The 224,301-nt window shown below is 71.3% G+C and carries 152 protein-coding genes and 1 pseudogene (1 of these 153 running past the window's edge); 103 read left to right on the top strand and 50 right to left on the bottom strand.

Annotation, left to right across the window (positions count from 1 at the left end):
* A protein-coding gene (locus ABD256_RS11955; protein WP_344416802.1) for a YbaB/EbfC family nucleoid-associated protein crosses the window boundary here: on the top strand, positions 1–108 show its 3' end. 471 nt of this gene lie to the left of the window's left edge; 108 of the gene's 579 nt are visible here — the last part of the coding sequence; its start codon lies beyond the left edge, outside the window; the stop codon is at positions 106–108.
* A 3-nt stretch (positions 109–111) separates the two neighbouring features.
* Here the strand turns inward: ABD256_RS11955 and ABD256_RS11960 are convergent, their stop codons facing one another.
* The 4 genes from ABD256_RS11960 to ABD256_RS11975 all read right to left on the bottom strand — a co-directional run bounded on the left by ABD256_RS11960 (position 112) and on the right by ABD256_RS11975 (position 5,907).
* Positions 112–1,386: a PucR family transcriptional regulator gene (locus tag ABD256_RS11960; protein WP_344416804.1), complete on the bottom strand. Its 1,275-nt coding sequence runs from the start codon at positions 1,384–1,386 to the stop codon at positions 112–114.
* An 864-nt stretch (positions 1,387–2,250) separates the two neighbouring features.
* Positions 2,251–4,053 carry a choline/carnitine O-acyltransferase gene (locus ABD256_RS11965; protein ID WP_344416807.1) on the bottom strand — a complete coding sequence of 601 codons (1,803 nt, stop codon included), beginning with the start codon at positions 4,051–4,053 and terminating at the stop codon, positions 2,251–2,253.
* A gap of 52 nt (positions 4,054–4,105) precedes the next feature.
* The gene (locus ABD256_RS11970; protein ID WP_344417136.1) at positions 4,106–4,972 is read right to left on the bottom strand and encodes a HalD/BesD family halogenase; all 867 of its coding nucleotides are present in this window, start codon (positions 4,970–4,972) and stop codon (positions 4,106–4,108) included.
* A gap of 707 nt (positions 4,973–5,679) precedes the next feature.
* Positions 5,680–5,907: a hypothetical protein gene (locus ABD256_RS11975; RefSeq protein WP_344416809.1), complete on the bottom strand. Its 228-nt coding sequence runs from the start codon at positions 5,905–5,907 to the stop codon at positions 5,680–5,682.
* Between the two features lie 40 nt (positions 5,908–5,947).
* On the opposite strand from ABD256_RS11975, the gene ABD256_RS11980 reads away from it, so the two are divergent.
* Both ABD256_RS11980 and metK read left to right on the top strand, forming a co-directional pair.
* Entirely contained in the window at positions 5,948–7,597 is a 1,650-nt protein-coding gene (locus ABD256_RS11980; RefSeq protein WP_344416812.1) for a glycine/sarcosine N-methyltransferase, read from the top strand.
* A gap of 47 nt (positions 7,598–7,644) precedes the next feature.
* The gene (gene metK / locus ABD256_RS11985) at positions 7,645–8,847 is read left to right on the top strand and encodes a methionine adenosyltransferase (protein WP_344416815.1); all 1,203 of its coding nucleotides are present in this window, start codon (positions 7,645–7,647) and stop codon (positions 8,845–8,847) included.
* Between the two features lie 151 nt (positions 8,848–8,998).
* Here the strand turns inward: metK and ABD256_RS11990 are convergent, their stop codons facing one another.
* Entirely contained in the window at positions 8,999–9,970 is a 972-nt protein-coding gene (locus ABD256_RS11990; RefSeq protein WP_344416818.1) for a glycine betaine ABC transporter substrate-binding protein, read from the bottom strand.
* A 33-nt stretch (positions 9,971–10,003) separates the two neighbouring features.
* Positions 10,004–12,340 (bottom strand): ABC transporter permease subunit, encoded by a 2,337-nt coding sequence (locus ABD256_RS44380; RefSeq protein ID WP_425546437.1) that lies wholly within the window; start codon positions 12,338–12,340, stop codon positions 10,004–10,006.
* Between the two features lie 235 nt (positions 12,341–12,575).
* Between ABD256_RS44380 and ABD256_RS12010 the strand changes: the two genes are divergently transcribed.
* Positions 12,576–13,067 (top strand): universal stress protein, encoded by a 492-nt coding sequence (locus tag ABD256_RS12010; protein ID WP_344416820.1) that lies wholly within the window; start codon positions 12,576–12,578, stop codon positions 13,065–13,067.
* A gap of 48 nt (positions 13,068–13,115) precedes the next feature.
* Here the strand turns inward: ABD256_RS12010 and ABD256_RS12015 are convergent, their stop codons facing one another.
* The 3 genes from ABD256_RS12015 to ABD256_RS12025 all read right to left on the bottom strand — a co-directional run bounded on the left by ABD256_RS12015 (position 13,116) and on the right by ABD256_RS12025 (position 16,156).
* Positions 13,116–14,546, bottom strand: a complete 1,431-nt coding sequence (locus tag ABD256_RS12015) for an alpha/beta hydrolase (protein WP_344416822.1) — start codon at positions 14,544–14,546, stop codon at positions 13,116–13,118.
* 260 nt (positions 14,547–14,806) lie between these two features.
* Entirely contained in the window at positions 14,807–14,980 is a 174-nt protein-coding gene (locus tag ABD256_RS12020; RefSeq protein ID WP_344416824.1) for a hypothetical protein, read from the bottom strand.
* 63 nt (positions 14,981–15,043) lie between these two features.
* The gene (locus ABD256_RS12025; protein WP_344416826.1) at positions 15,044–16,156 is read right to left on the bottom strand and encodes a cytochrome P450 family protein; all 1,113 of its coding nucleotides are present in this window, start codon (positions 16,154–16,156) and stop codon (positions 15,044–15,046) included.
* A 95-nt stretch (positions 16,157–16,251) separates the two neighbouring features.
* On the opposite strand from ABD256_RS12025, the gene ABD256_RS12030 reads away from it, so the two are divergent.
* From ABD256_RS12030 to ABD256_RS12125, 20 genes are all read left to right on the top strand, one after another.
* A complete protein-coding gene (locus ABD256_RS12030) occupies positions 16,252–16,743 on the top strand; it encodes a MarR family winged helix-turn-helix transcriptional regulator (RefSeq protein ID WP_344416828.1) in 492 nt (163 codons plus the stop codon).
* A gap of 279 nt (positions 16,744–17,022) precedes the next feature.
* Complete coding sequence (locus ABD256_RS12035; RefSeq protein WP_344416830.1) at positions 17,023–18,816, top strand: M6 family metalloprotease domain-containing protein; 1,794 nt, start codon at positions 17,023–17,025, stop codon at positions 18,814–18,816.
* A 231-nt stretch (positions 18,817–19,047) separates the two neighbouring features.
* The gene (locus ABD256_RS12040; protein WP_344416832.1) at positions 19,048–19,920 is read left to right on the top strand and encodes an AfsR/SARP family transcriptional regulator; all 873 of its coding nucleotides are present in this window, start codon (positions 19,048–19,050) and stop codon (positions 19,918–19,920) included.
* Complete coding sequence (locus tag ABD256_RS12045) at positions 19,917–21,113, top strand: hypothetical protein (protein ID WP_344416834.1); 1,197 nt, start codon at positions 19,917–19,919, stop codon at positions 21,111–21,113. The genes ABD256_RS12040 and ABD256_RS12045 overlap by 4 nt, the downstream gene beginning before the upstream one ends.
* A gap of 43 nt (positions 21,114–21,156) precedes the next feature.
* Positions 21,157–22,821 carry a phage tail sheath C-terminal domain-containing protein gene (locus ABD256_RS12050; RefSeq protein ID WP_344416836.1) on the top strand — a complete coding sequence of 555 codons (1,665 nt, stop codon included), beginning with the start codon at positions 21,157–21,159 and terminating at the stop codon, positions 22,819–22,821.
* An 8-nt stretch (positions 22,822–22,829) separates the two neighbouring features.
* The gene (locus tag ABD256_RS12055; RefSeq protein ID WP_344416838.1) at positions 22,830–23,351 is read left to right on the top strand and encodes a hypothetical protein; all 522 of its coding nucleotides are present in this window, start codon (positions 22,830–22,832) and stop codon (positions 23,349–23,351) included.
* Between the two features lie 8 nt (positions 23,352–23,359).
* Complete coding sequence (locus ABD256_RS12060; RefSeq protein WP_344416840.1) at positions 23,360–23,821, top strand: hypothetical protein; 462 nt, start codon at positions 23,360–23,362, stop codon at positions 23,819–23,821.
* Positions 23,818–24,930 (top strand): hypothetical protein, encoded by a 1,113-nt coding sequence (locus tag ABD256_RS12065; RefSeq protein WP_344416842.1) that lies wholly within the window; start codon positions 23,818–23,820, stop codon positions 24,928–24,930. Before ABD256_RS12060 ends, ABD256_RS12065 begins: the two co-directional genes overlap by 4 nt.
* Before the next feature lie 3 nt (positions 24,931–24,933).
* Positions 24,934–25,467, top strand: coding sequence for a hypothetical protein (locus ABD256_RS12070; RefSeq protein WP_344416844.1), 534 nt, complete (start codon positions 24,934–24,936; stop codon positions 25,465–25,467).
* A 25-nt stretch (positions 25,468–25,492) separates the two neighbouring features.
* Positions 25,493–25,903 carry a hypothetical protein gene (locus tag ABD256_RS12075; protein WP_344416846.1) on the top strand — a complete coding sequence of 137 codons (411 nt, stop codon included), beginning with the start codon at positions 25,493–25,495 and terminating at the stop codon, positions 25,901–25,903.
* Between the two features lie 21 nt (positions 25,904–25,924).
* Entirely contained in the window at positions 25,925–29,815 is a 3,891-nt protein-coding gene (locus ABD256_RS12080) for a peptidoglycan-binding protein (RefSeq protein WP_344416848.1), read from the top strand.
* 13 nt (positions 29,816–29,828) lie between these two features.
* On the top strand, positions 29,829–30,266 hold the full coding sequence (locus ABD256_RS12085; RefSeq protein WP_344416850.1) for a hypothetical protein: 438 nt from the start codon (positions 29,829–29,831) through the stop codon (positions 30,264–30,266).
* 3 nt (positions 30,267–30,269) lie between these two features.
* Positions 30,270–31,307, top strand: a complete 1,038-nt coding sequence (locus tag ABD256_RS12090; protein ID WP_344416851.1) for a hypothetical protein — start codon at positions 30,270–30,272, stop codon at positions 31,305–31,307.
* Positions 31,304–32,107, top strand: a complete 804-nt coding sequence (locus ABD256_RS12095) for a phage baseplate assembly protein V (RefSeq protein WP_344416854.1) — start codon at positions 31,304–31,306, stop codon at positions 32,105–32,107. Before ABD256_RS12090 ends, ABD256_RS12095 begins: the two co-directional genes overlap by 4 nt.
* A 10-nt stretch (positions 32,108–32,117) precedes the next feature.
* Positions 32,118–32,453, top strand: coding sequence for a hypothetical protein (locus ABD256_RS12100; RefSeq protein ID WP_344416856.1), 336 nt, complete (start codon positions 32,118–32,120; stop codon positions 32,451–32,453).
* A gap of 9 nt (positions 32,454–32,462) precedes the next feature.
* Positions 32,463–32,948 (top strand): GPW/gp25 family protein, encoded by a 486-nt coding sequence (locus ABD256_RS12105; RefSeq protein ID WP_344416859.1) that lies wholly within the window; start codon positions 32,463–32,465, stop codon positions 32,946–32,948.
* Positions 32,945–34,555 carry a baseplate J/gp47 family protein gene (locus ABD256_RS12110; RefSeq protein WP_344416861.1) on the top strand — a complete coding sequence of 537 codons (1,611 nt, stop codon included), beginning with the start codon at positions 32,945–32,947 and terminating at the stop codon, positions 34,553–34,555. The genes ABD256_RS12105 and ABD256_RS12110 overlap by 4 nt, the downstream gene beginning before the upstream one ends.
* Positions 34,542–38,789, top strand: a complete 4,248-nt coding sequence (locus ABD256_RS12115) for a hypothetical protein (protein ID WP_344416863.1) — start codon at positions 34,542–34,544, stop codon at positions 38,787–38,789. The genes ABD256_RS12110 and ABD256_RS12115 overlap by 14 nt, the downstream gene beginning before the upstream one ends.
* Positions 38,786–39,748 (top strand): hypothetical protein, encoded by a 963-nt coding sequence (locus ABD256_RS12120; RefSeq protein ID WP_344416865.1) that lies wholly within the window; start codon positions 38,786–38,788, stop codon positions 39,746–39,748. Before ABD256_RS12115 ends, ABD256_RS12120 begins: the two co-directional genes overlap by 4 nt.
* A gap of 36 nt (positions 39,749–39,784) precedes the next feature.
* Positions 39,785–43,717 carry a helix-hairpin-helix domain-containing protein gene (locus ABD256_RS12125; protein WP_344416867.1) on the top strand — a complete coding sequence of 1,311 codons (3,933 nt, stop codon included), beginning with the start codon at positions 39,785–39,787 and terminating at the stop codon, positions 43,715–43,717.
* A gap of 7 nt (positions 43,718–43,724) precedes the next feature.
* Here ABD256_RS12125 and ABD256_RS12130 read toward each other — a convergent pair whose 3' ends face one another.
* The 6 genes from ABD256_RS12130 to ABD256_RS12155 all read right to left on the bottom strand — a co-directional run bounded on the left by ABD256_RS12130 (position 43,725) and on the right by ABD256_RS12155 (position 48,754).
* Positions 43,725–44,105: a cell division protein SepF gene (locus tag ABD256_RS12130; protein ID WP_344416869.1), complete on the bottom strand. Its 381-nt coding sequence runs from the start codon at positions 44,103–44,105 to the stop codon at positions 43,725–43,727.
* A gap of 173 nt (positions 44,106–44,278) precedes the next feature.
* On the bottom strand, positions 44,279–44,413 hold the full coding sequence (locus tag ABD256_RS12135; RefSeq protein ID WP_344416871.1) for a hypothetical protein: 135 nt from the start codon (positions 44,411–44,413) through the stop codon (positions 44,279–44,281).
* The gene (locus ABD256_RS12140) at positions 44,410–44,967 is read right to left on the bottom strand and encodes a pyridoxamine 5'-phosphate oxidase family protein (RefSeq protein WP_344416873.1); all 558 of its coding nucleotides are present in this window, start codon (positions 44,965–44,967) and stop codon (positions 44,410–44,412) included. Before ABD256_RS12140 ends, ABD256_RS12135 begins: the two co-directional genes overlap by 4 nt.
* 65 nt (positions 44,968–45,032) lie before the next feature.
* Positions 45,033–46,682 (bottom strand): AMP-binding protein, encoded by a 1,650-nt coding sequence (locus ABD256_RS12145; RefSeq protein ID WP_344416876.1) that lies wholly within the window; start codon positions 46,680–46,682, stop codon positions 45,033–45,035.
* Positions 46,682–48,175, bottom strand: coding sequence for a class I adenylate-forming enzyme family protein (locus ABD256_RS12150; protein ID WP_344416878.1), 1,494 nt, complete (start codon positions 48,173–48,175; stop codon positions 46,682–46,684). The genes ABD256_RS12145 and ABD256_RS12150 overlap by 1 nt, the downstream gene beginning before the upstream one ends.
* Before the next feature lie 153 nt (positions 48,176–48,328).
* On the bottom strand, positions 48,329–48,754 hold the full coding sequence (locus ABD256_RS12155; RefSeq protein ID WP_344416880.1) for a hypothetical protein: 426 nt from the start codon (positions 48,752–48,754) through the stop codon (positions 48,329–48,331).
* A gap of 864 nt (positions 48,755–49,618) precedes the next feature.
* Here ABD256_RS12155 and ABD256_RS12160 point away from each other — a divergent pair.
* Positions 49,619–50,215: a hypothetical protein gene (locus tag ABD256_RS12160; RefSeq protein ID WP_344416882.1), complete on the top strand. Its 597-nt coding sequence runs from the start codon at positions 49,619–49,621 to the stop codon at positions 50,213–50,215.
* On the opposite strand, the gene ABD256_RS12165 is transcribed toward ABD256_RS12160, so the two are convergent.
* Positions 50,181–51,647 carry an aldehyde dehydrogenase family protein gene (locus ABD256_RS12165; RefSeq protein ID WP_344416884.1) on the bottom strand — a complete coding sequence of 489 codons (1,467 nt, stop codon included), beginning with the start codon at positions 51,645–51,647 and terminating at the stop codon, positions 50,181–50,183. The two genes, ABD256_RS12160 and ABD256_RS12165, sit on opposite strands and share 35 nt — an antisense overlap.
* Before the next feature lie 50 nt (positions 51,648–51,697).
* Here ABD256_RS12165 and ABD256_RS12170 point away from each other — a divergent pair, with 50 nt between their 5' ends.
* The gene (locus ABD256_RS12170; protein ID WP_344416886.1) at positions 51,698–53,128 is read left to right on the top strand and encodes an LLM class flavin-dependent oxidoreductase; all 1,431 of its coding nucleotides are present in this window, start codon (positions 51,698–51,700) and stop codon (positions 53,126–53,128) included.
* Here ABD256_RS12170 and ABD256_RS12175 read toward each other — a convergent pair.
* Complete coding sequence (locus ABD256_RS12175; RefSeq protein WP_344416888.1) at positions 53,080–54,207, bottom strand: acyl-CoA dehydrogenase family protein; 1,128 nt, start codon at positions 54,205–54,207, stop codon at positions 53,080–53,082. The genes ABD256_RS12170 and ABD256_RS12175 overlap by 49 nt on opposite strands.
* A 92-nt stretch (positions 54,208–54,299) precedes the next feature.
* Between ABD256_RS12175 and ABD256_RS12180 the strand changes: the two genes are divergently transcribed.
* On the top strand, positions 54,300–55,382 hold the full coding sequence (locus ABD256_RS12180) for a class I SAM-dependent methyltransferase (RefSeq protein WP_344416890.1): 1,083 nt from the start codon (positions 54,300–54,302) through the stop codon (positions 55,380–55,382).
* A 15-nt stretch (positions 55,383–55,397) separates the two neighbouring features.
* Here the strand turns inward: ABD256_RS12180 and ABD256_RS12185 are convergent, their stop codons facing one another.
* Genes ABD256_RS12185 through ABD256_RS12195 form a run of 3 tightly spaced genes read right to left on the bottom strand, consistent with a single transcriptional unit; the run spans position 55,398 to position 58,160 of the window.
* Positions 55,398–55,685, bottom strand: a complete 288-nt coding sequence (locus ABD256_RS12185) for an acyl carrier protein (protein WP_344416893.1) — start codon at positions 55,683–55,685, stop codon at positions 55,398–55,400.
* A complete protein-coding gene (locus ABD256_RS12190; RefSeq protein WP_344416896.1) occupies positions 55,682–56,821 on the bottom strand; it encodes an LLM class flavin-dependent oxidoreductase in 1,140 nt (379 codons plus the stop codon). Before ABD256_RS12190 ends, ABD256_RS12185 begins: the two co-directional genes overlap by 4 nt.
* A 55-nt stretch (positions 56,822–56,876) precedes the next feature.
* On the bottom strand, positions 56,877–58,160 hold the full coding sequence (locus ABD256_RS12195; RefSeq protein ID WP_344416898.1) for a condensation domain-containing protein: 1,284 nt from the start codon (positions 58,158–58,160) through the stop codon (positions 56,877–56,879).
* Positions 58,161–58,247: 87 nt separating this feature from the next.
* On the opposite strand from ABD256_RS12195, the gene ABD256_RS12200 reads away from it, so the two are divergent.
* Together ABD256_RS12200 and ABD256_RS12205 are read left to right on the top strand one after the other, a co-directional pair.
* Entirely contained in the window at positions 58,248–59,207 is a 960-nt protein-coding gene (locus ABD256_RS12200) for a ferritin-like domain-containing protein (RefSeq protein ID WP_344416900.1), read from the top strand.
* 32 nt (positions 59,208–59,239) lie between these two features.
* Complete coding sequence (locus ABD256_RS12205) at positions 59,240–60,262, top strand: methyltransferase (RefSeq protein WP_344416903.1); 1,023 nt, start codon at positions 59,240–59,242, stop codon at positions 60,260–60,262.
* Here ABD256_RS12205 and ABD256_RS12210 read toward each other — a convergent pair.
* Positions 60,249–61,454: a cytochrome P450 gene (locus ABD256_RS12210; protein WP_344416906.1), complete on the bottom strand. Its 1,206-nt coding sequence runs from the start codon at positions 61,452–61,454 to the stop codon at positions 60,249–60,251. The two genes, ABD256_RS12205 and ABD256_RS12210, sit on opposite strands and share 14 nt — an antisense overlap.
* A gap of 152 nt (positions 61,455–61,606) precedes the next feature.
* On the opposite strand from ABD256_RS12210, the gene ABD256_RS12215 reads away from it, so the two are divergent.
* The 5 genes from ABD256_RS12215 to ABD256_RS12235 are packed head-to-tail and all read left to right on the top strand — an operon-like array spanning position 61,607 to position 76,152.
* On the top strand, positions 61,607–68,119 hold the full coding sequence (locus tag ABD256_RS12215; protein ID WP_344416909.1) for an amino acid adenylation domain-containing protein: 6,513 nt from the start codon (positions 61,607–61,609) through the stop codon (positions 68,117–68,119).
* On the top strand, positions 68,116–73,191 hold the full coding sequence (locus tag ABD256_RS12220; protein WP_344416911.1) for a non-ribosomal peptide synthetase: 5,076 nt from the start codon (positions 68,116–68,118) through the stop codon (positions 73,189–73,191). Before ABD256_RS12215 ends, ABD256_RS12220 begins: the two co-directional genes overlap by 4 nt.
* Entirely contained in the window at positions 73,188–74,261 is a 1,074-nt protein-coding gene (locus ABD256_RS12225; RefSeq protein ID WP_344416913.1) for a saccharopine dehydrogenase NADP-binding domain-containing protein, read from the top strand. Before ABD256_RS12220 ends, ABD256_RS12225 begins: the two co-directional genes overlap by 4 nt.
* Complete coding sequence (locus ABD256_RS12230) at positions 74,255–75,391, top strand: Gfo/Idh/MocA family oxidoreductase (protein WP_344416915.1); 1,137 nt, start codon at positions 74,255–74,257, stop codon at positions 75,389–75,391. Before ABD256_RS12225 ends, ABD256_RS12230 begins: the two co-directional genes overlap by 7 nt.
* Complete coding sequence (locus ABD256_RS12235) at positions 75,388–76,152, top strand: thioesterase II family protein (protein WP_344416917.1); 765 nt, start codon at positions 75,388–75,390, stop codon at positions 76,150–76,152. Before ABD256_RS12230 ends, ABD256_RS12235 begins: the two co-directional genes overlap by 4 nt.
* Here ABD256_RS12235 and ABD256_RS12240 read toward each other — a convergent pair.
* The 3 genes from ABD256_RS12240 to ABD256_RS12250 all read right to left on the bottom strand — a co-directional run bounded on the left by ABD256_RS12240 (position 76,127) and on the right by ABD256_RS12250 (position 78,129).
* Entirely contained in the window at positions 76,127–76,411 is a 285-nt protein-coding gene (locus ABD256_RS12240; protein ID WP_344416919.1) for a hypothetical protein, read from the bottom strand. The genes ABD256_RS12235 and ABD256_RS12240 overlap by 26 nt on opposite strands.
* A gap of 163 nt (positions 76,412–76,574) precedes the next feature.
* On the bottom strand, positions 76,575–76,865 hold the full coding sequence (locus ABD256_RS12245) for a hypothetical protein (protein ID WP_344416921.1): 291 nt from the start codon (positions 76,863–76,865) through the stop codon (positions 76,575–76,577).
* A 61-nt stretch (positions 76,866–76,926) separates the two neighbouring features.
* On the bottom strand, positions 76,927–78,129 hold the full coding sequence (locus tag ABD256_RS12250; protein ID WP_344416923.1) for a helix-turn-helix domain-containing protein: 1,203 nt from the start codon (positions 78,127–78,129) through the stop codon (positions 76,927–76,929).
* A gap of 285 nt (positions 78,130–78,414) precedes the next feature.
* Between ABD256_RS12250 and ABD256_RS12255 the strand changes: the two genes are divergently transcribed.
* Positions 78,415–79,605, top strand: a complete 1,191-nt coding sequence (locus tag ABD256_RS12255) for a helix-turn-helix domain-containing protein (RefSeq protein WP_344416925.1) — start codon at positions 78,415–78,417, stop codon at positions 79,603–79,605.
* On the opposite strand, the gene ABD256_RS12260 is transcribed toward ABD256_RS12255, so the two are convergent.
* The 3 genes from ABD256_RS12260 to ABD256_RS12270 all read right to left on the bottom strand — a co-directional run bounded on the left by ABD256_RS12260 (position 79,606) and on the right by ABD256_RS12270 (position 82,558).
* Positions 79,606–81,108 carry an AMP-binding protein gene (locus ABD256_RS12260; protein ID WP_344416926.1) on the bottom strand — a complete coding sequence of 501 codons (1,503 nt, stop codon included), beginning with the start codon at positions 81,106–81,108 and terminating at the stop codon, positions 79,606–79,608.
* Positions 81,105–82,124 carry a methyltransferase gene (locus ABD256_RS12265; protein WP_344416928.1) on the bottom strand — a complete coding sequence of 340 codons (1,020 nt, stop codon included), beginning with the start codon at positions 82,122–82,124 and terminating at the stop codon, positions 81,105–81,107. Before ABD256_RS12265 ends, ABD256_RS12260 begins: the two co-directional genes overlap by 4 nt.
* 83 nt (positions 82,125–82,207) lie before the next feature.
* On the bottom strand, positions 82,208–82,558 hold the full coding sequence (locus ABD256_RS12270) for an MmcQ/YjbR family DNA-binding protein (RefSeq protein ID WP_344416930.1): 351 nt from the start codon (positions 82,556–82,558) through the stop codon (positions 82,208–82,210).
* A gap of 245 nt (positions 82,559–82,803) precedes the next feature.
* On the opposite strand from ABD256_RS12270, the gene ABD256_RS12275 reads away from it, so the two are divergent.
* Positions 82,804–84,468 carry an MFS transporter gene (locus ABD256_RS12275; protein ID WP_344416932.1) on the top strand — a complete coding sequence of 555 codons (1,665 nt, stop codon included), beginning with the start codon at positions 82,804–82,806 and terminating at the stop codon, positions 84,466–84,468.
* A gap of 389 nt (positions 84,469–84,857) precedes the next feature.
* Here ABD256_RS12275 and ABD256_RS12280 read toward each other — a convergent pair whose 3' ends face one another.
* The gene (locus ABD256_RS12280; protein ID WP_344416934.1) at positions 84,858–85,685 is read right to left on the bottom strand and encodes an SAM-dependent methyltransferase; all 828 of its coding nucleotides are present in this window, start codon (positions 85,683–85,685) and stop codon (positions 84,858–84,860) included.
* Positions 85,686–85,793: 108 nt separating this feature from the next.
* On the opposite strand from ABD256_RS12280, the gene ABD256_RS12285 reads away from it, so the two are divergent.
* From ABD256_RS12285 to ABD256_RS12295, 3 genes are all read left to right on the top strand, one after another.
* Entirely contained in the window at positions 85,794–87,029 is a 1,236-nt protein-coding gene (locus ABD256_RS12285) for a cytochrome P450 (RefSeq protein ID WP_344416936.1), read from the top strand.
* Between the two features lie 277 nt (positions 87,030–87,306).
* Complete coding sequence (locus ABD256_RS12290) at positions 87,307–88,353, top strand: inosamine-phosphate amidinotransferase 1 (RefSeq protein ID WP_344416938.1); 1,047 nt, start codon at positions 87,307–87,309, stop codon at positions 88,351–88,353.
* 81 nt (positions 88,354–88,434) lie between these two features.
* Positions 88,435–89,265 (top strand): EamA family transporter, encoded by an 831-nt coding sequence (locus ABD256_RS12295; protein WP_344416940.1) that lies wholly within the window; start codon positions 88,435–88,437, stop codon positions 89,263–89,265.
* A gap of 12 nt (positions 89,266–89,277) precedes the next feature.
* Here the strand turns inward: ABD256_RS12295 and ABD256_RS12300 are convergent, their stop codons facing one another.
* A complete protein-coding gene (locus ABD256_RS12300; RefSeq protein ID WP_344416942.1) occupies positions 89,278–90,462 on the bottom strand; it encodes a cytochrome P450 in 1,185 nt (394 codons plus the stop codon).
* 112 nt (positions 90,463–90,574) lie between these two features.
* On the opposite strand from ABD256_RS12300, the gene ABD256_RS12305 reads away from it, so the two are divergent.
* Positions 90,575–91,591, top strand: coding sequence for a methyltransferase (locus tag ABD256_RS12305; RefSeq protein ID WP_344416944.1), 1,017 nt, complete (start codon positions 90,575–90,577; stop codon positions 91,589–91,591).
* Here the strand turns inward: ABD256_RS12305 and ABD256_RS12310 are convergent.
* The 4 genes from ABD256_RS12310 to ABD256_RS12325 all read right to left on the bottom strand — a co-directional run bounded on the left by ABD256_RS12310 (position 91,578) and on the right by ABD256_RS12325 (position 98,331).
* Positions 91,578–95,438: a non-ribosomal peptide synthetase gene (locus ABD256_RS12310; protein ID WP_344416946.1), complete on the bottom strand. Its 3,861-nt coding sequence runs from the start codon at positions 95,436–95,438 to the stop codon at positions 91,578–91,580. The genes ABD256_RS12305 and ABD256_RS12310 overlap by 14 nt on opposite strands.
* Before the next feature lie 2 nt (positions 95,439–95,440).
* Positions 95,441–96,247: an SDR family oxidoreductase gene (locus ABD256_RS12315; RefSeq protein WP_344416948.1), complete on the bottom strand. Its 807-nt coding sequence runs from the start codon at positions 96,245–96,247 to the stop codon at positions 95,441–95,443.
* A gap of 146 nt (positions 96,248–96,393) precedes the next feature.
* Entirely contained in the window at positions 96,394–96,816 is a 423-nt protein-coding gene (locus ABD256_RS12320) for a VOC family protein (protein WP_344416950.1), read from the bottom strand.
* 120 nt (positions 96,817–96,936) lie between these two features.
* The gene (locus tag ABD256_RS12325) at positions 96,937–98,331 is read right to left on the bottom strand and encodes an NAD(P)/FAD-dependent oxidoreductase (RefSeq protein ID WP_344416952.1); all 1,395 of its coding nucleotides are present in this window, start codon (positions 98,329–98,331) and stop codon (positions 96,937–96,939) included.
* 117 nt (positions 98,332–98,448) lie between these two features.
* Between ABD256_RS12325 and ABD256_RS12330 the strand changes: the two genes are divergently transcribed.
* Both ABD256_RS12330 and ABD256_RS12335 read left to right on the top strand, forming a co-directional pair.
* Positions 98,449–99,762 (top strand): condensation domain-containing protein, encoded by a 1,314-nt coding sequence (locus ABD256_RS12330; protein WP_344416954.1) that lies wholly within the window; start codon positions 98,449–98,451, stop codon positions 99,760–99,762.
* A complete protein-coding gene (locus tag ABD256_RS12335; RefSeq protein WP_344416956.1) occupies positions 99,759–100,775 on the top strand; it encodes an acyl-CoA dehydrogenase family protein in 1,017 nt (338 codons plus the stop codon). The genes ABD256_RS12330 and ABD256_RS12335 overlap by 4 nt, the downstream gene beginning before the upstream one ends.
* A gap of 7 nt (positions 100,776–100,782) precedes the next feature.
* On the opposite strand, the gene ABD256_RS12340 is transcribed toward ABD256_RS12335, so the two are convergent.
* Positions 100,783–101,010 carry an acyl carrier protein gene (locus tag ABD256_RS12340; protein WP_344416959.1) on the bottom strand — a complete coding sequence of 76 codons (228 nt, stop codon included), beginning with the start codon at positions 101,008–101,010 and terminating at the stop codon, positions 100,783–100,785.
* Between the two features lie 57 nt (positions 101,011–101,067).
* Between ABD256_RS12340 and ABD256_RS12345 the strand changes: the two genes are divergently transcribed.
* Positions 101,068–102,117, top strand: a complete 1,050-nt coding sequence (locus ABD256_RS12345; protein ID WP_344416961.1) for an MBL fold metallo-hydrolase — start codon at positions 101,068–101,070, stop codon at positions 102,115–102,117.
* Positions 102,118–102,127: 10 nt separating this feature from the next.
* Here the strand turns inward: ABD256_RS12345 and ABD256_RS12350 are convergent, their stop codons facing one another.
* From ABD256_RS12350 to ABD256_RS12360, 3 genes are read right to left on the bottom strand one after another with little or no spacing between them, the layout of a single operon-like run.
* A complete protein-coding gene (locus ABD256_RS12350) occupies positions 102,128–103,522 on the bottom strand; it encodes an NAD(P)/FAD-dependent oxidoreductase (RefSeq protein ID WP_344416963.1) in 1,395 nt (464 codons plus the stop codon).
* Entirely contained in the window at positions 103,519–104,016 is a 498-nt protein-coding gene (locus ABD256_RS12355) for a VOC family protein (RefSeq protein ID WP_344416965.1), read from the bottom strand. The genes ABD256_RS12350 and ABD256_RS12355 overlap by 4 nt, the downstream gene beginning before the upstream one ends.
* 7 nt (positions 104,017–104,023) lie before the next feature.
* Positions 104,024–105,622 (bottom strand): (2,3-dihydroxybenzoyl)adenylate synthase, encoded by a 1,599-nt coding sequence (locus ABD256_RS12360; RefSeq protein WP_344416967.1) that lies wholly within the window; start codon positions 105,620–105,622, stop codon positions 104,024–104,026.
* 210 nt (positions 105,623–105,832) lie between these two features.
* On the opposite strand from ABD256_RS12360, the gene ABD256_RS12365 reads away from it, so the two are divergent.
* The 19 genes from ABD256_RS12365 (at position 105,833) to ABD256_RS12455 (ending at position 122,451) form a co-directional block, all read left to right on the top strand.
* On the top strand, positions 105,833–106,972 hold the full coding sequence (locus ABD256_RS12365; protein WP_344416969.1) for a steroid 3-ketoacyl-CoA thiolase: 1,140 nt from the start codon (positions 105,833–105,835) through the stop codon (positions 106,970–106,972).
* 7 nt (positions 106,973–106,979) lie between these two features.
* The gene (locus ABD256_RS12370) at positions 106,980–108,197 is read left to right on the top strand and encodes a CaiB/BaiF CoA transferase family protein (RefSeq protein ID WP_344416971.1); all 1,218 of its coding nucleotides are present in this window, start codon (positions 106,980–106,982) and stop codon (positions 108,195–108,197) included.
* Complete coding sequence (gene fabG / locus ABD256_RS12375; protein WP_344416973.1) at positions 108,197–108,934, top strand: 3-oxoacyl-ACP reductase FabG; 738 nt, start codon at positions 108,197–108,199, stop codon at positions 108,932–108,934. The genes ABD256_RS12370 and fabG overlap by 1 nt, the downstream gene beginning before the upstream one ends.
* Complete coding sequence (locus ABD256_RS12380; RefSeq protein ID WP_344416975.1) at positions 108,931–109,377, top strand: 3-hydroxyacyl-ACP dehydratase FabZ family protein; 447 nt, start codon at positions 108,931–108,933, stop codon at positions 109,375–109,377. Before fabG ends, ABD256_RS12380 begins: the two co-directional genes overlap by 4 nt.
* Positions 109,370–109,879: a 3-hydroxyacyl-ACP dehydratase FabZ family protein gene (locus ABD256_RS12385; protein ID WP_344416977.1), complete on the top strand. Its 510-nt coding sequence runs from the start codon at positions 109,370–109,372 to the stop codon at positions 109,877–109,879. The genes ABD256_RS12380 and ABD256_RS12385 overlap by 8 nt, the downstream gene beginning before the upstream one ends.
* Positions 109,879–110,130, top strand: coding sequence for an acyl carrier protein (locus ABD256_RS12390; protein WP_344416980.1), 252 nt, complete (start codon positions 109,879–109,881; stop codon positions 110,128–110,130). The genes ABD256_RS12385 and ABD256_RS12390 overlap by 1 nt, the downstream gene beginning before the upstream one ends.
* A 5-nt stretch (positions 110,131–110,135) precedes the next feature.
* Positions 110,136–111,353 carry a beta-ketoacyl-[acyl-carrier-protein] synthase family protein gene (locus tag ABD256_RS12395; RefSeq protein WP_344416982.1) on the top strand — a complete coding sequence of 406 codons (1,218 nt, stop codon included), beginning with the start codon at positions 110,136–110,138 and terminating at the stop codon, positions 111,351–111,353.
* Entirely contained in the window at positions 111,350–112,411 is a 1,062-nt protein-coding gene (locus ABD256_RS12400) for a beta-ketoacyl synthase N-terminal-like domain-containing protein (RefSeq protein ID WP_344416985.1), read from the top strand. The genes ABD256_RS12395 and ABD256_RS12400 overlap by 4 nt, the downstream gene beginning before the upstream one ends.
* Complete coding sequence (locus tag ABD256_RS12405; RefSeq protein ID WP_344416987.1) at positions 112,408–113,520, top strand: beta-ketoacyl synthase N-terminal-like domain-containing protein; 1,113 nt, start codon at positions 112,408–112,410, stop codon at positions 113,518–113,520. Before ABD256_RS12400 ends, ABD256_RS12405 begins: the two co-directional genes overlap by 4 nt.
* Positions 113,517–114,368: a beta-ketoacyl synthase N-terminal-like domain-containing protein gene (locus tag ABD256_RS12410; RefSeq protein ID WP_344416990.1), complete on the top strand. Its 852-nt coding sequence runs from the start codon at positions 113,517–113,519 to the stop codon at positions 114,366–114,368. The genes ABD256_RS12405 and ABD256_RS12410 overlap by 4 nt, the downstream gene beginning before the upstream one ends.
* Positions 114,355–115,131 (top strand): alpha/beta fold hydrolase, encoded by a 777-nt coding sequence (locus tag ABD256_RS12415; protein WP_344416992.1) that lies wholly within the window; start codon positions 114,355–114,357, stop codon positions 115,129–115,131. The genes ABD256_RS12410 and ABD256_RS12415 overlap by 14 nt, the downstream gene beginning before the upstream one ends.
* 10 nt (positions 115,132–115,141) lie before the next feature.
* A complete protein-coding gene (locus tag ABD256_RS12420) occupies positions 115,142–116,059 on the top strand; it encodes a thioesterase (protein ID WP_344416994.1) in 918 nt (305 codons plus the stop codon).
* A complete protein-coding gene (locus ABD256_RS12425; protein WP_344416996.1) occupies positions 116,056–116,763 on the top strand; it encodes a 2-hydroxychromene-2-carboxylate isomerase in 708 nt (235 codons plus the stop codon). Before ABD256_RS12420 ends, ABD256_RS12425 begins: the two co-directional genes overlap by 4 nt.
* Positions 116,764–116,791: 28 nt before the next feature.
* On the top strand, positions 116,792–117,529 hold the full coding sequence (locus tag ABD256_RS12430; RefSeq protein ID WP_344416999.1) for a class II aldolase/adducin family protein: 738 nt from the start codon (positions 116,792–116,794) through the stop codon (positions 117,527–117,529).
* 8 nt (positions 117,530–117,537) lie between these two features.
* On the top strand, positions 117,538–118,776 hold the full coding sequence (locus ABD256_RS12435) for a cytochrome P450 (protein ID WP_344417001.1): 1,239 nt from the start codon (positions 117,538–117,540) through the stop codon (positions 118,774–118,776).
* A gap of 12 nt (positions 118,777–118,788) precedes the next feature.
* Positions 118,789–119,991 (top strand): acyl-CoA dehydrogenase family protein, encoded by a 1,203-nt coding sequence (locus ABD256_RS12440; RefSeq protein WP_344417003.1) that lies wholly within the window; start codon positions 118,789–118,791, stop codon positions 119,989–119,991.
* Positions 119,988–121,070: an acyl-CoA dehydrogenase family protein gene (locus tag ABD256_RS12445; RefSeq protein ID WP_344417005.1), complete on the top strand. Its 1,083-nt coding sequence runs from the start codon at positions 119,988–119,990 to the stop codon at positions 121,068–121,070. The genes ABD256_RS12440 and ABD256_RS12445 overlap by 4 nt, the downstream gene beginning before the upstream one ends.
* Before the next feature lie 109 nt (positions 121,071–121,179).
* Positions 121,180–121,824 (top strand): lytic polysaccharide monooxygenase auxiliary activity family 9 protein, encoded by a 645-nt coding sequence (locus ABD256_RS12450; RefSeq protein WP_344417007.1) that lies wholly within the window; start codon positions 121,180–121,182, stop codon positions 121,822–121,824.
* Positions 121,825–121,878: 54 nt separating this feature from the next.
* Positions 121,879–122,451 (top strand): YbhB/YbcL family Raf kinase inhibitor-like protein, encoded by a 573-nt coding sequence (locus tag ABD256_RS12455; protein ID WP_344417009.1) that lies wholly within the window; start codon positions 121,879–121,881, stop codon positions 122,449–122,451.
* Positions 122,452–122,536: 85 nt separating this feature from the next.
* Here the strand turns inward: ABD256_RS12455 and ABD256_RS12460 are convergent, their stop codons facing one another.
* A complete protein-coding gene (locus ABD256_RS12460; RefSeq protein WP_425546439.1) occupies positions 122,537–123,940 on the bottom strand; it encodes a class II 3-deoxy-7-phosphoheptulonate synthase in 1,404 nt (467 codons plus the stop codon).
* 391 nt (positions 123,941–124,331) lie between these two features.
* Between ABD256_RS12460 and ABD256_RS12465 the strand changes: the two genes are divergently transcribed.
* The 9 genes from ABD256_RS12465 (at position 124,332) to ABD256_RS12505 (ending at position 147,540) form a co-directional block, all read left to right on the top strand.
* Positions 124,332–133,685, top strand: a complete 9,354-nt coding sequence (locus ABD256_RS12465) for an amino acid adenylation domain-containing protein (protein ID WP_344417012.1) — start codon at positions 124,332–124,334, stop codon at positions 133,683–133,685.
* 7 nt (positions 133,686–133,692) lie between these two features.
* Positions 133,693–140,253, top strand: a complete 6,561-nt coding sequence (locus tag ABD256_RS12470) for an amino acid adenylation domain-containing protein (protein WP_344417014.1) — start codon at positions 133,693–133,695, stop codon at positions 140,251–140,253.
* A complete protein-coding gene (locus ABD256_RS12475) occupies positions 140,250–141,248 on the top strand; it encodes a 3-oxoacyl-[acyl-carrier-protein] synthase III C-terminal domain-containing protein (RefSeq protein ID WP_344417016.1) in 999 nt (332 codons plus the stop codon). Before ABD256_RS12470 ends, ABD256_RS12475 begins: the two co-directional genes overlap by 4 nt.
* Before the next feature lie 9 nt (positions 141,249–141,257).
* Positions 141,258–141,512, top strand: a complete 255-nt coding sequence (locus ABD256_RS12480) for an acyl carrier protein (protein WP_344417018.1) — start codon at positions 141,258–141,260, stop codon at positions 141,510–141,512.
* 1 nt (position 141,513) lies between these two features.
* Positions 141,514–142,605: an acyl-CoA dehydrogenase family protein gene (locus ABD256_RS12485; protein WP_344417020.1), complete on the top strand. Its 1,092-nt coding sequence runs from the start codon at positions 141,514–141,516 to the stop codon at positions 142,603–142,605.
* Positions 142,602–143,633 (top strand): HAD-IIIC family phosphatase, encoded by a 1,032-nt coding sequence (locus tag ABD256_RS12490; RefSeq protein WP_344417023.1) that lies wholly within the window; start codon positions 142,602–142,604, stop codon positions 143,631–143,633. The genes ABD256_RS12485 and ABD256_RS12490 overlap by 4 nt, the downstream gene beginning before the upstream one ends.
* Before the next feature lie 24 nt (positions 143,634–143,657).
* Positions 143,658–144,518 (top strand): 3-hydroxyacyl-CoA dehydrogenase family protein, encoded by an 861-nt coding sequence (locus ABD256_RS12495; protein WP_344417025.1) that lies wholly within the window; start codon positions 143,658–143,660, stop codon positions 144,516–144,518.
* 415 nt (positions 144,519–144,933) lie between these two features.
* The gene (locus tag ABD256_RS12500; RefSeq protein WP_344417027.1) at positions 144,934–145,893 is read left to right on the top strand and encodes a glycoside hydrolase family 16 protein; all 960 of its coding nucleotides are present in this window, start codon (positions 144,934–144,936) and stop codon (positions 145,891–145,893) included.
* Between the two features lie 201 nt (positions 145,894–146,094).
* Positions 146,095–147,540, top strand: coding sequence for an APC family permease (locus ABD256_RS12505; protein WP_344417029.1), 1,446 nt, complete (start codon positions 146,095–146,097; stop codon positions 147,538–147,540).
* Here the strand turns inward: ABD256_RS12505 and ABD256_RS12510 are convergent, their stop codons facing one another.
* On the bottom strand, positions 147,541–148,443 hold the full coding sequence (locus ABD256_RS12510) for a LysR family transcriptional regulator (protein WP_344417031.1): 903 nt from the start codon (positions 148,441–148,443) through the stop codon (positions 147,541–147,543). It abuts the gene before it with no gap.
* A gap of 115 nt (positions 148,444–148,558) precedes the next feature.
* On the opposite strand from ABD256_RS12510, the gene ABD256_RS12515 reads away from it, so the two are divergent.
* The 7 genes from ABD256_RS12515 to ABD256_RS12545 all read left to right on the top strand — a co-directional run bounded on the left by ABD256_RS12515 (position 148,559) and on the right by ABD256_RS12545 (position 158,799).
* Complete coding sequence (locus ABD256_RS12515; protein ID WP_344417033.1) at positions 148,559–150,346, top strand: gamma-glutamyltransferase family protein; 1,788 nt, start codon at positions 148,559–148,561, stop codon at positions 150,344–150,346.
* 27 nt (positions 150,347–150,373) lie between these two features.
* Complete coding sequence (locus ABD256_RS12520; RefSeq protein ID WP_344417035.1) at positions 150,374–152,014, top strand: ABC transporter substrate-binding protein; 1,641 nt, start codon at positions 150,374–150,376, stop codon at positions 152,012–152,014.
* A 4-nt stretch (positions 152,015–152,018) separates the two neighbouring features.
* On the top strand, positions 152,019–152,975 hold the full coding sequence (locus ABD256_RS12525) for an ABC transporter permease (RefSeq protein ID WP_344417037.1): 957 nt from the start codon (positions 152,019–152,021) through the stop codon (positions 152,973–152,975).
* Positions 152,972–153,850 carry an ABC transporter permease gene (locus ABD256_RS12530; RefSeq protein ID WP_344417039.1) on the top strand — a complete coding sequence of 293 codons (879 nt, stop codon included), beginning with the start codon at positions 152,972–152,974 and terminating at the stop codon, positions 153,848–153,850. Before ABD256_RS12525 ends, ABD256_RS12530 begins: the two co-directional genes overlap by 4 nt.
* 11 nt (positions 153,851–153,861) lie before the next feature.
* On the top strand, positions 153,862–155,472 hold the full coding sequence (locus ABD256_RS12535; RefSeq protein ID WP_344417041.1) for an ABC transporter ATP-binding protein: 1,611 nt from the start codon (positions 153,862–153,864) through the stop codon (positions 155,470–155,472).
* Positions 155,473–155,610: 138 nt separating this feature from the next.
* Complete coding sequence (locus ABD256_RS12540; protein WP_344417043.1) at positions 155,611–156,555, top strand: LysR family transcriptional regulator; 945 nt, start codon at positions 155,611–155,613, stop codon at positions 156,553–156,555.
* A 150-nt stretch (positions 156,556–156,705) separates the two neighbouring features.
* Positions 156,706–158,799: a chitinase C-terminal domain-containing protein gene (locus ABD256_RS12545; RefSeq protein ID WP_344417045.1), complete on the top strand. Its 2,094-nt coding sequence runs from the start codon at positions 156,706–156,708 to the stop codon at positions 158,797–158,799.
* A gap of 77 nt (positions 158,800–158,876) precedes the next feature.
* Here ABD256_RS12545 and ABD256_RS12550 read toward each other — a convergent pair whose 3' ends face one another.
* The 4 genes from ABD256_RS12550 to ABD256_RS12565 all read right to left on the bottom strand — a co-directional run bounded on the left by ABD256_RS12550 (position 158,877) and on the right by ABD256_RS12565 (position 162,916).
* Positions 158,877–159,851, bottom strand: a complete 975-nt coding sequence (locus ABD256_RS12550; RefSeq protein WP_344417047.1) for an ABC transporter substrate-binding protein — start codon at positions 159,849–159,851, stop codon at positions 158,877–158,879.
* A 50-nt stretch (positions 159,852–159,901) separates the two neighbouring features.
* Positions 159,902–160,945, bottom strand: coding sequence for a FecCD family ABC transporter permease (locus ABD256_RS12555; RefSeq protein ID WP_344417049.1), 1,044 nt, complete (start codon positions 160,943–160,945; stop codon positions 159,902–159,904).
* Between the two features lie 8 nt (positions 160,946–160,953).
* Positions 160,954–161,988 carry a FecCD family ABC transporter permease gene (locus ABD256_RS12560; RefSeq protein WP_344417052.1) on the bottom strand — a complete coding sequence of 345 codons (1,035 nt, stop codon included), beginning with the start codon at positions 161,986–161,988 and terminating at the stop codon, positions 160,954–160,956.
* A gap of 73 nt (positions 161,989–162,061) precedes the next feature.
* On the bottom strand, positions 162,062–162,916 hold the full coding sequence (locus tag ABD256_RS12565; protein WP_344417055.1) for a siderophore-interacting protein: 855 nt from the start codon (positions 162,914–162,916) through the stop codon (positions 162,062–162,064).
* 71 nt (positions 162,917–162,987) lie between these two features.
* Between ABD256_RS12565 and ABD256_RS12570 the strand changes: the two genes are divergently transcribed.
* The 8 genes from ABD256_RS12570 to ABD256_RS12605 all read left to right on the top strand — a co-directional run bounded on the left by ABD256_RS12570 (position 162,988) and on the right by ABD256_RS12605 (position 174,146).
* The gene (locus tag ABD256_RS12570; RefSeq protein ID WP_344417057.1) at positions 162,988–163,578 is read left to right on the top strand and encodes an SGNH/GDSL hydrolase family protein; all 591 of its coding nucleotides are present in this window, start codon (positions 162,988–162,990) and stop codon (positions 163,576–163,578) included.
* A gap of 451 nt (positions 163,579–164,029) precedes the next feature.
* Complete coding sequence (locus tag ABD256_RS12575) at positions 164,030–167,338, top strand: S8 family serine peptidase (protein WP_344417059.1); 3,309 nt, start codon at positions 164,030–164,032, stop codon at positions 167,336–167,338.
* A 400-nt stretch (positions 167,339–167,738) separates the two neighbouring features.
* Complete coding sequence (locus ABD256_RS12580) at positions 167,739–168,857, top strand: alcohol dehydrogenase catalytic domain-containing protein (RefSeq protein WP_344417061.1); 1,119 nt, start codon at positions 167,739–167,741, stop codon at positions 168,855–168,857.
* Positions 168,858–168,870: 13 nt separating this feature from the next.
* Positions 168,871–169,539: an O-methyltransferase gene (locus ABD256_RS12585; protein WP_344417063.1), complete on the top strand. Its 669-nt coding sequence runs from the start codon at positions 168,871–168,873 to the stop codon at positions 169,537–169,539.
* 31 nt (positions 169,540–169,570) lie between these two features.
* Positions 169,571–170,752, top strand: a complete 1,182-nt coding sequence (locus ABD256_RS12590) for a 4-hydroxybenzoate 3-monooxygenase (protein ID WP_344417065.1) — start codon at positions 169,571–169,573, stop codon at positions 170,750–170,752.
* Positions 170,753–171,010: 258 nt separating this feature from the next.
* On the top strand, positions 171,011–171,208 hold the full coding sequence (locus ABD256_RS12595; protein ID WP_344417068.1) for a hypothetical protein: 198 nt from the start codon (positions 171,011–171,013) through the stop codon (positions 171,206–171,208).
* Positions 171,209–171,251: 43 nt separating this feature from the next.
* Positions 171,252–173,294, top strand: coding sequence for a P-loop NTPase (locus tag ABD256_RS12600; RefSeq protein ID WP_344417070.1), 2,043 nt, complete (start codon positions 171,252–171,254; stop codon positions 173,292–173,294).
* A gap of 255 nt (positions 173,295–173,549) precedes the next feature.
* A complete protein-coding gene (locus ABD256_RS12605; RefSeq protein WP_344417143.1) occupies positions 173,550–174,146 on the top strand; it encodes a helix-turn-helix transcriptional regulator in 597 nt (198 codons plus the stop codon).
* An 18-nt stretch (positions 174,147–174,164) separates the two neighbouring features.
* Here the strand turns inward: ABD256_RS12605 and ABD256_RS12610 are convergent, their stop codons facing one another.
* Complete coding sequence (locus tag ABD256_RS12610) at positions 174,165–175,616, bottom strand: aromatic amino acid ammonia-lyase (RefSeq protein ID WP_344417073.1); 1,452 nt, start codon at positions 175,614–175,616, stop codon at positions 174,165–174,167.
* 89 nt (positions 175,617–175,705) lie between these two features.
* Between ABD256_RS12610 and ABD256_RS12615 the strand changes: the two genes are divergently transcribed.
* Both ABD256_RS12615 and ABD256_RS12620 read left to right on the top strand, forming a co-directional pair.
* The gene (locus tag ABD256_RS12615) at positions 175,706–176,527 is read left to right on the top strand and encodes a MurR/RpiR family transcriptional regulator (RefSeq protein WP_344417075.1); all 822 of its coding nucleotides are present in this window, start codon (positions 175,706–175,708) and stop codon (positions 176,525–176,527) included.
* Positions 176,493–177,830, top strand: coding sequence for an MFS transporter (locus tag ABD256_RS12620; RefSeq protein WP_344417077.1), 1,338 nt, complete (start codon positions 176,493–176,495; stop codon positions 177,828–177,830). The genes ABD256_RS12615 and ABD256_RS12620 overlap by 35 nt, the downstream gene beginning before the upstream one ends.
* 254 nt (positions 177,831–178,084) lie before the next feature.
* Here ABD256_RS12620 and ABD256_RS12625 read toward each other — a convergent pair whose 3' ends face one another.
* Positions 178,085–178,522: a pyridoxamine 5'-phosphate oxidase family protein gene (locus tag ABD256_RS12625; RefSeq protein ID WP_344417079.1), complete on the bottom strand. Its 438-nt coding sequence runs from the start codon at positions 178,520–178,522 to the stop codon at positions 178,085–178,087.
* An 87-nt stretch (positions 178,523–178,609) separates the two neighbouring features.
* Positions 178,610–179,839 (bottom strand): erythromycin esterase family protein, encoded by a 1,230-nt coding sequence (locus tag ABD256_RS12630; RefSeq protein WP_344417081.1) that lies wholly within the window; start codon positions 179,837–179,839, stop codon positions 178,610–178,612.
* Between the two features lie 113 nt (positions 179,840–179,952).
* On the opposite strand from ABD256_RS12630, the gene ABD256_RS12635 reads away from it, so the two are divergent.
* Positions 179,953–180,648: a TioE family transcriptional regulator gene (locus tag ABD256_RS12635; RefSeq protein ID WP_344417084.1), complete on the top strand. Its 696-nt coding sequence runs from the start codon at positions 179,953–179,955 to the stop codon at positions 180,646–180,648.
* On the opposite strand, the gene ABD256_RS12640 is transcribed toward ABD256_RS12635, so the two are convergent.
* Together ABD256_RS12640 and ABD256_RS12645 are read right to left on the bottom strand one after the other, a co-directional pair.
* Positions 180,626–181,858: a CaiB/BaiF CoA transferase family protein gene (locus ABD256_RS12640; protein ID WP_344417086.1), complete on the bottom strand. Its 1,233-nt coding sequence runs from the start codon at positions 181,856–181,858 to the stop codon at positions 180,626–180,628. The two genes, ABD256_RS12635 and ABD256_RS12640, sit on opposite strands and share 23 nt — an antisense overlap.
* 11 nt (positions 181,859–181,869) lie before the next feature.
* On the bottom strand, positions 181,870–183,036 hold the full coding sequence (locus ABD256_RS12645) for an acyl-CoA dehydrogenase family protein (protein ID WP_344417088.1): 1,167 nt from the start codon (positions 183,034–183,036) through the stop codon (positions 181,870–181,872).
* Between the two features lie 276 nt (positions 183,037–183,312).
* Here ABD256_RS12645 and ABD256_RS12650 point away from each other — a divergent pair, with 276 nt between their 5' ends.
* Both ABD256_RS12650 and ABD256_RS12655 read left to right on the top strand, forming a co-directional pair.
* The gene (locus ABD256_RS12650) at positions 183,313–184,656 is read left to right on the top strand and encodes an MFS transporter (RefSeq protein WP_344417090.1); all 1,344 of its coding nucleotides are present in this window, start codon (positions 183,313–183,315) and stop codon (positions 184,654–184,656) included.
* Between the two features lie 118 nt (positions 184,657–184,774).
* Entirely contained in the window at positions 184,775–185,470 is a 696-nt protein-coding gene (locus tag ABD256_RS12655; RefSeq protein ID WP_344417093.1) for an IclR family transcriptional regulator, read from the top strand.
* Positions 185,471–185,474: 4 nt separating this feature from the next.
* Here the strand turns inward: ABD256_RS12655 and ABD256_RS12660 are convergent, their stop codons facing one another.
* Positions 185,475–186,614, bottom strand: a complete 1,140-nt coding sequence (locus tag ABD256_RS12660) for an 8-amino-7-oxononanoate synthase (protein WP_344417096.1) — start codon at positions 186,612–186,614, stop codon at positions 185,475–185,477.
* 520 nt (positions 186,615–187,134) lie between these two features.
* On the opposite strand from ABD256_RS12660, the gene ABD256_RS12665 reads away from it, so the two are divergent.
* The 7 genes from ABD256_RS12665 (at position 187,135) to ABD256_RS12695 (ending at position 193,646) form a co-directional block, all read left to right on the top strand.
* Positions 187,135–187,413 carry a hypothetical protein gene (locus ABD256_RS12665; RefSeq protein ID WP_344417099.1) on the top strand — a complete coding sequence of 93 codons (279 nt, stop codon included), beginning with the start codon at positions 187,135–187,137 and terminating at the stop codon, positions 187,411–187,413.
* On the top strand, positions 187,410–188,582 hold the full coding sequence (locus tag ABD256_RS12670; RefSeq protein WP_344417102.1) for a transglycosylase SLT domain-containing protein: 1,173 nt from the start codon (positions 187,410–187,412) through the stop codon (positions 188,580–188,582). The genes ABD256_RS12665 and ABD256_RS12670 overlap by 4 nt, the downstream gene beginning before the upstream one ends.
* 78 nt (positions 188,583–188,660) lie before the next feature.
* The gene (locus tag ABD256_RS12675; protein WP_344417104.1) at positions 188,661–189,179 is read left to right on the top strand and encodes a MarR family winged helix-turn-helix transcriptional regulator; all 519 of its coding nucleotides are present in this window, start codon (positions 188,661–188,663) and stop codon (positions 189,177–189,179) included.
* 49 nt (positions 189,180–189,228) lie between these two features.
* A complete protein-coding gene (locus ABD256_RS12680) occupies positions 189,229–190,053 on the top strand; it encodes a hypothetical protein (protein WP_344417106.1) in 825 nt (274 codons plus the stop codon).
* The gene (fahA, locus tag ABD256_RS12685) at positions 190,050–191,231 is read left to right on the top strand and encodes a fumarylacetoacetase (protein WP_344417109.1); all 1,182 of its coding nucleotides are present in this window, start codon (positions 190,050–190,052) and stop codon (positions 191,229–191,231) included. The genes ABD256_RS12680 and fahA overlap by 4 nt, the downstream gene beginning before the upstream one ends.
* Positions 191,232–191,253: 22 nt before the next feature.
* Entirely contained in the window at positions 191,254–192,216 is a 963-nt protein-coding gene (locus ABD256_RS12690) for an alpha/beta fold hydrolase (protein WP_344417112.1), read from the top strand.
* On the top strand, positions 192,195–193,646 hold the full coding sequence (locus ABD256_RS12695; protein ID WP_344417115.1) for an NAD-dependent epimerase/dehydratase family protein: 1,452 nt from the start codon (positions 192,195–192,197) through the stop codon (positions 193,644–193,646). The genes ABD256_RS12690 and ABD256_RS12695 overlap by 22 nt, the downstream gene beginning before the upstream one ends.
* Positions 193,647–194,069: 423 nt before the next feature.
* On the opposite strand, the gene ABD256_RS12700 is transcribed toward ABD256_RS12695, so the two are convergent.
* Positions 194,070–194,468, bottom strand: coding sequence for a hypothetical protein (locus ABD256_RS12700; RefSeq protein ID WP_344417118.1), 399 nt, complete (start codon positions 194,466–194,468; stop codon positions 194,070–194,072).
* A 539-nt stretch (positions 194,469–195,007) separates the two neighbouring features.
* Here ABD256_RS12700 and ABD256_RS12705 point away from each other — a divergent pair.
* The 5 genes and pseudogenes from ABD256_RS12705 to ABD256_RS12725 all read left to right on the top strand — a co-directional run.
* Positions 195,008–202,045, top strand: coding sequence for a type I polyketide synthase (locus tag ABD256_RS12705; RefSeq protein ID WP_344417121.1), 7,038 nt, complete (start codon positions 195,008–195,010; stop codon positions 202,043–202,045).
* Positions 202,046–202,085: 40 nt separating this feature from the next.
* Positions 202,086–212,795 (top strand): annotated as a pseudogene (locus tag ABD256_RS12710) (SDR family NAD(P)-dependent oxidoreductase); the annotation flags it as partial.
* A gap of 81 nt (positions 212,796–212,876) precedes the next feature.
* Complete coding sequence (locus tag ABD256_RS12715) at positions 212,877–213,917, top strand: ParB N-terminal domain-containing protein (protein WP_344417126.1); 1,041 nt, start codon at positions 212,877–212,879, stop codon at positions 213,915–213,917.
* 114 nt (positions 213,918–214,031) lie between these two features.
* Positions 214,032–223,163 (top strand): type I polyketide synthase, encoded by a 9,132-nt coding sequence (locus ABD256_RS12720; protein WP_344417129.1) that lies wholly within the window; start codon positions 214,032–214,034, stop codon positions 223,161–223,163.
* A gap of 3 nt (positions 223,164–223,166) precedes the next feature.
* On the top strand, positions 223,167–224,301 hold a 1,135-nt coding region (locus tag ABD256_RS12725), incomplete at its 3' end, for a beta-ketoacyl synthase N-terminal-like domain-containing protein (protein ID WP_425546440.1).

Genomic DNA, 224,301 nt, shown 5'->3' on the forward strand with positions numbered 1-224,301 from the left:
GGCGGCGCCGGTGAGCACGGCCGCCGCCGGCGTGGCGGTGGTGACGATGGCGACGACGGGGACGACGGGGACTTCGGCGAGGACCAGACGTTCCTCCGGCGGGACTGAGCCTCAGCTCGCGTCCTCACCGGGCGGCCGGGTCCCGAGCAGCCGGTGCGCCCGCAGCGCGACCTGCATGTCGAACTTGGCCGAGGAGCTGGAGAGCTTGTTCCCGAACAGGTCGACGAGCTGGCTCAGCCGGTAGCGGACGGTCTGCGGGTGGATCTTCAGCCTGCCCGCGATCTCCGGAGTGCTGCCGTCGCAGTCGAGCCACGCCAGCAGCGTCTCGCCGAGCCGCACCTGCTGTTTCGGCGTGAGGCCGTCGAGCGGCTCCAGCGCCTGCCGGGTCAGCTCGTCGAGCAGGAACTCGTCGAGCAGCAGCCACAGCTTGGACAGGTGCTCGCCGGCACGGGTGATCGGGGCGTCCTCGACGATCCCGCGGCGGACGAGGTCCATGGTCCGGTACGCCCAGTGCAGGGAGGTGGCCGCGTCGGCGAGCCGCACGCTGGGGCCGACGGCGGCTCGCCAGCCGGTCATCTCGGTGCGCAGCGTGCGCAGATCGCGCGCCGGGTCGGCGGTCACCAGGCACGGCCTGGCGCCTTCGAGGTCGAGCAGCACGTCGTCGGGCACTGACGGCGCCGGGTGTTCGAGGTCGTGGCCGTCGCGCGGTTCCAGCGCGACGACGGTGACCCGGTCCGGCAGCGGCCAGTTCGCCGCGGCCGCCATCGACGCGATCGTCTGGGGTGAGGACGGGGGAGTGGCGAGGATCAGTTCGAGCAGCCGGTGCCGCCTGCGTTCGAGCGTGCCCGCCGCGCGGGCCTGCGCCATCGTGTAGCCCTCGACGGAACAGGACGAGATCTCGTCGACGTAGGCGAAGATCGCTTCGGCGGTGACGCACAGCATCGGCGCCGGGAGGCGCAGCGCCTGGCCGAAGGCCGAGATGTACCGCCAGGCGGCCCTGCCGCCGACCCGGTACGCGGCCTGCAGCGAGTTGAGGCTCCGCCCGTCGAGGAAGACCCGCCTGCCGACCTCCCGGAACAGTTCGACCCAGTCGTCCTCGGCCGCGCGGAGGTCCTCGATGCTGTCGATGCAGCTCACCACCGCTTTTTCGATCGCTCTCGTGATGACCGCGCCGAACTGGCCTTCCAGGGGCTGCGCGTACTCGGGGACCGAACCCTGGATCTCGGTCAGGATCTTCCCGGCGACGGTGCCCATATGCGGGCGGAACCGCTTGGCGACGTCCGCCGGGAGGGAGAACCACAAGGTGAGCGCGGGACTCGCGGAGGCGGTTCCCCGCTCGGGGGCCGCCTCCGGGCGGCGGATCCGGCTGCTGGCGGGATGGTTCATGCTGCGTTCCCCACTTCCACGTCGAAGCGGCGTTCGGTCCCCGTGCCCGGCCTCGCGGCGGACGCCGGGCACCGTTGCCATGCACTCACGGCCGGTTCCGTTTGGCAACAGCCGGAAGTCGTTCACGGTCCACAATCGTGTCAGAGTGCGCATTCGCGGTGCCGCTGTTCGATGGATGATGACAATTTTCCGGGACGCGCGAGGAACGGGCGACGCCGAATCTCATCGACGGCGGCCGCGCGTGCGGGCGACCGGGCACTGTGCCCTGGTTAGTGCGGCAGGACCGGAAATCTCGTTCCCGGGTGACAAGGGTGCAGTTGTTCGTTGGTGGGCGGCGCGGCGCGCTGCTACCGTGTTACTCGCCAGTAAACAACGGGCCGGAAAGCCCCTTGCTCCCTCATTCTCTCGCACTATTCGCGGGAACGGTGACCATGGCTGCCCGAATTCAGGTCGTCTCACCCGAAGGGTTTTCAAGGCATGCGACGGACGAAATGCGGAAGACCCTGGTCGCCGGGCGGCGGCGCCAACGGCGGTATCCCGGTCCCCGGTGGCTACCCGTCGAATACCGCGACGTCGGCGACCAGCCGTGCTCGTCGTGCCCTCGCCGGTCGATGAGGTGCCGGGAGCCGGGCTAGTGCGGACGGCCGTGGCCCCCGTGGTCGTTTGCGCGGAAGGACAAGCCCTCCTGGCTCAACGGGCAATGCGGCGGCCTTCGAGAGGTGGCACAGTGATCATCCGCGGCCGAAGTCGACTGGTGGCTTTCGGCAGGGTAAGGCGGGAACGTGCTCCGTTCGCGTGGGGAACCCGGGGATGGCGCGGCTTTCACCGGCGCCATCCCCGGCCGCTACCGGGCCGGCGACCTCGCTACGACAGCAGCGCCTGCAGTTCGAGTACCGCCTCGGTGAGCTTGGCCGCGAACTGGTGCATTTCGTCGGCCACCGGCAACGGCGTGCTCAGGTAGATGTTCCACCGGTCGGGGAGCAGCACGTAGGCGACGCCGATGCACTGGGTGCTGGTGGAGCCGAAGCCGAAGTACTGGATGTGCTCCGACGGCGCCGAGCTGGTGCTGAGGTAGTCGTCCCGCATCTTCAGCCAGCCGGGCGTTTCGTACAGGGCGAGCGGTTCCTCGCCGCCCTGCCGCCGGTGGATGAGCTGTAGCTCCCACAGGTGCTGCTCGGGGACCTGGCCGGCCTGGCACTCCTTCGCCCGTGCGACGTGCCGGCGTGCGGCCTCGTGGAACGCCGCCTTCTTGGCCTCCCGGTCCGCGCCCGGATCGTCCATTGTGGAAACGAACGCCAGCACCTCCGGGGTGACCACGCGCATCGCTTCGGTGCGGCCGTTCTGGTACTGCCTCGTCGCGATCGACTCGTAGGTCGCACCGGTGAAACCCTTGCTGCGCTTGTGCGCGAGCTGGTAGGCGAGCTGGGCGAAGGCATCCGGTGACGAGCCGAGCGCCTTCGCCTGGTTGGTGCCGAAGTCCTCGAACGACACCGTAGTGGTGGCGGTGGCGGCACCGTAGGCGGCGAACGCCTCGGCGGCGGCCGTCACGTCGGCGCGCAGGGCCTCGTCGAGGACGAAGTCGACCGGTTCGATCGCGGGCAAGCCCTGCGAGGTCGCGCCGGACGCGGCCGAGTGCTCCTCGGGAGCCCCGTTCAGCAAGGTGTCGACGAAGCTCAGGATCGTCGTGCCGTCGAGGCCGCAGTGCTCGACGTTGATCCCGGCGTTGCCGTCTTCGAACACCACGAACGACACGGCCTTGTCGAACCACCGGTTGCCGCGGTCGCCGTACAGGAGTTCGTCGCAGGCCTGCTGGGTGTCCCGCGGTGCGAAGTCCTCGAGGCACACGCAGAACAACGCCGTCTCGATCGTGTCCAGCGCCTCGGCGTTGGCCGGGTCGAGCGCGATCAGCGACTGGCGGGAGGCCGCCCACTCCGCCCGCGCCTTCGTGGTCAGGTGCCCGACGGCGTCGCCGACCGGGTTCTCGTTCGCGGCGGCCTTCTTGACGGCTTCCAGCCCGGCGGAGAGGTCGTCGAGGTCGTACGGGACACCGTCGGGTCCCAGCACGTCCATGCGGATCATGTTGCCGCGGCAGAACACCACGATGTGCCGTGCCGTCGACGGGCCGGGCTCGGCGTCGCTGTAGGGCGCCCGGACGGTGTCCAGCACCTCGCCGGGAATGCGGGTGGCGGAGAACAGGAACTTGTTCTGCGCCATGGACAACGCCTGACCGCGCTGGATGATCGGCGGGATCAGCTCGTCGTCGAGCTTGCGCTTGTACCCCACCGCGCCCGCGATCAGCCCCGCCGCGCGCTCGATCTGGGACTGGCCGGACGCGGCGAAGAGGAAGAAGAAGTTCGCGTTGAGCGCGATCCGGTCACGGCGGCCGAGGTAGCGGTACGGCCAGAACGTGTCGAGCCAGCTCTCCACGCCGTCGCTGGAGTTGTAGCGTTCGAGCTCAGCCTGCAGCTTGCGCGCGAGTCCGCCTTCGTGCAGGAACGCGGCGACCGCGTTCTCGGTGACGGCCAGCTCGTCCGGCGTCAGCAGCGGTCCGCACCACGCGAGGAACTTCTCGCAGCTGTCCTCCAGCGTGGGCAGCGGCACCCTCGGCAACCGGCTCTCGTTGCCGAACGTGCGGGTCGACCATTCCTGGCTGCTTGTCACTGTCATCCTCGGTGTCACTCGATGTCTTCGGCTGGTTCCGGTCCGCTCGGCGGAAACCCTAGTCGAGCAGCGTGTCGCCGCGCACAGACCGTCGCGCGGCGGCGAGATGGGCGGGCAGCACCCTGCCGAAGAGCTGCCTCGTGCGCTCGACGCTGCCGATCACGCCCTGCCGCTCGCTGTAGGCGAAGATCGCGGAGTGCCGTGCCGTCGTGCCGTGCACGGCCGTGACGCGGTGCAGCGAGTAGCGGCCCTTGAACAGCTGAAGGTCACCCGGCCGCAGCGTCAGCTCGCGAACCAGCCGCCCGCCGTCGCCGTCCAGCACGGACCGGACGTCGTCGAAGTTCTCGGCCTCGGCGGAGCGGATGTTCGGGCAGTACTCGAACGCGCCGCCGGTTTCGGAGTCCTGGGTCAGCATGCTGACGGTGAACTCGTTGACGTCGAAGTGCCACGGGTGCGACATGCCCGGTTCCACCACGTTGAGCACCAGCCCGGACAGCGGGTCGGCGAGTTCGTGCACGAGGGGCAGTTCGAAGCAGTCCGCGACGAAGCGCCGGAACACGGCGCTGGTGTAGAGCCGCTGGACGATCGCGCCCGCCGGGATGCGGTCACGCGCGACGAAGGCGTTGCCGCGTTCCATCGTCATCCGGCCGGGGTGGCCCTCCGGCAGCGGCGTGTCCGTCGCGATGTTGTACGCGTTGACGATCTCGCTGTCGAAGTGCGCCGACGGCGCGAGCTCCGCGCATTCGGCGCGCAGCACGTCGAGCAGTGCGGGCCGGACGAAGTCCCGCAGCACGCTGCAGCCGTCGCGACGGAGGTCGTCGCGTACCGCCGACACCGTCTCGGCCAAGGCGCCGCCGGACTCGATCAGCGGGTACCTCGTGGTGTCGACGACTTCCGCGATGCCTGCCGGATCGGTCGTCTCCAGGATCGCCGAGCCGCCACTGCGTCGTGACTGGTGCGCTGCCAAGGTCCCTACCTCCGCTGGGTGAGCCGCGTTTCGCCATCCGGGTTTAGCACAGGGAAAGGACCCGTTTCCCGGTCGTGAACGCGTTTGTGACACCTGCCACGCGGACGACTCGCCGAACTGTCGCCGTAATGGCGGTTGTCAAGATCGCCGAGTACCGATAGAGGTCGTTCCTGGTGGCCGGATGGTCCAGTACAGGGGTCCGAATGCCCGTTCGCGAATCTGGAATTGTATCTTCGGTATCAACCAGAACGCGGACAGTTTGCCATGTCCGGGAAACCGGAAATATCCGCCGAGTGGGCACTGGTGATTCCGCCGCCCGTCGTCACCGCGTGCCGGGGTCGTGACGGCGAAATTGTTGCGCCCTTCGCATCGTGGTGCGCAGGGTGCTGCCACACTCAGTCAGGAACGGATTGCCTCAAGGGAGGATGTGATCGGACGTGCGGGTCACGTAAATGCCGATATCTCTACCGAGGGTGAATGAATGCGCTGCCGGTTGCGCCGAAAGTGTGAACTGGCCGGAGATGACGAACGCGTGTCCTTCAGTCGTTCCCGGACGCCGGCGACGGCCGCCGCGACCGACCTACCACGCGGTATGCCGCGTTCACGGGCTCGTACGCGCCTCGTTCGAGGGTCCGCCCCTGCTATACAACGGGTGAAACCGCACGTCATGCCATCGCCGCATTGATTGTTGCCACTGTGCTGCCATAGATTGATCGCCAGGCGGTTTCGCGGACGATCAACGTCGATTTTTCGCGAACACCGTCCGAGTCGGGGCAAACGATCGAGATACGACGGTTCGGTGGCCGGTACCGCGCTGCGTGCGGCCGTTCCACCGATTTCACCGGCTCCCGGGGTGCGCCACGCGGAAGCGTGCGCACGCGCTTTTCGACCACCGTGATCTTCGTGTACGGCCGAACCCTGGAGTGATACGGAATGACGGATCTGACCTCGCATCCCGCGCAGGCTTTCGGTGCGGATCCCTTGCAGGTGCGGGACACCGACCACTACACCGACGAGTACGTGACCGGCTTCGTGGAGAAGTGGGACGAGCTCATCGACTGGAAGAAACGGTACGAGAGCGAAGGAAGCTTCTTCGTCGACCTGCTCAAGTCACGGCGGGTGAAATCGGTGCTCGACGTGGCGACCGGGACAGGGTTCCATTCGGTGCGGCTCCTCGAAGAGGGGTTCGAGACGGTGAGCGTCGACGGCAGCCCGGAAATGCTCGTCAAGGCGTTCGAAAACGGGAAGAACTACGGCGGCCACATCCTGCAGGTGGTGCACGCGGACTGGCGGTGGCTCAACCGGGACGTGCACGGCGAGTTCGACGCGGTGATCTGCCTCGGGAACTCCTTCACGCACCTGTTCTCCGAGCGCGACCGGCGCAAGGCGCTCGCCGAGTTCTACGCCGTGCTCAAGCACGACGGGATCCTGATCCTCGATCAGCGCAACTACGACGCGATCCTCGACAACGGGTTTTCCAGCAAGCACACGTACTACTACTGCGGGGACGCGGTGACCGCGGAACCGGAGTACATCGACGAGGGGCTGGCCAGGTTCCGGTACAGCTTCCCCGACCACTCCCAGTTCCACCTGAACATGTACCCGCTGCGCAAGGACTACGTCCGGCGCCTGCTCCGCGAGGTGGGATTCCAGCGCCTCGAAACCTACGGCGACTTCCAGGACACCTTCGCCGAGGACGAACCCGATTTCCTCATCCACGTCGCGGAGAAGAGTTACGTGAAGAGCGCAGAGGACGGCAGCACCTATTCGGCAGCGGTCACCGTCGCCCGTGACTACTACAACTCCGAGGACGCGGACAACTTCTACTTCACCATCTGGGGCGGCGAAGACATCCACATCGGACTCTACGACCGCCCCGGCGAGGAGATCGCGACGGCGAGCCGCCGGACGGTGGAACGGATGGCGGGCACCCTGCCGCTCACCGAGGCGAGCGCGGTACTGGACATCGGCTCCGGGTACGGCGGCGCGGCGAGGTACCTGGCCAGTACGTACGGCTGCCGGGTGTGGTGCCTGAACCTCAGCGAGGTGGAGAACGCCCGCAACCGCGCCCTGAACGCCGAGCAGGGACTGACCGGCCTGATCGAGGTGGTCGACGGCTCGTTCGAGGACCTGCCGTTCGAGGACAACCACTTCGACGCGGTGTGGTCGCAGGACGCGATGCTGCACAGCGGTGACCGCGTGCGGGTGCTGCAGGAGGTGTCCCGCGTGCTCAAACCGCGTGGCGACCTGGTGTTCACCGACCCGATGGCCTCGGACTCCGCCGGGCGCGGCGCACTTCGCCCGATACTGGACCGCCTGCACCTGGAGTCCATGGGATCACCGGGGTTCTACCGCCGCGAACTCAACCGGCTCGGTGTCAGCAGCCTGGAGTTCGAGGACCACACCGCCCAGGTTCCGACGCACTACGCCCGCGTGCTCGAAGAGACCGAGCGAGCCGAGCCCCAGCTCGCGGGCAGCGTCAGCGACGAATACCTGACCAGGATGAAGATCGGGCTGCGGCACTGGGTCGAGGGCGGGCACGCGGGGAACCTCGCGTGGGGAATCTTCCACGCCACGTTCTGAGCGGGCGCCACGACATTCGAGGACAACCGAGAGCGAAGGATCGAAGCGTGCGGAATGCGGGCAAGAGGCTGTTCACCAGTGAGTCGGTGACCGAGGGGCACCCGGACAAGATGTGCGACGCGATCAGCGACAGCGTGCTCGACGCGATGCTCGCGCTCGATCCGCGCAGCAGGGTCGCGGTGGAGTCGATGATCACGACCGGGCAGGTGCACGTCGCGGGGGAGGTGACCACCGAGGCGTACGTCGACGTGCCTTCTCTGGTGCGCGAGAAGATCCTGGACATCGGATACGACAGTTCCGCCAAGGGTTTCGACGGAGCCTCGTGCGGGGTGAACGTCGCGATCGGGTCGCAGTCGCCGGACATCGCGCAGGGCGTCGACACGGCGTACGAATCGCGGCTGGAAAGCGCGCTGGACGAGATCGACCGCCAGGGCGCGGGCGACCAGGGCCTGATGTTCGGCTACGCGTGCTCGGACACCCCGGAGCTGATGCCGCTGCCGATCGCGCTCGCGCACCGGCTTTCCCGGCGGCTGACCGAAACGCGCCGGAGCGGGGCGATCCCGTACCTGCGGCCCGACGGCAAGACGCAGGTGACCATCGAATACGCGGGTGATCGCCCGGTGCGCCTCGACACCGTGGTGATTTCCAGCCAGCACGCCGAGGGCATCGACCTGGACCGCATGCTCGCGGTGGACGTGGGCGAGCAGGTGATCGCGCCGGAGATCGAGTCGCTCGGGCTCGACCCCGGCGAGCCGGTCGTGCTGGTGAACCCGACCGGGCGGTTCGTGGTCGGCGGCCCGATGGGCGACGCGGGGCTGACCGGGCGCAAGATCATCGTGGACACCTACGGCGGGATGGCGCGCCACGGCGGTGGCGCGTTCTCCGGCAAGGACCCGTCCAAAGTGGACAGGTCGGCCGCGTACGCGATGCGGTGGGTGGCGAAGAACGTGGTCGCGGCCGGGCTGGCCGAGCGGGCGGAGATCCAGGTCGCCTACGCGATCGGCAAGGCGGCCCCGGTCGGCCTCTTCGTCGAGACGTTCGGCACCGAGAAGGCGGCGCCGGAGAAGATCCAGGCCGCCATCGCCGCCGTGTTCGACCTGCGGCCGGCCGCGATCATCCGCGACCTCGACCTGCTGCGCCCCATCTACGCGCCCACCGCGGCCTACGGGCACTTCGGCAGGGAGGACCTCGACCTGCCGTGGGAGCGCACCGACCGCGCCGCCGACCTCAAGGACGCCGCGAAGGCGTAGTGGTGCGGGGCGGTGCCGGGTGGCGGAAGCGTGGAGCCGCCGGGGCCCTGAAGAACGCCTTCGCGGCGTCAGGTTCCCCTTCAGGGCAGGCGCGGCGGACCTCGCCTTGACCTCCCCGAGAGCAGTTTCGGGGCGGCTGGGCGCGTGTCGGTCAGGCGATGAAGCCGGCGGACTTCAGCCAGTCGCGGGCGACCGCGTTGGGCTTCTGGCCGTCGACGCTCACCTTCTTATTCAGCTCGGTGAGCGTGCCGGTGTCGAGCTTGGCCGCGATGCCGTCGAAGACCTGCTGAAGCTGCGGGTACTTCTGCGCGATCGGCGTCGCGACGCTGATCGCGGGGTTGTAGATCGGGAAGAACTTCTTGTCGTCTTCCAGCAGGCCGAGCTGCTGCGCGACCACCCGGCCGTCGGTCGCGGCGACGGAGCCGAACTTGCAGGTGTCGCCCTTGCCGACGCTCGGGTACACCACGGCGTCGTTGAGCAGGTGCTCCTGGCCGGGCGGCAGGGCGAACCCGTACGCCTTCGCCAAACCGGGGAAGCCGTCGTCGCGGCTCTTGAACTCCGAGCCGATGCACGTCGAGGCCGCGGCGGGGTTGGTCTTGATCAGGTTCGCGTAGTCCGACAGCGTCTTCACACCGGTTTGCTGCTGCGCCGCCTTGTTGACCGCGATCGCGTAGGTGTCGTTGGCGGGTGAGCGCGACCACCAGGTGATGTTGTTCGCCGCGTCGGCCTTCTTCACCTCGTCGAACTGGGCCTGTGGTTCGGGGATTCCCTTGGTCTGCTTGAGGAAGCTGACCCATGCGGTGCCGGTGTACTCCCAGTACAGGTCCACCGCGCCGCTGGTCAGCGCCTGGCGGACGTTGCTGGAGCCGGTGATGTTCGTCTTGTCCTCGGGGTCGGCGCCCGCCGCCTGCAGCGCGACCAGTGCGATCTGGCCGAGCAGGAGCTGTTCGTCGAACTCCTTGGAGCTGACCCTGATCTTCGCCCCGCTCAGCGCGTCGATCTTCTTGATCGAGCCGTCGCCGACCTTCGCCTGGTCGTCGTTCTTGCTGATCGTGCAGCCCGCGGCCAGCGCGGTGACCGCGGCGACGGCGAGCAGGGCTGCCAGTGGGCGTCGGATGCGCATGGCGGAACTTCCTTCGGATCGAAAGGGACGGGGTCACAGGCCGCGGGGTTTCAGCACCTCCTCGGCGAGGAGCCCCAGCCAGTCGGCGAACAAGGCGAGCGCGGCGACGATGATGCCGAACGACAGGCTCAGCATCGGCCGGTAGAGCCCGATGCCCGCGACGAGCCCGCCGCCGAGCCCGCCGCCGTCGATGAACGTGGCCAGCGTCGCGCTCGCGACGGTCAGCACGAGCGCGGTCCGGATGCCCGCCAGGATCACCGGGACCGCGAGCGGCAGTTCGATGCGGCGCAGCACCGCGAGCCGGGACAGGCCCATCCCGCGTGCCGCGTCGATCACGCCGGTGTCGACGCCTTCGAGGCCGACGATCGTGTTGCGCAGCACCGGAAGCGTCGCGTACACGACGAGCGCGATCACGGCCGTGGTGGTGCCGGTGCCGACCCACAGCGCGAGCAGCACGACGAGCCCGATCGACGGGATCGCCTGGCCGAGGTTGCCGAGCGCGAGCCCGACCGGCCGGATCCAGCGCGCGCCGGGCCTGGTCAGCAGTATCCCGAGCGGCACCGCGATGACGACGGTGAACAGCGTCGAAATGAGCGTCAGCACGACGTGGTCGGCGAGTTCGGCGGCGATCTCGCCGCCGTTGAGGTAGCGGCCTTCGATCGAGTCGATCGGCTGCGCGTGGACGACGAGGTAGAGGGCGAGCATCGCGACGGCGAGGAGCACCGGCCGCACGATCAGCCCGCGCCAGTTCCGCCGTCGCCGCGCGGCGGCGGGCACCGCGGCGTCGTCGGGGTCGGGCGTCGGCGGGCGGTCCGCGGCGAGCCGGCTCGGCGGCAGCGCGGACACGATCCGGTCGAGGTCGCAGGTGCCGAGGACGGCGCCGTCCCGGGTGACCCGCACGGTGCCTTCGCCGGTGCGGAGCATGGTGTCGAGGGTGTCGTGCAGTGTCGTGCCCGCGGCGACCTCGGGTAGCGCGCCGTCGACGTCCGCGCCGAGGTCGATCTCGTCGAGCTGGATCAGCGCGAGCCGTTTGAGCTGGGCCCCGGACCCGATGAAGCTGGCGACGTAGTCGTCGGCCGGTGCGGTGAGGATCGCCGACGGGGTGTCGTACTGGGCGAGCACCGACCGCGGCCGCAGGACCGCGATCCGATCGCCCATCTTGAGTGCTTCGTCGAAGTCGTGGGTGACGAACACGACCGTCTTGCCGACCTCGCGCTGCAGCCGGAGGAACTCGTCCTGCAGGCGCGCGCGAGTGATCGGGTCGGTCGACCCGAACGGCTCGTCCATCAGCATGACCGGCGGGTCCGCCGCCATCGCCCTGGCGACGCCGACCCGCTGCTGCTGGCCGCCGGAGAGCTGCCCAGGGTAGCGGCGGGCGTGCTCGGTGGACAGTCCCACCACCGCGAGCAGTTCGCCGACCCTCGCCGCGATCCGGTCGCGCGTCCAGCCGAGCACCTTCGGCACCACGCCGATGTTCGCGGCCACGCGGAGATGGGGGAAGAGCCCGGTCTGCTGGATGACGTAGCCGGTGTTGCGGCGGTGCTCGTCGGCGTCGAGCGCCCGCACGTCCGTGCCGCCGACGGTGATGCCGCCGGAGGACGGCTCGATCATCCGGTTGATCATCTTCATCGTGGTGGTCTTGCCGCAGCCGGACGGCCCGACGAGCACCACGATCTCGCCCGCGGGGATCCGCATGGTCACGTTGTCGACCGCGGGATTCGCCGAACCGGGGTAGAGCTTGCTGACGCCGGTGAGTTCGATCGTCTCGCCGCCGCGGCCCGCTGCTTCGCCCGGCTTCCCGGCGAGGACGGCGGGCGCGCGCCGGAGCGTGGTCAGCTTGCCGAGCACCACGTAGGCCAGGTCGAACAGCAGCGCCAGCACGACGATGCCGAGCGTCCCGGTGAGCACCTGGTTCAGCGAGTTGACCGAACCGAAGCGCCCGAGCCCGTCGAAGATCTCGTTGCCGAGGCCGGGCCCCTTGACGTAGGCGCCGATCGCCGCGATCCCGATGGTGATCTGGGTGGACACGCGGATCCCGGACAGGATCACCGGCCACGCCAGCGGCATGCGCACGCGCCACAGCAGCCGCACCCTGCCCAGTCCCATGCCGCGGCCCGCTTCGATGATCGCCCTGTCCACCCCGCGCAGGCCGACGATGGTGTTGCGGGTGATCGGCAGCAGCGCGTAGAGCGACAGCGCGATCAGCACGTTGGTCAGGCCGAGCCCGAACGGGCCGATCAGGATGCCGAGCAGTGCGATCGAGGGGATGGTCAGGAACGCGGCGGTGGTGGTCGTGGCGAGGGAGGCGAGCGCGGGCCGCTGGTAGGTGAGGACGCCGACGGTCACGCCGACCAGCACCGCGATGGCCATCGCGGCCAGGGTCAGGTCGACGTGCAGGATCGCGTCGTTGACGACGTCGACCCAGTTCTGCGCGAGGTAGTCGAACAGGTCCAGCGGTCTGCTCCCTCCGGCCGGTCCGCCCCCAGCGAGCCCCGGCCGCGACCAGCTAACCAGGTTCGGCCGCGTCAGGGAAACCGCGCGGCCGCCTTGGCGCGTCGAAGGGTGAGGTCAGCGGGCGAACCGCACGCCGGTGATAATGACGGGCGTGAGCAGGGTGCAGCTGGTGGAGGAGTACGGGCCCGCGTGGTCGTCCGGGCCGTATGAACGGGGAACCGACGGGCCGAGGGTGATCGTCGTCGGGGTGGACGGGTCGCCGACCGCGTTGCGGGCGGGCTCGTACGCGGCGGGGCTGGCGCGGCGCCAGGGCTCCCGGCTGGTGGTCGTGTACGTCGCGGCGCCGTCGATGTGGACCGGGCTGGCCGCGGCGGGCGGTGCCGACGTCGAACAGCAGACCTTCGAGGAGATCATCGAGCAGTTGCGCGAGGAACTGCGCCCGCGCGCCGAGGAGCTCGGCGTGTCCATGACCTTCATGGTGCTGCGCGGCGAGGTGTTCCCCGAACTGCGCGACGCGGCCACCGAAGCGAACGCCGACATGGTGGTCATCGGCGCTTCCGAGCAGGCCGGCCACCGGCTCGTCGGCTCGGTGGCCAGCCGCATGGTGCGCGCCGCGACCTGGCCGGTCGTCGTGGTGCCCTGACCGTCCTCATCGGATGGACCTGCTTGGACGGACACCCTGGGCTTGCGGTCAGGGCAGCGGTTCGGCGGGGCAGTGCAGGCCGGGCGGTGGCGTGGTGCCGCGGGTGAAGTAGGCCGTGACCACGTCGCGCATGCACTGCCCGCGCACGGCGGCACCGTGGCCCATCCCGTCGTAGGTGACGAGGGTGGATCCGGTGATCTGGGCCGCGACGCGCGCGGCTCCGTCGTGCGGGGTCGAGTCGTCGTAGCGGGAGTTGGTCACCAGTACCGGCGGTGCGCCGGTCACCTCGAGCCGGTGCGGCGGGTTGGCCGTGGCGAACGGCGGGTTGGCGCAGAGCTGGGGGACACCGTGCCAGCCGGTCTTCACCTCCGGTGCGGCGGCCGCCTTCCTCGCGGCGATGTCGCGGAGCGCGGCGTACGAGCCGATCGAACTTCGGTGATCGGCGCAGTAGAGGTAGATCGGCAGCGCGTCCGCCGACGGCGGATCGGCGCGTTCCGGTGACGAAGCCGCCGGAACCGTGACGAGCCGCGCGATCCGGTCCGCGGTCTCGGCCACGCCCGCGTTCCCGAGCGGTTCGAGGATGCGGCGGGCCAGGCCGCCCCGGTCGAGCAGGTGGCCCTGGTCGTCGGGATCGGCCAGTTTTCCTTGGTCCGCCTTGGCATACAGCGCGGCGACGAACGCGCGCACGGGCTTGCCGTGCAGCGGGCAGGCGGTGCTCCGGTCGCACCAGCGGACGAAGTAGGAGAACGAATCCTCGGCCGCGGCGGCGCCGGTGACCTCGGTCCGCACGGTGTCCGCGCTGTGGTCGACCACGGCGTCGAGCACCATGGCCCGGATGCGGTCCCCGAAGAGTTCCGCGTACATCTCGCCGACGACCGTGCCGTACGACAGCGCGTAGACGTTCAGCTTTTCCTCGCCAAGGAACGCGCGAAGGGCGTCGAGATCCCGCGCCTGCGTCCGGCTGTCGAGGTGGTCGACAACCGGTCCGGTCCGTTCGCGGCAGCTCGAACCCAGCGCGGCCTGTGCGTCGAGCAGCCGCGTGAACTCGGCCTGATCGCGCGGGGCGGAGTCACCGAGCGCCCCGGCGAGGTTCGCGTCGCACCGGACCGGGCTGCTTCTCCGCACACCGCGCGGATCGAAGCTGACCACATCGAATTTCGCGGCCTGCTCCGGCGGGAACATCAGGCCGAAGAGCTGGTCGTTCGTCATGGCGTCGACACCGGAACTGCCGGGCCCGGCCGGTGCGTACACGAGCGAGCCGGCGCGTGCCGCGGGATCGGTCGCGCGGTGCCTCGCCACCGCGATGCCGATCGACGGCCCGGCAGGATCCGCCCAGTCGACCGGTACCCGCATCGTGGCGCACTCGCTGTTGGGGTTCTCCTGGCACGGACGCCATGCGGTGGTGGCAGTGGCGGGCACGACGGCGCAGCTCGACGCGAGCGCTCCCGCCACGGCGAGCGCGCGAAACCGTGTCTTCACGATGATCCCTTCCTCGGTGATGTCACCGAGGGTGCCGGGACTTCGACGCCGCGGCCTCCGCTTCGAGGCCGGACCACCTCGTCCCCGAGGCCGGGATCATCCCCGGTCGCGAGTAACTGCTCGACAAGCAGAGCGAGCCGTGCCACCTGCGCCTCGCGGGGGAGCCGTCCACCTCTGGTGAGCGGCGCTCGCTTGCGGCGCCACCGCGCTGGTCGTGCTCGTCGGCGCGCTCCTGCTCGCCACCGGCTGATGACGTGCTTCTAGTTCGGGCGCTGTTCGTGCAGGCCGAGCATGTCCAGCAGGTCCGCGCATTCGGCACGGTCCTGGGCGTGGGCGGCCACCGTCAGCGCCGCCTTGCGCAGCTCGTCGGCCGCTTCGGGGTTTTCGGTGAGATCGGGCGCGGGGTGCAGCTGGTCGGTGGTGATGGTTCTCATCGGCGTGCCTCCTCGGGTAGTCACCTCTCTCGGGGGACTACCCGATCCACGGGAAATGACGCGTCACCGCAGAAGCACGGGTAGCGCGGTGAGCCGCGCGCCTTGGATACCGCCGAGATCCCGCTGGCGCAGCGCGCTTTTCGGCACCGCGAGCGCGGCGTGCGGAAACGTGGTCCGGAGCACTTCGGCGGCGACGCGGAGTTCGAGCCTCGCGAGATGCGCGCCGACGCAGTAGTGCGGGCCCGCGCCGAAGGTCAGGTCCGGGTGGGCGATGTCGGCGTTGATGCCCCGGATGTCGACGAGTACGGGGGAGCGGGCCGGTAGCCGGACGCCCGCGATCTCGACCTCGGTCGCGGTGAACCGCCACAGCGTGAACGGTGCGGGCGGGTGCCGTCGCAGGGTCTCGTCCACCAGCGAGCCGAGTGCTTCGGCCGGGACGTCGGCGTCGAGCGTGCGCGCGAGCACGAAGCCGATCGCGGCGTCCGTGGTGAGCTGCCCGGCGAAGATGAGGGTGAACACGAGGTAGTGCAGCTGGTCCTCGGTGAGATCCGCCGGAACCCGGTCGCGCAGTTCCGCGGCGAGACCGTCGCGGCCTTCGGCGAGCCCGGCCGCGGCGATGGCCGAAAAGGTGGCCATGGCACGGGGACCGTTCCCGCTGAGCATGTCCCGGCAGGCGCCGATCGCGTCGTCGACGCGATCGAGCGGGATGCCGAGCAGGTCGAGCAGGACGGTCAACGGGTACCGCGTCGCGAAATCGGCCATCAGGTCGACCGGTTCCCCCGATGCGGCCAGCGCGGTGAGCAGTTCGGTGGCGATCGCGGTGATCCGCCCGGTGCGTTCCCGCGTGCGCTTCGCGGTGAACAGCGGGGAATGCGCGCGGCGCAGCCGAAGGTGCTCGTCGCCGTCGAGGGTGGTGAGCGACAGTTGTTGCGCGGCGGTCGGTTCGAGCTCCGCGTGCGCCCAGCACGGTGGCGCACCGGCGGTGTCCTTGATGATCCGGGGATCGTTGAGGACCTCGCGCGCGAGGGTGGCGTCGGTGACGATCCACGCCGGACCGCCCGCCGGTGCCTCGGTGCGGACGATCGGACCGGCGGCGCGGAGTGCCGATCGCGTGCGGTCGGGATCGTCGACGGCGCGGGTGACCGGTTCGAACGGCGTGCTGTCGAGGTGGGCCACGAGTCCTCCAAGAATAGCTTCACCATGAAGTGATTTCATGAGGAAGGTAATCTGGTCCCGGGTAAGTTGTCAACGCGACCACAGGGAGAACAGCGATGGAACGGACCGAGGGCGGCGAGACGGCCGTGCACCGCGAGCGGCTCCTCGACGGGCTCAGGGCGTTCGGTGCGAGCTACACCGAACTCACCCGGCGCTTCGCGGGTTTCCTCGGCCTGCACGCGACCGACGCCGCCGCGCTCGCGGAGATCCTTTACGCCGAGGACAAGGGCGTCCCGCTGTCGCCGGCGCGGCTCGCCGAGCGCGTGTCGCTGACCTCCGGAGCGACCACCAACCTGCTCAACCGCCTCGAACGGGCCGGGCACGTGGTCCGGGTTCGCGATCAGGCCGACCGGCGCGTGGTGACCCTGCGCGCCAGCCCGGAGATCCAAGGTCCCGCGCAGGAGTTCTTCGGGGGGCTCCTCGTGGACCCCATCGACGCGCTGGTTTCCCAGTACTCGCCGGAGACGCTGGCGGAGTTCGAAGGGTTCCTCGCGCGGTTGCGCGGCACCATGAGCGCCGTGCTGGCCGAGGACACCACCGCCGGCTGAGCGGGCCTGCTTTCGTTCGGCAGGGCGAAAACGACGGGTCCGGTGCCGGGAAGCTGAATTCGGCCGTCGATTCTCGGCGGCCCTGATTCGTGCTACTTTCGTATTGTTTGAAAGTGGATTTCGCGGACCGGATTGGTGCGTGGTCACTACTGCCGTGCTCAACGGAGTAGCGAATGTTGCGCTGTTCGGCTTCTTGTTCGGTGTCGGCCGGTCACGTTTGGATGAGCTGCACTGTTCCCGTGTTCTGTTCTTTCCTGCATCAGGATGAAGGGCGATGAAGTGGGCAGATTTTCGAAGAGAAAGCTGAGCGTGGTCGCCGTCGCCGCGCTCGCGGTGACGATGGCCGTGCCGGTCGGTTCCGCCGTCGCGGCACCGGCCGTCCCGGTCCCCGCGGCCTCCGGGGCCTCCGCCTCCGGTGAGGGGGCCGGCCTGCCGGACGACCGCCCGTCCCCCGAAGCGAAGGCCCAGCGCCAGCGCGCCGCGGACACGCTGGAACGGGAAATCCTCTCCGGCGGCCGCCAGAGCCGCGCGAACGGCGATCCGGGGACCGTGGACTCGCTGAAGATCAGCGGGACGCACAAGGTGTTCGTGCTCGCGGTGGAGTTCGGGGACCAGACGGCGCCCGAGATCGGCGGACCGGTGGGCCCGGTGCACAACAACATCCCGAAGCCGGACCCGAAGAAGGACAACGGCACCTACTGGGTGCCCGACTTCAACCAGGCGCACTACCAGAAAGTGCTGTTCGGTGACCAGCAGCCGTCGTTCAAGGACTTCTACCGGCAGCAGTCGCAGGGCCGGTTCGGGGTCGACGGCGAGGTGACCAACTGGGTCAAACTGCCCTACAGCGAAGCCTATTACACGGCGCAGGACACGATGGACAAGCTCATTTCGGATGGTTTCGCGGGATGGGTCGCCCAGCGCAAGGCGGGCGGCGCGACCGACGCCGACATCAACAAGGAGCTTGCCCAGTACGACAAGTGGAACCGCGCCAAGCACCTCGACCAGCCGGACGGTCAGCTCGACCACCTGATGGTCCTGCACGCGGGCGTCGGCGCCGAGACCTTCGGGAGCCATCTCGACCCGCGGGTCAAGGAGGTCATCTGGTCGCACTCCAGCGCGACGGACAAGCCGGTCGCGATCGGCGCCAGCGGGGTGGCGGCGAGCGACTACACGATCGAACCGGAGAACGCCGGTGTCGGCGTGCTCGCCCACGAGTTCGGCCACGACCTCGGTCTGCCCGACTTCTACGACTACAGCGGCAACGGCTGCGCCGAGGACCCGCTGGCCTGCCAGGACAACGCCACCGGGTTCTGGTCGGTGATGAGCGGCGGTTCGTGGCTGTCCAACTCCGACACCGTCCGCGGCACCGCACCCGGCGGCTTCGGCCCGTGGGAAAAGCTGATGCTGGGCTGGCTGGACTACACGGCGGTGCGCTACGGCCAGGAAGCGGACGTGAGCATCGACGCACCGAACGCGAAGCAGGGCGCGAACCCGCAGGCGCTGGTGGTGATCCTGCCGCCGGGGCAGGACGGCAAGGGGCGCTACTACCTGGTGGAGAACCGCCGCAGCATCGGCTACGACGTGGACCTTCAGCACGCGTACTTCAATTCCTACGGCGCGACGAAGTTCCAGCGCTTCGCCTACCAGCCGGGCATGCTGGTGTGGTACTGGAACCGCGCGATGACCGACAACAACGTCTCCGAGCACAAGGGGGCGGGGCAGGTGCTGCCCGTGGACGCGCGCGTCAGCCCGATCATCTCCGACGACGGCAGGGCCATCCGGCCCCGTGTGCAGATGTACGACGCGGCGTTCAGCCTGAATGCCACCAAACCGCTGAACCTGACCTGGGACAACACCACGCCCGACGGGGTGAAGTACACCGCGAAGGTGGCGCAGCCCGCGCAACCGGCGCAGCCGACCTTCGACGACCGGAACTCCTGGTACGACCCGCGTGCCTGGCGCAGCTCCGTGGACGTCCCGAAGACCGGCACGCTGATCAGCCTGTTCGGTGAACAGCGCGGTGGGCGGACCGTGGACGTCCGGGTGTCCTTCCCCGGCGCACGAGCGCACTGACACAAGCACGAGCGGGGGCGGGCGGTTCGCATCGGCGGGCCGCCCGCCCTTTTTGCTGCCGTCCACATGCGACGGTGCCGCCGCCCTGATCAGCGGAGAACCCCGTGTGACCTGGCGGCTGCCCGATGGGGCGCCCCGCGGTGTTCGAAAGGCTGAACGGCGGCTGCCCGATTCGGAGCAGCGAATGCGCAGGCTTGGGGGAAGCCGCGGGTGGTGCACGGGGAGGTCGGCGTGGGTGACTTACGGGTTCGTCTGCTCGGTGGTTTTCAGCTGACCTCGGACGCGGGACCGGGGGAGCGGCCGATCCGCCGCAAGGCGCAGGAACTGCTCGCGCTGGTACTGCTGGCGCCGCAGCGAAACGTGCTGCGGGAAACGGCGGCCGAAGCGCTGTGGCCGTCGGCGGAGACCGAGGCCTCCAAGAAGTCCATGCGCCAGGTGCTCTGGCAGCTGCACCAGGCCACCGATCCCGGCGGGGCGCGGCTGGTGCTCACCGAGGGCGAGGTCATCCGGATCAACCCGGATCGCCGCGTCTGGCTCGACGTGGACGTGTTCGTGACGGCGTCGAGGTCGGCCACCGGACTCGACGAACTCGCGCACGCCACCGATCTGTACCGGGGCCCGCTGATGGACGGGTACTACGACGACTGGTTCCTGATCGAGCGCGCCAGGCTCGCGGACCTGCACCTCGCGCTGCTGGACAAGCTCAGCGTCGAGCACGAGCGCCGAGGTGGGCTCGACGCGGCGATCGGCTGGGCCCAGCGGCTGCTCGAGGTGGAGCCCGCGCACGAACGCACCCATCGACGGCTGATGAACCTCTACTACCGCACCGATGACCGCACCCGCGCGCTTCGCCAGTTCCGGCGTTGCCAGCAGGTGCTCATGCACGAGCTGGGCATCCGGCCCTCGGCGCGCACCGGGCGGCTGGCGGCGGAGATCGGCGCGGACGCGGGCAGCGAGCCGGAACCCGCCGCGCTGGACGGGGTCAGGGCGGAACTGGCCGTGCTGCGCGCCACCGTCGACGACCTTCGCGAACGTCTGGGGAAGGCGGAGACGGACGGAAGACGTTCCGGAGACCGCGCCCGCGTATCCATGTCCTCATCGTGAATGCGAGCAAGGGGAGCAACGGTGACACGAGCGACTCGGTGCCGGCGCATTCCTTCGTCGTCCGCGCACTGCGCGAACCGGAGGCCGCGCCGGGCCGGCACGGGTTCGCCACCGACGTCGAGACCGGTGAGCGCGGACTCTCGCGCCGTCCGTTCGAACTGGTCCGCTTCATCGAGGACCAGGTCGCCGTGGCGGGGGCGGGCATGACCGGTCCGGCACTGACCGACGTGGTCACCGAGATGCTCGCGGTGCTCGGCGCCAGGCTGCCCAGCCCGTCGCCCGCGGTGCCCGCGCCGAACGTCACGCTCGAACGCGTCGCCGAAAAGCTGGTCGGCCTCGGCAACCACAGCGGTACCGAAACCACCGGCACCCTCGGCACCCGCACGGTGCGCGGCGGCAGGCTGGACGCCAGGGTGCGGTTCCAGATCTGGGGCGCGACGGCGTCCACTGTGGACACCGCGGTGCTCGCACTGCACTCGGACCTGCTCGACGACCGCGATGTGCTGCGCGGAATCGGTTTCCTCAAGCTACGGGCGACGGGCACCACCCTCGCCGAGCACATCGAGCCGGTCGGAAGCTGGCGCAAGACCACCAGTTTCGACGTGCTCTACGAGTATTCCTATGTGGACAGCGGCGACGCGGACAGCCTGATCACCCGCATCCAGCTCACCACCGATCCCGAGCGCGCCGGTGGGCCAGGCCGCGAACGCGAGACCGAAACCGACTCGATCATCCGCTGGGACAGCGAAACCGCGCCACCGCTGGTGATCACCGGCCCGATGCGGGTCCACCGGATCACCGCGCTGGCCTTCGGCCCCGGCATCGGCGGCCAGGTGCGGCTGCTGGCGTTGCGCGGCACGGACGGCAACGGCGGCCCGATCCTGCACCTGCCGGACCTGGCCACCTTCCTCGCGGCGACCGGTGGTGACCACCCGCCGGAGTCCAATGCGGACGTGACGCTGGCGCCGGGCGACCTGTTCGCCCAGCTCGGTGCCGCCGGTCCCGGCCTGGAACTCGGCGACTGGGACACCGACGGCGCAGTGGACGGCTACGCCGGTTTCGACCGCTCGTTCGACGCGCCGATCGTGCTGCCCACCTGGTCGGACCGGCTCATCTGCAGTTACCTGCCGCCGGGTGGCGGCACCGGACTCGACCAGACCGCCGTGGTCTACCTGAGGGTCAATTCGCCATGACGGAGGACCGCGGCAGAACAGATCCGTCGGAGAAGAGGGAGACATGACCGAAGCAGTCTTGCCCGGCGTACTCGTCGAAGTGCGGCCGGAAGCGCTGATCGTGCCCGGTGCGATCACCGTGGGAAACGTCGGGGTGGTCGGCACCGCGGCCAAGGGACCGGTCAACGTGCCCCAGCTGCTCGGCAGCTACGCCGCCGCGGTGGCCGCCTTCGGCCCCTACGACCGGTGGGACGACGGCAGTTCCGACGAGCTGACCCTGGTTCGCGCGATCGAACAGGCCTACAAGTTCGGTGCCACCACGGTCTGGGCCGTCCGGGTCGCCAGCAGCGCGGCCGCGACCGCGAGCAGGATCCTCAACACCGGAGCGGACCCCTGCGTCACGCTCACGGCCGCCTCGCCCGGTAGCTGGGGAAACGACATTTCGGTGGAGGTGAAGGCCGGTGCGGCCGCCGCCTTCGTCACCGGCGAAGAAGTGACCGGCCCGAACTACAAGCTGGCGAAGTCCCCGATAGTGCCGTCCGCGTCGAACCGCATCGCGGTCCGGCCGGCCGGTGGCGGTTCGGACCGGGTGCCGGTGATCTCCTACGATTCGCCTGCTTCGCCCACCGGGGTGCGGGTCGACACCGACGGAACGATCACCTTCGGCACGAAGCCCGGTACCGGCGACAAGGTCATCGCGAGCTACACGGCCGACAAGAGCCAGGCCGCGACCCTCGTGGTGAAGGCCGGGACTTCCGCGGTCGAGACGTACCACGTGGTGAGCGGCGACGACCTGGTCGCGGATGTCAACGCGTCGTCGACGCTGGTGGAAGCCAGTGCGGGGGCGAAGTCCGCCAGCCTGCCCGAAAAGGTCACTCCCACTCCGTTGGCAGGCGGGGTGAACGGACAGGCGGTGACCGACTACTCGGACGGCCTCGCCGCACTGCTCACCGTGGACGCGCACCTCATCGTCGCGGCGGGGCAAAGCCATGCGGCGGCGGCCAGCGCACTGGCGGCCCACTGCGACCAAGCGTCCGCCGACGAGATCAAGCGGGACCGGATCGCGATCGTGGGCACCGCGTTCAGCGGCGATTCCGTGCCGCGAACCCAGTCGGCGTATGTGGCGAAAGCCAGCGGGCACTCGGTGAACAGCGACCGGGTGGTGCTGGTGACTCCCGGGATCCGCGCGGTGGACCGCGGCCAGGACCCGGTCGCCGAGGTGACCCTTCCCGGTTCGTACGCCGCCGCCGCGATCGCGGGCATGCTCGCCGCGCAGCCGCCGCACATCAGCCTGACCAACAAGGTGCTCCAGGCCGGTGGCCTCGAATACGACTTCACCCCGGCCGAGCTGAAGCAGCTCGTGCTGAGCAGGGCGCTCACCCTGGAGAAGCGGCAGGGCTTCCGGATCGTCCGCGGCATCACCACCTCGACGAACACCGCGTGGACCCAGATCACCACCCGGCGCATCGTCGACTACGCCAAGCTCGGCGTGCGCAGCGCGGCGACCCCGTACATCGGGCTGCTCAACAACGAGCGGGTGCGCGGTGCCTTGAAGGCCACCATCAACGGTTTCCTCGCCGGCATGGTCGAAGACGAGATGCTGGTGAGCTACGAACTCGACGTGCACGCCTCGCGCGAAGACGAGATCCGCGGCCGCGTACTGGCCGACATGGTCATCCGGCCCACCTTCAGCATCGACTTCATCAAGGTCACGATGTTCCTCGAGTAAGGATTCCCATGGCACTGTCAGAAGTTTTCACGGGTGCCAACGGCACCCTGACCCTCGCGAGCGAGGACACCCCGGAGGGCGCCGACGCGAAGGCCGTGATGGACGCGTTCGCGGTGCAGACGGTCGGCAGGCTGACCGACGTGACGCTGCGCGTGAACACGGCGTTGAAGGAGTTCCACGAAGTAGGCAGGCGCCACCCGGTTTCGCTGAGCCCCGGCAACATCTTCATCGCGGGCAGCGTCGGCCGCGCCTTCGTCAACGGCGCGCTGATGTCGTTGCTGCTCGGCCGCGGCTCGACGTCGGCGTCCGTTCCCGAGCCCTATGCGCAGCCGACTTTCAGCATGTCGCTCCAGCTCGCGAATCCGGCGAAGGCGGATGCCGTGGTGAGCCTGGTGGTGGGCGGAGTGAAGTTCGAGAACTGGCAGTTCGCGATGCCAGAGGACGAGTTCGTGATGGAAAGCCTGTGCTTCCGCGCGCTCACCATCGGCGTCGGCGATGCCGAAACACAGGTCACCTTCCCTGACGCGTAAGGACGGAAATGCCACTCACCGCCGAAGACCTGCTGGCAGGCAGCGGGCTCACCCACGAGGTGGTGCTGCCACCGGAGCTGCTGGAGGGAACCGTGCCCGGCGGCGCGGTCACCCTCCGGCCGCTGACCGTACGAGACGTGCAGCGCATCGCCCGTGCCGCTCGCGACGACCGGGAACTGGCCGCCGCGCTGATGATCCAGCAGGCGTTCGTCGAACCCGCGCTGACCGCGGACCAGGCGGGCAGGCTGCCCGCCGGGCTCGCCCGGTTCCTGGTGGACCGGATCAACGAGCTCAGCGGTGTCGACACCCCGCGCGACCGGCTCGCCGAGCTGGTGCAGGCACCACTGGCGAAGGCGTGTTTCGTGCTGGCCGACGAATTCGGCTGGACCGCGGAAGACGTCAGCGGCATGACGATCGGCCAGATCCTGATGTACCTGGAGATGGCCGGACGGGCGGTCGAGGTCGCATGAGCGTTTCCCCTTCGCCGAGCTGTTCCGACGCACTGGCGGGCGCGGGCGCCCCCACCGCTTTCCGCGAGGCGCTTCGTGCGCGCACGGCGGAAACGGATGCGGTCGACGCCGGGCTGCGGAGGGTGTGCGCACCCGACTCGGGGCCGCCGGAGCTGTTGTCCGGCCCGCTGCTCGGCCGCGCGCTGGCCGAGCTGACCGGCCGCGGTCCGGACGAGTCCGAAATGGACCCGCGGGGCATTCGGCCTTCGGAGCCCGCCGCACGCCCGGTACTTCCCGAGCCGCTCGGGAAACCGGCGAGGCCGCCACGACCGGTGGCCGCACGGAGCGGCTGTCGTCCGCGGGCCGAGCACGCACCGGCATTGCCCGTGAAGCCGATCGCGGTGGTAGTGCCCGACGCGGCGCCGGAGCGCACGGACCCGTGCAAGGTCAGCGCCGAACGGCTGCGCGGCCTGGCCGGGCCGCCACCCGCTCCGGCCTGCCCCCGGATCCGGCGGACCGCTCCGACGGCGGGCCCAGCCGTGGTCCGGCGCACTGAACCGCCGGTTTCGTCCACAGCGGACGCGGCGAGCGAGCTTCCATCGTCGCTGGCTCGCGGTGCCGCCAAGCGGGTGCGCGCCGACTGCGGACCCGCGCTGATCGCGACCTTCGGCGGGGCCCTGCGGCCTGGTCCGATCGCACCTGCCGCACTGCTCGAACGCCTCGCGCCGGACCGGTCCGGCCATCCGCGCCGTGCACCGGTCGACCGGAAGGAGGAGTCTCGCCGACCGGTCGCGCGGCCGACGGGTGCCGGTCCCGTCGCACCGCAGGCACCTGCGGCGGAACCCGTCCCGGACCGGCCGCACCCAGTCGCGCCGCCGAGCGCCGAACTGGAGACTCGCACGCCTGAAGAGTCCGAAGTGGACAAAGTGCCGACCCGGCTCAGCGCCCAGTTCGCCGAGCTTCCGGAGATTCCCCGGCGCGAGCGGGTTTCCGCGCCGGGGCGGTCGAACCCGAACGACGTGGCGAAACCGTCGCCACCGCCGGAAAACACCGTCTCCGAGGCCGATCTCGAACTGATGATGCGCCGGATACTGGACAACGCCGCGCGCAGGCACGGGATCGAGGTGTGAGCGATGCGCCCCATGCTGGCCGGATACGAGCTGCCGCAGGTGCAGGAGCTGCGCACGGCCGACCTGCGCGCGCTCGCCGAGCACAAGCCGCCCGGCAAGGACGGCAGCCTGCTGCAGAACCTCGGCAGGGCGCCGACCGCGGTCACGCTGTGGGGCATGGCGAGCGACCGTCAGGCACTGGACCTGCTGGCACAACTGAAGAAGGACCTGCGGACCGGCACCGCGCTGCCGTTCACCGCGGACATCACCACGGATACCGAGGTCGAACAGGTGGTGCTCGACGACCTGCAGATCCGGCAGCTCGCAGGCCGCCCCGACCGGTACGCCTACGCGCTCACCCTGCGCGAGTACATCGAACCGGTGGAACCGGCGTCGACGGCTGGGCTCGACATCGGCCTGCTCGACGACGCGACCGGGCTGATGGACGAGATTCTCGATGGCCTGGAACTGATCCAGGGGCTTTCCACCGGGCTGGAGCGGTTCGTCGGCCCGTTGACCGACCTGCTGGACCGGGTCACGGCGGCGGGCAAGAGCTGACCGGCTGCCTCAAGGAGGAAATCGCATGGCCGAGGAAAACCTGTTCGAGGAGCTGAAGTCGGTACTCACCGATTTCAAGGGCTTCCTGGACGACAACATCAACGACATCGACAAGGTGTTCGACACGGTGGCCGCGCTCGTGCCGCAGCTCAAGGACCTGGTCGGCCTGCTGATCGACCTGATCGCGAAGCTGAAGGCCGCGATCGAGAAGCTCAGCGGTGAACTCGGGGACATGACCAAGATCCTCGAAATGACCAAGAAGCTCCCGGCTTTCCTGGAGATCGCCAAGAAGGTGCTGCCGGGCGAGGCGGTCGTCGACGACGTCGCGGGTGCCGTCGATGTGGTCACGTCCCTGCCCGGCGTCGACGCGATCAAGGCGGAGATCTTCGCTCTGCTGGACAAGATCACGATCCACCTCACCACGGTGAAGGCGTAGGGACCGTCGATGGTGCGTCCGATGCTGGGAGACCTCGAGCTGGACCAGGTCCAGCTGGTGGAGACCGACGAGGACCAGGTGTTCACCCGGCACCCGGTCCCCGGGCTCGAGGGCGACTTCCTGCAGGACCTCGGCAGGCGCGGGGCCCGCCTGCGCCTGGCCGGGGTGCTCACCCGGCCGGAGACCTCGGAGAACCTCGCCGCGCTGCGCGCGAAGTTCCACGCCGGGGAGCCGGTGGCCTTCGTTTCCGACATCTCCACCGCGACGCTGGTCGACCGGGTGCTGATCGAGGAGATGGACGTCCGCGAACTGGCGGGCCGTCCCAGCATGTTCGAGTACGCCTTCGGGCTGCGGGAGTTCACCGAGGCGGAGCCGATCGACACCGACGGGGTGGACGTCCCGCCGCCACCGCCGCCCGAGGTGGAGACCGGGAAGCTCGTGGTCACCGTGGTGGTCGAGGGCGAGCCGGACTTCGACATGAACCGGGTGGGGGTGACCGTGCGCGGCACCGAAACGGAGTCGGGCGCGGCCTTGGCGCGGGTGCTGACCAACCGCACCCAGGACAACGTGTGGTTCGAGGATCCGTTCCCGGCGGGGGAGTACACCGCCGAGGCACTGGTGGACGACAACCTCAACCCGGGCGGCGTGCCCGAGGCGCTGACCGGCTCCGCCGCCGTGACGGTCCAAGATGGACAAACCGCGTCGGTGACCGTCGTGCTGCGCCGCGGTGCGAAGACGGCGACGTTCTTCGTGATCGGATTCCGGTTCGACAAGGCGTTCGTCGAACCGTGCATGCGGCACGTGCTGCGGCAGGTGGCGCGGTTCGCCGAGGCGCACCGCGACCAGCGGCTGCTCGTCGTCGGGCACACCGACCTGGTCGGCGACGACGCGTACAACCAGGCGCTGTCCGAGCGGCGGGGCAGGGCGACCTACGCGATGCTGACCTTCGGCCACGACCCGCGGGCCTCGATCGCCGAGTGGAACGAGCTGCGCCGGGCGAGACCCGCCGGCCAGACCACCACCGTCCGGGACACCTGGGGCATCCGCGAGTACCAGCACATGCTGGGCGATCTCGACTACTTCCACGGCGACGTCGGCGGCGACCCCGTGCGCACCGACGAGGCGGTGCGCCGGTTCCAGCGCGACAACGGGCTCACCGACGACGGCGTGGTCGGCGACGACACCTGGCCGGCGCTGATCGAGGCCTACCTCTCCCGCGAGCCGATCGACATCCCGGCCGCGCAGCTCATGCCGAACGCGAACACCGCCGGTTGCGACCACGGCCCGCTGCGCTGGCTCGGCTGCGGCGAGCAGGACCCGGTGGTCAACACGCAGGACGCCAAGCGGCAGAACCGGCGAACCGAGCTGATGTTCGTCCGCGAGTCCGAAATGCCATGCCAGGTACCGAAACCGGCGACCCTGGACCTGGTGCCCGACGGCGCGGGCGGGGGTGGCTGGTGCCTCGACGACGGCACCGCCCGCACGGTCGACTGCTTCGTGGTGCCGCACGGCGGAGGCGCACCGACCGGACCGCCGGACCCGCACCGCCCGTGGTTCCGCGTGCCGGCCGAGCCGGGCACCGTCCCGGTCGAAGGCACCATCACCTTCGCGGACGGTTCGCCGTACACGGGCCAGCACGTGCTGACCGCTTCGGACGGGGAGTACCTGGACGGCGAGGTCGAGAAGACCCGTCCACCGGCCATCGCGGGAACGCCCAAGCCCGGCCGGGTCGCCGCGGACGGGAGCTTCCGCTACGGGCACAAGCTGCCCGGCATCTACCAGATCGAGCTGGACGAGGGGTTCGTGCCGCGTGTGGAAGGCCAGGCGCTCGGCCACGTGACCGGCAACCGCACCTGCTTCCGGCTCGGCATTCCCCCGGCCCCGGTCGTCGCCGTGAGTGCCGCGGTCGCGGGTGTCCAGCCCGCGCTCACCGCGCCGGACGTGGTGGTGGTCCGCAAGCAGCACACGAGCCCGGCACGCCGTCCGGTGGTGCTGCGGGCCACCGGCGCCGGCCCCTTCACCGGCCGGTTCACCCGATCGGATCTGCGGGTGAGCTTCTTCGACGCCGTGACGGGCGGCAACGAAATCACGTTCAACGGCATAGACAACGTCTTCACCGACGCGCAACTGCTGGCCGGGCACACGCTGTTCGCCGACGGCAGGTCGGCCAGCGCGGCCGTCGGCGACGTGACGCTGACACTGCAGATGACCGTAGGCGCCACGCCGGGCCTGTCGGTGACGAGGCGGATGACCTCGGTCGAGCTGACCGTCGACATCGGCCTCAGCCGCCTGGCTCCGGGAGCCGAGCCACCGGTGCTGCCCGCGGCGAGCAAGGAGGCACCCGGGCGAGCGGTTCAACTGGCCGATCCGCTTTTCCGGCACGAGCGGGCAATGCTGATCGTGCGGCGAGTGGCGCCGGCCGGGTTCACCGGCTCGGTGTCCCTGGCCGCGCTGTCCGGCCGGTTGGCGGTGTGGCGGCAGGAAGTTCCCGTCGCGGGGCAGGTCCCGCTGGCACTGCCGCACGTGGTGGCGGCGGCGGCCATTCCGGCCGCGGGACTCCGGCTGTTCGTGGACGGCACCGCGGTCAGCGCGGCCGCCGCGGACACCGGCCTGCAACTCGGCTTGGCCGGTGCGGAGGCCGACGGTGACCACCTGCGCAACACCGTGGTCGGAGTGGATGTCAGCAGGGAAGGCACCGCCGCGGCACCACCGCTGACAGCGGCGAGGTTCGGGGTCTGGGACCGGGCCTACGACGCGGCAGGCAATCTCCTCAACGGCGAGGCCGAAGCGGCCAACTTCGCCGGCCTCGACACCCGGCGGTTCCACTTCAGGGTCGCTGATGCCGCGCGGGCCGCCGAGGTGCGGGTCGAATGGCGCACGCTGAAGGCGAACCGGACCGACGACGACGCGCCACCGTCCCGGCAGCTCAGCCTGCCCGAAACAGCGCCGGGCGCGCACCGGTTCATCAGCCGCGGTGTGCTGCTGGTCTCGGACAACGTGGATCGTGACCAGCCGGTCCACAGTGGACTCGCGGCGCCGCACCCCGATTCCGGTGTCCGTGCCAGGGGCACGAGCAATCATCGGCTGCGCCGGGCGCTGGTCGACGGTTCGGTGCGGGCCGAATATCTCGCGCAGCCCGGCGTACGGCTGCCCGTCGAACTGCCGGTTTTCCAGCGCACGCCGGTCGACGAGCGGAGGCGGCTGCCGGTCCGGGTGATCCGTTACACCAGTGCCGACCCCGCTTTCCTCCCCGCGACCGCCGCCTATCGCGCCGCGCAGTTCGAGCACGCCTTCGACCGGTGGCGCCAGGTCGGCTTGCAGATCGATCCGGCGGCCGCCGTGGACCGGCCCATTCCAGCGGCGGCGCTGATCGGCTCCCGCTACCCTGGTGCGGCGAACAATCCGCAAGAGCAGGCGGTGCTCGCCGACCTGATCCCGGTCACCCCGGACAACACCTTGACCGTGGTGTTCGTGGACCTGTCCGGTGCCAACGCCTACGCGACCGTGTCGAACCGCCTGCCCGTGCCGGTCCCCGGCGGCGGCACGGTGAACCTGGGCGAGCGCTTCTTCATCTTCGTCGGCACCCGGATTCTCGATGTCGACGACGAAACACTGGCCCACGAGTTGCATCATGTGCTGTTCAACCGGTTCGACACCGCGGTCGACCGGCAGTTCTTCACCTTCAACACGGCCGCGCCTACCGGTGACCCCCGCAATGCCGGTATCGCGTTGCCGGACACGCGGGTGTACCGGCGGGTGCAGAACCTGAACGCGCCCGATCCCGACGTCGATGCCGCCAACGCCAACATCCTCAACTGGGTGCGTCGCCGGCGTACCACTCGCCAACCAGCGCTGGGCGGTACCGCTGCCGCTGACACGGCCACCGGCAACACCCTCGTGGTGCCCTTCTGAATCGGAGAACGTAGTGACGAACCACGACCAGCCCGACGGGCCGGATGCCGCGACCGTCGCCGGCGATCTGCGTGCCGTGCTCGGTGGCAACTTCAACCGGGATGCCCTGCAGGCCACCGACTACGAGGAGATCGCGGTCAGGGTCGCCGGTTTCGCGCCGCGCTACCTGGCCGCGTTCGAGGAAACCTATCTCGGCGGCCGATTCGATCCTCGGATACACGCCAGGATTTTCGCGCCGACGCTGGTGGGGCTGCTCAAGGATCGGGGACGGACCGAGTACCGGGAGCTGGCCGAAGCGCTGCTTCGCCACTACGAGGGCGCGCTGGTCATCTACGACGACGCGGACAGGCAGGCACTGGCCGAGGTGCTGCCGCAGCAGACTTCGAACCTGCTGGTGCGCTTGGACGACCGGCGGAATTCGCTGCGCCGAGCCCTCGAAGGGGAGGGCTGAGCGGTGTTGCGACCGGCGTACCGGATCGTGTTCGGGGAGCACGTGGTGGACACCACCGAGGAGCCGAAGGCGAGTACCGCCATCGAACTGACCGTGCGGCTGGACATGGACACCCCGGCCGACGGGTTCACGGTGGTGCAGGGGCAGGTCGGCGGTTTGCGCGCGGTACCGGGCGACGACGCGTCGATCGATCTCGGGTACGCCGGCGGCGAGCTGGTGCGGGTGTGCACCGGGCTGGTGGTGGCGGTGGAGCCGGGGCTGGAGACCAAGCGGATCACCGGGCACGCCACCGGGGACCGGTTGCTGCGCGCGTTCACCGACAGGACCTTCGAGGACACCACGGCCGGTGACATCGTGCGCGCGCTGGCCGGGGCGGCGGACGTCGAGATCGAGCGCGTCGAGGACGGGATCGCCTTCGCGGCCTACGTCGTCGACGGGCGCCGCAACGCGGCACGGCACCTGCGTGACTTGGCTGTGCTGTGCGGTTTCGACACCTACTGCACCGGCGGGGGAAAGCTGGTGTTCGAGGCGTTCACCGGCAGCCGCACGGTGCACGAGCTCGAGTACGGCGAGCACGTGCTGGCCGCCGAGCTGGCAAGGTCGAGGCCGTTCGCGTCCACTGTGGAGGCTTGGGGCGACAGCCCCGGTTCGTCGCGCGGTGACGGGTCATGGGCGTGGCTGACCAAGGACTTCGGCTCCCGCCGGGGCACCTCGGGAGCCGGCTCGCCGAAGTTGCTTGTGGAGCGGCCGTCACTGCGCACCGCGCGGGCCGCGGCCACCACCGCGGGCGCGGTCGCCGAGGTGTTCACCGAGAGCGCGTTGCGCGGCCGGGTCCGGATCCAGGGCAGGCCGCAGGTGGCGCTCGGCGATCTGGTGCGGCTGTCGGGTTTCCCGGCGAGGGCCGGCGTGGACGAGATCGACGGCAACTACCAGGTGCGCGCGGTCTGCCACCGGATCACCAAGGCCGGTGGCCTGGTCACCGATCTGGAGGTCCGCAGCCTCGCCGGAGCCGCCGCGGCCGTACTGGGAGGCCTGTGGTGAGCACCATCGTGGACACCATCGCGGCGATCGTGCGCAACGAGCTGAGCGCGGTGCGCGGCACGGAACTCGGCCTGGTGGAGGAGGTCTACCCGCACCGCGACGCCGACGACGACGACAACTACGGCTGCGACGTCACGTTGAAGAACAGCGGTCTCGCGCTGAAACGGGTTCCGGTGGCCACCGGGCACGTCGGCACGGTCGCCATCCCGAACGTCGGGGATCTGGTGCTCGTCGCGTTCGCGCACGGCGACGTGAACTCGCCGATCATCATCGGCAGGCTGTACAACGACATCGACCGGCCCGCCCTGTCCACAACGGGCGAAGTGGTGTTCAGGCTGCCGCTGGCCGAACCGGATGACAGGAGCGTGCTGGCGGCGATCCGCAACCACGCCGACGGCAGCCCGCCGCGCGAGCTGGTGATCGAGCTGCCGCCGAAGATCACCGTGCGGATCGTGGACGGGGTGGTCACCGCGACCGCGGGCAGGACCGAGCTGAAGCTCGACCAGTCCGGCGCGGGCGGTGGCACGGTGACAGTTTCCTCCGGCAGCACCACGATCACCCTCGACCAGGACGGTGACGTGCGGCTGGAGTCCGCGGGCTCGGTCAGCTTCACCGCGGCCAAGGACCTCACCCTGGAGGCCACCGGCAGCGTCACCGTCAAAGCCGGGCTCGACGCGACGGTCCAGGGCACGCGCGCCACCGTCAAGGGCACCCTCCAAGCCGCACTCGAAGGCTCCGCGGCGGCCACCGTCCAGGGCGCGGCGGTCACCGTCCGCGGACTCACTTCGTTCACGCCGTAAGGGGAATGAGATGCCAGGACCTCCCGTGTCGATCGGGGCGGCCGTCGTGGTCACCCCGGGGGCGACCGGCGCGCCGGACAGCGGCGCGATCGTCGCCGTGCCGCCGCCGGTGCTCACCGCGGGCGGGCTGCCGCTGGCGACCAGCGGCTCGATCTGCCTGATGGTCAACTCGCTGACCGGGGTGCCCTACCCGCTCGTGATCGGCCCGCTCGGCAGCAGCGGCGGCGTGCGGGTCGCCGGTCGCGGGCTGGTCCGAATGGGCGATCAGATCCCGTCCCCACCGGGGATTCTGACCGTCATCGGGCCGCCCGCGGCGGGCTTCGTCAACGACACCTGGGCACCGTGAGGGGGAGCGATGGCAGACGCGGCGAGTATCGCGAGGCGTGCCGCCCGGTTCGGCACCGACATCCGGCTGCTCGGCGATCTCGAACAGGCCGAGCAGCGCGAGCGCGGCAGCGACCTGGTCACCGTCGTCCGCCCGGAAACCTCCGGCACGGACCTGCAGCGGCTGACCGGGGTGCCCGATCTGCAGCAGGCCCTGCTGTTGCGATTCCTCACCAGGCAAGGGGAACTCGCGCATCTCGGGCATCCGGACTACGGCAGCAGGCTGCCCGAGCTGATCGGCGAGCCGAACACCGAGACCACCCGCAACCGGGCCAAGCTCTACGCGCTACAGGCATTGCAGGCCGAGCCGAGGGTGGCACAGGTGCGGTCCATCGAGGTGCGCACCCGGCGGAGCAGGCCGAACCGGATCGACATCGCGGCTTCGGTGCTGACGATCGACTCGGACACCCCGCTCAACCTGGTGTTCCCGGTCCAGCTCGACGGAGGGACGCCATGAACGGCGACACCGCGGCCCTGATCAACCGCCCGTACGGGGAGCTGGTGGACGACATCCTCACCGCCGTGGTCGGCGGGGTGGTGAACGAGCCGATCCCGTTCGACCTCAAGGTGCTGACCTACCCGCTGGCGGAGCGGTCCACCGGGGTGCGCGGTATCACCGGCACCGCGGCCGGGGCACCGCGCACCTTCCTGCCGCAGATCGACTTCGTGTTCGACCCGGCGTCGAACGTGGTGGTGTGGTCCGAAGACGGCACGCTGCCGGACAACGGCAGCACGGTCTTCGTGGACTACTTCCGGGTGGACAGCAGGTCGCCGCTGACCGATATCAACGTCGGCAGCGTCACCCGCACGCTGTCCGAGGCGGTCGGCCGCGAGATCGCCACCGTCTACCAGCAGATCAACCTGGCCTACCTGTCGGCGTTCGTGGAGACCGCGACCGGCAAGTCGCTCGAGTACGTGGTCTCGATACTGGACGTGTTCCGCAAGACCGCGGAGTTCGCCGAGGTACTGGTGACCTTCTTCCGGAGCCCTTCGGTGGACGGCAACATCACCATCGCGGCCGGTACCAGGCTGGCGACCGCGAAGGGCGTGGTGTTCGTCGCCTCCCAGCCGCGCACGCTGCAACGCGGCCAGGTGCGGATCGACGTGCCCGCCAAGGCCGATGCCGGGTTCGCGGGCGATGCGGGGCTGGTGGCGGCGGGCGAGATCACCGAGATGTCGCAGCCGGTCGCCGGGATCGACCGCGTCAGCAACCTGGACCCGGCGCAGCGCGCGGCGGCCGACGAGACCGACGACGAATTGCGGCTGCGCGCCAAGGCCGCGCTGCGATCGCTCGGCAAGGCCACGCTCGCCGCACTGGACCGGGTCATCCGGGAGGGCCGAGGCAAGCCGGTCGAGTTCTTCGACCCGAACAGCCCGCCCGCCACCAGGTCCGAGCCCGGCACGGTGACCGTGGTGGTGGACGCCGAGCCGGAACGGCTGCCCAGCCTGCGGGCCGCGGTGCACGACACCAGGGCCGCCGGGGTGCTGGCCACCCTGCTCGCGCGGTACGTGTTCGTCACGCCCCGCGTGGTGGTCTCGGTGGACGGGGACATCTCCGCCCCCGGCAAGGCGCAGATCGCCGCGGACGTGGCCGCCGCACTGGGTTCCTATGTGGACGGACTGTCCCGGGGGGACGACGCGGAGGGCGCGAAAATGCTCAAGACCGTGCTCGGCGTCAAGGACGTGCGCGGCGCGACCGTCAAGGACGTGGTGGTGGCCCGCGCGGACCTGTCCGGGCCGGGCGGTGGCGACGCGGGGCTGGTCGCCGCGTTGCTCACCGCGGTGCGGAACACGCCGCCCGGTGACGACGGCGCGTTGCGCAAGGCCTTCGAGGGCGCGATCGCCGCGTTCGGGCCGCAGGCACCGGCGGAGGGCAGGATCGCCGATCGCGGGCTTCTGCGGTCCACTGCGGACGGACGGGCGGGGCAGCAGGCGACGGACGCCGAGATCGAAGCGGGCACCTATCGGGTGGTGGCCACAGTGGACGGCGACGAATGGTGGATCGCACTGGACATGTCCGCCGCGGACATCCGGCTGGAGGAGGCCCCCGGTGCCCAAGGTTGACCGCATCCTCGCCAACCTGCCGCCCACCTTCCGGGTGCGCGGTGCGCCGTCGGCGCTCCGCGCGCTGGCCGAGGCGTACGGAGGCGAACTGCAGACGGCGGAGAACTCGCTCGTCGCGGTGATGCGCGCGCACTGGGTCGACTTCGCCGACGCGGGCCGGCGCGAAGTCGCCGATCTCGCGCGGATCGGGGCGCTCTACGGGCTCGCGCCGCGGCAGGACGAGTCGGTGGAGGAATTCCGCGAACACCTCAAGCGCTACGTGCGGACCTTCCTCGACGGCACGGTGACCGTGCGGGGCATCCTCCGCGTCACCGCGGAAGCGCTCGGCCTGCACATCGAGGACGACGCGCTGGACGAGTGGTGGAACAGGGCCGATCCGGTGCTGACGACCAGCACTCCGTTGAACACCGACGCGGCCACCGCGGTGCTCGGATCCGGTGCGGTCGAACGGATCGGGCACGACGCGCTGCCCGCGGTCCTGCTCGGCACCTCGGATCTGACGGCGGGGGCAGACCTGCGGGCCACCCCGGTGCTCCGGATCGCGGTGGACGGCCGCGGCGCGGTGCCGGTGGACCTGACCGACGGGGCGGCGAACCCGGCGGCGGTCACCGGCGCGGAGATCGTGCGGGTGCTCGACGCCGAGTTCGGCACCGGGTCGGCCTCCCTTGTGGACGGTCGTCTTCGCCTGGTTTCGTTGTCGTCGGGTACTGCCGCGCGGCTGCTCGTCGCGGACGGCGACGAGGACGCCGCAGGCCTGGTGCTCGGGCTGCGGCCGCGGTCGTACCGGGGCGCGGCCGCCACCAGGGCACGGGTCACCGGCACCGCGGACCTGAGCACCCCGGTGGACCTCACCGGCTCGCGGTACCTGAGGCTCGCGATCGACGGCACCCGGCTGGCCGAAATCGACTGCGCCGCGGGTTCGGCCGACCCGGCGGCAGCGGAACTGGACGACATCGCGGGTGCCATCGACGAGGCGCTCGGTGCCGCGATCGCCACCCACGACGGGCGCTTCCTCACCTTGACCTCGCCGGGCCTTGGTGTCGCCGGCCGGATCGAGTTCCTCGCACCGGCCGCGCAGAACGCCACGGCCAGGCTGTTCGGGCCGGTGCCACCGCTCACCATCGGCGCCGGCGCGCGGCGCGCGGTGCTGGGCGGTGACCGGGACCTCGGCACCGGGGTCGACCTGAGCGGCGGTTCGCGACTGCGGCTCGCGGTGGACGGCAGGCCGCCGGTCACCGTCGACATCGCGGGTGCGGATCCCGCCGCGACCACGCCCGCGGAGATCGTCACCTCGGTGAACGAGGCTCTGCGCGCCGACATCGCTTCGCACGACGGGCAACGGATCACACTGGCGTCGGGCAGTGCGGGCGAGAACGGCTCACTCGTGGTCGACGAGGTCGACCACGACGCCGCGGAACCGGTGCTCGGGCTGCGGCCGCGGCGGGTCGCGGGCAGCCCGCCCGCCACGGCCGCGTTCACCGGCACCGCCGACCTGTCCGCGGGTGCCGATCTCGGGGCGCGGTACCTGCTCGGCCTCACCGTGGACGGCGGTGCCCAGGTGGAGATCGACCTGCGCCGCGGCGCGGCCGATCCGCGCGCGGTGACCGTGGACGAACTCGCGGACGCCGTCAACCACGCGCTCGGTGCCCCCGCTGACGACCCGGTGGCCACGCACGACGGCGCGCACCTGATCCTCGTCTCGCGCGATCCCGGCGCGGGCGGCCGGATACTGGTGCACCCGTTGCGGCGTACCAGCCGTCGCCGGTTCGTCACCAGGGCGAGGGTGACCGACGACGCGGCCGCGCGCGTGTTCGGCTTCACCGCCGGGCGCGCCACCGGGGTGGCACCCACGGCGGCCAGGATGTTGGGAGCAACCGATCTCAGCGGCGGCGTGGACCTGTCGGCGTCCAACCGGCTCGCCCTGACCGTGGACGGCGAAACCAGGGAAATCCTGTTCGCCGCGCCCCGGCCGCGCGCGACCACGCCCGACGAGATCGTGACCGGGATCAACGGGGCGTTCGAAAGGGTGCTCGCCAGTACGGACGGGCATCGGATCACGGTCACCTCGCGCACCGCGGGGGTGGACTCGCGAGTGGTGGTGAGCCCGCCGCGCGGCAGGGACGCGCTGGACCAGGTCGGCCTGAAAACCGGGCTGGTACGCGGTTACACCGCTTCCGGCGTGTGCTTCACCGGCACACGCGATCTGAGCGCAGGGGTGGACCTGCCCGCCGACGCCACCGTGCGGCTGGCCGTGGACGGCGGCCAGGCGATCGACGTCGTGATCGGCGACGGTGTGACGGCCGGGAGCCGCGGGCTGAGCCAGCTCGTGGCCGCGGTGAACCAGGTGCTGGCTGGGCAGGTCGCCGCGCACGACGGCAAGCACCTGCTGCTGTCCGCCGGGACGCGCCTGGAGATCGCGGTACCGGGCACGGGAACCGACGCGACCGCGCTCGTGCTCGGCATCGCGCCGCCACGCACCTACCAGGGCTCACCCGCGACCGCGGCGAGCGTCACCGGCGGGCCGCTCCCGGCCGCGCTGGGCGAGGAGAACCTGCTGCGGCTCGCAGTGGACGGCAAGCCACCGGTCACCGTGGACCTGAGCCGGGGCGCGGCGAACACGACCGCGCCGACCCCGTCGGAGATGGCCGCGGCGGTCAACGCCGCCAGTACCGCGATCGCCACGGCGGTACCGGTTTCCGGTGGTACCGCGCTCTCGCTGAGCTCACCGTCGGCCGGCGCCGAGAGCAGGCTGGAACTGCGGCGCACCGGCGCGGACGACGCGGCGCCGCTGATCTTCGGCACCGCACCCCGGCAGGTCACCGGTGTCGCCGCCAAGCGCGCGGTGCTCGAAGGCACCGCGGATCTGCGGGTGCCACCCGATCTGTCGGCCGGATCGGTGCTCCGGCTGGCGGTGGACGGCGGTACACCGGTGGCCGTAGACGTCGCCGGGGTCACCTCGCGCGCCACGCTGGCGATCGAGATCGTGGCCGCGATCAACGCGGTGCTGCCCGGCACCGCCGAAGTGACCGAGGACGACCGGATCAGGGTCAGCTCGCCGACCGCGGGTCTCGACGGAGCGGTGGAGCTGGTTCCGGTGCGGTTCCTGGAGGTCCAGGAGTACCCACCGTCCGAAGAGGACGTAGAGGTGGCGGTGGGGCACGGTACCGCGATCGGGATCCGCAACACCGGGGCGGCCGCGGTGCCCGGCGAGGTCGAGCTGGTCAGCGCGGCCGGGGTGGCCGGGCCGCAGGTGGCCGATCCGGCGGCGGGCTGGGCGGTCCGGGTCGCCGAGCCGATCGGCGCGGGCGGGCGGCTGCTGCTGTCGGTGCGCCCGGACGGCACCGTTGCCGCGACGGTGATCGAACGGAGCCGAGCGCGTCAGGTCCCCGCTTCGGTCACCGGCACCGGCCCGCTGGTGGTCCGCCGCGGCCTGAACACCTGGCGGTTCTCCGAGTGCGGGGCGGCCAGGTTCGGCTCCGCGCGGTTCGGCCACGACCGGTTCGCGGGCGGACCCTGCACGGAGGACGCGATCTTCGACCTGAGCCGGTTCGGGCCCGCCACCGGGCTCCCGCGTGCGGTGTTCGCCGCCGAACGCCACCCGGAGCCGACCGGGAGGCTCACCGTCCGCTGGCAGGCACACCTGCCTGGCGCCTTCGAGGTGAACCTGCCCAGCGAACTCGACCCGAGGTTCGGCGTCGTCTTCGGCGAGGGCCGGTTCGGCGGCGCGACGCCGGAGCGGTTCCCCGGTGTGGTCTGCGAACCGCGGACGGACCACGACTACCTGGAGACCCGGATCAACGGGAAGGGCGGTTCCACCCTCGTCGTGGCGAGCATGGCGAAGAAGGTCCCGATCGGTTGGTCGCCGGTGGCACTGCCGTTCCGCGCACCGGCGCGGCTGACCCTCGGCGGCCGGGACGCCGCCGCGCGGCTGTACCTGTCCGAGCCGGGACTCGGCGGCGAGTTCATCGTGCTGACCGCCTTCGAACCGGGCGTGTGGGGCAACGAGATCACCGTCACCGGCAGGGCGAGCGGCCCGGCGGTCTACGACCTCGAAGTGCGTTACCCGGGCGGCCGCTTCGAGAACGCCCGCCGCGTGGTGGCCGGGCCCGCGCTGCCCGCGCTCGCCGACGACCTGTTGCAGCCCGTTCCCGGCGGCGTGCTGCTGGCCAAGTCCGCCGGTGTCCACGCCGGCGTGACCAGAGACGCGACCTACCGAACACAGGAGAAGAAATGACCGAGACCGAACCCTACGTGCGGCGCGGCCCTGGTGACCTGGTCACCGCGGAGGACTGGAACGAGGTGCAGCGCAAGATCTTCGACGACATCCGCAAGGAGGCGAAGAAGGCGGCGGACGGCGTCGTGCGGGTGCCCGACGCCGACGACTCCGACCACCTCGAAGGCAAGGACCTGAACGCGCTGACCGACGAGATCACCAGGCGCGTGCTCGACCAGGTGCGCGGCCGCAACGGTTACCTGCAACTGTTCAAGGTCCTCAAGCAGGGCGAGATCACCGTGCTGGAGCACAAGCTCGGCACCGCGCCGCTGGTGGACGCGTACAAGCTGGAGTACTTCCGGGTGGTCTGCCGCGAGGACGACCAGACGATCGACGCCTACGCCACCTTCTTCCTGCACCACAGCAGCGAGCGCAAGATCCGCGAGCCGGCCTCGCGCGATTCGGTGGACATCCAGCCGAAGGACTTCCCGGAACTCGGCATCCCGTTCACCGAGCTGCTCGCCAGGTACAAGGTGCCCTACACCGACACCTCCAGCCTCGACGACCTGGAGACCGAGTTCTGGAAGGCGTTCTTCCGCGACCCCAACGACCAGTTCACCGACGACCAGTACGGCCACTCGCCGTGGTTCGAGCGCTGCTGCAAGGAACAGCAGAGCGTGCGGCAGCTCAAGGAGAAGGGCGACTGGGACGACATCGTCTTCCAGGTGCGGCCCCGGAAGATGGTCAACCGCACGGACCTGCCCCCGGCCGAAAACCAGGCGAGGGCGCTCGTCCGGCCGGCGAACGTGCTCGTGCAGCACCTGGACAACAACCGCACCGCCGTCTGGTTCGAAGGCGATGCGCTGGTCGACCCCGGGGCGAACGCCGACCAGGAGACCGTGGAGGGGAAGGCCCGCGACTACATCGGTGCGGACACCTTCGACCAGGAGCTCAAGGTCATGCTGCTGCTCAAGGCCTGACCTGTTCCGTCAACCGTGGCAAAGGAAGGACGGGCGATGAAGGTCCGTACCGGGCACAGTGGCCGCCGGTCGCCGTTCGAGCGCGACCGGCGGCTGGTCCTGCGGCGGCTGCCCGCCGGTGCGGTGGTCACCCGCGCGGTGATCACCGTCTCGCCGCACAGCCTCGACCCGGATCGCCGGTTCCTGGAGACCATCACCTTCGACGGTCCCGCCGGGGACTGGGGCGCGAACAAGCGAGCGATCGGCGGCACCCCGGCCGCGGTGGAGATCGAGCTGCACGCCAGGCGGCAGCTCGCCGCGGTGACCGGCACCGGCCTCACCGGCGGCGAGTTGCTGGTCGACCTCGGCGGCGGGTTCGCGACGGTGGGCACGACCGGTGGCATCGGTGGCACACCGCCGTTCCCGGTGCCGTTGTCGGGGGAGCTGCCCGGCCTCACCGCGACCGGGCTGCGGATCAGCACGGCGGGTGCCGGCCCGGACGTGTCGGCGCTGCGGGTGGCGTCCCCGCCGAGCAACGTGACGCTGGCGGTGGACGGCGGGCCGGTGTTCTTCACCCATTTCGGCGCACTGGTGGAACCGGTCAGCACACCCGATTTCGCCGATCTGCTGCAGGCGATGCTGCCGAGGCTCGACCTGGCCCACGGGCACCACGTGGTGCCGTTCGTGCTGCACTCGGACACCATCGCGCGGCTCGATCTGGTGCTGGACCTGGAATTCGCGGTCGAGACCGGTGCCATGCCGGACGGAACGGCCAGGATGCGGGTGCCCTACACCTTCGACGGCGCGCCGTCCGGTGGCCGGGCCGCGCTGGCGGTGCCCGCCGGCATGGTCGCCGCACCGGGCGGTACCACCGGGCGGGTGCGGGGTGCGTTCGAAGCGAGCGAGGTCGTGCACGGCCCGGTCGCCGCGGGCGCCCCGGCCGAGCTGGTGGCACTCGGCGCGGACAGCCCGCTGGCACAGCCGTTCGTGCTGGGGAAGACCGAGCTGGCGACCTCCGTCGATCTGCTGCTCACCGCGGTCACGGCGGAGGTCGTGCTGACCGTGGACGTGGTGGACGACGCGGACGGGAAACCGGGCACGCGGTCGGTGCTGCCCGCACCGGCCGCCCGCACGGTGACCCGTGACCAGGCGGCGTCGCCGACCTGGGTCAACATCGTGCTGCCGGGCGAGACCGAGTTCACCGAAGGGATCCGCCGGTGGGTGGTGCTGCAGGCCAAGACCGGCAAGGCGGCCTGGGGTGCGGACCGCGCGACCGGCGTCGGCCTCCAGCGGACCGGTGACGGCGGGCTGTCCTGGCGCCAGGCGGGCACCGGGCCCTTGGCCGCGCGGCTTCGGTTGCGGCACACCACGCGGGAGTTCCGGATGCCGCTCGAACTCCGGGTCGCGGCGGACGACAGCGAGGTCGCCGTTTCGCTGCAACGCTTCTCGCCGCAGGGCGCGATCGATCTCGGCCTGGATTTCCCGGAGGTCGCGTCGGCGGTGAACGAGGCGCTGGCCGCCGCGGGCCACGGTGCCGAAGGCGGCGGCGAGCACGTGGCCAACGGCGATTTCACCGACTGGTACCGCGTTGGCACCGAGGTGGGTTCGAGCGGTCCGCTGGTGCCGTCCACGCCGCAGCCGGTGTTCGGCCAGGCCGCGTTCGGCCCCGCCGGTCAGACGGCCTACCTCACCGTGCGGGATTCCGAGGGCGCCCGGCTGGTGGCCTTCGATCCGCTGTGCCGGGACGAACTGAAGAACTCCGCGATCGGCCCCGGCGTGCCGACCGCGATGGCACTCGACGCGGCGGGCGGCCGCGCGCTGGTCGTGCTGGCCGAGCCGCTCGGGACGCAGGCGGCCGCGGTCGTGCCGGGCTGGCGGTTCGTGCTGGTGGACACCGGAACCGGCCGCCCGATCGGCTCGCCGGTCCTGGCGCGGGTACCGGACGAGGCGCCGGCGCCCGCCGGGGTGGACGCGCTGGTGTGTTCGGTGGACGGGCTCGCGGTTTTCGCGCTCTGCAAGGAAGGCGACGTCTCGTCCAGGATCTACCGGATCCCGTGGGCGCTACTGGCCGATGCGGCCGCGTCCGGTGCCGGACTGCCCTTGGCGGAGCTGGAATCGACCGGCCTCTCCGGCACGCCGAAGGCGATGACCGCCGGCCAGGACGGAAAGCTGTACGCGCTCACCGCGTCGGCGGAACTGTCGACGCTGCACGTGCTCACCGGGGTGCCGGGCGGCGCGCGTTCGGTGCCGGCCGTGGACGGCGCGGTCGATGTCGCGGTCACCGCGTCCACCGTGCTGGTCGCGGGATCGACGACACTGCGGCTCCTGCGCGCCGCGGAGCTGAGCAAGGTGGCAGATCTTCCCCTCGAGGTCAGCGCGCGCCGGATCGGCGTCGACCCGGCGGGCGAGCTGGCACTGGTCACGCACACCGGCGGTGCGCTCGCCGTCGACCTGCGAAGGCGGGCGCTGACCTCTGTCTACATCGGAATGAGCGCCGGGGAGGGGCTGGCGATGAGCCCGGCCGGCACGCACGCGGTGGTGCTCGGGAACCAGCCCGCGGCGGCGAAGATGCTGGTGCTCGGCAGGCTCCAGCCGGTGGACTGGCAGCTCACCGCGGGTGAGGTCCGGCCGCGGTGCCTGTCCAACGGGGCCGGCACGCTGGCGGTGCTGGGCGTCGAAGGCGGCTGCATCGGTTACGTGACGGCACTTTCCGCGCTCTCGCAGGTGGTGCCGGTGGTCGCGGGAACCCGGTACCGCTTCGCCTTCGATGGCGTCGCCGACACCGAGGGCGCGCTGGGCGAGATCCTCTGGCGCGGCGACGGCTGCGCCGCGCTGCGCACCGATCGGCTCCCGGTCACCGCGCTGGACCTCCGGTTCGAACCGGCGCTCGACAGGTTGCCCCGGCACGAAACCACGCTCGTTTCCCCGGAAGGCGCGACCCAGGCGGAGATCCGGTTCTCCACCGGGGAGGGCATGCTCGGCGTGGACGCGGTCACGCTGGCGGGCTCGGCGAACGAGGCGACCGGTGCGTGGCAGCCGTCCGAGCCCTCGGTGCTCGTCACCCAGGCCGACACCGGGGTGACGGTGTCCAACGGCGGCGGCGCCCCAGCGACGGTGCGCCAGCCCGCCGGTGCCGAAGGCGGGCAGCGGTTCGAACTGGCGGTCACCGCGGTCGCTTCGCCGGGTTGCGCGGTCGAACTCGCGTTCGTCGACGAGTTGTCCGCGCCGGTCGGCGCCGTGATCCGGCTCGACCTGGACCCGCTCGAATTCGACGGCCGCGCCGCGGCGGGCGAAGTACCGGCGGGAACGACCGGAGCCGAGCTGAGGATCGTGCTGCCGCCAGGAGGTTCGGTGGACCTGACCGCGCTCGACCTGAGCATCGGCGCGGCGCACGAGGTCGGCCTGTACTTCGTCTCGGAGGCGCCCGGTGAGCTGACCATGAGCGGGGTGGCCGTGCGGCTCGACCGCGCCGAACCGAGCGTGCCGCCGATCCCGCCGGGCGGCCTGTGCCCGCCGCGCACTCCCGCCGGTGGCGGTGAGCACTGCTTCTGCGGGTCGTGCGGGCAGGACCGGCCGGTCGGCCGCAGTTCCCCGGCGCGGACCGCGTCCGGTCGTCCCGCGTCGGTGACCGCCTGCCCGGCCTGCGGCAGCCCGCGGATCCGGCTCGGCGGGCGCCTGGTCCCCGGGGCGGATCCGGTGGCGCTGCCGCGGTACCGGCTGCCCGTGCGCCACGGGCCCGCGCGGCGCGGCCCGGCGGTGCGGGCGAAGCTGCGGGTGCCGGCGAAGCTCACCGCGATCCCCGGGGTGGCTACGAGCCGTGCCACCGATCTGCGGTCGGCTGGCATCCGCACGGTGGTGGCGCTGGCGGAGGCCGAGGTCTCGACCGTGGCCCAGCTACCGGGGGTCTCCCCGAAAATGGCGGAAGGCTTCATCGCCGAGGCCAAGCGCCTTGTCCACGAGCGGGGCGAACACGTCCTCTTCGACCGCTGACCGGTGCTCAGGCAGGGGGACCGGCCTGCGGTTTGAGGATGCTCGCGTTCGGCGGGAGCATGAGGAAGACCCGGTTGGACACGCGTTCGATGTCGCCGCGCCTGCCGAGGATCGCCCCCGACGCGAAGTCGATCACGCGCTTGGCGTCCGAGGCGTCGAGGTCGTGCACGTCGAAGAGCACCGGGATGTCGCGGCGGAAGTACTCGCCGATGATCCGGACGTCGCGGAAGTCCGTGAGCCGCACGACCGCGATGTGCATTTCCGGTTGCCGCGCACCAGGGTCGTCGTACCGGTCGTCCGCGGCGAAGTCCCCGTCGTAGGCGGGTTCGCCGTAGCTGGGCGTGGCACAGGTGGACCCGAGCCCATGACCGGTATTGCGTATGTCCACTTGCGCCTCCGCTTCCGCTGGGTGGAGGTTACCCGCCCTGATCGCCGTAGCGCGGCAACACGCCCGGAACGGTTGCCAGCGGGGAGAAACCGGGGCTCACCGGTCCCGCATCCTCGCCTTCACCCCGGCCTCGAGGGCCTTGCCGATCTTCGAGCGCGGGAGATCGGGCCAGGTCACCACCTCCTTCGGCGCTTGACGCTGCCAAACCGCTCCTTCACGATCGCGCGCGGCTCCTCCGCCGAAGCGATCTGTCCTTTGTGGAGCTGGACGACGACGGTGACCTGTTCGCCCCATTCGTCGTCGGTCATGGTCGCCATGGGAGTGGTTCCTTCCGTTGCTGGTCCAGAAAGCGCCAGCGGGTCGCGGTGAACCCGTTTTCCTTGCCGAACGCGAACACGACCGCCGGAGTGACCGCGAAGACGTGCTGAGGATCGCTCAGTGCGGTGTCGGCGGGATCGTGGAACCCTCCTTCGCCGACGAACGGGTGCCACCAGGGGTACTTGGCCGGGAACAGGTCCGCGATCCGGTGCAGCCTGGCGGTGTCGCGTACGAGGTGCGCCGTGCCCTCGACCACGATGTCGACGTCGTGACCGGGAACGGTGATGGCGCAGGTGCCGTTCTCCGCAAGGTCGCGGACCTTGCGGGTCCGCCGGCCGCTGGCGAAGCAGACCGCGCCGTCCAGCCAGACGCCGAGTATCGGTACCACGTGCACTCGCCCGCTCGCCGTGGACGTTGCGAGCAGGTAGTCTCCGCTGTCGCTCAGCCGGGTCCGCGCGTCGGCCCAGCACAACGCGGTCAGTGGCGTGCCACCGGGGCTGGTCAGCTGTTCGGCACTCGGCTCCGGTGTTCCGTCGGCTGTCATGTCCCCGACGCTAGGCTCGTACCCACATCGGCGAAAGCGATTGTTTGCGATCAAGCCGATCGCGATCAGTCATGCTCGTCTGCCGCGAGCGGCCACGAGGTGGCTCCATTGTGGACAGTCTGCCCGGTGCGGTCGCCCAGTGGGGTGGGTTCGCCGAGCGCGACCCCGGCCACGCTGACCTCGCCGGGTGCCGGGCCGCTCACCTGGAACAGCGTGCGCCGCAGCTTTCCGTTCGGGTCGCGCGGCATCGTGGGCACCGCCCACACCGACCGCGGCAGTTTGAACCCGGCCAGGCGTTCCCGGCAGTGCGCTTCCAGGTCGAGCGGGAGCCGGGAGCCGTGCACCTGGAGCGCCGCGGCGACCCGCTGGCCGTACTCGTCGTCCGGCAGCGCGAACACGGCCGCGTCGTGGACTTCCGGGTGGCTCAGCAGCGCGGCCTCCACCTCGGCGGGGTAGATGTTGACGCCGCCGGAAATGATGGTGTCGTCGTCGCGGCCGGTCAGCACCAGGTAGCCGTCTTCGTCGAGGTATCCGCTGTCGCCGAAGGTGTAGGTGTCCGGCCGCAGGTGCGCCTCGGCCGTCTTCTCCGGTGCGTTGTGGTAGCGGAAACCCCGGCCCGGCCGTCGCCGGACGTACACCTTGCCGTGCCCGCCGGGCGGCAGTTCGGCACCGTCCTCGCCGACGATCAGCACCTGCGCCGAACCGACCGTCCGGCCGACGCTGGCCGGTTTGCGAAGCCACGTCTCGCTGTCGATGGTGGTCACCATGCCGCCCTCGGTGGAGGCGTAGTACTCGGTGAACACGGGGCCCCACCAGTCGATCATGTCGCGCTTCAGCTTGGGAGCACAGGGAGATCCGCCGTGCCACACCAAGTCGAGGCTGTCGCCGGAGAAGGCGGCGCGCTGCCCGTGCGGCAACCGCAGCAGCCGCGCGAAATGCGTCGGCACGAGATGCGTGGTGGTGATCCGGTACCGGTCGATCACCGAAAGCAGATCGGCGGGATCGAACCGCGGGCGCACCACCAGCCCGCACCCGCCGAGCATCGGGAACAGCGAGAGGAAGAGCTGCCCCGAGTGGTACCAGGGCCCGGTGAGCAGGTTGCGCCCGGTGCGCGGCAGGCCGACCGAATCGCTCAGCCTCCCCAGCAGCGAATTCACCTTGCCGAGCGGAGCGCCCGCGTGCAGGAGCGTGCTCACCACGCCCTTGGGATGGCCGCTGGTGCCCGAGGTATACAGCAGCATCGAGCCGCAGACCTGCCCGTCCGGCTCCGTCTCGTCGGCGGTGCGGAGCAGGTCGTCGAGCGCTTCGAGACCGTACTGCGCGATGCCGCCGGTGACCGCGCTCAGCCGGGCACCCGCGACGGGGTGGCGTGCCAGCGCCGCGCTGACCGTCGCGGCGGTGCCGGGGTCGGCCACCACCGCCGCGGGCACGCAGTCGCCGAGCAGGTAGGCGATTTCGTCGGTGGTGAGGTGCCAGTTCACCGGGACCAGCGTGATCCCGCTGTGCAGGCACGCCAGCAACGCTTGGAACGTGTACCGGGAATTGCCGGTGACCAGCGCGAGCCGGTCGCCGAAACCGAGGCCGCGCTCCCGCAGCGCGGTGATCCACCCGTTCACCGCGCGGTCGAGTTCGGCCCAGGTCAGCGATTCCTGGCCGTCGTCGAGCGCGGGTTCGCCCGGCCGCGCCAGCGCCATCGGCTCAAGGAGCGCCGCCATCAGCGCACCCGCGGTTCGGGCCGGGTGGCCAGCAGGTCGCGGACGAGCCTGCGCGAGACCTTGCCGGTGCCGTTGACCGGTAGCTCGGCCACCCGTACCAGCCGTCGCGGCCGCTTGTCGTCGGCGAGTCGCCCGATCAGCCAGGTCCTCAGCTGGTCCACCGTCAGGTCGGTGCTCGTGACCACGGTCGCGCACACTGCCTCGCCCCAGCGTTCGTCCGGTACGCCGACCACCGCGCACTGGCGGATGACCGGGTGTTCGAGCAGCACGGCTTCGACGTCGGCGGGGTAGACGTTGACGCCGCCGCTGATGATCAGGTCGTTTCCGCGATCCACGACGTACACGTATCCCCGTTCGTCCAGGTATCCGATGTCGCCGACCGTCGCCCAGCCTCCGGCGGCTTCGGCGGGGTGATCCCCGGACGCGCCGCGGTAGGCGACGAACGACAGGGGAGTGCGGGCGCGGAGCACACCGCGTTCGCCGGGGCCCAGTTCCCGATCGCCGTCGAAGGCGCGCACCGTGACGCCGGGGAAGGGCCGTCCGCAGGACCGCGGGCTGCGCAGCAGTTCCGCCGCGGGCAGCACGGTCAGCGGCCCGAGTTCGGTGCAGCCGTAGCAGTCGAGGAACACCGGGCCGAACGCGGCGACCGCCCGCCGCTTGAGCTCACCGGGAAACGGCTCGCCCGAGACGACCACGTTTCGCAGGGACGCCGGATTCTTCCCGCCCTGTTCCGCCACCTCGACGATGGCGCGGAGCTGGCTCGGGGTGAGGAAGGCTCCGTCGCAATCGTCCCTGATCGCGGCGGCCAGCCAGTCGTGGCTGTCGAACCGCGGGAGCACGGTCACCGCGCCGCCCTTGGCGAGCACCATCAACGCACAGGTCAACGGGCCGGAGTGGTACAGCGGACCGGCAGACAGGAACCGGCTGCCGCCGCCGATGCCGAAACCGCGCGCGATCGCTTCGGCCAGCGCCCGGTCGCCGCGGGTCCGCACCGCGGCCTTGGGGCTCCCGGTCGTGCCGGAGGTGAAGATCAGTGACGAACCGGCGCCGAGCCGATTGGTCCCGCCCGGTTCTCCCGTGCGCTCACCGACGGGCCACGACGCCGGATCCGTCGAAGGGTCGTCGAGGTCGAGGCGGGGGCACGTGGTCGCCGCGGCCGGTACCAGCTTCGCCGTGGTTCGTTCGACGACCAGCACGCGGGGCCGCGCGACCGCCAGCATGCGCTCGAACTCGCCGGGGCTCGCCCGGTAGCTCAACGGGACGGTCAGCGCGCCGAGCCGTTGCGCGGCCAGGGCGAGCAGCAGGACTTCGACCCGGTTGTGCAGTACCCAGCAGAGGCGGTCGCCCGGTCGCACCGCGTGGGCGCGCAGGAGTGAAACGAGCCGGTCGACGGCGAGATCGACGGCGGCGAAGGTCAGCTCCGCACCGGTGCTGTCCCGCAGCGCCACGGCGTGCGGGGTTCGCGCGGCGTGTTCCCGTACTCCTTCGCTCATCGGCGCGGCACCGGGACGGGGGCCACCGGTGACGGGCGAGCAGGACACGGCGAAGGGCACGAACGATCGTGGCGGTTCACGCGGCGAGTGTAGCTCTATCTACTATCTTGTATCTAGATCCTCGTCGATCGGCAGGGGAACAGCCGTGCGATGTCAGGAGCCGTCGGCCCCGGAGCCGGCCTTGTTGCGCATCCGCGTGACCCAGCCCTGTGCCGTGTGCACCGGCACGTCGTAGTGGGACGCGACACCGGTGATGGTGCCGACCTCGTCGTAGACCTTGGCGAGTTCGTCGAACTCGGGGGCGCGCCGGTACGTGCGGGCCGGACGCGGCTTGGCCTTCGAGGTGTTCTGCTTGCGGCTCTTGGCCGGCCTGCGGTCCGCCGCTCCCTTCGCCGTCTTGGCCTGGGCCTTCTGCGGCGCGGGCGCCGGCTGGCGCGCTTCCGGCCGGAAGGCCAGCGCGAGCTGCGCGGGATCGATCCTGGCGAGCGACTGCGCGGCGGAAACCCCTTCGGCGCCGGTCCGGATCGTCAGCTCCTTGACGTACGGCTTGTCGCCCGCGGTCTCGATCAGCACGGTCATCTCCGAGCCGAGCTCGCTATCTGCGGTCGCATCGTGCGGTTTGATGGTAACGACATACTGACCCATTGCTGTGCTCACACCCCTTCTGACGGGTCCGCTCGCACCTCCCCCTGCAGCGTGCCGGACAGACCACCAAGTGTCGTTTGATCACTATACTTTATCGGCTCGTGCTGGTCCTGACACCCGGATCGTGCCATGACCGGGGCCGGCGAGCGCAGCGGGACCGCGAAACACCGAAGCAAGATGACAGAGAGTCGTCACGGGCGCGCTGGCCGTGTCGGTCCGGCAAGATTGCTCCGACGGGTGTAGTTATTTCTCCCGGGTTAATAATGCCTACACAAAAAATATGCCGTCGAACATTTTCGTCAGGCAACTTCGTTCCTTGAATGAGAATTTCCGACTTTGTCCCTACGCGGTCGTCCCGGTGCCGTTCACCTGCCCGATGAGGGATGATACCCGGCCTTGACGTCGACCTTTCAGCTGATTAGCGTGCTTCCCAGCTGCTGAGAGGGACGATTTCCTGGGGGAACGGTGTCGGAGTGTGCGGTGTCGAGTCAGCTTGGGGTCAGATTGGTTCAATTCAGGACGTCAATGCTCGCGGACGTGTTGATTTTCTCGCTACTGACGTCGACCGCACGGTCGCGCCCGGTATTGCCGGAACGGAAATGGCAGGTGGAATCCCCGGTGCGGGGCGGCACCGTGCACTGGGCGCCGGTGGGCGACCAGCGGCGCGGGCCGGTCACTCGGCGTGGCCGCGTGCTCGGGTACGGGCGCACGCACGAACCACGGGTAAGGCGACGGCAGACACGACGTCCGCAAGGGTCCGCCCTGTGCGCGCGCGAATCGTCCGCGGGTCAACGGTCCGTGCCGGAAGAGCTGCTGAGCGAGGATCTCGCGTTCCGCGTGCGCCGGCTCGCCGACCACGGGGTGAACGGCCTCTTCGACGACCTCTGGCCGGTGGTGCGCACCGAGCGCCAGGTACTGCGCCTCGGATCGCACTGCAACACCCCGATCGACGTCGCCGACGACGACCTGCTGCTCATGCCGTCGGTGTTCTGCACCTCGTATGTGGTGTCCGTGGTCGAACCCGGCCTCCCGACCGTCATCGTCTACCCGGCCCGGGGCAGCGCCCACCTCGCGGCGGGCGTTATCGCCGGTGTCCGGGCCGAGTTGCAGGCGTTCCTCGACGAGATCGGGCTCGCCGTCCTCCGCGGTCTTGCCGTGCCCCGCACCCTCGACGAACTGGAGGACCTGATCGCCGTGCACCCGGTGCGGATCGCGGGCGCGCTGGAGCGGCTGCGCACCGACGGGCTCATCGGCAGGCGGCAGCGCGGGACGGTGTTCTACCGCCGCGGCATCGGCGCGCTGCTGAACGGATGGCGCTGCGGCGGTTGTAGGTCGAACGCCGCGGAGCCCGCGCCTTCGCTCAGCACGGCAACCAGACGTTCTTGGGTCTGGTGAACTCCCGCAGCCCGCTGACACCGCCGATCCGTCCGTAACCGCTCTGCTTGGTGCCCCCGAACGGCGCGCCCGCCGCCATGCCCGGCACGCCGTTGACCCAGACGTTGCCCGCGGTCAGGTCGGCGGCCAGCCGGTGCGCCCGGCGCAGATCGCTGGTGTGCAGGTAGGCGGCGAGGCCGTAGCGGGTGCCGTTGGCCATCGCGACGGCCTCGTCGTCACGGGTGAACCGCTGCACGGTGAGCACCGGGCCGAAGATCTCCTCCTGGACGAGTTCGCCGTCCTGGCCGGCCTCGGCGAACACCGTCGGCCCGAGGAAGTAGCCATCGGCGAGTGGGCCGCCGAGCCGTTCACCGCCGAGGACGAGCTTGCCGTCGCCGCGTTCCCTGGCGCGCGAGACGAATCCGAGCACCCGCTCGCAGGCCGCGGCCGACACCAGCGGGCCCATCATGGTGCGCGCCGCGCGCGGATCTCCGACGACGACCCGGCGCAGCCGCGCGGTGAGCACGTCCAGCACCTGCTCGTACACGCTGCTTTCGACCAGGACGCGGGTGCCGTTGGCGCAGCCCTGACCGGACAGCGCCACCACGCCCGCCATCGCCAGCCTCGCGCTGAACCGGGGGTCGCTGTCGGCGAACACGAGATGCGCCGACTTCCCGCCGAGTTCCATCCCGACCGGTTTCAGCAGTTCCCGTGCCCCGTCCAGTACCGCGCGCGCCGTCGCGGCGCCCCCGGTGAAGTGGACCTTGTCCACACCGGGATGCCGGACCAGTGCCTGACCGGTCGCGGGCCCGCCGGGCAGCACCGCCAGTACCCCGCTGGGCAGTCCCGCCTCGACGGCCAGCGCGCCGACGCGCCCCGCCACGAACGGCGTCAGCTCGGAGGGCTTCACCACGACGGTGTTGCCCGTCGCCAGCGCGGGGCCGAGCATCTGCCCCATCGACACCAGCGGCCCGTTCCACGGGATGATGATCGCGACCACGCCGTACGGTTCGTCGAGCGTGTAGTCCAGTGCCCGCACTGGCCACGTCGGCACGACTTCGCCGCCGATCTTGTCCGCCCAGCCCGCGTAGTACCGGAGGTGGTCGGCTGCCACCTCCGCCATCCGCGACGTGAACTGGACGGGCAGCCCGATTTCCAGCGTTTGCAGCGCGCCGAGTTCGCCGGCGTGCGCGACGAGCAGGTCGGCGAACCGCAGCAGCACGTTCCGCCGCTGGTCGGCGGGCAGCGCGCGCCAGCCGGGCGCGGCGTCGGCGGCGAGGCGCACCGCATGGTCGACCTCGTCGGCGCCGGCGAGCGGGAACGAACCGGTCACCGTGCCGTCCGCCGCGTAGACGTGGTCCACCGAGCCCGCCGACGTGCTCGTCACCATGCCGTCGCCGAGCAGTACCCCGGACTCGGGCACGACCAGGGCGGGATCCACCGAGACTGTCATCGTATCTCGCTTTCTGTTCCGTACGCTGCCGGACAACGGTAGCGTTTCTGGTGTCTGTGATTCCCGCGGAGGTCAGGATGGCGAAGACCATGCACCTGAACGTGTTCACCCAAGCGTCGCCGTCGCCGCAGTTCAAGGGCATGTGGCGGGCCGACGGCGATCGCACCGCCGTCGGCTACCGGTCGATCGACTACTGGACCGACTACGCGCGCAAGCTCGAAGCCGCCTGCGTCGACGCGCTGTTCTTCGCCGACGTGCACGGCGTCTACGACGTCTACCAGGGATCCTGGGCTCCCGCGGTGCGCAACGCGGTGCAGGTCCCCTCGATCGACCCGGCGCCGATCGTCGCCGCCGCGGCCGCGGTGACCCGCCACCTCGGCCTCGCCATGACCTACTCGACCACCTACCACCAGCCCTACGAGTGCGCGCGCCTGTTCTCCTCGCTCGACCATCTCACCGGTGGCAGGGTCGGCTGGAACATCGTGACCTCGTATCTGCGGTCCGCGACCGCGAACGGGCTCGGCGAGTACCTCGAACACGACCTGCGGTACGACCGGGCAGCGGAGTACATCGACGTGGTGCGCGCGCTGTGGGAGCGGAGCTGGGACGACGACGCGGTGGTGCTCGACGCCGAGCACAACGTGTTCACCGATCCCGCGAAGGTGCGCGAGATCGGGCACGAGGGCGAGTGGTTCTCGGTGCGGGGGCCGCACCAGTGCGAACCGTCGCCGCAGCGGACCCCGGTGCTCTACCAGGCGGGAGCCTCGCCGAAGGGCATGGCGTTCGCCGCGCGCGTCGCCGAAGTCGCCTTCCTCACGATGTCCGATCCCCAGGACGGCGCTGGCCAGGTGCGCGGTCTGCGGTCGCAGGCGGTCGGATGCGGGCGGGCACCGGGGGACATCAAGGTCCTGCAGGGTTCGATGGTGATGGTCGGGGCGACGGCCGCCGAGGCCAAGCAGCGCGCGTCGGCGTACAACTCGTTGTGGAGCGCGGAAGGCCAGCTCGCCAAGTGGTGCGGCTGGATGGACGTCGACCTGGCGAAGTTCCCCGACGACACACCGGTGGACGACGTCCGCGGCCAGGCGAGCAACTCGTTCCTGGGATTCCTCAAGCGCCTCTCGCCCGAGCGCGAGTGGACGATCGGCGACGTCAAGTACCTCGTGTCGCGCCCCCGCAGGCCGCGGACCAACGCGCCGGTGACCCTGTACGGCACGCCGGAACAGGTCGCGGGCCGGATGGAGCAGTGGCTCGAGGTCGCCGACGTGGACGGGTTCAACCTCATCCCGTGCCTGCCCTCGGCAGGCGTCGACGACATCTGCGACCTGCTGGTGCCGGAGTTGCAGCGGCGCGGGATGTTCCGCCGGGCCTACGATCCCGCCGAGCGCACGTTGCGGGAGCGGTACTTCGGCGCGGGTAACGTCCGGTGCCGGGCTCACGCGCCGGGGTCCGCGGTGAGCAGTGCCGCGCCGAAAGCCGAATAGGAGTCCCGCGCCGCCACGAAGTGCTGGGTCGCGGTGTGCGCGTCCCGCACCCGGCGCTGCATCGGCGAGCTGTCGTAGACCGACGACCCGCCGGCCAGCCGGTGGGCCGTGCCGACGACACCGCTGGCGGTGGCGATGATCTTGGTCGCGCACGCCCGCAGCTCGGCACGATCCCGTGCGGTGGCGGGAAGCCCGGCCCGCTCCCGCGCGGCGGAGGCTTCGGCCTGCCGGTACAGCAGGGCGCGCGCGGCGAGCAGTTCGGTGTGCGCTTCACCGAGCTGGTCGTGGAACACCGTCGACGAGGCGAGCGAGGTCCTGCTCAGCGCCGGGCGCTTCCCGCCGGTGGCCAGTTCCCGGTCGTAGCCGAGCGCCGCGGCCGCGATGCCGACCACGACGGCGGCGATGAGCAGGCTGGACTCGGCGATCCTCGTCCTGGCCCGCGCGGTCGCCGGGTCGGTGGGATCCATGGTGATCATGCGCGGCTCCTGGCAGACCGCGCCCGCGACCGCCACGTCGTGGCTGCCGGTGGCGCGCAGGCCGAGCACCTGCCAGGTGTCCGCGATCTCGATCTCGTGGCGGGGCAGCAGCACGATCCTGGTCAGCGGTCCGCCGTCGGGACCGAGCTCCACCGAACGGTCGCGCACCAGCACGCAGTTGACGTAGAACCACTGCGCCCGCTCGCAGCCGGTGACGAACGGCCAGCGCCCCTTGACGCGCCTGCCGCCGGTCACCGCGGTCGCCCTGCCCTTGGGCGCGACGGCACCCGCGGCGAGCAGATCGGGCCCCGCCGCGTACAGCTCGGCGACGGTCGCCTCGGGCGCGCAATCGATGATGAGCTGGGACAACGCGGCTTGGCCGACCACCCATGCGGTCGACCCGTCCGCGGTGGCCAGCGCCTCCAGCACGCCGAGCAGCTCCGGCAGCGGCACCGCCGAACCGCCGTGGCGCGCGGGCGCGGCCAGGCGGAAGCAGCCGGCCGCCAGCAGTGCGTCGACCAGCGAGGCCGGGAGCACACCCTTGGCGTCCGCCTCGGCGGCGAACCCGTCGACGAGGGGCAGCACCTCGGTCACGGTGTCCATCACTTCTCCTATCTGCGTTCAAGGGTGTCGGTTCCGGCGCGGCGACGGCTAGGCTTGGCCGATCCGTCGAGAATGGCGCTGGAGGGCATTTCGTGACGACGCAAGCGAACGACGGCAAGGTTCTCGCGATGCGCATGTGGCGGTCGATGCTCGCGACGCAGGAGCTGATCACCTGCTACCTCGGGGTACGGCTCGGCTGCTACGAGGCGCTGGCCACCGGTCCGGCGACCGCGGGCGAGCTGGCCGAGCGGGTGGGCGTGGCGCCGCGGTACGCGGTGGAATGGCTCGAACAGCAGGCGGTGATCGGCATCCTGGAGGTGGCCGACGCGACGCTGCCCGCGGACGAGCGGCGCTATTCCCTGCCTGCCGCGCACGCCGAGGTGCTCACGGTGTCCGACAGCCCGCAGTCGATGGCCGCGCTGGCGTTGCTGCCCTTCGGCGGCGTGGCCGCGGCGCTGCCGAGCCTGCTGGAGGCGTTCCGCACCGGGGGAGGGGTGCCGGATTCGGTGTACGGCGAGGACTGGCGCGCCGGGCACGGCAGCGCCAACCGCGCGATGTTCCTGCACGAGCTGCCCGGCTGGATCGAGGCGTTCGCACCGGACGTGCACGCGGCCCTTTCCGAGCCGGGCGCCACCGTCGCCGATGTCGCGTGCGGTTCCGGCTGGGCGAGCATCGCGCTCGCGACCGCCTATCCGGAGCTGCGCGTCGACGGGTTCGACCTCGACGCCGAAGTCCTCGCCGACGCCGAGCGGGAAACCGGTGCGCGCGGGCTCGGCGAGCGGGTGCGGTTCTTCGCCATGGACGCCGCGAAGGCGGAGGCGGCGGGCGACTACGACCTGGTGTGCCTCTTCGACGCGTTGCACGAGATCTCGCACCCGGTCCGCGTGCTGCGGACCTGCCGCGAGCTGCGCGCGGAAGGGGGCACGGTGCTCGTGCTCGACGCGAAGGTGGCGCCGGAGTTCACCGCACCGGCGGACGAGGTCGAACGGTTCCAGTACGGCACCAGCCTCCTGCACTGTCTCCCCGCCTGCCTTGCCGAGCCGGGTGCGACCGGAACCGGCACGGTGATGCGCCCCGGCGCGGTGCGGCGGTTCGCCGCGGAAGCCGGGTACGCGGCCACCGTCCTGCTGCCGGTCGCGGATCGGTTCCACCGGCTCTACCGGCTGGTGGGCTGACCCGCGCGCCGGTGTTCAGGACTGCTCGGCGAGCTTCTCCAGCACGAGGTCCTGCACGTTGCCGACCGTGGTGATCTTGCGCGCGGTCTCCTCGTCGATCGGCTCCAGGTCGAACTCGTCCTCCAGCGCGAAGGCGACTTCCATCAGCGCCAGCGAGTGGTAGCCGAGGTCTTCGACCAGCTTGGTGTCCGCCTTCAGCTCGGTATCGGAGTCGGGCGCGAGGTCCTTGATGAGGGTGAGCACGATTTCGCGGACGTCATCGTCGGTCCACTCCGTCGTCGCCGACGCTGCGGGCTCGGTCATGGTGCTGATCTCCTGTTCGGTTCGGCATCACGGGTTTCGTCGCACGGGCGCGGTTCGAGGAGGCCGCGCTCCCGCAGGATCGGGAGCACCCCCTCGCCGAACCAGTAGGCCTCTTCGAGATGGGGCTGGCCGGAAAGGATGAAGTGGTCGAGGCCGAGCCGGTGGTACTCGGCGATGCGGTCGGCGACCTCGTGGTGGCTGCCGACCAGCGTCGCCCCGGCGCCCGGCCGGGCGAGGCCGTAGCCCATCCACACGTTCGGGTAGACCTCGAGCCGGTCGGTGCTCCCGCCGTGCAGGACGGCCATCCGGCGCTGCCCCTCCGACTCGGTGCGCGCGAACCTGGCCTGCGCGCTTTCCACCGTCCTCGGGTCCAAAGTGGACATGATCTCCGCCGCGACCGACCATGCCTCCGCCGAGGAGTCCCGTGTGATGACGTGGAACCGGGTGCCGAAGCCGAGCGTTCTGTCCTGCGCGGCGGCGAGGGTGCGCACCTTCCGGACCAGTTCGGTCAATCCGTCGGGCCGCTCGCCCCATGCCAGGTAAACGTCGGCGTGCCGCGCGGCCACTTCGTGCGCGGAGCCGGAGGACCCGCCGAGGAAGATCGGTGGCCGCGTCGGATGCGGTCGCGTCAGCAGGCCCGCGGTCATCTCGTAGTAGCTGCCCGCGAAATCGACCGGTTCGCCGTCCCAGAGGCGGGTGACCGCGTCCACGAGTTCCGCGGTGCGCTCGTACCGCCGGTCGTGGTCGAGCCGGTCGCCGTAGCGGCGCTGCTCGTCGGCGTCGCCGCCGGTGACGACGTTGAACAGCAGCCTGCCGCCGGACACCCGTTGCAGCGTGGCCGACATCTGGGCGACGAGCAGTGGCGACACGAATCCCGGCCGCAGCGCGATCATGAACTTCAGCAGGCTCGTGCGCTGGGACAGCGCCGAGGCGACGACCCACGGATCCTCGCAGAACAGGCCGAACGGGGTCAGCACGCTTTCGAAGCCGAACCGCTCCGCGGCCTGTGCCACGGCACCGAGGTAGTCGATACCGGGTGCACGCCGCGGTGCTCGTGCGGCAGCGCCGTTCGCGGCCTTGGCGATGGTGCGCCCGTCCCCGTGGGACGGCAGGAACCAGTGCAGGTGCAGGGACATCCAGGAAGTCACCCCCGGTGCGGAGCCGTGGTCGAACACTATGCGATGTGCCGACTCAAGCCAAGATATCCGAGACTACTGTCTTGGGTTCGCTGACAACAAGAGAAACGAGATACGTGTATTCGCGCAGGAACGCCGCCGCCTCGTCCCCGGTGAGCTGGGCGTCGTTGTAGAACAGCACCGCGCGGAGTTCGGTCCCGCCGACCGGCACCAGCGCGAGCTCCAGCCCGAACCGGCTCCCGAGCTCGTCGGGGATCAGCAGCTCGACGTCGAGCCCGCCGGCGCGGCGGGTGTGCTCCACCTCGGCCATCACGTTGAACACGACGTCGTCCACCCGCCTGCCCCCGGTGTCCACCACGCCGCCGGGCAGCATCTGCGTCGGCAGGTCCTGGAACGCGAACGCGCCGATCACGGCCGCGTGCGCGTGCTGGAGCAGTTCGGCGAACGTGGCTCCGCCCGGCGCGCGCACGCGCAGCAGCACCATGTTCGCCAGCAGCCCGACGGTGCCCCGCACCGCGGCTCGCGACCGGTTGGCGAACATCGACGCCACCGCCAGGTCGTCCTGCCCGGTCCGCCGCCGCAGGTGCAGGTGGAACGCCGTGAGCAGCACGGTGAACAGCGTGGTGTGGTGCGCGCGGGCCAGTTCCCACAGCGCGGGCACGGTGGCGGGGTCGATCTCCGCGTGCGCCGATCCGGTCCGGCCCTCGCCGGGACGTGCCTGCGCGGCAGGGAAGCGGGCGAGCTGGGCGCCGGTGAGCTGGCGCCGCCAGTAGTCGCGGTGCCGGGACAGCGCGTCGCCGGAGAGCTGTTCGTGCTGCCACGCGGCGAACCGCGCGTACTGCCAGGTCGGCTCCGCCAGTTCCGCGGTGCCGCCGATGGCGCGTTCGTACAGCGCGCACAACTCGCCGAGCAGCACGCCCGTGGACCAGGCGTCGGTGACGAGGTGGTGGAGGTTGACGCACAGCACGTGCTCGTCGTCGCGCACGCGCCACAGCGTGACCCGCATCGGCCACTCCGTCGGGTCGAGCGGTGTCCGCACCTCCGCGGCCACCAGGTCGCCCGGATCGGTCCCGCGCGGCACGTCCAGCACGGTCCACGGCACCGCCCGTGCGGGGTGGACGAGCTGTTCGAGCCTGGCCGCGCGACCGGCGAAGGTGGTCCGCAGCGACTCGTGCCGTGCCGCCAGCTCGTGCACCGCCGAGCGCAGCGCCTGCTCGTCGAGCGGCCCGCGCAGGCGGCACAGCAGCGGGCAGTTGAGCGCGCCGAAGTCGGCCCGGTAGTGCTTGATGAGCCAGAGCAGGCGTTGCGCGATCGAGGCTGGCTCTCGGCGTGGGGTCACGACCGCGATTATGCAAGAACCAAGTTACTTGGTCGAGAGAAGCAAGATACGGTGACAGGAACCGGTGCCGTGACCTACCGTTCGGGTATGCGCAGAACGGTCGTCGCCGCCGAAGTGTCCGCCGAGCTCGACTGGGACTACGAGGCGGTGGACGAGCGGGTGCGCCGCCTCTACGACCGCGCCCGCCACGCCCAGTGGTCCGTGGAAGACATCGACTGGTCGATCGAGGTTCCGTTCGGCGCCCCGCTCGCCGACGATTCGGCCTTCGCGATGTCGGCCTTCCGCGAGTCGCCGATGGCGCGGCGGGGCAGGCCGATGTGGGACGCCTTCCGCTGGGAGCTGCAGTCCTGGATGGTCAGCCAGTTCCTGCACGGGGAGCAGGCCGCGCTCGTGGTGGCGGGGCGGCTGGTGGAGACCGTGCCCGATCTGGACAGCAAGATGTACGCGGCCAGCCAGGCCGTCGACGAGGCGCGGCACGTCGACGCCTTTTCCCGCTACCTCGCCGAAAAGGTCGAGCACCCCTACGAGGTTTCCGAACCGCTGCACCAGCTGCTGCGGGACATCCTCAGCGACGCCAGGTGGGACGTGACCGCGCTCGGCATGCAGATCATGGTGGAGGCGCTGGCGATGGCCGCCTTCCGGCTCGCCGAGCGCACCTTCCACGACGATCTGATCAAGGACATCACCCGGCTGGTGGCCAGGGACGAGGCGCGGCACGTCGCGTTCGGGGTGCTGTCGCTCGGCGGGGTCTACGGCGAGCTGACCACGGCGGAGCGGGTGGAGCGGGAGGAGCTGGTGCTGCAGGCGGCGAGCCTGATCCGGCGGCGGTTCCTGCTCGACGACGTGTGGCAGCGGCTGGACATCGACCAGCACGAGGGGACCGAGTTCGCCAGGCGGCACCAGCTCATGATCGCCTACCGGCAGGCCATCTTCTCGCGGGTGGGCCTGGCGCTGCGGCAGATCGGCCTGATGACCGAACGGGTCCGCGACGGCTTGGCGGGACTGGGACTGCTCGGGGTCTCGCTCGGCAGGCTGGACGGCCGGTGAGCGGTGACGACCGGAGGGAGGAATCGCTCCGGATGGCACAGCAGACCCCGCGGTACGACCTCGATTCGGTGGTGCGCCTGGCCGAACTGGCCGATTACATCGTTCCCTTCGCCATTCGCACCGCCTGCTCGCTCGGCGTGGCCGACGCGTTCGACGACGGCCCCGCTCCGGTCGAGACGCTCGCGGAGCGCACCGGCACCCAAGCGCCCGCCCTGCTGCGCTTGTTGCGCGTGCTCGCCTCGCGCGGGATCGTGGCCGAGCCCGAGCCGGGGGAGTTCACCCTCACCGGGCTCGGCAGGCCGTTGCGCGCCGACCACCCGCTTTCCCTGCGCGACACGCATTCCCTGTTCGCCGCCGACGTGCTGGCCTGGTCACGGCTCGACGTCCCGGTGCGTACCGGCGCACCCGCGTTCGACGTGGTGCACGGCACCGACTACTGGACGCACCTCGCGGCGAACCCGGACGACAGCGCCAGCGTGGACCGGTGGATGCGCGGCGCGAACCGGCTGCACCTGCGCACCGTGCTGCCCGCCTACCCGTGGGGCACCGCGAGCACGGTCGCGGATCTCGGCGGCGGCACGGGTGGCTTCCTCGCCGGGATCCTGGGGCGGCATCCCCGGCTGCGCGGGATGCTCTACGACCTGCCGCACGTGGTTTCCGGCGCCGGACCGGTGCTGACCGGGGCGGGGGTGGCCGACCGGTGCGCGGTGCTCGGTGGTGACCTGTTCGACCGCGCGCCGCGCGGCGCGGACGTCTACGTGCTCAAGACCGTGCTGCCGGGGTTCACCGACGACGAGGCGGTCCGCCTGCTCGGCAACGTCGCCGAGGCGATGGAGCCGGGGGCGCGGCTGGTGCTGCTGGAAGCCGTGCGGGTTCCCGGCGACGCCTACGACGTGGCGAAGCTGTTCGACGTGCACACGATGGTGCTTACCGGCGGCAGGCACCGCACGCGTGAGCAGAACGCCGCTCTGCTGGAACGGGCGGGGCTGCGGCTGGTGCGCGTCGTGCCGACGGCGACGTTGACGGTGCTGGAGGGCGAGCTCACCGCGGGCTGAGCGCCACGGGCACCGTCGCGTAGGCGCGGAACGGGGTGTTGGCCTGCCTGTGCGCCGGGCCGGCCGCGGAGAACTCGCGGACACGAGAAGCGAGCCGCTCGAACACGATGGTGCCTTCCATCCGCGCCAGGAACGCGCCGAGGCACAGGTGTGCGCCGCCGCCGAAGGTCACGTGCGGGTTCGGCGTGCGGCCGATGTCCAGTGCGGCCGGGTCGTCGAACACGGACTCGTCGTGGTTGGCCGAGCCGAGCAGGAGGATCAGGACGCGGCCGGCGCGCAGCTTCCTGCCCTCGATCTCCACCGGGGCGTTCAGGTACCTGGCGGTGCCTTGGATCGGCGCGTCGTAACGGAGGAACTCCTCGACCGCCGTGGCGGCGAGGCCCGGCCGGTCGAGCAGGCGGGCGCGTTCGGCGGGGTGGTCGAGCAGCGCGGCCCAGCCGGTGGTGATCAGGTGGACGGTGGTTTCGAAGCCCGCGAAGAACGAGAACACCGTGTTGTCCACGATTTCGGAGTGGGTCAGCGCTTCACCGGCGTCTTCCACCGCCAGCAGCCGCGAGATCAGGTCCTCGCGGGGGTGCCGCCTGCGTTCGGCCAGCAGCGCGCCGATGCGCTCGCGCAGCCAGCCGACCGCCGTGTCGGCCGCGGCGCGCGCCTCGTCCGGCACGATGGCGGCGAAGGCGCGGCCGAGGTCGATCGCGAACCGCCTGACCTCGTCGGTCGACTCCTCCGGGATGCCCATCAACCGGCAGATGACCCGTACCGGCAGCGGATAGGCCAGCTCGGGAACCACGTCGAGGCCGCCCCCGTCCAGCGCGGGTGCCAGCAGCTCGTCGGTGATCGCCTCGATGTCCGCTCGCATCCGGCGCACCATCGCTGGGCTGAACGCCTTGCCCATCAGCTTGCGCAGGCGAAGGTGCTCCGGCGGGTCGCGGTAGAGCATGATCCGCTGGAAGAACGCGCTCGCCGCCCCGTCGCCAGCGGAAAGCCGGTGGTAGTGCTCGGGGAACTGGCTGCCGAGGCGCGGATCCCGTTGCAGGCGGAGCACGTCGGCGTGCCGGGTGACCGCCCAGCTTCCCGCGCCGGAACGGCACAGCGGTCCTGCCGCGCGCAGCCGCGCGTAGGTCGGGTAGGGGTTCTCGACGACCTCGGGCTCGCGAGGGTCGAACCGGGGAGGAAGCGCTGCGGGACGCATGACGGCCAGTGTCGGCCGTCCCCGGCACGGCACGCAAGACGGTAAAACGAGAAAGAAGATAGTTGTTCCTGTGGTGGCGGAGGTCATCTAGTATCGCGGTGCGGTACCCAAGCAGAGTATCTGGGTTTTGGTGACGGTCGGAGGATCGGCGAGTGGCCAGCAGCAGTGAGGGTGACGGGGTCCTGCACTTCGAACGCATGCGCGCCGACGTGGCGGCCGGGCTCGACCTGCTTCCGGCGCAGGTGGGGGCGGACGACGATCTGCTCCGGCTCGGTCTCGATTCGCTGGGCCTGATGCGGCTGGCGACCCGGTGGCGGCACGCGGGCGCGCGCATCACCTTCGCCGAGCTGATCGAGAGCCGCACGCTCGCCGAGTGGTGGGACCTGGTGGCCGCGCGGATGACCGAGGGCGCGGCCGCCGCGCCGTCGCTGCCCGAGGTGGATCCGGCGGCGCCGTTCGCGCTCGCCGAACTCCAGCACGCTTACTGGGTGGGGCGCGACGACGGGCAGCCGCTCGGTGGCGTCGGCGCGCACTTCTACAACGAGTTCGACGGCACCGGGCTCGATCCCGACCGGCTCCGCCACGCGCTCGCCGCGCTGGTCCGGCGGCATCCCATGCTGCGTGCGGTGTTCCTCGACGACGGCACGCAGCAGATCGCCGGGCACGCGCCGAGTGCCGGGGTCGCCGTGCACGACCTGCGCCCGCTTTCCGTTCGCCGCAGGCAGGAGCGGCTGGCGGAACTGCGCGAGGAGATCTCGCACCGCAAGCTCGAAGTGGAGCGCGGCGAGGTGTTCGACGTGCAGCTTTCCCTGCTGCCGGACGGCGCCACCCGGATGCACGTCAGCATCGAGATGCTCGCCGCCGACGCGCACAGCTTCCGGAATCTGCTCTCCGAGCTCGCCGCGCTCTACGCCGATCCCGGCACCGCGCTGCCGCCGATCCGGTTGTCGTACCAGCAGTACCTCCTGGCGGCGGCGCTGGCCAGGGAACCGGAACGCGAGCGCGATCGGCGGTACTGGCAAGAACGACTCGCCGAACTGCCGGGCCCGCCCGAGCTACCGCTCGCCGTGGCGCCGGAGCGGGTGCGCGGGCATCGGGTCCGCCGCTGGCAGCACCGCCTGTCCGAGCCAGCCGACGCGGCGCTGCGCGAGCGAGCGCGGGAGCACGGGCTGACGGTTTCCGCGGTACTGCTCGCCGCCTTCGCCGAAGTCCTTTCCGCGTGGAGCGCCAGTCCTCGCTTCCTGCTCAACCTCCCGCTCTACGACCGCAGGCCGGTGCACGAGGACGTGCCCATGCTGGTCGGCGACTTCACCGGCCTGCTGGTGCTGGCGGTCGACACGACCGGGGACGACGGGTTCGCCGCGGCCGCGACCAGGCTGCAGGAGCGGATGCGCGCCGACGCGGCCCATGCCGCCTATTCGGGTCTGGACGTGCTGCGCGATCTCGCCGCCCAGCGCGGCGCCGCCGGGGCACCGGTGGTGTTCACCAGCGCGCTGAGCCTCGGCGAGCTGTTCGACGAGGGGGTCCGGGCACGGTTCGGCGAGCCGGGCTGGACGATGTCGCAGACGCCCCAGGTGTGGCTCGACTTCCAGGTCACCGAACGCGAGGGCGGGGTGTTCCTCAACTGGGACGTGGTGGCCGAGCTGTTCCCGCCCGGCATGGTCGACGCGATGTTCGCGGCCTACCTGCGGCTGCTGGCCTGGGCGACCGCGCCCGGTGCGGACTGGTCGGCGACCCCTCCGGAGCCGCTCGGCCCCTCGGCGCGGCAGGTGCGCGCCGAAGCCAACGACGTGACGGCGCCGAAGCGTGATCGCGGTCTGCACGAGGACGTTCTCGCCTGGGCGGGGCGCGATCCCGGGCGTACCGCGCTGCTTTCCGGCGACGGCGAAGTGACCTACGGCGAGCTGGCGCGGGCGTCGGCCGGTCTCGCCGGGCGGCTCGCGGCGCGCGGGGCCGGGCCTGGTGCCGTCGTCGCGATCAGCCTGCCGAAGGGCACCGAGCAGATCGTCGCGGTGCTGGCGATCCTGCGCACGGGCGCGGCCTACGTACCGGTCGGCATCGGGCAGCCCGCGCACCGGCGCGATCGCATCCTGCGCGCCGCGGGCGCTCGGTTCGTCGTCGGCGCGCACCTCGCGGACTTGCCGCCGGGGATCGAGACCGTGCCGGTCGACGGCGCGCCCGCGGAGTGTCCCGAGGTCGTCGTACGCGGCGAGGACACGGCCTATCTCCTGTTCACTTCCGGATCGACGGGGGAGCCAAAGGGCGTTGTCGTGTCGCACGGGGCCGCGGTGAACACCGTCGACGCCATCGGCGCGCGGTTCGGCGTCGGCCCCGATGACCGCGCGCTCGCCTTGTCGGCGCTGGACTTCGACCTGTCGGTGTACGACCTCTTCGGCCTGCTCGGCGCCGGTGGCTCGGTGGTCGTCCCGAGCGAAGACGAGCTGCGGGACGCGCACCGGTTCGTCAGCCTGGTGCGCGAGCACCGGGTCACCGTGTGGCAGACCGTCCCCGCCCTGCTCGACATGCTGTTGCTGGCCGCGGACGGGGCGCCGCTCGACTCGGTGCGGCTGGCACTGCTCGGCGGCGACTGGGTGCCGGTGGACATCGGCGCCCGGCTGCACGCGGTCGCGCCCGGCGCGCGCACCGTCGCGCTGGGCGGCACCACCGAGACCGCGATCCATTCGACGGTGCAGGAGGTTCCGCCGGACCCGCCGGACTGGACCTCGGTGCCCTACGGCAGGCCGCTGCCCAACCAGCTCCTGCGCGTGGCCGATCACCGGTGGCGCGACCGCCCGGACTGGGTGCCTGGCGAGCTGTGGATCGGGGGCGACTCCGTCGCCGACGGGTATCACCGGGACCCGGACCGGACCGCGCGGCAGTTCGTCCACCACGCCGGAAAGCGGTGGTACCGCACCGGGGACCTGGCGCGGTACCGGCCGGACGGGACGGTGGAGTTCCTCGGCCGCGCCGACCACCAGGTGAAGATCGGCGGGCACCGGATCGAACTGGGGGAGGTGGAGGCCGCGTTCGAGGCCGTGCCGGAGATCGCCCGCGCGGTCGTCGTGGTGACCGGCGCCCGCGCGCTCGTCGCGGCGGTGGTCCCGGTTTCGGGCGCTGAGCCGGAATCCGATCGGCTTCTCGCGCTCGTCGCCGAGCGCGTACCGGCGTACATGGTGCCGTCCACTGTGGCCTTACTCGACGAGTTCCCGTTGTCCGCCAACGGAAAGATCGACCGGGCAGCGCTGGCCGCGCTGCTCGCGCGCCGCCGGGGCGCCGAGATCGACGAGATCGACGAGCCACCGGTGGGGGCGGCCGAAACGGCGGTGGCCGAGGCGTGGGCGGCTGCCCTCGGCGTGGCGAAGGTGGGCCGCAGCCACAGCTTCTTCGCGCTCGGCGGCGACAGCCTGCTCGCCACCAAGGTGGTCAACGCCCTGCGCGCGGCGGGATACGCCGGGGCCGATCTTCGCCGGTTGTTCGCCAGGCCGAGGCTTTCCGAGTTCGCGGCGGATCTCGAGCGCGGGGACGCCGTCGTGCCGGAGGCTCGGCTCGTGCCCGATCCGGAGCACCGGCACGAGCCGTTCCAGCCGACCGACGTCCAGCGGGCGTACTGGGTCGGCCGCAAGGACGACTTCGCCCTCGGCGGCGTCGGTTCCCACTGGTACTGGGAGTTCGACGGCGAGGACGTCGACCTGGCGCGGTTGGAGGACGCGGTCAACCGCCTGGTGGACCGGCACGACATGCTCCGCTGCGTCTTCGACGACATCGACGGCAGCCAGCGCGTGTTGCCCTCGGTGCCCCGGTTCACCGTCGAAGTCGCCGGGGACACCGCGGCCGAGCTGACCGCGCTGCGGGACGAACTTTCCGCCCGCGTCCCCGATCCGGCGAGCTGGCCGCTGCTGCGCATCCGCGCCGTCCGGCACGGCGACCGGACCAGGCTCGGCTTCAGCTTCGACTACATCGTGCTGGACGCGCTGAGCATCATCCGGTTCCTGCACGAACTCGCCACGCTCTACCGAGATCCCGGTACCGGGTTCGCGCCGCTGACGGCGACCTTCCGAGACTACCTCGCCACCGAACGGGATCCGGTGACCGTGGCACGGGCCGAGGAGTACTGGCGTTCCCGCTTGGACGCGTTGCCATCCGCGCCGCCGTTGCCGCTGGTGATCGACCCGGCCAGGATCTCGGCGCCCCGTTTCGCCCGGCGGGAAGGGGCGCTGACACCCGGCCAGTGGCAGGCGATCGTGTCGAAGGCGCGCCGCCACGACCTGACCCCGTCGGCGGTGCTCGGCGCCGCCTACGCCGAAGTGCTCGCCACCTGGAGCGGCGCGGCCGACCTCACCCTGAACCTGACCCTGTTCAACCGCCGCGACGTGCATCCCGACATCCAGCGCGTACTGGGCGACTTCACCTCGCTGCTCCTGGTGGAGCACCGCACCGGACCGGGCGACGGCTGGCTCGACGTGACCAGGAGGTTCCAGGAGAACCTCTGGGACGGCATGGCCAACGACGCCGTTTCCGCGCTGTGGGTGCTGCGCGAACTGGCGGCGCGCACCGGCTCGCCGTCGACCATGCCGGTGGTGTTCACCAGCGCGCTCGGCATGCCGGCCGACCTGGTGGAGATGTCGTTCCCGTTCGGGGAGCTGTGCTGGGGCCTGTCGCAGACCCCGCAGGTGTGGCTGGACAACCAGGTGATGGAACGCGGCGGCGGGCTCGCCTACAACTGGGACGCGGTCGACGAGCTCTTCCCGCCCGGCGTGCTCGACGACATGTTCGCGGCCTACCGGAAGCTGCTGCTGTGGCTGGCGACCGCGGAGTGGACCGGACGGCCGCCGGATCTGGTGCCCGCCGCGCAACGGGCGGTGCGGGCCCGCGTCAACGACACCTCCGGCCCTCGCCCGGATGGGTTGCTGCACAACGACTTCTTCGCCAACGCGGCCGAAAGCCCGGACGCGGTCGCGCTGATCGACGACGGTGTGGAGGTGAGCTACGGCGAGCTTTCCGAGCGCGCGCTGAGGATCGCCGCCGAACTCACCGCCTGCGGGGTGCGGCCAGGCGACCTGGTGGCGGTGTCCCTGCCGCGCGGCACCGGTCAGGTCGCCGCCGTGTTCGGTGTGCTCGCCGCTGGAGCCGCTTACGTGCCGATCGGCGTGGACCAGCCCGCGCAGCGCAGATCCCGCATCCTCGAACGGGCCGGGGCGCGGTTCGCGGTGGCCGATCCGGACGGTCCGTTCGCCGAGGAGGCTTCGGTGCGGATCGTGCCGCCGGATCCGGGCGGGGCACCGGCGGGCGGTCCCGTCGCCGTCGATCCCGGCGCACCGGCGTACGTCATCTTCACCTCCGGTTCGACCGGACAGCCCAAGGGCGTCGAGGTGACCCACGCCGCGGCGGTGAACACGGTGGACGACATCGGGTCCCGGTTCTCGGTGACCGCGGCGGACCGGGTGCTCGCGTTGTCCGCATTGGACTTCGACCTGTCGGTGTACGACCTGTTCGGCCTGCTCGGCGCGGGCGGGGCGGTCGTGCTGGTCGCGGAGGAGGACCGCAAGGAGGCCAGGGTCTGGCTGCGGCTGGTCGCCGAGCACGCCGTCACCGTGTGGAACACGGTTCCCGCGTTGCTGGACATGGCGCTGATCGCGGCGGGTGGCGGCGATGCGCTGGCGGGGCTCCGGCTCGCGCTGGTGTCCGGTGACTGGGTCGGGTTGGACCTGCCCGGACGGTTCACCGCCGCCAGCCCGCGCGGCAGGCTGATCGCGCTCGGCGGCGCCACCGAGGCGGCGATCTGGTCGAACGCCTTCGATCTCGGCGGCTGGACCGAAGTGCCGTCAGGCTGGGCCTCGATCCCGTACGGCTTCCCCCTGCGCAACCAGTGCTACCGCGTCGTCGACCGGCGCGGGCGCGACTGCCCGGACCTGGTGCCGGGGGAGCTGTGGATCGGCGGTGCGGGGGTCGCGACGGGCTACCGCGGCGATCCCGTGCTGACCGCCGAACGGTTCGTGCGCGACGAAGACTCCTGCCGCTGGTATCGCACCGGCGACCGGGGGCGGTACTGGCCGGACGGCACGCTGGAGTTCCTCGGCAGGGCCGACAGCCAGGTCAAGATCCGCGGCCATCGCATCGAACTCGGCGAGATCGAGGCCGCGGCCCGAGCCCATCCCGGTGTCGCGGGCGCGGTCGCGCTGGTGACCGGTTCGGGGACGGCGCGTGCGCTCGCGCTGGTGGTGGTGCCCGCTACCGGCGCGGACGACGGGGGCCTGAAGGCTTCGCTGCGCGGATCGCTGCCCGCCTACATGGTTCCCGATAACGTGCTCGCGCTCGACGAGCTGCCGCGGTCACCGAACGGGAAGCTCGACCGCGCGGCGCTGCTGTCCCGTTTGGACGGTGCGCCGGTGCGGCGCAGCCTGCCCGCCACGCCGGCCGAGCAGGTGCTGGCCCGGCTGTGGGGCGAGCTGCTCGACACCACCGACATCGGCCGGGACCAGAGCTTCTTCGCGCTGGGCGGGGACAGCCTCCTCGCGACGCGGCTGACCGAACAGCTCCGGGTGCGCCACGGCGCGGAGGTCTCCCTTCGCGAGGTGTTCGCGGCGCCGACCGTGGCCGAGCTGGCGGTGCTGTGCGCGGGCAAGGCGGCATCGTTCGACGACGACTTCGAGGAGGGGGTCCTGTGACCAGGCCGTTGTTGGACGAGCTACGCGGGATCGGCGTCCGGATGTGGAACGACGGCGGGCGCCTGCGGTTCCGCGCACCGGCGGGGGTGCTCACCGACGAGCGCAAGGCGGAACTGCGCGAGCGCCGCGACGAGATCCTCGCGCTGCTCGCCGAGGGCGACCGGCTGGTGCCGGACGAAGGCGCGCGCCACGAACCGTTCCCGCTCACCGACGTCCAGTCGGCCTACCTGCTCGGCAGGGGCGCCGCGTTCGCGTACGGCGGGGTGGCCTGCCACGGCTACGGCGAGTTGCACTACCCCGATCTCGACCCGGACCGGATGACCGCGGCCTGGCGGGCCGTGATCGACCGGCACGACATGCTGCGCGCGGTGGTCGACGTGGACGGTTCGCAGCGCGTGCTCCCGGAGGTGCCGCCGTTCGAGATCCCGGTGCGCGACCTGCGCGGCTCGACGCCGGAGGACGGTGCCGCCGCGGTGGCCGCCAACCGGGCCGAGCTGGACCACCGGGTGTCCACACCGGACAGGTGGCCGCTGTTCGCGGTGCGGATCACGCGCACCGCGGCCGAAGCCGTGCTGCACGTGTCGATCGACTTCCTGGTGGCGGACTTCCTCAGCGTGCAGACCCTGCTGCACGAGTTGCACGCCTGCTACGAGCGTCCCGGAGAAGCGTTGCCGCCGTTGGACATCACCTTCCGCGACTACCTGATGGCCGAACGGCGGCAGACCGCCGACGGCAGGCACGAACGCGACCGCGAGTACTGGCTCGCCCGCCTCGACGACCAGCCGCCCGCGCCGGAACTTCCCGTGCTGCCGATGAAACCCGAGCAGCAGCCGCGGTTTTCCCGCTGGGAAACGACCCTCGACCCGGACACGTGGTCCGCGTTCTGCCGCCAGGCGCGCGACCACGACGTCACCCCGTCCGGTGCGGTACTGGCCGCCTTCGCCGAGACGCTGGCGGCCTGGAGCCGCCACCCCCGGTTCACCCTCAACGTGACCCTGCTCAACCGCTTTCCCTTCCACGAGCAGGTGAACGGGCTCATCGGGGACTTCACGTCGGTCGAGCTGCTGGCCGTGGACGCCACGTCCGCGCCGCGCTTTTCCGGGCGCGCGCAGGCCGCGCAGTCCCGGCTCTGGGAGGACCTCGACCACCGCTCGTTCAGCGGAGTCGAAGTGATGCGCGAGCTGACGCGCCGCAGGGGCGCCGACGCCGCGTTGTTCCCGGTGGTGTTCACCAGCGCCATCGGATTGTCCGAAAAGGACACCCAGCACGACACGGGGCGGCTCGGCTACGGGATCAGCCAGACCCCGCAGGTGTGGCTGGACTGCCAGAACATCGAACGCGGCGGCGGGCTCACCAGCAACTGGGACGTCCGCGACGGCGTGTTCCAGCCCGGTGCCGTCGACGACATGTTCGCCGCCTACGAACGATTGCTGGGCGAACTGGCCGCGGACGCGCGGGCGTGGGAGAGCACCGCGCCGGTGAGCCTGCCGGAGAGCCAGCGGGAACGGCGTCGCGCGGTGAACGACACGACGGCCCCGGAACCGAGCGGCCTGCTGCACGAGGCCGTGGTGGAACAGGCGCTGGCGACCCCGGACCGGATCGCGGTCAGTGCGGGCGGGCAGGCGATGACCTACGGTGAACTGCTCGCCAGGGCGGTGGGGCTGGCCGAACACCTCATCGGCGCCGGGTGCGCGCCGAACGAGCTCGTCGCGGTGCGGATCGAACGGGGCCCGTTGCAGGTGGTGGGCGTGCTCGGCGTCCTGCTGGCCGGCGCGGTCTACGCGCCGGTCGACCTCAGCCAGCCGAAGACGAGGCGGGACCGCATCCTCGACGGCGCGGGCATCCGCCGCGTGCTCGTCGCGGGTGCCGACGCGGAAGCCGACTGGCCGGCCGCCGTGGCACCGGTCGCGGTCGACCGGCTGGCGCCGGCCGCACCACGGCGGATGCCCGCGCTGGCAGGGCGCGACGACCTCGCCTACGTCATTCACACCTCCGGCTCCACCGGGGTGCCGAAGGGCGTGATGATCAGCCACCGGAGCGCGCTGAACACGGTGGCGGACATCAACTCCCGCTTCGGGATCGGTGACGGCGACCGGGTGCTCGGGCTGTCTCAGCTCGGGTTCGACCTGTCCGTGTACGACATCTTCGGTCCGCTGGCGGTCGGCGGCGCGCTGGTGATCCCCGATCCCGCCCGCCGCGCCGATCCTTCGCACTGGGCGGATCTCGTCGCCGAGCACCAGGTCACGGTGTGGAACTCGGTGCCTGCCCAGTTGCAGATGCTCACCGACTACCTGGAAGTGGCGCGCACCGTGCCACTGCCGACGCTGCGGCTCGCCATGCTGTCCGGGGACTGGATCCCGGTGGCACTGCCGGACCGGATCCGCGGCAGGCTGCCGGGGCTGTCGCTGGTGAGCCTCGGCGGCGCCACCGAGGCCGCGATCTGGTCCATCCACCACCCGATCGGCGAGGTGCAGGAAGACTGGGTGAGCATCCCGTACGGCAGGCCGCTGGCGAACCAGACCTTCCACGTGCTCGATGCCGCATTGCGCGATCGTCCGGACTGGGTGACCGGCGAGCTGTACATCGGCGGCGTCGGCGTGGCCGCGGGCTACCTCGGCGATGACGAGCGCACCGCGGAACGGTTCGTGGTGCGCGAGGCGACGGGGGAGCGGCTGTACCGCACCGGCGATCTCGGCCGCTACCTGCCGAGCGGCGACATCGAATTCCTTGGCAGGGAAGACTTCCAGGTCAAGATCCGGGGTCACCGGATCGAACTGGCCGAAGTGGAGGACGCGCTCCGCGCGGACGCCGCGGTCGCCGAAGCGGCGGTGGTCGTCGACGGGGACCAGCCGTTGAACCGCAGGCTGGTCGCGTTCGTCACCGGCGCCCCGCTGCCACCTCCCGACGGCGGCGATCGCGCACGCCTCGCCGTCGAACTGGGCCGTGCCGCCACCAGCGCCGGTGAGGTCGAGCTGGCCGGCGTGGATCGCGAGCGGTATCTCCGGTTCACGCGCGGGCTCGATGACGTGGCGCTTCCCGCGATGGTCCGTGCGCTCCAATCGAGCGGCCTGTTCACCGATGGGGAATCGGCGCATACCGAGGAAGACGTGCTGTCCGCCGCCGATGTCGTGCCCGCGCATCGGCGGCTGGTGCGGCGGTGGCTGGCCGCGCTGGTGCGGGAAGGCGTCCTCGGCACGGACGAGCAGCGCCGGTACCGCCTGCTGCGGCCGGTGGACGCCGGGCTGGTCGCCGAGGCGTGGGACCGGGTGGACGCCGCCGCGGACCCGGCCGACGCCGAGCTGCTCGACTACTTCCGCACCAGCATCGACGTGCTTCCCGCCCTGCTGCGGGGCGAAAGCGAACCGCTGGCGCTGCTGTTCCCGGAAGGCAAGCTCGACCGGTCGCAGGCATTGTACGAACACGCCCTGTTCAACCGGTGGGGCAATCGCGCGATCGGCGCCGCGGCGCGAGCGCTCGCCGACCGTCGCACCTCGCCGGGCCCGTTGCGGGTGCTGGAAGTGGGGGCGGGCGGCGGTGGCTCCACGGCCGCCGTGCTGGACGCGCTCGACGGCGTCGAGATCGACTACCTGTGCACGGACCTGTCGAGGTTCTTCCTGACCAAGGCCAAGGAGCGCTTCGGGGAGCGGCCAGGGCTGCGCTTCGGTGTCCTCGACCTGGATCGGGACCTCCGCGCACAGGGACTGCTGCCGAACTCGGTCGATCTCGTCATCGCCGGGGACGTCCTGCACGCCACCACCGACGTGTCCGCCGCGCTCGACCGGCTCGTGGACGTGGTCGCGCCGTCCGGCTGGCTGCTGGCGCTGGAGATGACCCGCGACCACTACCAGATCATGACCTCGCTCGAACTGCTCGTGCGCGTCGACGAGGAGGCGGCCGATTTCACCGATCTGCGCCGCGGCCGGGACCAGGTGTTCCTGGAACGGGAAGCCTGGCTCGCCGAACTCACCCGCGGCGGCGCCGACGTCCGCCTGTCCGTGCCGGAACGCGACGGCCTGCTCGGGGAACTCGGGCTGTGCCTGTTCGCCGCCCGCGTCAAGGCGGACCGCGCCGCGGCGCGACCGGAGGAACTGCTGCCCGCGCTGGCCGGGCGGTTGCCCGAGTACATGCTCCCGAACGGGATCGTGGTGCTCGACGGGCTGCCCGTGTCCGACAGCGGCAAGATCGACCGCAAGGCGTTGCGCGCCATGGTTCCCCGGCGGGCCGAGGCCACCGCGACCGCCGAGATCGACGCCGCGGAAAGCGACCTGGAGCGCGTGCTCGGGGCCATCTGGGCGGAAGCGCTCGGGATGCCCGCGGTCGGCCGCGACGACAACCTGTTCCAGCTCGGCGGCGATTCCCTGATCGCCGCGCAGATCACCGGCAGGGTGCTGGAGGAGGTGCCTGCGGCCGCGAACCAGTTCTTCGACGAGCTGTTGCGCCGCCTGCTGGAACGGCCGACGGTCGCCGCACTCGCCGAAGGACTGGCGAGCGGGCCGTCGGTGACCGGCGAGCCGGAGGCGCCCGCCGACGCCGCGCCGTCGCCGTTGCGGGAGCTGCGCGATCCCGGAACTCCGGCGACGCCATGGCTGCTGGTGCACGACACCACCGGCACCGTGGACGGCTACCAGGAACTCGCCGAACTGCTCGGCCGCAAGGCACCCGTGCTCGGGCTGTGCGCCACCACGGCACCCGGTGAACAGGATCTCGCGGCGGTTGCGGTGCGCTACGCGCGCGCGGTCGCCGACGCCGGGATCGACCGCGTCCGCGTGCTCGGCAAGGGAACCGGTGCGGTGCTCGCCGTCGAAGTGGCCGGTGCGCTCCTCGACACCGGTGCCGAGACCGGAACGCTCGTGCTGCTCGACGCCACGCGCCCGGAGGGGGACGGCACCGGCCCCTGGCACGAGCCCTTCGCCAGGCACGAACCGGGTCTCCACGCGGGTGACCTGGTCCTGATCGACACCGGCGCGGATGCCGACCGGGAGTTCTTCGCCGAGCTCTGCCTCGGCGACCTCCAGGAGGTGCGGGTCACGCCGGACGAACTGGTGACGCGGCTCGACGAGGTGACCGGATGATCGGCGTCGTCGGCGGCTACGGTGCCGTCGGTGCGGCGGCCGTGCGCGCGCTCGGCGGCTGGGATCTCGGCCCGATCCGCGTCGGTGGACGCGCACTCGAACGAGCCGCGCGCTTCGTCGCCGAGGCGGCATCCGGCGGGGAGGCCGTCGCCGTCGACGTCCGGGACCCGTTGTCGCTGGCGCACTTCTGCGACGGCTGCGCGGTGGTGCTCAACTGCGCGGGGCCCGCCTTCGAGGTGGGGACATCGGTCGCCGAGGCCGCATTGGCGTCGGGCTGCGACTACGTCGACGCGGCGGGCGATGACGAACTGTTCACGTCGGTCAGCGGGCTCATCCCGCCGGGCCGGACGGCCGCGCTGTCGGCCGGGATGCTGCCGGGTGTTTCCGCGCTGCTGCCGCGATACGCGCTGGCGCTGCTGCCGGACGCGCGCCGCGTCACGGTGTACGCGGGCGGACGGGACCGGTTCACCGCGGTGGCCGCGGCCGACTTCCTCACCGGCGGGGCGGACGCGTTCGGGGAGCCGCTCGCGGCGTGGGACGGCGGCCGGAAGGTGTCCGGTGCGCTGGCGACGCGTCCGGCGGCGCTGCTCCCGTTCTTCCCCGAGCGCGTCACCGCGCGCCCGTACCTCGGAAACGAGCTGGCGCGGATCGCGGCCGCGGCCGGTCTGGACCGGCTCGAGTCGTACTCGGTGTTCGCGGGGGACCGGGCGCTGGCCGCGCTCGGCGGCGACAGCGATCCCGAGACGGCGGCTGAGCGGCTCGCCGCGGCCAGCGAACTCGACCTGTTCGGCAGGCAGCCGTACGCGTTGCTCGTCACGGAAGCCACCAGCGCGGGCGATGGGGTCACCGTCGCGTTGCGGGGCACCGGTGCCAGCGCGCTCACCGGTGCGTTCGCGGCACTGACCGTGCGCCAGGTGCTGCGCGGCGCGGTGCCCGCGGGAACCCATCACGCGGGCGAGCTGCTGGACCCGGTGACCGCCGCGGAAGCGCTCGGCGCGCTCGACGGCGTCGAGCTGCAGGTCGTGCCCAAGTCGCTGGAGTCGGCGGACTTCGAGGAGGAGGTGTGGTGAGGGAACGAAAGCCGCGCGTCGTGGTGTGCGGGACCCGGTTCGGGCAGGTGTACCTGGAGGCCTTCAAGCAGCCGGATGTGCCGTTCGAACTCGCCGGGGTGCTCGGCACCGGCAGCAGGCGTTCGCGGTCGTGCGCCGAGCACTACGGCGTGCCGCTCTACACCGATCCCGGCGAACTGCCGCCGGACATCGACATGGCATGCGTGGTGATTCGCGGCGGGCTGCTCGGCGGGCGCGGTTCGGAACTGGCCACGGCGCTGCTCGATCGCGGGATCCACGTGCTCCAGGAACATCCGCTGCACCACGACGAACTGGCGGGGTGCCTGCGCGCGGCACGGCGGAACAAGGTCGTCTACCGGCTCAACGCGTTCTACTGCCACCAGGAGCCGGTCCGCCGGTTCATCGCCGCCGCGCGGGAGCTGCTGTCGACCCGGCAGCCGCTGTTCCTGGACGCGGCGTGCGGTTTCCAGCTCGCCTACTCGCTGCTGGACGTGCTCGCCCGCAGCGTCGGCGGCGCCCGGCCGTGGGCGTTCGGCCCGGTGCCCGAACTGGACCGCGCGGTGCGGGGCGGGACCTCGCTGGTGATCCCGTTCCGCAGCCTCGACGGGGTGTTCGCCGGGATCCCGATCACGGTGCGGGTGCAGAACCAGATGGACCCCGCCGACCCGGACAACTACGCGCACCTGATGCACCGGATCAGCATCGGCACCGACGCGGGAAACCTCAGCCTGGCCGGCACGCACGGCCCGGTGGTGTGGTCGGCGCGTCCCGCCTTCCCGCGCGAGGTGGTCGGCGAGGGCGCCGATCCCTATTTCGAGGCGAGTGCACAGTCCGAAGTGGACAGTTCGGCCGTGCTCGGTCCCGCGAGGACGCCTTCGTACCGGGAGGTGTTCCAGACCGTGTGGCCCGCCGGGGTGATCCGTGCGATCGGCGAGCTGTGGCACGCGGCGGGCACCGGCGAGGACCCGCTGCGCGAGGGCAGGCACCACCTCACCCTGTGCAAGCTGTGGCAGGAGCTGACCGCCCGGCTCGGCCCGCCCGAGCTGCTCACCGACAAGCCGCCGTCGCCCTTCGACGTCGCGGATCTCCTGACACTGGAGAAGGCGGCCGCTTCGGCAGGTGGGCGATGACGGCGGAGCTGACCAGGCCGCAGTCGTGGCTGCGCACCTTCCGGCCCCGCGCCTCGCCGAGCGCGCGGCTGGTGTGCTTCCCGCACAGCGGTGGCAGCGCCGCGTTCTACCGGCGGTGGGCCACCGCGCTGCCCGAGGACGTGGAACTGGTGGCCGTCCAGTACCCGGGCAGGCTCGACCGGATCCGGGAACCCTTGGTGGACGACATGCCGACGATGGTCGCGGCGATCATCGACGAGCTGAGGTCCGTGCCGGGACGCGGGCTCGCGTTGTTCGGGCACAGCATGGGCGCCTCGGTCGCCTGGGAGGTCGCGCACCGCATCGGACCGGACGCGCTGTTCGTGTCCGGCAGGCCCGCCCCGCGGCACCATCGGCGGGGGCGCAGGCACCTCGGCTCCGACGAGGCGCTGTGGAACCACGTGCGCGCGCTCGGCGGCAGCCAGGATTCGTTGCTGGACAACGCCGTCGTCCGGGAGATCGCGCTGCCGCCGCTGCGGGCCGACTACCGGCTGATCGAAACGCACACGCCCACCCTCGGCCCGCCGCTGGCCACGCCGATCATCGCACTGGGCGGCGACGCGGACCCGGAGGCCGAACTGCGCGCGGTCGCCGACTGGCGGGGGTGCACCACCGGGCGGTTCCGGCTGCACACCTTCCCCGGCGGGCACTTCTACCTCGTGTCGCGGTTCGACGCCGTCACCAGCGCGGTGGCCGGAGAACTCGCCGCCGCCGGTCTCAGCACGGTCGGTACGTCGCGGTGATTTCCTGGTAGGGGTCCCATTCCGGGGCGTCCGGGTCGAAGCACCGGCACTTGCGGGCGAGGTGGTCGTTCACCCAGCAGACCGTTCCTTTGTGGACGGTGGAAGGGTTCGTCCGGGGAGTCTCCCGCACTGGGATGCGGTCCGCCATCCCGTGGTCGCGTAGCCACCGTATGGCGAGTTTTCTCCTGTGGTGGTCGGAATCCGACTTGGCGACCTCGATTCGTTCGAGGGCTTTTGCTTCGATCTCTTCAGGCGTCATCGGGCGGCCTCCGCTAGTCCGGCGCATCGCGGGCATACCCGCAGCGCGAGGGAGATGCTTGGACCGAAGGCGAGTTCGCACGCTGACACGAGTGTTACGCCGTCGCGGTTGCGGACCACGGTGACGATCAGGTGTTCCTGCCCGTCGTCACAGCTCGCCCAGGTCATACCCGTGCCTCGCCTTGCAGCAGGACCGAGTACTGGTTCTGGCGCATCCACCGGCCACAGGTCGGGCACGTGGCCATGAGCGCCGCCGGTGCGGGGAGGTGCTCGGCGGAGAGCTGCGTACGCGGGTGGAAGTCGTGGTACGGCTTCGCGTGCGCTGGTGGCTGGAGGAAGTTGACCGTCTCGTCGTTCAGCTCCCGCACCCGGTACAGGTGCGGCAGGCAGTCACCTGTGAACCATCGGGTTGCCAGGCGAAGGCTCGGCGCCGTATCCATGCTGCTGTCCGTCACGTCGCGGACGGTAGTAACCGCAGGTACGGCCTTGTGTACGGGAAGTACACATCGGCCTAGTTCACCCGGTCGTGGCGAGCCCCATTCGCCACGCCAGCCCGCGTAGCTCACGCCCAGTCGAGTCCTGACGTGTCTGACCGAGGTGTGCTCCGACCGCCTGTCGTACGAACCAGTTGTCGTGTACCTGCTGGGGAGCCAGCTTTTCAGCCTTCAGAATCGCCGCAACCCCTTCGTCTCTGTGCTGACGGCTTTCGAGCAGCCCTCGGCCGAGGTCGGTCCAGAACGATGCCTGCCGACCGCTGGAGATCGTCTCCGGGTGTACGGCCGACGCCAGCTCAGCGATGCGCGGACCCTCGCCCAGCTCGACACCGATCGACACTCGGAAGATGCCTGCGTTCGTTCGGCCGAATTGCATGATCCCGCTCGGCCACGGTGACACGTCCGGCTCGATCTGCTCCGCGATCGCTGTCGCTTCCCGAAGATGGGTTTCTGCCACGTCGTTCTGGCCCTGGGCGGCAGCGGCGAGGGCTGCCGTCAGGTTCGCCATGCCCCGTGTCTCCATCCGTTCGGGCGGCGCGGTGTCGGCGACTGCGGCAGCGAGTTCGTACTGCCGGAGCCGGTTCGACGATGAAATGAAGTGCGCGCGACCCCAGCCTGCTACTGACTGCCAGACCGGGTCGTCCAGCTCGTTCGCGACTTGTTGCATTCGTTCTGCGGCCATGGAGGGCAGCCCGGGCGCGCGAAGCCGCGCCGCCACACTGCCCGCTACGTGGTAAGCGGTGAGCAGCGGGGCGAGCGCCTGTCGAGAGGTTGCCGGATCAGCGGCGGCCGCGAGCAGGTCACGGATCAGCGGCGCGAGTTTCGCGACCTGGGTCGGGTAGTTCCCTGCGCCGTGCTTGCCCGACTTGTTGCGGGAGGCGTGGAAGGCCGCAAGGTCCGCGAGCACCTCGGGCAGCGGGCGCCCTGGCGCGGCGGGTACCTCGCCGACCCACCAGCCACCCAGCAGGTCAGCGAGGACGGCGGCGGCGTCGTGCGACTCGGACGACGTGGCGGTGATGTCCGGCTTGCGCGTCAGCTCGCTCGGCGCGACACGGAACGCATTGGCCAGCGCTTCGAGCACCTGGCGGTTGTTGACCGGCTTTTCGCCGCGCTCGATCTGACCTAGGTAGCCGTGTGAGATCCCACTCAGGTCTGCGGCCGTGCGCATGTTCAGCCCGCGCCACAGCCTGAGTTCGCGCACGCGGGAACCGATTTCGGCGTCCATGAGGGCACCCTTCTCGCGGAGTTGACCTCTCCGCGTGCCCCCGGGAGCTACCCGGGGGCGTCCCTCCGCGAAGAGGTGCACCATCCAGGGTAGCCCTACCTGAATGAGTGAAACGTGATCGGTGGCTCGGTCTGCCCGTCATCCCGCGGCCCCGCAACTACCGGTGGCGACCTTTCTCTTGTGGTAGCGAGGTTGCGACTTCGCGATCTCGATCCGCTCGACGGCGTTCGCTTCGATCTCCTCAGACATCAAACGAAGGGACAAAGCCCCGTAATGTTGCGGGGTATGAGCGCCGACCGCGAGAACGTAGGCCGCCGGGTCCGTGCCGCTCGGAAGCTCGTCGGCATGACCCAAGGACAACTCGCCCGCCACGCCAGTTTTTCCGAGTCGCTGGTCAAGAAGGTGGAGGCGGGCTCCGCGCCGCCCTCGCCCGCGTTCGTCGCGGGCTGCGCGAAGGCGCTCGGTGTCAAGGTGGCTGCTCTGTACGGAACCCTCGGCGAAGAGGTTGTGTCACAGCCGAGCGACGACGCCAATGCCGTCGCCGAGCTGCGGTCCGCGCTCGATGCTTGGGACGACCCCCGACCCGAAGGCCAGCCGGTCACCCTCGACGCGCTCGTCCAGCGGCTTGACGTGGTCTCGAAGCAGGTGCTCAGGCTCGACCACGCCGACGCCGCCTACAGCCTCGCGCGATCCTTCCACCACCTGTACGTCATCGCGGACGACAATGGGCGCGCCGGAGAACAGGCCCGCTCCGCCCTGCACGACGCGTACCGCCTGGCTGCCACGGTGGCCGGGCGCCTCCGGCAAGCCGATCTCGCGGCCATCGCCTCGGAGCGGCACGTGCAGCTCGCCGGGCGCACCGGAGAGCCCACCCGCGTCGCCATCAGCGCTTTTCATCGAACGACCCGGCACCTCCAGTACGGCGACTACCGGACCGGTCTGCGCGTACTCGATCGTGCTCGTGAGCACGTCGGCACGAGCAGTGCCGACCGAGCCGTGTCGGTGCAGCTCGACCTGCGCGCCGCCGTCCTATCCGCGCGCGCGGGTGACCAGGACGAGGCCGACGGTTATCTGGACAGGGCGCGCGCCCTGTCTGCCGAGCACGCGCTGCCCGCAGAGCCGTTCTTCGGAATCGACGCCAGCTCGACGAACATCGCGGTGCACTGGTGCGCCACGCCCGTCGAGGGATACGACGGGACCGAGGCAGTGCGCCGGGCTGGGATGACTCCCGTCGTCGACCGCAAGCGCCCGGAGCGCGTGGGGCATCACCACATCGACATGGCGCGAGCGTGGGTTTTGCACGGTGACCGAGAACACGCGCTCGGCGAGCTGAACGCCGCCCGGCAGGTAGCCCCGCGTGCGACGCGCAATCATCCTTCGGTCCGCGAAACGGTGTTCGCCCTCGCCACGCGCGACCGGCGCGCTACCGATTCCCTCGCCGAGTTCGCCCGCTGGGCAGGTATACAGCTCACCTGATCACGGTGTGGTGAGTTCGCCGGACCGGTAGGCCGCCCACAGTGCGGCGCGGCGCGGTTTGCCGCTGCTCGTCCTCGGCACCAGGCCCGGTTTCGCCCGCAGCACCACGATGCGCACGCCGTCGAGATGCGGGCGCAGCAGCGCCGTGACCTCGTCAGAGGCGTCCTGTGCGCCTGGCCGTTCCAGAACTACCACGGCTTCCGGCCTGTCACCCGCATGGCCGAGCGCGCACGCCGGCCGGTCCGGGAACGCCGTCGCGACCAGCAGTTCGAGATCCTCGGCGAACACCGCGCGCCCCCTGACCTTCACGCTGTCGCCGAACCGGCCGAGCGGGTACAACTCGCCGTCTAGCAGGAATCCCGCGTCGCCGGTGCGCACCGCGTCGCCGAAGTCCTGGCCACCGGCGTACCCCGTGCCGACGCAGTCGCCGCCGATCACGATCTCGCCGACCTCGCCATCGGGCAGCGGGCGGCCCGCATCGTCGACCACCGACACCGTGACCCCGGAAAGCGTTGTGCCGCAACCGATCACGGCGGGTTGGTCGCGGGAGTGGGACTGCGCGCGCCACCCCCTGCCGAGCGGGACGGCGGTCGCCGCGAGGGTCGCCTCGGCGAGCCCGTACGCGGGAAGCAGCGCTTCGGCGGCGAACCCGGCGGGGGAGAGCAGCGCGGCGAACCGTTCCAGTACCGCGGCGGGCACCCGCTCGGCGCCCACGATTACCGCGCGCCACGAACGCAGATCCAGCCCGCGCACCTGGTCGGGCCGCACCCGGTCGGCGATATGGGCCAGGCCGAAGGCGGGCATCGCGGTCAGCCTCGCCCCTCCGGCGTCGAAGCATTCGAGGTAGCGCACGGGCCGCCGGACGAAATCGCCCGGCGAAAGCAGCCACAGGTCACTACCGGTCACCACCGGGGCCAGCAGGCACCCGACCAGTCCCATGTCGTGGTGCACCGGCAGCCAGGACGCGGTCGGATCGGCGGGTGTCATACCGAGCCACCGCCGGATCGCGGCGAGGTTCGCGGCGAGCGCGGCACGCGACACCCGCACGCCGCGGACCTTGCCGGTGCTGCCCGAGGTGAACTGCACCAGCGCCGGGGCGTCGGGCAGCGACCGCGGCCGGACGTCCCGTTCTCCCACCACATCCGCGAATTCGCCGTCGCAGCGCACCACCGCGGGCCGCGCCGTGTCCAGCACGGTCTCCAAGTGCCGCCGGTAGCCTTCGCGGTCGCCGAACGCGCTGGGCGGCGCGACCGGGCACGCGGTGGCACCGGCGAGCCAGGTGCCGAACAAATCAGCGACGAACTCCGGCCCGCCGCGGCGGATCACGGCCACCACTGCGCCGCGCCGCACACCGGCGGCTCGCAACTCCGCCGCCGCGTCCTTCGCCCGCTGCGCCAGGGCGCGGTAGCCGTGGAACTCCCAGCCCTGTTTCGGCAGGGCGAACCGGACGCCGCGTTCGGCGGGCGGATCGGAGAGCCAGCGGAGCAGCTCCGCCCCGCTCATCGCGGACGTGCTTCGATCACCGGGAAAACCGGCGTGGACACCGCCTCGACGAGGTCGAACCCGGCGTCGTCGAGAAGGGCGCGCTGCTGGTCGATGCTGCGCGTACCGCCGGCGCTCAGGGTGAACATGAGCATGTCGAGCCGTTTCGCCATCGGAGTGGAACCGGTGTCGCTGCGGCCTGCCTCGACGATGAACACGCTGCCGTCCGGTTTCATCGCCGCCCTGATCCGGCGCAGCAGACCGGCCGCCTCCTCGGGGGACCAGCTGTACAGGATCCGCTTGAGCACGTAGGCGTCCCCGCCCTCGGGAATCGGATCGGTCCGGAAGCTGCCGCCGACCACCTCGACCCGGTCGCCGACGTGCGCGGCGGCGAACACCTCGTCCGAGTTCGCCACCACACCGGGCAGGTCGAACAGGACGCCGCGCATGCGTTTGAAGCGCCGCAGCAGATTCGCCAGCAGGCTCCCGTTGCCGCCGCCGACATCCACCACGGTGCCGAACCGGGACCAGTCCGTCGCGCGCAGGATCGCCATCAGCTCCATCGTGGTGACCCCGCTCATCACCCCGTCGAACCGCTCGCCGTCTTCGGGGTGGCGGCTCAGGTACTCCCAGATCGGGATCCCGTGCACGGCGTCGAAAGCGGGTTCGCCGGTGCGGATGGCGTGGTCGAGCCCTTCCATGCCGCGCGTGCAGGCGACCGGGGACAGGAAGACCTTGCGCGCGGAGTACGGGTGATCGGTGCGCAGCAGATCCGACATGGCGGTCTGGCCGAACACCCCCGGCTCGGTTTCGGTGAAGATCTCGCGCGAGGACAGGTAGCCGAGTGTCTTGTCCAAGGACTCTTCGTGCGTCCCGGTCTCCGCGGCCAGTTCGCCGACCGGTTTCGGCCCGTCCGCGAGCGCGTCGGCGACACCGAGCAGGCACACCGCGCGGATCGTGTACGGGAGCAGGTAGTCGCCCAGTTCCAGCAACCGGAGAATCGCGTCCGGATCGAGCGGTGTTCTTCTCGTGACCACCTGTCCAGCCTCCTCGAGTGAAGTTCGCCGTCGTGGGTTCCCCGCGGTGGTGCGGATATGCACCGGTATCGAAAGGGCGCCGGTCAGCCCTGCTCCAGGTTCGCGTCGAATTCGGCGCGCAGCCGTTTCGGCGCGAGGTGGCGCCATGCGTCGGTCAGCAGTTCCCCGACCTGTTCGGCGTCGACCTCGGGCAGGGTGACCAGGGTCCAGCCCCGCTGCCCCCACGCACCGGGGGCGGGGTGGAACGCGGCCGGGTTCTCGGCGAGCAGCTCCGCCTGCTCGTCCGGGGTGATGCGCACGGTGAGCGTGGTGTCGCCGGGCAGCGCGGCGAAGATCTTGTTGCGGATCCGGAAGTCGGCGTTCTCGAATTGCTGACTTTCCACGGTCTCCGGGAGGCTGAGCGCCAGTTTGCGGGCGTCGTCCTGGGTCGCCATCGACATTCCTTTTCGCTTCGGCCGCCGCTGCGGCGGCACGGCCAGAATTCTCGGCATATTCTGGCATGATCGGAAATTTGCCAACCGGGATCACCCGAATGCCGGATTGGTCGCTTGTGTCTGGTGTTCGCTGCCAATATTCTGGGAATTCTTCTCCGTGTTCTCCGGTGCGGCAGGCCCTGCAGGGTAACAGTGCTCGGCCGCTCACCGGCGCTGCTGACAATACTAGATACGAGGGGTTCGACATGGCTGCCGACGAAACCGAGGCCCCACCTGCCGAGACGGGGCCGCCGCCGGTGGCCGGACGGCGGCGGGCGCTCGCGCTCGTCGTCGTGTTGCTCGGCATGCTCCTCGACCTGCTCGACATCACGATCGTCAACGTGGCGCTGCCGTCCATCCAGCGCGGCCTCGGCATGGACGGGGCCGCCGTGCAGTGGGTGGTCGCCGCCTACACGCTGGCCTTCGCGGCGACACTGATCCTCGGCGGCAGGCTGGGCGACCTGTTCGGCATGCGGCGCATGTTCCTGATCGGCATCATCGCCTTCGCGACGGTGTCGGCGCTGGCAGGACTGGCGCAGAACCCCGAGCAGCTCATCGTGCTCCGGTTCCTGCAGGGTGCGGCCGGTGCGGTGATGGTGCCGCAGGTGTACTCGCTGATCCAGGTGATGTACGCGCCGCACGAACGGCCGAAGGCGTGGGCGGGGCTGAGCGCGGTGCTGGCGATCGGCACCGTCGGCGGCCCGCTCGTGGGCGCGCTGATCACCACCGCCGACATCGCGGGCCTCGGCTGGCGGGGCGTGTTCCTGGTCAACGTGCCGCTCGGCATCTTCGCCGTGGTGACCGCGCTCAAGGTGATCCCCGTGGTGCGCGGCGATTCGGCCCGCAAGCTCGACGTGCCCGCCGTGATGCTCGCGTTCGTCGCGTTGCTGTGTGTGGTTTTCCCACTGGTGCAGGGACGTGAACTCGGGTGGCCGGCATGGGTGTTCGTGATGTTCGGGGCGGGGGTGCTGCTGCTGGTGGTCTTCGTCCAGTACCAGCGCAGGCGCGCGGTGGACCCGCTGGTGCCGATGTCGCTGTTCCGGGTGCGCTCGTTCGTCGGCGGCATGCTGGTGTCGTTCTTCTTCATGGGCGGCGTGATGGCGTTCTTCCTGTTCATCACACTGCACCTGCAGCTCGGCGAAGGCTACTCGGTGCTCCGGGCGGGGTTCGCCGGTCTGCCGTGGGACGTCGCGGTGCCGCTTTTCGGTGCCCTGTCGGCGAAGTGGATCGGCCCGAAGCTGGGGCGCACGGGTATGCAGCTCGGCCTCGTGCTGCTGATCGTGACGATGCTGATCTTCATGTGGATCATCGGCACGCAGGACAACGTGAGCCTGTTCCTGCTGTGGCCGCCGATGTTCCTCGGCGGGGTCGGCATGGGCCTGGCGTTCACGCAGGTGATGGCCTACGCGCTCAACGACGTCCCGCTGGAGCACGCCGGTGCCGCCTCGGGTGTGGTCAACACCGTCTACCAGGTCGGGGTCTCGCTCGGCATCGCCGCTTGCGGCACGCTGCTGTTCGCACTGCTCGCGGGCAACGCCCAGCCCTCGGTGGATTCCGTGGAACCGGGGCTGCGGGCGAGCCTCGCCGAAGCCGGAATCTCGGGCCCGGCCGCGGACAGCGCCGTCACCGGCTTCCGGGACTGCTTCGCCGAACGGATGCGGCTGTCCGAACCGGACGCCATGCCACCGCAGTGCGTCGCGCTGCAAGAGCTGCCGCCCGGCGCCGCGGGCCCGATCGCGGCACAGGACGCCGTCGCACTCCGGGAAAGCTTCCAGGGCGCCACCGTCGGGACACTGTGGACCCAGATCGCGCTGTTCGCTGCCGCACTCGGCGCAACCTGCCTGCTACCACGCCGAGTCGAACAGCACTAGGTGCCGTGACCGGAGACTGTCGCGCCGAAAGCTGAGGTAGCCCAGGGGCGAAACGCCCTTGGGCTACCCGACCGGCGCGTGATCGGCTGATCGTGCGTCGGTTCGCGACCACACCCCGGAATCGAACACGTGATCGAGCGAACCGGGGTCACCGAGTCCACAATGGACGAACAGAGAAACGACGCTACACCAACGAAATCAGCATCCCGCGATCGAACCGGACCACAGCCAGACCGCCACCCGGGCAACGAAAGCCCGCACTTCCCGTCCAAAGCTGTCGGTAGACCGCAACTCAACACGACGAACCAACCGCGGCAGAGCACGGCCCCCGACGGCGGTGCCACCCACTGTCAACCAGCAACCGGCACCGCCGCCCAAAGAGCGCACCCCTACTCGGGTTTACGCACCACCATCACCACATATCCGAGATGATCCCGCTGGATCCGGCCCAGCTTGGGGAAGTCGTCGTCCACCTCGGAGGCGAACTCCTCGCCGTACCGGGCGACGATCGCGGGCCGGTTGCCGAGGTAGTTCTCGCCGACGTGGTCGAGGGTGGTGCGCACCTTGTCGGTGATGTCGTGCTCCTCGACGATGGTCAGCCCGGCGTCCCGCACCGTCTCGTGGTAGCGGGGGAGGTCGAACAGCGAGCTCATCATCCAGCAGGTGAACAGCAGGTCCTTGTCGTCGGTCGCCAGCGGGGACAGTTCGACGACGTCGCTGAGGATCAGGCGCCCGCCCGGCCGGAGCACTCGCTTGATCTCCCGCATCGCCGAGCCCCGGTCGGTCATGTGCGAGAAGCATTCCAGCGCCCACGCGGCGTCGAACGAGTCGTCCTCGAAGGGGAGCTTCATCGCGTCGCCGACGGAGAAGGAGACCCGGTCGGCGACCCCTCGTTCGGCGGCGAACGCGTTGGCGTGGTCGAGCTGCTTCTCGCTGACGTCGACCGCGGTGACCTCCACCGGGGCGCTTTCGGCGTACAGCACCACGGGCCTGCCGTTGCCGTAGCCGACGTCGAGGAGCCGCTGGCCCCCGGTGAGGCCGGTGACGTCGCCGATGAACCGGGTCATCCGGTCCTGCGCCTCGGTGATCGACGAAGTGTCGTTCTCCGACCACAGCCCCATGTGGATGCTGTCGCCGAAGGTCAGCCGGGTGAACTCGGTGAGGTCGTCGTAGTACGCGCCGACGTCTTCTCCGGCCTGGTCGATCGTGTCGGACATGTCGATCCTTTCCGCGGGATGAACTGCGATCTAGTGTCTTGCTTTCACCGGTGTCACGATACGCGGTGACCTCGACAGCGCGGGAGGGGAAAACTAGTATCTCGTTTCATGGCGGTTGGCGTGCTACCGAGATTCGACCCGTCCGATCCGGCCGTGTTCGACGACCCGTACCCCGCCTACGCCCGCTTGCGGGCGGAAGGCCCGCTGGCGCGCGGGCTCGGCGGCCAGTGGGTGCTCGCCGGGCACGCGGAGATTTCGGCGGTGAGCAGGGACCGCCGCATGACCAAGCTCCTGCCGCCGGGGTACTACGAGTCGCTGATGGGGATCGGCGAGGCCAGCGCGTTCCTGATCCGGATGCAGGAGCTGTTCCACAACCGGCCGGTGACCCGCCTGCTCGGCAGGGCGTTCACCGGCAGGTTCACGCCCCGGCTCACCGAATACGCGCTGACCGCCGCCCGTGGACTGCTCGCACCCGCCGTTCGCGACGGCCGCTTCGACGCCGTCCGCGACGTGGGTGTGCCGCTTCCCGTCTCCGTGGTCTGCGAGCTGTTCGGTATCCCGGAAGCGGACCGGGAACTGTTCCGCACCAGCGTGGCCGCGATGGTGGCCGCGTTCAACGACAGCGTGCTCACCACGGATCCCGAGGTGCTGGCGGCCAGGCGCGCGGCAGCGGACACGGGCGTGACCGCGCTTCGCACCTGCCTCGCCCCGCTGGTGGAACGCGCGCGGGCCAGGCCGGCTTCGGACGTCCTGTCGGTGCTGGCGGCCCACAACGACGACGGCGTCGCGCTCGCGGACGACGTGGTGATCGACAGCGTGATCATGTCCTGCTACGCCGGTTTCGAGACGGCGATGGCGATGATCACGACCGGTCTCGCCGTCCTGGCGGGCAAGCCGGGGGAGTGGGCGAAACTCCGCGCCCGGCCGGAGCTGGTGCCGACCGCGGTGGAGGAGTTCGTCCGGTACGACGCGCCCATCCAGATCGGGGTGCGCCGCGTGCTGGAGACGGTGGAGATCGGCGGCCGGTCGATCCGGCCGGGCAGGCTGCTGGTGCTGTTGCTGGGATCGGCCAACCACGACGAACGGGTATTCGCACGGCCGGCCGGACTGGACGTGACGCGCAGCCCGAACCCGCACGTCGGCTACGGCGGCGGCGCCTACGCCTGCCTGGGTGCCGCGCTGGCGCGGCTGGAGGGCGCCGTGGTGCTGCGCGCGATGCTGGAAGCGTTCACCGGCATCGCCTCCGACGGGCCGCCGGTGCGGCTGCCGCGGTTCAACTTCCGCACCTACGCCAGCGTTCCACTCGCGGTGACCGCCGAGCGGCCGCGAAACGTAACGCGATAGACGTCCAGCTCGGCTTTGAGGTGCAACCGCGGTGAATCGGCGGAGCCGATCCGTACCGGACGCAAAACGGGGGATTACGGCGAAGAACTCGTGCTGCGGCCGGATGTCGCACCGGGTTCGACCGGGCTGGGCGCGCACCTGGCCTGACGCCGCTGGATGGTCCAGTTGCGTGGTCCGGAAAGCGGGTTGTCACGGTGGAACGACCCGAGGATATTGGTCCGGGCCAGGCAGCCGCGTCTGTCGATTACACCGGACCACCGGAAATCGGGGTAATGCCGTGTCGCTCGTCAGCGTGCACAACGAGTGGGATCCGCTGGAAGAAATGATCGTGGGTATCGCGGACGGTGCCAGGGTGCCCTCCGCCGACATCGGCCTTTTCGCGCTCGACTACGCCGAGCACGAGGAGAACCAGGACGACATCCCGACCGGTCCCTACGACACGCGGATCATCGACGAGGCGAACGAGGACCTGGCGGGATTCGCAGAGCTGTTGCGCGCCGAGGGCGTGACGATCCGGCGGCCCGCCGTGACCGACCACGCGACCAGGTTCGGCACACCGGACTGGACATCCGACGGCGAATACAACTACTGCCCGCGCGACGTTCTGCTGGCGATCGGCGAAACGATCATCGAAACCCCGATGGTGCTGCGGTCCCGTTATTTCGAGCCGCACGCGTACCGCGACATTCTGCTCGAGTACTTCCGAAGCGGTTCGAACTGGATTTCGGCGCCGAAGCCCCGGCTGCCCGACGATACGTACAACATCCGGCCCCAGCGGGGTTCGGTGCTGAACAATCAGGAACCGGTGTTCGACGCGGCCAACGTGCTCCGGATCGGCCGGGACATCGCCTATCTGGTCTCCGGCAGCGGCAACGAGCTCGGTTTCCAGTGGTTGCAGCGCGTCCTCGGCGACGAGTACCGGGTTCACCCGATCACCGGCGTCTACGACGGCACGCATATCGACACCACGATCACGCTCGTCCGGCCGGGGCTCGTCGTGCTCAATCCCGAGCGGATCCGGAAGGACCAGGTGCCGCGGATCTTCAAGAACTGGGACGTCCTCTGGTGCCCGGAGAACGTGGACACCGGGTACGCGTGGCGGTATCCGCGCGCGTCGATCTGGCAGAGCGGGCTGAACTTCATCATGGTCAGGCCGGATCTCGCGGTGGTCAACGATCTCCAGCTCCCCCTGATCCGGGAGCTGGAGAAGAGGCACGTGACGGTCGCCCCGCTGCCCATGCGCCACGCGCGCACGCTCACCGGCGGGTTCCACTGCGTGTCACTGGACGTGCGGCGGACCGGGTCGCTGGAGGACTACAGCTGACCGGCGCGGCCGGAACGCCGCTACACTCCGTCCCGTGTCGCCGCTGACCGTGACGGAAGGACGGGTCGACGTTCCGTGGTCATGATCCTGCTGGCGGTCGCCAGCGCGGGCGCCTACGGCATCGCCGATTTCCTGGGCGGTACGGCTTCGCGCAAGGCGAACGTGTTCCGGGTGGTCGCGATCAGCGCGCCGGCCAGCCTGCTGGTCGAGGTCCTGCTCCTGCCGTTGCTGGGGGCGCGGTGGAACGCGGGTTCACTCGGCTGGGGCGCCGTCTCGGGCATCGCGTCCGCGTTCGCGTTCGCGCTGTTCTACTACGCGCTGGCCAGCGGGCCGATGACGATCATGGCCCCGATCACCGCGGTCGTGTCCGCGGCGCTCCCGGTCCTGGTCGGGCTCGTGGCAGGGGAACGCCTGTCCGCGGCCGGGATCGCGGGACTGCCGGTCGCCGTGTGCGCCATCGTGCTGGTGACCGTCAAACGGGATTTCGCGGTCGCGGTGGTTTCCCGCCGGGCGGTCGTGGTCGCGTTCCTGGCGGGCGCCGCGATCGCGCTGCAGCTCATCATGCTGCACCAGGCGCCGCACGACAGCGGTGTCGCACCCTTGATAGTCGGCCGCACGGTCAGCAGCCTGATCCTGCTCGGCGCGGTGGTGGCGATGCGCCGCCGGATCGGCTCCGGGCGCCCGCCGATCGTGCTGGCCGCTGCCGCCGGGTGCCTGGACTCACTGGCGAACCTGTTCTTCCTGCTGGCTTCCCGTGCCGGTCTGCTCAGCGTCAGCGCGGCGATCGTCGCGCTGTACCCGGTGGCGACGGTGGTTCTCGCCAGGGTGATGATCAAGGAACAGATCAGAGGGGTGCAGTGGCTCGGCCTGACCACGGCGGTCGTCGGTGTGGTCTTGTTGTCCCAGACCTGACCCGGGGTGCGGTCACCCGAGCAGCAGCGGCAGCCGGGCGTAGGAACGCAGGTTCGCGTGCTGCCTGCGGACCGGTTGGCCCGAGGTGGCCCAGGAACCGGAGTGCGCGACCATCCGCTCGAACACCGTGGTGCCGACCAGCCTGGCCAGCGCCGAGCCGAGGCAGTGGTGCAGGCCGCCGCCGAACCCGAGATGCGGGTTGGGGGAGCGGGTGACGTCGAGCTCCTCCGGCCGCTCGAACACGGCGTCGTCCCGGTTGGCCGCGCCGAGCAGCAGCCGCACCGCCCGTCCCGGCCGCACCTTCTGGCCGCCCAGCACGATCGGCTCCTTCGCCAGCCGGGTGGTGCTCTGGATCGGCGCGTCGTAGCGAAGGAACTCTTCGATTCCCGAGTGGACGAGGCCGGGTTCGGCGTGCAGCCGCGCCAGTTGGCCAGGATGGCTCAGCAGCGCGGCACAGCCGTTGGACACCAGGCCCATGCTCGTCTCCACCCCGGCGTGCAGCACGAACAGCACGTTGTCCACGAAGTCGACGTCTCGCAGGGTTTCGGGGTCCTCGCCGCGTGCGCGCATGCCGGACAGCGGGTTGCCGTCGGCGCTGGCCCTGCCTTCGTCGAGCAGCCCCTGCACGTACTCGCGCAGCCAGGGCAGCCCGGTGTTCATCGCGTCGATGTCGGCGGCGGTGCGGTTGGGCACGTCGAAGGCGCGGTTCAGCGTGGCGACCCTGGTCCAGACATCGTGCTGGTCCGGTTCCGGCACCCCGATCAGCGCGCAGATCACCAGTACCGGCAGCGGGACACCGAGATCCTCGACGACGTCGATGGGCTCCCCGTCCAGCGCGGGCGCCAGCAGGCGCTCGGCGTGCCCGGCGACGTACTCGCGCAGGCGGCGCACCGACGGCTCGGCGAACGCCTGGCTCAGGTAGCGCCGCAACCCGGTGTGCGCGGGCGGGTTTCGGGTCAGCATGATGCGCTCGAGGAAGTCGACGGCGGGGCTGTCCGGCAGGGACAGCCTGGCGTACTCGCCGGGGAACTCGCTGGACAGCCGCGGATCCCGCAGCAGTGCCGACACGTCCGCGTGCCGGGGCACCAGCCACTCGCCGAACCTGGCGCGGATCAGCGGCCCGTCCTCGCGGAGGGCGCGGTAGAGGGGGTACGGGTCGTCTTCGCTGCCGAACAGCAGGGCGTTGAGCTGGGCCACAGGAACAGATACTAGGTTCTTCGGTTGCTTCAAGGGAACTTGTATCTTGTTTTTGCCCGGCTCTTTTGACACCGTTGGTGCCCAGTGCCCGTGCGGACGGTGGGAGTTGACGGTGACCAGTCGACAACGGCTCGATCTCCAGTCGGTAGTGCGGTTGTCGGAGCTGGCGGACTACATCGTGCCGTTCACCATCAGGGTGGTCGGCGAGCTGGGCGTTGCCGACGAGCTGGTGGCGGGACCGCGGCCGGTCGCCGAAATCGCCGAGGCCACCGGCGCGCACGCGCCCTCGCTGTGCCGGGCGCTGCGCGCACTGGCCGCGAGGGGGATCTTCACCGAGGTCACCCCGGAGACCTTCGCGCTGACGCCGCTCGCCGAACCGCTGCGCAGCGATCACCCGCTGTCCCTTCGCGCCGCCTACCCGCTGCTGGCCTGCGACGTCGCGGCATGGGCGCGTTTCGACCACAGCATCCGCACCGGCGGCGCGGCCTTCGACGAGGCGCACGGGCAGGACTACTGGACCTACCTCGCCGAGCACCCGGAGGAGAGCGGCCGGTTCGACGCCTCCCAGCAGGCCGCGACCCGGCTCGAGCTGCGCAGCATCCTGCCCGCCTACGACTGGGCGTCGCTCGGGGCGCTGATCGACGTCGGCGGCGGCAACGGCGCCTTCCTTGCCGGTATCCTCGCGCGGTTCAAGTCCTTGCGCGGCAAGGTCTACGACCTCCCGCACGTGGCGGCGGGCGCCGCGAAGCTGTTCGCCGACGCGGGGGTGTCCGAGCGGGCCGAAGCGGTCGGGGGCAGCTTCCTGGAGTCGGTACCCGCCGGTGCGGACACGTACCTCCTCAAGCGCGTGCTGTACCACTGGGAAGACGACGACGCCGTCCGGTTGCTCGGCAACGTGCGCGCGGCGATGGGCCCCGGTTCCCGGCTGCTGGTGCTCGAACCGGTCGTGGGGCCGACGATGGACGAGTTCCCCACCGGCAGGCTCTACGACCTGCTCCTGCTCGCGATGGCCGGCGGCGGTGCGCGCGGTCAGGAGCAGCTCGAGGCGCTGTTCCAGCGAGCGGGCCTTCGCTGGGAACGGTTGATCAGCACCCCGATGCTCCCGATCATCGAAGTCAGCCCGGTGTGAGCACCGCGCGGACGGCCTCGGCCAGTTCCGCGGCGCCCTCGGGTGACACGACGGTGAAGTGATCGCCGCGATAGCTGCGGAACCGCGCGTCCGGCACCGCCCAGCCCGCCTCGCGGAGCGGAGCCAGGTAGCGGCCCGCCGGTCCTGCCAGGCCCTCGTCGGCTTCCAGGACGTACGGCGTCGGCGCGCCATCGGACGGCCGGTGGGCCAGCAGCGCGCGGGTCATGGCCGAGAACGTCTGGAACAGATCGAGCAGTTCGTCGAAGGGCACGCCGCTGCCATCAGGTATCGCGGCCCGTAGCAGGTCGGCCGCCCGTGGGTAGGCGTCCGCGGCGGGCAGGTCGGGCACCGCGCCGTCGCCGAGATTGGTCAGGAACGCCGCCACCAGGTCCCGGTCGGGCACCGGCCGGTCCGGTTCCGCGCACACCCACGGGTCGATCATCACGACCGGATTGCCGCCGCCGAGCCGCGCGGCCACCTCCTGGCCGACGACCCCGCCGAGCGACCAGCCGACGAGCGGGAAGTCCTTGTCCGGCAACGCGTTCGCCAGTTCCGCCGCATACCGGCCGGCGAGCTCGGCCAAGGACGCGGGCAGCGGTCCCGGCGGCAACCGGAGGCCGTACACGGAATGCGTCGCGCTCAGCCGGTCGACCAGCGCGCGGTAGCAGAGCACGTCGCCACCCACCGGGTGCACCAGCACCAGCGGCGGCCCGCTCCCGACCGCCAGCGGCAGGAGGCACGACGGATCGGGCCTGCCCGCCGTCGCCCCTTCGACCGCGCCTGCGAGCTCGCGCACCGTGCTCGCCCGGAACAGCGTGGCGAGCGGCAACCGCACCCCGAAGTCCCGCTCGATCCGGTTCATCAGGCGCGCGGCGTCGAGGGAATTGCCGCCCAGTGCGAAGAACGACGTGCTCGCCGCCCGAACGACGACGCCGAGCAGCTGTTCCCAGATGCGAGCCAGGCGCAGCTCCACCGGGCTCTCGGGCGCTGGCCCATCCGGAGCGTCCACACCGGACACCGTGTCGGCGGCGCGCGCGGCGAGTGCCGCCCGGTCGACCTTTCCGTTGCGGGTCAACGGGAGCGCGGCCACCAGCTCGATGGCACGGGGTACGGCATGGTCCGGCAGCGTGGCGCGCACCCAGTCGCCAAGCTCATCGGCGAGGCCGTCCCCGGCCGCGAACGCGACCAGCGTGACGCCGCGCGGCCCGCGATGCGCCACCACGACGGCGTCGGTGACCGCGGGATGCTCCAGCAGCCTGGCTTCGATCTCGGTCAGCTCGACCCGGAACCCGTTCACCTTGACCTGGAGGTCCTGCCTGCCGAGGAATTCGAGCGTGCCGTCCGGCCAGTAGCGGCCGGTGTCGCCCGTGCGGTAGATCGGTTCCCCCGACGGCAGCGCGCGGAACGCCCGCGCGGTCAGCTCTTCGTCGAAGAGGTATCCGTCGGCGAGCCCGTCACCGGCGATGTAGAGGTCACCCGCGACCCACGCCGGCCGGTCGCACAGGTCGCCGTCGAGCACGTGGTAGCGCTGGTTGCGCAGCGGGAACCCGTACGGCACGCTCACCCACCCTGGCGGCGGGTCCACCGGGACGTCGCAGCAGTTGGACCAGATCGACGCCTCGGTCGCGCCGCCGAGGCTCACGCAGCGCGCCGAAGGCGCCAGTTCCCGGAGGTCCTTCGCGATGGTGAGCGGGGCCCAGTCGCCGCTGACCATCGCCAGCCGCAGCTTCGGCAGCGGTGGCCGGTTCGCGGTGCGCGCGAAGTCGGCGAGCATCGCCAGGTACGCCGGCACGCTGTTCCAGACGGTGACCCCGGCCGAGGCGGCCAGCCGGTGCAGGTGGGTGACCTCCCTCGCCTGGCCCGGATCGGGGACCACGACCGTGCCACCCACCGCGAGCAGCCCGAAGACGTCGTACACCGACAGGTCGAAGGTGTAGTCGGATACGGCGAGCACGCGGTCCGCGGCCGTCACGGCGAACCGGGAGTTGATGTCGGCGATCGTGTTGGCGACGCGGCGGTGCCGGATCATCACGCCCTTCGGCGATCCGGTGGTGCCCGAGGTGAAGATGACGTACGCGAGTGCTTCGGGGTCGTCGGCGACCGGGCCGTCCAGCGGGATCGAATCCACTTCGGACAGTGGGAGCGGCTTCGCGTCGCCGAGATCTTCCCCCACCGGACCCAGCACCGTGCGGATGCCGGCCTTGCGCACCACTTCGCGTTGGCGCGCGGCCGGCCACCCGGGCGAAATCGGCACGTAGGCGGCTCCGGCCGCGAGCACCCCGAGGAGCGCGGCGATCTGTTCGCCCCCGCGTTCCACCCGTACGCCAACGGTTTCGCCCGCGGTCGTGCCACGTCGGCGCAGCGCGCCCGCGATCGCCATGGCACGCCGCGCAAGCGCCCCGTAGGTGATGACGCCGGAGCCGGTCCGCACGGCCGGCGCGTCCGGGGTGCGGGCGGCCTGCCGGAAGAACGGCCCGTGCAGCGTGTCCGGCTCGACGGGAGCCGCGGTGTCGTTGACGGCGGCCCGCACGCGGGCCTGGCTCGGGGGCAGCAACGGGAACGTGCCGCGCTCCCAGGCTGTTTCGTCCTCGGCGAGCCAGGTCAGCAGCCGGACGTAGGCGTCGAACATGTCGTCGAGCACCCCTGGCGGGTACAGCTCGTCCGCGGTGTCCCACTGGAGGACGAGGCCACCCTCGGCCTCGTACACCTGGTGGTCGAACGCCACCTGCGGGGTGCGGATCCTGGCGTCGAGCTGCTTCCAGCCGAGCAGTTCGAGGAACACGCCGCTCTCCTCCGGCGCCACGGCCAGCATGCTGGTGAACACCACCGGCATGACCGCCGCGTCGATGGTGCCTTCGCGGCGGTTCAGCTCGCGGATCACCGACACCCCGCTGTAGGCGCCGTGCCGGAGATCGGCGAAGAGCTGCCGCCGCAGCGCGCGGGCACGATCCCGGAACGTCCGGCCCTGCGCGGGTTTCGCGCACGCCACCAGAACCGTGCTGCTGAAGTTGCCGAGCACCTTGCCGATGTCCTGGTGCACCGGCGGCCGGTCGCCGTGCAGCATGTTGACGGTGAACGAGGGATCCCGCGACCAGTACCGCAGGACGTCGGCGAACGCCGCGAACACCGCGACCGTCGGGGTGAGCCGGTTTTCGCGCGTCCGCTTGGCGAGCGCGTCCCACACCGGTGGTGTGAGCCGCCGGGTCCGCCGGTGCAGTTCGGTCACGGCGTCCGGGTTGGCCACCGCCGGCAGGTTCGGCGCTGGCGGGAGGCTGCCGAGCCTGGCCAGCCAGTACTCGCGCGCGGCGGCGAGCGCGGTACCGTCGCCGCCCTGCTCTTCGAGGTAGCGCGGGAAGCTGTAGCCGATCGGCGGCAGGTTCCCGTCGCTGTCGAGGATCTCGCGCAGTTCCTTGGCGAAGATCTCGCCGGACAGCCCGTCCATGCACAGCAGGCGGAACTGGAGGTGGACCCGGTACTCCTGGCCGAGGTCGAACACCCGGAAGCGGAACGGCGCGGCGCCGCGCAGGGGCGGGCCTTCGGTGCGCATCTCGTGCCTGCTGCGGTCCAAGACCCGCTCGCGGTCCGCCTCGGCGAGTCCGGCGAGGTCGCGCACCTCCAGCGGCACCGGCAGCTCCGCGCCCTGGATCTCCAGGTGGCCGTCGGCGTCGAACGCGGCGCGCAGCATCTCGTGCCTGCTCATCATCGTGGCGAGGGCGGCGCGGAAGGTGCCGGTGTCGAACGGCGCGCAGGAGTACTCCTCGGCGGTCAGCGCGGGACCGCCCAGGACGAAGTCGCCCAGTTCGCCGTAGAGGTAGGCGAGCTGGAGATCGGAAGCCTTGGTCGACACGATCAGCCCTCGGTGTCGGCGTACTCCGGCGGCACGAAACCGAGCCGGCAGGTGGCGAGGCCGCCGTCGACCGGCAGCACGGCACCGGTGACGTAGGAACCCGCGCGGCTGCAGAGGAACTGCACGGCGCCGACGAGGTCGTCTTCGCGGCCGATGCGGCGCAACGGGGTGCAGGCGGCGATTTCGTCACCGAAGGCAGCCAGCGCGTCGGCGGTCATCCTGGACGGGAAGGTGCCGGGGGCGATCACGTTCGCGGTCACCGACGGCGCCAGCTCCTGCGCCACCATCCTGGTGATGTGGTGGATCGCGGCCTTGCTGGCCGCGGCGGAGTAGGTCGGGAACTCGGGGACCCGCAACGCGTCCGCCGAGCCGATGTTGACGATCCGCGCCGGGTCCTCCGGTGTTCCCGCCGCGGTGAGCGCGGGTACCAGCTCCCTGGTCAGCAGCATCGGGGCGCGCAGAGAGACGGCGAGGACCGAGTCCCACGCCTCGGCGGGGAACTCGCCGACCGGCGCCGCCCACGCGCTGCCCGCGTTGTTGACGAGGACGTTCAGGGCGGGCTCGCGCGCGGTGAGATCGGCGGCGAGCTGGACGCACCCGTCCTCGGTCGCGATGTCCGCGGGCAGCCCGACGCAGAACCCCTTGGCGGACAGCTCTTCGGCGACCGAGGCGCACTCGCCGGCGGAACGCGAGTTGACGTACACCCGCGCCCCCGCCGCTACCAGGCCGCCCGCGATCGCGCGGCCGATGCCGTGCGTGCCGCCGGTGACGAGCACGGTCTTGTCGAGTACGGAGAACAGGTCGGACACGAAAGCCCCCTGGTGGCCGTGGGAGGGTGCGCTGACCTCGTCACCATACGTCGTATCTGGCTTCTTCGGGAGACCTCAGAAAACCACTGATACAAGAAAGACCTGCCGCGGGCGGTGCCACGGCAGGCCTTGGAGCGGGTCGCGGATCAGCCGACGTCCGGGTTGTACGTCCCGAGCGTCCAGACGTGCCCCTGCGGGTCGATGCAGGTGAACTCGTACGAGCCGTGGTCCTGGTGCTTCAGCTCGAAGACGATCTTCGCGCCGTTTTCGACGGCGGTCTTGTGCACCGCGTCGACCTCGGCCGAGGAGTCGAGCCGGACGAAGGTGCCGAACGTGCTCGCGCCGAGCGAGGCCGGGTCGTTGAGCTGGAGCTTCTCGTTGCGGCCGCTCATCATGACCAGGCCGCCGTTGCCCGCCTTGAGCTCACCGTGCATCAGCTCGCCCTCGTCGTTCGCGTAGGCGGCGATGCGGACGAAGCCGAAGGCCTTCTCCAGCCAGTCGATCGCCTTCATGCCGTCTGCGTAGCACAGATACGGGCTGATCACGGGGGAGTCGGTGGAATCGCTCATTGATTGCCCTCCGGCGGTATTCGGTAATGGGTTCGAGCACCGCGTAGCCTACGCGACTTCCCGTGCTCCGCTTGCCGCGCCCGGTATTCGATCTTGGTTTCGGGAACAGGGCATCCGGCGTCAGACCACGGATTTCATGATGACCTGTGCCAAGGGCGCGGTGCGGTTGGTGCGATCCTCGAAAAGGTCGGCCATCGTCGCCAGCGTGGCGATTCCGCGAATGCCCGCGTACCGCACCGGCTCCGGCTCCCACCTGCTCGGGGTGCGGCCGTTCCAGCACAGCTTCGTTTCCGGGCGGCGGGTGCCGGTGACCAGTGCGGCCATCGTCCGGCCCGCCAGATTGCTCAGCACGATGCCCTCGCCGCCGTAGCCGCCCGCGTAGCCGTGCCCGGTCTCCTTGTCGAAGACGACGCTGGGCTCGGAATCGCGCTGGAGCCCGTACAGCCCGCTCCAGCCGTGCGTCACCCGCACGTCGCCGATTCCGTCGAAGAGATCGGTGAGCGTGGCCAGCAGCCTGGCGTGCACCGCGCGCTCCGCCGCCGGTCGCGCCCGCAGCCGTGAGCCGAGAAGGTAGCCGACACCGCGGCCGCCGATCACGATCCGGTCGTCGGGCGTGCGGTTGAGATAGCAGAACTGGTATCGCGAATCGGTGACCGTCGGCGCGCCGCGCCAGCGCAGCCGCTCGAACGCTGCCGCGCCGAGCGGCGCGGTGGCGATCGCGTGCGAGCGCAGCGGCACGATGGCGCGCCCGCGCCCGGCGAGCCCGCCGGTGTACCCCTCGGTGGCCAGCAGCACCGCCTTGGCGTACACGGTGCCGTGCTCGGTGACGACCGCGCGCTCCCGCACCGCGGTCGCCGCGGTGCCCTCGGCAATGGTCACCCCGCGCCCGCGAACCGCTTGCGCGAGCCCGAGTCCCAGCCGCGCCGGGTGCACCGCCGCGCAGTGCGGGGTGAAGCCGATGCCGGTGGCGTCGCGCACCGCTATCGAGTTCGCCGCCTCATCGGGGTCCAGCAGGCGGAAGTCGGTGATCCCGAGCTGCGCCCGCCCGTCCCGCCAGGCCCGCAACCGGTCGAGCTGGGGTTTCGTGCGCGCCACGTACAACGAGCCGTCGCGCCGCCAGCCGGCGTCGAGCTGCTCGGATTCGAGCACGCGCTCGATTTCGTCGAGCGTCGCGCGCGCCGCGCGGTACATCCGCATCGCGGCCATCGGGCCGTGCGTGCCGACGAGGGTGGTCAGCAGGCTCGGCATCTCGGCCGTGCACCAGCCGCCGTTGCGGCCGGAGGCGCCGAAGCCCGCCTGCTTGGCCTCGAGCACCACGATCTTCGTCTGCGGGGCGAATTCGGTGAGGTAGTAGGCGATCCACAGCCCGGTGTAGCCGCCGCCGACGATGACGACGTCCGCGTGCGTGTCGCCGTCGAGCGGCGCACCGGGGGTGAGGTCTTCGTCGGACTGCTCGGCGAGCCAGAAGCCGAGCCCGGCACGATCGGCGGGGGCGGTGACGTCGGGTGCTGACACGGGTTTCATTCGACGTCATCGCGGAAGCCGAGTCAACAGGCTGCGCCGATCCAGCGGTAAAATAGCGGAAACAAGATACTCTTCTCGGTGGGGCCGGGGTCGGCTATCCTGGCCGACGTGGTCGAGCTTCCGGTCTCCGTCGGGCAACGCCTGCTGTCCTTGATGGACCACTACCTCGGCGAGGAGAGCGCGCTCAACGAGCAGGTCCTCTGGCGGATCGAAGGGCAGCTCGACGCCGGCGCGCTCCGCGTCGCGCTGACCAAGCTCGTGGCGCGGCACGCCGCGCTGCGCACCGCCTTCGTCGGCAACGGCCGCAGGCTTCGCCAGGTCGTGCACGAGCCGTCGCCGGTCGCGCTCGCCGAAGCCGATGTCACCGGCCACGCCGATCCCGACACGGCGGCCCGCGAGCGCGTGAGCGAGGAAATGCGCCGGACGATCGACGCGGCCACCAGCCCGATCCGGCCGCTGCTGATCAGGATCGCGCCTGCCACGCACCTGTTCGTGCTGACCATGCACCACTTCGTCACCGACGACTGGTCCAACGGCCTGCTCTCGCGAGATCTGCGGCGCCTGTACGCCGCCGAGCTGGCGGGCGCGGACGACGGCCTGCCCGCGGTGGGCTGGCAGTACGCGGAATGGTCCGAATGGCAGCGCGAACGGCTCAGCGGCGCGGGATTGCGGGAGCTGACCGAGTACTGGCGGCACCAGCTCGACGGCGCGCGGATACCCGAGCTTCCCGAGCGAGCGAGCGCGCCGGGTGAGGGCGAACAGCCGTGGGTGTCGGTCGAGCTGCCGATCGGGCCGGAGACCACGCGTGCGTTGCGCGATCTCGCCCGTCGGGAGCGGACGACCTTGTTCCCCGTGCTGCTGTCGGTGTTTTCCCTGCTGTTGCACGACGAGACGCGGCAACGGGACATCACCGTCGCCTCGCTGTTCGCGAACCGGGGGAGCCCGCAGGTCGCCGATTCGGTCGGCTTCTTCGTCACCATGCTGCTGCTGCGCACCGATCTCGACCGGGACTCGCCGGCCCGCGAACTGGTGCGCGCCACCAGGAAGACGGTGCTGGCGGCGTTGCGGCACCAGGAACTGCCCTACCAGCTGCTGCCACCGGGCACGATCTCCAGCCGCACCGGCCGCGCCGACGACATCACGTTCCAGCTCGTCGGCAGCCTGAAGGCGCGGGAGGATCTGTCCGGTGCCGAGATCGACGACATGGAAGGCATGCTGGAACGGCGGCGGTTCGCGTTCGAATTCGTCGTGGCACCGCACGAGGACCGGCTGATCGCGCTGCTGCTGTGCGACCGGCAGCGCTTCGACGCCGACTGGGCCGCCCGGTTCGTCGCAGGCTACGTCGCGGTGGCCGACGCGCTCGCGGCCGATCCCGACCGCCCCGCCGGTGACCTGCTCGCACCCCAACGGAGGACCACGTGAACACGACCAGCGAAACACCGAGCAAGGCAGTCCGGCGCGCCGGGGAACTGGCCGAGGAGGTGTTCCACCCGGCGGCGCTCGAAGTCGACCAGGCCGACAGCGTGCCCGCCAGCCATCTGAACCTGCTTGCCGACGAAGGGTTCTACGGCATCGCAGGACCCGCGGAGCTGTCCTCGCTGGCGGTCGAGGAGATGACCGACGCCTTCCGGATCGTCGAGGTACTCGCGGGCGCGTGCCTGACCACGGCGTTCGTCTGGGCGCAGCACCACAACGCGGTCATGGCCGCCACGCACAGCGAACGGCCGGGGATCAGGGAAACCTGGCTGCCGCGGCTCTGCTCGGGCGCCACGCGCTCGGCACTGGCGATGTCGGCGGCGGTGCGGCCGGGACCGTCCGGGATAACCGCGAAGAAGGTCGACGGCGGCTACGCCTTCGACGGCGAGGTGCCCTGGATCAGCGGCTGGGGGCTGACCGACGTGCTGTTCACCGCCGCGAGGGACGCCGACGACATGCTGGTGTGGGCGTTGCTGGACGCGAAGGAGTCGGCGACGCTGCGGGTGCGCAGGGCCGAGCTCGCCGCGGTCAACGCCAGCCGCACCGTCACCGCCACCTTCGACCGCCACTTCGTGCCGGAGGAGCGGGTCACCGGGCTCGTACCGCTGGAGGCATGGCGCGAGCGCGATCCGGCGACCCTGCGCTTCAACGGGTCCTTCGCGCTCGGCATCACGGCTCGGTGCTGCCGCCTGATCGGGGAGAGCCCGCTCGACGCGGAACTGGACGCGCGGCGCCGCGATCTCGACGAGGCCCCGCCGGAGGAGGTGCCCGCGGCGAGGGCGGCCGCCGCCGAACTCGCCTACCGCGCGGCGGGGGCGCTCACCGTGGCCACCGGCAGTTCGTCGCTCTACCGCGATCGCCACGCCCAGCGGCTCGTCCGCGAGGCCGCCTTCCTGCTGGTGTTCGGCAGCAGGAAGGCGATCAAGGACGAGCTGCTCGGCACGCTGCAGCGCCGGTGAGCGTTCGTCAGCCCGCGAGCAGTTCGTCGACGTACGCGGTGAGTTCCGCTGGTGTCGGGCGTTCGAAGACCTCTTCGATCGGCACGGTGACCCCGAACTCGATCCCGGCCCAGTGGGCGACGGCGGCCGCGGTCATCGAGTCGCCCTCCAGATCGTCGAAGAAGTCGGTCTCCGCGGTCACCGGCTTCTTGAACACCTCCGACCACACGTCGATCATCTTGCGCTGGGTTTCCATGCTTCCTCCCGTTGCTCCGGCCGGACAGTTCATCGAAAAAGCGAATGAGGATACGTGATGCGCTACCCGAGATCGTTGTATCGAGTGTTCGAGCGCGTCCGCAAGCCCGCCGAGGCGAGGGTGTGGCCAGCCAGCTTCGCGGACCGGTTGACGAGCGGCGTGCCGACCAACGCGGAGGTTCGGCGGCTGTGGCGGGAACTGGGCACCAGGGCGCCGGACCGGCACTGCCCCGATCTCATCCCCACCGAGGCGGGTGCGCGCGTGCCTGCGGCCGGATCGGGCGAGGTGTCGGTCACCTGGGTCGGGCACTCCACCTGCGTGCTGCGGATCGGCGGGCTGGTCGTGCTGACCGACCCGGTGTTCTCCCGCAGGATCCCCGGCCTGAGCCCGCGGCTGACCCGGCCGGGCGTCGCCTTCGAGGACCTGCCGCCGGTCGACGCGGTGGTGATCAGCCACAACCACTTCGACCACCTGGACGCCCCCACCATCCGGCGGCTGCCGCGCAGCACCACGCTGCTGGTGCCGGGCGGGCTCGGCTGGTGGTTCCGCCGCCTCGGTTTCCGCGACGTGGCGGAGTTCGACTGGTGGGAGTCGCTCGAACTCGGCCGGACGCGGTTCACCTTCACCCCGACCCACCACTGGAGCCGCCGGACGCTGTTCGACACCAACCGGAGCCTCTGGGGCGGCTGGGTGCTGTCCACCGGCGAGCCGGGCGGCACGGTGTTCTTCGGCGGGGACTCCGCTTACGGCCCGGTCTTCACCGAGATCGGTGCGCGCTGCCCCGGTATCGACCTGGCGATGCTGCCGGTCGGCGCCTTCCTGCCGCGGTGGTTCATGCGGCAGTCGCATATGGACCCTGCGGAGTCGGTGCGGGCGTGCGTCGATCTCGGCGCCGCGCACTTCCTGCCGATCCACTGGGGAACGTTCATGCAGTCGGCCGAACCGCTGCTGTCGCCGCTGCACGACGCGCGGCGCGCTTGGCGGAAGGCGAAGCAGCCGCCGGAGCGGTTCCTCGGGCTGGCGGTCGGCGGCAGCCACGTCCTCGGCGGATCCGCCGAACCGGTCGATCACGTCTGTGCCGAGGAGCCCGCGAAGCCCACGAACTGAGCCGCCACCGTCAGGACCCCGCCCGCTCGGCGGGGCCCCGGCGGTGGCGGTTGAAGAACGACCGGCTCGACAGTGCCGCGCGGTGGGGCAGCAGCAGCGGGATCCGGTCGCCGGTTCGCTGGCGCCACACGAAGAAGTCCGCGCCGCGGTCCCCGAACTTCCCCGGCATGAACTTCGGCTGGTTCACCGTGACGTAGGCGAGTTCGGTGTACTCCGACGCGCGGTGCAGGATCAGGTCGCGCAGGATCCGCCCGCCCGCGTGGCTCGCCGCGAGGCCGGCACCGGTGTACCCGTGCCCATAGAGCAGCCCGGAGCTGGTGCGGCCGAACTGCGGGATGAAGCTGTGGCTCCAGCCGATGCAGGCGCCGTTCGCGTGACTCATCCGCACGTCGTGCCAGGCGGGGAAGAACGCGTCGAACGCGGTGCGCAGTTCGCGGTAGGCCTCGGGGTTTCGCGCGTTCTCCGGTGCCATGTCCCGGCCGGGGCGGTAGTGCCACCGCCCGCCGGTCCAGATGACGCGGTTGTCCTGGGTGAGCCGGGTGGTGAAGAAGAACGACCGCATGTTCGACACCGGCTCGCGGCCGGGCCACGGCACCCTGGCGAGCTGTTCGCCGGTCAGCGGTTCGCTGACCAGCAGGTGGTTCCAGACCGGCATGACGCGGTCGGTCATCTCGGAAAAGGTGTGCTGCCAGGCGTTCGTGGCCAGCACCACCTCCCGCGCGGTGACCACCCCGTGCGGGGTGCTGACCTGGAACTTGCCGTCGATCTTGCGGACGTCGAGCGCGGGCGTCTGCTCGTGGATGACCGCGCCCTGCGCCCTGACCACCCCGGCCAGGCCCTGCACCAGCTTGTGCGGGTTGACCACCGCGCCGAAGGCGGTCATCCCGCCGAGCACGGTGGGCGAGCCGATCCGCTCCCTCGCCTCCTCGGCGTCGTAGACGGTCATCGAGCCGTCCATGCCGAGCTTCCTGGCGCGGTCGACCTGCAACTGGAGGCGGGCGAGCTGCTTGGTGTCGGTGACGACCTGGAGTATCCCGGTCCGCTCGTACTCCGCGTCGATCCCGTTCTTTCGGCAGAAACGGCCGATTTCGAGCATCGACTTCGCCACCGCCTTGTAGACGCCGGCGGCCTTGGTCGTGCCGTAGTACCAGAGCAGGCGCCGCAGCACCTTGGCACCGGCGAGCGTGACGAAACCGCCGCCGTGCACCGAGGCGCCGAGTCCCACCGTCCCGGCTTCGAGGATGCGCACGTCCATCGACGGCTCCGCTTCCTTGAGCGCGTGCGCCGTCCACAGCCCGGTGCCGCCGCCGCCGACGATGCACACGTCGCAGGTGACGTCGCCGTCGAGCGGGGGGCCGGGGACCACGGGCGCCAGGGTTTCCTGCCAATAGGGCGTGGTGCTCATTCCGTCCACTGCCGTGCCTTCCGTGCCTCGGCGACCTTGGTCCGCTTGGTGGCACGCCATCGCTGGCGCATCTGGTTCATGAAGAACTCGGCGTTGACCCAGTAGAACTCGAGCCAGATGTTGTCCGGGTCGCGAAGCCAGATCCCGTAGCCCGCTTCGAGGAACAGCTCCTTGACCCCGGAATGCGCCACCCCGGCGCCGTCGAGGTGCCCGGCCCACTCGTCGAGATCGGCGCGCGCGGGCACGTGGTAGCCGAGGTGGTGCAGCCCGACGCGGTGCTCGTCGAACGGTTCGGTGGCCGGGTTCCGCGCCGCGCCGAGCACGATCGAGGCGAGCGAACTTTCGTGCAACAGGGTGTGGAACCGGAAGCCGGACTCTTCCGGTTCCGCTTCGCGCACCAGGGTGAACCCGAGCGCGCGGCAGTACCAGTCGCTGCTCCGTGCCAGGTCCCGGACGGTCAGGTTCACGTGGGTCGCGCCGTTCAGCTTCGGCATGGGCCGGTCATCCCTCCGGTGTCGCGTCGGCGGCCAGCGCCCGCCGGTCGACCTTGCCGACGGCGGTGTACGGCAGCGACGTGACGACGCGCAGCCGGTCGGGGTGCTTGAACCCGGCGACACCGCGGTCCGCGAGGAAGGCGCGGAGGCCGGCGAGCGTCGGCGGATCCCCGTCGGGAACCACGACCGCGCAGGTCTTTTCGCCGAACGCCGGATCGGGTACCGGCACCACCGCCACCGACCGCACCGCGGGATGGGCGGCCAGCTCGGTTTCCAGCTCGTCACCGGAGATCTTTTCGCCGCCCCGGTTGATGGTGTGCTTGACGCGCCCGGTCACGGTGATCGCGCCGTCCGGTGCGCGCCGCACCAGGTCGCCGGTGCGGAGGAACCCGTCGGCGGTGAACACCTCGGCGTTGTGCGATGGCACGTCGTAGTAGCCGCGCAGGACGCACGGGCCGCGCACCAGGAGCTGGCCCGTCTCGCCATCGGGCACCGCCAGGTCTTCGTCGTCCACGATCCGGATCTCGTCGTCCGGCGACATCGGGGTGCCCTGGCTCGTGTCGGCGCGCTCCACCGGGTCGTCGAGCCGGGTGAAGGAGAGAAAGCCCTCCGCCATGCCGAACCAGTGCGTGAGCGTGGCGCCCAGTTCCGTGCGGACCCGTTCGGCGGTCTCCGGCGGCAGCATCGCGCCCCCGACCTCGATCACCAGCCCGCTGGTGTCCACATCGAACAGTGGCGCGGTGTCCAGCCACAGGCTCAGCACGGCGGGCATGACGGTCGTCAGCCCCGGCTTCTCCGCCGCGATGAGGGGGAAGACCTCGTCCGGGCTGGGGCTCCCGGCGAGCACCACGGTGCCACCCGCCCGCAGCGCGCCGAGCACCCCTGGACAGCCCAGTGCCGCGTTGTGCCCCGCCGGGAGCGCCGCGAGGTAGGTGCTCCCGGAGCCGAAGCGCATCGCCTCGGCCGTGGCGCGAAGCTGGTAGGAGTAGTCGTCGTGAGTGCGGGGGATGAGCTTGGGCTTTCCCGTCGTACCACCGGAAAGCAGGAAGAAGGCGACCTCGTCCGGCTCCGGCGGCGGCAGCGTCCGCGGTGGCGCCGTCACGTCGGCCAGCGCGGTGAACCCGCCCGCGTTCCCGGCGATGAGCACGTGCCGCAGGGTGGGCGACTCGGCCGCGACTTCGCCGGCCAGCGCGCGGTGGTCGAACCCGTGGTGCGCATCCGGTGCCACCAGTGCGACCGCGCCGCTGGACCGCACGAGGTAGCTCAGTTCGGCGCGGCGGTGCGCCACCAGGCCGAGCACCGGGACGGCGCCGAGGCGGAACAGCGCCACGCACACCACGACGAAGTCGACGTCGTTGGGCAGGGCCACCACCACCCGTTCGCCCGGTTCGAGGCCGAGATCGGCCAGCCCGGCGGCGAGCCGGTCGGCGCGGTCGTCGAGCTCGCCGTAGGAGTAGCGGCCGTCGCCGGTCACCACCGCCGTGCGTGCCGGATCGCCCGCCGCGGGTTCCCGCAGCAGGTCGCTCAGCACGTCGCCACGCCAGTGGCCCGCGTTCCGATACCGCGTGGCCAGGTCTTCGGGCCACGGCACACACCCGGTCAACACCCGGCAGAACGTAATGACTATCTAGGTTTTCCGCAAGGGTGGCCGCCGTGCGTGAATACTTGTATCTCGGTGGACAATCACGTCGTCAGGGCCACAATCGCGTCGCCGGTATGGTGTGCGGGCCGGATCGAGGTTAAGGTTCCGAGGTCGCACGAAATGACCAGATAGCAGAACCGAGTCCCGTCGAGCGCTTCGGGGAAGGGGACGTGGATGGCGGAGCCGGTGATCGTCGCCGCGGCAAGGACCCCCTTCGGCCGCCGTGGCGGGGCGCTCGCGGGCCTGAAGGGCGTGGAGCTGTTGCGGCACGTGCTCGCGGCGGTCCTGAACCGGGCCGGGATCGACCCCGGTGAGGTCGACCAGGTCGTCGGCGGCTGCGTGACCCAGGCCGGGGAGCAGAGCCTCAACGTCACGCGCAACGCCTGGCTCTGCGCCGGATTCGACCCCGGGGTCGGCTGCTCGACGGTGGACGTGTCGTGCGGATCCGGTCAGCAGGCGAATCACCTCGTCGCCGCCCAGATCGCCGCCGGTGTGCTGGACACCGCCATCGCCTGCGGGGTCGAGTCGATGAGCCGGGTGCCGATCGGCGTCAACCTCTACCAGGGGCCCGGCCACTACAAGACCCCGGACTACCCCTGGGACGATCCGCCGAAGGCGCAGTTCGGCGGCGCGGAGCGAATCGCCAGCCGCGAGGGCGTCACCCGCGAAGAGGCCGATGCCTACGGTGTCGAGTCGCAGCGACGGGCACGGGTCGCTTGGGACGAGGGGCGATTCGACGCCGAGGTCGTGCCGATCACCGCGCCTGGCGACACGGTGGTGAGCCGCGACGAGGGATTGCGCGAGACGACGGCGGAAGGACTGGCCGCGCTGGCACCGAACGTGCCCGGCGCGGTGCACACCGCCGGGACGACCTCGCAGATCTCGGACGGCGCCGCCGCGGTCCTGTGGATGTCGCGGACGCGTGCCGACGAGCTGGGTCTTCGCCCGCTGGCCGCGCTCGACCACCAGGTGGTGACCGGCTCGGACCCGTACTTCCTGCTGGACGGGCCGCTGGTGGCGACCCGCAAGCTGCTCGACCGGGCCGGGATGGCGGCATCGGACCTCGATCTCGCCGAGGTCAACGAGGCTTTCGCCGGTGTCGTGCTGACCTGGTTGCGCCATCACGACTTCGACCGGGACGCGGTGAACGCCAACGGCGGGGCGATCGCGCTCGGGCACCCGCTCGGCGCCACCGGTGTCCGGCTGTTCGTCACCGCGGTGCACGAACTGGCGCGGCGCGACGCGGAAACCGCGCTGCTGACCATGTGCTGCGGTGGTGCGCAGGGCACCGCGTCGCTGCTGCGGCGGTTGTGAGGCCGGGATGGAACGCGACGAGTTCTACGCCGAAGCCAGGACGGACCGGACCGGACCGCTGGACGGGATCAGGGTGCTGGACGCGACCCGGGTGTGGTCGGGCCCGCAGGCGACCTGCGTGCTCGCCGATCTCGGGGCGGACGTGATCAGGATCGAGCTGCCGCACGGCAAGGACGGCGATCTGCCGCCGCGGATACCCGGCACCGGGCTGTCGTGGTTCCGGGAGACCGTCAACCGCAACAAGCGCAGCGCCGGGCTGGACCTCCGCGAGCCGTCGGGGCAGGAGGCGTTCCTCCGCCTGGTGCGCACCGCCGACGTCGTGGTGGAGAACTACCGGCGGGGCACCCTCGACCGCTGGGGTGTCGGCTACCGGGCCTGCCGCGAAGTGCGCCCCGACGTGGTGTTCGTCTCGATCACCGGCTGGGGCCAGTACGGTCCCGGCGCCGACCGGCCCGGCTACGACCCGGTGGTGCAGGCCGCCGGTGGCTGGATGTCGCTCAACGGCGAGCCGGACGGCGCCGCGATGCGGGCACCCACCTTCCTCGCCGACGAACTGGCCGGCCTGCACGGCGCGATCGGTGCGCTGGCGGCGCTGCGGCACCGGGCGGAAACCGGCGAGGGGCAGCACGTCGACGTGTCGATGCTCGACTCGCTGCTGTTCGGAAGCTGCGGCCTGCCCACCCTGGCCGCGGCGGGCGAGCCACCGCGCAGGCAGGGCAACGAAACCGATTTCGTGGTGCCCGCCAACGTCTTCGAGTGCCAGGACGGCCCGGTGTACCTCGCGGTCGCGATGAACCGGCAGTGGCGCGCGCTGGCCGCGCTCGCCGGCCGTCCGGAGCTGGCCAGTGCGCCCGGCTACGACACCGCGGCCGCGCGGCTCGCGAACCGGGAGCGGGTGAACGCGGTCGTCGCGGACTGGTGCGCCCGCCACACCGCGGGCGAGGTGACCGAACTCGCGGCCGCCTCCGGTGTCACCGCGTCCCCGGTGCGCTCGCTGGCACAGGTCGTGGCCGACCCGCACGTGCTGGCCAGGGACATGGTGCAGACCACGGTGCTGCACGACGGGGGCACGGCGCCCTTGGTCGGCCCCGCGGTGAAGTTCAGCCGGACGCCGACGCGGATTCGCGTGCCGGCGCCCGCCGTCGGCGAGCACACCGAGGAGGTACTGGGCGAAGCCGAGGACGCGACCGTCCCAGTAGGACAGATGCAGGAGGGCTCCCGTTGATGGAAAGACCGACGGCGTTGATCACCGGCGCGTCGCGGGGCATCGGCAGCGCCGTGGCCGTGCGGCTGGCCGAGGCGGGCTACGCCGTCGCGGGCTGTTCGCAGAGCCAGAGCGAGGCGGGCGCCAAGACCGAGGCCGCGGTCCGGGCACTCGGCGTGCCCTGCCACTTCGCCCGGTGCGACGTGGCGGACCTGGACGCGGTGAACGAGTTCGTGGCCGCCGCCGAGTCCTCGCTCGGCCCGGTCCGCTGCCTGGTGAACAACGCCGGGATCACCAGGGACGCGCCGCTGGTGCTGACGAGGCCGGGCGACTGGCAGCGGGTGCTGGACATCAACCTCACCGGTACCTGGAACTTCTGCTCGGTGCTCGGATTCCGCTTCCTCAAGCGCAAGGCGGGGTCGGTGGTGAACATGTCGTCGGTCGCCGGGCTGTACGGCAACACCGGGCAGACCGCCTACGCCGCGAGCAAGGCGGGGGTGATCGGGCTCAGCCGCTCGCTCACCAGGGAACTCGGCCCGCGCGGGATCAGGGTCAACGTGGTGGCACCGGGGTTCATCGAAACCGACATGACCGCGGAGCTCGGTGAGCGCCAGCGGGCCACCGCGCTCGAGCGCATCCCGCTGGGCCGGTTCGGGCAGGCGTCCGAAGTGGCCGAACTCGTCGAGTTCCTGGTGTCCGACCGGGCTTCCTACGTCACCGGGCAGGTGCTCGGCGTGGACGGGGGGATGACGCTGTGACCGCCGGAGCGACCGCGCGCTGGCACGAGGTGCCCGCACCCGCGTTCGCCGCACCCCTCGCCGCGGTGGACCGGTGGCGCGCCGAGGAGGACGGCCCGCGCACCAGGGTGGACGCCCGCCTTCTGGTACGGGGCGACGACCCGAACCTCGCAGGCCACTTCCCCGGATTTCCGATCCTGCCGGGAGTGTTCCTGCTGGAGAGCCTGGACCAGACGGTGCGGGCCGTGTTCCGCGTGATGTTCGGGGCCGGGGTGGGGCTGCGCGAAGTGACCCGGATGCGGTTCGTCGCGCCCGTCCTTCCGGGTGGGGAACTGCGCTGGGACATCCGGCTGGAGCCGGAAGGCGATGAGGGCGTCACGGCCTCCGCCAAGGCCTACCGCGGCGGGGGTGACGCGGTCGCGGCCACGTTCCTGGCCGTGTTCGGAAGGGACAGCGATGCGTGAGCGCCTCGATCACCGCGGTGTCCGCGGGAAGCTGCCGCAGCGCCATCCGCTGCTGCTGGTCGACCAGGTGGTGGAACTGCGCGCCGGGGAGTCCATCCGGACCCGCAAGGCGATCTCCGGCACCGAACCGTGCTACCGCGCGCTCCCCGACGACGCGGCGCCGGAGTCCTACGCGTACCCGCTTTCCCTGCTCGTCGAATCGCTCGGGCAGAGCGCGGCGCTCCTGTGGCTCGAAGGGCAGGGCGAGGCCGTCGACGAGTCGTCCGCGCTGCTGTTCACCGGTGCTCGCGGGCTGCGGATGCTCGGCGCCGCCTACCCGGGAGACGTCCTCGAACACACGGTGGAACTGGAAAACGTGATCGCCGAGACCGTTTTCGCCCGCGGGGTGAGCCGAGTCGGCGACCGCACGGTGCTCACCGCCGAGAGCCTCATCGCCGCCCGACGCCCGCGAACGGCGATGGGACCGCCCGACCACCAGGACCACGATCAAAGGGGTATCTGATGACACAGACAGGCAACCGGCTGGAGGACCTCCGCAAGATGGTCGCCGAGGTGCTCGAAGTGGACACCGAGGAGCTCACCGACACGGGGCACTTCGTTGACGACTACGAGGCGGATTCGTTGCGCGCCATCGAAATCCTCGCTCGTATCGAGAAGTACTTCAAAGTGGAGATACCGCAGCACGAGCTGCCGGAGCTGACCAACCTCAAGGAGGTTCACGAGGCCCTTCTCCGGCACGACCGGCAGGGCTGACGGCGGTGGCCGAGACCTGCTCCCGCGTCGTGGTGACCGGGCTGGGCCCGGTGTCGAGCATCGGCATCGGGCCCGCGGCCTTCGCCACGGGCCTGCGCGAAGGCGCTTCCGGGATATCCCCGATCACGTCCTTCGACGCGTCGGGCTTCCCGTCGAAGCAGGCGGGCGAAGTGCCCGATTTCCGGCCGGAGCGGTGGTTGCGCCGGATCGACCCGGAGGGCTGGGGTCGCTCCGGGCAGTTCGCCGCGGTGGCCGCCCGCGTCGCCGTCGAGCACGGCGGCCTCGATCTCGACCGGGTCGATCCGGAGCGGGCGCACGCCGTGCTCGGCACCACCAGCGGGGAATCGCGCGTGCTCGAATCGCTCACCGTGCAGTTCGGCATGGACGCACCGGACACAATGGACCCCCGGCTGCTCGCCCAGCTCCCGGCGGCCCGGCTCGCCCACGCGGTCAGCGAGGAACTCGGGCTGGCGGGGGAGTCCGTCACGCTCGCCACCGCTTGTTCGGCGAGCAACTACGCGCTCGGCTACGCCTACGACCTGCTCACCACGGGCGCGGCCGATGTCGTGTTCGCCGGCGGTGCGGACTCGGTCTGCCAGTGGGCACACGCGGGCTTCCACCGCCTCGGCGCGCTGACCATGGACGCCTGCTCGCCGTTCGACCGCCACCGGTCGGGGATCCTCACCGCGGAGGGCGGTGCCGTGCTGCTGCTGGAGACCTACGAACACGCCGCCGCCCGCGGTGCGACGATGCTGGCCGAAGTGCTCGGGTACGGCGCCAACTGCGACGCCAACCACCCGGTCGCACCGGACCAGCGCAGCGTCGCCGAGTGCATGCGCATCGCGCACCGCAACGCCGACGTCAAACCGTCCGATGTGGACTACATCTGCGCGCACGGCACCGGCACGCCGACCAACGACGCGGCCGAGGCGGCCGCGATCTTCGAGGTGTTCGGCCACCGGCCGCCCGCGACCAGCTCGATCAAGTCGATGATCGGGCACAGCATGGGCGCGGCGAGCGGGTTCGGCGCGATCGCCTGCACACTGGCGATCACCGAAGGGTTCCTGCCGCCGACCGTCAACTGGTCCACTCCGGACCTCGCGTTCGCCGATCTCGACCCGGTCCCCAACGTCGCGCGGCCCGCTCGGGTGCGGGTGGTGCAGAACAACGGGTTCGCCTTCGGTGGCAACAACGCCATCGTCCTGCTGGGAGCGCTGCGATGAGCGCGACGATCACCGGCTGGTCGCGGGGCTCGGTCGTGGCAGGGCCGGGCAGGGCCACGCTGGCGAGCTGGACACCAGGCCCGGTCACCGCGCTGTCGGAACGGCCGCTTCCCGCACCGGACGCGCACGCCGTCGTCGATTTCGACGTGCGGGCGGAGCTGGGACGCCGCGGCACCAGCTTCCTCGACCGCGCGACCTCGCTCGCGGTGGTGGCCTGCCGCGACGCGCTGGCGGATGCCGGGCTGGAGCCGGACGACACCAACCGCGACCGGATCGGGGTCGCGCTCGGCACCACCGTCGGCAGCTTCAAGTCGACGAGCGAGTTCAGCCTGGACAGCAAGGTCAGCGAGAAGCCGTACCTGGTCAACCCCGTGCTGTTCCCGAACACCGTGATGAACTGCGCGGCAGGCCAGGCCGCGATCCGGTTCGGCCTTCGCGGCGTCAACGCGACCGTCGCGGGTGGACCGATCGGGTTCCTCGCCGCGCTGCGCTACGCGACGAACGCGCTGGAGCGCGGGTACGCGGGCGTCATGCTGGTCGGTGCGGCCGAGGAGTTCAGCGAGCACCGCGCGTGGGCGCACGCACTGTCCACAGGGGACCCGAAGGCGGCGTCGGTCGGGGAAGCCGCCGTGGTGTTCGTGGTGGAGGCGTCGCCGACCGGCAGGGCTCCGCAGGCCGACGTGCTCGCGGTGTGCACCGGCTACGGACCCGCTGCCGCGGGCGGGCGCGATCGCGCACTGCGGTCCTGCACCCGGCGGGCGTTGCGGACCGCGGGGGTCGGCCACGACGAGATCGTCGCCGTGGTCACCGGCGAGGCGGACGAAGCCGATCTGAGCGAGTACCGGCCGGTGACCGGCGTACTCGGCAAGGAGGTGCCGCGCCTGCTGCCCAAGGTGTACTTCGGCGACTGCGGGGCGGCCACCGGCGGGCTCGGGGTCGGGCTCCTGCTCGCGGGCCACCGGGGCATCGGGCCGTCGCCGGCCGGTGCGGCGCTGGTCACCGGGTGCGACCCCGACGGAGCGGTCGCGGTGGCCGTGCTCCGGGTGGTGCGCGCGTGACCGTGCGAGTGGTGGCCAGCTCACTCCGGACCTGCTTCGGGACCGGGGACCAGACGTTCGAAGCGTTGCTGCGCGGGGAAAACGGCGTCGGGCCGCTCCGGCACGGTTCAGCGGATCGGCTCGGCGTGGAACGCGGTTACCACATCCTCGACGACGGACCGTCCCGTGCCGGTCGCTGGCTGGCGGGATGCGCCGCGGACGCGTTCGCCCGGTCGCGGGCCGATCCCGTGCGGGAGCGGGTGATCGCGATCGTCGGCACCGGTCTCGGCGAGCTCGCGGCGGTGGAGGACTGGGCGCTCGGCGGCGCGGTGCCGGATCCGGAGCATCTCCACTACGGCGGGGTGCTGCGGGCCGTACTGCCCGGTGTGACCGACGTGATCACGCTGACCGGCGCGTGCAGCGCGGGCGGCCACGCCCTCGCGCTCGCGCAGGACCTGCTCGAACTCGGCGAGGCCGACGTCGTGCTCGCGTGCGCCGTGGACGGCATGACGCGGTCCATGCTCGCGATGATCGGCAGGGTCGCCGCCGAACCCACCAGCCGGGTCCGCCCGTTCGACGCCGATCGCACGGGTGTACTCCTCGGTGAAGGCGCCGCGGCGGTCGCGCTGACCCGGACCGAGCGGCCGGGACCCGCGCTCGCTTCCGTACTGGCGACCGGGCTCTCCTGCGACGCCCGCCACGAAACCGCGCCGGACGTGGCCGGGATCGCTGAGGCGATGCGGGACGCGCTCAGCAGGGCCGCGCGGGTGGCGTCCGAAGTGGACGTCGTGGTCGCGCACGGCACGGGCACCGCGCTCAACGATCCCGTCGAAAGCGCCGCGTTGCGCGAAGTCCTGCTCGAACCGGGTGGCTCCCCCTTGGTCACCGCGGTGAAGGGCGCCGTCGGCCACCTCTCCGGCACGGCGGCGCTCGTCAACGTCGACGTCGCGATCCGCTGCCTGCGCGACGGCGTGGTTCCCGCCGTGACCGGGCTGGAGACGGTACTGCCGGAAGGCGACGGGATCCGGTTCGTCCTCGGCGGCCCGGTCGAGGCGGCACCGCGCCTGGTGCAAACCGAGGCGTTCGGCTTCGGTGGCGCCAACGCGGTCTCCTTGCTGGAGGCCGCATGATCGGCGTGACGGCGGCCAGCGTGCACCTGCCCGACACGGACCTCGGCCCGGTCTTGACCGAGCTCGCGGGACCGGGTGGGTGGCCGGAAAGCCTTGCGGGGACGGCATGTCCGCCCGAGCGGGCCGCGACGCTGCTCGGCAGGCGCGGGCTGCTGATGAAGGAACCGGCGACCCGGCTCGCGCTCTGCGCGACCCATCGGGCGCTCGGCCTCGCCCCCGGTCCGGTCCCGCCGCCGGACCGCGACCCGGGTACCGCCGTGGTGGCCGCGGTCAACCTCGGCAACGTCGAAACGGTCGCCGATCTCGCGCGCACCGTCGAGCGGGAGGGCTACCGCGCGGCGAGCCCGCTCACCGCGCCGAACGCATCGAGCAATGTCGTGGCGACCACCGTGGCCAGGTGGTTCGGCTTCGGCGGCGCGAACCTCCAGGTGTGCTCCGGGGCCATGGCCGGTGCCGACGCGCTGGTTCTCGCGGTGCTGCTGCTCCGTGCCGGGCGGGCGCGGCGGGTGGCGCTGGTCGGCGCCGAACCGGCGGACCCGGTGGCGGCGGACCTCCGCCGGGAGGGCGGAGCCGTGAACCCGCGCGCGGGCGCCGCGTGCGTGGTGCTGACCGCGTCCGGGGACGGCGTGCCACTGGAACTGAGCGACGGCGAGGACAGGGAGGCTTCGATCGTCGTCGGTCCGGCCGGAGTCGACCTCGTCGCGCGCTGGGGGGACTACTACGGCGCCCAGGACGTGGTTTCGCTCGCGCTGGCCTACCACCTGACCGCAGCGGGTGTCGCGGCGTCGGTCACCGTGCGCACCGGGGGCCGGACCGCGGTGCTGGGGGGCGCGAATGCCGGTTCATGAGCTTTCGCGGGGCGTACCGCGCGGGCCGACGGTGGTGCTCGTGCACGGCCTGGAGGCGTCGTGGGACAGCTGGCTTCCGGTGAGCGAGTTCCTCGATCCCCGCTGGCGGCTGCTGGCACTGGACCTGCCGTGGCGGGCGGGCAACGACTACGCGTGGCGGGGGCGCTCGCCGGGCCGGTTGCTGGCCGACGCACTGGCCGAAGCGGACGAGCCGCCCGCGGCCGTGGTCGCGCATTCCTTCGGCGCCAACGCGACCCTGGAACTGCTCGGGTCGAGCCGCGGTGCGGCCGGGCGTGCGGCGGCCATGCTGTGCCCGCTGTACCGGCCGCCGAAGGTCGCCGTCACCTGGGAGGTGTTCGACCGCTCCCGGCGCGCCTTCGACCGGCACGTCCGGCACGGGCTGCTGGTGCGGCTGGGGGAGCGGGCCGCGGCACTCGACCCGGAGATCGTCGAAACGATGGCGGACCGCGCGGTGGACCGGGTCGGCCCGACCGGGTTCCTGGCGGTGTTCCAGCAGTTCGTCGACAGCACCCTGCTGCCGCTGGACCGGATCGGCGTGCCGCTGTCGATCGTGGCCGGCGGCAACGATCCGACGCTGTCGGTGCGCGCCGCGCGGGAGCTCGCCGACGCCCTTCCCACGTCCACTTTGGACATCGACCAGGACTACGACCACTTCTGCCACGTCAAGTGGCCGGAGCGGGTCGCGACGGGGCTCACGAAGTTCCTCGACGCGCACATCGGACTGCCGGACGGCGGCAGGTGAGGAGACGCTGATGACGGCCTTGCACGAGGCCCCGGCCACCGTACTGCGGTGCAGGCCGCGGTTCGAGGGCGCGAACATCCGGACCTGGATCGGGTTCAAGCACTTCCTGTACCTGGTGGAGGAAGGCGTCCTCGGCTGGTTCCGCGACCGCGGCCTCGGCCCGCAGGAGCTCTACCACCGGCACGGCCTCGGGGTGGAGATCGTGGACTGCTCCGCGCAGCTGCCCGCGGTGCTGGAGGTCGACGACGAGGTGCGGGCAGAGGTCGAGCACGCTGGGGGCCGCCGGTTCGCGGTGCGGCTGGTGGCCGTGCGCGACGGCGGGGAAACGCTGGTGCTGAAGGCGAAGGTGACCGTCGCGCTGGTGTCCGAACGCGACGGCGAGGCCGCATCCGATGCCATCGCCGGGTTCGTCACCGGCACGGTGGGCGCGGGGAGCACGGTCACCGCGCCCGCCGATCGCGAGTGCCCCGGCGATCCGGTGGACCTGCTGTCGGCGGACGGCGGATTCGTGTGGGCGTGGCGCGCGCGGTACTTCCACTGCCACTACGCCGACCGGGTCCAGCACTCCGGGTACGTCCGCGCGCTCGAAGAGGTCGTCGACCGGTTCCTCGCCGATCGCGGGATTTCGGTCGGGACGCTCATGCGGGAGCGCGCGTGGATCCCGGTGGTGTCGAGGGCGCGGGTGCGGCTGGTGACGTCCGCCCTGCTGGAAGAAGTGGTCTATACCACCTTCGAGGTGGGGGACGTCCTGCGCGACACCCTGTTCGACGGCAGGATGGACTGCTACGTCCTGCGCGATGGCAGGCTCCTGCACACCGCGACGGCGAGCATCGTGCACGGGTACGCGATCGGCGCGGGGGAGCGGGCAGGGGAACTGGCCCACCTCGACCACGAGGTGGTCGCCGCGCTGACCGGAGCGAGCCGGTGAGCCCCCGGAAACCGCGCGGGCGGCCCCGCCTGTACTTCTCCTTCCGGAGCCCGTACAGCTGGCTGGCGGTGCAGCGGCTGCGTGCCGCGGTCGACGACGCCGCCACGGCCTTCGAGTGGATTCCGTACTGGGACCCGGACGAACGGACCGCCGCCGCCGTCACCGGAGCGGGCGCCGAAATCCACTACACCCAGATGAGCCGGGCGAAGCACCGGTACCTCCTGCTGGACACCAAGCGCGTCGCGACCGCCGCCGGCCTGCCGATGGCGTGGCCGATCGACGTGGACCCGTGGTGGGAGCTGCCGCACCTCGGCTGGATCTTCGCCAGCGGGCAGGGCAGGGGGCTCGCCTTCTACGACGAGGTGGTGGCGGCGCGCTGGCACCGGGGTGAGGACGTCTGCACCCCGGAGGTGCTGCGCGGGGTCGCCGAACGCGCGGGCGTCGACCCCGATCTCGCCGTCGCCGCCCCCGACCGGCCCGAGATCCGCGAAGCAGGCGTGAAGGCATTGGTTTCCGCTTACCACGACGACGTTTTCGGGATCCCCTACCTGTTGTGGGGCCGGGACCGGTTCTGGGGCCTCGACCGGGTCGACGGCTTCCTGGCGATCTGGCGCACGGCCGCGGAAGAGGGCCTCCCCGCGGTGCCCGGCCCCCGGATGGAATCCGACGCCTACGACACCGACACCGCGGGCGGCTGCGGCTGAGTTCGTCGCGCCAAAAAGGAGGAACACCGTGAGCGACCGGAGCCCCGACGAGGAACGGACCTACCGGAAGCGCAGGCTTGCCGCTTCGATGCGGTTGTTCGCCCGGTACGGCTTCGACGAAGGCGTCGGCGGGCACATGACCGTCCGCGACCCGGAACGGCCCGACCGGTTCTGGATCAACCCGCTCGGCAGGCATTTCGGGCACGTCCGCGTCCGCGACCTGCTGCTGGTGGACGGCGACGGCACCGTGGTGGCGGGCGAGGGCAGGGTCAACCAGGCCGGGTACACGATCCACGCCGAACTGCACGCGGCCTACCCGGACGTGGTTTCCGCCGTGCACACCCATTCGATCCACGGGCGCGCCTGGGCCGCACTCGGACGGCCGCTGGACCCGATCACCCAGGACGCCTGCGCGTTCTACCGGGACCACGCCGTGTTCGCCGAATACGGCGGCGTGGTGCTGGACGCGGAGGAGGGCAAGCGCATCGCGGCCACCCTCGGCGAAAACAAGGCGGTGATCCTGCGCAACCACGGGCTGCTCACCGTCGGCGGCTCACCGGCGGAGGCCGCGTGGTGGTTCATCAGCATGGAACGGTGCTGCCAGGTTCAGCTACTGGCCGAGGCGTCGGCGAGCGAACCGGTGCTGATCCCCGACGCCGAAGCCAGGTCCGCGTGGGAGTTGCTCGGCACGCCGTCGATGGGCCGCTTCAACTTCCGCCCGCTGTACGAGTGGATCGTGCGCGCCGAGCCCGATCTGCTGGAGTGAGGAGAGCGATGATCGACGTGGCACATCCGGCCACCTACGCCGACGGGGTACCGCACGCCGAGTTCCGCAGGCTGCGCGAGGCGGGCAACGTCTCGTGGGTACCCGAGCCCGCGCTGATCCGGCACAGCAGCGCCGGGCAGACCGCCGTGCGGGGCACCGGCTACTGGGCCGTCGTCGGGCACCCCGAGGTCGTCGAGGTGGCCAGGCTGCCCGAGGCGTACTCGTCCGCGGCCAAGGGCGCGTTCCTGGTGGATCCCCGCACCAAGGCGGATCTGCGCACCGCGCGGCAGCTACTGGTGAACATGGACGCGCCCGAGCACGCGCGCATCCGGAAGCTGGTGACCTCGGTCTTCACCCCAAAGGCGATCGGCGGGCTCGCGGACTCGGTCCGCGGGCACGCCGCGAACCTGGTGGAAAAGGTGGTGGCGGCGCCCGAATTCGACGTGGTCACCGATTTCGCCGCCGAGCTGCCGCTGCTGGTGCTCACCGATCTGCTCGGCATGCCGAAGGAGGACCGGCACCTGCTCTACCGCTGGGGGAACCAGCTCGTGGGTTTCGACGATCCCGAGTACGGCGGCGGTGACGTCGAGGCGTACCGCCGCACGTTCGTCGAGGCCTTCCAGTACGCCTTGGGCAAACGCGCCGAAGCGGTGCGCTCGCCGCGGGACGACCTGATGAGCAAGCTGGCCAACGCCGAACTGGACGGACACCCGCTCGCCGACCGCGAGTTCTGCCAGTTCTGGTTGTTGCTCGTGGTGGCAGGAAACGAAACGACGCGCCATCTGCTCGCGGGCAGCATCCGGGCGCTGGCCGACCACCCCGCGCAACGGGACGCGCTCGCCGCCGACCCGTCGATGCTGCCGACCGCGGTCGAAGAACTCCTGCGGTGGGTCACCCCCATCATGCAGTTCCGGCGCACCGCCACCAGGGACCTGGTCCTCGGCGGCCGGAAGATCGCGGCAGGCGACAAGGTGGTGCTCTACTACACCTCCGCCAACCGGGACGAGCGGGTGTTCACCGATCCGGACCGGCTGGACCTCGCCAGGGCCGTCAACCCGCACCTCGCGTTCGGGATCGGCCCGCACTTCTGCCTCGGCACGCACCTCGCCAGGCTGGAGGCGACGGCCGCGCTGTCCGGACTGGCACCGCACCTGCACCGCCTCCGGATCGCGGAACCCGTGGTGCGGATGGAATCCAACTTCGTGAACGGGATCAAGTCGTTGCCGGCCAGGTGGCTGGCGGGCTGAGGAGTGTGCAAAGTGGACATCGGCTTCGCACCGGAGGACGAACGGTTCCGCGCGGAGTTCCGGGACTGGCTCAGCACGGCGGTTCCCGCGCAGTGGCGCGATCCCGGTTTCTGGAGCCGGATCGACGCCGACGAGGGGTTCGCACTGCGTCGTGAATGGGACGCGGCGAAGGCGGCCGCCGGATGGTCCGGTGTGGACTGGCCCGTCGAGTACGGCGGGCGCGGCGGGACCGCGGTCCAGCGGGCGATCCACGACGACGAGCTGGTGCGGGCGGCGGCGCCGAAACCGGTCAACACGATCGCGGCGAAGTTCCTCGGGCCGACGCTTCTGCTGCTGGGAACCGAACAGCAGAAGCGGGAGCTGCTGCGCCCGATCCTGCGGTGCGAACGGATCTGGTGCCAGGGCTTTTCCGAGCCGGAGGCGGGCAGCGACCTCGCGGGGATCCGCTGCCGCGCGGTCCTCGACGGTGCCGACTACGTTCTCAACGGCCAGAAGACCTGGACCACCGGCGTGCTGCGGGCGGACTGGGTCTTCCTGCTCGCGCGCACCGATCCGGACGCGGGACGGCACGGCGGGCTGACCTTCCTGCTGGTGGACCTGGCCACCCCCGGGATCGAGCGCAGGCCGATCCGCCAGCTTCCCGGCGGGTCCGACTTCGGCGAGCTGTTCTTCACCGACGCGCGGGTGCCCGCTACCCAGGTCGTCGGCACGCCAGGGGACGGGTGGCGGGTCGCGCTGACCCTGCTCGCCCACGAACGCGGCGGGTCCACTCTCGGTCAGTACCGCGCGCTGCGCCAAGAATGGGACGCCGTGGCATTGGCGTGCGGCCGGTTGCGGCGCGGGACCGCGCCGGTGGCCGATGATCCGCAGAGCAGGCAGCGCCTCGCGGGTTCCCTCGTCGACATCGAACTGCTCCGGCTGCACGCCTACCACGTGCTGACCCAGGTGGAGCAGGGCCGGGAACTCGGGCACGGGGCCTCGGTCACCAAGCTCCACCACGGCACGACCCGCCGCGCGTTGAGCGACACCTGGGCCGAGGTACTCGGCGCGGCGCACCAGGTGAGCGCGCCGGTGCCGGGACTGGACCTGGAGCCGCTCCGCACCGCCATGCTGCACGCGCGCTCGGACACCATCTGGGGCGGCTCCGCCGAAATCCAGCGCACCGTCATCGCCCAGCGCGTGCTGGGACTGCCGAAGGAGCGCGAAGACCGATGAGGTTCGAACCCTCTCCCGAACACCGCGCGCTCGGCGAAGCGGCCCGCGCGCTCGTTGACGACCTCGGCCCGGACGAACTGCGAAGCGGGTACGAAGACCCCGACGCGTTTCCCTGGACCTTGTGGGACGCCGGGGCGAAGCAGGGCTGGCTGGCTACCCTCGCGCCGGTCGAGCACGGTGGCCTCGGTGGGGATCTGGTGGGTGCCGCGATGCTCGCCCGCGCGCTCGGTGGCGGGCTCGCGCCGGGTCCGCTGGTGCCGACCCTGCTCGTCGGCGAAGTGCTGCGGTTGTGCGGAAACCCAACCCAGCAAGCGGAATGGCTGCCCGCGCTGACTCGCGGTGACCTGGTGGGCGCGCTGTCGGTGAGCGCGGATTGGGCAGCGCCCGACCCGGTGCGGGTCGAGGTGAACGACGGGTGGCTGACCGGACCGTGCGGAATGGTCGAGTACGCCACCGCGGCCGATCTGCTCGCGGTGGCGTGCACCGACGACACGATCCGCCTGGTGCGCCTGTCCGGGACGCGGGGGATCGAGGTGGAACCGCTCGACGCGATGGACGGCACCACCCGGCTCACCATGGTCACGCTGACCGGGGTGGCGGCCGATCGCCTCCCGAAGCGCGATGGCGCAAGGGAAGAGCTGCTCGCGCGCGGTGCCGTGCTCACCGCGGCCGAGCTGGTCGGGGTGGCCGAACGGGCGGTGTCCTCGACGGTGGCGCACCTGCGGTCGCGGCGGCAGTTCGGCCGTCCGCTCGGCGGTTTCCAGGCGCTCGGGCACCGGCTCGCCGACCTGTGGACCGGCGTGGTGCTGGCGGGGCACGGCGTGCTCTACGCGGCGCACGCGCTGGACGAAGGACTGCCGGACCGCGACCTGATGGTGTCGGTGGCCAAGGCGAAGGCCGCCGACGTCGCGACCGCGGCCACCGCCACGATGATCCAGTACCACGGCGCGCTCGGCTTCACCTGGGAGCACGAATCGCACCTGTTGTTCAAGCGGGCGCACCGGCAGGCGGCGCAGTACGGCGACACGCGGTGGCACCGCGAGCGCATCGCCGCGCTGACCCTCGACGGGGTGCGCTGACGACCGCCGGGGCCCGCGGTGAACGGCAAGCACGACTTTCGGAGCTGCCCACGACGGGATCGGGGTCGCTAACCTTTGTGGTCTAGACCTCTCATGAGAGGAACCTGCCATGAGGATTGCACGCTCCGCCGTCAAAGTGGCGGCCATGACCTTCACGCTCTGCGCGGCCACCGCGTTCACCGCGGTTCCCGCGTTCGCACACGGTTCGATGGGCAAGCCGGTCAGCAGGATCTACCAGTGCTTCCAGGAGGGACCGGAGGAGCCCCAGTCGGCTGCCTGCAAGGCGGCCGTCGCGGTCGGGGACAGCTGGCCGCTGTACGACTGGGACGAGGTCAACATCGGTGACGCGGACGGCCACAGCCGCGACATCATCCCCGACGGCAAGCTCTGCAGCGCCGGCCGCGACAAGTACAAGGGACTCGACCTGCCGCGAGCCGACTGGCCCGCGACCACGATGCCCAGCAGCGGCGCGTACACCTTCCAGTACCAGCTGACCGCCGCGCACGAAGGCACCTTCGAGCTGTACGTCACCAAGAGCGGCTACGACCCGACCAAGCCGCTCAAGTGGTCCGATCTCGAAGACACCCCGTTCTACAAGCAGGACAACCCGCCGATCGTCGGGCGCAACTACCAGCTCAAGGCCACGCTGCCCGGCGGGCACACCGGGCGGCACCTGATCTACTCCATCTGGCAGCGCCACTGGCCGGATTCGGCCGAGGCCTTCTACTCCTGCTCGGACGTGCTGTTCCGCTGATCGAGCTATCGCGAACGGACCGAAAGGACCACGAGCTATTCTCAGGAGCGTTCCATGAGAAGCACCAGGATCGTGCTGTGCGCCCTGCTCTTCGCCGGTGCCACCGGTGTGCTGCCCGCTGCCGCTTCGCCGGGCAGGACCGCGTTCACGGTGTCCAGCACCGCCTTCGCCGACGGGGGACACATCCCCAAAGTCCACGAGTGCACCAGCGGCGGCGGCACTGACCCCGCCAAGAAGAACGAGTCCCCGCCACTGGCCTGGTCGGGTGCTCCGGCCGCGGCCAAGAGCTACGCGCTCGTCATGCGGGATCTCGACAACGCCAACCTCATCCACTGGGTCATCTACGACATCCCGGTGAGCGCGAGTTCGTTGCCCCAGAACGTCGAACACGCCTACCGGCCCGCGGTTCCGGCAGGCGCGAGGCAGATCTACTACCGGGGAAGCGCGAGCCTCTACGGTTACCAGGGACCTTGCTCGCCGTCCACGGTGAACACCTACGAGTTCGTCGTCCACGCGCTCGACCGGGCGTCGCTGACCACCCTGAATTCCAGCTCGTCGACGCAGACCGCGGCCAGGGCGATCACCGCGGCCTCGCTTGGCTCGGCCAGGATCAGCGGCGAGTCGTAGCCCTACCGTCCCGACGCGCGCTTTCCGGGCGAGCAAGCGGAAAGCAGGGCCTTCCCGAGCGGAAGGCCCTGCTTTCGCGGTGCGGTCACGCCAAATGGTGCTCCCGGAGCAGCTCGGCGACCTGGAAGGCCAGTTCGATCGACTGGCTCGCGTTGAGCCGCGGGTCGCACGCCGTTTCGTAGCGCGTGCCGAGATGGGTGTCGAGCACCTCGTCCGCGCCACCGAGGCATTCGGTGACGTCGTCGCCGGTCAGTTCCAGGTGGATGCCACCGGGGTGGACGCCTTCCGCGCGGTGCGCGGCGAAGAACCCGGCGATCTCGGCGGTGATGTCCGTCAGCCGCCTGGTCTTGTACCCGCTCTTCGAGACGAAAGTGTTGCCGTGCATGGGATCGCAGGCCCATACCGGCAGGTGGCCGGTGGACCGCACGGCCCGCAGCAGCGGCGGCAGCAGCTCGTCGACGCGGTCGGCGCCGAGGCGGGTGATGAGCACCAGCCTGCCCGGCACGAAGTCAGGGTCGAGCCGGTCGCACAGCGCGCGCAGCTCGTCGGCGGTGGTCGACGGGCCGACCTTGACCCCGATCGGGTTGGCGATGCCGGAAAGGAACTCCACGTGCGCGCCGTCGAGCCGGCGCGTGCGGTCGCCGACCCAGAGCAGGTGCGCGCTGGTGTCGAACCAGCTCCCGGTCACCGCATCGAACCGGGTCAGCGCCTGTTCGTATTCCGGTAGCAGCGCTTCGTGCGAGGTGAACAGCTGGACCTGGTGCAGCGCCTGCAATCCACCGGTCTGGACGCCGCAGCCCGCCATGAACCGCAGCGCCCAGGTGATCGCGTCGGCGGCGGCCTCGTAGTCGCGCCCGGCCGGGCTGGCCATGACGAACTCCTGGTTCCAGGCATGCACCTGGTGGAGGTCCCCGAACCCGCCCTGGGTCAGTGCGCGCAGCACGTTCAGCGTGGCGGAGGCGTGGTGGTAGGCGCGTCTCATCCGGTCCGCGTCGGGGATCCGCGCTTCGGCGGTGGGCTCGGGACCGTTCACGATGTCGCCACGGAACACCGGCAGCTCCACCCCGTCCACGACCTCGGTGGGCCTGCTCCGCGGTTTGGCGAACTGACCGCCGATCCGGCCCACCTTGACCACCGGCAGACCGGAGCCGTAGGTGAGCAGGATGGCCAGTTGCAGGATCACCCTCAGCTTGCGGCGCACGCCCTGTTCGGTGCACGAGCGGAAGGTCTCCGCGCAGTCACCGGCCTGCAGCAGGAACGACCGTCCAGTCGCGACGGACGCGAGCTGGTGCTGGAGGGACCCGATCTCGGCCGGCAGCACCAGCGGCGGCTGGAGCGCGATGTCTTCGGCCACCGCGAGCACGGCCGCGGGATCGGGCCAGTCCGGTTGCTGGTCGATGGGCAGGCCGCGCCAGGAATCGGGCCGCCATGCCGTCGGCGCGCGATGCGCGGCCCGCGGGACGAGTTCGGGTGCCAGTGTCATCCGCATGCTGAAAGCAGCTCCTTCACCGGGGCTCCGTGGTCCGGCCCCCTGTTCGCTCTGCTGGACGGTGGCGCTGCCGCCGACGGCGGCGTGACCGCGCAGCGCGGTCGGCCGGTCACTCCGCCCGCGGCGGAGCTACCCGCCGCGCGGGCTGACGAGGTCCGGAAAAGCCGGCTTTCGCGTGACGGCATGCGGAAGTTTCCGGCCGGCCCAGCCTAGGATCGGCCGCCTCGGCGGCGCCAGCACGTTCAGCAGCCGCGGAAATGCGCTGCGTCCGGGCCATCGCGCCGCGCTGAACTGCGACATTCGACGCTGGCATCAGCCTGTTGCCGGTTCGGGGGTCGGCCTGCCACTGTATGTCTGCCGGTTCCGGCCGGCTCACCGACTGGGGGTGACGATGCGCGGACCGACCGTGCTCGACTTGTTCGCAGCGCAGGCTTCCCGCACTCCGCACAACGTCGCGGTGCGATACCGGGAGGCGAGCCTGACCTTCGCGGAGCTGGACCTCGGGTCCGCGAGGCTGGCGCGTCGGCTGGCCGAAGGCGGTGCCGGGCCGGGAAAAGCGGTGGCGCTGCACCTGGAACGCGGGCCCGCGATGGTGCTCGGCCTGCTCGCCGTGCTCCGGACCGGTGCCGCCGCCGTGCCGCTGGACCCCGCCTATCCGGCCGAGCGGCTGCGCTGGACGCTGGAGGACTCGGGTGCCCGGCTGGTGGTCTCGGATTCGGTGCTGCCAGGCGGTTTCGGGGGCCGCACGGTCGTCGAGGTCGAGGTCGAGGTCGAGGGTGCGGGCGCGGTTCCGGGGGAGCCACTGCCGGAACGCCGGGTCGATCCGGCGTCCCTCGCCTACATCGTGTACACCTCGGGATCGACCGGGCCGCCCAAGGGCGTGGCCGTCGAACACCGCCAGCTGGCCCAGACCTGTGCGGCCTGGGAGGAGCTGTACCGGCTGCGTGCGCGCCCGCCACGGTTCGTGTCCGTCACCGGTTTCGCCACCGATCTGTTCATCGCCGACTTCGCCCGATCCGTGCTGCCGGGCGGGACACTGATCCTCGCGCCACGGGAGGCGATCACCGATCCCGCGTCGCTGCTCGAACTCGTCGAGCGCACCGGCGGAACGGCGCTGGAAATGCTGCCGTCACTGGCGAAAGCACTCGGCCGCGAAGCCGCGCGGCGCGGTGGCGCGTTGCCGCTGGAGCTGCTGTCGATCGGCTCCGAAGCGTGGCCGGTGGAGGACGGCAGGGAACTGCTGGGGCTGCTGGGCGGGCGCACCGAGCTGGTGAACGCCTACGGCACCACGGAGACCACGGTGGACTCGTGCGTGTTCCGCCTTGAGCGGGGCGCGGCGGAGGACTGGCGCGACGCCGCGTCGGTGCCCATCGGCCGCCCCGTCCCGGGAACCACCGTGCACGTACTGGACGATCGGCTGGCACCGGCCGCGGTCGGCGAGCTGTACATCGGCGGTGACGCCGTCGCACGCGGCTACCACGGGCGCCCCGGCCTGACCGCGTCCCGTTTCGTCGCCGATCCGGTCGTGCCGGGGCGGAGGATGTACCGCACCGGGGATCTGGTGCGGTGGCGGGCGGACGGTCCGCTCGAACACCTCGGCCGCGCGGACGATCAGCTCAAGATCCGGGGTTTCCGCATCGAGCCCGCGGAGATCGAACGGGTGCTGGCGCGCCATCCCGCGGTGGACCGGGCCGTGGTGGCCGCGCCCGCGGAACCGGGCCGCCGAAGACTCGTCGGGTACTTCGTCCCCGCCGGCGCGGAAAGACCCGCGGCGGAAGAACTTCGCGGCTTCCTCGCCGCCAGGCTGCCCGAGCACCTGGTCCCGACCGCGTTCGTCGCGCTGGACCGGTTCCCGGTGCTGCCAGGGGGCAAGGTCGACCGCAGGGCACTCCCGGCGCCGCCGCGCACGGCCGACGGTGCCGCACCCCGGACCGAGGCGGAACGGGTGCTCGCCGACATCTGGCGCGAAGTGCTCGAAGTGGACCGGGTCGGGATCGACGACAACTTCTTCGACCTCGGCGGGGATTCGATTCTCGGCATCCAGGTCGCCGCGCTGGCCAAGGCGCGCCTGGGGCTGGGGTGGCCGTATCGTGCCCTGTTCGACCGGCCGACGGTGGCTGAGCTCGCGGCGTTGCCGGTACTGGCCGAGCCCGCGGCGGCGGTCCGCGTCGGCGGCACGGGGGACCGATTCCCCCTGTCGTTGGCGCAGCGCAGGTTGTGGTTCCTCCACACGCACGCGCCCGGCGCCGACTACAACCTCGGGAAAGCGCTGCGGTTGAGCGGGGAACTGGATCTCGGTGCGCTGCGGTCGGCGTTGACGACACTCGTGACGCGCCACGAAATCCTCCGCACGAGCTTCCCCGTGGACCGGGACGAACCGGTTCAGCTCGTGCGTCCGCCCGCGCCGGTCGATCTCGAACCGGTCGACCTCCCTGGCGGCCCCGGTCAACGCGCCGCGCTCGACGCACTGCTGCACAACGAGGCGCGCGTCGTGTTCGACCTGGCGGAAGGGCCGCCGTTGCGGCTGGTGCTGGCCGCACTGGGGCCGCGGGAGCATCTGCTGGTGTGGACCATGCACCACATCCTGACCGACGACTGGACCACCGAGATCCTGCTCTCCGAGCTGGCGGAGAACTACCGCGCGGCGGTCTCGGGCGGCCCGTCCCGGTTGACACCGCTGCCCGCGCGGTACGCCGATTTCGCGCGCTGGCAACGGGAACGCCTCACCCCTGAAGTCTCCGAACGGCAGCTGTCCTTCTGGCGCGCCCAGCTCGCCGGACTGCGGCCCTTCGAACTCCCGGCGGATCGGCCCCGGCCCGCACGCCGCTCGTCCGAGGGCGCGGTGCACCAGATCCAGCTCCCGCCCGAGGTGACCGCGCGACTGGCCGAGTTCGCCAGGACGCGGCGGGTCAGCCTGTTCACCGTCCTGATCACCGCCTGCCAGCTGGTGCACTCCCGGGTCGCTGGGCACCCCGACGTGGCGATCGGCACCGTGGCATCGGGGCGGGAGCAGGCCGAGTTCGCCGACGTGGCGGGCTTCTTCGCCGGGACGCTCGTGCTCAGGTCCACTGTGGACGAGGAGCTGAGCTTCACCGGGCTGCTGGCGCGGGTGCGGGAAACCGTGCTGGAGGCGATGGGCCACGCGGACGTGCCGTTCGAACAGGTCGTCAGCGCGCTGGCCCCGAAGCGGGATCTCGCCGGTCCGCCGCTGGTGCGGACCATGGTGGTGATGCAGAACGCGCCGGCCAGGCCCCGCGAGTTCCCCGGACTGTCCGTCGAGGAGCTGGACCTGCCGCTGAGCACCGCGAACTTCGACCTCACCACCGAGTTCCGGCTGATCGGCGAAAGCCTGCGGGTGCTGTACAACTACAGCACCGAACTCTACGACGAAAGCAGCATCGCCCGGCTGGCGCGGCAGCTTTCCGAAGTGCTCTCCGCGGTCACCGACGAGCCCGACCGTCCACTGCGGACGATGCCGCTGACGGGATTCGGTGCCGAAGAGGCCGTTGTCGCACCGTCGCTGCCGGTGGCGCCGGTCCTGTTCGCCGAAGTGGCCCGGCGCCACCGCGCGGAGATCGCCCTGGTGGCCGGTGCTGCCGAGCTGAGCTACGCGGAACTCGCCGAGCGGGTCGAACGGCTCGCCGACCGCCTCGCCGAACGCGGGGTGGGGCCCGAGACGCTGGTGGGCGTTTGCCTGCCCCGCGGCGTGGAGCTGATCATGAGCCTGCTCGCGGTGCTCCGGGCGGGCGGGGTGCTGGTGCCGATCGACCCGGGGCACCCGCGGGACCGCATCGCCTTCGCGCTGGCCGATTCCGGGGCGGCACTGGTGCTTTCGGACGCGGCTGGGGCAGACCTGCTCCCTGATGGCGCACCGGTGATCCGGGTCGACGGTGATCACCCGAACGCGCCGCGTCGCCGAGAAGTCGTGCCACATCGGGAGAATCTGGCCTATGTCGAATACACATCGGGATCGACCGGGGCACCGAAAGCGGTGATGGTGCGGCACGGCTCGCTGGCCAACAGCGTCGCCGACGCGCGTTCCACGCTCGATATCGGGCCCGGCGCGCGCGTGCTGCTGCATTCGCCCATCACCTTCGACGGCGGGCTGTGGCAGGCACTGCTGCCGTTGCTGTCCGGCGGGACGGTCTGCCTGAGCGAGGCGGGGGAGCGGGACGGCACGCTGACGCTGGCCGAGCAGATCCGCCGGGATCGCGTCACGGTGGTCGCACTGCCGCCCGCGTTGCTGTCCACAGTGGAACCGGACTCCGTTCCCGGCCTCGCGCTGGTGCTCGCGGGCGGCGATCTCTGCCCGGCTGACCTCGCCAGGAAGTGGTTGCGGTACAGCGCGTTCGGCAATCTCTACGGACCAGCCGAAACCACGCTGACCGCGACCGCGCTCGTGCTGCCCAGAGCCGCGGACCCCGGTTCGCGCGCCTCGATGCCGATCGGCAGGGCGATCGGCGGCAATCGGACGTACGTGCTCGACCGGTACCTGCGGCCGGTGCCGCCGGGTGTCGACGGCGAACTGTACCTGGGCGGCGCGGGAGTGGGCAGGGGATACCTCGGGCGGCCGGGCCTGACCGCGAGCCGGTTCGTCGCCGACCCGTTCGGCGTCGCCGGTGGTCTGCTGTACCGCACCGGCGACCTGGTCCGCGGGCTCGACGACGGCACGCTGGAGTTCCGGGGCCGCGTCGATCGCCAGGTGAAGACGCGCGGGTTCCGGGTGGAGCCCGCCGAGGTCGAGGCGGCGCTGTGCCGGCACGACCTGGTCGCCGCGGCGGCGGTGCTCGCCGATCCGGGCGGCCGGTTGACCGCCTACGTGGTGCCGGAGGCGGGCGGCGCGCAGCCGACGGCCGAGGTCTTGCGGCAGCACACCGCGCGGGTGCTGCCGGGATTCATGGTGCCCTCGGTGTTCGTCACCGTCGGCGAACTGCCCCTGACCGTGAACGGAAAGCTCGACCTGTCGGCACTGCCCGCCCCGGACGCGCGGCCCGCCACCGGATATCGCGCGCCGCGCACGGGAGCCGAGTCCGTGCTCGCCGCGGTGTTCGGCGAGGTGCTCGAAGTGGACCGGGTCGGGATCGACGACAACTTCTTCGAACTGGGCGGTGACTCGATTCTCAGCATCCGGGTGGCCACGAGCGCGAGCCGGGCCGGCCTGCGGCTCACCTCCCGGGAGGTGTTCGAGCGGCAGACCGTCGCCGAGCTGGCCACCGGCCTGGTCGTCGCGAGCGCCACGGAACCCGCCGAACCGGGTCCGGTGCCGGGTGCGGTGGAACTGACGCCGATCCAGCGGTGGTTCCTCGACACCTTCACCGTCCACCCCGGACAGTGCACGATGTCCCGGTTCCTCGAACTCGCGCCGGGAGTCGATCGGGACGTCGTGCGCACGGCGATCGACGCACTGGTCGAGCACCACGACGCGCTGCGGATCCGGCTCACCGAGCAGGACGGTTCGTGGCACCAGTGGCTGCCCGCGGCCGAGCCGGGAGTGGTGTTCCGCGCCAGCGACCTGTCCGGAGTGGACGATCCGGAGCCGGAGCTCGGCCGCCGCGTGGCCGCCGCCCGCGCGGAGCTCGATCTCGCCGAAGGGCCGCTGTTCCTCGCCGACTACTTCGAACTCGGTGGCACCCGGCCGCCGCGGCTGCTGCTGACCGTGCACCACTTCGTGGTCGACGGCGTCTCCTGGCGGATCCTGCTGGAGGACCTCCGCGCCGCCTGCGCGCAGGCGGCTTCCGGTGCGGCCGTTGACCTGGGACGGAGAACCACGTCGTTCCAGCAGTGGTCCCGGCTGCTTCGCGACCAGGTGGCGTCGGGCGCACTCGACCACGAGCTGCCGTACTGGACCCGGGTGCACGAACGCACCGCGCCGCCGCTGCCGGTGGACGGCTCCGGCCGGGACGAGCCCACCCGCACCCTGACCGTCCGGCTGACCGGAGCCGAAACCACGGCGCTGCTCCGCCAGGTGCCCGGCGTCTACCGTACGCAGGCCAACGACGTGCTGCTGAGCGCGTTGTCGGTGACCGTCGCCGGCTGGACCGGCCACGACCGGGTGCTGGTGAACCTGGAGGGCCACGGCCGGGAACAACTGCCCGGCCTGGCGGATCCGTCCAGGACCGTCGGCTGGTTCACCACCCAGTTCCCGGTGGCGCTCGACCTGCCCGAGGCCAGGGACTGGCGGTCGGTGCTGCGGTCGGTCAAGGAGCAGCTTCGGGAGATCCCCGGCCGCGGGCACGGGTACGACGCGCTGCGCTACCTGTCCGGCACCGAGGCGCTCGACGGCGGGCACCGGGCGGAGATCAACTTCAACTACCTCGGCCGGTTCGCCGACTCGGCCAACGAGCTGTACCTCCGTGAACTGCCGGTCGCCGACGGCCCCCATCCCGAAGACGTGCAGCCGTTCCCGCTCGAGGTCACCGCGGTGGTCGTGGCCGGGGAACTGGTCCTGCACTGGGACTATTCGCCCGGCGCACTGGCGGAACCGACCGTCCGCCGGCTCGCCGAGAACACCGCGGGCGCGCTGCGGGCGATCATCGAGCACTGCCTCGCCGACGGCGCGGGCGGCCGCACGCCCTCGGACTTCCCGATGGCCGGTCTCGACCAGTCCGCAGTTGACCTCCTCGTCGGTGACGGGCGTGCGGTGGAGGACGTCCACCGGCTCACCCCGATGCAGGCGGGCATGCTGTTCCACACCCTCGCCAACGCGCGCGAGGACGTCTACGCCCGCCGGATCGGCATGATCGTCGAGGGTGTGTCCGATTTGGACGCGTTCGTCAGTGCGTGGCAACGGGTCGTGGCTGCCGCGCCCGCGCTGCGCACCACGGTGCACTGGGCCGGGCTGCCCGAGCCCGTGCAGGTGGTGCACCGCGCCGCGCCGGTGCCGGTGACCCGCTACGACTGGCGCGGGATCTCGACCGCGCAGCGCCAGGAACTGGTGCGGCGCATGGGGGAGCGGGAGGAGATCGACCTCACCGCCGCCCCACCCACCCGTCTCGTGGTGGCGCGCTTGCCTCGCGGCCGGGTGCAGGTCCTGCTGACCACGCACCACCTGTTCATCGACGGCTGGAGCGTCGCCCGGTTGCTGTCCGATGTCGCCGCCGCGACGGTGGCCTTGAACCGGGGCGAGTCGCCGGTTCTGCCGCCGCAGCAGCCGTTCCGGGCCTATTGCGACTGGCTTTCGGCCCAGGACCACGAGCGCGCGGCGGCGTACTGGCGCGAGGTGCTGGCGGGGGTGCGCGAGCCCACCCCGCTGCCGTTCGACCGGCGGCCCGCGCCGGGGCATCGCACCCGCCGGTCCGGCACAAGGGCACTGCGGCTGACCGAGGACCAGACCACCGCACTGCGGGACTTCGCCCGCCACCACCGGCTCACGGTGAACACCCTCGTCCAGGCCGCGTGGGCGCTGCTGCTGTCCCGGCACAGCGGGAAGGCGGACGTGCTCTTCGGCACCACCGTTTCGGTCCGCCCCGCCGACCTGCACGGGGTCGAGACGATCTTCGGCCCGTTGATCAACACGATCCCGGTACGGCTCACCGTCGATCCGGGTGCCTCCGTGCTGAGCTGGCTCTCGGAGATCCAGAACCGACAGCTCGACGCCCGCGCGCACGACTTCTACCCGGCCTCGCGGCACCAGGAACTCACCGAGATCCCCGTCGGCGTGAACCTGTTCGACAGCACGATCGCGTTCGAAAACTACGCCGGTGACCCGTTCGCGGTGACCGAGGGCGGACCGCGGGTGGTGGAGCTGGACGGCGACGACGCGACCAACTTCGCGCTCGGGCTGGTCGTGCTGCCGGGGCAGGCGCTGTGCTTCGAACTGGTCTACGACGCGGAGCTGTTCGACGACGTGACGGCGCAGCGGCTGACCGCGCGCCTGGCCACGGCGTTGTCCTCGATGGTCGCCGGGCCGCACCGGTCCCTGGACTCGGTGCGGATCCTGCCGCGGGAGGAGTTCGACCTGCTGGAGAGCTGGGGGCGTTCGCCGGTGGAGCCCGCCCGGCCGCGAACCGTCGCCGAACTGTTCGCCGACCAGGCGCACCGGGCACCGGACGCGGTGGCGGCGGTGTCGGCCGGCACCGAACTCACCTACCGGCAGCTCGCCGAACGCTCCGGCAGGCTGGCCCACCGGCTCGGCGCGCTGGGAATCGGCGCCGAGTCCGTGGTGGGCCTCTGCCTCGACCGCGGCCTGGACTCGATCACCGCGATGCTGGCCGTGGCCAAGGCCGGTGGCGCCTTCCTGCCACTGGATCCCGCACATCCGCCGGAACGCCTGCGCTGGCTGACCGGGGACGCGGGCGCGGCCTTGGTGCTCACCGACCGGAACTCGGCTGGCCGGTTCTCGCCGGACGCGGCGCCGGAACTCCGGGTGGACGAGCTGCGGCTGGACAGCGGACCGGTGCTCAGCCGCCCGGCCCGGCTCGGCGACGCCGCCTACCTGAGCTACACCTCGGGCACCACCGGCAGGCCCAAGGGCGTGGTGGTGACCCACCACGGCCTTGCCGCCCTCGCCGCCACGCTTTCCAGGAAGGTCGGCGTCGGCAGGCGCAGCCGGGTGCTGCACTGGCTTTCCCCCGCCTTCGACGCTTCGATCTTCGAACTGCTCGCCGGGCTGTTCACCGGGGCGACGCAAGTGGTGGCGCCGCGGGGAATCGCGGTGAGCGGGTTGGCGGAGGTGGTGATCGCGGGCGGGGTGACCCATCTGGTGGCGCCACCGTCGGTGCTGGCCGCGCTGCCGGTGGGGCCGTGGCCGGTGGCGATCACGGTGATCTGCGGTGGCGAGGCGTTCCCGCCGGGGCTGGTGGCCCGCTGGTCGGACGGGCGCCGGTTGTTCAACGCCTACGGCCCGACCGAGGCCACCATCTGCGCCACCATCGGCCCCCCGCTGTCCGAAGTGGACATTCCGCCGATCGGGGCGCCGGTCGACGGGATGGTGGTGCGCCTCCTGGACCCGGCCCTGCGGCCGGTGCCGGTGGGCGCGGTGGGGGAGATCTACCTCGGCGGCCCGGGGCTCGCCCGCGGGTACCACGGCAAGCCAGGGGCGACCGCGGCGAGCTTCGTGCCCGATGTCTTCGGCGCGCCGGGCGGCGCCGCGGCCTCCGCGCGGCTCTACCGCACGGGTGACCTGGCGCGCTGGTCCGCGGACGGCGCGTTGCACTTCCTCGGCCGCGCGGACGCCCAGGTGAAGGTGCGCGGGGTGCGGATCGAGCCGGGCGAGGTCGAAGCGGCGCTGCTGCGGCATCCGGAAGTCCGGGAGGCGGCGGTGACCGCTTCCGGCGAGGGGGCGGAGCGGCGGCTGGTGGCTTCGATCGTGCCGCGGGGACGTCCCGGCCCGTCGGCGAGCGAACTCCGGGAGCACCTCGCGTCGATCCTGCCTCCACAGCTGCTGCCTGCCGAGTTCGGCACGCTCGACCGGATGCCGTTGACCACGCGGGGAAAGCTGGACCGGACGGCGTTGCCCGGTGCGGGCGTCGTGCCCGGCGGGGGATACCTGGCTCCCCGTACCGACAGCGAACGACTGGTGGCGCGGGCGTGGGCCGCCGTCCTCGGCCGCGAGGAGATCGGGGTCAGGGAGAGGTTCTTCGAGGCCGGCGGTTCCTCGCTGACGCTGGTCCGGCTGGCAGGCGAGTTCGCCAGGCTCGGCCGGTCCGAGCTGCCGGTGGCGGTCCTGCTCGACCATCCGACCATCGAGGCGATGGCGAAGCAGGTCGGCCGGGCGGAACGGCCTGCCGTGGACCACGAACTGTGAGGCGGGGATGAACCTAGAGCCGATAGCCGTCATCGGGGCGGCGTTCGCGTTGCCGGGCGGCCTCCGCACCTTCGACGCGTTGCACAGCGCGCTGTCCGAGGGGATCGACGCGGTCCGTCCCCCGGCGCCGGACCGCGTCGTGCACGCCGGTGGAGAGTCCGATGTGGACTACCTGCCGCTCGGCTACCTGGACCGGGTGGACCTGTTCGACCACCGGTTCTTCGGCCTCTCCCGAGGGGAGAGCGAGCTGATGGACCCGCACCAGCGGATCAGCCTGGAGCTGGTGCACGAGGCGCTGGAGCACGCCGGGTACGCGCCGGCCTGCCTGCGCGGCTCGGACACCGCGGTGATCGTGAGCGCGCCCAACCCCTCCTACGCCGGTCTGTACGCGGGTGAGGACGCCCGGCAGATCCTGGGTTCGCTCCCGGCCGCCGCGGCGGCCAGGATCTCCCACCTCTTCGACTTCACCGGTCCGGCGCTAGTGGTGGACACCGCGTGCAGCGGCAGCCTGAACGCGGTGGCGTTGGCCGTTGCCCAGCTCCGCACCGGGCGGGCGGAGCTGGCCGTCTGCGGCGGGTTCAGCGTCGAGTCGGTGCTGGCGCCCGAGCAGAACCACGACCCGCTGCCGGGAGTCATTTCCGGATCGGGGGTGTGCCGCCCGTTCGACGCGGCCGCGGATGGCACGGTCGGGGGCGAGGGCGGCGGGTTCGTCGTGCTGAAGCGGCTTTCGGCGGCAGCCGCCGACCAGGACAACGTGCTCGCGGTGCTCCGGGGCATCGCGGTCAACCACAACGGCGCTCGCGCGGTGGGCATGAGCGCGCCGAGTTCGTCCGCCCAGGCGGAGGTGATCGGGGCGGCGCACCGGGAAGCGGGCATCGGCCCCGGGGAGATCGGCTACGTCGAGGCGCACGGTTCGGGCACGCCGCTCGGTGACGTCGTCGAGGTGGCCGGGCTGGCGGAGGCGTTCCCGGCCGGCCCGCCCGCGATCGGCTCGGTGAAGGGCAACCTCGGCCATCTCGACCACGCCGCCGGGATCGCCGGTCTGCTGAAGGTGATCTGCGCGCTGCGCCACGGAACGCGGTACCCCACCGTGCACTTCGACCGGCCCAACCCGTCGTTCTCGGCACCGGTCGTGGTGGACGCCGAACCGGTGGACTGGGAAGGGCCACGGCTGGCCGGGCTCAGCTCGTTCGGGCTCACCGGGACGAACGTGCACGCGGTGGTGGAACAGGCGCCCGCCCGCCGGGCTGTCGCCGACGACGCGATGCCCCGGCTGGTCACCGTTTCCGCGAAAACCCCGGCGGCACTGGGCGAATACCTGCGGGCGCTGGCCGGTTTCACCGAAGGGACGGAGCACGCGCTGGCCCAGATCGCGGCGGTGCTCAACGAGGGACGTGACGATCATCCCTATCGCCGCGCCTTCGTGGTACGCGACGTCGCCGAACTGACCGCGGCGTTGCGGCAGGCGACGCCGCCCGAGCAGCCGTCACCCGTGGAAACGCCGGTGGTGCTGCTGTTCTCCGGGGACGGCGAGCACTGGACGCGTCAGCTCGAACTGCACGAGCTGGTGCGATCACTCGGCCTCGACGACACGAGAATGGTCGGCAGCGGCACCGGCAACCTCGCGGTGCGGCTGGCGCGGGGCCGGATCACGCGTGCCGAGGCCGAGGCGGCGGCCGCGGGGCTGTCGCCGGAGGTCGACGCCGAGGGCCTGCGCCGTGCGGTGCGCGGGTTCGTCGCCGACGGCGCGGTGGTGCTGGAAATGGGAGAGGACGGCATCCTCTCCCGAGAGATCGCGGCGCTGGAACCGGGCCTGCCGATCGTGCGCCTGCTCGCGGGCGACGGGCCGCTGAGCGCGGTCGCCGAACTCTACGAACTCGGGGCCGGCATCGACTGGTCCGCCCAGTACGCGGACGGCAGGCCACCGCGGATCGAGGCGCCGACCTACCCGTTCGAACCGGTTTCGTGCTGGGTCCCGCGCGCCGGAGCCGGCGGGACGCCGCGTCCGGCGGGCGAGAACCTGGAACAGGCCGTCGCGGCGATCTGGACCAGGGTGCTCAAGGCCACCGGCATCGGCCCGGACTCCGACTACTTCGAACTCGGGGGCACCTCGATCGCCGGGATCACCCTGATCCGCGAGTTCGAAGCCGAGCTCGGAGTCCGGCTCGGCTTCACCGAGCTGTACGAGCACCGCACCGTCCGCGCCCTCGCGGCGCTGATCGCCGGGCGCCAGGCCGCTGGCCCCGAGGACTGGTCCATACCGGTGCTGCCGCGCGGCGGCGCACTGCCGATCTCGGTCAACCAGGAGCAGCTCTGGTACCTCGACCAGCTCGCGCCGGGAACGCCGCTCTACAACATCCCCACCGATCTGCGGTACCGCGGCAGGCTGGACCGCGAGGCGCTGCGCGGTGCGTTCGCCGATCTGGCCGCCCGGCACGAGATCATGCGGACCAGGATCGTGGCCGACGAGAACGGCCGCCCGCACGCGCTCGCCGATGTGTCCACTGTGGAGCTTCGGATCGTGGACCTGACCTCGGCCGGTGAAGCGGATTTACCGGAGGCCGTGCGGCGAGAGGCAGCCGAGCCGTTCGACCTCGCCACCGGGCCGCTGGTGCGCGCCGTGCTCTTCGCCATGGGGGAGCACGACCACCAGCTGCTGTGCACCTGGCACCACATCGCGTTCGACGGCTGGTCGCCACGGGTCTTCCTGCGCGATCTCACCGAGTTCTACGCCGCGCGGGTGGCGGGCAGGGCGGCGGTGCTGCCGGAGCTGCCCGTGCAGTACCCGGACTTCGCGGGCTGGCAGCGCACCTGGCTCGACGACGGCCGCCGTGCGCGGGCACTGGACTTCTGGCGGGCGCGGCTGGCCGGCCTGCCGCGCCGGGAGCTGCCGCTCGACCGGCCCCGGCCCGCGGTCGAATCCCATGCCGGTGCCTTCCTCGAATTCACGGTGGGGCACGAGCAGGCGGAGCGGCTGCGCGAGTTCAGCGCGACGGCGGGGGTGACCACGTTCGTCACCATGCTGGCCCTGTTCGACACCGTCCTGCACCTGTGGGCCGGGCACGAGGACGTGGTGGTCGGCGCGGCCACGACCGGCCGGGTGAACCCGGTGACCCACGAGCTGATCGGCTACTTCAACAACCTGCTGCCGTTCCGCACCCGGCTCGACGGCCGCCCCGGCTTCCGGGAGCTGGTCCGGCGGTGCGCCGAAACCGTGGCGGGCGTGCTGGACCACGAGGAGCTGCCCTTCGCCGACATAGTGGCGGATCTGAGCCCGGAGCGGGACCCGTCCCGCCACCCGTTGTTCACCGTGGCCTACACCCACCAGAACACCCGCACCCACCCCGCCGATCTGCCGGGCCTGGTGGTCTCCGCACCGGAGGAGGGCGGCTTCGGCGTCGCCGGCGGCACGGCGAAGTTCGACCTCACCCTCGGACTGTCCGATCAGGACGGTGGCCCGATGCGGTGCTACCTGGAGTACGCCACCGACCTGTTCGACGAGTCCACCATGCTCGCGGTCTCGGCGCTGTACCAGGAGATCGCCGGCGAGGTGCTGGCGCACCCCGACCGCCCGCTGGACGAGCTGGCGCGCGGAGACGATCGGCTGGTCCCCGATCTGGTGCTGGCGCACGCCACGCGTCAGCCGGAGCGGCCCGCGGTGGTCGACGGCGACCGCGTCCACACCTATCGCGAGATCCTCGTCGCGGCGGCGGCGCTGTCGAGGCGGTTGATCGCGGCGGGCGCCGGACCGGAGGTCGCGGTGCCGGTGGTCGTCGGCCGCGGCGCCGAGCTCGTCATCGCCTGGCTCGGCGTGCTTGGCGCGGGTGCCGCCTTCGCCCCGATCGATCCGGCCGTGCCCACGGCGAGGCGGAACGGGATCATCGAGTCGCTCGACCCGCCGGTGGTGGTAGCCGACCTCGCGATCGACGCGGGCGGCCGTCCGGTGCTCACCCCCGATGACGCCACCGACGGACCGCCGGTGTTCGCGGGCGGCGCGACCCGCGGCGGCCTCGCCTACGTGGCGCACACCTCCGGATCCACCGGACGGCCGCACGGCTGCGACGTCGAGCACGGCAGCCTGCTGAACCTGCTGCACTGGTACGGCAGGGAAACCCGGCTGTCCACAGCGGACCACGTGGCGCAGTTCTACGCACCCGGCTTCGACGGCGCGATCCTCGAAGTGCTGTCGGCGCTCGTGCACGGCGCCACCGTCCACTTCGTCCACGACGTGTTGAGCACCCCCGCCGAGCTGGCTCGCTCGCTCCGCGAGGACGGCATCTCCGTGGCGGCGATGCCCACCGCGCTGGCGGAACTGCTGATCGCCGAACGGCCGCACCTGCCCGCGCTCCGGGTGCTCTCGGCCGGTGGCGACCGGTTGCGGACGCGGCCACCCGCCGGAGCCGGGTACCGGATGCTGAACCTCTACGGCCCGACCGAGTGCACGGTGGTGTCCCTGCGCGGGCCGGTGGCCGCGGACGGCGCGGAACTGCCCGATCTCGGCCATCCCATCACCGGGACCACCGCCTACGTGCTCGGCCCTCGCGGGGAACGGGTGGCGCCGGGGGTGCTCGGGGAGCTGTACCTCGGCGGCGTCTCGCTGAGCCGCGGCTATCGCGGCCTGCCGGGGCTGACCGCCGCCCGGTTCGTCGCGGACCCGTTCGGCGCGGCGGGCGCCCGGATGTACCGCAGCGGTGATCTCGCCTCGGTTCGTCCCGATGGCACCATCGCCTTTCACGGCCGTGCGGACCAGCAGCTTTCCCTCCGGGGGCACCGGGTGGAACCGGCCGAGGTGGAACGCGTGCTGACGGCCCAGCGCGGCGTGCGGGAGGCGGTGGTGGTCGCCGAACGCGACACCGCCGTGCCGCGGCTGATCGCGCACGTGGCCGGTGAGCAGCTTCCGGACGAGGCGGTCCTGCTCGCGGCACTCGGCGCGCAACTGCCGTCCTACCTGGTGCCCGCCCGGATCGTGCCGCACCGGGTGCTGCCGAGAACGGTCAACGGAAAGCTCGAGCGCGCCATGATCGACGGTGAAAGGGGAGACTCGATGAGCACGGACACCGAACGGGTGCTCGGCGGGATCTGGGCCGAGCTCCTCGGCCGCGATTCCATCGGCCCGGACGAGGACTTCTTCCGGATCGGCGGTGATTCCATCCTGAGCGTCGGCGTCGCGGCGCGGGCGGCACGGGCCGGGATCACGATCAGCGCGCAGGACGTGCTGCGCCACCCGACCCTGCGGAAACTGGCCGAGGCGGCGTCTCCTGCCGCGCCGCCGGTGACCACTGTGGACAGCGGGCCGGTCCCGCTCACCCCGCTCATGCTCGACGTGCTGGACGCGGTCGAGACCTCCTCGCCCGGTGCACCCGACTTCGTGGTGGCCGAGGTGCTGGAGACCGCTCCCGGCACCGGTGTGGACCGGCTGCGGGCCGCGTTCGCCGAGCTGATCCGGGTGCACGAGCCGTTGCGGTACCGCTTCCGCCGGAACCGGCTCGGCTGGCGGATCGAACCAGGCGAGCCGCCGCACGAGTCCATTGTGGACAGTACCGTGCTGCCCCCGATGACCGAGGACGAAGAACTGGCGCTGCTCGGCGCGGACGTGGACGAGCTGGCCCGTGACGTCGACCTCGGGCGCGGGCCGCTGCTGCGCGCCCGCTACTACGACCGGGGTGCCAGCCGGACCGGGCTGATCTTGCTGGTACTGCACCACTTCGTGCACGACGAGATCTCCACCGTGCCGCTGCTGGAGGACCTCAACGGGGCGCTGACCGGGAACGGGGACACGGCCGTGCGGCCCGCGGCGTGGCGGGACTGGACGGGGGTGCTGACCGGGCTGGCGCAGAGCGACGAACTCGCGGGCGAACTCGGCTACTGGACGAGCGTGCTGCGCCGCGGCGCGGCGGAGGTGCTTCCCGAGAGCGTCGGAGGCGAAGCGGGCACGGTCAGCAGGGTGGTGCCGGGCGAACGGCTGGCGGCACTGCTCTCGACGGCCGGTCCGGTCAGCCGGGAGGCCGCGCTGTGCGCGGTGGCCTGTGGCTGGTCCCGCTGGCGCGGCGAGCCCGGCGCCTACCTGTCCACCGTCGGCCACGGCGCCCCGACCCCGTTCCGGCCGGGGGACCGGTCGCGCTCGGTCGGCTGGTTCACCAACCTGTTCCCGGTGCACCTGCCGGTGGACCCCGCCACGAACGCGGCGGAAGCGCTGCCGGAAACCACCCAGGTGCTTCGCTCGGTGCCGAACGACGGCGTCGGCTACGGCGTGCTGCGCCGGTTCAGCCCGCCGACGCCCCCGGTGCGGGAGCTCCGCGCGCTGACCGAGCCGATGGTGCTGGTCGAGCACAAGACCAGCGGGCTGAACCCGATCCGGCTCGGCGGGCCGGTGTCGATCCGGTCGGCGCCGATCCCGCTACGACTGCCGTCCCTGCTGGAACTCCGTCCGCTGATCATCGCCACCGGGGTGGTCGACGGGCGGACCGAGATCCATCTCGTGCACAGCGGGCGGTTCAGCGCGAAGGAGGTCGACGTGCTCGCCGACCGGCTGGCCGAGGCGTTCGCGGAACTGGAAGCGGGCAGGTGACGGCACCGCTGGCGATCCGCGCGACAGCGGACTTCCTGCCCGAGCGGCTCGCCGAGCTCGCCGAACTGCCGGAACTCGCCGAGCTGCCGGAGGACCGGCGGCAGGCCTGCCGGGACCTTGGCATCGACCGGATTCGCGCGGACCCGAGGTACGACGCGGTGGAACTGGCGGCGAGCGCGGCCAGGACGGTGCTCGCCGAGACCGGGGCGTCGCCAGGTGCCCTCCTGGTGATCGGCTCGCGCGCGCCGGAGCGGCTGATGAGCTCGGAGGCCACCAGGCTCCAGGCGCTGCTCGGCCTCACCGACGCGCTCACCTTCTCGGTCGGGGGCCTCGGCTGCGTCTCCATCACCCCCGCGCTGCTCGTCGCGCGTGGGCTGCTGGCAGCGGACCCGGGGCTCGGGGACGTGCTGGTGGTGCACGGCAGCAAACCGCCGACGCCGCGGCGGTACCGGCATCCGGTCACCGTGAGCGGCGACGGCGGGCAGGCGGTGCTGCTGTCCAGGACCGGCCCGGTGCGGGTGCTCGACATCGCGCAGGCCACCAACGGCGCCTACTGGAACCTGTACACAGTGGACTTCCGCGATCGCGCGCAGGCGGACTGGAGCGAGGAGTGCGCGGATCTACGGCGGTACTCCTTCACCCTCGCGATGGAAGGGCGGACGCGCCTGCGCGAGCTGTACCACGAGCTGCTCGCCAGGAACGGGATGACCGCCGCCGACGTCACCTGTCACGTCAGCCAGAACCTGTCGGCCGGTGCGCTCCGGTTCACCGAGGACGCGCTCGGCATCCGGCTCGCGGCCGCCTGCGCGAGCAACCTCGCGTCCTACGGCCACCTCGGCCCGAACGACGTCCTGCTCAACCTGTACACCGCCATCGCCAACGGCGAACTGCCGGAGGGGTCGCGCGCGGTGGTGTTCAACGCCAGCCCGGTCGCGGCCTGGAGCCTGCTGCTCGTCGAGCACGGTGGCACCGAACCGGAAACGCACTACCTGTAGGAGGAACGGATGCAGACCGAGGTTCCGGCCGAGGACGTGCGTGCCCAGTTGCTGGAGTTCGTCACCTCGCTGGTCAGTACCGAGCTCGGCCCGGACGAGGACTACTTCGCGCAGGGGCTGATCAGCTCGCTGGTGGCGCTCGAGCTGGTGACCTTCGTGGAGCACCGGTTCGGCCTCACCGTCGACGTGGCCGATCTCGACCTCGACAACTTCCGCACGGTGAACCGGCTGACCGGTTTCGTGCTCGCGAAGACGGCGGGCTGAGGTGGACCCGGGAGAGTTCGACGCCGCGGGCTGGGACGAACGCGGCGTGCTGCCGGTGGAGGTGCGCGAAGCCGTGGCGCGCGCGGGATGGCTCGGTACCGACATCCCCGTGGACCACGGCGGCAAGGGCCACTCGCAACGGGAGCTGGGCGAGCTGTGCGCCGAGATCGGGGCGGTGTGCGGCTCGGTCCGCGCGCTGCTCACCGTGCAGGGCATGGTGTCCGCCGCGATCGCCCGCTGGGGGACCGCGGCGCAACGGGCGGCCTGGCTGCCCGCGCTCGCGACCGGGGACCGGCTCGCCGGGTTCGCCGCGACCGAAACGGGTGCCGGTACCGAACTGTCCGCTGTGGACACCCGGTTCGAGCGGGACGGCGGCGTGCTCACCGTGACGGGCGGGAAGCGCTGGATCACCTTCGGCCAGGAGGCGACGGTGTTCCTCGTGCTCGGCAAGCTCGAAGGCAAGCTGACCACCGTGCTCGTCGAGGCGGATCGCGCCGGGGTGACCACCGAACCGGTGCGCGGGCAGCTCGGCCTGCGTGCCGCGATGATCGCGCACGTGGGGTTCGACGGTGTGCGGGTACCGGCGGAGAACTTGCTCGCACCGCCCGGTTTCGGACTGTCGCAAGTGGTCACCACCGCGCTCGACCACGGCCGCTTCACCGTCGCTTGGGGCTGCGCCGGAATGGCCGCCGCCTGCGTGGACGACGCGGCAGGGCACACCGCACGGCGCCGTCAGGGCGGGGTCCCGCTGGCCGCGCACGAGCTGGTGCGCTCGATGCTGGCCAGGATGGCGGTGGACGCCACCGCCGCGCGGCAGCTGTGCGTCGCCGCGGCCGATGCCCGTGACGCGAAGGAACCCGGCGCGATCGCCGCCACGGTCATGGCGAAGTACGCCGCCGCGCGGGCGGCCGCTTCGGCGAGCCAGGACGCCGTGCAGCTGCTCGGGTCCGCCGGGTGCGCGCCGGACAGCCGTGCCGGCCGGTTCTTCCGCGACGCCAAGGTCATGCAGATCATCGAAGGCTCGGACCAGGTGTCCGAGCTGCACATCGCCGATCACCTGCTGCGGCGGTACCGAACGGGGGAGAGCGCATGACCGAACCGGTCAAATGCCTGGTCTGGGATCTCGACGACACCCTGTGGCAAGGGGTGGTACTGGAAGGCGACGAGGCGGTGCCGTTCCCCCCGGCCGTCACCACGCTGCGGGAGCTGGACCGACGCGGCATCCTGCACGCCGTTGCCAGCCGTGGTGACCACGCGACGGCCGTCGAGCACCTGAAGCGGCTGGGGCTGCACGACCTGTTCATCGCGGTGGAGATCGGCTGGGGTGCCAAATCCGCTTCGGTCCGCCGCGTCGCGGGCCTGCTGAACCTCGGCCTGGACAGCTTCGCCTTCATCGACAACGACCCGGTCGAACGAGCCGAGGTCCTCGCGGCGCTGCCGGGGGTTCGGGCGTACGCCGCCGAGGAAGCGGGCTCGCTCCTGGACCGGGCGGAGTTCCAGCCGGTGACGCGTACCGCGGAATCGGCCCAGCGGCGGCAGCTTTACCAGGTGGAAGCGGGCAGGCGCGCGGCAGAGCAGGCGCATGACGGCACCGCGCCGGAATTCCTCGCCTCGCTCGATCTCACCATGGCGATCCGGCGGGCCACCCCGGTCGATCTGGCCAGGGCGCACGAACTGACCGTGCGCACCCACCAGCTCAACACGACCGGCCGCACCTATGCCGAGGACGAACTGCTGCGGCTGTCCACATCGGACCGCCACGAGGTGCTGGTCGCCGAGCTCACCGACCGGTTCGGCCCGTACGGGATCATCGGGCTGGCACTGACCGAGCGCGATGCCACGGCCACCACGATCAAGCTGCTGCTCACCTCCTGCCGGGTCGCCTCCCGCGGTGCTGGCACGGCACTGATCGAGCAGGTCGTGCGCCGCTCACTGGCCGCGGGCCTGCGCCCGATGGCGGAGTTCGTGCCCACCGAGGTCAACCGGATCATGCTGGTCACCCTGCGGTTCACCGGGTTCGAGGTGGAGCACGACACCGGAGACGGGCTGCTGCTGGCGCACCGCGGCGAGCCGGTCTCGCGATCCGGGCACATCCGGGTGCGCGCCGAAGCACTGCACTGACCGGGATACAGGGAGGAATCCGAGATGGAGAACCACGCGGTGCTCGGTGGCGGCACGATGGGCTGCGGCGTCGCGCAGTGCCTCGCCGCGGCCGGGCACACCGTGACGGTGTTCGAACCGGACGCCGCCGCGCGGGAAGCCGGGCCGGACCGGGTGCGCGCCGGGGCGCGCCTGGCGAAGATGCTGCGCCGCGACGGCCCCGGCCCGGACGAGGTGCTGGGCCGCATCCGCTGGACCGGCCGCTGGGACGAGCTGGACTCGCCGGAGTTCGTGCTCGAATGCGTGCCGGAACGCCTGCCCGTCAAGGAGGAGGTGCTGCGCGCCGCCGACGAGCACAGCGCACCCGGCACCGTGCTCGCCTCCTGCACCTCGGCGATCCCGATCGACCACTTGGCGGGCTGGCTCGGTGATCCGAGCCGGATGATCGGCACGCACTTCATGAACCCGGCCCCGCTCAAGGACACCGTCGAGGTGGCCAGCGGGCCCCGCACCTCCTCGGACACCTTGCGGCGCACCACGGAACTGCTCGGCAGCCTCGGCAAGAAGGCCATCGTGGTGGGGGACGGGCCGGGGTTCGTCTCCAACCGGGTGCTGATGCTCACCGTCAACGAGGCGGCCACCGTGGTGCACCAGGGCACCGCCGACGCGGCCACCGTGGACGCGGTGTTCCAGCAGTGCTTCGGGCACAGGATGGGCCCGCTACGCACCGCCGACCTGATCGGGCTCGACACCATCGTCGACACCCTGGTGGTGCTACGGGAGTTCACCGGTGACCCGCGGTTCGAACCGAGCCCGCTGCTGGCCGAGCTGGTCGCCGCAGGGCACCTCGGGGAGAAGAGCGGGCGCGGATTCCACCTCGCCGCGCGGGGCCGCGTTCCTTCCTGATCGGCTCGGTGCTTCTGGACCAGGCGGACGAGGTCGGCGGGTGGAGAGGTGGCCCGAAGGTGCCCTCCAGGACATCGGGAGCATTCTCAACCCACGAACCTGGGCTGAGCGCGTGACACAAGTGAAGTGTATAACGCCCTATACGGCTCGGCTTTGTTGAATACTCACACCTTCCGTCACCTGCGTTCACCACCAAAAACGCTCCGGAGGGGGCTGGCCCAGTCGTCACCAGTGCTGGCTCCTGAGCACCTCATCCGGTCGCCGGAGAAGGAGCCGGTTGCCCGCACGTCCTGGATGCCAGGTGCGCAAGGGCACACTTCCCTTGTCGCCGTAACGAAACCAGGGGCGGGCCTTGACGGTGCGAGAGCGGTCGTTGGAGGGTGGATTCCCGGTCCCTCCGAGAGAAAGCAGGGCAATGCGCGAAAACGGTTCTGCAAGAAAAGCGGCTGGTTTGAAACGTCGTTCCCTGAGTCGTTTTTTCGGACTTGTGACAACGATGTCACTGGCCGCTGTGGCGCTTTCCGGGCCGGTGTCCGCTGGTGCGAGCGAGCCCAAGGAAGAGTGGAACACCGTATTCCAGGACAATTTCGACGGCGCGGCGGGCAGTCGCCTGAACGAGAGGAACTGGCTCTACGACAAGGGAACGGGTTACCCCGGCGGCGCCGCGAACTGGGGCACCGGTGAGATCGAGGTCGCCACGGACTCCACGGAGAACGTCTATCAGGACGGCAGTGGTCATATGGTGATCAAGCCGATCCGGGATTCCGCCGGCAAGTGGACCTCGGGCAGGGTCGAAACCCAGCGCACCGACTTCGGCGCACCGGCTGGCGGGCAGATGGAGCTGAGCGCGTCCATTCAGCAGCCGAACCCGGAAAAGGGGCTCGGTTATTGGCCCGCGTTCTGGGCGATGGGTGCCGACGCGCGCCCGGCGAATGCCACCAACTGGCCGAGTATCGGCGAGATCGACATCATGGAGGACGTCAACGCGCTGAGCAAGCATTCCACGACGTTCCACTGCGGACAGTGGGCGGGCGAGTGCCACGACCCGGACGGCATCACCAGCGATCTGCAAGCCTGCGAGGGCTGTCAGACCGGTTTCCACACGTATTCGGTGATCGTGGACCGGCGTGACGCCGCGGCCGAGGAACTGCGCTTCTACCTCGACGGCAAGCAGAGCTACGCCGTCAAACAGAACCAGGTGTCGGACGCGACCTGGAAGGCGGCCGTCGACCACGGGTTCTTCGCCATCTTCGACGTCGCGATCGGCGGTTCGTACCCGAACAAGGTCTGCGGCTGCACCTCGCCGTCCCCGGACATCACCTCCGGTGCCGGGATGAGCGTGGACTCGTTCACGGTGAAGGTGAGCAACAGCTAGCCGCGAAGCCGGAAAAGCCCGTTCCGCGCCCGAGCCGGCGCGGAGCGGGCCTCTTTCCTGCGTCGGCGACGTGAAGGCAGAGGCGAATTCCCTTCCGTGCGCACTCCGTCAACAGGAGCGCGGCGCAGCGCAAGACCCCCGGGGCCCGGCTCGGAGAGGATGCCCTCGTCCGTCCACCGCCGCGGTCCTGGGAGGAACGTCATGGACGCTGAACGGGATTCGGGGCTGCTGAGGGCGGACGCGCTCGGCACGGCAGGGGTGGTGTTCCTCGTGCTGGCGGCGGTCGCGCCGTTGACCGGGATCGTGGTCATCGCTTCGCTGGGGATCGCGCTGGGTAGCGGCGGCGGGATGCCGGGCGCGTTCGTGATCGCGTCGGCGATCCTGATCCTGTTCGGCATCGGCTACGCCCAGATGAGCCGGATCGTCACCGGTGCAGGCGGGTTTTCCGTCTACGTGTCGCGGGCGATGGGACGGCCGCTGGGGCTGGTCGCCGCGTTCGTCGCGGTGCTCGGCTACAACTGCTTCGTCGCGGGCGCGCTGGGAACGAGCGGGTTCTTCACCGCGAACGTCGTCGAACAGGTCTTCGGCGCCAAGACGCCGTGGCAGCTCTGGAGCCTGCTTTCCGCGGTGGCGGTGTTCCTGCTCGGCCGCCGCGGCGTCGAAGTGAGCGCGAAGGTGCTCGGCGTTTCGCTGGTCCTCGAGGTGGCGATCCTGCTAGTGCTCGATTTCGCGGTGCTGTTCCGCACCGGTCTGAGCGCGCGCGCGTTCTCGCCGGGCGTGGTGTTCGGCGGGTCGACCGGGATCGCGTTCCTGTTCGCGTTCAACGCCTTCGTCGGGTTCGAGGCCACCGGGTTGTTCAGCGAGGAGGCGCGGCGGCCCGCGCGCACGATTCCCCGCGCCACCTACATCGCGATCCTGCTCATCGGGTGCTTCGCCGCGTTCACCACCTGGGCGATCGTCAGCGCGCTCGGCGTCGAGAACGCCGGGCAGGCGGGACGGGACCACTTGGCGACGGGTGATCTGGTGTTCAGCGTCGCGCGGACCCACCTCGGCACCTTCCTGCTGGACGTGATGATGCTGCTGCTGGTGGTCAGCCTCTTCGCCGCGCTGCTCGCCCTGCACAACTCGGCCACGCGCTACCTGTTCGCGCTCGGGCGTTCGCGGGTCCTGCCCGCTGTGCTCGGCCGGACCCGGCCCGCGAGCGGGGCGCCCTACGTCGCCAGCGCGGTGCAGATCGGGTTCGCGGTCGTGGTCGCCGCCGGGTACGCGATCGCGGGGCTCGACCCGCTCGCCGACCTCACCGCGAGCATGACCGGTATCGGCACGCTCGGGATCATCGCGCTGCAGGCGATGGCCGGGATCGCCGTCGTGGTCTTCTTCCGGCGCCGCGGTGACCCCAGGATCTGGAAGACGGCGATCGCGCCGGGGCTCGGCGGGATCTGCCTGATCGGGGTGACCGTGCTGGCGATCGCGAACTTCCCCACCCTCGCCGGCTCGGCGGCACCGGTCATCGCGTTGCTGCCGTGGCTGCTGGTGGTGGCGCTGGTGGCAGGGCTCGGCGTGGCCGCGTGGCTCCGCCGGTCGAAACCCGAGGTCTACCAAGGACTTCCGTCCTTCGACCAGGACAAGCCGGGTAGCCCGGTCTGATCAGTCCGGCGGGCTCTGGCCGGTGTCCCTTGCGGACAACGTGGTGTCCACAAAGGCCTGTGTCGCGGCGGTGACCGGTCCTGCCCGGTGCACGAGCCACTGCGGCAGGCGTTCCGGGGGATCGAAGCGGTGGACGTCGGCACCGGCGCGGCGCGCGAGATCGGCCCAGCCGTCCGGCATCAGCCCGGCGCCGATGCCCTTGAGCACCATCGGCAGCACCACGCTCCGGTCGCCGACCTCGGCCACGATCGTCATGTCACCGACGGTCCCGGCGAGCCGGTCGAACAGGGCCCTGACCGCGGTCTGGGGCTGGGGCACCACGAACCGCATGCCGCGCAGGGCCTCCGGCGGCACCACCGGCCCGGCGCCGGGCAGTGCGCCCGGCGGCACCACGAGCAGGAACTCCTCGTCCCGCAGGTGGTGCGCGACGAGGCCGTTGCCGGCCGGGCGCTCCCTGCTCCCGCAGACGCCGACCTCGCACCGCCCCTGCAGGACCATCGTCACCACCTCGGCCGCGGACTGCGCGGACGACGTGCTCACCGTGACGCCGGGATGGTGCTCCCGCAGGTCGGCGATGATGCTGGTGGTCGGTTCGAGCGCGGACGAGGAGGTCGCCGCGACGTCGACCCTGCCGACCGCGCCCTCGGCGGCCGACCGCGCCGCGGTGCGCAGTGCCGCGAGATCGCGCAGCACCAGCCTTGCCCGGTCCACGAGCAGCTCCCCGGCGCTGCTCAGCACGGCGTTGCGGCCGACCCGGTGGAACAGCGTGACGCCCAGTTCGCGCTCGAGGTTGCCGATCGCCCTGGACAGCGAAGGCTGCGCGACGTGCAGCGACCGGGCGGCGTGGGTGAAACCGCCGCGCTCGACGATCTCGACGAAGTACTCGAGCTGGCGACGTTCCACGGGTGGCGCTCCTGATCGATAGCGACTGGCTATCGAAATGGTGTCACAGATGTCTTTGACGTCGTCGTGGGCGAGGCGTTTACTCCCTCCATATCGCTCGAACGGGAGGACCAGGTTGTTCACCACGCGGCCGACCCTGCAAGGCACCTTCGGCATGGTTTCGTCCACCCACTGGCTGGCCTCCTCGGCCGCGATGGCGGTGCTGGAGGACGGCGGCAACGCCTTCGACGCCGCGGTCGCCGCCGGGTTCGTGCTGCACGTGGTCGAACCGCACCTCAACGGCCCCGGCGGTGACCTGCCGATCATCCTGGCTCCCGCGGGCGGCGCGCCCAAGGTCCTTTGTGGACAGGGCCCGGCGCCTGCCGGTGCCACCACGGGGCACTACCGCTCGCTCGGCCTGGACCTGGTGCCCGGCACCGGCCCGCTCGCCGCCGCCGTCCCCGGCGCCTTCGACGCCTGGATGCTCCTGCTGCGCGACCACGGGACAAAGCCGTTGTCGGACGTGCTGAAGTACGCCATCGGATACGCCGAAGACGGCGCCCCCGCCGTCGAACGGATCGGGGCCGCTGTGGCGGCGGTCCAGGAACTGTTCGAGACCGAGTGGACCACCTCGGCCGAGGTCTACCTCCGTGACGGTAAGCCGCCCGCTCCCGGCGCGCTGCTGAAGAATCCGGCGCTGGCGGCGACCTGGCGCCGCCTGATCAGCGAGGCCGAGGCGGCGGGGCAGGGCCGGGAGGCGCAGATCGACGCGGCACGCCGCGTGTGGCGCGAAGGCTTCATCGCCGAGGCGCTGGCCGAATTCGCCGCACTGCCCACAATGGACACTTCGGGTGAACGACACGCGGGCACCCTCGACGGTGCCGACCTGGCCGCGTTCTCCGCGACCTACGAAGACCCCGCGACGCACACCTGGAACGGCTGGACGGTGGCGAAACCGGGACCGTGGAGCCAGGGCCCGGTCTTCCTGCAGCAGCTCGCTCTACTCCCCGGGGACCTCGACCACACCGCGCCGGGCTACGTGCACACCCTCGTCGAAGGCACGAAGCTGGCGATGGCCGACCGGGAGGCCTGGTACGGCGACAGCGGCGACGTCGCGCTGGATACCTTGCTGGGCAAGGAGTACAACGACGCACGGCGTGCGCTGATCGGGGAACGAGCCGCGCTGGAACTGCGTCCGGGCGTGCTCAGTGGACGGGAGCCGCGCTTGAGCGAGCACGCCAGGCGGGTCGCCGAAGGCGTCCCGACCGAGCGGCCGCACGCCGGGGCGGGAGAGCCGACGGTCGCCATGGACGGCGCCACCCGCGGCGACACCTGCCACCTCGACGTCGTCGACCGGTGGGGCAACATGGTCGCGGCCACGCCGAGCGGCGGCTGGCTCCAGTCGAACCCGGTGGTGCCGGAGCTCGGCTTCCCGCTCGGCACGCGGTTGCAGATGTGCTGGCTCGAACCGGGCTTGCCGAACACGCTGACGCCGGGGCGCCGGCCCCGCACCACGCTTTCGCCGTCGTTGGCGCTGCGCGGCGGAGAGCCCGTGCTGGCGTTCGGGACCCCCGGCGGCGACCAGCAGGACCAGTGGAGCCTGCACTTCTTCCTCGCGGTCGCGCTGCGCGGGAAGGTCCGCGGGCAGTTCGACCTGCAAGGCGCGATCGACGCGCCGAACTGGCACACCGACAGCTTCCCGAGCTCGTTCTACCCGCGTGCGATGCGTCCCGGGAGCGTCACCGTGGAATCGCGGATCGGTGCCGAGGTCATCGCCGATCTCCGGGCACGCGGCCACGACGTGACGGTGGGGGAGGCGTGGTCGGAGGGGCGGCTGTGCGCGGTGGCACGTGATCCGGAAACCGGTGTCCTGTCCGCGGGGTCGAACCCGCGCGGCATGCAGGGCTACGCCGTAGGCAGGTAGCCGCACCCCCAACGCTGGGAGTCGTCCATGGTTCTCCGGTTTTCGCGCGCAAGGCGGCCGCTCGTGCTCGCCGCCGCCGCGGCCCTGCTCGCGGCCTGCGTGCCGATCCAGCACGCCGCGGTGGGCGGTGACCACCCCGACGACTACGGCGCCCCGGTCGGCGACCGGCCCGTCCGCGAGGGCGGCGAGCTGGCGGTCGGCCTTTCGTCCGAACCGGACCGGCTCGACCCGACGACTTCCAGCTCGCTCTACACGCGGTACGTGATGAGCACGATCTGCGAGAAGCTCTATGACATCGATGCGACCGGGCGGATCGTGCCGCAGCTCGCGTCCGCGCTCCCCGAGATCTCCGCCGACGGGCTGACCGTGACGATCGGTGTCCGTCCCGGGGTCGTGTTCGCCGACGGAACTCCCTTCGACGCCAACGCGGTGCGCACGAGTCTCCAGCGCCACCTCACCATGAAGGGGTCCCAGCGCACCGGCGAAATGGGGCCGATCAGGGAGATCGGCGCGCCGGACGCGAGTCACGTGGTGCTTCGCTACAAACGGCCGTACGCGCCGATCACCGCCGCGCTGGCCGACCGGGCCGGGATGATCATGTCCCCGGCCGCGCTCGCGGCGAAGGGTGCGGACTTCGCCGCCGCGCCGGTGTGCGTCGGGCCGTTCAAGTTCGCCTCGCGGGTTCCGCAGACCGCCATCACCGTGGTCAGGGACCCGCGGTACTACGACACCGCGCGCGTGCACCTGGACAAGATCGTCTACCGGATCATGCCGGACGCCAACATCAGGGCGGCGAACCTGCGCTCCGGCGACGTCGGGGTGGCCGACACGATCTCGCCGCAGGACGTCGATTCCCTCGCCAGGGACCCGGATCTGAAGGTGCTGCAAGCGAGTTCGCTCGGCTACCAGGGCATCACCTTCAACATCGGCAACGTCGACGGTGTCGGCAAGCCCGCCAAGCCGATCGATACCCCGATCGCGAAGGATCCCCGGATCAGGGCCGCCTTCTCCGCGGCCATCGACCGGAAGACGTTGGTGGACACGGTGTTCAACAACTGGTTCGAGCCTGCCTGCACGCCCGTCTCCCCGAAGTCGCCCTACGCCACGCCCATGGGTACCGCCTGTCCCGTATTCGATCCGAAGCGATCGAGGCAGTTGCTGGCCGAAGCCGGGGTCCCGGTGCCGTTCCCGGTACGGCTCCAGGTCAGCAACTCGCAGGACCAACTCCGCTACGCGCAGGCGTTGCAGGCCAGCGTGGCGGAGGGCGGGTTCGCGCTGCAGGTCGTGCCGGTCGAGTATTCGACGCTGCTCGACGTGCAGAAGCGCGGGACCTACGAAGCGCTGCTGCTCGGCTGGTCCGGCCGTATCGACCCGGACGCCAACACGGCCCGCTTCCTGGTGAGCGGGGGCGGCGGGAACTACGGCGGGTTCTCCTCGCCCGAACTGGACGAGGTGCTGACGAAGGCGTCGCAGGTCATCGATCCAGCGCACCGCGCTGTGCTGTACGGGAAGGCGGTCGCGCTGATCCAGCGCGACAACCCGGTCGTCTACACCTACCGGCTGCGGTCCCTGACCGTGCGTTCGGCCGGTCTCGTCGGCGTCGAGGTGTATTCGGACGGCGTGCTGCGGCTGGGCAAGGCGGCGTTCGCCGCGGACAGGGAGGGCTGAACCCGTGGCGCGCTACCTGTTCCACCGGCTGTGGCAGTCCGCGCTGACCCTGCTGCTCGCGTCGATCGTGGTTTTCCTCGGCGTGCGGGCGCTGCCGGGCGACCCGGCGCAGGCGATGGCGGGGGAGGAGGCCGACCCGGCGGCGATCGCCGCGATCCGGGCCCAGCTCGGCCTGGACGAACCCGTTCCCGTGCAGTACCTGAAGTTCCTCGGCCACACGCTGACCGCGGACTTCGGCCGATCGGCCCGCACCGGCACGCCGGTCACCGAGATGATCGGCGCGACCCTGCCGGTGACGCTGCAGCTCGCGTTGTACGCGATGCTCATCGCGGTGCTGGCCGGGATGGCGGGCGGGGTCATCGCCGCGGTGTTCCGCGGCCGCTGGCCGGAGTGGGCGGCGAACGGCATTTCCCTGCTCGCCCTGTCGGTGCCGACGTTCTGGCTCGGCATCCTCGCCGTGCTCTACCTCGCCGTGGGGCTGGACTGGTTCCCCGCCTCGGGTTACGTCTCGCCGTTCGAGGACCCGCTGCGCGGGATCTACTACCTGACCCTGCCCGCGGTGATCCTCGGCATGTCCCACGCGGCCGTGGTGCAGCGGCAGACGAGGGCGTCCATGGTCGGCACGCTCACCGCGGACTTCGTGCGCACCGCCCGCGCGAAGGGGCTCGGCCGGGGCGCGGTGGTGTTCCGGTACGGGCTGCGCAACAGCCTGATCGTGGTGACCACGGTGATCGGCCTGCAACTCGGCGGGCTGATCGCGGGCGCGGTGGTCACCGAGCGGATCTTCAGCCTGCCCGGCATCGGGAAGCTCACCCTGGACTCGGTGTTCAGCCGCGACTACCCGGTCGTCCAGGCCGTGGTACTGGTCGTCACGGCGGCCTACATCGTGATCAACCTGCTCGTCGACGTCCTCTACACCCTCATCGACCCGCGCGTCCGAGTTTCCGGGAGCCTGCGATGACCGCCTCCGCCGAACCCGTCCGGCCCGACTCGTCGCTCCCGGTGCGCGGCCGCGTGGTGCGCAAGCTGCTGCACAACCCGATGGGCGTGGTCGGCGGCATCCTGCTGCTGATCGTGCTCGTCTGCGGCGTGTTCGCCCCGCTGCTGGCGCCGTACCCGGCGGCCGAGGTGCACTTCACCACGCCGTTCCAGCGGCCCGGCACGGTCGGGTTCGCGCTGGGCACCGACGACCTCGGGCGGGACGTGCTTTCCCGCGTGCTGTACGGCACGCGCGCTTCGCTGGAGGTCGGCGCCCTTTCCGTGCTGCTCGCGCTCGTCGTCGGTGTGCCGCTCGGACTGCTTTCGGGCTACTGGCGACGGGTGGACGCGCTGGTTTCCCGGCTCGCCGACCTGATGCTCGCTTTCCCGTTCCTGGTGCTGGCGGTCGGCCTCGCCGCGATCAACGGCGGCGGCCTCGGCAACGCCGCTGTCGCGCTGGGCATCGCGAACGTCCCGGCGATGATCAGGGTCGTCCGCGCCGAAACGCTGCGGCTGAAGGAATCCGACTTCGTGCTCGCCGCGCACACCATGCACGCGGGCTCCCTCCGCGTGCTCGGCCAGCACATCCTGCCCAACGCGCTGTCCGCGATCATCGTGCAGGCCACCGTGATCATGCCGGCCGCGGTGCTCGGGGAGGCCATCCTGTCGTTCCTCGGGCTCGGCATCCTGCCACCCGCGCCCAGCCTCGGGATCATGCTGTCGGACGCGCAGCAGTACCTGTTCCGCACCCTGTGGCCCGGTGTCTTCCCCGGTATCGCGATCGCGGTGATCTGCCTCGGGTTCAACCTCTTCGGCGACGCGCTCCGCGACGCACTCGACCCCAAGACCACGACGTGACGGGAGGCGCGATGACGGACCAGCCGCTGCTGGAAGTGAGCGATCTCGAGGTGTCCTTCGGACCGGTCGCCGCCGTGCGCGGGGCGGGCTTCCGGCTGATGCCGGGGGAGCGGGTGGCCGTGGTCGGGGAGTCGGGGTCGGGGAAGTCGACGATGGCGCACGCGATCATGGGGCTGCTGCCGGGTTCCGGCAGGGTGACCGGCGGCGAGATCCGGTTGCGCGGCGAGGACATCGCCCGCGCGGACGAAAAGCGGCTGCGGCGGCTGCGCGGCAGGGAGATCGGGCTGGTGCCGCAGGACCCGATGTCGAACCTCAACCCGGTATCGCGGATCGGCCGCCAGGTGGAGGAAACCCTGCTGGTGCACGGGATGGCGACCAGGCGCGAGGTGCGGGCCCGTGCGGTCGAGGTGCTGGGCGAGGCGGGGCTCCCGGATCCGGGCCGCCGCGCGCGGCAGTACCCGCACGAGTTCTCCGGCGGTATGCGCCAGCGGGTGCTGATCGCGATCGGGCTCGCCTGCCGTCCCGATCTGCTGATCGCCGACGAGCCGACGTCGGCGCTCGATGTGACCGTGCAGCGGCAGATCCTCGACCACCTCGACGAGCTGACCCGCGAGCTGGGCACCGCGATGCTGCTGGTGACGCACGACCTCGGACTGGCGGCCGACCGCGCCGACCAGGTGGTGGTGATGTCCCGTGGCGAGGTGGTGGAGGCGGGTCCCGCTCGCCAGGTGCTCACCGAACCGCGGCACGAGTACACCCGCCGGCTGGTCGCGGCGGCACCGGCACTGGCCAGGACTTCGCCTCGTGCGGCCGTTTCCCCCGGTCCGGTGCCATCGCCGGTGCTTGAGGTCGAAGGTGTGTCCAAAGAGTACCGATTGCGGGGAGCGGCGCGTGGTGCCGGGGTTTTCCGCGCGGTGGAAGACGTTTCGTTCACCGTCGAGAAAGGACGGACCACGGCGATCGTCGGCGAGTCCGGCTCCGGCAAGACCACCACGGCGAGGATGGTGCTCGGCCTGATCCCGGTGACCGGCGGGATCGTCCGCCTCGGCGGCAAGGAGGTCGTCGGGCTCCGCGGCGCGCGGCTGAAGGCGGCGCGGCGGACGATGCAACCGGTTTTCCAGGACCCGTATGCGTCACTGGACCCGATGTTCACTGTGGACAGACTGATCGCCGAGCCGCTGCGCGTGTTCGGCGTCGGCGACCGGGCGAGCCGCGGGGCCAGGGTGCGCGAACTGCTCGACCAGGTCGCGCTGCCGGCGGAGGTGGCCCAGCGCTACCCGAACGAGCTGTCCGGCGGGCAGCGCCAGCGGGTGGCGATCGCCCGCGCGCTCGCGCTGAGCCCGGGGCTGGTGGTCTGCGACGAAGCGGTCTCCGCACTGGACGTCCTCGTCCAGGACCAGATCCTGAAGCTGCTCGCCCGGCTGCAGGAGGAGCTCGGGGTCAGCTACCTGTTCATCTCGCACGACCTCGCGGTGGTGCGGTCGATCGCCGACGAGGTGGTCGTGATGCGCGAAGGGCGCGTCGTCGAACAGGGCGCGGTGGACCGGGTGCTCGACGCACCCGCTGACCCGTACACCCGACGTCTACTCGACGCGATCCCCGGCGCGGACGTCCTGCGCTGAGGCCGGTTCCGGGGGTCCTCCCGGCCGGGCTTCCCGCTGATCCGGCGACGAACGGCCGTTGACGTCCGCACTACGCTCGAACCGGGCTGACGGTGTGGTCAGGAGGCCGAGGTGGATCTGGGGCCGCAGCATCTCCGGATGCTCGACGCGATCGCAGCCGGTGAAAGCATTTCCCGCGGCGCGGTGCGGCTCGGTCTGAGCCAGCCAGCGGTGTCCGCCATGCTGAGCCGGGTGGAGCAGCACTTCGGCGCGCGCCTGTTCACCAGGACCGCGGCGGGCGTGGTGCCGACCGCCATCGGTGCCGAGGTGGTGGCCAGGGCGCGGGCGATCCTGTTCGGCCTGGACGATCTCACCGCCGCGCTGGTCCCGGACCCGCGCGAGGGCAGGACGAGGAAGGTGTTGCGCGTCGGGGCGCAGCCCAGCCCGGCGTTGAACCTGCTGGCGCCGGAATTGGGTTCGCTGCTGCCGTCGGCGAAGGTGTGGCTGCGGGTCGACCACGGCCAGCCTCGGATCGTCTCGCTCCTGGAATCCGGCGCGCTCGACGTCGGCATCGTCCAGGAACCGGTCGGCTCGCCGCTCACGCTGCCCGCCGGCGTCGGGCGGCACGTGCTGATCCCGCGCGAACCCGTGTTCGTCGGCCTGTCCGCGCAAGATCCACTCGCGACACGCGCGGAGATCGCGTTGGGGGAACTGAGCGCGAACGAGTGGATCGACGATCCCCTCGAAGAGGGTGCGTGGCCGTCCTACTTCCGGCGTGCCTGCGCGAGCGCGGGATTCCAGCCGCAGGTGAGCTTCTGGACCGGCGACTGGCACCTGGCCAGGACGCTGGTCCGTTCCGGGCAGGCGATTGGTCTCTACCACCCGACCTCGCGGCCGCTGGACGGCCTCGCGCTGGTTCCGTTGCGGGATGCCCCGCTGGCGCAACGGATCTCGGTGCTCTGGCGTGCCGGGGCCGACCGCGCCGCGCGACGGCTCATCGGCGCGCTGGTGCACGTTTACGCGGAACTGGCCGACGCGAACCCCGCCTACGCGCGCTGGTGGACTCGCAACGCGGACGCGCGGCCGGTTCCGGCGAGGCCATAACACGGCCCCATCCGGCGCGCCGATACCGCCGTTGGCCGGTTACCAAATTGGACTGGACCAATGTAGGTTCGGTTCGTCAACGAGCGAAATAGGTCCTCGAGGAGGTCTGCCGTGTCATTGACGACGTCGACAAGATCGAAAGCAGGGGCGGTGTTCGCCGCCGTGGCCACGTTGCTGGCCGCGTCGCTGGTCGTCCTGCTGCCCGGTACGGCGAGCGCGCGTGCGGACAACTGCAGGCCGGACGGGCTCGCGGCGACGCCGGGTACCACGTCCCCGTACTGCACCGTGTACGACAGCGCGGGACGGGAGAAGATCGCGCACGGCAGCCCCCGCCGGACCATCGGCTACTTCACCGGCTGGCGAACCGGAAAGGACGGCTCGCCGGCCTACCTGGCCGGCAACATCCCGTGGAACAAGGTCAGCCACATCAACTACGCGTTCGCGCACATCGGCGCGGACAACCGGGTTTCGGTCGGTCCCGACGGGCCGGGCAACGCGGCGACCGGGATGGAATGGCCGGGAGTGCCGGGGGCCGAAATGGATCCGGCGTACCCGTACAAGGGGCATTTCAACCTGCTCAACAAGTACAAGAAGCAGAACCCCGGCGTGCGCACCCTGATTTCGATCGGTGGCTGGGCGGAGTCCGGCGGCATCCTGAACCCGGACGGCACCCGCACCGCGTCCGGTGGCTTCTACAAGACCGCGCAGAGCCAGCAGGCGATCGACACGTTCGCGGATTCGACCGTGCAGTTCCTGCGGCAGTACGGATTCGACGGTGCCGACATCGACTACGAGTACGCGACGTCGATGAAGTACGCGGGCAACCCGGACGACTTCTGGATCGCCGACGCGAACCGGGCGACGCTGATGAAGAACTACGTCGCACTGATGAAGTCCTTGCGCGCCAAGCTGGACGCCGCGAGCACGGCCGACGGCAAGCACTACATGCTGACCGCCGCCGTGTCGGCGTCCGGGTGGATCCTGCGCGGTGCCGAGACCTACCAGGTCACCCAGTACCTCGACTACGCCAACATCATGACCTACGACCTGCACGGCGCCTGGAACCAGTACGTCGGGCCGAACGCCGCGCTCTACGACGACGGGAACGACGCCGAGCTCAAGTTCTGGAGCGTCTACACGACCCCGCAGTACGAGGGGATCGGGCATCTGAACACCGACTGGGCGTACCACTACTTCCGGGGCGCGATGCAAGCGGGCCGGATCAACATCGGGGTGCCGTTCTACACCAGGGGATGGCAGGGCGTCTCCGGCGGCCAGCAGGGGCAGTGGGGTACCGCGCCGCTGCCGGACCAGAAGAAGTGCCCACCGGGCACCGGCGGCAGCGTCGGCTCGAAGATCCCCTGCGGCAACGGCGCGATCGGGATCGACAACCTCTGGCACGACATGACCGCGGGCGGCGAAGAGGTGCCGTCCGGGGTGAACCCGATGTGGCACGCCAAGAACCTCGAAAACGGCGTGCAGGGCGACTACCTGAAGGCGTACGGCCTCGACCCGGATAACGACCCGGCGGACCGCCTGACCGGCACCTACACCCGCAACTACAGCGGCCCGCTCACCTCGTCGTGGCTGTGGAACGACCAGAAGAAGGTCTACCTGACCACAGAGGACGAGTCCGCAGTGGACACGAAGGCGAAGTACGTCGCGGACAAGGGCCTCGGCGGGATCATGATCTGGGAGCTGGCGGGTGACTACGCCATGGACCCGGTGAAGCACCAGTACGGCATGGGCACCACCCTGGTCGACAAGATCGGGAGCCGCTTCGCCGGTGCCGCCCCGTACGGCGCCTCGAAGTCCAACACGGCCATGCCTGCCGACGTGCTGGACGTGGGCGTGGAAGCCAAGGGGTTCGCCTTGGGTGACGCGAACTACCCGATCAACCCGAAGCTGGCGATCACGAACCGCTCCGCCACCGCCATCCCCGGTGGCGCCCAGGTCGAATTCGACTACGGGACCAGCGCCCCCGGCAGCATGGCCGACCAGTCGGGCTGGGGACTGCGGGTCACGCAGAAGGGGCACAGCGGCCCGAACATCGGCGGGCTGAAGGGCGACTTCCAGCACGTCTCGTTCGCGTTGCCGAGCTGGCAGAGCATCCCGGCGAAGGGCACGGTGGAGGTCACCGTGAACTACTACCTGCCGATCGCGACCCCGTCGAACTTCAAGGTCACCTTCGGCGGCAAGAGCTACGCGCTGTCGCAGGACAACCCCCGCGGACCGGCCACCTGACCCCACCGGCCCGCACCTGGAAACCGGAGGTGGGGCGATCCGCTGCCGGATCGCCCCACCTCCGGTTTCCGAACAGGTCAGGAGTCCTTGAGGATCTTCTCGATCTCGTCCTGGAAGGCCAGTGCGGCCTTGTAATGCAGTGCGTAGAAGTTTCCGGTGGGCAGGACTTTGCCCGCCGCGGTGGCGCGAAGTCCTTTGAAGGCCGGAAGATCGATGATCTGCTGGGTGTCGGGACCGGCCTTGCCATGGTAGTCGGCCTGGTAGAGGATCACGTCCGCTTCGTTGAGCTTGTCGAGGTTCTCCGTGGAGAACTCGGGGGTGTTGTTCGCCGGGTCGGTGATGCCCGCACGGGCGAACCGCACACCGAGGTCGTGCAGGATGGTGCCGCCCCACGACTGGTCGAGGTTCAGGTACCACTTCCCGCCACCACCGTTGATCAGCGCGAACTTGGTCTTCGACAGCTTGTCCGCGTAGGTGGTGCGGATTTGCCGCGCGCGCTCCTCGTAGCGCTTCTTCAGTGCTTCCGCCTCCGCCTTCTTCCCGACCGCGTCCGCGGCTTGGATGACCCACTGCGGCCACGCGACTCCGGGCTCTCCCGGCGCGCCGCCGAGGATCGCGGTCGGCGCGAGCTTCTGGTAGTCCTCGACCTTGTGCCGTTCCAGGGACAGGAACTTGTTGCCGAGGATCAGGTCCGGCGCCTGGACGCCGACCTGCTCGATGTCGACGTCCATGGAGCCGCCGACCTTGGGCGCTCGTGCATACTCTTCGGCGTACGGCGGGAAAATGGCGAAGCTGTCCGGGTAACCGGACGCGGTCGCCTTCGGGTGCACGCCGACATCCAGCAGGCCGAAGTAGGTGTACTGGTCAAGTGCGACTACGGACTTGGGGTCGGCCGGGATCTGCGCGGTGCCGCTGGGGGTATCGAACGGCCTGGTCGCGCCGGGGGCGCCGGCGCTCTGGTCGGTCGAGCCGCAGGCCGCGGCGGCCAGTGCGATCGCGAGCGTGGTGCCTCCCGCGACCGCACCACGCCATTTCCGGAAGTGTGTTCTCATCGTGCGTTCCTCTCTGCGAGCCTTACCTGAAAGGTGGATGGCGGTCCGGATCAGGCGCGTCCCCGGCGCAATTCGCCAAGGAGCAGCCAGCCGAGGTAGAGGCCACCGAGAACGATGGTGGCGATCCCGGCCGGCATCTGCGCGGCCGGGAACACCCGCTGCGACACCAGGTCCGCGATCGCCAGCAGGCAGCTTCCGGTCAGCGTCGAGACCACCAGCGACGGGCCGACCGATCGCGCCAGCCGTTTCGCGATCTGCGGGGCGGCGAGGGCCACGAACGAAATGGGGCCCGCGGCGACGATCGACGCGGCGCTCAGGAGCACCGACAGCGCGATCGCCCACCGCCGGACGCTGTGCACCGAAAGTCCGAGCGATACCGCCGAATCGGAGCCGAGTTCCAGAGTGAGGAGCGGTCTGCTCAGCGCCATCGCCGCGGGGAGGACGAGTGCCAGCACCACGAGCAGGATCCAGACCTCGTCCCAGCTCCGTCCGTTGAGGCTGCCCACCATCCAGATCTGCGCGTTGAGCGAGTCGGTCAGTTCGGCGCGGCTGAGCAGGTAGGCGATCCCGGCGCCGAGCAGGGCGTTCATCCCGACGCCGACCAGCACGAGCCGGTACCCGGTCACTTCCGCCCGGTAGGCGAGCAGGTAGACCAGCACGGCGACCGCCGCGCCGCCCGCGACCGCTCCGCTCCCGGTCACCAGCAGGCTCGAATCGTGCAGCACGATGATGCACACCAGCGCGCCCGCGGTCGCACCGCCGTTGAAGCCGATGATGTCCGGACTCCCCAGCGGGTTGCCCGACAGGCTCTGGAAGATCGCTCCGCTCGTTCCGAGTGCTGCCCCCACGAGCAGGGCGGTCAGCACGCGCGGTAGCCGGACGTCATTGACGAAGTAGCGCTGTTGCAGCGTTCCCTCGCCGGCCAGTGCGCGAAGCACTCCCGGGACGCTGATCGAGAACTGGCCCGTGAGCAGGCTGGCCAGCAGCACCACGAGGCACAGCGCCGCCAAGGCGCAAGCGACGAAGGCAGCCCGCCTGCGCACACGCAGCGAGACCCGGTCCCGCCTGCCCCGTACCGTCCACTGTGGATTCACCGGCGCTTTCACAGTGCCGCCAGCCGCTTGCGGCGGATGAGGTGGACGAACACCGGGGCGCCGACCACGGCGGTGACGACGCCGACCTCCAGCTCACCGGTGGGGAGCACGATCCGGCCGAGGACGTCCGAGCTCACCAGCAACAGCGCGGCCGCGATCATCGAGTACGGCGCCACCCAGCGGTGGTCCGGCCCGGCCACCGCCCGCACCGCGTGCGGTACCGCCAGGCCCACGAAACCGATCGGCCCGGCGGCGGCCGTGGCCCCGCCGCACAGCAACACGACCGCCGCGGCGGTCAGGATCCGCGTCCGGGCCGGTCGCGCGCCGAGCGCCCTGCCGAGGTGGTCACCGAGTGCCATGGCGTTGAGCGAACCGGTCACCGAGAGCCCGATCACCGCACCGAGCACGAGGAACGGCAGTACCTGCCACACGATGTCGTAACCGCGGTTGACCAGAGACCCGAGCGTCCAGAACCGCATCACCTGCCAGGACTTGACGTCCATCGTGGTGAACGCCGTGATCACACCGGTCAGGACCGCGCCGACGACCGTGCCGGACAGCGCGAGCCGGACCGGCGTCGCCCGGCCCGGTCCGCTCGTCCCCAGCGCGTACGTCACCACACCCGCCACTGCGGCGCCGACGAGTGCGAACCACACGTAGCCGACGAGTGTCGTCACACCGAGCACGGAGATCGCGATCACGACGGCGACCGAAGCGCCCGCGTTGATGCCAAGCAGTCCCGGATCGGCGAGCGGATTGCGGGTGATGGCTTGCATGAGCGAGCCGGACAGCCCCAGTGCCGCCCCGACGAAGACGCCCAAGAGGGTGCGCGGAATTCGCTGGTCCCAGACCAGATTCGCGTCGTAGGAATCGTCGAACCGGAACAACGCGTGCCACACGACGTCCAACGGCAGCGGTTTCGCCCCCACCGCCACGCCGAGCAACGCGGCCAGTGCCACGAGGGCGATCCCGCCGGCGAGGCCGGCCCACCGCGTCCCGGTGCGTGCGTTCGCGGGACGGGCGGGGAAGGGTTGGGTGCGCACGGGGACCCCGTTCGGGCAGGAAACGGTGATGGTTGTTCGTGTGGTGGCGCGGCGAAGGCCGGGGTGTCGTGGCTCAGTCGTCGTCCGGTTCGTACGCCGCGTCTTCGGATTTGCCGCGTCGCCAGTAACCGCAGAAATCGATCTGCGCGCGCGTCATCCCGCGTTCGCCGATCAGGTGACGGCGCAGGTCGCGCACCAGGAACGCCTCCCCGGCGAGCCAGGCGTAACCACGTCCCTCGGGCAATTCGGTCGCGCGCACCGCGTGCAGCAGCGCGGCACCGGGCGCGTCGGACGCACCCTCGCGCGGCAGCCAGGTCACCGAAACCTCCCCTGCGGTCCGCCATTGCTGACGATCGGCGTCGACCGGGATTTCGACGAAGACGCGGGCGTGTTCGCCCCCTGCCAAGCTCTCGACGATGCCGCCGATCGCGGGCAGCGCCGTTTCGTCGCCGGCGATCAGCCGCCATGTGCTGTCGGCGGGCGGGAGGTAGTCGGCGCCCATCCGCCGGGGCTCGGCCCGTCCGGCGAGCCCCGCGTTGGGTGCCAGGATGACGACCTTGTCCCCGGGAACGGCGCGTCCGGCCCACCGCGATGCCGGGCCGAGATCGCCGTGGCGCACGAAGTCCACGTCGAGTTCGCCGGGGCGCGTGGAGCGGATGGTGTACGTGCGCATCGGCGGGCGTTGCCGCTCGGGCAGCGCACGGTAACGGCGGTACCAGTCCGGCCCGGTGGGCACCAGAGGGACCGCTTCGCCTGCCCGCGGCAGGAAGATCTTGATCCGCTGGTCCGGTCCGAAGGCGGTCACCTTCGGCACTTCCGGGCCGCCGAACGTGACCCGGGTCAGGCTCCGGCCGATCGGCGCGGTCGCCAGCACTGTCGCCTCGACGTGCAAGTGCGGCTCAACCTCGACGGGTGCTCCAGCAGTCATTCCGCAAACCATCCCTCAGTGCGACGAACCCCTCGCCGGTGAAGGTTAGCCTAACCATATTTGTCGGCCTCGTGTTATCGCGGTCCGGATACGGCGGGCGCCTCGCGCGGCCCGGCTTCGCCGGGGACGTATCGCGGAAGCTCGCCCTGTGCCGGACGCGGACGGCCACCGCGGTCGGCACGCTGGCGGGCATGAGCGAAAACGGCCGGGGCGGTCGCACTGCCGCGCCCCGCGGCCGCACGGCCGGTCGCCTGGCAGGCGAGCTGGACGGCGTCCCAGGTCGAGCCGTCGGCGGTGTTCGATCCGATCGCGCTGGCCGGGCTGTCCGGCACCACGGTCCGGCACATCGTGCGGCTGTCGGCCGGTGGGCGGCCACGGGTCCGGTTCGCGAACACCTGCCCGGTGACCACACGGCCGACGCCGGGCCCGCGGCGTTCACCACGACGACGGAATCCGTCCTGCTGATCACCGGGGCGGACGTGCGCCGCACCGGACAGGCGGTCGCCGTCCTCGGCGACTCGATCACCGAAGACTACGGGCTTCCGCTCGACACGAACGGAAGCTGGACGGACGTGCTGGCGCGGTGGCTCGCCCGCGCTCGCCGCGACGATCACCTGGCCCATGACCCCGGCGCGCCACCCGGCGTCGTCGTGACCGGCTGAGCACGGCCACTGGACGGCCGGCCGCTCGTGCGTCAGCAATCCGAGCCGCACGAGCGACCGGCCGCGCGTCTTTTCCGTCTATGGGATGAATGGACACAAATCTTTGACCGTTGGCACCCCGATGTCAGTATTCGGGAATAGTGTGGAATGCCGAGATAGTGCGCCGGGTCCGAAAACCGTCATCGGGGCCCGAAGTGGGCCGAACGGACGCTTGATCTTCATCCAGTCAGCCCCTTTTCGGCGTACCGGGATGCATTAACCTCATCTCGGCTGACAGGTTTCCCGGCCGATCCATTCACTTTTGGCTGAAGCGGGCCCGATCAAACAAACCGGCGAATTCCCGCCTCGGGGCGGTCCGTCGTCATGTCAACGATGTCATGGTTGATCGACAACCACAGATGGAGGGTGCGACATGCGCCGAAGAGCACATGCCTTGGTCAGTCTGCTCGTAGTGACCGTGGTCGGCGTGACGACGGCGCAAGCCGCACAGGCAGCTTCCGGACGGCCAGGGCAGGAGCAGCGCGCGAGCGCCGCCCAGGTGGCAGGCCCGCGCACGATCACCCTGATCACCGGCGACCGGATCACCGTGCACGAGCGGCAGGGCCAGTCGCCCGCCATTTCGGTGCAGCCGGGCCCTGGCCGCGAGGAGATGGGTTTCCAGCGCAGCCAGGGCAAGGACGGCTGGTCGGTCTTCCCCGCCGACGCCCTGCCCTTGGTCGCGAACGGCGTGCTCGACGCGCGGCTGTTCCGGATCGACCGGCTGCTCGCCGACGGCTACGACGACAGCGCGCGCCCGACCCTGCCGTTGATCGTGCAGCAGGACGGTGCCGGCTACGCCGCGACCTCGTTGCCCGGCGTGACCGACGTGCGGCGGCTGGGCAGCATCGGCGCGACCGCGTTCGCCGAGCGCAAGGACAGCGCGGGCGCGTTCTGGTCCACTGTGGTCGGTCCGCGGGCGACAGCCGTGCGAAAGGTGTGGCTGGACCACAAGGTCAGGGCGAACCTCGACCGCAGCGTGCCGCAGATCGGTGCGCCGGAGGTCTGGCGCAGCGGGTTCACCGGCAAGAGCGTCAAGGTCGCCGTGCTGGACACCGGCGTGGACGCCGGTCATCCGGACCTGGCGGGGAAGGTGCTCGAAGCCAGGGACTTCTCGGGCGGCCAGGACGCCACCGACCGGCACGGCCACGGCACCCACGTCGCCTCGACCATCGCCGGTTCCGGCGCGGCGTCGGGCGGGCGGTTCAAGGGCGTCGCGCCCGATGCCGGGCTGCTGGTCGGCAAGGTGCTCGGGGACGACGGGAGCGGTGGCTGGGCGGAGATCATCAGCGGTATGGAGTGGGCGGCCGATCAGGGCGCCAAGGTGATCAACCTGAGCATCGGCGGCGACGACGCCGAGGGCATCGACCCGTTGGAAGAGGCGGTGAACCGCCTCACCAGGGACAAGGGCGTGCTGTTCGTGATCGCCGCGGGCAACGAAGGGGAGAAGGGCGCGGGCACGGTCGGGTCACCGGGCAGCGCCGATGCGGCACTGACCGTCGGCGCGGTGGACCGGGCCGACGCACTGGCCCCGTTCTCCAGCAAGGGGCCGCGGGTGGGCGACAACGCGGTCAAGCCGGAGATCACCGCACCCGGCGTCGGGATCGTCGCGGCGAAGGCCGGCGGCGCGCCCGGGGACCCGTACCAGGCGATGTCGGGCACCTCGATGGCGACACCGCACGTGGCCGGTGCGGCGGCGCTGCTCGCCCAGCAGCACCCCGACTGGCGGGCCGAGCAGCTCAAGTCCGCACTGGCGGGCACCGCGAAGCCGACCGACGGACTGACCGTCTTCCAGCAGGGAACGGGCAGGGTGGACGTCGCCAAGGCCGCCAAGCAGCAGGTGACCGCGGACCTCACCACGGTAGCCTTCGGCACGCTCCCCGCCGCCGACTCGACGGCCAAGACACGGGAGATCACCTACCGAAACGACGGCGCCACCCCGGTCGATCTCGACCTGCGCCTCGATGTCCGCGACGAGGGCGGGAAACCCGCGGCCGACGGGATGTTCGCGGTGGACCGGCCCAGGGTCACGGTCCCGGCCGGTGCGACCGCGACCGTCGTGCTCACGGTGAACCCCGCGGACAAGCCTCGGGGAGCCTACGGCGGAACCCTGCTCGCCACTTCCGCTTCCGGTGCCGAAGTGCGCGGCCTGGTCGGTGCCGATCTCGAACGCAACGTCTACTCGGCCGACCTCAGGTTGATCGACCGGGAGGGGAACGGGCCAGGCCCGCAAGGACCGCACGGCACCGTGATCGCGACCAATTTGGACACTGGCGACCTGAAGATCTACAACGTCGGCGGCGGCGGTGGCCCGGTCCGGCTGCCGCAGGGCCGATACCTGTTCGTCTCGCAGGTCGACGAAGGCCAGGGCGGGTCGAGCCTGGTCAGTGCGCCTGACTTCATACTGGATCGGGACCGCGAGGTCGTGCTGGACGCGCGGCAGGCGAAACCGGTGACGGTGCGGACCGAGCAGCAGGACGCCCGGTCGAACGGCCAGATCATCGCCTTCGCCGAAAAGATCGCGGGCCGGGGCACCGCGGTTCATTCCTGGTACCAGCCGAGGCTCTTCCACGAGAAGATGTACTCCTACGTCGTCCCCACCAGCACCGACGTGCCGGACTTCGACTTCCTCGTCACCACCATGCTGACCAAGCAGACCGAGCAGGGGCGGTCGGAGAACAGCCCGTACGTCTACAACCTCCAGTTCCCCAGCACCGGCCGGGTTCCCGACGTCTCCGCGTACCAGGTGCGCGAGCGCGAGCTGGCCAAGGTGACCGCCACCTACGCCGGCGCCGGCAAGCAGTGGGGCAGCCTGCACGTGCTGCCCTCGCCCTACGACGACGCGACCGGGCTCAGCGACGCCTGGTTCCTCACCGCGCAGGCCGAACTGCCGTCGACGCGGGACGAGTTCTACAGCACCGGGGACATCCGCTGGATGAAACAGCTCTTCGTCGGCAGGCAGGGCACCAACGGGACGCTGATCGATACGCAGGAGGTGGCGGCCGGGGTGCAGTACCGCCAGGGGCAGCGCGCCAGGGAGGAGTGGAACCGGGCGATCATCGGTCCGGCACTGGGCAAGGTGGCGAAGAACGTGCGCGACGGCGACACCGTCAGCGTCCTGCTGCCGGTGTTCGCCGCGGCCGGTGAGCACGTCAGCTTCTCGCCGGCCGAAGGCACGACCCGGCTCTCGCGGAACGGGACGGAAATCGGTTCGGTGCCCAGGATTCCCGGGTACGCCTGGCCGAACGTCGGCCCGGTGACCTTCCCCGTTCCCGCGGAGGCGGGGGCTTACACGCTGACGATGGACGCGAAACGACCGCAGGGCGCGGACGCCGAGCTGTCCAGCAAGGTGTCCGCCTCGTGGAGCTTCCGCTCGCAGCACGCCGATGGCCAGGCACCCCTGCCGTTGATGGCCTTGCGGGCCGCCCCGGCGCTCGGTGCGGACAACGACGCATGGCGCCTGCTCCCGCTCGCCGTGCCGATCGAGGTCGAGCGCGCCGCCGGAATGACGGGGACCGTCCGGCAGGTCACCGCCGAGGCTTCGTTCGACGGCGGGCAGACCTGGCACGGGCAGTTCGTCATCGGGAGCGGCCGGCAGTGGCACGCTTTCGTCGTGGCGCCGTGGTTCAGCCAGTCGAAGTTCGTCTCCTTGCGACTGTCCGCTAAGGACTCGGACGGCAACTCGGTGTCGCAGACCAGCACGAACGCCTACCGGCTGCGCTGAGCCCGTTGGCCGGGCGGGGCGCCCGGCCGATCCCGAGGGCTTGTCCGTTCGGTCAGTGAAAGCAGCCGAACGGACAAGCCCGCTCGACCTGGCGCGGACTGCCCGCTGAGGATTCGGCGAGGTCGTCACCCCGGCGCCGAAGCGGTCTTGGTCGGCCAGGCGAGGCCGGGCCGCGAGGGGAGTGACACCCGCCTCGCCGGTGAACGGGAAGTCTGACCTTCGTAGCCGAAAGTGCATTTCGCTCGACACCCACGTGACGCGGTGGCGAATGTTCGCTGCAATGCGAAAGATCATGATTCCGCTGGCGCACAACGCGTCACCGTTCCGGGTAGGGTGCGAGAATGGGCAATGAGGGCGAAATGCCCCCGAGGCCGGTGGCGGGGTGAAAACGGGCATTCCGGTGGGAGAGGGCCGGCTGCGGCAGGTCGACCCCGGTCTGATGCGCGCGCTGGTGCTGAGTGCTCCGGATGACGCGTCCCAGCTCGGCCGCATGGACATCGTGCGCATGCCGATCCCGGTGCCCGGTCCCACCGAAGTGCTGGTGCGGGTCGAACTGTGCGGCATCTGCGGCACCGACTTCGACGCGTGCCGGTTCCATCCCGACCGCACCCCCAGGTTCGGCGGGCCGCTCGACCTGCCGGTGGTGCTCGGCCACGAGGCGTCGGGGGAGGTCGCCGGAATCGGGGAACTGGTGACGCGAGTCCGGCCACGCGACCTCGTGGCGCTGGAGAGCGTGCTCGCCTGCGGCTACTGCGACACCTGCCTGGGAGGCCGTCGAAATCAGTGCGAAAACGCGTTTCTGGCCGGCCTGACCGCGCCCGGCGCGCTCGCCGAGTACGTCGTCGTGCCGCAGACCGCCTGCCATCGGTTGAATCCGCTGTCCGACGAGGGCTGGAGCCGGGAGGACACCCTGCTCGCCGGCGCTCTCCTGGAACCTCTGGGATGCGTCTACAACGCGTTGTTCGTCGAGGGTGGCGGAATCCGTCCCGGCGAACGGGTGACGATCCACGGGCTAGGGCCGCTCGGCCTGTTCGCGGGCCTGCTGTGCCGGATCGCCGGTGCGAGCAGGGTGGTCGGGCTGGAACCGGAAGCGGAGCGCCGCGAACTCGCCGCGCGGCTGGGCTTCACGGCGTGCTTCGACCCGGCCGGGGCTCCGCCCGGTGAGCTGGACGCCGAGGTGCACGTGGAAGCCTCGGGTGACCCCGCGTCGACGTTGCCGGTCATCGAGCGCCACCTCCGGCCAGGCGGGCGCGTCGTGCTGGTGTCCAGGACCGATGTGCCCGCACTGATCGACACGAACCCGTGGGTGTCGAACGCGGCCAGGCTGGTGGGCTCGCGCGGTCACTGCGGCGCGCTCTTTCCGTTGCTGCTCAAGGTTTTCGCCGCGGGACAGCTCGATCCGCGTGCCGTGGTCGGGAAAACGCTGTCGCTGGAGGACACCCCCGAACTGCTTTCCGAGGGCATCGTGTCGGCGGTGGGAAAGATCGTCGTCCGGATCGCGCGGCACACCGCGCCGTGAAAGGAGAACCGCTTTGCCCGGCTCGCAGAAGGCGATAGCCGCCACCCCCGAAATTCACCAGTACCTGGTTCACCACGGGCGTGCGGACGACCCGCTGCTGGAAGAGCTGGCGCGGGTCACCCGGGAGAACTTCCCCGCGGTGGCGCACATGACCTTGCCGCTGGAAGAAGCGGCGCTGCTGAGCTTCCTGGTCAGGCTCACCGCCGCGAGCGCGATCGTCGAGGTCGGGATGTTCACCGGCTCCTCGACGATCGCGCTCGCCAGGGCGCTTCCGCCGGGCGGCACGGTGCTCACTTGTGAGATCGATCCGCGAGTCGTCGAGATCGGCGCGCCCTACCTCGAACGCGCCGGCGTCGCGGATCGGGTGGACGTGCGCGTCGGCCCCGCACTGGACACCCTTCGCGCGCTGCCCGCCACCGCCCATCTCGACCTGGTGTTCATCGACGCCGACAAGCCCGGTTACCTCGGCTACTGGGAAGAGCTGGTGCCGAGGGTGCGACCGGACGGGCTGCTGATCGTGGACAACACCCTCTTTTCCGGCGACGTGGTGGATCCCGAGCCGGACAGCAAAGCCGCGGCGGTGCACGCGTTCAACGAGCACGCCCGCGCCGACGAGCGCGTGGAGCTGGTCATGGTGAACGCGGCGGACGGAATCACCTTGGCCAGGCGCCGTGCCGTCTGAGAACAGGACTTTCGCGAGCGACGGGGGAGCCGTGCCATGGCGAAACCCGGAGGCGCCGGTCGTGGTGGTGGGGGCCGGCCCGTCCGGGCTGGTGCTGGCCAACATCCTGCACGACAACGGGATCCCGGCGGTGGTGTTCGAACGGTCGAGCCGTGCGCACGTGGAACAGCGGGCGCGGGCCGGGCTGATCGAGCACGGCACCGTGCAGACCCTGCGCGAGCACGGGCTGGCCGACGGCCTGCTGCGGTCGAGCGGCACGCACCGCCGCTGCGAATTCCGGTTCGACGGCGAGCGGTTCACCTTGGACTACGGCCTGCTGAACGGCGACCGTGCGCATTACGTCTACCCGCAGCAGTTCCTGGTCCGCGATCTGATCGAGCGGCTGCTCCGGATCGGCGGGCGCATCCACTTCGACACCCCGGTCACCGCGGTGTCCGAGCTCGGGGCCGACGAAGCGGTGGTCGGTTTCTCCGATACCGGCGGCGCCCGCGAACTGCGGGCGGAGTTCGTCGCCGGGTGCGACGGCAGCCTCGGTGTCTGCCGCCGGATGGCCGCGGACGCCGACCGGCACACCGTCACCAAGGAGTACGGCTCCAGCCTCCTCGCGATCCTGTCCGCGACCCCGCCGATCACCACCGACATGGTGTACGCGCTGCACCGCGACGGCTGCGCGATCCATGCCCTGCGCACTCCCGAGACGAGCCGGTTCTACCTCCAGACCGCTCCCGGCGACGAGCAGGCCGACTGGGACGAGAAGCGGATCTGGGCCGAACTGCGCCGTCGGCTGTCGGTAGCCGACGGCCCGCTGCCGAGCCCGGGGCCCATCCTGGAGACGACCTTGTTCCCCATGCGGTCCGCGGTGACCGAAGAACTGCGCTACGGCAGGATGTTCCTCGTCGGCGACGCGGCGCACATCATCACCCCGTTCGGCGGCAAGGGGATGAACCTCGCGATCGCCGACGCGGTCGAGCTGGCCGAGGCGATCCGCTGCGCCGTCCGCACGGGCGACGATCGCCTGCTGGCCGGATACAGCTCCGCGGTGGCGCGGCGGGTGTGGGCGACCCAGGAGTTTTCGCACGCCATGATCGACCTGTTGTGCACGCCCCGCGCGGAGGATCCGGAGTTCCACCACCGGCTCCAGGTGGCGCGGCTGAAGAAGTGGCGCGCTTCCCCGCCGAGCGCGACCGGTTTCGCCAAGGACTACGCGGGCTGACGCGAAGCCGTCCGCGATCTCAGCCTCGCTGTCACAGACGTGTGAGGTGACGAAGGGTTGTTTCGGGGTGGTAGATCCCATTCCGGGGCATCTCGCCGGGGCAGGTGCGCATCCAACGTGGTGAGCAAACGGGGTGATTCGTTTCACCCGAGCCAACTCACCAGGAGCGCAAGATGGCGATTCGCACGACGGTCCCGACCCTGCCCGCCGCCGCTGACGACCACCGCGGGTGGCCCGCTTCCCCGGCCCGGTGCGGCAGTGCCGAACCCGTCGGATTCCAGTTCCTCCGGCACCCGGTGCCTGATCAGTGGTGTGCCGCGGGAGCAGAGCGCGGGCGGCGTCGACAGCTTCGCCACCGGTTCGCGGCACGCCAAGGTCCGGAGTGGGTACGACGGCCGGATGAGCCCGGTTGCCCTCGGCACCCGGCTTCCGGCCGGGTGGCGCGGCATGCTCTAGCGTGTACTGGCAGTAAGCCCGCGCAGGTGGGGAGGCCCAACGCGTGAACGACGCAGTCCGCAAGCTGCCGGAGCGCCTGCCGCCGCGGCGATCGATGGCTGACCGCGTCCGGCTGTTCCGCCACCAGGGCTTCGTCGGCAGGATTGCGCAGCGGCGTGTGTTCGCGTCGGCGTTGCGCGGTGAGCACGACGCGCCGCGGGTGCTGTTCGTGCACGGTCCGGGCGGTATCGGGAAGTCCGCGCTGCTGAGGCGGTTGGCTGACGACGCCGAAGACCTCGGCCACACCGTGGTGTGGGTGAACGGGGAGTACGTGCTCGCCTCCACCACCGCGTTCGCCGAAGCCGCGGCGCCGGTGCGGGCGGCCGACCGCCCGGTGCTCGTCGTCGACGGTTTCGAGCACTGCGAGGTCCTCGAAACCTGGTTGCGGGAGTACTTCCTGCCTACGGTCCCGGAGAACACGGTCGTCGTCGTGGCGGGACGGCACCGGCCAGAGCCGAACTGGACGCTCGATCCCGGCTGGCGCCGCCTGGTGTCCGCGATCTCGCTGGAGCCGCTGAACGTCGACGAGGTCGCCGACCTGCTCGACGAGCGAGGGGTGCCCGGTTCGCTGCACGCCGCCGTGAACGACTTCGCGGGCGGACACCCGCTGGCGCTCTGCCTCGCGGCCGAGACCGCGGCCGACGCCTCCTCGCCCGACGACGCGACCTGGGCCCCGAGCCCCGACGTGATCGAGACCTTGCTGGCCAGGCTGATCGAGCGAGTGCCTTCGCCGTCGCACGAGTACGGCCTGCGCGTGTGCGGTCACGTCCGCCACGTCACCGTCGACCTGCTGCGCACCGGGCTCGACGAGGAGGACGCGCTCGTCGTCTTCGACTGGCTCGGCGGGTTGCCTTACGTGGAGCCGGGTCCGCACGGGTTGATCACCCACGAGCTGGTGCGCGACGTACTCGACTCCTCCTTCAGATGGCGCGATCCGGCGGCCTACGCCGAGTTGCACGCGCGCATGTGGCACCACCTCGGCGAGCGCGCGCAGAACGCGTCGGGGGACGCGATCCCGGTGGCGTCGTCCGAGATCAACTTCCTGTACCGGTACTCCGACTACGTGCGCGACAACATCGTCGAGCGAACCGAGGCGCTGTTCGAGCGGGAGTACACCCCGGCGGTACGCGAGGACGTGCTTCGCCTGGCACGCGAGGACCAGGACGACGAGTTCGCCGCGCTGGTCGCCCACTGGCTCGATCACCAGCCCGAAGCGTTCTACGTCTACTGCCGGGCGGTGGACCTGGTGCCGGTGTCCTTCTTCGCCTGGCTGCGCCTGCACCCGGACACCGACGATCTCACCGCGGATCCCGCGCTCGTACCGGTGAAGGAGCACCTCGACCGCGTCGGCGTGGTCAACCCGGGGGAGTACGTCGGCGTGGCCCGGTTCATGGTGCCGACACCGTCCACGACGCGCGCCACGGTCGGGGCGAACTCGCACAGCACGCAGATGTCCGTCGAGACGTTGCAGCAGGGCGAAGGTCTCATCGCGAGCTACCTGGTCCTGCCCGACGCCGAGGCCTTCATCCCCAAGATCGGGTGGTTCGACTACCGGCTGCTCAGCCCGATACCGGATTTCGGGGACGGGAGCTGGGGCGTGTTCGTGCACGACTGGCGGGAGATCCCGCTGTCCGCGCACCTGGACCGGATCATGCCCCAGATCGGGTCCGCCGCGTCGAGGGCCGAGAGCGCGCAGGAGTCCCGTTCGGGGGTGCTCATGACCCAGGAGCAGCACTTCGAGGCGGTCAAGCAGGTCCTCTGCGACTGGCACGACGCCGACGCCGTGGGTGCGAACCGGCTGGTGCGGGCCTACGGCGGCGAAGGCGCGCTGCGCGACGCCGTGGTCAAGGCCGTCGAAGCGCTCGCCGAAGATCCTCGCCGGGTCAACCAGCACCGGGCGGTGCGGGCGACCTACCTCGATCGCGCCACCACCCAGGAGGCGGCGGCAGCACGCCTCGGCATGCCGTTCGGCACCTACCGACGGCATCTGCGGTCGGGCGTTCGCGAGGTTTCGGCCACCCTGCTGGCCGTTCGCGAAGGGGCTTAGCCCGGACTGTTCACTCCTGTCCGCGCAGAAGTGGACAGGAGTGAACACCGTCCTGACCTGGTGATCGACCCGCTCATCCGGCGATGATCGATCTCGTGGTTCAACGGAATGCCCTTTGGCGTACGCACGTCAACAAGCGCACCCAAAGCGGCTGAGGCAACTGGAGATTTCACTATGACTCTCACGTGTCTACCGGTGAGCGCCGCGGAGCCCGAGACGGCGGCCGTGACGGTCGCGGTGCACGCGTCGGATCCGATGACCGGGCTCGGCGCGGCCAGCATTCTCGGCGTCGATCGGCGGTTGAAGGTGCTGGCCGACGGCGACTCGGCGCTGGCCGAGGTGATCGTGGTCGTCGAGGATTCGATCGACAGCGGGGTTTTCGCGTTCCTGCGGGACGTCCGCGCGACGTCGCGGCTGGAAACACCGCCGCGGTGCGTGATCATCACCGATCACTTCCGGACCGACGCGGTGATCACGGCGATCGAATGCGGCATGGCCGCGCTGCTGCGGCGCACCGACACCAGCAGCGCGGATCTGGTGCGGACGGTTCTCGCGGTCAGCCAGGGGATGGCGCACCTGCCGCCCCGCGTGCAGGGCAGCCTGCTCAAGCAGCTGGACCGGATACGGGAGGACGTGCTGGAGCCCAACGGCCTCACGCTGTCCGGCCTGTCCGCGCGGGAGCGGGACGTGCTCCGGCTGCTGGCCGACGGGCGCGGCACCGAGGAGATCGCCACCGCGCTCGCGTATTCGGAGAGCACGGTGAAGAACGTGCTGCACGGCCTGATGAGCCGGTGCGGTCTCAACAGCCGCTCCCACGCGGTCGCCTACGCCTTGCGATCCGGCGTCATCTAGTAAGGCATCGGCGTCCGCTCAGAGGGTGGCCAGCCGGTCGAGGAGTTGTTCGGCCAGCGTGATTTCCGAGCTGAGCGGGTGGTCCTCGGCGATGTGCGGCAGGGCGTGCTCCGCGAGCCGGAGCGCCTCGCGCAGGGGAGTGGCGGGGAGCCGGGTGCCGGCCATCCGCAGCGCGCGGACCGCGCCGAGCAGTTCGCAGGCGAGGACGGTGCGGTAGGCGGCGGTGGCGGCGACGGTGCTGCGCACGGCGTGGGTGGAGAAGCTCGCGTGGTCCTCGAGGCCGCGTGAGATCACGGCGGTGCCGAGCGTCACGGGCGACGCGGCGTGCCGGAGCGTGCCGAGGGCGTCGTGGGCGACGTACTCGAGGATCATGATCCCGGAGCTGCCCGCGGGGCCTTCGGCGAGGAAGGCGGGGAGACCGCTCAGATCGGGCTCGACGAGGTCGCCCAGCCGGGCGGTGGAGAGCTCGGCGACGTGGTGGAGCGCGGCGCGCAGGTGGTCGAAGGCCAGTGCCACGTGCGCGGTGGAGAACTGGCCGTGGTGGTACGCCTGCTCGGTTTCGACGTCGATCAGCGGGTTTTCGGCCGCGGCGTTGAGGTCGATGCCGAGTACCCGCTCGACGTTCTCCGCGGCCTCCAGCGCCGGGCCCTGGACCTGGGGGAAGGCGCGAAGCCCGAACGGGTCCTGGAGGCGCCGTCCCGGTGGCAGGCCGTCGGCGGTGGCGAGCAGCCTGCGCAGCTCGGCGGCGCACCGGATCGCCCCGGGATGCGGCCTGGCCTGGTGCACGCGTTCGGAGTAGGCCTCGGTGGAGCCGCTGAGCGCGCAGAACGTCAACGCGGTCACCACGTGGCTCGCCGCGAGCAGCCGGGTCAGGTCGTGCCAGGCGAGCACGGCTTCGGCGAGGGTCGCGGCGTTGCTGGAGATGAACGCCAGCGCGTCGCCGGGACTGACCGGGACGGGGTCGAGCGCGCCCGCGGCCCACGGGAGTTCGTCGGCCAAGGTCAGCGCGATCTCGGCGAGCGCGGTGAGGTCACCGGTGCCGATCGCGCCACGGGAGTGCACGAGCGGCAGCGCGCCGACCCGCAGCGCGGTTTCGAGCGCCCGCAGCAGCCGGGGGTGCACACCGCTGCCCGCCGCGGCGAGCTGGTTGAGCCGGATGACCATGGTCGCGCGCACGACGTCGCCGGGCAGCGGGTCGCCGGTGCCGCCGGCGTGGCTGCGAAGCAGCCGGAGGCCGTGACGGTCGGCCGTTTCCGCGTCCACCACGGTGTGCCGATTCGCGCCGACTCCGGTGGTGCGCCCGTACACCGCGCGTTTGGCGCCCAGTTCCACGGCGAGCTCGTACCCGCGGGTGGCCCGCTCGACGGCGTCCGGTGCGAGGTCCGCCCACGCGCTGCGGCGGGCGACCCTGATCACGTCCGCGCAGCGCAGTCCTTCGCCGCTGATCTCGATCCGGCTGCTGTCGGTCATCACGTCCTCACTTGACAAGTTTTGATTCACTCTTAGGGTGACATGAAACTATTCATTCGTTCGAGTGGCAAGTACGGCGGGAGGTCCGAGTGTCCCGGCCACTGCACGACCTGCTGACGGCGCACCGTCTCACGCCGGCACAACGGCGCATCGCCACCTACCTCGCCGACCACGCCGCCGACGCCGCGGCGCTCACCAGTGCCGAGCTCGCCCAGTGCACCGAGGTGAGCCAGCCGTCGGTGACGCGGTTCGTCGCGCTGCTCGGATTCGACGGCTACGGCGAGTTTCGCCGCTACCTGCGCGACGCCTCGGTCGAACCGGCCACCGAGGGCGGCAACAAGTTCCAGGCGGCGATCGACGCCGATCTGCGCAACCTGACCGCGCTCCGCGCCCAGCTCGCCGACGGGACGCGGCTGCACACCATCGCCGACCGGCTGATGGCATCGCGGCCGCTGGTGGTCACCGGCTATCGGGTCTCGGCCGCGCAAGCGGCGTCATTCGCTTACCTGGCAACGAAAATCCATCCGGACGTCCAGCTCGTCACCGACGCGGGCAGTGTGTTCGGCGACGCCCTGCGGCACGCCCACCGGCGTGGCGCGGGCGTACTGGTCCTGTTCGCCCTTCCCCGTTACCCGAGGGAGAGCGCCGAGGCTCTCGCGCAGGCCCGTTCGCTGGGGTTGCGCACCCTCCTGGTCACCGACCGGTCGGTGTCGTCCCTGACCCCGTCCGCGGACGATGTGCTGAGCGCGGGCGTGGCTTCGGAGTTCGTGTTCGACTCCCACGCCGCGGTCGTGTCGCTGTCGGTGGCGCTGGTCGAGGCGATGGCCGACGCGGCCGGCGCGCTCGCCAGGCAACGATTGGAAGGCTTCGAAGACTATGCCGCAGAGCAGGACCTCTTCCTCCCGGAGTGAGGCCGCGGGCGCCGCGTTCGACGACGTCCCGCTCAACCGCTTCCACCTGCGCATCACCGCGCTCACGTTCTGCGCCAACTACTCCGACGGCTACGAGCTCGGCATCATCAGCATCGCGCTGCCGGTGATCGCCGCCAGGCTCGGCTTCGGATCGGTGTGGGAGGGCCTGCTCGGCGCTTCGGCCCTGATCGGGATCTTCCTCGGCAGCGTGCTCGTCGGATGGGCCGCCGACCGGATCGGCCGTCAGCGGCTCTACACCCTGGACTTCCTGCTGATCGCGGTGGCCTCCGCGGCCGAGTTCTTCGTGACCGATCCGGGGCAGCTGTTCGTGCTGCGGTTGCTGATCGGCATCGGTATCGGCGCCGACTACGCACTCGGGCCGACACTCGTGGCCGAGTTCGTGCCCCGCAGGTACCGCGGCGGGCTGCTCGCGTCGCTGACCGTGCTGTGGACGGTGGGCTACGTCGCGGCGTTCTTCCTCGGCAACTACATCGTGGTGCTGGGGGAAGACTCCTGGCGCTGGCTGCTCGCCAGCAGCTGCCTGCCCGCGATCGCCGTCGTGCTGCTGCGCATCGGCGTACCGGAGTCACCGCGCTGGCTGCTCACCCGCGGCCGGGTCGAGCAGGCCCGCGCGGTCGTGCGCCGGCTCGGTGGGGACGAAGCCGCGTTCGACTCGCTGGCGGGTGCACATCAGGTCGAAAGCAGGGCCCGCTACCGCGACCTGTTCGGCCGGAAGTACTGGCGGCACACGGCTTTCGGCGCGATCTTCTACAACGCACAGGTGGTGCCCTACTTCGCGATCTACACGTTCCTCCCGTTGGTGCTGCTGAAGATGGGGATCGGCGAGGAGGACACCACCAGCGACGGCCTGCTCAACCTCTTCCTCCTCGTGGGCAGCTTCTGCGGGCTGTGGTTCGTGGCGAAGGCGACCCGGCGCGGGCTCACGATCTGGTCGTTCGTGGTCCTGATCGCCAGCCTCGCGCCGATGGCCGTCTGGCCCGACGCGCCCACCGCGCTGCTGTTCCCGCTGTTCCTGGTGTTCACCTTCACGATGTCCGCCGCGGTGAACCTCGACCAGGTCTACCCGGCCGAGCTGTTCCCCACCGACCTGCGCAGCTCGGGGGTCGGCCTGCTCAACGGCCTCAGCCGGATCGGCTCCGCGATCGGGACCTTCCTCCTCCCGCTCAGCCTCGACGGGATCGGGTTCTCGCCGACGATGCTCGTGCTCACCCTGGTCCTCGTGGCCGGGCTGATCAGCTCGATCCTGTGGGCGCCGGAGACGAAGAACGCGAGCCTGGACTGACCTGGCGCACTGTCCACTCGGGACACGGGGCAGGGCGGGCCCGGTGTGCCGAGTGGATCTGGTGCAGCCGGTCGAGGAAACCCGAATCGGCAGTGCGCAGGTGGCCGAAGAGGGCCTCATCGTCGTCGTGCGTGGACATTCGTCCCGGTCCTTCCGATTCCATTGTGGATGCTTCCCGGCTGGATGCCTGCCGCCGATGGGGACAAGGCTCGTCGCTCCGGGTGCCCCGCGCTGACGGCGTTCGGACTTCGCGCTCAGGCTTTCCGCGGCACGGCGGGGCGGAACGGGTCGGTGCCGACACCCCACGAGGAGACCCAGCCGGGGACGATCTCCAGCCACCGCGGCCCGAAGCCCAGCAGCTCGCCTCCTTCGGCGTGCACCGTCGCCACGCCCTTGACGGTCACTCCGCACGGTTTCCAGGAAGGCTCGCTGACGAAGTCGTCGACCACGAACGCGACCTGGTCGTTGACCGCCACGTGCCGCAGGTAGAGCCGGTCCTGCCCGCGCCCGGGCAGCTCGCGAGCGCCGATCCCGAACGAATTCCGCCCGGCGTCGAACCGGTAGAGGACGGGCACCACGTGCGGCTTGCCGGACCTGCCCGCGGTGGCCAGCCGCCCCACCCGGTGGCCGAGGAGAAAGCCGATCTCCTCGTCGGTGAACAAGCGGACGTCCTCGGGGTGCGCGGCTGCCATGCCCTCACTATGGACCACGATGCCCGGGCCCGCTGCCGCCGCATTCGGGAGACGATCGGGCGCACTGTCCAGTGTGGACACGCGCCGTTACCAGTACTGGTGTCGTTTTCCGTCGGTGTCGGCGATGAAGATGACCGCGTCGGCGCCGCCCAGTTCCGCCGGGTTCAGCGGGAGGTGACCGGGGAGGATCGGTTCGCCCGTGGCGGTCGACGGGGGAAGCGCGGCGCGCAGGGCGGGCGCCGGGAACAGGGCGCGCCGGGTGGTGGCCCCGGCCAGCATGCCCTGGAAGGTGTTCGGATCGCTGACGGGGTTGGCGTCGGTCGCCACGAACGCGTAGCGCTCGCCGAGGGTGAGTTCGACGAGCGCGCCGGCGCTGTACCAGGTGGCCCTGTCCGCGGGTGCGCCCACACCGACCGGCGGGTGGGGCTGTGCGCGCTGAAGGTGCACGTTGTGCGCGAACACCAGGCTCGGGCCGCGCCGCTGCTCCCGCACGGCGATCGCGAGGAGGTTGTCGGCCATCATCTCGGCGCGCAGGCTGAGCAAGGTCGCGATGCGATCGGGCGCGGGGCCGGCCATGGCCGCGTGGTAGCGCAGCAGGCTTTGGGCGGTGCGCGCGTGCGCGGCGGCGAGGTCGTAACCGCTCGGGTCGGCGGGGCGCAGACCGGGTGCCGCGCGGCGCAGCGCGCTGGCGAGGTCGTCGGCGACGACGCGCAGTGCGCGAACGCGGTCGGAGCCGCCGATCGATGCGGCAGGGTCGAACATGGCCGCCTCGTTCGTCCACTCCGCGTCCGCACTGAGCAGCGCGTCGGCCTCCCGGAACGATTCGGGTCGCAGCGCTTCGGGCAGGTAGTCGTTGACCGAGGACAGCGCGTGCCGCGGGCTCGGCGCACCGGCCATCTCCGTCGGCGCGTCGAAGCCGTAGAAGCGGACGCGGTCCTGCGGCGGGTGGCCCGCGTTGTACGCGCGGAGCCATTCGACGAGTTCGCGATTGCCTGGTACAGCGCCGAAGCCGTGGCTGAACCCGGTCGCGAGCACCGTGTCGAGCGCGGTGTCCGCACCGTGCACGTAATCGTCCACAACGGACGCGGCGAAGAAGTCGATCTCCAGCGCGACCGACCGGTACCCGCGTTCGACGAGGTGACCGAGAAGTTCGTTGCGCAGCAACGGGAACGCCTTGATCCCGTGGGTCGGCTCACCGAGGGCGAGCAGGGTCGGCGGCACGCTCCGCGCGGCGAGCAGTTCGTCGACGGCACGGCCGAGTCCCGCCGTGTCGTCGAGCTGGCGGCCGATCCCGGGCAATGCGGTGGCAGCAGACATGGAACACCCCTTTTCGGAAGGAACTACCCTCGACGATATCGTTGAAGAATCGAGTGGGACTTCAGCGGATTTCTCCTGCAGTTATCAGGTTCAAGCCTCAACGGAGGTGCAAGGTGCGCCCGATCGACCTCGCCCGGGAGCACGGGTTGTCCGCGCAGGCGATCCGCAACTACGACGACGCGGGCGTCCTCCCGCCGACCGAGCGCAGCGATACCGGCTACCGGCGCTACACACCCCTGCACGCCCAGGCCCTGCGCGCCTTCCTCGCGCTGCGCGGCGGACACGGGCACCAGCCCGCGATGGAGATCATGCGCGCGATCAACCGGGGCGACACCGAGTCCTCCTACCGGCTCATCGACGCCGCGCACATCGCGCTGCTCGCCGAACGCGACACCCGCACCGAGGTCGCCGCGGCCCTCGGGAGCCTGTCCACCACGGCACCCGCCCCCGGTGGCGGCCGGCCGCTGACCGTCGGCGAGCTCGCGCGACGGCTCGGCGTGCACCCGGCGACGCTGCGCACCTGGGAAACCGAGGGCATCCTGCACCCCGAACGCCACCCGGTGACCGGCTACCGCGAATACGGGCCGGACTGCGTGCGCGACGCCGAGATCGCACGGCAACTACGCCGGGGCGGGTATCCGCTGCGCCAGGTCGCGCGGTTCGTCGAGTCGCTGCGCGAGGCGGGCGGGGCGGAGGCGTTGCGCGCGTTCCTCGACTCGTGGCAGCACCGGCTGACCACCCGCAGCCGCAACCTGCTCGCCGGCGCGGCTCGGCTCGACGCCTACCTCACCCTGCTGGATCAGCCCTAGCAGTGGCGGTTTCCGTTGCGGCGCGGGCGATATCGGCGTCGATGAGCGCGGTGATCTGGTCGTCGGTGTAGCCGAGCGAAGCGAGGACGCGGGCGGTGTCCGCGCCCTGTTCGCGCGGCGCCGACCGGACCGTGCCCGCGGTCCGGCTCAGCTTGATGGGGATTCCGGTGCCGCGGTAGCCGTCGAGTTCGACGACCATCTCACGGTGCCGCACCTGCGGATCGGTCAGCGCCTCACCGACGTCGTGCACCGGAGTCGCGGGCACACCGCGGTCCAGGAGCGCGCGGCCGAGCTCGTGCCGAGCCAGCGCGCCGATCCGCGCGGCCAGCAGCGGGCGCAGCGCGGCGACGTTGCGCACCCGGTCGGCGTTGGTGGCGAACCGGGCGTCCCCGGCGATACCCGGCAGCTCCAGCACTTCGCCGAGCTGGCGGAACTGCCGGTCGTTGCCGGCGCCGATGAAGATCAGGCCGTCCCGCGCGTCGAACGTGTCGTACGGGGCGATCGCGGGATGCGCCGATCCGGTGCGCCGCGGGATCGTGCCCGCGGTCAGCCAGGTCGGAGAATGCGGGTGCAGCAAGGAGATCGCGGTGTCGAGCAGGGTGCAGTCGACGAGCTGGCCGCGCCCGGTGGCGTGCCGGTCGTGCAGGGCGAGTAGCACACCGGAGAACGCGTAGATCCCGGTGACCATGTCGACGATGGGCACGCCGACGCGCAACGGCGGTCCGGACGGTTCGCCGTTGACGCTCATCAGACCGCTGTACGCCTGCAGCACGGCGTCGTAACCGGGCATGCCCCCCATCGGGCCGTCCACCCCGAATCCGGTGACCCGGCAGTGGATCAGCCGCGGGAACCGTTCGGCGAGCGTCCGGTCGGGCAGCCCCCAGCCGGCCAGGGTGCCCGCCTTGAAGTTCTCCACCACGACGTCCGCCTCGCGCAGGAGCCGGTCGAGGACCTGCTGGCCCTCGCGCGTGCGGAGATCGAGGCAGAGGTTGGTCTTGTTGCGGTTGAGCCCGGCGTTGTACGCGCTCATGGTTTCGGTGACGAACGGCGGACCCCAGGTGCGGGTCTCGTCGCCTGCCGGTGGTTCGACCTTGATCACCTCGGCGCCGTGATCGGCGAGCAGCTGCGTGCACAGCGGACCGGCGAGCACGCGGGAGAGGTCGAGCACGCGGACGCCGCGCAGGCTGCCGGTGGGGATGGGGGCGGTCAAGACGACTCCCGTCAGTAGGACTTGGGCAGGCCAAGCACGTGGGCGGACACGTAGTTCAGCACCATTTCCTGGCTGACCGGGGCCAGGCGGAGGATGCGGGACTCCCGGAAGTACCGTTCGACGTGGTACTCCCTGGCGTAGCCCATCCCGCCGTGGGTCTGGATCGCCTGGTCCGCGGTCGTGAACCCGGCGTCGGCGCAGAGCCACTTCGCCATGTTCGCCTCCCGGCCGCAGGGCAGGCCCTGGTCGTATCGCCATGCGGCGTTGCGGGCCATCAGTTCGGCGGCGTCGAGCCGGGTGACGGCCTCCGCCAGCGGGAAGGCGATGCCCTGGTTCTGGCCGATGGGCCGTTCGAAGACCACGCGTTCCTTCGCGTAGCGCACCGCCCGGTCCAGTGCCGCCCTGCCGATCCCGAGTGCTTCGTGTGCCAGCAGGATCCGCTCCGGGTTCAGCCCGTCCAGCAGGTACCGGAACCCATGGCCCTCCTCGCCGATCCGCGCGCTCTCCGGTACGAACAGATCGTCGATGACGACCTCGTAGGAGGACACGGCGTTGCGGCCGAGCTTCGGGATCGCGCTGAGCTGGACGTGCGCCGGGTCGAGATCGACGAGGAACAGTGACATCCCGTCGGTGGCGCGCTCCACCTGGTCCCGCCGCGTGGTCCTGGCGATGAGCACCATCTTCTGCGAGTCGCCCGCCTTGGTGATCCACACCTTGCGCCCGTTGACCAGGTAGCCGCCGGTGGTCCTCTCGGCGAACGTGGTGATCCGGGTGGTGTCGGTGCCCGCGTCGGGTTCGGTGACCCCGAAGCAGACGTGCAGCGAGCCGTCGGCGGCCGCGGGCAGGATCTCGTTCCGGAGCCGTTCGCTGCCGTGCTTGACGATGGTGTTCAGCCCGAAGATGGACAGGTGCATGGTGCTGCAGCCGTTCATGCCCGCGCCGGACGCGGCGATCTCCTCCAGCAGCAGAGCCGCTTCGCTGATGCCGAGCCCGCCGCCGCCGTACTCCTCCGGGATCGCGATGCCCAGCCAGCCGCCCTCGGCGAAGGCGTTGTAGAAGTCCCACGGGAACCTGCCGTGCGCGTCGCAGTCCGCCCAGTACTCGTCGGGGAAGCCGCGGGCCAGCTCGCGTGCCCCGGCGCGCAGGGCCTGCTGGTCCGGGGTCAGTTCGAAGTGCACGGGGGTGTTCCTTTCCGGCTGCGCCGAGACCAGATTATGTTCATAAATACGAACACATGAGCGGATATGAGAACAGCATGCGATTCGGGGACGGGGACTGTCAAGGGGTGTCCCGGGTTGGCGGTGATCCGGACCCGGCACTTGACAGTGACGGGGTTCACCTCTTTAACTTTCGTAGTTACGACAGCATGTTCGTATATACGAATCAGTTCTATGCCGTGCCCCGCGGGCTCCCCGGCTCCGACCGACGTCCACCGTCCACAGAGAGACGTAGCAATGACGCTTCCCAGTGCTCCACCGGCGCGGTCGGCATCGACCTCACGCAAGGCCGTCGGGCCCGCCGTGGTGATCGGCTCGGCCCTCGAATGGTTCGACTTCTACCTCTACGCCTCGATGGCCGCGCTGGTCTTCGGGCGCGTCTTCTTCCCTTCCGGCGACCCGGCAGCGGCCACCCTGGCCGCCATGGCGACCTTCGCGGTGGGCTTCATCGCCCGCCCGTTCGGCGGCATCGTGTTCGGCGTGCTCGGCGACAAGATCGGCCGGAAAGCCGTGCTGTCGTTGACCTTCCTGTTGATGGGAATCTCTTCCGGGCTCATCGGCCTGCTGCCCACCTATGCCTCGATGGGGATCTTCGCGCCGATCCTGCTGGTCGTCCTCCGGCTGGCGCAGGGACTGGGAGCGGGCGCCGAATTCGGCAGCGCGATCGCGGTTTCGTACGAACACGCCGAGCCGGAGACCCGCGGCAGGCTGGGATCCTGGCCCGCGCTCGGCGTGAACATCGGCCTGCTGCTGTCCTCGCTGACCGTCGCGTTGCTGACCAGCCTGGACAAGGAGTTCCTGTACGGCTGGGGCTGGCGCGTCCCGTTCCTCGCCAGTTTCGCGCTCGTCGGGCTCGGCTACCTGGTGCGCCGCCGGATGCCGGAGACGCCCGAGTTCGAGAAGCTCGCGCGAGAAGCACAGGGGCGCAAGGCGCGGCCGCTGCGGTCGCTGATCAAATCGGACTGGCGCGGGCTCGCGGTGGTCATGGCGATCACGATCGGCTACAACGGGGTCAGCTACATCTTCAAGACGTTCTCGCTGTCCTACCTCTCCGAATTCCGCGACGTACCGGCGAACATCGGCGCGTTCGGGATCACGCTGGCCAGTGCCTGCGCCATCATCGCGGTACCGATCACCGGCCGGTTGTGCGACGCCGTCGGCGCCAGGACGATCGTGCTCACCAGCGGGGTGCTGGTGGCGGTGCTGGCGTTCCCGTTCTTCTGGATGCTGAACACCGAACAGCGCGGCTACATCTGGATCGCGCTCATCCTCACCACCGGCGTCGTGGTGCCCGCCATGCTCGCCGCGCAGGGAACCCTGCTGGCCCAGCAGTTCCCCACCGAAGTGCGGGCGTCGGGTTTGGGCGCCGGCCGCGAGATCGGCGGCGGCCTGTCCGGCGGGCTCGCGCCGCTCGGTGCGCTCGCACTGGTGACCGCGTCACCCGAGCACGCCACCTGGGGCGTGTCCCTGCTGTTCGTCGCCGGGGCGGCCTTCATCGTGATCGGCGCGCTCTGCGACCAGTCGAAGCGCCTGCCGGACGCCGCACCCGCCGCGGACCGCGCCGTGGCGCATCCCGTGTGATTGCGCGGGCCCGCCGCCCCGACGGTACGTTTCAACCCTGACCACAGCGACGACGACGGGGACAGCAGTGCCGACTTCCGCAGATGGAGCAGCCAAGGAGCACCGGACGGTCTCGCGGGTGACGACCATCCTCGAACTCGCCGCGGCGGACAGCGCGGGCGTCCGCCTCGCCGACCTCGCTGACCACCTCGGCGCGCCGAGGTCCTCGGTGCACGGACTGGTCAAGGGCCTGGTCGCCACCGGGTACCTCCGCGACGATGGCGGCGCCTACACGATCGGCCCCGCGGTCGGCGCACTGCTCACCGCGGCGCCGCCGACCGTCGAGCAGGCCGCCGAACCCGCGATGCGGGATCTCGTCGCGCGATTCGGCGAAACCGTCATGCTCGCCTCGCTGATCGGGGATTCGGTCGTCTACACCGAGACGGTCGAATCCACCCAGATGATCCGCTACTCGGCGCCGTTGCGCACCCGGCGCCCGTTGTACCCCACCAGTTCCGGGAAGTGCATCCTCGCGTTCGCCACCAGCCGCTTCCGGGACAACTACCTCGCCACGCACATCGCCGATCCCGGCGAGCGGGAGCGGGTGGGCCGGGAACTGGCGGAGATCGCCACCGCGGGAGTCGCGATCAACCGCGGCGAGACGATGCCCGACGTCTTCGGCGTCGGCGTGCCCGTCGTGCACAACGGACGGGTCGCCGCGGTGATCGCGGTCGCGGGCCCGAGCAACCGGATGATCGACAGCATCGGGGACATCGCCGAGACGGCGAAGGCGGCGGCGCACGAGGTGTCGGAGCGGATGGCCGGGCGGCGGTGAACCGCTACGACCACCGCAGGTGGTCGTAGACGACGCGGGTCAGCACGTCGACGGCGTGCGCCCAGCGCCGCTCGTCGATACCAGCGCAGGCGGTGATCCGGAGGCGGGAGTTCTTGTCCGGCACCGAAGGCGGCCGGAAGCAGCCCACCCGCACGCCCTCGGCGAGCGCGGCGGCCTGTGCGGCGATGGCGGCCTGCGGGGACGGCATCGGCACGGACAGCACGGCGCCCGCCGACGTTGGCGCGCCGAGCCTCGCCGCGAGTTCCTTGGTGCGCCGGTGGATCCGCTGCGGCAACTCGGGCTGGGCGCGGAGCACGCGGAGCGCGGACAGCGCGCCGGCGGTGGGCGCCGGCGCCAGCCCGGTGTCGAAGATGAACGGGCGGGCCCGGTTGACGAGGTGGTCGATCAACGCGGCGGGGCCGAGCACCGCGCCGCCCATCGCGCCGAGCGATTTCGACAGCGTCGCGGTCATCACCACGTTCGGGTGGCGGGCCAGGCCGTGCGCGTGCACCAGCCCACGCCCGCCCTCGCCCGCCACGCCGAGCCCGTGCGCCTCGTCGACCAGCAGCAGTGCCTCGTGCTCGGCGCAGATCGCGGCGAGTCCGGGCAGCGGGGCGGCGTCGCCGAGCACCGAGAAGATCGACTCGGTCAGCACGATCGCCCGCCTGCCGCCGGCGGAGGCGAGCGCGGCCCGGACCGCGGCGAGGTCGTTGTGGCCGACGACCTCGATCGCCGCCCGGCACATCCGCGCGCCGTCGATCAGCGAAGCGTGGACGTGCGCGTCGGAGACGATGAGCGAGTGCTTGTCCATCAGCACGCCGACCGCCGAGAGGTTGGCCTGGTAGCCGGTCGAGAACACCAGCGCCGCCTCGTGCCCGGTGAACTCGGCGAGCTCGGACTCCAGCTCGGCGTGCAGCGTGGTGGTCCCGGTCACGAGCCGGGAAGCACCCGCGCCGGGGCCCCAGGCCAGCGCCGCGTCGGCGGCCGCCCGTCGTGCCAGTGGATGGCCGCCGAGCCCGAGGTAGTCGTTGCCCGCGAGGTCGATGACGTCCTCGTCGACGGCTCGCGGCCGCAGCGTGCGTTGCAGCCCGGCCGCTTCGCGTGCCGCCCGCCGCTCGGCGAACCAGTCCGTCCAGACGCTCATCGGAAGTCCGTCCCGGTAAGTGTCGTGTTTGGACAGTGCCGGACGCTGCCCTGCGCGAGGTGCTGACGATTTGCTCGGCAGAGTCCCGTTCCGCGGTACACCAGGTGCTCTCCTCGCGTTCGACCTGAACACCGTTCACCCTGAACGGCGTTCAGGTTAGCCCGGCCGGGTCGAGTGAGTCAACGCGTCCGTCCACTGCGGAGGTTCACCACGTGACGGGCAGCTCCCGCACCGTGTAGAAGACCGGGCTCTCGTCGAACACCAGGTGCTCCAGGTGGCGGCGTCCTCGGTGCGCGGGGAGACCGGACTTCCGACTGCCGGGCGCGGCACGCCGAGGTGCACTTCCGGCGGCGGCGACCCGGCCGGATGACCTCCGCGCCGGTTGCCGGGGGGTCTTACCCGTTTCGGCGCGAAACCGCGCGCATTCGCCGGCGATCGCCGCGATGAGTCCGATAATCACCCCGAGCGGCAGAACCAGGGGATATCGAGGGGCGGTCCGGTGGAGTCGACGAAGCTCTCCATGGAAGCGGTTGAGCGGTGCAGAACCGTGCTGGACCAGGAGATCGCCCGGTTCACCGAACTCGCCGGCGGCTTGCACGCCCCGGAGGGCGAGCTGTTCGGCACCACCGACGCCGGGCGGCGGATGACGGAGGCGGTGCGCGCGCTCAACGAGTCGGTCGGCGGTGAGCTGGACACCGGGGCGCGGTTGCTGCGCGACCTCGACGCGGCGTTGCGGCGCCACACGGGCTCGATCACCGATGTGGACGACGCGAACGCGAAGAGGCTGACCTCGCTGTGACCGTGCTCGACGAGGTCGCGGCGCTGCCGGGGGGATCGGCCGTGGCCGAGCTCGCTCGCCAGCTCGACGCGGCGACACCGGATACCGCACTGTCCATTGCGGACGCCTGGCACGAGGTGAGCACCGTCTGCGCCGATCTCGGCGGGACGCTCGGCAAGCCAGCCGGAGAGCTCAACCACGACCTGCGCGGCAAGTTCGCGGACGCTTTCGAGGACTACGCGAGGACGTTCGGTCAAGCGGGCAGCACGCTGTCGCGGGCGCTGGCGGAAGCGAGCGGGGCGGTGCGTGCCGCGGCGACTCGGCTGGCGAACACCAAGACGTGGCAGAAAACCCGCTGCGAGGGGCTGCTCAACGCGGCCAAGGCGGCCGGGAACCGTCGTGACGCGGACGCGGCGATCCGCGCGCTGTGCGCAGAAGCGGCCACCGACATCCGGCAGGCGATCACCACCTGCACCGCCGAGCTGGGCACCGCGCTGACCTCGCTCCAGCGCGCGGCCGAAGGCGGGAAGGCCCTCACCGAGCTGTCCGATCCCGCGCACCCCCCGGCGGTGTTCACGATGCCGGTCGCGACCATCGCGTCCGCGCCGACGCCCACGCCCGTCATCAGCCTCCAGTCGCCTCCGCCGCCGAGCACGAAGCCGGTCGAGCCCGTGGTCACGAAGCCGGTCGAGCAGAAGCCCCCGGCGAACGAATCCGCGCGGTCGCACGGGACCTCGGAGCACCCCGTCCGGCACGTCTCGACCTCCAGCGGGTCGCCGGGATCGCACCACCCGGTGACCACCTCCGGCGGCCCGTCCGGTCCGCCGCCGTCGGGTGAGGTCGCGGACTGGATGCGCGAGGCCCTTTCCATCCTGTCCGCGAACGGAGTCGACGTCAGCGGGATCGACCCGGCGCAGCTGTACGCGATCATCCAGCACGAATCCGGGGGAAACCCGCACGCCATCAACGACTGGGACTCCAACGCCGCCGCCGGGCACCCGTCGAAGGGCCTGATGCAGACCATCGACTCGACCTTCGGCGCCTACCGCCTCGATGGTCACGAGGACATCTGGAACCCGGTCGACAACATCATCGCGGCCGTCCGGTACGCGATCGCGCGCTACGGTTCGATCAGCGAGGTACCCGGTATCGCCGCGATGACCTCGGGCGGGGGCTACGTCGGTTACTGAGCCACTGCACTGGATGCCGCGGATCCGAGCAGGTAGTTTATGTGTTAACTACTTGAGCGGAGGGCGGGTGCGCGGGTCGTGACTGCGGGTGAACTCGACTTCTGGTCCTTCGTCGAGCTCGCCAACACCCGGCTGACTGCCGAGTTCGGCTTCTCCCACCAGCTCGCCACCGAGGTGCTGCTGACCCTGAACCGGGCGTCCAACGTGATCACCTATGACCTCGAAGCCACCGTCCACCGGCCACGGGGGCGTTCGTGGTCGGGCTTCCGGCTGCTGTTCGTGACCTGGCTGGCAGGCCCGCTGGAGGCGAAGAAGGCCGCGGAGCTGACCGGGATGAGCCGCGCCGCGGTGTCCAACCTGGCGAAGACGCTGGTCGACGACGGCATGCTGGAGCGGACGCCGGGGGAGCACGACGGCCGTTCGGTGCTGCTGTCCCTGACCGAGCGCGGGCAGGCGGAGATGGTCGAGGTCTTCCGCGCGCAGAACGAGCGCGAGCACGAGTGGGCGGGCGTGCTCACCGAGACCGAGCAGCGGATCCTGGTCATGCTGCTCAACAAGCTCATCACCGACCGGGCCCGGTTCCGCGGCCGCACCTGACCGGTGCCCGCCCTTGCGTGCCCCCTCGGGTAGTACATAGGTTAACTACGTGAGCCTCTTCGCTGGATTCTTCGACGACGCGGCGGTGTTCCCACCCGGGTCGAAGCCGTTGCCGGATGCGGTCCCGGACCACGCGGGGCACCGGTCGGCCGGCTATCACGAGCTGGTGGGACCGCTGATCCTGGCAGCGCCCGCCCTCGCCGATCTCGGCTCGCTCGTGCGGGAGCCGCTCGAGATCGCGGTGACCGCGCCCGGTGGCCCAGCACAGCTTCCGGACGCGCTCGCCCGCGCCGCCGACCTGCCGGTACGGCTGAGCGGGCTCGAGGTCGCGGTGCCGGCCGAGTTGTCCGTGCCCGAGTTCTTCGGCGCGCTGGACGGGGCCGGTGACGTGCCGGTGTTCGTCGAGGTGCCCCGCGACGCCCGGCGCGCCGAGGTGATCGCGACCTGTGCGAAGACCGGCCACCATGCCAAGTTCCGCACCGGCGGGGTCAAGGCGGAGCTGTACCCGGACGAGGCCGAGCTGGCCGCCGCGATCGCGGCGGTGGTCGCGGCCGGGGTGCCGTTCAAGGCGACCGCCGGGCTGCACCACGCGCTGCGCAACACCGATCCGGTCACCGGGTTCGAGCAGCACGGGTTCCTCAACGTCCTGGTGGCGACCGCGGCGGCCCGCGACGGCGCGTCCGGGGCCGAGCTGGTCCCGCTGCTGGCCGAGCGCGACGGCGCCGTCGTCGCGCGGCGAGTGTCCGAAGTGGACGCGGGTGCGCGGGAGTCGTTCCGCTCGTTCGGCACCTGCAGCATTATCGAGCCGGTGACCGAGGTGGTGGGCCTCGGCCTGGTCCCCGCCTCGGTGCTGGGAGAAGGAGAGAAAGCGTGACCAGGATCGACATCCCCGACGGCTCGCTGTTCGGGGTGGCAAACCTGCCCTACGGCGTGTTCGCACCGCCTGGCGCCGCACCCCGCGTCGGCGTGCGCGTCGGCGATTCCGTGGTGGACCTCGCGGCCGCGCTCGGCGACGACGTGTTCGCGCGGCCGAGCCTGAACGCGTTCATGGCGCAGGGGCACGAGCGCTGGGTGGAGGTACGGTCCCGGGTCACCGAACTGGTCGGCGGCGAGGTGCCGGACGCCGCGGTGTTCGGGGTGGACGAGGTCGAGCTGCACCTGCCGATCGAGGTCGCCGACTACGTCGACTTCTACGCCTCGGAGCACCACGCGAGCAACCTGGGCAGGCTGTTCCGGCCAGGGGCCGAGCCGTTGATGCCGAACTGGAAGCACCTGCCGGTCGGCTACCACGGCAGGGCGGGCACGGTGATCGTGTCGGGCACGGACATCGTGCGCCCGTGCGGGCAGCGCAAGGCGCCGGACGAGGACGCGCCGACCTACGGCGCGTGCCGCCGCCTCGACATCGAGGCGGAGCTGGGCTTCATCGTCGGCACGCCGTCGCCGCTCGGCACCGCGGTGTCCACCGCGGACTTCGCGCGGCACGTGTTCGGCGCGGTGCTGGTGAACGACTGGTCGGCGCGGGACATCCAGGCGTGGGAGTACGTGCCGCTGGGGCCGTTCCTCGGCAAGAGCTTCGCGACGTCCATCTCTCCGTGGGTGGTGCCGCTGCTGGCACTGGAGCCGGCACGGGTGCCCACCCCCGCGCAGGATCCGGAGCCCTTGCCGTACCTGCGTGAGGACGAGCCGTGGGGCCTGGACATCGAGCTGTCGGTGTCCTGGAACGGGCAGGAGGTCACGCGCCCGCCGTACCGCGAGATGTACTGGTCGCCCGCCCAGATGCTGGCGCACCTGACGGTCAACGGGGCGTCCTCGCGCACCGGCGACCTGTACGCGTCGGGCACGATCTCGGGCGAGGAGAAGAACCAGCGGGGCGCGTTCATCGAGCTGACCTGGGGTGGCAAGGAACCGGTGACGGTGGGCGGCGAGGAGCGCTCGTTCGTGCTCGACGGGGACGAAGTGGTCATCTCGGCGACGGCCCCCGGTACCACCGGCCGGATCGGCTTCGGCGAGGTGCGCGGCCGCGTGCTGCCCGCCACGGAAAGCCGGCGCTGACGCGAGAAGGCAGGGGAACGGGATGAACTACCTCGAAGCCGAAGACCGCGCGGAGGTGTTCGTGCCGCACGCCTTCGACGAGCGCGTCGTCGACCTCGGCGAAGTTCGGCTCAACTACAGCACTGTCGGCGATCCGGCCCTGCCGCCGCTGGTGCTGATCCCTGGCCAGAGCAATTCCTGGTGGGCGTACGAGAAGGCCATGCCGCTGCTCGCCGAGGCGTTCCAGGTGTTCGCCGTCGACCTGCGCGGGCAGGGCCGCTCGACCTGGACCCCAGGGCGCTACACGATCGACAACTTCGGCAACGACCTGGTCCGCTTCCTCGATCTCGTGGTGGGCCGTCCGGCGATCGTCAGCGGGCACTCCTCCGGTGGCGTGGTGTCGGCGTGGCTGGCCGCCTTCGCCAAACCGGGCCAGGTTCGCGCGACCGTATGGGAGGACGCGCCGATCTTCGCCGCCGAGGTCACACCCGCCTGCGGCCCGTCGATCCGGCAGGGCATCGGCCCGATTTTCGGACTGTGGCACAAATGGCTCGGCGACCAGTGGTCCATCGGCGATGTCGAGGGCATGCTGAAGGCGCTGCCTCGCGAACTCCCGTCGTCGGTGCTGGCGGCGCTGTCGCGGATGGTCCCGCGCGATGAGCCCGCCGCGTCGGGCGTGCCGCAGAGCCTGAAGGAATACGACCCCGAGTGGGGCCGCGCCTTCGTCTCGGGATCGGCGAACGCCTCCTGCGATCACGAAAACCTGGTCTCCCACGTCAAGGTCCCGGTCCTGTTCACCCATCACTTCCACCAGGAGGACGCGTCGACCGGCAAGCTCATGGGCGCGATCTCGGACACGCAGGTGCGCCGCGTCGAAGAGCTCGTGACCGCGGCGGGCCAGGCGTTCACCTACCGGTCGTTCCCCGAGATGCCGCATTCGATGCACGAGCACGACGCCCGGCTTTTCGCCGATACCGTGATCGAATGGGTCGCGGAGCTGAGATGACGGGTGCCGCCCGGCGCAGGCGGGTGTTCCTGACCGGGGCGACCGGCAACTGGGGCCGCTACATCCTGCGCGAGTTCGCGGAGCGCGCGGACCGGTTCGACGTGGTGGCCCTCGTGCTGCCCGGTGACCGGGCGGCGATCCGGGAGTTCGAGCACGTCGGCAACCTGACCGTGGTGTTCGGCGATTTCACCGACTACGCCACGGTGGAATCCTGCGTGCGCGGCGCGGACTTCGTGCTGCACGTCGGTGCCGTGGTGTCCCCGTTCGCCGACGACCACCCCGAACTCGCGCACCGCGTGAACGTGGGCGGTGTCCGCACGATCGTCGAAGCGGTGCGCGCCCAGCCGGATCCGGGCGCGATCGGCGTCGTCGGCGTCGGTTCGGTCGCCCAGACCGGGGACCGGAACCCGCCGCACCACTGGGGCCGGGTGGGGGACCCGCTGCGGGTGTCCCACTACGACGAGTACGGCCAGAGCAAGATCGTGGCGGAGAAGGCACTGGTCGACTCCGGCCTGCCGAAATGGGCGTGGCTGCGGCAGACGGGCATCTTCCATCCCAGCCTTCTGGAGATCCGGGACCCGATCATCACCCACACCCCGTTCGGCGGCGTGATGGAGTGGGTTTCGGTGGAGGACGCCGCACGGCTGATGGCAGGCATCTGCGAGGACGGCGTCCCCGCCGAGTTCTGGGGCGGCGTCCACAACATCGGTGGCGGTGCCGCGTGGCGGCTGACGAACTGGGAGTTCCACACCGGGCTCGCCCGTGCGGTCGGCGCCGACGGCGTGCGGTCCTGGTACGAGCGCGACTGGTTCGCACTCCGGAACTTCCACGGCCAGTGGTACACCGATTCCGACCGGCTGCACGAGCTCGTGCCGTTCCGGCGCGACACGTTCGACGGGGCGCTGGGCCGCGCGGTGGCCGCCGCGCCGCGATCGGTCCGCATGGCGGGGAAGGTGCCGTCGTGGGTGGTGAAGCACCTCGTGCTGAAGCCGATGGCGCGCAAACCGCGGGGCACGATGTCGTTCGTCCGTGACGGCGACGAGGAGCGGATCCGCGCCTACTTCGGCTCCAGGGCCGAGTGGGAAGCCATCGGGGACTGGTCCACGTTCCGGCCACCGAACCCCGATCGCGCCGCGAAAGCACTCGACCACGGGTACGACGAGTCGAAGCCGCCGTCCGATTGGTCCACTGTGGACTACGCCACCGCCGCACGGTTCCGGGGCGGTGAACTGCTGAGCACCGACGTGCGCCGCGGCGCGATCGCGACCCCGCTGGACTGGCGGTGCGGGTTCGGCCACGAGTTCACCGGAAGCCCGAGGCTCATCCTGACCGCGGGCCACTGGTGCCCGGTCTGCGTGCGGGACACCTGGCACTACGACCTTCAAGCCGAGCGCAGCGAGTTCCTCGCCCAACTGACGCTGGAGCGGTGAACGAGCGTATCGGTGGCCCCGGTGCCGGGCGCCTGGCGGATGTGCCGGGCGTTCGTGCCGGGTATGGTCCGCCAGGGGGCGAACCTGCATCACGCGACGCCCGCGAGCGCGAGCCCGCCGAGGAAACGCCGCCTGCCGACGAGCGGGTGCGGACTTGCAGCCGGATGTGGTTCGTTCTCTCGCTTCATGCGGACCTCGTCGTCTCGAGCAAAGCGGCCAGGATCGAGAACCGTGCACAACTCTCAATCATGCTTCAACTTCCAACGAAAGGTGTCAACAATCAACGCTGGACAGACCTGGTGCGGCCGCGGAACCGAGACAAGGTCGAGCGTGGTGTGAAGAAATGGGTCAGTCGCGGAAATGTTCGATTGTGTTCGCTTGCGCGGGGCGTCGTCGTGAGGATGTGCGATACCCGCGCTCCGGTCAGTCCGAGAAGCTGCCCGACAGGTTGGCGGTGTTGTTGCTGCCGGGTGAGCCGCTGCCCGCGGTCCGGGTGACCAGCTTCCCGTCCACGGTGGCCGTCGCGGCCACGGTGCCGCCGGTGTGCCGCATGGTCAGCCGGAATTCGTGGGGTTCGGTGCCGTAGGGGGCCTCGACGTCCTTGCGCCAGGGAAGCTTCACCGCCTTCTCTTCGCTGACCTTGCCGTCGAGGGTGAAGGTGAGCGAGAGCGTGGCCGTGCCGGTCACCTCCAGTCGCACGAGGTGCTGCTTCGGCGCCGCGGTGGTCTCCGGCGGCGGCGTGGAGGCGGCTTGCCGCGGTGCTGCTCCGCATGCGGCGAGCAGGCAAGTACACAGCACGGCGGCGACGACTTTGCGGGTCATGGCGGACAGTAGAGCGCGCGCCGCGCGGGACCGGTCCCCGGTACGACGCGGATCGCACCTCACCAGGACCAGGTATTTCGATTGAGGTGACAGCGCCGTGACAGTGCCCCTTGATAGTCATTGCAATGCGGTTTCACTGGGGATGAAGGGTAGCTATCATTGTTATCGCGGTCTGGGGAGGCTGAATCATCGTGGATGTCGGCGCGCTATTCTTCGCCTAGGCCGGGTGTGGCAACACCGGCCGAAACGTAACTTATGCGTTCAACTGATCACCGGCGGCAGTTGAACGCCCGTACTGCACTGGGGTGCTGGTCGACGCCGAGGTAGCCGACGACCCGCTGCGGCCGGGTCCGTTCGTTAAGCGGCTGTTACGGCAGCGGCTTTGCTTCCGATCGTCTCGCTCTCGCTGACGTGGGCCGATGCGATTCACGCGTGCTCTATCCGGCCGTCATTTCTGTGCCGTCCGGGTTCCCGGAATTCACCTTCGGGGCCAAATACGGTCCAGGTTCGCTTTTCGATACGAAACCTATGGGGTTGGCGTGCACACAACATCTTCCTTGCCTGCCGACGGCGCCGAAGCGATCGCGGTGATCGGCGTCTCGGCCGGACTCCTGGACAACCCGTTCCCGTTCGACGTCGGCACCTGGTCCGGTAGCGCACTCGCGTGGATGGCGGTGGAAGACGCTGGTGTAGTGCCGGGACGGCTGGTGGACGGCCGGGTGGCGGTGACCGTGTCCCTGCCCGGTGCCGGCGCGCTGGTGGACGCGGCCGAGCGGGTGCGTACCGGACTCGGGGTGCACGGGACCGCGAAAACGCTTGTGTCCCAGCGATTTCCCGGGCTGAGCTCGATCGCGGTGGCCGCCGCGGAGTTGCGGTCGGGCCGGGCCGACGTCGCGCTGGCGGGGGAGTTCGGCCTGCCGGACGCCCTCGGCGGGTTCCTCGTCCTGAAGCGCCTGCCGGACGCGGTCGACGACGGCGATCTGTGCTACTGCCTCGTCGATGTGGTCCGGGAGGACGAGGCCAGTGCGATGGGCCAGGCGAACCCGTGTGCGCCGTCCGTGCTCGGCCTCGCGGAGCTGTGCGCGGCCTCGCGGCAGGTCGGCGAGCGGAACCCGGTGGTGGTGCCTGCCGACGGCTCGGGGCACGTGCTCGTGATCGCATCCGCACCGGCGGCTCCGGCGCTCGGCGAGCAGCACCGCGACGGTGCCGTCGTGCCCTGGGTGCTCTCCGGCCGGAGCCAGGCCGGGCTGTGCGCACAGGCGGGGCTGGTGCGGGACCGGCTGGGTGAGGTGGACTGGTCGGTATCGGCCGTCGGGCACACCCTCGCCACCACCCGGAGCGAGCTGCCCCACCGCGCGGTGCTTCTCGGTGCGACCGCCGACGAACTGCTGGCACGGCTCTCGCAGCTCGCGGAAGGAGGCCACGGCCCAGGGGTGATCAAGGGAACGGCCGCGGCGCGGAGCGCGGTCTTCGTGTTCCCCGGCCAGGGTTCGCAGTACGCGGGCATGGCGGTCGACCTGTGGAACCGGGAGCCGGTCTTCGCGGCGGAGATGTCGGCTTGCGAGGCCGAACTCTCCCGGCACGCGGACTGGTCGCTGCGCGCGGTGATCGAGGGCGCGGACGGCGCGCCGTCGCTCACCCGGCCGGACATCGTGCAGCCCGCGCTGTTCGCGGTCATGGTGTCGCTGGCCGCGTTGTGGCAGGCGCGCGGCGTGCGACCGGCCGCGGTCGTCGGGCACAGCCTCGGCGAGGTCGCCGCGGCCTACGTCGCGGGCGGGCTGGCGCTCGCCGACGCGATGCGGGTCGTGGTGCTGTGGAGCCGCGCGCAGGCGCTGCTCAGCGGGCAGGGCGACATGGCCTCGGTCTCGTTGCCGGAGGCAGAACTGCGCCCGCTGCTGGAAAAGTGGCGGGGCAGACTGGAGCTGGCCGCGGTCAACGGCCCGAGCTGGGGCGTCGTGTCCGGGGACAGCGACGCCATCACCGAACTGCTCGACGAATGCGCTGCGGCCGGCGTCCGCGCGAAGGCCATCGCGGTGGGGCTCGCCGCGCATTCGCGGCACATCGACCGCATCACCGCCCGGCTGGCCGCCGACCTCGGCGAGATCAGGCCGCGGGTGGCGACGATCCCGCTGTATTCGACGCTGACCGCGAGCCGGGTCGACGCGAGCGTGCTCTCGGCGGGGCACTGGTGCCGGAACCTCCGCAGCACGGTCCGCTTCGACGAGACGATCCGGGTGCTGGCCAAGGCGGGGCACCGCGTCTTCGTGGAGGTGAGCCCGCATCCGACGTTGACCATGGGCGTACGGGAGACCCTCGACGACTGCGGACTGGCGGGCACGGTGCTGGAATCGCTCCGCCGCGACGAGGACGCTTCGGCCCGGTTGCTGACGTCCATGGCCGAGGCCTACGCGGAAGGCGTCCGGGTCGACTTCTCCGGCTTCTTCGACGGCGGCGCGCGAGTGCGTCTTCCCGCCGTCGTCTGGCCGTCGGACGCGGAGCGCGACGAAGAGCGCCCCAACGGGTTCACCGACGCCATCGTCGCCGCCTCGCCAGGCGCGCGGTACGAGCTGGCGTTGTCGCTGGTCGTCGACGAGGTGTCGGGCGTGCTCAAGCGGGCCGACCGGATCGAAACCACCCAGCCGTTCCGCGACCTCGGGTTCGACTCCGTGCTCGCGATGGAGCTTTCGACGCGGCTGCGCGCCGCGACCGGGATCGCCCTGCCGGTGACGCTGGTCTTCGAACACCCCACACCGGAATCGGCGGCGAAGCGGCTGGTCGCGGAGATCTGCGGGGAAGCCTCCGCGGCGGCACCGGAGGCGCAGGCGTTCGGCGGCGGCGATCCGGTCGCGATCGTGGCGCTGAGCTGCCGCCTGCCCGGCGGTGCGGATACCCCGGAACGTCTGTGGCGGTTGATGGCCGACGGCGGCGACGCGGTCACGCCGTTCCCCGAGGACCGCGGCTGGGACCTGGCCGCGACCTACGACCCGGATCCGGCGGTGGCAGGCCGGACGTACGTGCGGGAAGGCGGGTTCCTGCACGACGCGCCCCTGTTCGACGCCGCGTTCTTCGGTATCGGCCCGCGTGAAGCGCTGGCGATGGACCCGCAGCAGCGGCTCCTGCTCGAGACCGGCTGGGAGGCGCTGGAGCGCGCCGGAATCGAGCCTTCGACCCTGCGCGGTTCGCAGACCGGCGTGTTCACCGGCGTCATGACGCAGGACTACGGCCCCCGGATGCACGAAGCCGACCCGGACCTCGAAGGCTACGTGCTGACCGGGACCACCGGGAGCGTCGCTTCGGGACGGCTCGCCTACACGTTCGGTTTCGACGGCCCCGCGGTCACCGTGGACACCGCCTGTTCGTCCTCGCTGGTCGCCGTCCACCTCGCCTGCCAGTCGCTGCGGGCAGGCGAATGCTCGCTGGCGCTGGCCGGTGGCGCGACCGTGATGGCCGAGCCGGGCATCTTCGTGGAGCTGTGCCGCCAGCAGGGGCTCGCGCCCGACGGCAGGGTCAAGGCGTTCGGCGCGGGTGCCGACGGCACGGCATTCGCCGAAGGCGTCGGTCTCGTGGTGCTCGAACGGCTTTCCGACGCCCGCCGCCACGGGCACCCGGTGCTCGCGCTGGTCAGCGGCAGCGCGGTCAACTCCGACGGCGCGTCGAACGGGCTCACCGCGCCGAACGGGACCGCGCAGCGGCGCGTCATCCGCCAGGCGCTGGCCAACGCGGGCCTCGCACCGTCCGATGTGGACGTGGTGGAGGCGCACGGCACGGGCACGCGGCTCGGCGACCCGATCGAGGCGGAAGCACTGCTGGCGACCTACGGCCGCGAGCGCCCGGCGGAACGCCCGCTGCTGCTCGGTTCGGTGAAGTCGAACATCGCGCACACCCAGGCCGCGGCCGGGGTGGCCGGGCTGATCAAGGTCGTGCTGGCACTGGGCAAGGGCGTGGTACCGCGCACCCTGCGCGCGGCGGAACCGACGCACCACGTGGACTGGTCGTCGGGCGCGGTCCGCCTGGTGACCGAACAGACACCGTGGCCGGAGACCGGCCGCCCCCGCCGGGCGGCGGTTTCCTCGTTCGGGATCAGCGGCACCAACTCCCACCTGATCGTCGAGCAGGCGCCGGACCAGTTACCCGATGCTTCCGGCGAGGTCACCGGCGCCGTGCCGTGGGTGTTGTCCGGGAGGACGGAACAGGCACTGCGCGCACAGGCGGGCAGGCTCGCCGAACACCTCCGGGCCGATCCGGGGGCAGGCGCCGCCGACGTGGCGCATTCGCTGCTCACCGCCAGGGCGCTGTTCGACCACCGGGCGGTGTTCGTCGGCTCCGATCGCGATCGGCTGCTGTCCGGGCTGGACGCGTTCGCCGGCGGGGCGGCCGGTGGTGCCGTGCGCGGCGAAGCGGGCCCGCGCGGCCGGACCGTGTTCGTCTTCCCCGGCCAGGGTTCGCAGTGGACCGCCATGGCGGTGGCGCTGCTGGACTCTTCCGCGGTGTTCCGGGAGGAGGTCCTCGCCTGCGTTCGGGCGCTGGAGCCGCATCTCGACTGGTCCCCGCTCGACGTGCTCCGGTGCGCGCCGGGAGCCCCGTCGCTGGACCGGCTCGACGTGGTGCAGCCCGTGCTGTTCACGGTCATGTCGGCGTTGACGGCGATGTGGCGTTCGGCGGGAATCGAGCCGGACGCCGTGGTCGGTACCAGCCAGGGTGAGATCGCGGCGGCGTACGCCTCGGGCGCGCTGGCGCTGTCCGATGCCGCGCGGCTGATCGCCTTGCGCAGCGAGGTGCTCGGGGAACACCTGGTGGGCAAGGGCGCGCTCGCCTCGGTCGCGCTGCCGCTGGAGGCGGCGCGCGCCCGGCTGGCGGCGTGGGGTGGACGGGTGGAGGTGGCCGGGATCACCGCGCCGAGCCTGCTCACGGTGGCTGGCGACGACGAGGCGCTGGACGAGTTCGTGGCCGGGTGCGTGCGGGACGGGATCCGCGCGAAGCGGGTGGCCGCGACCATTCCGACGCACTGCGCGATGGTCGACCCGGTCCGCGCGGACCTGCTCGCGGTGCTCGGCGAGATTCCGGCGAGGGCCACCACGGTGCCGTTCTACTCGACGGTGACGGGAAAGCCGATCGACACCAGCGAGCTGGACACCGGGTACTGGTACCGGAACACCAGGGAGCCGGTGCTGTTCGAACGGGCCACCGAGGCGCTGCTCGGCGACGGGTACACCGTTTTCCTCGAAATGAGCCCGCATCCGGTGATGCTCCTCGCGATCGAACAGATCGCGGCCGCGGCCGGTACCGCGGTGCTGGCCGCGGGGACGCTCCGGCGGGACGACGGCGGCCTCGACCGGATGCTGACCTCGCTGGCCGAGGTGTTCGTCCGCGGGGTGCCGGTGCGATGGGACGTCCCCGCCGCACGCCGCGTCGAACTGCCGACCTATGCCTTCCAGCGCAAGCGGTTCTGGCTGGAGGCGCCGAAGGCCGAAGGGCCCGGGGACGCCTCGGCGGCGGAGTTCTGGACGGCGGTCGGCGCGTCGGACACCGGGGCGCTGTCACTAGCGCTCGAACTCGGTACGGACGAGGAGCGGGACTCCCTGCGCGCGGTGCTGCCGAAGCTCGCCGACTGGTACCGGCGCACCGCGGGTGCGTCCGAAGTGGACGGATGGCGGTACCGGGTGGACTGGGTGCCGATCACCCCGCCGCCGATCGCCGCCGGGGGCCACTGGCTCGTGGTGGTCCCGGACAGCGAGGCGAAGCCGCACCGGGTGGCGGAAAGTGTTCTGGCGCTTCAAGAAGCCGGTGTGACCGCACAGGTGCTTGAGGTTTCGGGCCTGGAGGAGCGTGCGCCCCTCGCGTCGGCGATCGCCAAGGCACTGGACGGTGCCGAGGTCACCGGTGTGCTGTCGCTGCTGGCGCTCGACGACCGGCCGGACCCGGAGCACCCGGTCGTCCCGCGTGGTGCGAGCGCGACGGTGGCGCTGGTGCAGGCACTCGGTGACGCCGGAGTGGGCGCACCGCTGTGGTGCGCGACCGACGGTGCCGCCGGTGGCCCGGTGGTGCGCCCGGAGCAGGCCCTGCTCTGGGGGCTGGGGCCGGTGATCGGGCAGGAGCATCCCGCGCGGTGGGGCGGGCTGGTCGAACTGTCCCGCGCGGACGGCGAACGCGGCCGGAACCAGCTCGTCGCGGCGCTGCTCGGCGAACACGACGAAGACGAACTCGCGCTTTCCGGCGACGGCCTGCTCGCACGGCGGCTCGTGCCGGCGCCGGTGGGTGGCCTGGCGCCCCGGCGTGCCTGGCGGCCGTCTGGTACCGCGCTGATCACCGGCGGGACCGGCGCGCTCGGCGCCAACGTCGCGCGCTGGCTGGCGCGAACCGGCGTCGACCGGCTCGTGCTCACCAGCCGCAGCGGCCCCGCCGCGCCCGGTGCGGCCGATCTCGTGCGGGAACTCACCGAACTCGGGGCCGAGGTCAGCGTGGTGGCCTGCGACGCCGCCGATCGCGCGCAGCTCGCCGCGGTGCTCGACGCCGTACCCGCCGACTGTCCACTCACGACGGTCGTGCACACCGCGGCGGTGCTGGACGACGGGCTGATCGACACGCTGAACGTCAAGCAGATGGAGCAGGTGCTGCGGGTCAAGGCCGAGGCGGCGAAGAACCTCCACGAGCTCACCGAGGGCCTGCCACTGGAGAACTTCGTGCTGTTTTCCTCGGTGGCGGGGACGTTCGGCAGTTCGGGGCACGGCAACTACGCGCCGGGGAACGCGTTCCTGGACGCGCTCGCGCGGCAGCGCAGGCAGTCCGGGCTTCCCGGGATCTCCATCGCGTGGGGGCACTGGGCCGGGCACGGGCTCGGTGACGAGACCGTGGAGCAGCGGTTGCACCGCCGTGGCCTGCCGTCGATGGCCCCGGAGGCGGCACTGGTGGCGCTGCAGCGGGCGCTGGAGAACGAGGACCCGTTCGTGGTGATCGCGGACGTCGACTGGGCGCGGTTCGCGGCCTCGCGCACCGGCAGCGGCCTCGGGTCGCTGCTCACCGGCCTTCCCGGCGTGCGGCCGGGTACGGCCGAGGACGACGACGCGGAGAACGGCCCGTCGTTCCGTGACCGGATGGCCGGGCTCCCGCCTGCCGAACGCGAGGAAGCGGCGCTGGCGATGGTCCGGGCGCAGGTCGCCGACGTGCTCGGCTACGAAGACGTGGCCGAGGTGAGCCGGGTGCGCGCGTTCCGCGAGCTGGGGTTCGACTCGCTGGCCGCGGTCGAACTGCGCAACCGGCTCGGCGCGGTCGTGGACCGCACGCTGCCCGCGACCGTGGTGTTCGACCACCCCACACCGGTGGCACTGGCGAAGTGGCTGCTCGGCGAGCTCGCGATCGAACCACCCGGCGCGAAGGCGCTGCTCGGCGAGCTGGACCGGCTGGCCGCGAGTCTGTCCGATGTGGACCTGGCGGCGGAGGAGCGGGACCGGTTGCTGGGACGGCTGCGCACGATGACCGCGGCCGCCGGAGCAGGCACCGGTGGTGCCGTCGAGGGGCTGGACGGCGCGACCGACGACGAACTGTTCGACCTCGTCGACAACGACCTCGGCGTTTCCTGAAGACCGGCAGTGGAGAGAGGGACGGCACCGGGTGGCGACTGAAGACAGACTCCGCGAGTACCTCAAGCGCGTCATCGGCGACCTCGGCCAGACGCGCGCGCGACTGGCGGAGGTCGAGTCGGCGGCGCGGGAGCCGATCGCGATCGTCTCGATGGGATGCCGGTTCCCCGGCGGCGTCCGTTCGGCCGGGGACCTGTGGCGACTGGTGGCGGACGGCCGGGACGCGATCGGCGGGTTGCCCGCTGACCGGGGCTGGGATCTCGCCGGTCTGCTCGACCCCTCCGGCGAGCGCGCGGGCACCACCGCCGTCGCGCAGGGCGGGTTCCTCGACGGCGCGACCGAGTTCGACGCCGGGTTCTTCGAGGTCAGCCCCCGGGAGGCGACCGCGATGGACCCGCAGCAGCGCCTGCTGCTCGAGGTGTCGTGGGAGACGGTCGAACGCGCGCTGATCGACCCGCACCGCCTGCGGGGCAGCCGGACCGGGGTGTTCGCGGGCACCAACGGCCAGGACTACGCGCTGATGACGGACGCGACGGAGGACGTCGCCGGGCACCTCACCACCGGTGTGCCCCCGAGTGTCCTTTCCGGACGGATCGCCTACCACCTCGGGCTGGAGGGACCCGCGCTCAGCGTGGACACGGCGTGTTCGGCGTCGCTGGTGGCCCTGCACCTCGCCGCGCAGTCCCTGCGGCAGGGCGAATGCGACCTCGCGCTCGCCGGCGGGGTCACGGTGATGTCGAGACCGGGGCTGTTCACCGAATTCAGCCGGCAGGGCGGGCTCGCCGCCGACGGGCGGTGCAAGGCCTTCTCCGAACTCGCCGACGGCACCGCGCTGGCCGAAGGCGCCGGAATGCTGCTGCTGGAACGCCTGTCCGACGCGGTGCGCAACGAGCACCCGGTGCTGGCGGTGGTCCGGGGTTCCGCGGTGAACTCCGACGGCGCCAGCAACGGGCTGAGCGCGCCGAGCGGTCCGGCGCAGGAGCGGGTGATCCGCCGCGCGCTGGCACAGGCCGATCTCGCGCCGCACGACATCGACGCGGTGGAGGCGCACGGGACCGGCACCGCGCTCGGGGACCCGATCGAGGCCGGTGCGCTGCGGGCGGTGCACGGCGGCCGCGCGAGCCGTCCACTGTGGATCGGTTCGGTGAAGTCGAACCTCGGGCACACCCAGGCGGCGGCCGGGGTGGCCGGGGTGATCAAGATGGTGCAGGCGATGCGGCACGGTGTGCTGCCGCGCACATTGCACGCCGACCGGCCCTCGACGCGGGTGGACTGGTCGGACGGCGGCCTCCGCCTGCTCGGCGAGGAGCAGCCGTGGCCGGAAGCCGAGGGCAGACCCCGGCGCGCCGGGGTCTCCTCGTTCGGGATCAGCGGCACCAACGCGCACGTCGTCATCGAACAGTACGAGGCGGCAGCCGTTGTGCCAGCGCCAGCGACGACGTCTTCACCGCTGTCCCTGCCGGTCTCGGCGAAGGACGACGCGGCGCTGCGGGCACAGGCGGCGACGTTACTGTCCTATTTGGACGAGAATCCGGACGCCGCGCTGGCGGACATCGGCTATTCGCTCGCGGTGACCCGGCCCGCGTTCGCCCGCCGGGCCGTGATCACCGCGTCGGATCGGGCGGAGTTCGCGGCCGGTCTCACCGCGCTCGGGTCCGGTGCCGCGACCCCGGCGGTGACCACCGGCGAAGCCGGGGAAGGCGAACTGGCCTTTCTGTTCCCCGGACAGGGCGCGCAGCGGCCGGGCATGGGCGAGGAGCTGTACCGGGCGTTCCCGGCCTTCGCCGTCGCGTTCGACGAGATCGCCCGCTGCGTTGACGAACACCTCGACAAGCCGCTCCGTTCCGTGCTGTGGGGCGAAAACCGCGACCTGCTCGACCTCACCGCGTACGCGCAGCCAGGGCTGTTCGCACTGGAAGTGTCGTTGTCCCGGCTGCTGGAGTCCTGGGGAGCCCGGCCGGCCCGGCTGCTGGGCCATTCCGTCGGCGAGGTGGCCGCGACCGCCGTCGCGGGAGTGCTGTCGCTGCCCGACGCGTGCCGCCTGGTCGTGACCAGGGGACGGCTCATGCAGGCGCTGCCCACCGGAGCCCCGGCCATGTGCTCGATCCGGGCGAGCGCGGCGGAGGTCACGCCGCTGCTGGGGGAGGGTGTGTCGCTGGCCGCGGTCAACGGCCCGGCCTCGGTGGTGGTCTCCGGCGACGAAAGCGCCGTGCTGGACGTCGAGCGTCATTTCCGCGCGCTGGGCAGGGACACGAAACGCCTGCGCGTGAGCCACGCGTTCCATTCGGCGCGGATGGACCCGATGCTGGACGAATTCCGCGAAGTCGTCGAGTCGCTGTCGTTCCACTCGCCGCAGATCCCGATCGTCTCGACGGTCACCGGCGTCCCGGTGACCGCGGACGAACTGGGAACCGCGGATTACTGGGTGCGCCAGGTGCGGCAGCCGGTCCTGTTCGCCGACGGCGTGCGGACGCTGGCCGCGGGCGGGGTCACCACGATGCTGGAGGTGGGGCCGGGGGTGGCGCTGACCGCCGCGGCCACCGAATGCCTCGACGACGACCGCGTACTGGTTCCGGCGCTGCGCCGGGGTATCCCGGAGCCCGGTTCCGCGCTGGCCGCGTTCGGCGCGCTGCAGACCGCTGGCACGGATGTCGACTGGGAGGCCAGGTACGCGGGTACCGGTGCCCGCCGGATTTCGTTGCCGACCTACCCGTTCCAGCGCCGCCGCTACTGGCTGGAGCGCCCGGCGAAGGCTGCGGCGGACCGCGGCGACGAATGGACCTACCGGACCGGATGGCAGCCCTGTGGCGAGGAATTCGCGCCGGAGGAGCCGGGCAGGTGGCTCGTGGTGTCGTCCGGAGCCGGCGGCGGGTGGGCCGAAGCATGCGGATCGGCGCTGCGCGAGGCCGGTGCCGAGGTCGTGACGCTGGATCTGGCCGGTGTCGAAGCGGTTCGGCGCGAAGTGACCGCTGTCGCCGTTTCCGGCCTGCGCGGGGTCGTTTCGCTGCTGGGCATGGACGACCGGACGGAGCGTTCGGTGCCGGTCGCGCTCGCCTCGACCACGGAACTGATCGGCGCGCTGGCCGGGCTGGATCGCGATCCGGCGCTGTGGCTGATGACCAGCCGAGCCGTCGCGACGGGGGCCGACGAGGTCACCACCGCCCCCAGCGCCGCGGTATGGGGTCTGGGGCAGGTCGCCAGGCTGGAATGCCCCGGGATCTGGGGTGGTCTCGTCGATGTGCCCGCGGCGGCGGACGGGTCCGCGGCGGCGGCACTCGCGCGCGTCCTGCTGGCCGCGCCGGTGGAGGATCAGCTCGCGATCCGGCCGTCCGGGGTGTTCGTACCCCGGCTGGCGCGCGTGGCGCTGACCCCCGGCCGCGCTTGGCGGCCGGGCGGCACGGTGCTGATCACCGGTGGTACCGGTGCGCTCGGCGGGCATGTCGCGCGGTGGGCTGCTTCCGCCGGTGCCGGCCACGTCGTGCTGCTCGGCAGGCGAGGGCGTGCCGCGGACGGCGCCGAAGCGCTCGAAGCGGAGCTGACCGGACTCGGCACGCGAGTCAGCTTCGCCGCCTGCGATGCCGGTGACCGCGACGCACTCGCCGGAGTCCTGTCCTGGGCCGGTGCGGACCATCCGCTCACCGCGATCGTGCACACCGCGGGTGTCCTCGCCGACGGCGCGCTCGCCACCATGACGGTGGATCGGCTCGCCGAGGTGTGGCGCGCGAAGGTCACCGCGGCGGAACACCTGCACGACCTGACGCGGGACCTGGACCTCGACGCCTTCGTCCTGTTCTCCTCCGCGGCCGGTGTCTTCGGCAACGCCGGGCAGGCGAACTACGCGGCGGCCAACGCGGCGCTCGACGCGCTCGCCTCGGAACGCCGCCGGCTCGGCCTGCCCGCGACCGCGATCGCTTGGGGCGCTTGGGAAGGCGCGGGCATGGCGGCGGGGGAAACCGGCGTGCGAGCGGCCAGGACCGGGTACCGGCCGATGCCGGCGAAGACCGCGGTCGAGGTGCTGCGGCGCGCGGCAGGGCACGGTGAGCCGAACCTGGTCGTCGCCGATGTGGACTGGGCCCGGTTCGCGGCGGCGTACCCCGTCTCGGGTGGCTTCCGGCTCGCCCAGCGGTTCACCGAGACGACGGCGGATCGACCGGTACCGCCGGTGCGCCGCGGCGCCGAGCTGGTGGACCACGTGCGCCGCACGGTGGCGGGCGTACTCGGCCACGACCCGGCACACCCGGTGCCGTCCGACCGGCCGTTCAAGGAACTCGGCTTCGATTCGCTGACCGCGGTGGAACTGCGGAACCGGCTCACCGGCACCACCGGCGTGCGGTTGCCGGTGACCGCGGTGTTCGACCACCCCACCGTTTCCGCGCTCGCGCGCTGGCTCGACGCGGAGCTGTCCGGCGACAGCGAACCGGTGAGTCACGCGGTGGCGAGCGCATCCGCCGACGACGAGCCGATCGCGATCATCGCGATGCAGTGCCGGTTCCCCGGCGGTGTCGAATCCCCGGAGGACCTCTGGGACCTCGTGGCGGCTGACGGTGACGCGCTGACCGCGCCCCCGTCCGATCGCGGCTGGGCCGACGGCGCCACCGGCGGCCTGCCGGGCGGATTCCTCGGCGGCGCAACCGGTTTCGACGCGGCCTTCTTCGAGATCAGCCCGCGCGAGGCACTGGAGATGGACCCGCAGCAGCGGCTGCTGCTGGAAGGCGGGTGGGAGCTGGTGGAGCGCGCCGGGATCGATCCCCGCGCGCTGGCCGGCAGCCGGTCCGGGGTGTTCATCGGGACGAACGGCCAGGACTACGCGACCCTGCTGCCCGAACCCGGAGCGGGCGACGGGCACCAGGGCATCGGGAACGCGGCCAGTGTGCTTTCCGGCAGGCTGGCCTACGCGCTGGGCACCGAGGGACCGTCGATCACCGTCGACACCGCGTGTTCGTCCTCGCTGGTGGCGCTGCACTGGGCCGCGACCGCGCTGCGGGACCGGGACTGCGATCTCGCCATCGCCGGTGGGGTCACGGTGATGTCGACGCCCAGCGCGTTCGCGGAGTTCGCCAGACAGGGCGGGCTGGCCTCCGACGGGCGGTGCAAGGCGTTCGCGGCCGCCGCCGACGGCACCGGCTGGGGCGAGGGGATCGGGCTGGTCCTGCTGGCTCGGTTGTCGGACGCCCGCCGGGCCGGCCACCCGATACTCGCCGTGCTCAAGGGGTCCGCGGTCAACTCCGACGGGGCCTCGAACGGCCTGACCGCGCCGAACGGCCCGGCGCAGCAGCGGGTGATCGGCGCGGCGCTGGCGAACGCCGGGCTGCGGCCGTCCGATGTGGACCTCGTGGAGGCGCACGGCACGGGCACCGCGCTCGGCGACCCCATCGAGGCGCGGGCGCTGCTCGCCGCCTACGGCAGGGACCGCGACCGGCCGCTGTGGCTCGGCTCGGTGAAGTCGAACCTCGGGCACACCCAGGCCGCCGCCGGGGTGGCCGGGCTGATCAAGGTCGTGCAGGCGATGCGGCACGCGGTGTTGCCGTCCACGCTGCACGTCGACGCGCCGTCCCCGCACGTCGACTGGTCGTCAGGACGGGTCGAACTGCTCACCGAGGCGCGGGCGTGGACTCGTGACTCCGGTCCCCGGCGCGCCGGTGTCTCGTCGTTCGGGATCAGCGGCACCAACGCCCACGTGCTGGTGGAAGAAGCCACTCCGGAAGGGAACGCCGCCGAGCGGGCCCTCGAAGCCACACGGCCCCTGCTGGCGTGGCCGGTTTCCGCGCGCGACGAATCCGCGCTGCGCGCACAGGCCGGCCGTCTCCTGTCGCATGTGGACGGTGAAGCGGGACCTTCGGCGGTCGACGTGGCGCACACGCTCGGCGTGGCCAGGACGAGGTTCGACCACCGCGCGGTGGTACTGGGCGCCGACCGTGCGGAACTCCGCGCGGGCCTGGAAGCGCTGGCCAGGGGCGAGGACGCGCCCGGGCTCGTGCTGGACGTCGCGACCGAGGGCGGGCTCGCGTTCCTGTTCTCCGGTCAGGGCACCCAGCGGTTCGGCATGGGCAAGGAGCTGGCGGCGGCGATCCCGGAGTTCGCGGCCGCGCTCGACGAGGTCTGCGCCGAGCTGGACCGGCATCTCGAACGGCCGGTGCGGGAGGTCATCTGGGGCGGGGACCCGGCAGCCGTCGACGAGACGGCCGTGGCCCAGCCGGGAATCTTCGCGGTCGAGGTGGCGCTCGCCAGGCTGCTGCGCGGGTGGGGCGTGGTGCCGGACGCGGTGCTGGGCCATTCGATCGGCGAGCTCGCCGCGGCCGAGGTGGCCGGGGTGCTCTCGCTCGCGGACGCGGCGAAGCTGGTCGCCGCGCGCGGCAGGCTGATGGGTGCCCTGCCGCCGGGCGGCGCGATGGTGTCCGTCCGGGCCGCCGAAGCCGAGGTCGTCCCGCTGCTGGACGACAGCGTCTCACTCGCCGCGATCAACGGGCCGGACTCGGTGGTGGTCTCCGGACCCGGGGCCGCGGTCGACGCGCTCGCCGAGCGGATGAGCGGACTGGGGTACCGGGTGAAACGGCTCCGCGTCAGCCATGCCTTCCACTCGTCGCTGATGGAGCCGATGCTCGCGGAGTTCCGCGCGGTGGCGGAAACGGTGACCTACCACCCGCCGCGGATCCCGCTGGTGTCGAACGTGACCGGCCGCATCGCCGACACGGCTGAGCTGATCACCCCGGACTACTGGGTGACCCACGTCCGTGCCGCGGTCCGGTTCCACGACGGGTTGGGTGCGCTTGACGGCCTCGGGGTGACCAGGTTCCTCGAAATCGGACCCGACGCCGCGTTGACCGGTCTCACCGGTGACCGGCCGCGGACGCCGGTGCCCGCCCTGCGTCGTGACCGGCCGGAGCCGAAGACGCTGCTAGCCGCGGTCGCCACCCTGTTCGCCGCCGGCACCGCGCCGGACTGGGCGGCCGTGTTCCCCGGTGGCCGCCGGGTGAGCCTGCCGACCTACGCCTTCCAGCGGCAGCGGTACTGGCCGCGCCGGCAGCCGCCGACCGGGCACGACGCGGCCGGCCACCCACTGCTCGGCTCGGTCGCGCCGCTGGCCGTCGACGACAGCGTGCTGTTCACCGGCACGCTTTCCCGCGACACGGTGGATTGGCTGCCGGAGCACGAGATCGACGGCGCCGTGGTAGTGCCGGCGACGGCGTTGCTGGACATGGCGATCAGGGCCGCCGACGAAGCGGGCTGCGATCACATCGACGAGCTGACCATGCAGGCACCGCTGGTGCTGCCGGCTTCGGGCGCGCGCTCCGTGCAGGTGTTCGTCGCCGCGCCCGAGGCCACCGGCGCACGGGCGATCACGGTGCACTCCCGGGCGGACACCGGTGGCGAGGACCGGAACTGGACCCGGCACGCGGTGGGCACGGTGTCCGTCGCGGCGGGGCCCGCACCGGTCGCCGAACCGTCCGCCTGGCCGCCCGCGGGTGCCGGACCGGTCGACCTGGACGGGCTCTACGGAAGGTTCAGGAACGCCGGATTCGCCTACGGCCCGGCGTTCCAGGGGCTCCGCTCGGTGTGGCGGCGCGGGGAGGAGATCTTCGCCGAGGTCGGGCTGCCCGAGCACGTGCGCGCCGAGTCCGACCGGTACGGAATTCACCCCGCGCTGCTCGACGCCGCCCTGCACGCGCTGGGCGCGGCCGACGAGGAGCGCGGCGTGCCGTTCTCCTGGCGTGGCGTGACCCTGCACGCGGGCGGTGCGGCGGCGCTGCGCATCCGGTTCGGCCCGGCGGGGAAGGCGGGCAAGACGCTCGTCGTGACCGACGCGACGGGTGGCCCGGTCGCCGAGGTCGAGGAACTCGACGTCCGATGGCGAACCGCCCCGGCCGCGGCAGGCGATTCGCTGTTCCGGCTCGACTGGCGGGAGGTCCGCCCGCCGGACGACCTGCCGGAGCGGGTGGCGGTGCTCGGCGAGGACACCGGGGCGGTGGCCGCGGCGCTCGGCGCGGCGGGAATCGGTGTCTCCCGCTACCCGGATTCCTTGGCACTGCGTGCCTCCCTGGTGCCGGGAACGCCCCCGCCGCCGGTCGCGGTCCTGTGCCTGCCGGTCGCGACCGGCGGCAAGGGGGAACGAGCCCGGACGCACACCGCGCACGTCCTCGCCGCCGTCCAGGACTGGCTGGCGGACGAGCGGTTCGGCGCGGTGAAGCTCGTCGTCCTCACGGCGGGCGCGGTCGCCACGGAAACCAGTGCGGAACTCACCGATCCGGGGCAGGCGCCGGTCTGGGGGCTCGTCCGATCCGCCCAGTCGGAGCAGCCCGGCCGCGTCGCGCTGCTGGACGTCGACGCGCACGCCGGTTCCTGGAGAGTGCTCGGTGCCCTGCTCGCGAGCGATGAGCCGCAGCTCGCGGTGCGAGCCGGTACCGGATACGCGCCCGCGCTCGGCAGGTCGGACGGGCCGGACCAGCTCGCCGTCCCGGTGGGTTCTCCGGCATGGCGGCTCGATGCCGAAGCCAAGGGCACTCTCGACGGTCTCCGGTTGACCGCGTGCGTCGAAGAACCACTGGCGGCGGGGCAGGTCCGGATCGAGGTCAGGGCCGCGGGGGTCAACTTCCGGGACGTGCTCAACACCTTGGGCATGTACCCGGGTGAGGCGGGCCTGCTCGGCGGTGAAGCGGCGGGCGTGGTCACCGAGGTCGGTGCGGGCGTCTCCGGGCTGGCTGCGGGGGATCGGGTGTTCGGCCTGGTATCCGGTGCGTTCGCCACGAGCGCGGTCGCCGACCAGCGCGTGCTCGCCGTGGTACCGGACGGCTGGTCTTTCACCGAGGCGGCGACCGTGCCGATCGCCTTCCTGACCGCGTACTACGCGCTCGTCGATCTCGCCGGGCTCCGGCGCGGTGAGTCGCTTCTGGTGCACGCCGCGGCCGGTGGGGTCGGCATGGCAGCGGTCCAGCTCGCCGGCTGCCTTGGCGCGGAGGTCTTCGGCACCGCGAGCCCGGTGAAGTGGGATGTGCTGCGGGACAACGGAATCCGCGAAGACCGCATCGCATCGTCGAGGACGCTCGAATTCGCGGAGCGGTTCTCCACCGGCGTTGACGTCGTGCTGAACTCCCTCTCGGGCGACTTCGTCGACGCGTCGGCACGGCTGCTCCGCGGCGGCGGGCGATTCCTGGAGATGGGCAAGACCGACATCAGGGAACCGGATTCGTTCGGCGAAACCGAATACCGGGCGTTCGATCTCATCGAGGCGGGACCGGACCGGATCCGGCAGATGCTCGCCGAGCTTCTCGCGTTGTTCCGCGCCGGCGATCTCCGGCCGCTGCCGATCACCGTGTGGGACATCCGGCGCGCTCCCGCGGCCTTCCGGTTCGTCAGCCAGGCGCGCCACGTCGGCAAGGTCGCGCTGACCGTGCCGCGCACCGTGGATCCCGAGGGGATCACGGTGCTCACCGGGGGCACCGGCACCCTCGGCAGCGCCGTGGCGAGGCACCTGGTGGAGGTGCGCGGCCGTCGGCGGCTGCTCCTGCTGAGCCGGGGCGGCGCGGCGGCGGAAGGCGCGGGCGAACTGGTCGCCGAGCTGACCGCGCTGGGCGCCGAAACCGACGTCGTCGCCTGCGACGTGGCCGATCGCGCCGCGCTGGCGGGGGTGCTGGCCGCGCGGAAGGACCGGCCGATCACCTCGGTCTTCCACCTCGCCGGGGTGGCCGACGACGGGGTGTTCGCCGCGCTTTCCCCGGCACGGCTGGAAGAAGTCTTCCTGGCGAAGGGGGACGCCGCGGTGAACCTGCACGAACTCACCGCCGGTGACGACGTGGCCGAGTTCGTGCTGTTCTCCTCGGCCTCCGGGGTCTTCGGCGGTGCGGGCCAGGCGAACTACGCGGCGGCGAACGTGTTCCTCGACGCGCTGGCGCAGCACCGGCACGCACTCGGTATGCCCGCGTCGTCGCTGGCGTGGGGGCTGTGGGCGGCGCGGAGCCGGATCAGCGGCGAACTGGGGGAGTCGGATCTGCGGAGGCTGGCGAAGCAGGCGTTCCTGCCGCTGGACACCGAGGAGGCGCTGCGCCTGCTGGACACCGCGACCGGGCGGGGCGACCCGGCGCTGGTGCCGATCCGGCTGGACCGGGCCGCGCTGTCGGCTCGGCGGGACGCGGGGGAGGAGGTGCCGGCGGTACTGCGGAACCTCGCCACCGGGCGGGTCCGGCGGCCGGACGCGGCGCGACGAGGGGCGGTGCCGCCGAACCTGGCCGAACGCCTCGCGCCGCTGTCGGCGAGCGACCGGCACCACCTGGTGCTGGAACTGGTGCGCACGAAGGCGGCCGGGGTGCTGGGGCACGCCGGTACCGACGGGATTGGCGTCGACCGGGCCTTCAAGGAACTCGGCTTCGATTCGCTCACCGCCGTGGAACTCCGGAACGCGCTGAACGCCGCCACCGGGCTCCGGCTGCCCGCGACCGTCGTCTTCGACCACGCGTCGCCGGAACGGCTGGCCGGATACCTGCTCGACGAAGTGGCGCTCGAGTTCGGAGTCACCGAAGCCGGGCCGCTCGCCGAACTGGCGCGGATCGAGGCCGCGCTCGGTGAGATCGCGGTGAGCGAGGAGAACCGGGTGCTCGCCGCCGTGCGCCTCCGGGCCATTCTGGCTTCGTGGGAGACGGGGACCGAAGACGAGCCGGATCTCGGCGCGAAGACGAACGACGAGTTGTTCGAACTCATCGATCGGGACCTGGGGGTTTGTGACGATCGTCGCGAAAAACGTACGACTGACCGGCGTTGAACGTCTTCGCCATTCTTCGTACGCTGTCCTCGGCACTCTGCATCTGTTGCCTGATATCAATTTTCTGGGGAAGAACGGGCAGTGACTGAGTCAAACGAATTTCGGCTGATGCCGTCGGACCCGCACAGCGGTCTCAGCTCCGAAAGCTGGGACGAGGCGCGGTCTCGGGCGCGGGGGAGCGGCACGACCTCGGTCCTGCTCGGCAGGCTGCTCTCCGCCGACTCGCCTCGGCTGTCCGGGGAAAACCCCGCGCATACGAGGATGCTCGCCACGAGCGGTGCGCTGATGCCGCCGATCGTGGTGCATCGCCAGACCATGCGGGTGATCGACGGAACGCACCGGCTCGCCGCGGCGAAGCTGCGTGGCGAGGAGTGGATCGAGGTCCAGTTCTTCGACGGCACACCGGAGGAAGCCTTCCTGGTCGCCGTCGAGACCAATACCGAACGCGGCCTGCCCCTGTCGATCGCCGAGCGCGAGACCGCGGCGATGCGGGTGCTCGCGTCCTTCCCGCAGTGGTCGGACCGTGCGATCGCGGCGAAGACGGGGCTCGCGGCCCGGACCGTGAAGCGGATCAGGGACAGCACTACCACGAAGGACCAGCAAACGGACGCCCGGATCGGCAGGGACGGCAGGGTCCGGCCGCTCAACAGCGTCGAGGGCAGGCTCCGGGCGAGCGCGGTGATCTCGTCGCGCCCCGAGGCGTCGCTGCGCGCCGTGGCGAAGGAGGCCGGGATATCGGTGGCCACGGCGCACGACGTGCGGCGGCGCGTCCAGCGCGGTGAGAGCCCGATCCCGGACGGGCTCGCTCCGGCGGATGCGGGCGAGCCGATCCCGCGCCCGGCCCGGCCGCTGCCCACCAGGGAGGCCGACCCGGTGGGTGCCGGTCTCGACCAGCTGTGGGAAAAGATTTCGAAGGATCCGGCACTGCGGTTCTCCGATTCCGGGCGCGCGTTGCTGCGCTGGCTCAGCTTCCACGCGATCACCACCGCCGAGCTGGAGCGGCTCATGGAATCGGTGCCGGACTACGGAACGGGTGCGGTCGCGCTGCTGGCGACGCAGTGCGCGGACACCTGGCGGCAATTCGCCGAAAAGCTCGCGGAACGGGACAGGGCGAGCGCCTGACCGGCCACAGAATTTAATTCGCGTTTTGCCCGGGTCTTTTTCCGGCCGGTTCACTGAAAGGGTTTCGGGGGCGTAGTGCGTCGGCACCTCGACCAGGGGAATGGGGAATGCGCTGTGTCGTCTGAGGAGCAGAAGCTTCGCGACTACCTGACCAGGGTGGTCACCGAGCTGCGGCAGACCCGGCAGCGGCTGCACGAGGCCGAGTCCTCGGCCGCCGAACCGATCGCCGTGACCGGGATGGCCTGCCGGTTTCCCGGCGGGGTGCGCACCCCCGACGAGCTGTGGGAGCTCCTCACCGGCGAAGCCGACGTGGTGACCTCCTTCCCGGCCGACCGGGGCTGGGACCTGGCGACCCTGTTCCACACCGAGCCGGGGCACCCCGGCACCAGTTATGCCCGCGAGGGCGCGTTCGTCGACGGGATCTCCGAGTTCGACGCCGAGTTCTTCGGCATCTCCCCGCGCGAAGCCACCGCGATGGACCCCCAGCAGCGGATGCTGCTCGAAGTCGCCTGGGAGGCGGTCGAACGGGGCGGTATCGACCCCCGTGCCCTCCGCGGGAGCGCGACCGGTGTGTTCGCCGGGGTCAGCGGCGGGGAATACGGCGCCGTGCAGGCGCGCACGGACGAGGACCTCGGCGGCTACCTCGGCGTGGGCAGGGCGGCCAGTGTCGCATCCGGCCGCCTTTCCTACTGCCTCGGGCTGGAAGGCCCCTCGCTCACCGTGGACACCGCCTGTTCGGCGTCGCTGGTCGCGCTCCACCTGGCGTGCCAGGCACTCCGGCTCGGCGAGTGCTCGCTGGCGCTGGCGGGTGGCGCCACCCTGCTGTCCACTCCCGAGGTCTTCGTCGAGTTCTCCCGGCAGCGCGCGTTGGCGCCCGACGGCCGTTGCAAGCCGTTCGCGGCGGACGCCGACGGGACGGGGTGGGGCGAGGGCGTCGGTGTCCTCACCCTCGAACGCCTGTCGGACGCGCAGCGCAACGGGCACCCGGTGCTCGCGGTGATCCGCGGTTCGGCGGTGAACTCCGACGGGGCCAGCAACGGGCTGACCGCGCCGAGCGGCCCGTCCCAGCGCAAGGTCGTGCTCGGCGCGCTCGCCGCCAGTGGACTGTCCACATCGGACGTGGACGTGGTGGAGGCACACGGCACGGGCACCGTGCTCGGCGACTCGATCGAGGCGGGCTCCCTGCTGGCGACCTACGGCCGAGGGCGGGAGCCGGGCAAGCCGGTGCTGCTCGGCGCGGTCAAGTCGAACCTCGGGCACACCCAGGCCGCGGCCGGGGTGGCCGGGGTGATGAAGATCGTGCTGGCGATGCGGCACGGCGTGCTGCCGAAGACCCTGCACACCTCGGCGTTGTTGCCGGGGGTGGAGTGGGAAACCGGTGGCGTCGCGCTGGTCCAGGAGGCGACGGCGTGGCCCGATCGCGGACAGCCCCGTCGCGCGGGCGTCTCGTCGTTCGGGATGAGCGGGACCAACGCGCACGTGATCCTCGAACAGGCGCCCGCGCCGGAGGCCGGGCTGCCTGCCGAACCGCACGGCGCGATCCCGTGGGTCGTCTCGGGGCACAGCCGGAGCGCACTGGTGCAGCAGGCGGCCCGGCTGGCCGCGCACGCCCGCGCGAACCCGGACCTCACCCCGGCCTCGATCGGCCGTGCGCTGGCCACGACGCGGACGTCGTTCGCCCGCCGGCTGGTCGTGGTGGGTGATGACCGCGGGCAACTGCTCGACGGGCTGGACACCGCGGCCGCGGGGGAACCGAGCCCGTACATCGTCGAAGGGACCGCGAGGACGCTGGGCCGGATCGCGCTGGTGTTCCCCGGGGCGGGCGGGCAGTGGCGGGGCATGGGCGCCGGGTTGCTCGAGTCCTCGCCGGTCTTCCGGTCGACGGTGGAATCCTGCGCCGAGGCGTTCGCACCGCACCTGGACTGGTCACTGGTGCCGGTGCTGCGCGGGGACGCCGGCGCGGCGCCTCTGGAGCGCGTGGACGTGATCCAGCCCGCGCTGTTCGCGATGATGGTGTCGCTTGCCGAGGTGTGGCGCGCCCACGGTGTGGTTCCCTCCGCCGTACTGGGTCATTCGCAGGGCGAGATCGCCGCCGCGTGCGTGGCGGGCGCGCTGTCGCTGCCGGATGCCGCCCGCGTGGTCGCGCTGCGGAGCCGGGTACTGGCCGCGCGGCTTTCCGGCCGGGGCGCGATGATCTCGGTGCCGCTGCCGGAGGACGACGTCCGCGCGCGGATGGCGCGGTGGGGCGACCGGCTGGCGGTTGCGGCGTTGAACGGCCCGGCCGCGGTGGCGGTCGCGGGTGATCCCGAGGCCGTTGCCGAGTTCACCGGGGCCGCCGAGGCGGACGGGATCAAGATCGGCCGGATCCGCTCGGGTTTCGCCTCGCACTCACCGCAGGTGGAGTCCATCCGGGATGAGCTTCTGTCCATTATGGACGGTATCGTGCCGAGGACGGCGGAGACGGTGTTCTGCTCGACCGTGACCGGGGAGCCGATCGACACCCGGTCGCTGACCCCGGAGTACTGGTACCGCAACCTGCGGCAGACCGTCCGGTTCGACCACGCCGTCCGGACCCTGCTCGACCAGGGCTTCGACACCTTCATCGAACCGAGCGTGCATCCCCACCTCACGGTGCTCGTCGACCGGATCGCCGAGCACCACGGCAGTTCCCCGGTTTCGGCAGGCACGCTCCGGCGGAACGAGGGCGGCCGTACCCGCCTGCTCAAGTCTCTCGCCGAGGCGCACGTTCGCGGGGTCGGAGTGGACTGGTCCGCGGCACTGCCCGCGACCGGCCACGCGGATCTCCCCACCTACGCGTTCCAGCGCGAGCGGTTCTGGCCGAAGCCCGCGCCCGAGCGGCCGGGCCCGGCCGTGCCCGACGACGGGTTCTGGTCCGCCGTCGAACGGGGCGACCTCCCGGCCGTGGTGGGCGTCGAAGCGGGCACCCCGCTGCGCGAAGCCCTGCCCGCGCTGGCCGCGTGGCGCCGGCGGTCCGAGGACTCGGCCGCCGCGGACGGCCTGCGCTACCGCGTCGGCTGGCAGGCGATCCCCGATGGCCCGTCGTCACCGGCGCCCGGCCGGTGGCTTGTGCTGGTTCCCGCCGGTCTCGCCGAGGATTCCCGCACCACCGCCTGCCTGCGCGCACTCGAAGGGCGCGACGCCGTCTTGCTCGAAGTGTCCGAAGAGGACACCGACCGAACCGTGCTGGCGGCACGGCTGGCCGGTGCCGGTGCGGAACCCGCGGGCGTGCTCTCCCTGTGGGCGCTGGCCGAACACGCGCACAGCCGGTACCCCGCGATGAGCGTCGGTACCGCGGGCGCGGTGTGCCTCGTGCAGGCCACGGCCGATCTCGGCTGGACGGCGAAGGTGTGGCTGGCGACGAGCGGCGCGGTGGCCGCCACGCCCGCCGATCCGCCGCCGCGGCCGGACCAGGCACCGGTGTGGGGCGTCGGCCAGGTGGCCGCACTCGAACACCCCGGCCGGTGGGGCGGGCTCGTCGACCTGCCCGGCGCGTTCGGCGAACGCGCGGTCGCGAGGCTCGGCGCGGTCCTCACCGGCGGTTCCCGCGAGGACCAGGTGGCGATACGCCAGGGTGCGTCACTTGCGCGACGGCTCGAAACCGCCTCGGCCGACGCCGCCGCGGAGACGTGGACTCCGCGCGGAACGGTGCTCGTCACCGGCGCGACCGGCAAGATCGGCCCGTTCGTCACCCGCTGGCTCGCCGAACACGGCGCGGACCACCTCGTGCTCGTGTCCCGTCGCGGGGGTGGCGCGGAGCTGGCGGGCGAACTCCGCGCGCTCGGCGCGAGGGTGACCGTCGCCGCCTGCGACATCGGTGACCGCGCGGCGGTGCGTGCGCTGCTCGACGGGCTCGCTGCCGAAGGAACCCCGGTCCGCGCGGTGGTGCACCAGGCACTGGCCGCCGAGCTGACCCCGCTCCGCGAGGTGGACCTCGCCGAGTTCGCGGACGGTCTCGCCCCCAAGGTGCTCGGCGCGCGGCACCTCGACGAGTTGCTTCCGGACGACCTGGACGCGTTCGTGCTGTTCTCCTCGGTGGCCGGGATCTGGGGCAGCGCGGACCACGGTGCGTACTGCGCGGCGAACGCGTACCTGGACGCGTTCGCCGCGCGGCGCCGGGCACGTGGGGCGAAGGCGCTCTCGATCGGATGGGGCCTCTGGGACCTGCCGGAGCTCACCGACGGGACCACGGAGGACCTCACCGCTCTGGTCCGCCGTCGCGGGCTGGAGTTCCTCGACCCGGGAATCGCGCTGGCCGGGCTCGGGAACGCGCTCGCCCGCGACGAGACCACGACCGTGCTCGCGCGCGTCGACTGGCCCCGGTTCCTCCCGGTGTTCGAGTCCGCGCGGCCGAGTCCGTTGTTCGACAACCTGCGCGCGGCGCCCGGTGACGGGCGCCCGCGTGAGATGGCGGGCTCCGAGTTCGCCCGCGACCTCGCCTCGCTGAACGTCCGCGAGCGGGATCGCGTGCTGCTCGACCTGGTCCGGGCCAGGGCCGCCGTGGTGCTCGGGCACGGTTCGGCCACCGCGGTGCGTCCCGGCCAGGCGTTCGGCGAGCTCGGATTCGACTCGCTGACCTCGGTCGAACTGCGGGACCAGCTCTCCGGTGTCCTCGGCCTCCGGTTGCCCGCCACCTTGCTGTTCGACCATCCGACGCCGTCGGCGGTGGCCGCGCACCTCGCCACGGAGCTGTTCGGCGACGACGCGCCCACCGGGGAACACGGCCGAGAGACGTCCGCGGGCCTGGAACCCCTCGCCATCGTGTCGATGGACTGCCGGCTCCCCGGCGGGGCTTCGTCGCCGGAGCTGCTGTGGGACATCCTCGACAACGGACGTGACGTGATTTCCCCGTTCCCCGTCGATCGCGGCTGGGACCCCGGCCTCTACCACCCGGAACCCGGTCGCGCCGGGCACAGCTACACCCGCGAGGGCGGGTTCGTCCTCGACGCCGCCGAGTTCGACGCCGATTTCTTCGGCATCTCCCCGCGTGAAGCGCTCGCGACAGACCCCCAGCAACGGCTGCTGCTGGAGACGGCGTGGCGAGCCGTGGAGCGCGCCGGTATCGACCCGGATCGGCTGCGGGGCAGCAGGTCCGGGGTCTTCGTCGGGGTGAGTTCCAACGGCTACGGTGGCGGGCTGGTGAGCAGCACCCCCGAGCAGGACCGGTACCTGCTCACCGGGTCCACCGCCGCCGCGGTGTCCGGGAGGCTGGCGTACGCCTTCGGGCTCGAAGGGCCGACGATGAGCGTCGACACCGCGTGCTCGTCGTCGCTGGTCGCCCTGCACCTCGCGGCACAGGCGCTGCGCGCCGGCGAATGCGATCTCGCCCTCGTCGGCGGTGTCGCGGTGATCGCGACCCCGGTGGTGTTCACCGAGTTCAGCCGCCAGCGCGGGCTGGCGGCGGACGGGCGGTGCAAGGCGTTCGCGGACGACGCCGACGGTGTGGGCCTCGCCGAAGGCGCGGGTGTGCTCGTGGTGGAACGCCTTTCCGACGCCCGGCGCAACGGCCACCCCGTACTGGCTCTGCTGCGCGGCTCGGCCACCAACTCGGACGGCGCGTCCAACGGCTTCACCGCACCGAACGGCTCCGCGCAGCGCCGGGTGATCGAGCGGGCGCTGATGGACAGCGGTGTCGCCAGCTCCGATGTGGACGTCGTCGAAGCGCACGGCACCGGGACGAGCCTCGGCGACCCGATCGAAGCACGAGCGCTGATCGCGACCTACGGCCGGGACCGCGGCCGTCCACTGTGGATGGGATCGCTGAAGTCGAACATCGGGCACGTGCAGGCGGCGGCCGGGGTGGCCGGGGTGATCAAGATGGTGCTGGCGCTGCGGCACGAGCGGCTGCCCCGCACCCTTCACGTGCACGGTCCGTCCGCGGAGGTCGACTGGGCCGAGGGTGACGTGGAACTGCTGACCGAAGCCAGGGACTGGGCCGCCGCGGATCGGCCGCGGCGGGCGGCGGTGTCGTCGTTCGGTCTCAGCGGCACCAACGCGCACGCGGTGCTGGAAGAGGCTCCGGCCGAAGCCGCGGACGAGCGTGCCGAAGGGCGCGAACCCGTGGTGGTGCCGTGGCTGTTGTCCGCGAAGGACGAGCACGCACTGCGCGCGAAGGCCGCCGAGTTGCTGTCCGAAATGGACCGTAACACGGATTCCACAGTGGACCTGGCGTTCTCGCTGGCGACGACGCGCACCCAGTTCGACCACCGCGCCGCGGTGGTCGGGTCCACTCCGGACGAACTGGCCGCAGGGCTTCGCGCACTCGCGGCCGGCACCGACGCCGCGTCGCTGACCAGTGGGGTTGTCGCTGAAAACGGTGGGATCGGCTTGCTGTTCCCCGGCCAGGGCGCGCAGCGGCTCGGCATGGGCCGCGTGCTGCACAGCGCGTTCCCAGGGTTCGCCGACGCCTTCGACGAACTCTGCGCGGAACTGGATCGTCACGTCGACCTGCCGGTGCGGGAAGTGCTGTGGGGCGAAGACGCGACGCTGGTCGACGACACGGCGATCGCGCAACCGGCGCTGTTCGCGGTCGAGGTGGCCTTGGCGCGGCTTCTGCTGTCCTGGGGCCTGGTACCGGACGTCCTCATCGGACATTCGATCGGGGAGCTGGCGGCCGCGCACGTCGCCGGGGTGTTCGGGATCGAGGACGCGGCGCGGCTGGTGGCGGCCAGGGGCAGGCTGATGGCCGCCCTGCCCGCCGGTGGCGCGATGAGCTCGGTCCGGGCCACCGAGGACGAGGTCCGCCCGATGCTCGGCGGCCGGGTATGGCTGGCGGCGGTCAACGCGCCGGACTCGGTGGTGTTTTCCGGTGAAGCGGAAGCCGTCGAGCGGGTCGCGCACCAGTGGTCGGAGCGGGGCCGCGCGACCAAGCGCCTGCGGGTCAGCCACGCGTTCCATTCGGGCCTGATGACCCCCGTGCTGGCGGAGTTCCGGGCCGTCGCCGCGGAGATCGGTTACGCGCCACCCCGCATCCCGGTGATTTCCACGGTGACCGGGCAGCGGGCGGACGAGCTGACGTCGCCGGAGTACTGGGTCCGGCAGGTGATGGCGACCGTGCGCTTCGCCGACGCGGTGACGGCCGCGCGCGAACTCGGCGTGACCACGTTCCTGGAGACGGGGCCCGGCGGTGCGCTGAGCGCGTCGGCAGGCGAGACGGCTGGTGCGGAGGTCGCGGCGGTGCCCGCCCTGCGCCGCGATGAGGACGAGGAACGGTCGCTGGTGACCGCGCTCGCCGCCTTGCACACCCGCGGGGTGCCGATCGACTGGACCCGGTGGTACGCCACGTCCGGCGCCCGTCGCGTCGATCTGCCGGTGTATCCGTTCCAGCGCAGGCGGTACTGGCTGGACCCCGAACCGTCGGTCACGGCCGTCTCCTCCGGTGCGGAGTCCTTGGCCTACCGGCTGGCGTGGCAGCCCGTGCCGGATGCTTCCCTTGGCGCTCCGGGAAAGTGGCTCGTGTGGTCAGCGGCAGGCCCGGACGCGACCGCGTGCGTCGCCGCGATGGAACGCGCGGGCCATACGGCGCGGCTGGTGAGTGACTCCGCTGTCCACTCCTGGGACGAGGACGTCCGAGGAGTGCTTTTCCTGGCCTGCGCGGAAGTCGGCCCGCATCCGTCCGATTCCCTCGCACGGCTGGCGAAGCTGGTGTCCGAACTGGACGCCGCCGCGGTGCGCGCGCCGGTGTGGTGCGTCACCAGGGCCGGGGTTGCGGTGCGGCCGGGCGATCCCGCCGATCCGGACCAGGCCCTGTTCTGGGGCTTCGGCCGAGCGGTGGCGAAGGAACTCCCCGGGGTGTGGGCCGGGCTGGCGGATCTGCCGGCCGTCGCGGACGAGCGGACCTGGGACGGGCTCGTGACCTCGGTGACGGCGCTCGGCACGGAGGACCAGCTCGCCGTTCGGCACGCGGGCACCTTCGCCGCCAGGCTGGTGCGCGCCACCGGGCAACGCGAGCCCGGTGCCTGGCGGACCTCGGGCACCGCGCTGGTCACCGGTGGCACCGGGGCCGCCGGGGCGCATACGGCACGGTGGCTCGCCGCCGCGGGTGCCGAACAGCTGGTACTGCTGAGCCGACGTGGCGCCGCGGCCGAAGGCGCCGACGAACTCGTCGCGGACCTGACCGCGCTCGGTACCAAGGTCGTGATCGAGTCCTGTGACATCGCGGACCGCGAAGCGCTCCGGGACGTGCTCGACCGCGTCACCGCCGACATTCCACTGAGGACGGTCGTGCACACCGCGGGCGTACTCGCGGACGGCACACTGAACTCGCTCACACCGGACCGGTTCTCCGCCGTACTGCGCGCGAAAGTGCTGGGTGCGAGGAACCTGGACGAACTCACCCGTGGCCGCGAGCTGGACGCGTTCGTGCTCTACTCCTCGGTCGCGGGCACGTTCGGGAGTCCGGGCCAGAGCAACTACGCGGCCGCGAACGCGGCACTGGACGCGCTCGCGCACCGGCGGACGGCCGAAGGACTCGCCGCGACCTCGGTCGCCTGGGGCGTCTGGGCAGGCGGCGGTATGGCGGACGCGCGGGTGACGGGTAGCGCGGGGCGCAAGGGTTTGACGCCGATGGCACCAGCGCTCGTGCTGTCGGCGCTCGAAAAGGCATTGGTGCGCGGCGAAACCACACCGGTCGTGGCGGACGTGGACTGGCCGCTGCTGATGGGGGAGCTGGCCGCGGTGCGCGGGACCGCGATGTTCGACCTGATCCGCGAAGCCACCGTCGAGCGGCGGCCGGAACAGGAGAAGACACTGCGGCACCGGCTCGCCGAGTGCGCGCCGTCCGAACGGCAGCAGGCGGCGCTCGACCTGGTGTGCGCCGAGGCGGCGGCCGTTCTCGGCCACCCGCCCACCGACCGGATCGACACCGCGCGCGGCTTCCTCGAGATGGGTTTCGACTCCCTGACCGCGGTCGAGCTGCGGAACCGGCTCAGCACGGCCACCGGTACCGAACTGCCGACCACGGTCGCCTTCTACCACTCGACGCCGGTCGCGCTCGCCCGCCACCTCGTCGACGAACTGGGGGAGAAGGACGCCGTCGCCGGGCTCGCCGAGCTGGACCGCCTGGAGGAAGTGCTCCCGGCACTGGCCACGGCGCAGCGCGAGGCGATCGTCGCGAAGCTGGACGTTCTCGCCGGTGCCTGGCGGACGTCGAAACCGGCCGACGACCACGTGTCCGTGTCCGATGAGGAGCTCTTCGACCTCATCGACGACGAGTTCGGTGCGCACTGACCCATGACCGCGAAACCCCAGCCCGGCCCGGCCGGACAACGAGGTGAAACCCGCATGGCGGAAGACAAGCGGCTCCGGGAGTACCTCAACCGGATGGTCGGTGACCTTCGCCGTGCCCGTGAACGGGTGCGGGAGCTGGAGGCGGCAGCCGCCGAGCCGATCGCGATCATCGGCATGGGCTGCCGGTTCCCTGGTGGCGTCCAGACCCCGGAAGATTTGTGGGGCCTTCTGGAATCCGGTGCGGACGCGATCTCCGAGCCGCCTGCCGACCGCGGCTGGCAGCTCCGCGAGCCGGTGCTCGGCGCCTTCCTGCACGACGCCGGCGGGTTCGACGCGGAGTTCTTCGGGATCAGCCCGCGCGAGGCGGTCGCGATGGACCCGCAGCAGCGGATCCTGCTCGAAGTCACCTGGGAGGCGTTCGAGCGGGCGGGAATCGAACCGCGGTCCGCGAGGGGAAGCCGGACGGGGGTGTTCGCCGGGACCAACGGCCAGGACTACGGCATGACCGTGCTCGCGTCCGTCGAAGCCGAGGGCGGCATGGCCATGACCGGGAACGCGGCCGCGGTGCTATCCGGGCGGGTGGCTTACGCGTTCGGGTTCGAGGGGCCCGCGGTGACGGTGGATACCGCGTGTTCGTCGTCGTTGGTCGCGCTGCACTGGGCGATGCGGGCCCTGCGCACCGGGGAGTGCTCGCTCGCGATCGCGGGGGGCTCCTCGGTGATGGCGACGCCCACCTCGTTCCAGGAGTTTTCGCGGCAGGGCGGGTTGTCGGCGGATGGCCGGTGCCGCGCGTTCGACGCGGGGGCCGACGGCACCGGGTGGGGCGAGGGCGTCGGCGTCGTCCTGGTGGAGCGGTTGTCCGATGCGGTGGCGAACGGGCACCCGGTGCTGGCTGTGGTGCGGGGTTCGGCGGTCAACTCCGACGGCGCGAGCAGTGGGTTGACCGCGCCCAGCGGTCTTGCGCAGGAACGGGTGATCCGTCAAGCGCTGGCGACTGCGGGCCTTGGTGTGTCCGATGTGGACGCTGTCGAGGCGCATGGCACGGGGACGGTGTTGGGGGATCCGATCGAGGCGCAGGCGTTGCTGGCGACCTATGGACAGGGTCGGGTGGAGCCGTTGTGGTTGGGGTCGGTGAAGT

Origin of the sequence: Amycolatopsis minnesotensis (assembly GCF_039529815.1) — a bacterium.
GTDB classification, from domain to species: domain Bacteria; phylum Actinomycetota; class Actinomycetes; order Mycobacteriales; family Pseudonocardiaceae; genus Amycolatopsis; species Amycolatopsis minnesotensis.

Bases quoted from the DNA above. Each gene is read 5' to 3' on its own strand.
- ABD256_RS12605 (WP_344417143.1), top strand. From the start codon at position 173,550: ATGACCGGGCTCGGCGCGGCCAGCATTCTCGGCGTCGATCGGCGGTTG.
- ABD256_RS12030 (WP_344416828.1), top strand. From the start codon at position 16,252: ATGGAACGGACCGAGGGCGGCGAGACGGCCGTGCACCGCGAGCGGCTC.
- ABD256_RS12050 (WP_344416836.1), top strand. From the start codon at position 21,157: ATGACCGAAGCAGTCTTGCCCGGCGTACTCGTCGAAGTGCGGCCGGAA.
- ABD256_RS12350 (WP_344416963.1), bottom strand. From the start codon at position 103,522: ATGAGCACCACGCCCTATTGGCAGGAAACCCTGGCGCCCGTGGTCCCC.
- ABD256_RS12135 (WP_344416871.1), bottom strand. From the start codon at position 44,413: ATGACCGACGACGAATGGGGCGAACAGGTCACCGTCGTCGTCCAGCTC.
- ABD256_RS12210 (WP_344416906.1), bottom strand. From the start codon at position 61,454: ATGCGTCCCGCAGCGCTTCCTCCCCGGTTCGACCCTCGCGAGCCCGAG.
- ABD256_RS12500 (WP_344417027.1), top strand. From the start codon at position 144,934: ATGCGCGAAAACGGTTCTGCAAGAAAAGCGGCTGGTTTGAAACGTCGT.
- ABD256_RS12235 (WP_344416917.1), top strand. From the start codon at position 75,388: ATGACGGCGGAGCTGACCAGGCCGCAGTCGTGGCTGCGCACCTTCCGG.
- ABD256_RS12165 (WP_344416884.1), bottom strand. From the start codon at position 51,647: ATGACAGTCTCGGTGGATCCCGCCCTGGTCGTGCCCGAGTCCGGGGTA.
- ABD256_RS12450 (WP_344417007.1), top strand. From the start codon at position 121,180: ATGAGGATTGCACGCTCCGCCGTCAAAGTGGCGGCCATGACCTTCACG.
- ABD256_RS12625 (WP_344417079.1), bottom strand. From the start codon at position 178,522: ATGGCAGCCGCGCACCCCGAGGACGTCCGCTTGTTCACCGACGAGGAG.
- ABD256_RS12145 (WP_344416876.1), bottom strand. From the start codon at position 46,682: ATGGCGGCGCTCCTTGAGCCGATGGCGCTGGCGCGGCCGGGCGAACCC.
- ABD256_RS12020 (WP_344416824.1), bottom strand. From the start codon at position 14,980: ATGAGAACCATCACCACCGACCAGCTGCACCCCGCGCCCGATCTCACC.
- ABD256_RS12295 (WP_344416940.1), top strand. From the start codon at position 88,435: ATGATCCTGCTGGCGGTCGCCAGCGCGGGCGCCTACGGCATCGCCGAT.
- ABD256_RS12650 (WP_344417090.1), top strand. From the start codon at position 183,313: ATGACGCTTCCCAGTGCTCCACCGGCGCGGTCGGCATCGACCTCACGC.
- ABD256_RS12075 (WP_344416846.1), top strand. From the start codon at position 25,493: ATGGCCGAGGAAAACCTGTTCGAGGAGCTGAAGTCGGTACTCACCGAT.
- ABD256_RS12665 (WP_344417099.1), top strand. From the start codon at position 187,135: ATGGAAGCGGTTGAGCGGTGCAGAACCGTGCTGGACCAGGAGATCGCC.
- ABD256_RS12340 (WP_344416959.1), bottom strand. From the start codon at position 101,010: ATGGAAACCCAGCGCAAGATGATCGACGTGTGGTCGGAGGTGTTCAAG.
- ABD256_RS12565 (WP_344417055.1), bottom strand. From the start codon at position 162,916: ATGACTGCTGGAGCACCCGTCGAGGTTGAGCCGCACTTGCACGTCGAG.
- ABD256_RS12260 (WP_344416926.1), bottom strand. From the start codon at position 81,108: ATGAGCGGGGCGGAGCTGCTCCGCTGGCTCTCCGATCCGCCCGCCGAA.
- ABD256_RS12205 (WP_344416903.1), top strand. From the start codon at position 59,240: ATGGCACAGCAGACCCCGCGGTACGACCTCGATTCGGTGGTGCGCCTG.
- ABD256_RS12700 (WP_344417118.1), bottom strand. From the start codon at position 194,468: ATGACCCGCAAAGTCGTCGCCGCCGTGCTGTGTACTTGCCTGCTCGCC.
- ABD256_RS12445 (WP_344417005.1), top strand. From the start codon at position 119,988: ATGAGGTTCGAACCCTCTCCCGAACACCGCGCGCTCGGCGAAGCGGCC.
- ABD256_RS12200 (WP_344416900.1), top strand. From the start codon at position 58,248: ATGCGCAGAACGGTCGTCGCCGCCGAAGTGTCCGCCGAGCTCGACTGG.
- ABD256_RS12120 (WP_344416865.1), top strand. From the start codon at position 38,786: ATGACCGAGACCGAACCCTACGTGCGGCGCGGCCCTGGTGACCTGGTC.
- ABD256_RS12520 (WP_344417035.1), top strand. From the start codon at position 150,374: ATGGTTCTCCGGTTTTCGCGCGCAAGGCGGCCGCTCGTGCTCGCCGCC.
- ABD256_RS12470 (WP_344417014.1), top strand. From the start codon at position 133,693: ATGAACCTAGAGCCGATAGCCGTCATCGGGGCGGCGTTCGCGTTGCCG.
- ABD256_RS12065 (WP_344416842.1), top strand. From the start codon at position 23,818: ATGAGCGTTTCCCCTTCGCCGAGCTGTTCCGACGCACTGGCGGGCGCG.
- ABD256_RS12385 (WP_344416977.1), top strand. From the start codon at position 109,370: ATGCGTGAGCGCCTCGATCACCGCGGTGTCCGCGGGAAGCTGCCGCAG.
- ABD256_RS12285 (WP_344416936.1), top strand. From the start codon at position 85,794: ATGGCGGTTGGCGTGCTACCGAGATTCGACCCGTCCGATCCGGCCGTG.
- ABD256_RS12175 (WP_344416888.1), bottom strand. From the start codon at position 54,207: ATGGACACCGTGACCGAGGTGCTGCCCCTCGTCGACGGGTTCGCCGCC.
- ABD256_RS12080 (WP_344416848.1), top strand. From the start codon at position 25,925: ATGCTGGGAGACCTCGAGCTGGACCAGGTCCAGCTGGTGGAGACCGAC.
- ABD256_RS12505 (WP_344417029.1), top strand. From the start codon at position 146,095: ATGGACGCTGAACGGGATTCGGGGCTGCTGAGGGCGGACGCGCTCGGC.
- ABD256_RS12070 (WP_344416844.1), top strand. From the start codon at position 24,934: ATGCGCCCCATGCTGGCCGGATACGAGCTGCCGCAGGTGCAGGAGCTG.
- ABD256_RS12550 (WP_344417047.1), bottom strand. From the start codon at position 159,851: ATGAGAACACACTTCCGGAAATGGCGTGGTGCGGTCGCGGGAGGCACC.
- ABD256_RS12480 (WP_344417018.1), top strand. From the start codon at position 141,258: ATGCAGACCGAGGTTCCGGCCGAGGACGTGCGTGCCCAGTTGCTGGAG.
- ABD256_RS12255 (WP_344416925.1), top strand. From the start codon at position 78,415: ATGAGCGCCGACCGCGAGAACGTAGGCCGCCGGGTCCGTGCCGCTCGG.
- ABD256_RS12225 (WP_344416913.1), top strand. From the start codon at position 73,188: ATGATCGGCGTCGTCGGCGGCTACGGTGCCGTCGGTGCGGCGGCCGTG.
- ABD256_RS12620 (WP_344417077.1), top strand. From the start codon at position 176,493: ATGCCGCAGAGCAGGACCTCTTCCTCCCGGAGTGAGGCCGCGGGCGCC.
- ABD256_RS12055 (WP_344416838.1), top strand. From the start codon at position 22,830: ATGGCACTGTCAGAAGTTTTCACGGGTGCCAACGGCACCCTGACCCTC.
- ABD256_RS12280 (WP_344416934.1), bottom strand. From the start codon at position 85,685: ATGTCCGACACGATCGACCAGGCCGGAGAAGACGTCGGCGCGTACTAC.
- ABD256_RS12460 (WP_425546439.1), bottom strand. From the start codon at position 123,940: ATGCGGATGACACTGGCACCCGAACTCGTCCCGCGGGCCGCGCATCGC.
- ABD256_RS12435 (WP_344417001.1), top strand. From the start codon at position 117,538: ATGATCGACGTGGCACATCCGGCCACCTACGCCGACGGGGTACCGCAC.
- ABD256_RS12495 (WP_344417025.1), top strand. From the start codon at position 143,658: ATGGAGAACCACGCGGTGCTCGGTGGCGGCACGATGGGCTGCGGCGTC.
- ABD256_RS12125 (WP_344416867.1), top strand. From the start codon at position 39,785: ATGAAGGTCCGTACCGGGCACAGTGGCCGCCGGTCGCCGTTCGAGCGC.
- ABD256_RS12455 (WP_344417009.1), top strand. From the start codon at position 121,879: ATGAGAAGCACCAGGATCGTGCTGTGCGCCCTGCTCTTCGCCGGTGCC.
- ABD256_RS12240 (WP_344416919.1), bottom strand. From the start codon at position 76,411: ATGACGCCTGAAGAGATCGAAGCAAAAGCCCTCGAACGAATCGAGGTC.
- ABD256_RS12105 (WP_344416859.1), top strand. From the start codon at position 32,463: ATGGCAGACGCGGCGAGTATCGCGAGGCGTGCCGCCCGGTTCGGCACC.
- ABD256_RS12140 (WP_344416873.1), bottom strand. From the start codon at position 44,967: ATGACAGCCGACGGAACACCGGAGCCGAGTGCCGAACAGCTGACCAGC.
- ABD256_RS12365 (WP_344416969.1), top strand. From the start codon at position 105,833: ATGGCGGAGCCGGTGATCGTCGCCGCGGCAAGGACCCCCTTCGGCCGC.
- ABD256_RS12185 (WP_344416893.1), bottom strand. From the start codon at position 55,685: ATGACCGAGCCCGCAGCGTCGGCGACGACGGAGTGGACCGACGATGAC.
- ABD256_RS12690 (WP_344417112.1), top strand. From the start codon at position 191,254: ATGAACTACCTCGAAGCCGAAGACCGCGCGGAGGTGTTCGTGCCGCAC.
- fabG (WP_344416973.1), top strand. From the start codon at position 108,197: ATGGAAAGACCGACGGCGTTGATCACCGGCGCGTCGCGGGGCATCGGC.
- ABD256_RS12270 (WP_344416930.1), bottom strand. From the start codon at position 82,558: ATGGCGACCCAGGACGACGCCCGCAAACTGGCGCTCAGCCTCCCGGAG.
- ABD256_RS12630 (WP_344417081.1), bottom strand. From the start codon at position 179,839: ATGTCTGCTGCCACCGCATTGCCCGGGATCGGCCGCCAGCTCGACGAC.
- ABD256_RS12390 (WP_344416980.1), top strand. From the start codon at position 109,879: ATGACACAGACAGGCAACCGGCTGGAGGACCTCCGCAAGATGGTCGCC.
- ABD256_RS12100 (WP_344416856.1), top strand. From the start codon at position 32,118: ATGCCAGGACCTCCCGTGTCGATCGGGGCGGCCGTCGTGGTCACCCCG.
- ABD256_RS12415 (WP_344416992.1), top strand. From the start codon at position 114,355: ATGCCGGTTCATGAGCTTTCGCGGGGCGTACCGCGCGGGCCGACGGTG.
- ABD256_RS12660 (WP_344417096.1), bottom strand. From the start codon at position 186,614: ATGAGCGTCTGGACGGACTGGTTCGCCGAGCGGCGGGCGGCACGCGAA.
- ABD256_RS12320 (WP_344416950.1), bottom strand. From the start codon at position 96,816: ATGAGCGATTCCACCGACTCCCCCGTGATCAGCCCGTATCTGTGCTAC.
- ABD256_RS44380 (WP_425546437.1), bottom strand. From the start codon at position 12,340: ATGGCCATCGCGGTGCTGGTCGGCGTGACCGTCGGCGTCCTCACCTAC.
- ABD256_RS12610 (WP_344417073.1), bottom strand. From the start codon at position 175,616: ATGACCGACAGCAGCCGGATCGAGATCAGCGGCGAAGGACTGCGCTGC.
- ABD256_RS12345 (WP_344416961.1), top strand. From the start codon at position 101,068: ATGCGCTACCCGAGATCGTTGTATCGAGTGTTCGAGCGCGTCCGCAAG.
- ABD256_RS11965 (WP_344416807.1), bottom strand. From the start codon at position 4,053: ATGACAGTGACAAGCAGCCAGGAATGGTCGACCCGCACGTTCGGCAAC.
- ABD256_RS12420 (WP_344416994.1), top strand. From the start codon at position 115,142: ATGACGGCCTTGCACGAGGCCCCGGCCACCGTACTGCGGTGCAGGCCG.
- ABD256_RS12150 (WP_344416878.1), bottom strand. From the start codon at position 48,175: ATGAGCGAAGGAGTACGGGAACACGCCGCGCGAACCCCGCACGCCGTG.
- ABD256_RS12400 (WP_344416985.1), top strand. From the start codon at position 111,350: ATGAGCGCGACGATCACCGGCTGGTCGCGGGGCTCGGTCGTGGCAGGG.
- ABD256_RS11960 (WP_344416804.1), bottom strand. From the start codon at position 1,386: ATGAACCATCCCGCCAGCAGCCGGATCCGCCGCCCGGAGGCGGCCCCC.
- ABD256_RS11990 (WP_344416818.1), bottom strand. From the start codon at position 9,970: ATGCGCATCCGACGCCCACTGGCAGCCCTGCTCGCCGTCGCCGCGGTC.
- ABD256_RS12530 (WP_344417039.1), top strand. From the start codon at position 152,972: ATGACCGCCTCCGCCGAACCCGTCCGGCCCGACTCGTCGCTCCCGGTG.
- ABD256_RS12155 (WP_344416880.1), bottom strand. From the start codon at position 48,754: ATGACCGTGCTGATCGAGACCGCGGGCGACAAGCCGTACGTCAAGGAG.
- ABD256_RS12060 (WP_344416840.1), top strand. From the start codon at position 23,360: ATGCCACTCACCGCCGAAGACCTGCTGGCAGGCAGCGGGCTCACCCAC.
- ABD256_RS12540 (WP_344417043.1), top strand. From the start codon at position 155,611: ATGCTCGACGCGATCGCAGCCGGTGAAAGCATTTCCCGCGGCGCGGTG.
- ABD256_RS12250 (WP_344416923.1), bottom strand. From the start codon at position 78,129: ATGGACGCCGAAATCGGTTCCCGCGTGCGCGAACTCAGGCTGTGGCGC.
- ABD256_RS12370 (WP_344416971.1), top strand. From the start codon at position 106,980: ATGGAACGCGACGAGTTCTACGCCGAAGCCAGGACGGACCGGACCGGA.
- ABD256_RS12355 (WP_344416965.1), bottom strand. From the start codon at position 104,016: ATGCCGAAGCTGAACGGCGCGACCCACGTGAACCTGACCGTCCGGGAC.
- ABD256_RS12275 (WP_344416932.1), top strand. From the start codon at position 82,804: ATGGCTGCCGACGAAACCGAGGCCCCACCTGCCGAGACGGGGCCGCCG.
- ABD256_RS12410 (WP_344416990.1), top strand. From the start codon at position 113,517: ATGATCGGCGTGACGGCGGCCAGCGTGCACCTGCCCGACACGGACCTC.
- ABD256_RS12110 (WP_344416861.1), top strand. From the start codon at position 32,945: ATGAACGGCGACACCGCGGCCCTGATCAACCGCCCGTACGGGGAGCTG.
- ABD256_RS12490 (WP_344417023.1), top strand. From the start codon at position 142,602: ATGACCGAACCGGTCAAATGCCTGGTCTGGGATCTCGACGACACCCTG.
- ABD256_RS12465 (WP_344417012.1), top strand. From the start codon at position 124,332: ATGCGCGGACCGACCGTGCTCGACTTGTTCGCAGCGCAGGCTTCCCGC.
- ABD256_RS12695 (WP_344417115.1), top strand. From the start codon at position 192,195: ATGGGTCGCGGAGCTGAGATGACGGGTGCCGCCCGGCGCAGGCGGGTG.
- ABD256_RS12535 (WP_344417041.1), top strand. From the start codon at position 153,862: ATGACGGACCAGCCGCTGCTGGAAGTGAGCGATCTCGAGGTGTCCTTC.
- ABD256_RS12190 (WP_344416896.1), bottom strand. From the start codon at position 56,821: ATGTCCCTGCACCTGCACTGGTTCCTGCCGTCCCACGGGGACGGGCGC.
- ABD256_RS11980 (WP_344416812.1), top strand. From the start codon at position 5,948: ATGACGGATCTGACCTCGCATCCCGCGCAGGCTTTCGGTGCGGATCCC.